This is a genomic window from Streptomyces sp. NPDC085932, assembly GCF_044540525.1.
GTDB classification, from domain to species: Bacteria; Actinomycetota; Actinomycetes; order Streptomycetales; family Streptomycetaceae; genus Streptomyces; species Streptomyces levis.
The window spans coordinates 113,414-339,638 of sequence record NZ_JBITSJ010000007.1; the positions used below are offsets into that span (position 1 = coordinate 113,414).

The 226,225-nt window shown below is 72.4% G+C and carries 202 protein-coding genes, 3 tRNA genes and 4 pseudogenes (2 of these 209 cut by a window edge); 95 read left to right on the forward strand and 114 right to left on the reverse strand.

All coding sequences use genetic code 11. The features are described 5' to 3' along the window. Positions 1-48: the 3' end of a cation acetate symporter gene (locus ACIGAQ_RS30605; RefSeq protein WP_362279700.1), read on the forward strand. It extends 1,566 nt beyond the left edge of the window; only the last 48 of its 1,614 coding nucleotides appear in the window; the start codon falls outside the window, past its left edge; its stop codon occupies positions 46-48. Between the two features lie 52 nt (positions 49-100). Here ACIGAQ_RS30605 and ACIGAQ_RS30610 read toward each other — a convergent pair whose 3' ends face one another. From ACIGAQ_RS30610 to ACIGAQ_RS30625, 4 genes are all read right to left on the reverse strand, one after another. Then, a complete protein-coding gene (locus ACIGAQ_RS30610; protein ID WP_399788657.1) occupies positions 101-985 on the reverse strand; it encodes a cellulose-binding protein in 885 nt (294 codons plus the stop codon). A gap of 138 nt (positions 986-1,123) precedes the next feature. Then, the gene (locus ACIGAQ_RS30615) at positions 1,124-1,585 is read right to left on the reverse strand and encodes a carboxymuconolactone decarboxylase family protein (protein WP_311681689.1); all 462 of its coding nucleotides are present in this window, start codon (positions 1,583-1,585) and stop codon (positions 1,124-1,126) included. A 176-nt stretch (positions 1,586-1,761) separates the two neighbouring features. Continuing rightward, positions 1,762-4,641 (reverse strand): SUKH-4 family immunity protein, encoded by a 2,880-nt coding sequence (locus ACIGAQ_RS30620; RefSeq protein ID WP_399788661.1) that lies wholly within the window; start codon positions 4,639-4,641, stop codon positions 1,762-1,764. A 7-nt stretch (positions 4,642-4,648) separates the two neighbouring features. Then, positions 4,649-5,653, reverse strand: a complete 1,005-nt coding sequence (locus tag ACIGAQ_RS30625) for an SMI1/KNR4 family protein (RefSeq protein ID WP_311681686.1) — start codon at positions 5,651-5,653, stop codon at positions 4,649-4,651. Between the two features lie 388 nt (positions 5,654-6,041). Between ACIGAQ_RS30625 and ACIGAQ_RS30630 the strand changes: the two genes are divergently transcribed. Together ACIGAQ_RS30630 and ACIGAQ_RS30635 are read left to right on the forward strand one after the other, a co-directional pair. After that, positions 6,042-6,617 carry a YwqJ-related putative deaminase gene (locus tag ACIGAQ_RS30630; RefSeq protein WP_399788664.1) on the forward strand — a complete coding sequence of 192 codons (576 nt, stop codon included), beginning with the start codon at positions 6,042-6,044 and terminating at the stop codon, positions 6,615-6,617. A gap of 86 nt (positions 6,618-6,703) precedes the next feature. After that, on the forward strand, positions 6,704-7,198 hold the full coding sequence (locus tag ACIGAQ_RS30635; RefSeq protein WP_362279692.1) for an SUKH-3 domain-containing protein: 495 nt from the start codon (positions 6,704-6,706) through the stop codon (positions 7,196-7,198). A gap of 24 nt (positions 7,199-7,222) precedes the next feature. On the opposite strand, the gene ACIGAQ_RS30640 is transcribed toward ACIGAQ_RS30635, so the two are convergent. Next, the gene (locus tag ACIGAQ_RS30640) at positions 7,223-8,524 is read right to left on the reverse strand and encodes a sensor histidine kinase (RefSeq protein ID WP_399788668.1); all 1,302 of its coding nucleotides are present in this window, start codon (positions 8,522-8,524) and stop codon (positions 7,223-7,225) included. A gap of 167 nt (positions 8,525-8,691) precedes the next feature. On the opposite strand from ACIGAQ_RS30640, the gene ACIGAQ_RS30645 reads away from it, so the two are divergent. From ACIGAQ_RS30645 to ACIGAQ_RS30680, 8 genes are all read left to right on the forward strand, one after another. Next, positions 8,692-9,564, forward strand: coding sequence for a hypothetical protein (locus tag ACIGAQ_RS30645; protein ID WP_399788671.1), 873 nt, complete (start codon positions 8,692-8,694; stop codon positions 9,562-9,564). 12 nt (positions 9,565-9,576) lie between these two features. Next, a tRNA-Gln gene (locus tag ACIGAQ_RS30650) sits at positions 9,577-9,648 on the forward strand. 123 nt (positions 9,649-9,771) lie between these two features. Then, the gene (glmU, locus tag ACIGAQ_RS30655) at positions 9,772-11,220 is read left to right on the forward strand and encodes a bifunctional UDP-N-acetylglucosamine diphosphorylase/glucosamine-1-phosphate N-acetyltransferase GlmU (RefSeq protein WP_399788674.1); all 1,449 of its coding nucleotides are present in this window, start codon (positions 9,772-9,774) and stop codon (positions 11,218-11,220) included. 135 nt (positions 11,221-11,355) lie between these two features. Then, positions 11,356-12,336 carry a ribose-phosphate diphosphokinase gene (locus ACIGAQ_RS30660; RefSeq protein ID WP_311681676.1) on the forward strand — a complete coding sequence of 327 codons (981 nt, stop codon included), beginning with the start codon at positions 11,356-11,358 and terminating at the stop codon, positions 12,334-12,336. 195 nt (positions 12,337-12,531) lie between these two features. Continuing rightward, positions 12,532-13,128 carry a 50S ribosomal protein L25/general stress protein Ctc gene (locus tag ACIGAQ_RS30665; RefSeq protein WP_311681674.1) on the forward strand — a complete coding sequence of 199 codons (597 nt, stop codon included), beginning with the start codon at positions 12,532-12,534 and terminating at the stop codon, positions 13,126-13,128. Positions 13,129-13,197: 69 nt separating this feature from the next. Then, positions 13,198-13,800 carry an aminoacyl-tRNA hydrolase gene (pth, locus tag ACIGAQ_RS30670; RefSeq protein ID WP_399788679.1) on the forward strand — a complete coding sequence of 201 codons (603 nt, stop codon included), beginning with the start codon at positions 13,198-13,200 and terminating at the stop codon, positions 13,798-13,800. A 42-nt stretch (positions 13,801-13,842) separates the two neighbouring features. Beyond that, positions 13,843-14,346 carry a hypothetical protein gene (locus ACIGAQ_RS30675; protein ID WP_399788682.1) on the forward strand — a complete coding sequence of 168 codons (504 nt, stop codon included), beginning with the start codon at positions 13,843-13,845 and terminating at the stop codon, positions 14,344-14,346. A 138-nt stretch (positions 14,347-14,484) separates the two neighbouring features. Then, entirely contained in the window at positions 14,485-15,195 is a 711-nt protein-coding gene (locus ACIGAQ_RS30680) for an LPXTG cell wall anchor domain-containing protein (protein WP_399788685.1), read from the forward strand. A 65-nt stretch (positions 15,196-15,260) separates the two neighbouring features. Here the strand turns inward: ACIGAQ_RS30680 and ppc are convergent, their stop codons facing one another. Beyond that, complete coding sequence (ppc, locus tag ACIGAQ_RS30685) at positions 15,261-17,993, reverse strand: phosphoenolpyruvate carboxylase (RefSeq protein WP_399788687.1); 2,733 nt, start codon at positions 17,991-17,993, stop codon at positions 15,261-15,263. Positions 17,994-18,287: 294 nt separating this feature from the next. Between ppc and ACIGAQ_RS30690 the strand changes: the two genes are divergently transcribed. Both ACIGAQ_RS30690 and ACIGAQ_RS30695 read left to right on the forward strand, forming a co-directional pair. Next, positions 18,288-19,307 (forward strand): fatty acid desaturase, encoded by a 1,020-nt coding sequence (locus ACIGAQ_RS30690; RefSeq protein WP_311681664.1) that lies wholly within the window; start codon positions 18,288-18,290, stop codon positions 19,305-19,307. Then, entirely contained in the window at positions 19,304-19,981 is a 678-nt protein-coding gene (locus tag ACIGAQ_RS30695) for a TetR/AcrR family transcriptional regulator (RefSeq protein WP_311681662.1), read from the forward strand. Before ACIGAQ_RS30690 ends, ACIGAQ_RS30695 begins: the two co-directional genes overlap by 4 nt. Here the strand turns inward: ACIGAQ_RS30695 and ACIGAQ_RS30700 are convergent. Together ACIGAQ_RS30700 and ACIGAQ_RS30705 are read right to left on the reverse strand one after the other, a co-directional pair. Next, a pseudogene (locus tag ACIGAQ_RS30700) lies at positions 19,978-20,337 on the reverse strand (glyoxalase). The gene ACIGAQ_RS30695 and the pseudogene ACIGAQ_RS30700 overlap by 4 nt on opposite strands. After that, entirely contained in the window at positions 20,334-21,155 is an 822-nt protein-coding gene (locus ACIGAQ_RS30705; protein WP_399788692.1) for a trans-aconitate 2-methyltransferase, read from the reverse strand. The pseudogene ACIGAQ_RS30700 and the gene ACIGAQ_RS30705 overlap by 4 nt, the downstream one beginning before the upstream one ends. Before the next feature lie 140 nt (positions 21,156-21,295). Between ACIGAQ_RS30705 and tamR the strand changes: the two genes are divergently transcribed. Then, a complete protein-coding gene (gene tamR, locus ACIGAQ_RS30710; protein ID WP_309093749.1) occupies positions 21,296-21,793 on the forward strand; it encodes a MarR family transcriptional regulator TamR in 498 nt (165 codons plus the stop codon). Here tamR and ACIGAQ_RS30715 read toward each other — a convergent pair. Continuing rightward, complete coding sequence (locus ACIGAQ_RS30715) at positions 21,752-22,519, reverse strand: response regulator transcription factor (RefSeq protein WP_031117914.1); 768 nt, start codon at positions 22,517-22,519, stop codon at positions 21,752-21,754. The genes tamR and ACIGAQ_RS30715 overlap by 42 nt on opposite strands. 304 nt (positions 22,520-22,823) lie before the next feature. Here ACIGAQ_RS30715 and ACIGAQ_RS30720 point away from each other — a divergent pair, with 304 nt between their 5' ends. The 3 genes from ACIGAQ_RS30720 to ACIGAQ_RS30730 all read left to right on the forward strand — a co-directional run bounded on the left by ACIGAQ_RS30720 (position 22,824) and on the right by ACIGAQ_RS30730 (position 25,028). Then, positions 22,824-23,282: a GNAT family N-acetyltransferase gene (locus ACIGAQ_RS30720; protein WP_311681655.1), complete on the forward strand. Its 459-nt coding sequence runs from the start codon at positions 22,824-22,826 to the stop codon at positions 23,280-23,282. Positions 23,283-23,361: 79 nt separating this feature from the next. Next, complete coding sequence (locus ACIGAQ_RS30725; protein WP_399788696.1) at positions 23,362-24,018, forward strand: hypothetical protein; 657 nt, start codon at positions 23,362-23,364, stop codon at positions 24,016-24,018. Next, positions 24,006-25,028 carry a hypothetical protein gene (locus ACIGAQ_RS30730; RefSeq protein WP_399788699.1) on the forward strand — a complete coding sequence of 341 codons (1,023 nt, stop codon included), beginning with the start codon at positions 24,006-24,008 and terminating at the stop codon, positions 25,026-25,028. Before ACIGAQ_RS30725 ends, ACIGAQ_RS30730 begins: the two co-directional genes overlap by 13 nt. Before the next feature lie 52 nt (positions 25,029-25,080). Here the strand turns inward: ACIGAQ_RS30730 and galK are convergent, their stop codons facing one another. Genes galK through galT form a run of 3 tightly spaced genes read right to left on the reverse strand, consistent with a single transcriptional unit; the run spans position 25,081 to position 28,293 of the window. Further along, positions 25,081-26,244, reverse strand: a complete 1,164-nt coding sequence (gene galK / locus ACIGAQ_RS30735) for a galactokinase (protein WP_311681650.1) — start codon at positions 26,242-26,244, stop codon at positions 25,081-25,083. A 28-nt stretch (positions 26,245-26,272) separates the two neighbouring features. Further along, positions 26,273-27,235 (reverse strand): UDP-glucose 4-epimerase GalE, encoded by a 963-nt coding sequence (galE, locus tag ACIGAQ_RS30740; RefSeq protein ID WP_311681648.1) that lies wholly within the window; start codon positions 27,233-27,235, stop codon positions 26,273-26,275. Then, on the reverse strand, positions 27,232-28,293 hold the full coding sequence (galT, locus tag ACIGAQ_RS30745) for a galactose-1-phosphate uridylyltransferase (RefSeq protein ID WP_362279677.1): 1,062 nt from the start codon (positions 28,291-28,293) through the stop codon (positions 27,232-27,234). The genes galE and galT overlap by 4 nt, the downstream gene beginning before the upstream one ends. A 164-nt stretch (positions 28,294-28,457) precedes the next feature. On the opposite strand from galT, the gene ACIGAQ_RS30750 reads away from it, so the two are divergent. Beyond that, entirely contained in the window at positions 28,458-30,137 is a 1,680-nt protein-coding gene (locus ACIGAQ_RS30750; RefSeq protein WP_362279675.1) for a sodium:solute symporter family protein, read from the forward strand. Between the two features lie 20 nt (positions 30,138-30,157). After that, complete coding sequence (locus tag ACIGAQ_RS30755; RefSeq protein ID WP_311681645.1) at positions 30,158-30,475, forward strand: hypothetical protein; 318 nt, start codon at positions 30,158-30,160, stop codon at positions 30,473-30,475. A 230-nt stretch (positions 30,476-30,705) separates the two neighbouring features. Here the strand turns inward: ACIGAQ_RS30755 and ACIGAQ_RS30760 are convergent, their stop codons facing one another. The 11 genes from ACIGAQ_RS30760 to rsmI all read right to left on the reverse strand — a co-directional run bounded on the left by ACIGAQ_RS30760 (position 30,706) and on the right by rsmI (position 44,840). Next, positions 30,706-31,386: a response regulator transcription factor gene (locus ACIGAQ_RS30760; RefSeq protein WP_311681644.1), complete on the reverse strand. Its 681-nt coding sequence runs from the start codon at positions 31,384-31,386 to the stop codon at positions 30,706-30,708. 239 nt (positions 31,387-31,625) lie between these two features. Then, positions 31,626-33,500 carry a PQQ-binding-like beta-propeller repeat protein gene (locus ACIGAQ_RS30765; protein WP_399788705.1) on the reverse strand — a complete coding sequence of 625 codons (1,875 nt, stop codon included), beginning with the start codon at positions 33,498-33,500 and terminating at the stop codon, positions 31,626-31,628. Between the two features lie 58 nt (positions 33,501-33,558). Continuing rightward, on the reverse strand, positions 33,559-35,340 hold the full coding sequence (locus tag ACIGAQ_RS30770) for a PQQ-binding-like beta-propeller repeat protein (protein ID WP_399788708.1): 1,782 nt from the start codon (positions 35,338-35,340) through the stop codon (positions 33,559-33,561). A gap of 192 nt (positions 35,341-35,532) precedes the next feature. After that, on the reverse strand, positions 35,533-37,344 hold the full coding sequence (locus ACIGAQ_RS30775; protein WP_311681640.1) for an ABC-F family ATP-binding cassette domain-containing protein: 1,812 nt from the start codon (positions 37,342-37,344) through the stop codon (positions 35,533-35,535). A 71-nt stretch (positions 37,345-37,415) separates the two neighbouring features. Then, positions 37,416-38,657, reverse strand: coding sequence for a HEAT repeat domain-containing protein (locus ACIGAQ_RS30780; RefSeq protein WP_399788712.1), 1,242 nt, complete (start codon positions 38,655-38,657; stop codon positions 37,416-37,418). A 137-nt stretch (positions 38,658-38,794) separates the two neighbouring features. Beyond that, a complete protein-coding gene (locus tag ACIGAQ_RS30785; RefSeq protein WP_399788715.1) occupies positions 38,795-39,694 on the reverse strand; it encodes a 4-(cytidine 5'-diphospho)-2-C-methyl-D-erythritol kinase in 900 nt (299 codons plus the stop codon). A 78-nt stretch (positions 39,695-39,772) separates the two neighbouring features. Then, positions 39,773-40,660, reverse strand: coding sequence for a 16S rRNA (adenine(1518)-N(6)/adenine(1519)-N(6))-dimethyltransferase RsmA (rsmA, locus tag ACIGAQ_RS30790; protein ID WP_362279663.1), 888 nt, complete (start codon positions 40,658-40,660; stop codon positions 39,773-39,775). Positions 40,661-40,692: 32 nt separating this feature from the next. Next, positions 40,693-42,264 (reverse strand): ubiquitin-like domain-containing protein, encoded by a 1,572-nt coding sequence (locus ACIGAQ_RS30795; protein WP_399788719.1) that lies wholly within the window; start codon positions 42,262-42,264, stop codon positions 40,693-40,695. A gap of 137 nt (positions 42,265-42,401) precedes the next feature. Next, positions 42,402-43,283 (reverse strand): TatD family hydrolase, encoded by an 882-nt coding sequence (locus tag ACIGAQ_RS30800; RefSeq protein ID WP_311681634.1) that lies wholly within the window; start codon positions 43,281-43,283, stop codon positions 42,402-42,404. 97 nt (positions 43,284-43,380) lie between these two features. Continuing rightward, positions 43,381-43,797: a hypothetical protein gene (locus ACIGAQ_RS30805; RefSeq protein ID WP_311681633.1), complete on the reverse strand. Its 417-nt coding sequence runs from the start codon at positions 43,795-43,797 to the stop codon at positions 43,381-43,383. A 197-nt stretch (positions 43,798-43,994) separates the two neighbouring features. Beyond that, a complete protein-coding gene (gene rsmI, locus ACIGAQ_RS30810; RefSeq protein ID WP_399788722.1) occupies positions 43,995-44,840 on the reverse strand; it encodes a 16S rRNA (cytidine(1402)-2'-O)-methyltransferase in 846 nt (281 codons plus the stop codon). 133 nt (positions 44,841-44,973) lie between these two features. Between rsmI and ACIGAQ_RS30815 the strand changes: the two genes are divergently transcribed. The 3 genes from ACIGAQ_RS30815 (at position 44,974) to ACIGAQ_RS30825 (ending at position 50,249) form a co-directional block, all read left to right on the forward strand. Further along, a complete protein-coding gene (locus ACIGAQ_RS30815) occupies positions 44,974-46,722 on the forward strand; it encodes a dolichyl-phosphate-mannose--protein mannosyltransferase (protein WP_399788725.1) in 1,749 nt (582 codons plus the stop codon). A 131-nt stretch (positions 46,723-46,853) separates the two neighbouring features. After that, positions 46,854-48,485: a penicillin-binding transpeptidase domain-containing protein gene (locus ACIGAQ_RS30820; RefSeq protein ID WP_399789400.1), complete on the forward strand. Its 1,632-nt coding sequence runs from the start codon at positions 46,854-46,856 to the stop codon at positions 48,483-48,485. 96 nt (positions 48,486-48,581) lie between these two features. Beyond that, positions 48,582-50,249: a penicillin-binding transpeptidase domain-containing protein gene (locus tag ACIGAQ_RS30825; RefSeq protein ID WP_399788728.1), complete on the forward strand. Its 1,668-nt coding sequence runs from the start codon at positions 48,582-48,584 to the stop codon at positions 50,247-50,249. A gap of 65 nt (positions 50,250-50,314) precedes the next feature. Here the strand turns inward: ACIGAQ_RS30825 and ACIGAQ_RS30830 are convergent, their stop codons facing one another. Further along, positions 50,315-50,680: an SsgA family sporulation/cell division regulator gene (locus tag ACIGAQ_RS30830; RefSeq protein WP_362279651.1), complete on the reverse strand. Its 366-nt coding sequence runs from the start codon at positions 50,678-50,680 to the stop codon at positions 50,315-50,317. A gap of 169 nt (positions 50,681-50,849) precedes the next feature. On the opposite strand from ACIGAQ_RS30830, the gene ACIGAQ_RS30835 reads away from it, so the two are divergent. The 6 genes from ACIGAQ_RS30835 to ACIGAQ_RS30860 all read left to right on the forward strand — a co-directional run bounded on the left by ACIGAQ_RS30835 (position 50,850) and on the right by ACIGAQ_RS30860 (position 55,687). Then, positions 50,850-51,926 carry an energy-coupling factor ABC transporter permease gene (locus ACIGAQ_RS30835; RefSeq protein WP_362279649.1) on the forward strand — a complete coding sequence of 359 codons (1,077 nt, stop codon included), beginning with the start codon at positions 50,850-50,852 and terminating at the stop codon, positions 51,924-51,926. A gap of 1 nt (position 51,927) precedes the next feature. Beyond that, positions 51,928-52,689, forward strand: coding sequence for a cobalt ECF transporter T component CbiQ (gene cbiQ, locus ACIGAQ_RS30840; protein WP_311681626.1), 762 nt, complete (start codon positions 51,928-51,930; stop codon positions 52,687-52,689). Beyond that, positions 52,677-53,444, forward strand: coding sequence for an energy-coupling factor ABC transporter ATP-binding protein (locus tag ACIGAQ_RS30845; protein WP_399788733.1), 768 nt, complete (start codon positions 52,677-52,679; stop codon positions 53,442-53,444). The genes cbiQ and ACIGAQ_RS30845 overlap by 13 nt, the downstream gene beginning before the upstream one ends. 10 nt (positions 53,445-53,454) lie before the next feature. Beyond that, complete coding sequence (locus ACIGAQ_RS30850; protein WP_311681624.1) at positions 53,455-53,916, forward strand: MarR family transcriptional regulator; 462 nt, start codon at positions 53,455-53,457, stop codon at positions 53,914-53,916. Between the two features lie 105 nt (positions 53,917-54,021). After that, positions 54,022-54,477, forward strand: coding sequence for an organic hydroperoxide resistance protein (locus ACIGAQ_RS30855; protein ID WP_362279643.1), 456 nt, complete (start codon positions 54,022-54,024; stop codon positions 54,475-54,477). Between the two features lie 37 nt (positions 54,478-54,514). Then, the gene (locus ACIGAQ_RS30860; protein ID WP_399788736.1) at positions 54,515-55,687 is read left to right on the forward strand and encodes a serine hydrolase domain-containing protein; all 1,173 of its coding nucleotides are present in this window, start codon (positions 54,515-54,517) and stop codon (positions 55,685-55,687) included. Positions 55,688-55,702: 15 nt separating this feature from the next. On the opposite strand, the gene ACIGAQ_RS30865 is transcribed toward ACIGAQ_RS30860, so the two are convergent. The 5 genes from ACIGAQ_RS30865 to ACIGAQ_RS30885 form a co-directional block, all read right to left on the reverse strand. Further along, the gene (locus tag ACIGAQ_RS30865; RefSeq protein ID WP_311681621.1) at positions 55,703-55,978 is read right to left on the reverse strand and encodes a DUF1876 domain-containing protein; all 276 of its coding nucleotides are present in this window, start codon (positions 55,976-55,978) and stop codon (positions 55,703-55,705) included. Between the two features lie 72 nt (positions 55,979-56,050). Continuing rightward, on the reverse strand, positions 56,051-56,896 hold the full coding sequence (locus ACIGAQ_RS30870; protein WP_362279639.1) for a DMT family transporter: 846 nt from the start codon (positions 56,894-56,896) through the stop codon (positions 56,051-56,053). Continuing rightward, a complete protein-coding gene (locus ACIGAQ_RS30875; RefSeq protein ID WP_399788741.1) occupies positions 56,893-57,408 on the reverse strand; it encodes a YbaK/EbsC family protein in 516 nt (171 codons plus the stop codon). The genes ACIGAQ_RS30870 and ACIGAQ_RS30875 overlap by 4 nt, the downstream gene beginning before the upstream one ends. A gap of 125 nt (positions 57,409-57,533) precedes the next feature. Then, positions 57,534-59,741, reverse strand: coding sequence for an MMPL family transporter (locus ACIGAQ_RS30880; protein WP_399788744.1), 2,208 nt, complete (start codon positions 59,739-59,741; stop codon positions 57,534-57,536). 96 nt (positions 59,742-59,837) lie between these two features. Continuing rightward, positions 59,838-60,440 (reverse strand): TetR/AcrR family transcriptional regulator, encoded by a 603-nt coding sequence (locus tag ACIGAQ_RS30885; RefSeq protein WP_311681614.1) that lies wholly within the window; start codon positions 60,438-60,440, stop codon positions 59,838-59,840. Positions 60,441-60,595: 155 nt separating this feature from the next. Here ACIGAQ_RS30885 and ACIGAQ_RS30890 point away from each other — a divergent pair, with 155 nt between their 5' ends. Continuing rightward, positions 60,596-63,826, forward strand: a complete 3,231-nt coding sequence (locus tag ACIGAQ_RS30890; protein ID WP_399788748.1) for a S41 family peptidase — start codon at positions 60,596-60,598, stop codon at positions 63,824-63,826. Between the two features lie 88 nt (positions 63,827-63,914). Here the strand turns inward: ACIGAQ_RS30890 and ACIGAQ_RS30895 are convergent, their stop codons facing one another. The 4 genes from ACIGAQ_RS30895 to ACIGAQ_RS30910 all read right to left on the reverse strand — a co-directional run bounded on the left by ACIGAQ_RS30895 (position 63,915) and on the right by ACIGAQ_RS30910 (position 67,519). After that, a complete protein-coding gene (locus tag ACIGAQ_RS30895) occupies positions 63,915-64,112 on the reverse strand; it encodes a hypothetical protein (protein ID WP_311681612.1) in 198 nt (65 codons plus the stop codon). Positions 64,113-64,188: 76 nt separating this feature from the next. Further along, on the reverse strand, positions 64,189-65,073 hold the full coding sequence (locus ACIGAQ_RS30900; protein WP_311681611.1) for an SDR family oxidoreductase: 885 nt from the start codon (positions 65,071-65,073) through the stop codon (positions 64,189-64,191). Beyond that, a complete protein-coding gene (locus ACIGAQ_RS30905; protein WP_362279630.1) occupies positions 65,070-65,993 on the reverse strand; it encodes an alpha/beta hydrolase in 924 nt (307 codons plus the stop codon). Before ACIGAQ_RS30905 ends, ACIGAQ_RS30900 begins: the two co-directional genes overlap by 4 nt. After that, positions 65,990-67,519: an NAD(P)/FAD-dependent oxidoreductase gene (locus ACIGAQ_RS30910; RefSeq protein ID WP_362279628.1), complete on the reverse strand. Its 1,530-nt coding sequence runs from the start codon at positions 67,517-67,519 to the stop codon at positions 65,990-65,992. Before ACIGAQ_RS30910 ends, ACIGAQ_RS30905 begins: the two co-directional genes overlap by 4 nt. 130 nt (positions 67,520-67,649) lie before the next feature. Here ACIGAQ_RS30910 and ACIGAQ_RS30915 point away from each other — a divergent pair, with 130 nt between their 5' ends. Next, positions 67,650-68,288, forward strand: a complete 639-nt coding sequence (locus ACIGAQ_RS30915; RefSeq protein WP_311681607.1) for a MerR family transcriptional regulator — start codon at positions 67,650-67,652, stop codon at positions 68,286-68,288. Between the two features lie 4 nt (positions 68,289-68,292). Here ACIGAQ_RS30915 and ACIGAQ_RS30920 read toward each other — a convergent pair whose 3' ends face one another. Further along, entirely contained in the window at positions 68,293-69,096 is an 804-nt protein-coding gene (locus ACIGAQ_RS30920) for an exodeoxyribonuclease III (RefSeq protein WP_311681606.1), read from the reverse strand. Between the two features lie 60 nt (positions 69,097-69,156). Between ACIGAQ_RS30920 and ACIGAQ_RS30925 the strand changes: the two genes are divergently transcribed. After that, on the forward strand, positions 69,157-69,633 hold the full coding sequence (locus tag ACIGAQ_RS30925; RefSeq protein ID WP_399788755.1) for a GNAT family N-acetyltransferase: 477 nt from the start codon (positions 69,157-69,159) through the stop codon (positions 69,631-69,633). 78 nt (positions 69,634-69,711) lie between these two features. Here ACIGAQ_RS30925 and ACIGAQ_RS30930 read toward each other — a convergent pair. The 7 genes from ACIGAQ_RS30930 to galU form a co-directional block, all read right to left on the reverse strand. After that, positions 69,712-69,785, reverse strand: a tRNA-Ala gene (locus ACIGAQ_RS30930). A gap of 84 nt (positions 69,786-69,869) precedes the next feature. After that, a complete protein-coding gene (gene glpR, locus ACIGAQ_RS30935; protein WP_362279624.1) occupies positions 69,870-71,081 on the reverse strand; it encodes a gephyrin-like molybdotransferase receptor GlpR in 1,212 nt (403 codons plus the stop codon). 172 nt (positions 71,082-71,253) lie between these two features. Continuing rightward, positions 71,254-71,901, reverse strand: a complete 648-nt coding sequence (locus tag ACIGAQ_RS30940; protein ID WP_399789403.1) for a GNAT family N-acetyltransferase — start codon at positions 71,899-71,901, stop codon at positions 71,254-71,256. Then, the gene (locus ACIGAQ_RS30945) at positions 71,898-72,395 is read right to left on the reverse strand and encodes a MogA/MoaB family molybdenum cofactor biosynthesis protein (RefSeq protein ID WP_311681602.1); all 498 of its coding nucleotides are present in this window, start codon (positions 72,393-72,395) and stop codon (positions 71,898-71,900) included. The genes ACIGAQ_RS30940 and ACIGAQ_RS30945 overlap by 4 nt, the downstream gene beginning before the upstream one ends. Continuing rightward, positions 72,392-72,901 (reverse strand): cyclic pyranopterin monophosphate synthase MoaC, encoded by a 510-nt coding sequence (gene moaC / locus ACIGAQ_RS30950; RefSeq protein WP_399788760.1) that lies wholly within the window; start codon positions 72,899-72,901, stop codon positions 72,392-72,394. Before moaC ends, ACIGAQ_RS30945 begins: the two co-directional genes overlap by 4 nt. 82 nt (positions 72,902-72,983) lie before the next feature. After that, entirely contained in the window at positions 72,984-74,324 is a 1,341-nt protein-coding gene (gene glp / locus ACIGAQ_RS30955; protein ID WP_399788763.1) for a gephyrin-like molybdotransferase Glp, read from the reverse strand. Between the two features lie 4 nt (positions 74,325-74,328). Continuing rightward, positions 74,329-75,231, reverse strand: coding sequence for a UTP--glucose-1-phosphate uridylyltransferase GalU (gene galU / locus ACIGAQ_RS30960; RefSeq protein ID WP_094053452.1), 903 nt, complete (start codon positions 75,229-75,231; stop codon positions 74,329-74,331). A 168-nt stretch (positions 75,232-75,399) separates the two neighbouring features. On the opposite strand from galU, the gene ACIGAQ_RS30965 reads away from it, so the two are divergent. Then, positions 75,400-75,948 (forward strand): 5-formyltetrahydrofolate cyclo-ligase, encoded by a 549-nt coding sequence (locus ACIGAQ_RS30965; protein WP_399788766.1) that lies wholly within the window; start codon positions 75,400-75,402, stop codon positions 75,946-75,948. Positions 75,949-76,045: 97 nt separating this feature from the next. Here ACIGAQ_RS30965 and ACIGAQ_RS30970 read toward each other — a convergent pair whose 3' ends face one another. Continuing rightward, positions 76,046-78,874, reverse strand: a complete 2,829-nt coding sequence (locus tag ACIGAQ_RS30970) for a penicillin acylase family protein (protein ID WP_399788769.1) — start codon at positions 78,872-78,874, stop codon at positions 76,046-76,048. Positions 78,875-79,112: 238 nt separating this feature from the next. Between ACIGAQ_RS30970 and ACIGAQ_RS30975 the strand changes: the two genes are divergently transcribed. The 6 genes from ACIGAQ_RS30975 to mscL all read left to right on the forward strand — a co-directional run bounded on the left by ACIGAQ_RS30975 (position 79,113) and on the right by mscL (position 85,211). Then, the gene (locus ACIGAQ_RS30975; protein WP_399788772.1) at positions 79,113-80,642 is read left to right on the forward strand and encodes a potassium/proton antiporter; all 1,530 of its coding nucleotides are present in this window, start codon (positions 79,113-79,115) and stop codon (positions 80,640-80,642) included. Between the two features lie 368 nt (positions 80,643-81,010). Continuing rightward, positions 81,011-82,303, forward strand: a complete 1,293-nt coding sequence (locus ACIGAQ_RS30980; protein ID WP_311681596.1) for an MFS transporter — start codon at positions 81,011-81,013, stop codon at positions 82,301-82,303. Between the two features lie 67 nt (positions 82,304-82,370). Then, the gene (locus ACIGAQ_RS30985; protein WP_399788776.1) at positions 82,371-82,685 is read left to right on the forward strand and encodes an FmdB family zinc ribbon protein; all 315 of its coding nucleotides are present in this window, start codon (positions 82,371-82,373) and stop codon (positions 82,683-82,685) included. Between the two features lie 154 nt (positions 82,686-82,839). Beyond that, positions 82,840-83,709 carry an S-methyl-5'-thioadenosine phosphorylase gene (locus ACIGAQ_RS30990; protein WP_399789406.1) on the forward strand — a complete coding sequence of 290 codons (870 nt, stop codon included), beginning with the start codon at positions 82,840-82,842 and terminating at the stop codon, positions 83,707-83,709. Positions 83,710-83,990: 281 nt separating this feature from the next. Beyond that, positions 83,991-84,596 (forward strand): RcpC/CpaB family pilus assembly protein, encoded by a 606-nt coding sequence (locus ACIGAQ_RS30995; RefSeq protein ID WP_399788778.1) that lies wholly within the window; start codon positions 83,991-83,993, stop codon positions 84,594-84,596. A gap of 156 nt (positions 84,597-84,752) precedes the next feature. After that, positions 84,753-85,211: a large conductance mechanosensitive channel protein MscL gene (gene mscL / locus ACIGAQ_RS31000; protein ID WP_311681592.1), complete on the forward strand. Its 459-nt coding sequence runs from the start codon at positions 84,753-84,755 to the stop codon at positions 85,209-85,211. Between the two features lie 52 nt (positions 85,212-85,263). Here the strand turns inward: mscL and ACIGAQ_RS31005 are convergent, their stop codons facing one another. Further along, a complete protein-coding gene (locus ACIGAQ_RS31005; RefSeq protein WP_094053445.1) occupies positions 85,264-85,443 on the reverse strand; it encodes a hypothetical protein in 180 nt (59 codons plus the stop codon). A 56-nt stretch (positions 85,444-85,499) separates the two neighbouring features. On the opposite strand from ACIGAQ_RS31005, the gene ACIGAQ_RS31010 reads away from it, so the two are divergent. The 4 genes from ACIGAQ_RS31010 to ACIGAQ_RS31025 all read left to right on the forward strand — a co-directional run bounded on the left by ACIGAQ_RS31010 (position 85,500) and on the right by ACIGAQ_RS31025 (position 90,248). Next, entirely contained in the window at positions 85,500-86,729 is a 1,230-nt protein-coding gene (locus tag ACIGAQ_RS31010; RefSeq protein WP_399788783.1) for a low temperature requirement protein A, read from the forward strand. 146 nt (positions 86,730-86,875) lie between these two features. After that, positions 86,876-87,916, forward strand: coding sequence for a P1 family peptidase (locus ACIGAQ_RS31015; protein ID WP_399788786.1), 1,041 nt, complete (start codon positions 86,876-86,878; stop codon positions 87,914-87,916). Positions 87,917-88,104: 188 nt separating this feature from the next. Continuing rightward, positions 88,105-89,322 carry an Ig-like domain-containing protein gene (locus tag ACIGAQ_RS31020; RefSeq protein WP_399788789.1) on the forward strand — a complete coding sequence of 406 codons (1,218 nt, stop codon included), beginning with the start codon at positions 88,105-88,107 and terminating at the stop codon, positions 89,320-89,322. A gap of 179 nt (positions 89,323-89,501) precedes the next feature. Continuing rightward, on the forward strand, positions 89,502-90,248 hold the full coding sequence (locus tag ACIGAQ_RS31025) for a DUF6227 family protein (protein ID WP_311681586.1): 747 nt from the start codon (positions 89,502-89,504) through the stop codon (positions 90,246-90,248). Between the two features lie 16 nt (positions 90,249-90,264). On the opposite strand, the gene ACIGAQ_RS31030 is transcribed toward ACIGAQ_RS31025, so the two are convergent. The 5 genes from ACIGAQ_RS31030 to ACIGAQ_RS31050 form a co-directional block, all read right to left on the reverse strand. Next, positions 90,265-90,420, reverse strand: coding sequence for a hypothetical protein (locus tag ACIGAQ_RS31030; protein WP_399788792.1), 156 nt, complete (start codon positions 90,418-90,420; stop codon positions 90,265-90,267). 119 nt (positions 90,421-90,539) lie between these two features. Then, positions 90,540-92,702, reverse strand: a complete 2,163-nt coding sequence (locus ACIGAQ_RS31035) for a fructose-specific PTS transporter subunit EIIC (protein WP_399788795.1) — start codon at positions 92,700-92,702, stop codon at positions 90,540-90,542. A gap of 175 nt (positions 92,703-92,877) precedes the next feature. Beyond that, a complete protein-coding gene (gene pfkB / locus ACIGAQ_RS31040; RefSeq protein WP_311681583.1) occupies positions 92,878-93,825 on the reverse strand; it encodes a 1-phosphofructokinase in 948 nt (315 codons plus the stop codon). Then, complete coding sequence (locus ACIGAQ_RS31045; protein WP_311681582.1) at positions 93,822-94,583, reverse strand: DeoR/GlpR family DNA-binding transcription regulator; 762 nt, start codon at positions 94,581-94,583, stop codon at positions 93,822-93,824. Before ACIGAQ_RS31045 ends, pfkB begins: the two co-directional genes overlap by 4 nt. 160 nt (positions 94,584-94,743) lie before the next feature. Beyond that, complete coding sequence (locus tag ACIGAQ_RS31050) at positions 94,744-96,231, reverse strand: MFS transporter (RefSeq protein WP_399788799.1); 1,488 nt, start codon at positions 96,229-96,231, stop codon at positions 94,744-94,746. A 61-nt stretch (positions 96,232-96,292) separates the two neighbouring features. Between ACIGAQ_RS31050 and ACIGAQ_RS31055 the strand changes: the two genes are divergently transcribed. Then, complete coding sequence (locus ACIGAQ_RS31055) at positions 96,293-97,264, forward strand: helix-turn-helix transcriptional regulator (RefSeq protein ID WP_399788802.1); 972 nt, start codon at positions 96,293-96,295, stop codon at positions 97,262-97,264. 155 nt (positions 97,265-97,419) lie between these two features. Here the strand turns inward: ACIGAQ_RS31055 and ACIGAQ_RS31060 are convergent, their stop codons facing one another. From ACIGAQ_RS31060 to ACIGAQ_RS31070, 3 genes are all read right to left on the reverse strand, one after another. Next, positions 97,420-98,142 carry a TetR/AcrR family transcriptional regulator gene (locus tag ACIGAQ_RS31060; protein WP_399788805.1) on the reverse strand — a complete coding sequence of 241 codons (723 nt, stop codon included), beginning with the start codon at positions 98,140-98,142 and terminating at the stop codon, positions 97,420-97,422. Positions 98,143-98,558: 416 nt separating this feature from the next. Further along, positions 98,559-99,557 carry an RNA polymerase sigma factor RpoD/SigA gene (locus ACIGAQ_RS31065; RefSeq protein WP_094053437.1) on the reverse strand — a complete coding sequence of 333 codons (999 nt, stop codon included), beginning with the start codon at positions 99,555-99,557 and terminating at the stop codon, positions 98,559-98,561. Positions 99,558-99,997: 440 nt separating this feature from the next. Then, positions 99,998-100,783: a class III extradiol ring-cleavage dioxygenase gene (locus ACIGAQ_RS31070; RefSeq protein ID WP_311681578.1), complete on the reverse strand. Its 786-nt coding sequence runs from the start codon at positions 100,781-100,783 to the stop codon at positions 99,998-100,000. 86 nt (positions 100,784-100,869) lie between these two features. Between ACIGAQ_RS31070 and ACIGAQ_RS31075 the strand changes: the two genes are divergently transcribed. Then, entirely contained in the window at positions 100,870-101,403 is a 534-nt protein-coding gene (locus tag ACIGAQ_RS31075; RefSeq protein WP_311681577.1) for a MarR family transcriptional regulator, read from the forward strand. Between the two features lie 241 nt (positions 101,404-101,644). Here the strand turns inward: ACIGAQ_RS31075 and ACIGAQ_RS31080 are convergent, their stop codons facing one another. Then, positions 101,645-103,174, reverse strand: a complete 1,530-nt coding sequence (locus ACIGAQ_RS31080; RefSeq protein ID WP_311681576.1) for an MFS transporter — start codon at positions 103,172-103,174, stop codon at positions 101,645-101,647. Between the two features lie 159 nt (positions 103,175-103,333). Next, a complete protein-coding gene (locus ACIGAQ_RS31085; RefSeq protein WP_311681574.1) occupies positions 103,334-103,978 on the reverse strand; it encodes a helix-turn-helix domain-containing protein in 645 nt (214 codons plus the stop codon). Between the two features lie 290 nt (positions 103,979-104,268). Here ACIGAQ_RS31085 and ACIGAQ_RS31090 point away from each other — a divergent pair, with 290 nt between their 5' ends. The 3 genes from ACIGAQ_RS31090 to ACIGAQ_RS31100 all read left to right on the forward strand — a co-directional run bounded on the left by ACIGAQ_RS31090 (position 104,269) and on the right by ACIGAQ_RS31100 (position 107,621). Next, on the forward strand, positions 104,269-105,612 hold the full coding sequence (locus tag ACIGAQ_RS31090) for a M6 family metalloprotease domain-containing protein (RefSeq protein ID WP_399788811.1): 1,344 nt from the start codon (positions 104,269-104,271) through the stop codon (positions 105,610-105,612). Positions 105,613-105,770: 158 nt separating this feature from the next. Then, complete coding sequence (locus ACIGAQ_RS31095; protein WP_399788814.1) at positions 105,771-107,456, forward strand: IclR family transcriptional regulator C-terminal domain-containing protein; 1,686 nt, start codon at positions 105,771-105,773, stop codon at positions 107,454-107,456. A gap of 89 nt (positions 107,457-107,545) precedes the next feature. Continuing rightward, positions 107,546-107,621 (forward strand) — tRNA-Arg (locus tag ACIGAQ_RS31100). 68 nt (positions 107,622-107,689) lie between these two features. Here the strand turns inward: ACIGAQ_RS31100 and xerC are convergent. Next, a pseudogene (gene xerC, locus ACIGAQ_RS31105) lies at positions 107,690-108,837 on the reverse strand (tyrosine recombinase XerC). Beyond that, positions 108,837-108,968: pseudogene (locus tag ACIGAQ_RS31110) on the reverse strand (helix-turn-helix domain-containing protein); the annotation flags it as partial. The pseudogenes ACIGAQ_RS31110 and xerC, both read right to left, overlap by 1 nt. A 391-nt stretch (positions 108,969-109,359) precedes the next feature. Here ACIGAQ_RS31110 and ACIGAQ_RS31115 point away from each other — a divergent pair. Then, complete coding sequence (locus ACIGAQ_RS31115; protein WP_362279592.1) at positions 109,360-109,689, forward strand: hypothetical protein; 330 nt, start codon at positions 109,360-109,362, stop codon at positions 109,687-109,689. Between the two features lie 221 nt (positions 109,690-109,910). Continuing rightward, positions 109,911-110,237: a hypothetical protein gene (locus ACIGAQ_RS31120; RefSeq protein WP_399788817.1), complete on the forward strand. Its 327-nt coding sequence runs from the start codon at positions 109,911-109,913 to the stop codon at positions 110,235-110,237. Between the two features lie 180 nt (positions 110,238-110,417). Here ACIGAQ_RS31120 and ACIGAQ_RS31125 read toward each other — a convergent pair whose 3' ends face one another. After that, positions 110,418-110,732, reverse strand: coding sequence for a hypothetical protein (locus tag ACIGAQ_RS31125; protein ID WP_399788820.1), 315 nt, complete (start codon positions 110,730-110,732; stop codon positions 110,418-110,420). 277 nt (positions 110,733-111,009) lie between these two features. Here ACIGAQ_RS31125 and ACIGAQ_RS31130 point away from each other — a divergent pair. The 4 genes and pseudogenes from ACIGAQ_RS31130 to ACIGAQ_RS31145 form a co-directional block, all read left to right on the forward strand. Further along, a pseudogene (locus ACIGAQ_RS31130) lies at positions 111,010-111,424 on the forward strand (tetratricopeptide repeat protein); the annotation flags it as partial. A gap of 218 nt (positions 111,425-111,642) precedes the next feature. Further along, positions 111,643-112,209: a Uma2 family endonuclease gene (locus tag ACIGAQ_RS31135; protein WP_399788823.1), complete on the forward strand. Its 567-nt coding sequence runs from the start codon at positions 111,643-111,645 to the stop codon at positions 112,207-112,209. A 273-nt stretch (positions 112,210-112,482) separates the two neighbouring features. Further along, positions 112,483-112,821 (forward strand): immunity 53 family protein, encoded by a 339-nt coding sequence (locus ACIGAQ_RS31140; protein WP_399788826.1) that lies wholly within the window; start codon positions 112,483-112,485, stop codon positions 112,819-112,821. 469 nt (positions 112,822-113,290) lie between these two features. After that, positions 113,291-113,755 (forward strand): hypothetical protein, encoded by a 465-nt coding sequence (locus ACIGAQ_RS31145; protein WP_399788829.1) that lies wholly within the window; start codon positions 113,291-113,293, stop codon positions 113,753-113,755. 5 nt (positions 113,756-113,760) lie between these two features. On the opposite strand, the gene ACIGAQ_RS31150 is transcribed toward ACIGAQ_RS31145, so the two are convergent. Continuing rightward, on the reverse strand, positions 113,761-114,288 hold the full coding sequence (locus tag ACIGAQ_RS31150) for a hypothetical protein (protein ID WP_399788832.1): 528 nt from the start codon (positions 114,286-114,288) through the stop codon (positions 113,761-113,763). Between the two features lie 471 nt (positions 114,289-114,759). Here ACIGAQ_RS31150 and ACIGAQ_RS31155 point away from each other — a divergent pair, with 471 nt between their 5' ends. The 4 genes from ACIGAQ_RS31155 to ACIGAQ_RS31170 all read left to right on the forward strand — a co-directional run bounded on the left by ACIGAQ_RS31155 (position 114,760) and on the right by ACIGAQ_RS31170 (position 117,648). After that, positions 114,760-114,963 (forward strand): cold-shock protein, encoded by a 204-nt coding sequence (locus ACIGAQ_RS31155; RefSeq protein WP_028799214.1) that lies wholly within the window; start codon positions 114,760-114,762, stop codon positions 114,961-114,963. Positions 114,964-115,196: 233 nt separating this feature from the next. Then, positions 115,197-116,723, forward strand: a complete 1,527-nt coding sequence (locus tag ACIGAQ_RS31160; RefSeq protein ID WP_399788835.1) for a DEAD/DEAH box helicase — start codon at positions 115,197-115,199, stop codon at positions 116,721-116,723. 121 nt (positions 116,724-116,844) lie between these two features. Further along, positions 116,845-117,087 (forward strand): CBS domain-containing protein, encoded by a 243-nt coding sequence (locus tag ACIGAQ_RS31165; RefSeq protein ID WP_399789409.1) that lies wholly within the window; start codon positions 116,845-116,847, stop codon positions 117,085-117,087. Between the two features lie 207 nt (positions 117,088-117,294). Then, the gene (locus tag ACIGAQ_RS31170) at positions 117,295-117,648 is read left to right on the forward strand and encodes a helix-turn-helix domain-containing protein (protein WP_399788838.1); all 354 of its coding nucleotides are present in this window, start codon (positions 117,295-117,297) and stop codon (positions 117,646-117,648) included. A 23-nt stretch (positions 117,649-117,671) separates the two neighbouring features. On the opposite strand, the gene ACIGAQ_RS31175 is transcribed toward ACIGAQ_RS31170, so the two are convergent. From ACIGAQ_RS31175 to ACIGAQ_RS31190, 4 genes are all read right to left on the reverse strand, one after another. Beyond that, positions 117,672-118,073 (reverse strand): hypothetical protein, encoded by a 402-nt coding sequence (locus ACIGAQ_RS31175; protein WP_399788841.1) that lies wholly within the window; start codon positions 118,071-118,073, stop codon positions 117,672-117,674. A gap of 13 nt (positions 118,074-118,086) precedes the next feature. Beyond that, complete coding sequence (locus ACIGAQ_RS31180; RefSeq protein ID WP_399788844.1) at positions 118,087-118,497, reverse strand: hypothetical protein; 411 nt, start codon at positions 118,495-118,497, stop codon at positions 118,087-118,089. Then, on the reverse strand, positions 118,497-124,928 hold the full coding sequence (locus tag ACIGAQ_RS31185; RefSeq protein ID WP_399788847.1) for an RHS repeat domain-containing protein: 6,432 nt from the start codon (positions 124,926-124,928) through the stop codon (positions 118,497-118,499). The genes ACIGAQ_RS31180 and ACIGAQ_RS31185 overlap by 1 nt, the downstream gene beginning before the upstream one ends. Before the next feature lie 124 nt (positions 124,929-125,052). After that, complete coding sequence (locus ACIGAQ_RS31190; RefSeq protein ID WP_399788850.1) at positions 125,053-128,697, reverse strand: LamG-like jellyroll fold domain-containing protein; 3,645 nt, start codon at positions 128,695-128,697, stop codon at positions 125,053-125,055. Between the two features lie 448 nt (positions 128,698-129,145). On the opposite strand from ACIGAQ_RS31190, the gene ACIGAQ_RS31195 reads away from it, so the two are divergent. After that, complete coding sequence (locus ACIGAQ_RS31195; protein WP_399788853.1) at positions 129,146-130,330, forward strand: type III polyketide synthase; 1,185 nt, start codon at positions 129,146-129,148, stop codon at positions 130,328-130,330. 69 nt (positions 130,331-130,399) lie between these two features. Here ACIGAQ_RS31195 and ACIGAQ_RS31200 read toward each other — a convergent pair whose 3' ends face one another. Continuing rightward, on the reverse strand, positions 130,400-132,553 hold the full coding sequence (locus tag ACIGAQ_RS31200) for a SpoIIE family protein phosphatase (RefSeq protein ID WP_399788856.1): 2,154 nt from the start codon (positions 132,551-132,553) through the stop codon (positions 130,400-130,402). 330 nt (positions 132,554-132,883) lie between these two features. Here ACIGAQ_RS31200 and ACIGAQ_RS31205 point away from each other — a divergent pair, with 330 nt between their 5' ends. The 4 genes from ACIGAQ_RS31205 (at position 132,884) to ACIGAQ_RS31220 (ending at position 136,088) form a co-directional block, all read left to right on the forward strand. Continuing rightward, entirely contained in the window at positions 132,884-133,546 is a 663-nt protein-coding gene (locus tag ACIGAQ_RS31205; RefSeq protein ID WP_399788859.1) for a glycoside hydrolase family 11 protein, read from the forward strand. After that, entirely contained in the window at positions 133,543-134,253 is a 711-nt protein-coding gene (locus ACIGAQ_RS31210; protein ID WP_311681558.1) for a polysaccharide deacetylase family protein, read from the forward strand. Before ACIGAQ_RS31205 ends, ACIGAQ_RS31210 begins: the two co-directional genes overlap by 4 nt. A gap of 192 nt (positions 134,254-134,445) precedes the next feature. Next, complete coding sequence (locus ACIGAQ_RS31215) at positions 134,446-135,258, forward strand: SAM-dependent methyltransferase (RefSeq protein WP_399788863.1); 813 nt, start codon at positions 134,446-134,448, stop codon at positions 135,256-135,258. Positions 135,259-135,386: 128 nt separating this feature from the next. Further along, positions 135,387-136,088 (forward strand): nucleotidyl transferase AbiEii/AbiGii toxin family protein, encoded by a 702-nt coding sequence (locus tag ACIGAQ_RS31220; RefSeq protein ID WP_311681556.1) that lies wholly within the window; start codon positions 135,387-135,389, stop codon positions 136,086-136,088. A gap of 18 nt (positions 136,089-136,106) precedes the next feature. Here ACIGAQ_RS31220 and ACIGAQ_RS31225 read toward each other — a convergent pair whose 3' ends face one another. After that, on the reverse strand, positions 136,107-137,306 hold the full coding sequence (locus tag ACIGAQ_RS31225) for an MFS transporter (RefSeq protein ID WP_399788867.1): 1,200 nt from the start codon (positions 137,304-137,306) through the stop codon (positions 136,107-136,109). A 70-nt stretch (positions 137,307-137,376) separates the two neighbouring features. Between ACIGAQ_RS31225 and ACIGAQ_RS31230 the strand changes: the two genes are divergently transcribed. Both ACIGAQ_RS31230 and ACIGAQ_RS31235 read left to right on the forward strand, forming a co-directional pair. Then, complete coding sequence (locus ACIGAQ_RS31230; protein WP_311681553.1) at positions 137,377-138,360, forward strand: winged helix-turn-helix domain-containing protein; 984 nt, start codon at positions 137,377-137,379, stop codon at positions 138,358-138,360. Between the two features lie 9 nt (positions 138,361-138,369). Further along, positions 138,370-138,879, forward strand: a complete 510-nt coding sequence (locus tag ACIGAQ_RS31235) for a glutathione peroxidase (RefSeq protein ID WP_311681552.1) — start codon at positions 138,370-138,372, stop codon at positions 138,877-138,879. 140 nt (positions 138,880-139,019) lie between these two features. On the opposite strand, the gene ACIGAQ_RS31240 is transcribed toward ACIGAQ_RS31235, so the two are convergent. The 3 genes from ACIGAQ_RS31240 to ACIGAQ_RS31250 form a co-directional block, all read right to left on the reverse strand. Further along, positions 139,020-139,211 (reverse strand): DUF397 domain-containing protein, encoded by a 192-nt coding sequence (locus ACIGAQ_RS31240; protein WP_114253634.1) that lies wholly within the window; start codon positions 139,209-139,211, stop codon positions 139,020-139,022. Positions 139,212-139,407: 196 nt separating this feature from the next. Further along, positions 139,408-140,265 carry a helix-turn-helix domain-containing protein gene (locus ACIGAQ_RS31245; RefSeq protein WP_399788872.1) on the reverse strand — a complete coding sequence of 286 codons (858 nt, stop codon included), beginning with the start codon at positions 140,263-140,265 and terminating at the stop codon, positions 139,408-139,410. A gap of 254 nt (positions 140,266-140,519) precedes the next feature. Further along, positions 140,520-141,272, reverse strand: coding sequence for a GPP34 family phosphoprotein (locus ACIGAQ_RS31250; protein ID WP_311681550.1), 753 nt, complete (start codon positions 141,270-141,272; stop codon positions 140,520-140,522). A gap of 236 nt (positions 141,273-141,508) precedes the next feature. On the opposite strand from ACIGAQ_RS31250, the gene ACIGAQ_RS31255 reads away from it, so the two are divergent. Both ACIGAQ_RS31255 and ACIGAQ_RS31260 read left to right on the forward strand, forming a co-directional pair. Then, positions 141,509-144,328, forward strand: a complete 2,820-nt coding sequence (locus ACIGAQ_RS31255; RefSeq protein WP_399788875.1) for a D-alanyl-D-alanine carboxypeptidase — start codon at positions 141,509-141,511, stop codon at positions 144,326-144,328. A gap of 196 nt (positions 144,329-144,524) precedes the next feature. Then, positions 144,525-146,438 carry an MFS transporter gene (locus ACIGAQ_RS31260; protein ID WP_311681547.1) on the forward strand — a complete coding sequence of 638 codons (1,914 nt, stop codon included), beginning with the start codon at positions 144,525-144,527 and terminating at the stop codon, positions 146,436-146,438. A 13-nt stretch (positions 146,439-146,451) separates the two neighbouring features. On the opposite strand, the gene ACIGAQ_RS31265 is transcribed toward ACIGAQ_RS31260, so the two are convergent. Continuing rightward, positions 146,452-147,291 carry a hypothetical protein gene (locus tag ACIGAQ_RS31265; RefSeq protein WP_399788878.1) on the reverse strand — a complete coding sequence of 280 codons (840 nt, stop codon included), beginning with the start codon at positions 147,289-147,291 and terminating at the stop codon, positions 146,452-146,454. A 78-nt stretch (positions 147,292-147,369) separates the two neighbouring features. Between ACIGAQ_RS31265 and ACIGAQ_RS31270 the strand changes: the two genes are divergently transcribed. Beyond that, positions 147,370-148,155 (forward strand): SDR family oxidoreductase, encoded by a 786-nt coding sequence (locus ACIGAQ_RS31270; RefSeq protein WP_362279555.1) that lies wholly within the window; start codon positions 147,370-147,372, stop codon positions 148,153-148,155. Positions 148,156-148,281: 126 nt separating this feature from the next. Beyond that, positions 148,282-149,856, forward strand: coding sequence for a sodium:solute symporter family protein (locus tag ACIGAQ_RS31275; protein WP_311681544.1), 1,575 nt, complete (start codon positions 148,282-148,284; stop codon positions 149,854-149,856). A gap of 63 nt (positions 149,857-149,919) precedes the next feature. Here ACIGAQ_RS31275 and ACIGAQ_RS31280 read toward each other — a convergent pair whose 3' ends face one another. The 6 genes from ACIGAQ_RS31280 to ACIGAQ_RS31305 all read right to left on the reverse strand — a co-directional run bounded on the left by ACIGAQ_RS31280 (position 149,920) and on the right by ACIGAQ_RS31305 (position 154,796). Beyond that, a complete protein-coding gene (locus tag ACIGAQ_RS31280) occupies positions 149,920-151,227 on the reverse strand; it encodes a phytase (protein WP_399788881.1) in 1,308 nt (435 codons plus the stop codon). A gap of 164 nt (positions 151,228-151,391) precedes the next feature. Next, positions 151,392-152,510, reverse strand: coding sequence for an ADP-ribosylglycohydrolase family protein (locus tag ACIGAQ_RS31285; protein ID WP_399788885.1), 1,119 nt, complete (start codon positions 152,508-152,510; stop codon positions 151,392-151,394). 120 nt (positions 152,511-152,630) lie between these two features. Further along, positions 152,631-152,891 (reverse strand): hypothetical protein, encoded by a 261-nt coding sequence (locus tag ACIGAQ_RS31290; protein ID WP_392117499.1) that lies wholly within the window; start codon positions 152,889-152,891, stop codon positions 152,631-152,633. Continuing rightward, the gene (locus ACIGAQ_RS31295; protein ID WP_392117502.1) at positions 152,888-153,235 is read right to left on the reverse strand and encodes a DUF6247 family protein; all 348 of its coding nucleotides are present in this window, start codon (positions 153,233-153,235) and stop codon (positions 152,888-152,890) included. Before ACIGAQ_RS31295 ends, ACIGAQ_RS31290 begins: the two co-directional genes overlap by 4 nt. Positions 153,236-153,336: 101 nt before the next feature. After that, the gene (locus ACIGAQ_RS31300; RefSeq protein ID WP_399788889.1) at positions 153,337-154,125 is read right to left on the reverse strand and encodes a helix-turn-helix domain-containing protein; all 789 of its coding nucleotides are present in this window, start codon (positions 154,123-154,125) and stop codon (positions 153,337-153,339) included. A 248-nt stretch (positions 154,126-154,373) separates the two neighbouring features. Further along, positions 154,374-154,796, reverse strand: a complete 423-nt coding sequence (locus tag ACIGAQ_RS31305; protein WP_311681539.1) for an ATP-binding protein — start codon at positions 154,794-154,796, stop codon at positions 154,374-154,376. A gap of 112 nt (positions 154,797-154,908) precedes the next feature. Here ACIGAQ_RS31305 and ACIGAQ_RS31310 point away from each other — a divergent pair, with 112 nt between their 5' ends. After that, entirely contained in the window at positions 154,909-155,721 is an 813-nt protein-coding gene (locus ACIGAQ_RS31310) for a helix-turn-helix transcriptional regulator (RefSeq protein WP_311681537.1), read from the forward strand. Continuing rightward, on the forward strand, positions 155,718-155,909 hold the full coding sequence (locus tag ACIGAQ_RS31315; RefSeq protein ID WP_311681535.1) for a DUF397 domain-containing protein: 192 nt from the start codon (positions 155,718-155,720) through the stop codon (positions 155,907-155,909). Before ACIGAQ_RS31310 ends, ACIGAQ_RS31315 begins: the two co-directional genes overlap by 4 nt. On the opposite strand, the gene ACIGAQ_RS31320 is transcribed toward ACIGAQ_RS31315, so the two are convergent. Continuing rightward, the gene (locus ACIGAQ_RS31320; RefSeq protein WP_399788894.1) at positions 155,893-158,295 is read right to left on the reverse strand and encodes a tetratricopeptide repeat protein; all 2,403 of its coding nucleotides are present in this window, start codon (positions 158,293-158,295) and stop codon (positions 155,893-155,895) included. The two genes, ACIGAQ_RS31315 and ACIGAQ_RS31320, sit on opposite strands and share 17 nt — an antisense overlap. Positions 158,296-158,385: 90 nt before the next feature. Here ACIGAQ_RS31320 and ACIGAQ_RS31325 point away from each other — a divergent pair, with 90 nt between their 5' ends. After that, positions 158,386-158,898, forward strand: a complete 513-nt coding sequence (locus ACIGAQ_RS31325; RefSeq protein WP_362279545.1) for a DUF2165 domain-containing protein — start codon at positions 158,386-158,388, stop codon at positions 158,896-158,898. Here ACIGAQ_RS31325 and ACIGAQ_RS31330 read toward each other — a convergent pair. Both ACIGAQ_RS31330 and ACIGAQ_RS31335 read right to left on the reverse strand, forming a co-directional pair. Continuing rightward, the gene (locus tag ACIGAQ_RS31330) at positions 158,891-159,451 is read right to left on the reverse strand and encodes a hypothetical protein (protein WP_311681531.1); all 561 of its coding nucleotides are present in this window, start codon (positions 159,449-159,451) and stop codon (positions 158,891-158,893) included. The genes ACIGAQ_RS31325 and ACIGAQ_RS31330 overlap by 8 nt on opposite strands. A gap of 94 nt (positions 159,452-159,545) precedes the next feature. After that, positions 159,546-160,544, reverse strand: a complete 999-nt coding sequence (locus tag ACIGAQ_RS31335) for a glycosyltransferase family 2 protein (RefSeq protein WP_362279541.1) — start codon at positions 160,542-160,544, stop codon at positions 159,546-159,548. 108 nt (positions 160,545-160,652) lie between these two features. On the opposite strand from ACIGAQ_RS31335, the gene ACIGAQ_RS31340 reads away from it, so the two are divergent. Beyond that, positions 160,653-161,123, forward strand: a complete 471-nt coding sequence (locus tag ACIGAQ_RS31340) for a GtrA family protein (RefSeq protein WP_311681527.1) — start codon at positions 160,653-160,655, stop codon at positions 161,121-161,123. Between the two features lie 24 nt (positions 161,124-161,147). Then, the gene (locus ACIGAQ_RS31345; RefSeq protein WP_399788900.1) at positions 161,148-162,569 is read left to right on the forward strand and encodes a hypothetical protein; all 1,422 of its coding nucleotides are present in this window, start codon (positions 161,148-161,150) and stop codon (positions 162,567-162,569) included. 272 nt (positions 162,570-162,841) lie between these two features. Here ACIGAQ_RS31345 and ACIGAQ_RS31350 read toward each other — a convergent pair whose 3' ends face one another. From ACIGAQ_RS31350 to ACIGAQ_RS31390, 9 genes are all read right to left on the reverse strand, one after another. Next, the gene (locus ACIGAQ_RS31350) at positions 162,842-165,427 is read right to left on the reverse strand and encodes a bifunctional FO biosynthesis protein CofGH (RefSeq protein WP_399788903.1); all 2,586 of its coding nucleotides are present in this window, start codon (positions 165,425-165,427) and stop codon (positions 162,842-162,844) included. Further along, a complete protein-coding gene (locus ACIGAQ_RS31355; RefSeq protein WP_399788906.1) occupies positions 165,424-166,893 on the reverse strand; it encodes a phytoene desaturase family protein in 1,470 nt (489 codons plus the stop codon). Before ACIGAQ_RS31355 ends, ACIGAQ_RS31350 begins: the two co-directional genes overlap by 4 nt. A 78-nt stretch (positions 166,894-166,971) precedes the next feature. After that, positions 166,972-167,178: a hypothetical protein gene (locus ACIGAQ_RS31360; RefSeq protein ID WP_362279535.1), complete on the reverse strand. Its 207-nt coding sequence runs from the start codon at positions 167,176-167,178 to the stop codon at positions 166,972-166,974. Between the two features lie 43 nt (positions 167,179-167,221). Then, positions 167,222-168,073, reverse strand: a complete 852-nt coding sequence (locus ACIGAQ_RS31365) for a serine hydrolase domain-containing protein (RefSeq protein ID WP_362279533.1) — start codon at positions 168,071-168,073, stop codon at positions 167,222-167,224. Positions 168,074-168,093: 20 nt separating this feature from the next. Continuing rightward, positions 168,094-169,116: an HTTM domain-containing protein gene (locus ACIGAQ_RS31370; protein ID WP_399788910.1), complete on the reverse strand. Its 1,023-nt coding sequence runs from the start codon at positions 169,114-169,116 to the stop codon at positions 168,094-168,096. Then, complete coding sequence (locus ACIGAQ_RS31375) at positions 169,113-169,685, reverse strand: DUF5819 family protein (protein ID WP_399788913.1); 573 nt, start codon at positions 169,683-169,685, stop codon at positions 169,113-169,115. Before ACIGAQ_RS31375 ends, ACIGAQ_RS31370 begins: the two co-directional genes overlap by 4 nt. A gap of 76 nt (positions 169,686-169,761) precedes the next feature. Beyond that, positions 169,762-170,115, reverse strand: a complete 354-nt coding sequence (locus ACIGAQ_RS31380; protein WP_399788915.1) for a hypothetical protein — start codon at positions 170,113-170,115, stop codon at positions 169,762-169,764. A 180-nt stretch (positions 170,116-170,295) separates the two neighbouring features. After that, a complete protein-coding gene (locus ACIGAQ_RS31385; RefSeq protein ID WP_362279525.1) occupies positions 170,296-170,568 on the reverse strand; it encodes a LuxR C-terminal-related transcriptional regulator in 273 nt (90 codons plus the stop codon). Positions 170,569-170,761: 193 nt separating this feature from the next. Next, entirely contained in the window at positions 170,762-171,616 is an 855-nt protein-coding gene (locus ACIGAQ_RS31390) for an LLM class F420-dependent oxidoreductase (RefSeq protein ID WP_362279523.1), read from the reverse strand. A gap of 202 nt (positions 171,617-171,818) precedes the next feature. On the opposite strand from ACIGAQ_RS31390, the gene ACIGAQ_RS31395 reads away from it, so the two are divergent. Beyond that, the gene (locus tag ACIGAQ_RS31395) at positions 171,819-173,345 is read left to right on the forward strand and encodes a CehA/McbA family metallohydrolase (protein WP_399788920.1); all 1,527 of its coding nucleotides are present in this window, start codon (positions 171,819-171,821) and stop codon (positions 173,343-173,345) included. Between the two features lie 9 nt (positions 173,346-173,354). Here ACIGAQ_RS31395 and ACIGAQ_RS31400 read toward each other — a convergent pair whose 3' ends face one another. After that, positions 173,355-174,185: an endonuclease/exonuclease/phosphatase family protein gene (locus ACIGAQ_RS31400; protein WP_399788923.1), complete on the reverse strand. Its 831-nt coding sequence runs from the start codon at positions 174,183-174,185 to the stop codon at positions 173,355-173,357. 100 nt (positions 174,186-174,285) lie between these two features. On the opposite strand from ACIGAQ_RS31400, the gene ACIGAQ_RS31405 reads away from it, so the two are divergent. Continuing rightward, the gene (locus tag ACIGAQ_RS31405) at positions 174,286-174,678 is read left to right on the forward strand and encodes a nitroreductase/quinone reductase family protein (RefSeq protein ID WP_311681516.1); all 393 of its coding nucleotides are present in this window, start codon (positions 174,286-174,288) and stop codon (positions 174,676-174,678) included. A 51-nt stretch (positions 174,679-174,729) separates the two neighbouring features. On the opposite strand, the gene ACIGAQ_RS31410 is transcribed toward ACIGAQ_RS31405, so the two are convergent. From ACIGAQ_RS31410 to ACIGAQ_RS31435, 6 genes are all read right to left on the reverse strand, one after another. Next, complete coding sequence (locus tag ACIGAQ_RS31410; RefSeq protein WP_399788927.1) at positions 174,730-176,181, reverse strand: aldehyde dehydrogenase family protein; 1,452 nt, start codon at positions 176,179-176,181, stop codon at positions 174,730-174,732. Next, on the reverse strand, positions 176,178-177,908 hold the full coding sequence (locus ACIGAQ_RS31415; protein ID WP_399788930.1) for an amidohydrolase family protein: 1,731 nt from the start codon (positions 177,906-177,908) through the stop codon (positions 176,178-176,180). Before ACIGAQ_RS31415 ends, ACIGAQ_RS31410 begins: the two co-directional genes overlap by 4 nt. A 94-nt stretch (positions 177,909-178,002) precedes the next feature. Continuing rightward, on the reverse strand, positions 178,003-179,121 hold the full coding sequence (locus ACIGAQ_RS31420) for an LLM class flavin-dependent oxidoreductase (protein WP_399788933.1): 1,119 nt from the start codon (positions 179,119-179,121) through the stop codon (positions 178,003-178,005). Between the two features lie 97 nt (positions 179,122-179,218). Beyond that, positions 179,219-179,989 carry an SDR family NAD(P)-dependent oxidoreductase gene (locus tag ACIGAQ_RS31425; RefSeq protein ID WP_399788936.1) on the reverse strand — a complete coding sequence of 257 codons (771 nt, stop codon included), beginning with the start codon at positions 179,987-179,989 and terminating at the stop codon, positions 179,219-179,221. Between the two features lie 9 nt (positions 179,990-179,998). Beyond that, a complete protein-coding gene (locus ACIGAQ_RS31430) occupies positions 179,999-180,901 on the reverse strand; it encodes a TIGR03619 family F420-dependent LLM class oxidoreductase (RefSeq protein WP_399788939.1) in 903 nt (300 codons plus the stop codon). Positions 180,902-180,915: 14 nt separating this feature from the next. Further along, on the reverse strand, positions 180,916-182,160 hold the full coding sequence (locus ACIGAQ_RS31435) for an amidohydrolase family protein (protein ID WP_399788942.1): 1,245 nt from the start codon (positions 182,158-182,160) through the stop codon (positions 180,916-180,918). 227 nt (positions 182,161-182,387) lie between these two features. Between ACIGAQ_RS31435 and ACIGAQ_RS31440 the strand changes: the two genes are divergently transcribed. Both ACIGAQ_RS31440 and ACIGAQ_RS31445 read left to right on the forward strand, forming a co-directional pair. Beyond that, positions 182,388-185,399, forward strand: coding sequence for a BTAD domain-containing putative transcriptional regulator (locus tag ACIGAQ_RS31440; protein ID WP_399788945.1), 3,012 nt, complete (start codon positions 182,388-182,390; stop codon positions 185,397-185,399). Between the two features lie 179 nt (positions 185,400-185,578). Continuing rightward, positions 185,579-185,764 carry a hypothetical protein gene (locus ACIGAQ_RS31445; protein ID WP_311681500.1) on the forward strand — a complete coding sequence of 62 codons (186 nt, stop codon included), beginning with the start codon at positions 185,579-185,581 and terminating at the stop codon, positions 185,762-185,764. A 111-nt stretch (positions 185,765-185,875) separates the two neighbouring features. On the opposite strand, the gene ACIGAQ_RS31450 is transcribed toward ACIGAQ_RS31445, so the two are convergent. Continuing rightward, positions 185,876-187,483 (reverse strand): FadD3 family acyl-CoA ligase, encoded by a 1,608-nt coding sequence (locus ACIGAQ_RS31450; RefSeq protein WP_399788948.1) that lies wholly within the window; start codon positions 187,481-187,483, stop codon positions 185,876-185,878. Between the two features lie 96 nt (positions 187,484-187,579). On the opposite strand from ACIGAQ_RS31450, the gene ACIGAQ_RS31455 reads away from it, so the two are divergent. From ACIGAQ_RS31455 to ACIGAQ_RS31465, 3 genes are read left to right on the forward strand one after another with little or no spacing between them, the layout of a single operon-like run. After that, on the forward strand, positions 187,580-188,740 hold the full coding sequence (locus ACIGAQ_RS31455) for a lipid-transfer protein (protein WP_311681497.1): 1,161 nt from the start codon (positions 187,580-187,582) through the stop codon (positions 188,738-188,740). A 1-nt stretch (position 188,741) separates the two neighbouring features. Further along, entirely contained in the window at positions 188,742-189,155 is a 414-nt protein-coding gene (locus ACIGAQ_RS31460; protein WP_311681496.1) for an OB-fold domain-containing protein, read from the forward strand. Further along, positions 189,134-189,925 carry an enoyl-CoA hydratase/isomerase family protein gene (locus tag ACIGAQ_RS31465; protein ID WP_311681494.1) on the forward strand — a complete coding sequence of 264 codons (792 nt, stop codon included), beginning with the start codon at positions 189,134-189,136 and terminating at the stop codon, positions 189,923-189,925. The genes ACIGAQ_RS31460 and ACIGAQ_RS31465 overlap by 22 nt, the downstream gene beginning before the upstream one ends. 209 nt (positions 189,926-190,134) lie before the next feature. On the opposite strand, the gene ACIGAQ_RS31470 is transcribed toward ACIGAQ_RS31465, so the two are convergent. Together ACIGAQ_RS31470 and ACIGAQ_RS31475 are read right to left on the reverse strand one after the other, a co-directional pair. Then, positions 190,135-192,519 (reverse strand): PQQ-binding-like beta-propeller repeat protein, encoded by a 2,385-nt coding sequence (locus tag ACIGAQ_RS31470; RefSeq protein ID WP_399788953.1) that lies wholly within the window; start codon positions 192,517-192,519, stop codon positions 190,135-190,137. A 192-nt stretch (positions 192,520-192,711) separates the two neighbouring features. Further along, positions 192,712-193,434: a VOC family protein gene (locus ACIGAQ_RS31475; protein WP_311681492.1), complete on the reverse strand. Its 723-nt coding sequence runs from the start codon at positions 193,432-193,434 to the stop codon at positions 192,712-192,714. A gap of 122 nt (positions 193,435-193,556) precedes the next feature. On the opposite strand from ACIGAQ_RS31475, the gene ACIGAQ_RS31480 reads away from it, so the two are divergent. Further along, positions 193,557-194,204, forward strand: a complete 648-nt coding sequence (locus ACIGAQ_RS31480; protein WP_094056989.1) for a TetR family transcriptional regulator — start codon at positions 193,557-193,559, stop codon at positions 194,202-194,204. A 110-nt stretch (positions 194,205-194,314) separates the two neighbouring features. Here ACIGAQ_RS31480 and ACIGAQ_RS31485 read toward each other — a convergent pair whose 3' ends face one another. Both ACIGAQ_RS31485 and ACIGAQ_RS31490 read right to left on the reverse strand, forming a co-directional pair. Beyond that, positions 194,315-194,788, reverse strand: coding sequence for a nitroreductase family deazaflavin-dependent oxidoreductase (locus ACIGAQ_RS31485; protein ID WP_399788957.1), 474 nt, complete (start codon positions 194,786-194,788; stop codon positions 194,315-194,317). Then, positions 194,788-195,966, reverse strand: a complete 1,179-nt coding sequence (locus ACIGAQ_RS31490; RefSeq protein WP_399788960.1) for an acyl-CoA dehydrogenase family protein — start codon at positions 195,964-195,966, stop codon at positions 194,788-194,790. The genes ACIGAQ_RS31485 and ACIGAQ_RS31490 overlap by 1 nt, the downstream gene beginning before the upstream one ends. A gap of 110 nt (positions 195,967-196,076) precedes the next feature. Between ACIGAQ_RS31490 and ACIGAQ_RS31495 the strand changes: the two genes are divergently transcribed. The 4 genes from ACIGAQ_RS31495 to ACIGAQ_RS31510 all read left to right on the forward strand — a co-directional run bounded on the left by ACIGAQ_RS31495 (position 196,077) and on the right by ACIGAQ_RS31510 (position 199,447). Continuing rightward, entirely contained in the window at positions 196,077-197,246 is a 1,170-nt protein-coding gene (locus tag ACIGAQ_RS31495) for a thiolase C-terminal domain-containing protein (protein ID WP_399788963.1), read from the forward strand. A gap of 93 nt (positions 197,247-197,339) precedes the next feature. Continuing rightward, complete coding sequence (locus tag ACIGAQ_RS31500) at positions 197,340-197,765, forward strand: pyridoxamine 5'-phosphate oxidase family protein (protein WP_311681487.1); 426 nt, start codon at positions 197,340-197,342, stop codon at positions 197,763-197,765. 87 nt (positions 197,766-197,852) lie between these two features. Beyond that, a complete protein-coding gene (locus tag ACIGAQ_RS31505) occupies positions 197,853-198,563 on the forward strand; it encodes a pyridoxal 5'-phosphate synthase (protein ID WP_399788966.1) in 711 nt (236 codons plus the stop codon). A 254-nt stretch (positions 198,564-198,817) separates the two neighbouring features. Continuing rightward, on the forward strand, positions 198,818-199,447 hold the full coding sequence (locus tag ACIGAQ_RS31510) for an NADPH-dependent F420 reductase (RefSeq protein ID WP_399788969.1): 630 nt from the start codon (positions 198,818-198,820) through the stop codon (positions 199,445-199,447). 19 nt (positions 199,448-199,466) lie between these two features. Here ACIGAQ_RS31510 and ACIGAQ_RS31515 read toward each other — a convergent pair whose 3' ends face one another. From ACIGAQ_RS31515 to ACIGAQ_RS31535, 5 genes are all read right to left on the reverse strand, one after another. Next, positions 199,467-200,450, reverse strand: a complete 984-nt coding sequence (locus ACIGAQ_RS31515; protein ID WP_399788972.1) for a GNAT family N-acetyltransferase — start codon at positions 200,448-200,450, stop codon at positions 199,467-199,469. 57 nt (positions 200,451-200,507) lie between these two features. Continuing rightward, the gene (locus ACIGAQ_RS31520) at positions 200,508-200,720 is read right to left on the reverse strand and encodes a DUF4287 domain-containing protein (protein ID WP_399788975.1); all 213 of its coding nucleotides are present in this window, start codon (positions 200,718-200,720) and stop codon (positions 200,508-200,510) included. Between the two features lie 93 nt (positions 200,721-200,813). Next, positions 200,814-201,422, reverse strand: a complete 609-nt coding sequence (locus tag ACIGAQ_RS31525; protein WP_399788978.1) for a GNAT family N-acetyltransferase — start codon at positions 201,420-201,422, stop codon at positions 200,814-200,816. Between the two features lie 172 nt (positions 201,423-201,594). Then, the gene (locus ACIGAQ_RS31530) at positions 201,595-202,065 is read right to left on the reverse strand and encodes a Zn-ribbon domain-containing OB-fold protein (RefSeq protein WP_399788981.1); all 471 of its coding nucleotides are present in this window, start codon (positions 202,063-202,065) and stop codon (positions 201,595-201,597) included. Then, positions 202,065-202,514, reverse strand: a complete 450-nt coding sequence (locus ACIGAQ_RS31535; protein ID WP_399788984.1) for a DoxX family protein — start codon at positions 202,512-202,514, stop codon at positions 202,065-202,067. Before ACIGAQ_RS31535 ends, ACIGAQ_RS31530 begins: the two co-directional genes overlap by 1 nt. 269 nt (positions 202,515-202,783) lie before the next feature. Here ACIGAQ_RS31535 and ACIGAQ_RS31540 point away from each other — a divergent pair, with 269 nt between their 5' ends. From ACIGAQ_RS31540 to ACIGAQ_RS31555, 4 genes are all read left to right on the forward strand, one after another. Further along, complete coding sequence (locus ACIGAQ_RS31540) at positions 202,784-203,989, forward strand: flavin-containing monooxygenase (protein ID WP_399788987.1); 1,206 nt, start codon at positions 202,784-202,786, stop codon at positions 203,987-203,989. 121 nt (positions 203,990-204,110) lie between these two features. Next, a complete protein-coding gene (locus ACIGAQ_RS31545; protein ID WP_399788990.1) occupies positions 204,111-206,336 on the forward strand; it encodes an acetate--CoA ligase family protein in 2,226 nt (741 codons plus the stop codon). Beyond that, on the forward strand, positions 206,336-207,130 hold the full coding sequence (locus ACIGAQ_RS31550; RefSeq protein WP_399788994.1) for an enoyl-CoA hydratase/isomerase family protein: 795 nt from the start codon (positions 206,336-206,338) through the stop codon (positions 207,128-207,130). Before ACIGAQ_RS31545 ends, ACIGAQ_RS31550 begins: the two co-directional genes overlap by 1 nt. A gap of 42 nt (positions 207,131-207,172) precedes the next feature. Next, entirely contained in the window at positions 207,173-207,793 is a 621-nt protein-coding gene (locus tag ACIGAQ_RS31555) for a flavin reductase family protein (protein ID WP_311681831.1), read from the forward strand. 52 nt (positions 207,794-207,845) lie between these two features. On the opposite strand, the gene ACIGAQ_RS31560 is transcribed toward ACIGAQ_RS31555, so the two are convergent. After that, complete coding sequence (locus ACIGAQ_RS31560; protein ID WP_311681475.1) at positions 207,846-209,150, reverse strand: MFS transporter; 1,305 nt, start codon at positions 209,148-209,150, stop codon at positions 207,846-207,848. Positions 209,151-209,252: 102 nt separating this feature from the next. Here ACIGAQ_RS31560 and ACIGAQ_RS31565 point away from each other — a divergent pair, with 102 nt between their 5' ends. Beyond that, complete coding sequence (locus ACIGAQ_RS31565) at positions 209,253-210,293, forward strand: GlxA family transcriptional regulator (protein ID WP_399788998.1); 1,041 nt, start codon at positions 209,253-209,255, stop codon at positions 210,291-210,293. Here the strand turns inward: ACIGAQ_RS31565 and ACIGAQ_RS31570 are convergent. The 3 genes from ACIGAQ_RS31570 to ACIGAQ_RS31580 all read right to left on the reverse strand — a co-directional run bounded on the left by ACIGAQ_RS31570 (position 210,283) and on the right by ACIGAQ_RS31580 (position 213,578). After that, positions 210,283-211,332 carry an alcohol dehydrogenase catalytic domain-containing protein gene (locus ACIGAQ_RS31570; RefSeq protein WP_399789001.1) on the reverse strand — a complete coding sequence of 350 codons (1,050 nt, stop codon included), beginning with the start codon at positions 211,330-211,332 and terminating at the stop codon, positions 210,283-210,285. The genes ACIGAQ_RS31565 and ACIGAQ_RS31570 overlap by 11 nt on opposite strands. Beyond that, positions 211,332-212,474: an acyl-CoA dehydrogenase family protein gene (locus ACIGAQ_RS31575; RefSeq protein ID WP_362281188.1), complete on the reverse strand. Its 1,143-nt coding sequence runs from the start codon at positions 212,472-212,474 to the stop codon at positions 211,332-211,334. Before ACIGAQ_RS31575 ends, ACIGAQ_RS31570 begins: the two co-directional genes overlap by 1 nt. A 186-nt stretch (positions 212,475-212,660) precedes the next feature. Continuing rightward, positions 212,661-213,578, reverse strand: coding sequence for an SDR family NAD(P)-dependent oxidoreductase (locus tag ACIGAQ_RS31580; RefSeq protein WP_399789006.1), 918 nt, complete (start codon positions 213,576-213,578; stop codon positions 212,661-212,663). Between the two features lie 104 nt (positions 213,579-213,682). On the opposite strand from ACIGAQ_RS31580, the gene ACIGAQ_RS31585 reads away from it, so the two are divergent. After that, positions 213,683-214,609, forward strand: a complete 927-nt coding sequence (locus tag ACIGAQ_RS31585) for a cyclase family protein (protein ID WP_362281181.1) — start codon at positions 213,683-213,685, stop codon at positions 214,607-214,609. 475 nt (positions 214,610-215,084) lie between these two features. On the opposite strand, the gene ACIGAQ_RS31590 is transcribed toward ACIGAQ_RS31585, so the two are convergent. From ACIGAQ_RS31590 to ACIGAQ_RS31605, 4 genes are all read right to left on the reverse strand, one after another. Further along, positions 215,085-215,573: an ATP-binding protein gene (locus tag ACIGAQ_RS31590; RefSeq protein ID WP_399789412.1), complete on the reverse strand. Its 489-nt coding sequence runs from the start codon at positions 215,571-215,573 to the stop codon at positions 215,085-215,087. Positions 215,574-216,017: 444 nt separating this feature from the next. Then, positions 216,018-216,908, reverse strand: a complete 891-nt coding sequence (locus ACIGAQ_RS31595) for an acyl-CoA dehydrogenase family protein (protein WP_399789010.1) — start codon at positions 216,906-216,908, stop codon at positions 216,018-216,020. A 5-nt stretch (positions 216,909-216,913) separates the two neighbouring features. Further along, positions 216,914-218,047, reverse strand: a complete 1,134-nt coding sequence (locus tag ACIGAQ_RS31600; RefSeq protein WP_399789013.1) for an acyl-CoA dehydrogenase family protein — start codon at positions 218,045-218,047, stop codon at positions 216,914-216,916. Next, entirely contained in the window at positions 218,047-219,243 is a 1,197-nt protein-coding gene (locus tag ACIGAQ_RS31605) for an amidohydrolase family protein (protein WP_399789016.1), read from the reverse strand. Before ACIGAQ_RS31605 ends, ACIGAQ_RS31600 begins: the two co-directional genes overlap by 1 nt. 89 nt (positions 219,244-219,332) lie before the next feature. On the opposite strand from ACIGAQ_RS31605, the gene ACIGAQ_RS31610 reads away from it, so the two are divergent. Next, a complete protein-coding gene (locus ACIGAQ_RS31610) occupies positions 219,333-220,835 on the forward strand; it encodes a class I adenylate-forming enzyme family protein (RefSeq protein WP_399789019.1) in 1,503 nt (500 codons plus the stop codon). A gap of 169 nt (positions 220,836-221,004) precedes the next feature. Here the strand turns inward: ACIGAQ_RS31610 and ACIGAQ_RS31615 are convergent, their stop codons facing one another. Then, positions 221,005-221,517: an EF-hand domain-containing protein gene (locus tag ACIGAQ_RS31615; protein ID WP_362281170.1), complete on the reverse strand. Its 513-nt coding sequence runs from the start codon at positions 221,515-221,517 to the stop codon at positions 221,005-221,007. A 179-nt stretch (positions 221,518-221,696) separates the two neighbouring features. Continuing rightward, positions 221,697-222,077: an STAS domain-containing protein gene (locus tag ACIGAQ_RS31620; protein ID WP_399789022.1), complete on the reverse strand. Its 381-nt coding sequence runs from the start codon at positions 222,075-222,077 to the stop codon at positions 221,697-221,699. Between the two features lie 362 nt (positions 222,078-222,439). On the opposite strand from ACIGAQ_RS31620, the gene ACIGAQ_RS31625 reads away from it, so the two are divergent. Both ACIGAQ_RS31625 and ACIGAQ_RS31630 read left to right on the forward strand, forming a co-directional pair. Next, a complete protein-coding gene (locus ACIGAQ_RS31625; protein ID WP_311681461.1) occupies positions 222,440-223,021 on the forward strand; it encodes a sigma-70 family RNA polymerase sigma factor in 582 nt (193 codons plus the stop codon). After that, positions 223,018-224,310: a zf-HC2 domain-containing protein gene (locus ACIGAQ_RS31630; protein ID WP_362281163.1), complete on the forward strand. Its 1,293-nt coding sequence runs from the start codon at positions 223,018-223,020 to the stop codon at positions 224,308-224,310. Before ACIGAQ_RS31625 ends, ACIGAQ_RS31630 begins: the two co-directional genes overlap by 4 nt. A gap of 30 nt (positions 224,311-224,340) precedes the next feature. Here the strand turns inward: ACIGAQ_RS31630 and purU are convergent, their stop codons facing one another. Continuing rightward, on the reverse strand, positions 224,341-225,222 hold the full coding sequence (purU, locus tag ACIGAQ_RS31635) for a formyltetrahydrofolate deformylase (RefSeq protein ID WP_399789027.1): 882 nt from the start codon (positions 225,220-225,222) through the stop codon (positions 224,341-224,343). Between the two features lie 46 nt (positions 225,223-225,268). After that, a complete protein-coding gene (locus ACIGAQ_RS31640) occupies positions 225,269-225,769 on the reverse strand; it encodes a hypothetical protein (RefSeq protein ID WP_399789030.1) in 501 nt (166 codons plus the stop codon). 117 nt (positions 225,770-225,886) lie between these two features. Here ACIGAQ_RS31640 and ACIGAQ_RS31645 point away from each other — a divergent pair, with 117 nt between their 5' ends. Then, on the forward strand, positions 225,887-226,225 hold the 5' end (the start) of the coding sequence (locus tag ACIGAQ_RS31645) for an ABC transporter substrate-binding protein (protein ID WP_399789033.1). 972 nt of this gene lie beyond the right edge of the window; the window shows 339 of its 1,311 coding nt (coding positions 1-339); the start codon lies at positions 225,887-225,889; its stop codon lies beyond the right edge, outside the window.

The following is a 226,225-nucleotide window of genomic DNA, read 5'->3' on the forward strand; positions in this document are numbered from 1 at the left end:
GCGGTGGAGGGCTGGATCCTGGCGGGCGCGGTGCGCAGGAACGACTGAGGAGGAAGGGGCCGGACGGCGGGGGGAGTTCCGGTGGACCCCCTGCCGGAGTTCACTCCGCCGTCTGCCCCGCCCACGCCGCCAGGCTGCTGTGGACGTGGTCGATATGGGCCCGTACGCCCTCCTGCCGGTCGGCGTGCTCGCGCAGCAGCCGTGCCGTCTCGCGCTCGACCGCTTCCGCCCGGGCCCGGGCCCCGTCCAGCAGTTCCGCGGCCCGCGCGTGCGCCTCGTCCGCCAGACCGAGGGCCTCGCGCTCCGCGTCGGCGAAGGCCCGCTCCGCCTCGGACAGCGCTTCCTCGGCCCGGGCCAGCTCCGCCGCGAGCCGGGCCTCCAGGGCGGCGGCCCGACCACTGTCCTCCCGCTCGGCCGCCTCCCACCGCTCGGCGCGTTCCTTCTCCTGCTCGGCCGGCATCCCGGAAGTGCGCTGGCGCATCTCCCGCAGCGCGGCCAGCGCCTCACCCCGCTGCTCCCCCGCCTCGCGCCCGGCCTCGCCCAGGATCTCGCCGGCCTCGGCACGCGCCGCGAGCAGCCGCCGGCGGGCGCGTTCGTCGGCGTCGGCGCGTACGGCATCGGCGTGCGCCCGCGCCGACTCGCGCACACCGGCCGCCGACGCCCGCGCCTCTTCCGCCTGTTGACGCGCCTCCCGGACCGCCCCCTCCCGGACGGCCGCGGCCTCCTGCTCACCGAGCTCGTACAGCCGCCGGGCCCGCTCCCCCAGCGCCTCGTAGGTCTGCGGGCCCCGCCGCGCCACGGTCTCCCGCAGCCGCCCCAGTTCCTCGTCCACCTGCCGGGCGAGCACGGTCAGCCGGGCGGCCCGCTCCCAGGCCGCGTCGCGGTCCGCAAAGAGATCCGCGACGCACGCGTCGACCTGCTCGGGACGGTAACCGCGCCCCCGCACGACCGGAAAGCCGTGCGAGGACACCGATGCGCTGCTCACCCTGGGCCCCTCTCCACCACACCGACGCGACGTGAGAAATGGGATGATGTCGCGCACATCTTGGTGGATCAGACGGAAGTGTTCATAACGCGACACTCCGCACCGGGGTCACCGCTCCCCGCCGGGCCGTACGGTCCGTCAGGCCCACGTGGTGCCGGCGGGCTCCTGGATGGTCGTGTTGATGCGGTTGAACAGGTTCGTCACCGCGATCGTGAGGATGAGCCCGGAGAGCTCCTTCTCGTCGAAGTGGTCCGCCACCTCGTCCCACAGGGCGTCCGGCACGGACTCCCCCGAGAGGTCCGCCAGCCGTGTCATCGCCTCCGCCAGCCGCAGCGCGGCGCGTTCGGCGTCCGAGAAGAACGGCGCGTGCCGCCAGGCGGCGACGGCCGCGATGCGCTCCTCGCTCACGCCGGCCTTGCGCAGGTTCTCGGTGTGCCCGTGCACGCAGGCACCGCAGCCGTTGATCTGGCTGGCGCGCAGCCCGACGAACTCCGCCAGGTCCTGCGGCAGACCACCCTCCCCGATCGCCTGGAAAAGGGTGCCGATGCCCTTCATCGCGCCGGGAAGGACGAACGCCGGGTTCTTCATCCGTGCCTGCATGTCTCTGCCTCCTGTGTCGGCGGTGCGTCGCTGTCACTGCACTGACGGAGCGGAGGAGGAAGGTGTGACCGCCCGGCGGAGAAAATCTTCGTACCGGCACGAAAAGAGCCGGGCCCGGTCGCGTGAACGACCGGGCCCGGCTCCGCACGGCACGTCGGCCGCGACACGTCACGGCGTCACAGCAGCCCGTCCCACATCTGCTCCAGCAGTACCGACCACCAGCTCTCCGGCGAACCCAGCGCCGCCGGGTCCAGCGCGGCCAGCTGCGCCTGGAAGTCGACGGTCCAGCGGCCCGCCTGCTCCTGGTTCAGCCCGAACCTGAGCCGCCACATCCGGCCGAGCAGCGCCAGGCAGCGCGCGAACTCCGGCAGCCCGGTGTTCACGAACTGCGGCGGTACGGGCGCCCCGCCCGGCCCCGCCTCCACCGGCACGGCGACGATGTTCGCCGTGCCGTACTGGACGCAGATCGCCTTGCCGAAGTCGCTGCCCATCACCAGGTACGAACCCGCGTCCGAGGCCGGCTGCACGCCGCGCTCGGCCGCCAGCTCCGCCAGCGTCGGAACGGGCCGGCCCGGCTGCGCCTGCGCCCAGAAGAACGGGCCCATGTCCAACGGCAGCCCGGCCGCGACCAGCGTGTGCGCCACCACCGGCGGCACGCCCTGCCGGGACACGGCCGCCTGCTCGAACCGGAACACCCCCGGCCCGAACGCCGCCGCCAGTTCCTGTGCGATGCCCTCCGGCGGGATCGGCGGCACCGCCTGCACCGGCGGCAGCGGGGCGCGCACCGGGGCCGGACGCGCCGGGCCGTCCGCCACCTGGTGCAACTCGCCCTGATGGGCCAGCAGTTGCTGCATGCCCTGCTGCCGGCTGGCGTGATCCGTGCCGTACGGCGCGATGGACGTGATCCGCGCCTGCGGCCACTGCTCCCGGATCATCCGCGCGCAGTACGCACCCGGCAGCTCGCACGACTCCAGCTCGGTGTGCAGCTCCAGCACCTGGTCCGGCGGCACGTTCATGGCGCGCAGCTCGTGGAAGATCTGCCACTCCGGGTGCGGCGTGCCCGGCGCCGAACGCCGGATCAGCTGCTGCTCGGAACCGTCCTGCGCGCGGTAGCGCAGCACGGCCTGGTAGCCGGGACCGACCGTGGGCTGCCCGGTGGGCTGCTGCGGATAGCCGTACGCCGGCGGCTGCCCGGGGACCGGCTGACCGGGCGGCGGCACGGCGCCGGGCGGCATCGCACCCGGCATGCCGCCGTGCGGCACCGGCGGCACGCCAGGGGCGCCCGGGACGCCTGGCGCGGCGGGAGGTGCGCCGGGGGCCTGCGGCGGCGGGGGCACGCCGGGGCCGCCCGCGGGGGGCGCGGCCAGCATGGTCTCCGCGTGATGCACGGGCCCCGGCCCACCGGGCACACCCGGGGCACCCGGAGGCTGCGGCACACCGGGCGGCCCGGGCGGAGCGGGCGCACCGGGCGCCTGCGAGGCACCGGGCGCCTGCGGCACACCGGGCGTGCCCGGGGCTCCCGGAACGCCGGGCGCGCCGGGAGGCCCCGGCGGCTGCGGAGGCTGAGGACCGCCCGGACCCATCCGACCGGGATCGGCGAGCATCGTGGCGGCATGGTGAACCCCGCCGGGCGGCGTACCGCCGGGGGCACCGGGGGCACCGGGCGGATTGGGAGCACCGGGAGGCTGCGGCGCACCCGGGCCGCCCGGGGCTCCGGGGATGCCCTGGCCGCCATGGCTGCCGGGGCTGCCGGGGCCACCGGCGGCAGGGGTTCCAGGGCCTCCCGGGCCCTCGGGTCCGAGTGCCGACACCATCTGGGTGGGCACGTAACCGCCCGCCGGCGTACCCGGCGCCCCGGGCCCCGACGGCGCAGGAGTGTCGCCCGGCCGCGCACCCGGCGTCCCGGGGGCACCCGGCGGAGGCGGCGTGGCCGGGCCCGTGCTCCGGCTGCGTCCCGGCGGCGGGGTCGCCTTGCTGGTCGCGGCGTCGGCGATGTCCCCGGCGTTCTGTGCGCTCCCCGGCCCGGCCGGCGGCTGCGGCACACCGGGACCGGCGGAGGCGCCGGGTCCCTGCGGGTACCCGTACGGCCGGCCGCCCTGCGTGGGCGGGAGCGTGCCGCCCTGCGGCACACCGGCCGGCGGCGTACCCGGCCCGCCGGGCGTCGCAGCCCCCGGCGGATGGCCGTACCCCGGCCCGGGGGGCGTCGCGTTCGGGTCGTCGATCGCCGGCGACAGTGCCGTCGGCGGAAGCTGGCTGCCGCCCGACATCAGGGCGGTCTTCGCGTCGGGCGTCGTCGACGGCGGGGTGTCCCCGTCGCTCTCGCTCAGCGGCGGCGCGAACACCGTCGCGGGCAGCGGCACGGAACGGTCGTCCCCGGCATCGCCGTTGGTGTCCGTCCCGGCCCAGGGCGTCGCCCCGGCGGGCGCCCCCGGCGCACCCGGCGCCTCGGGAACCCCGGAAGCGTCCGACGCGGCGCCCGCGTCGCTCCCCCTGGCGGCCGGCCACGACGCACCACTGCCCGGCGCCACGGGCGCACCCTCACCACCCACGGAAGCCGCGGAACCCGGAGAACCCGGAGAACCCGAAGCATCCGGAGAAGCCGAGGCACCCGAAGAAGCCGGAGAACCCGGAGCGTTCGCAGAGCCACCCGGCCCGCCGGACGCCGGCTCCCGCCGGTCCGGGATCCCCAGCTTGTCCGCCGCGTCCTGCAACCACTCCGGCGGAGTCAGCAGGAACGACGTCTGGTTCAGATCCACCCGCGCGGGCGCCGCCGGCGCCGGCTCGTCCACCGCGTCCGGACGGCCGTACTCCTCCTCGTACCGGCGGATCACCTCACCCACCGGCAGCCCGGGCCACAGCGTGGCCTCGCCGCTGTCCCGCGCGATCACCAGCCGCTGCGCGCCGCCGTCCGAACGCGGCCCGTCCGCCCGGTCCTCGGCCCACACCACGAACCCGAGGTCGAACTCCCGCACCCGCACCTCACGATGCTGGTACGACGGCAGGTCCCCGTTGATCCACTCTTCCGCGCGCTCCTGCGCCTGTGCGAAGGTCACCATCGCCGACTCACTCCCCCACGGCCGACGACGACACCGCGTCCACCGGCACCACACGCGCGAACCCACCGTCCACCATCAGGTTCGCCACCGTCTCCAACTCCGGCGGATTGCCGGCCAGCCGCGACAGGAAGACGTCGAAGTCGTCCCCGCACGGCAGCAGCAGCCGCTCCACCCGCTCCGCCGGCGGCAGCGAGGGGTCCACGTCCCGCGCGTCGTCGTACGCGCAGAACCACACCGAACCGATCCGCTCGCCCTTCACCTTCACGGCCAGCAACCCGCCCTGGACGAAGGAGATCCCCAGGTAGTCCTTGGTCAGATGGTCACGCAGACACTTGTTGACGTACACCAGGTCGTTGACCGCCGCCTCGTCGCGCACCGTGAAGAACGGCTGGTCGATCAGCAGCCCCAGCTCCGCGTCGAGCGCGGCACCCACCGGCGCGCAACCGCCCGCCGCCTTCAGGAACGACCGGTACGCACCCGGCAGCCGGTAGCCGAGGTCCTCCTCGACGCCCTGCACCTGCGACTCCGTCACCGCCACACCCGACTTCGGCAGCCCGAAGTGCGCCGGACGCGTCTCCTGCAACGGCCGCGTCCCCCGCTTGGCGTGGTCGACGCCCGAGGTCGCCACCCCGCCGTGGTGCCGCAGCAGCGCCTTCACCTCCACCGGGACCAGTTCGAGCCGCCGCGAGCCCACCACGTGATGCCACGTCCAGCCGTGCGGCGTCGCCACCGCCGGCACCGTGTCCCACAGCTCGTGCCCGGACGCCGCCAGCGCCGTGTTCGCCGACACGTAGTCCGTCAGCCGCAACTCGTCGACGCCGAAACCCTCCGGCGGCTCCGCGATCTCCGCCGCCGCACGCGCGTAGGGCGAGAAGTCGGGGTAACCGCGCTCGTCCACCCGTACCCCTCTCGGGTGACGGGCCGCCCGGACCGGGTCCGGGAAATGCACGACCTGCCCGGCGTAGGCCGCGTTCGGCGGCGCGGCTTGCTGCCCGAGCCGACCTGTCGTCATGGCGGTTGCCCCCTGCGGCACTCTGTACGACCCGTATTGACCACCTTTGGCGCACTACGGCCCGTATCGACTGTCACGTCTTCTGTCTCGACCACGGTGCGCCTCGGCACACCATCACCGCGCGCGCCCACCTCACGGATCACCCTCCGGTTCACTGCATCGATCTCCGAACGGATCACCGCATCGCCCGCGGTGCCGACAGCCTATGCGGTACGACGGCACCGGTCACCGGCACCGGTCCGCACCCCCTCCGCTTCCGTGACCAGGCGTCACCCCACCGTGACGGCACGCCCCGGTACGGGCGTGTCGCCCCGCCCCAGCTTCCGCACGAGCCACGGCATTTGGCAGTCTGTGACCTCCCGGGGGATGCACGGAGGGGAAGACGATCATGAACGCGACACAGACGGGACCACACACCGGCCGGTCCGCCGACCCACGAAACGGCGTCCCCCGCGACGCCGACCTGCGCACCGGCGACCCCCGCAACGGCGGCGACCCCCGCATCGGCTGGAGCGCCACCGAAGCCGCCCACGCCCCCGTCCTCCTCCACCGCCGCGACGGCATCCTCCCCACCGTCGCCGCCGCCCTCTCCGTCCGCGGCGCCACCCTCACCGGCACCGCCGCCCGCGGCGACACACCCCCCGCCCTGCACCCCCTCGTCCAGGACTTCCTCGACACCCTCACCAGCGCCCAGCGCGACCGCTTCACCGGCCGCTGCGCCGAGACCATCCTCATCTCCCGCCACATCGCCGCCGCCGACGCCGCACGCAGCAAACGCGCCGCACGCAAACCCATGACCAACGGCGAGGCACGCAAAGCCCTCAAGCAGGCCAAACTCACCGCCCGGCGGATCCGCGAGGACGGCGACCCCCTCCACGGCAGCTTCGCCACCCCCTGCCGCGCCTGCACCGCGCTCAGCGCCCACTTCGGCGTCCGCATAGTCGACCCGGCCACCCGGAACTGACGCCACCACCCCCACACCCGCACGACCGGCACTCCGGCGCGCCCACCCCCGCACGCCACCCATGACCTCGACGAGACGAAGGGCAGATGCACACCGACCGCACCTCCACCACCCGCTTCGCCGTACCCGTCGACGCCGCCCTGCGCGCCGCCGGCTGGCAACCCGGACGCTGGGACATCAAGCAAGCCGAGATCTGGGCCGACGCCCTGCGCGACCACGTCTCCCCCGCCGGCCACCGCCACACCGTCTTCCCCGCCGCCGTCGAGGCCTGGGCCGAATTCGGCGGACTCCACATCGCCCCCACCGGCCCCGGCCGCCAGGTCGCCCCCGCCGCCCTCCACCTCGACCCGCTGCACGGCCTCCACATGGCCCGCACCCTCGGCGACCTCGGCCGCGCCCTCGGCACCGAGGTCTGCCCCCTCGGCACCGAAACCGACACCCAGGGCCTCCTCGCCATCGACACCGACGGCCGCGTCTACACCCTCGACCACACCGGCGACTGGTACCTCGGCGCCGACATCGACCAGGCCCTGACCACCCTCATCGCCGGCACCGCCCCCGCCCGCCTCACCACCGGCTGACCCGGGCCGCGCCCCAGCGACGGGCTACGACGCCGGAATCACCGCCGACACCCGGAAACCCCCCGCGTCCGTCGGCCCCGACACGAACACCCCGCCCAGCGCCGACACCCGCTCCTTCATCCCCACCAGACCGTTCCCCCCGGACGGCAACCGCGCCGACGACGCCGCCTCCTCCCCCGGCGGCTCGTTCTCCACCTGCATCGCGATCTCCGACACCCGATGCGCCAGCCGCACGTACGTCTTCGCCCCCGCCGCGTGCTTGTGGACGTTCGTCAACGCCTCCTGCACCACCCGGTACGCCGTCTGCTCCACCTCCGGCGCATACGACCGGACATCCCCCTCCACCGACAGATCCACCACCATCCCCGCGGCGGCCGACTGCCCCACCAGCTCCTCGATCTCCGCCAGACTCGGCCCCTCGTCGTCGGCCACCCGCGAAGCCGCAGCGGCGGCCGCCGCCCCCACCGCCGCCAGCGGCATCGACGCGACCGGCACACGCCGCTCGTTCGCACCGCTGCGCAGCACCCCGAGCATCTCCCGCAACTCGGTCAGCGCCTGCCGCCCCATGTCCCCCACCAGCGCGGCGTTCCTCACCGCCTTCTCGGGATCCTTCCGCGCGACCGCCTGCAACGCCGCCGCGTGCACCACCATCAGACTCACCCGGTGCGCCACCACGTCGTGCATCTCCCGGGCGATCCGCGTCCGCTCCTCGTTCCGGGCCCACTCGGCCCGCTCCTCCGCCCGCTCGGCCAGCAGCTGAAGCTCCCGCTCCAGACTGTCCGCCCGCTCCCGCAGACTCTCCATCAGCCGCCGCCGTGCCCCCACGTACAGCCCCAGCAGCACCGGAGGCGCCGTGAAGCCCAGCGACATCGTGATCGCCGCGAACGGCACGAACCAGTCGCCCAGGTCCAGGTCCCCCCGGACCATGTCCTGGCGCGTCTTCACGAACGTCACGATGAGCGTCCCCACCAGCGACATCCCCGCCAGCGAGGCGATGATCCGCCGCGGCAGCTCGGCCGCGGCGAGCGTGTACAGGCCGACGATGCCCAGCAGGAAACCCATCTGGGCCGGCGTGATGGCGATCGAGACCAGCACGACGGCGATCGGCCAACGGCGCCGCACCACCAGCACGGCGCCGGCGAGCACACCGAACACCACCCCCGCCGCGACCGGGACCCCCGCGTCCCTCGCGAACGGAATCCCTTCCAGCCCGCACTCCAGCGCGGACACCACACCCAAGCTCACATCGAACACGGCACTGCGCCGCCTGGCCCACCACCACGGCCCTCCCCGGGCCGTCACATGGTCTTCCCCCGTCGCGGTCATGCCTCCAGCCTACGGGCGCCCCCGGCCGGTTTTCCGGCGAGTTTCCCGTACTGGCCCACACCACACAGCGTGACCGTTCGGCTGCGAATCCACCCGATATCCCTCGAACTGCTGAACCACACACCGTTCGACCCCGGAGCCAACCATTCCGCCCGGACGGTATGCGTATGACACATGCCACCGGCACATCCACCGACTTCGAGGACCTACGCGAACGGGCGGTGGCGCTGCGCCGCGCAGGCCTGAGCCGACGCCAGATCCGCGACCGGCTGCACGTCGACAACAACGACATCCTCAACCGCCTCCTGGAGGGCGAGCCCCCGCCGGCTTGGACGAAACGCCCGAACGCCAAGGACGACCTGCGCGAGAGGGCGAGGGAGCTACGGCTCCAGGGCTGGACGTACGACCGGATCCAGGTCGAACTCGGCTGCTCGAAGAGCTCGATCTCGCTGTGGGTCCGGGACCTCCCGAAGCCCGAGCGCAAGCGGACCCCCGAGGAGGCGTCGGCGATCGCAAGACGCGGCTGGGAGGCCACGCTGCGCCTGCGCGACGAGGAACGGCAGCGCACCAAGGAGACGGCGAGGCAGGCGGTCGGCGCGCTGTCACCGCGCGAGCTGTTTCTCCTGGGCGTCGGCCTCTACTGGGCAGAGGGCGGCAAGGACAAGCCGTACGACCGCCGGGAGAACGTCTGCTTCGTCAACAGCGACCCCGGGATGATCCGGGTCTTCCTCGCCTGGCTCGACCTCCTCGGGGTGGAACGGGAGCGCGTCAGGTTCGCGGTGATGATCCACGAGAGCGCTGACGTCCCGAGCGCAGAGCAGTACTGGGCGGACCTCGTCGAAGCGGACCGCTCCGCTTTCAACAAGACGACATTGAAGAGGCACAACCCCAAGACGGTCCGCAAGAACACCGGCAACGCGTACCGGGGTTGCCTCGTGATCAAGGTGAGGAAGAGCGCCGACCTGTACCGTCGCATCGAAGGCTCTTGGTACGGCATAGTGTTGGGAGCCACCCAGCCGATTGGCAAAATGTCCGATTAGCCGGGCTCATGATCCCCTGTGGTGTAATTGGCAACACGGGTCACTTTGGATGATTTGTTCCAGGTTCGAGTCCTGGCAGGGGAGCACACGCTCGGTTCGGGTCCTGACTGGCAAGCCCCAGTCAGGACCCGCACTCATGTCACCCACAAAACCCCCCGGTATCCTGCGGATGTCACCCCCACCCCATCCACAGCCGAAGGGCATCCCGTGAGCGCCAACCGCCCGGCAGCCGTCGTCGTTCTCGCAGCGGGTGAGGGCACCCGTATGAAGTCGGCCACACCCAAGGTCCTGCACGAGCTCTGCGGACGCAGTCTCGTCGGGCACGTGCTCGCCGCCGCGGGCGAGCTGGACCCCGAGCACCTGGTCGTCGTGGTCGGCCACGCGCGCGAGAAGGTCAGCGCGCACCTCGGCGAGATCGCCCCCGACGTCCGTACCGCCGTGCAGGCCGAACAGAACGGCACCGGGCACGCCGTGCGGATGGGCCTGGAGGAGCTCGGCGGATCCGTCGACGGCACCGTCGTGGTCGTGTGCGGGGACACGCCCCTGCTGACCGGCGCCACCCTGCGGGCCCTCGCCGAGACGCACGCGGCGGACGGCAACGCGGTCACCGTGCTGACCGCCGAGGTGCCGGACGCGACGGGCTACGGCCGGATCGTGCGGGACGAGGCCACCGGCGCCGTCACCGCGATCGTCGAGCACAAGGACGCCACCGACGCCCAGCGGTCGATCCGTGAGATCAACTCGGGTGTGTTCGCGTTCGACGGCCAGCTGCTGGCGGACGCGCTGAAGAAGGTGCGGACGGACAACAGCCAGGGCGAGGAGTACCTGACCGACGTGCTCGGGATCCTGCGGGAGGCCGGGCACCGGGTGGGGGCCTCGGTGGCCGGGGATCACCGGGAGATCGCCGGGATCAACAACCGGGTGCAGTTGTCGGAGGCCCGCCGGATCCTGAACGACCGGCTGCTGGAGACGGCGATGCTCGCCGGTGTGACCGTCATCGATCCGGCGACGACCTGGGTCGACGTCACGGTGACGTTCGAGCAGGACGCCGTCGTCCACCCGGGCACGCAGCTGCACGGCGCGACGCATCTGGCGGAAGGCGCGGAGGTCGGTCCGAACGCGCGCCTGAAGGACACCCGCGTCGGTGCCGGCGCGCGCGTGGACAACACGGTGGCCGACGGCGCCGAGGTGGGCGCGGGGGCGACGGTGGGGCCGTACGCGTATCTGCGTCCGGGGACGCGTCTGGGTGCGAAGGGCAAGATCGGTACGTACGTGGAGACGAAGAACGCCTCCATCGGTGAGGGGACGAAGGTGCCTCACCTGTCGTACGTGGGCGACGCGACGATCGGTGAGTACACGAACATCGGCGCTGCGAGCGTGTTCGTGAACTACGACGGCCAGGAGAAGCACCACACGACGGTCGGGTCGCATTGCCGGACGGGTTCGGACAACATGTTTGTGGCGCCTGTCACGGTCGGGGACGGTGCGTACACCGCCGCCGGGTCCGTGATCACGAAGGATGTGCCGCCCGGTTCGCTGGCCGTGGCCCGTGGTCAGCAGCGGAATATCGAGGGTTGGGTGGCTCGTAAGCGTCCGGGGAGCGCTGCCGCGAAGGCGGCGGAGGCGGCGTCCCGGGAGTCGTCCGGCGAGGGCTGACCGGAAACCGCTGCCTCAAACACGGCGTACGGTGATAAGTGCACACCCGCACCCCCACCAGCTGAGACGGCCTCCGGCAAGCCGGCTGCGAGGTCTCTCGACACCCAGCTGCGACACCTCTGAGGAGACAGTGCTGTGACCGGGATCAAGACGACCGGCGAGAAGAAGATGATGTTCTTCTCCGGCCGCGCCCACCCCGAGCTTGCGGAGGAGGTCGCCCAACAGCTGGGTGTCGGGGTCGTCCCGACGAAGGCCTTCGACTTCGCCAACGGTGAGATCTATGTGCGTTATCAGGAGTCGGCGCGGGGTGCCGACTGCTTCCTGATCCAGAGCCACACGGCTCCGATCAACAAGTGGATCATGGAGCAGTTGATCATGATCGACGCGCTGAAGCGTGCGTCGGCCCGCTCCATCACGGTCATCGTGCCGTTCTACGGTTACGCGCGGCAGGACAAGAAGCACCGTGGGCGTGAACCGATCTCGGCGCGTCTGATCGCGGACATGATGAAGACGGCGGGTGCGGACCGGATCCTGACCGTGGATCTGCACACGGACCAGATCCAGGGCTTCTTCGACGGGCCGGTGGACCACCTGTTCGCGCTGCCGCTGCTGGCGGACTACGTGGGCCGGAAGGTGGACCGGGAGAAGCTGACGGTCGTGTCGCCGGACGCGGGCCGGGTGCGGGTCGCGGACCGCTGGTGCGACCGGCTGGGCGCGCCGCTGGCGATCGTGCACAAGCGGCGGGACAAGGACGTCGCGAACCAGGTCACCGTCCACGAGGTCGTGGGTGAGGTGAAGGGTCGCGTGTGCGTCCTGGTGGACGACATGATCGACACGGGTGGGACGATCTGTGCCGCGGCGGACGCGCTGTTCGCGCACGGTGCGGAGGACGTGATCGTGACGGCGACGCACGGTGTGCTGTCGGGTCCGGCGGCGGACCGGTTGAAGAACTCGCGGGTGAGTGAGTTCGTGTTCACGAACACGCTGCCGACGCCGTCGGAGCTGAGCCGGGATCTGGACAAGATCTCGGTGCTGTCGATCGCGCCGACGATCGCGAGTGCGGTGCGTGAGGTGTTCGAGGACGGTTCGGTGACGAGCCTGTTCGACGAGCAGTAGAGGGCGCGGCAGAGAGCGCTCCGGAGATCGTTTTGGGTGCGGCCTCCCGGTCCGAGTAGACTGCTGCAGTTGCTCGGCGAGGGAGGCCGTTCCCGTGTTCTCGGGATGCGGCGGTCCGTTATCGACGCGCTCTTCGTAGCAGGCCGTTCGTGGCCGGGTGACCACGTCCGTTTCTGACTTCGAGGAGTGAGTGCTATGTCCGAGGTGAAGATCTCCGCCGCCACGCGCACCGAGTTCGGCAAGGGTGCCGCGCGCCGTATCCGTCGTGAGGACAAGGTTCCGGGTGTCCTGTACGGGCACGGTTCGGACCCGATCCACCTGACGCTGCCGGGTCACGACCTGCTGCTGGCGCTGCGTACGCCGAACGTCCTGATCGCGCTGGACATCGACGGCAAGACCAACGAGCTGGCGATCCCGAAGTCCGTGCAGCGTGACCCGCTGAAGGGCTTCCTGGAGCACGTGGACCTGCAGCTGGTCCAGCGTGGCGAGAAGGTCACGGTCGAGATCCCGGTGCAGACCGAGGGTGAGCTGGCTCCGGGCGGCAACCTGCTGGAGCACGTGCTGAACGCGCTGCCGGTCGAGGCCGAGGCGACGCACATCCCCGAGTCGGTGACGGTGTCGGTGGAGGGTCTGGAGGCCGGTGCCTCGATCCTGGCCAAGGACATCACGCTGCCGAAGGGCACGACGCTGGCCGTCGAGGAGGACGCCGTCGTCCTTCAGGTGCTGGCCGCGCAGGCCGAGGAGGCCCCGGAGGGCGAGGAGTCCGCTGAGGACGAGGCCGCCGAGGCCTGATCCTCCGCGTCGTCGTTTCGTCGGCCGCTGTTCCCGTGCGGGGCAGCGGCCGACGCGTATGAAGGAGACATGGACGTGACGACCGATGCCGCCGCTCCCTGGCTGATCGTGGGGCTGGGCAATCCGGGGCCGGAGTATGCGGGCAACCGGCACAACGTGGGCTTCATGGTGGCCGATCTGCTGGCGGACCGGGTCGGGGGGAGGTTCAAGCGGGCCGGGCGGGCGCAGGCGCAGGTGGTCGAGGGCCGGATCGGGCCGCCGGGGCCGTCGAACCGGCGGGTGATCGTGGCGAAGCCGATGTCGTACATGAACCTGTCGGGCGGTCCGGTGAACGCGCTGCGGGATTTCTACAAGGTGCCGGTGGCCCATGTGGTGGCGGTGCACGACGAGTTGGACATCGACTACGGGACGCTGCGGCTGAAGCTGGGTGGCGGGGACAACGGGCACAACGGTCTGAAGTCGATGACGAAGGCGTTCGGGGCGGATTATCACCGGGTGCGGTTCGGGATCGGGCGGCCGCCGGGGCGGATGCCGGTGGCGGATTTCGTGCTGAGGGACTTCTCGTCGGCGGAGCGCAAGGAGCTGGACTACTTCGTGGACCGGGCGGCGGACGCGGTGGAGTGTCTGGTGATCGAGGGGCTGGAGCGGGCGCAAAGCACGTACAACTCCTGACTTGTCACCCGGCCGGGTTGACGGGCCGTTGAGGCATGGCCAATGATCCCGGCCATGCCTGCCCATGCCCCGCCTTCTCGTCCGGCCTCGGTCGCCGTGCTGCGGTTCGGGCGGTTCACGCTGATGGGCGCGGTCGCGGTGCTGATCCTGATCGCCGGGGTGTGGGCGTCGTGGGGTACGGCGCAGCACGTGATGCTGACGAAGGGGCGGGAGCGCGGCACGGTCGACGTGGTGCGGTGCGGTGCGGAGACGTGCTGGGGCCGGTTCGCGCCGGTGTCGGCGGGGGCGCAGCCGCGGTCGAGGGTGGTGCTGGAGCGGTCGGTCGCGGTGGAGCGGGGCCGTACGTACGCGGTGGTGCTGAAGCCGGGCGGTGCCGAGGCGGTGCGTTCGGGTCCGGCGGGTGTGCTGTACGCGTGGGTTCCGCTGGGTGGTGCGTTGTTGCTGGCGTCGGTCGTGGTGGCGGGCGGGTTGCTGCGGACGCGGGCGGCGTGGGTGCTGGCGTTGTCCGGGGTGGCGTTGCTGACGGCCGCTTTCGTGACTGTCTGAGGGGTCGGGGCGTTCTCCAGGTCTGTGGAGGGGCCCGAGTGTTGTGTGTTCGTGATTGACGTGCTGTCGGGCTGGGCTGGAAGCTGAGCCGCCCCCTCCACATCTTCCCGTCACTTCTCGAAGATGGACTACGTCCCCATGCGAAGCCTCCCCCGCCTCGGCGCCGTCTGCGCCGCCGCCTGCACCGCCTTCCTGTTCGCTCCCGCCGCGCACGCCACCCCGCCCGGTGACAACGGCACGGTCAAGATCCATGACGCCGCGACGGGCGAGGAGCTGCGCCGCAACGAGCCGCACGTGTGCACCTTCTACCTGGACGCCTTCGGTTTCGACGGCGGTCAGCGGGTCGACTGGCACATCGACGCGATCCCCCCGAGTGAGAACAAGGGGGAGACGGTGGAGTCCGGTGCTCTGACGCTGGACGGCGAGGGGCACGGCCGCAGCGAGGACCTGTCGCTGCCCGACGGGCACTACAAGCTGTTCTGGAACTTCGACGGTGAGAAGGGCGCGGCGAAGCACAAGGTGTTCTGGACGGACTGCGAGGACGAGGAGCCCGGCGGTGGGACGCCGTCCGGGTCGGCGTCGGCGTCCGCGTCGCCGTCGTCCGGGGCGTCCGAGGCTCCGTCGGGCGAGCCCGGCGAACCGGGTGAGCCGGGCGCGTCGGTGTCTCCGGGTGCGTCGGCCGGCGGGGGCGCGGGTGCGTCGTCGCCGTCCCCGCAGGGCGTCGCCGGCGGTGATCTGGCCGAGACGGGCAGCGGGGCGCCGGTGGGGCTGCTGTCGGGTGCGGCGGCGGTGCTGCTCGCGGCCGGCGGGTTCCTGGTGTTCCGTCGCCGGCAGGCCGGGCGCGGCTGACGTGTGACATGAGTGGTGCCCCCGAGCCGGTGCGGCTCGGGGGCACTGTTCGTGTGCGGGGCGGGTCAGCCGGTGTTGCGCAGGCCGGCCGCCACCCCGTTGACGGTGAGGAGCAGGGCGCGGGCGAGGAGCGGGTCGGGGGTCTCGCCGGCGGCGGCCGCGTCGCGCTGCCGCTTGAGCAGGGCGACCTGGAGGTAGGAGATGGGGTCGAGGTAGGCGTCGCGGATGGCGAAGGTCTGCTTGAGGACGGGTGCGGCGTCCAGCAGTTCGTTCTCGCCGGTGACGCGGAGGACCTCGGCGACGGTCAGTTCGTGTTCGGCCTTGATGGTGTCGAAGACGTGCTTGAGCTCGTCGGGGACGAGGGTGTCGACGTAGTGCTGGGCGATGCGCAGGTCGGTCTTGGCGAGGGTCATCTCGACGTTGGAGATGAAGTTGCGGAAGAAGTGCCACTGCTGGTGCATCTCGTCGAGGACCGTGTCGAGCCCGGCTTCGCGCAGGGCCTTGAGGCCGGAGCCGACGCCGAACCAGCCGGGGACGATCTGCCGGGACTGGGTCCAGCCGAACACCCAGGGGATGGCGCGCAGGCCGTCGAGGGAGACGCCGGAGCCGGGGCGGCGGGAGGGCCGGGAGCCCAGGTGCAGGTCGGCGAGCTGGTCCACCGGCGTCGACGCGAGGAAGTACGTCGGCAGGTCGGGGTCCTCGACCAGGCGCCGGTAGGCGGCGTGGGCGGCGTCGGAGACGACGTCCATCGCGGCGTCCCAGCGGGCGAGGGCCTCGGTGGACTGGCGGGGCGCGGTGTGCAGGGCGGAGGCCTGGAGGGTGGCGGCGACCGTGAGTTCCAGGTTCTCCCTGGCCAGGGAGGGGATGAGGTACTTGTCGGAGATGACCTCGCCCTGTTCGGTGACCTTGATCTCGCCTTCGAGGGTGCCCCAGGGCTGGGCGAGGATGGCGTCGTGGGTGGGGCCGCCGCCGCGGCCGACGGTGCCGCCGCGGCCGTGGAAGAGGCGCAGGCGGACGCCGTAGCGGTGGGCGACGTCGCGCAGGCGGCGCTGGGCGCGGTGGATCTCCCACTGGCTGGTGGTGATGCCGCCGAACTTGGAGGAGTCGGAGTAGCCGAGCATGACCTCCTGGACGTCTCCGCGCAGCGCGACCAGGCGCCGGTAGGAGGGGTCGGAGAGCATGTCCTCCAGGATGGTGTCGGCGGCCTTGAGCTCGTCGGTGGTCTCCAGCAGCGGCACGATGCCGATCTTGGCCCAGCCGGCGTGCAGGTCGATGAGGCCGGCCTCGCGGGCGAGGACGGCGGCGGCGAAGACGTCGTCGGCGCCCTGGCACATGGAGATGATGTAGGACTCGATGACCTCGGGTCCGAAGACCTCCAGGGCCTTCTTGACGGTCTGGAAGACGCCGAGGGTCTTCTCGCCGGGCGCGTCGACGGGTGCCGGGGTGGGGGCGAGGGGCCGGCGGGACCTGAGCTCCTTGGCGAGGAGCTTGGCGCGGTACTCGCGCGGCATGTCGGCGTAGCGCCAGGATTCCTCGCCGAGGCGGTCGAAGAGCTGGCCGAGGGCGTGGTGGTGGGCGTCGGCGTGTTCGCGGACGTCCATGGTGGCGAGCTGGAGGCCGAAGGCGGCGAGGGTGCGGATGGTGCGGGCGAGGCGGCCGTCGGCGAAGAGTCCGCCGCGGTGGGCGCGCAGGGAGTCCTGGATGATCCGCAGGTCGGCGAGGAGTTCGCCGGTGCCGAGGTAGTCGCGGCCCTCGACGTGGGGGGTGCCGTCGGCGAGGCGCTTCTTGGTGTTCTCCAGCTTCTGCCGGATACAGGTGGCCTTGAGCCGGTAGGGCTCCTCGGCGTTGAGGCGCTTGTAGCGGGGGCTGATCTCGGGGAGGTTCTCCAGGTCGGTCTGGAGGGAGGTCAGCAGTTCCTCGGTGGCGCCGGCGTAGCGGATGGAGTTGGAGAGGAAGCCGCGGAGCTCGTCGATGGTCTCCAGGGCGTCGTTGATGCCGTGCTCGTGCTGGAGGATGAGGACGTCCCAGGTCACCTGGGGGGTGACGTTGGGGTTGCCGTCGCGGTCGCCGCCGATCCAGGTGCCGAAGGTGAGGGGGCGGGTGTTGTCGGGGAGCTTGACGCCGGCCCGCTCCAGTTCGGCGGTGAGGTCCTCCAGGACGTCGCCGACGGCGCCGGCGTGGAGCTCGTCGAGGTAGTAGATGGCGTTGCGGGCCTCGTCGGCGGGCTCGGGGCGGACGACGCGCAGTTCGTCGGTCTGCCACACGAGGTCGATGTTCTCGGCGAGCCGGATGTCGAGGCGGCGGCGGTCGGACTCGATGACCGGGGTCTCCAGGAGCGCGGCGATGCGCCGGAGCTTGTTGAGGACCGAGCGGCGGGCGGCTTCGGTGGGGTGGGCCGTGAAGACGGGGCGGACGTTGAGGTTGCGGACCGTCTCGCGCAGGTGTTCGGGGTCGGCGTCCTTGAGGCGGTCGGCGGTGCGGGCGAGGAGGCCGCCCTCGGCGGCGCGCCGGGCGCGCAGCTCGCGGCCGCGGTGGACCTGCTCGGTGACGTTGGCCAGGTGGAAGTAGGTGGAGAAGGCGCGGACCAGCTTGGCCGCGGTGTCGAGTTCGGTGCCGCGCAGCAGCTCGGCGGCGGCCTCGCCGTCCTCTCGGGTGAGGCGGCGGACCTTCTCGACGAGGTCCAGCAGCTCGGGGCCCTCCTGCCGGACGAGGGTCTCTCCGAGGAGGTCGCCCAGGCGGCGGATGTCGGCACGCAGCTCACTGCTCGTCGTCGTGGTCTGGTCGTCGGCACTGCTCACAGGTGCGGCTCCTTGCAGTGTTGAAGCTCGTCTGGGAGGGAACCCGGACGGCGTCTCGCGCGGCGGGCGCCGCTTACGGGGCCGGACGTCCGGGAAGAAATCAGAGCGGACCGCGCTGTCCGACCGACTCAAGGATAGGTGTCGGCCGGGACGCGCAGGCTGTCGGGCTCTTGCCGCGGAGCGACGCACTGCCATACTTACGATGCCGTAGGTTACGGAACCGTAGGAAGCACTGCACGGATTCCCGTGGCCGGCCTACCCCTTCTCCATCCACATACCCCCCAGGGGACGCGTATGACCAGTAGTTCCGACGTGATCGCAGACGCCCCGCAGGCGCCCGGTCAGCCCATCGACGCCGCAGCGGCCTCCGCCACGCTGGGCGGCGAGAAGAAGCGGTCCATCGAGCAGATCGCCCTCCTCATCTTCATCATCGTCCCGTTCCTCGCGCTGCTGGCGGCCGTGCCGCTGGCGTGGGGATGGGGAGTGAGCTGGCTGGACCTCGGTCTGCTGGTCTTCTTCTACTACCTGGGGTGCCACGGCATCACGATCGGGTTCCACCGCCACTTCACACACGGGTCCTTCAAGGCGAAGCGGCCGCTGAAGATCGCACTGGCGATCGCCGGGTCGATGGCGGTGGAGGGGCCGCTGGTGCGCTGGGTGGCCGATCACCGCAAGCACCACAAGTTCTCCGACGCGGAGGGCGATCCGCACTCGCCGTGGCGGTTCGGCGAGACCCTGCCGGCCCTGATGAAGGGCCTGTGGTGGGCGCACATCGGCTGGATGTTCGACGAGGAGCAGACGCCGCAGGAGAAGTACGCCCCGGACCTGATCAAGGACAGGACGCTGCGCGCGATCTCCCGTCAGTTCGTGCTGTGGACGGTGGTGTCGCTGGCGCTGCCGCCGCTGATCGGCGGTCTGGTGACGATGTCCTGGTGGGGCGCGTTCACGGGCTTCTTCTGGGGTTCGCTCGTCCGGGTGGCCCTGCTGCACCACGTGACCTGGTCGATCAACTCGATCTGCCACGCGGTGGGCAAGCGTCCCTTCAAGTCGCGTGACCGTTCGGGCAACGTGTGGTGGCTGGCGATCCTGTCCTGCGGCGAGTCCTGGCACAACCTGCACCACGCCGACCCGACCTCGGCACGGCACGGTGTGATGCGCGGGCAGATCGACTCCTCGGCGCGGCTGATCCGCTGGTTCGAGATGGCCGGCTGGGCGTACGACGTGCGCTGGCCGTCACGCTCGCGTATCGATTCGCGGCGTACCACCGGGGAAGGCGGCTCCCGGCGCGGGAAGGAGCCCGTCGAGGCGGCATGATGGTCGCTGTGGCGACCGACTCGAGCAGCACCCCCAGCAATGACAAGCCGCGGCGAGCGCGTCGCACCCGGATGACCGGTGCCGAGCGCCGCCAGCAGCTGCTGGAGATCGGTCGCACGCTCTTCGCCGCCAAGGGGTTCGAGGGCACGTCGGTCGAGGAGATCGCGGCGAAGGCCGGGGTGTCCAAACCGGTGGTCTACGAGCACTTCGGCGGCAAGGAAGGGCTGTACGCGGTCGTCGTGGACCGCGAGATGCGCCGCCTGCTGGACATGGTGACCGGTTCTCTCACGGCCGGTCACCCGCGCGAACTGTGCGAGCAGGCGGCTTTCGCGCTGCTGGACTACATCGAGGAGTACACGGACGGCTTCCGCATCCTGGTCCGTGACTCGCCCATCCCCCAGTCGACCGGGTCGTTCGCCTCGCTGATCTCGGACATCGCCACCCAGGTGGAGGACATCCTGGGCCGGGAGTTCAAGAGCCGCGGCTTCGACCCCAAGCTGGCGCCGCTGTACGCCCAGGCCCTGGTCGGGATGGTCGCCCTGACCGGCCAGTGGTGGCTGGACGTGCGCAAGCCGAGGAAGGCCGAGGTGGCCGCGCATCTGGTGAACCTGGCGTGGCACGGCCTGGACGGCCTGGAGGCCAAGCCGCACCTGATAGGGCGCCGCAAGGCCTAGAGGGGTTCGAGGACTTCCAGCCGGTTGCCCACCGGGTCCCGCGAGGAGAACCGCTTGTGGCCCGGCAGGGCGCCAGTCCCAGGTGACCGGGGCGCAGTGGGACGCCGGCCGGGCGGCGCAGGCGTCGATCCCGGTCACCCGCAGCCCGGGGTGGGCCTTCCCGGCCGCCCGGACGTCCTCCTCGATTCCCAGGTGCAGGTACACGGAGCCCGCCCGGAACCAGCACCCGCCGCGCCGGGCGAGCCCGGCGGCTCGGGCACCTCCGTCATACCGAGGACACCGGCGTGGTACGCCCGCAGCCGCTGCTCGCCGCCGGGCGGGGCGGCGAGCTGGACAGGGTCGACGGCCGCGATCATCGGCTCTCCCTGCGCGCCACGGCGAAGATCCGGCGGAACGGGAACAGGGTGCCGTGCGGGCCGGCCGGATAGGCCTCGCGCAGGGCCTGCCGGTACTCGGCGAGGAAGTCCTCGCGAGCCTCGGGGTCGCCGGCGAGGGCGGTCAGTACGGGCCGCAGGCCGGTCCCCATCACCCAGTCGAGCACGGGGTCCTCGCCCTGGAGCAGGTGGAGGTACGTCGTCTCCCACACGTCGGCCGTGCAGCCGAGTGCCGTGAGCCGCTCGTGGTAGGCGGCGGGGCCGAGCACGGCGTCGGCGTGGCGCAGGGTGCCGGCGAGCCGGTCGCGCCGGCGCGGTGCGTCGGCGAGCACGCGCATGAGCCGATGGCTGGGGGCGTCGAAGTTGCCGGGCACCTGGAAGGCGAGGACCCCGCCGGGTTTCAGCCCGGCGACCCAGTCGGCGAACCGTTCCACGTGCCCCGGCACCCACTGCAGGGTGGCGTTGCTGACGATCAGGTCGTGCGGCTCGCCCGGCGTCCAGGTGCGGGCGTCGGCGGGGGCGAAGTCGAGGCGCCCGCCGCCGGGGGTCGGTCCCTCGTGGTCCGCGCGGGCACGGTCGAGCATCTCGGGCGCGTTGTCGTAGCCGGTGATCCGGGCGGTGGGCCAGCGGTCGGCGAGCAGCGCGGTGACGTTGCCCGGGCCGCAGCCGAGGTCGGCGATGCGGGGCGGCTCGCCGGGCAGGCCGGGGACGCGGGCGAGGAGGTCGGCGAAGGGCCGGGCCCGGTGGCCGGCGTGGCGCAGGTACTGGGCGGGGTCCCAGGTGGGGGCGGCTGGGGGCATGGGTCCTCCTGGTGTCCTGCGAGCTGACCGTACGACGGCGCGGAAGGGATGCGCACCCAGCGTGACGCTCACGGTATCTTGATGTCAAGATAATGGACGTCAAGAGACTCTACGTCGACACAACCACTACACTGATCGTCATGGAGGACGAGGTCGACCGGCTGGTCGCAGCATGGCGCCGGGAGCGCCCGGACCTCGACGTGGAACCGCTCGAGGTGCTCAGCCGTGTCAGCAGACTGGCCCGGCACCTGGACCGGGCCCGGCGCCTGGCCTTCTCGGAGCACGGCCTGGAGCCGTGGGAGTTCGACGTCCTGACGGCCCTGCGCCGCGCGGGCACGCCGTATCAGCTCTCGCCCGGACAGCTCCTCACCCAGACGCTGGTCACCTCCGGCACGATGACGAACCGCATCGACCGCCTGGCCAAGAAAGGCCTGGTGGAGCGCCTGCCCGACCCCAGCGACCGCCGGGGCGTGCTCGTCCGGCTCACGGACGAGGGCCGGGACCGCGCGGACCAGGCCCTGGCGGGTCTGCTGGACCAGGAGCGCGCGATCCTCGCGGAGCTGACCCGGGCCCAGCGCGGCGACCTGGCGGGGCTGCTACGCCAGCTGACCGCCCCGTTCGACAACATCCCCGGCTAGGTCGACGGGCCCCACTCCGGCCCGCCGGGCCAGGGCGACGGCGGCGAGGGTGGAGTGGACACCGAGCTTGCCGAGGACGTTCTGCATGTGCGTCCGCACGGTGTGCGGCGACAGGTACAGGCGCTCGGCGACGGCCTTGCGCCCCAGCCCCGCCACCATGCACCGCAGCACCTCCCGCTCACGCGGAGTGAGGGACTCCACGAGCCGCTCGCTCTCCGTGCGGTGCTTGCGGGCGGCGGTCAGCTCGCGCAGCACGCCGGTGAGCAGGGCGGGCGGCAGATGCGTCTCGTCCCGCAGCACGCCCCGGATGACGGTGAGCAGCCGGGACAGCGAGCAGTCCTTGGCGACCCACCCGGAGGCGCCGGCCTGCAGGGCGAGCGCGGCCCGCCGCGGGTCGTCCTTCTCGGCGAGCACGACGATCCGTACGTTCGGCTGCGCGGAACGCACGCCCGTGACCAGGGAGATCCCGTCCACGAGCCCGTCCTCGTTGCCCTCCTGCACGGGTACGGCCGGGCGCGCGCCCGGTACCTTGCCGCCCAGATCGGCGTCGACGAGCAGCACGTCGAACCGGCGCCCCTCGGCGACCGCGCGCTCCAGGCTGCGCAGCGCGGCGGGACCGCTGCCGGCGGCGGAGACGTCGACGTCGGGCTCGGCGGCCAGGGCCGCGGCGAGTGACTCGGCGAAGATGCGATGGTCGTCGACGACCAGGACTCGGATGCGAACCACGAAACCCCCTTACCCGAGCTCTTGAAGAGCAGGGGATACCCCATCGTCGGGAGACGACACCGCGCGGGTACGACCCCCGGAGTGTGCGTCCGCTGCGCCTGTCCGTCCGTCCTCGCCGCAGCATGACCGGGTCGCCGCAGCCGCACGGCCGCCGCCGTGCAGGAACCGCTACCCCCACTCCGGGTGTCGTACCCGGCTGTCTCGCCCCCTGAGCGGCACCGGCCCCCACCGGTGCTGTTCATCAGGGTACGGGCGGGGGCCCGGAGCGGAAGGTTATTTGCAGAACTGACTGTCCGGCGCGTTTATGGTGTGCCGCATGTTCCGTCTTGAGACAGAAGTCGACAAGGCCCGACGTGATCTGCTCCGCACACGCCTGCGGGAGGCGAACACAGCCGCCTCTCCGGTCCTGCGCGCCCTGCGCGGGACACCGGACGAACGGGACGTGCCGTTGCACGTGTGGGCTGTGAACGACACCGACGGGGACCTGGCCGGCGGCCTGGTCGGCCACACGTGGGCGACCTGGCTGCACGTGACGTACCTGTGGGTGGACGAACGCCACCGGGGCCGGGGCCTGGGCGCCCGGCTGCTCGCCCAAGCGGAACACATCGCCGCGGGCGAACGCGCCTGCCGCGCGTCCCGCCTGGAGACCTGGGACTTCCAGGCCCCGCGCTTCTACCGGAAGCAGGGGTACGAGGTGGTGTGCACGGTGCCGGACTACCCACCGGGGATCACGGAGTACACGCTGGTGAAGAGGCTGAACTGAGCAGACCTGTTGGCTGCCGTGGCCGGGCATCCCGATAGCGTGGGTTCGCAGTTACCCCCCACATCAACGGGAGCACACAGTGAACCGCCCCGCTCGGCTCGCGACAGCCGCGCTCACCGCATCCGCGGCCCTGCTGTTGACCGCTTGTGGCTCGGGGGGAGGTGACGGGGCGTCGTCCGACAAGATCGCCGGTGCGGACACGGCTGAGACGCCGTCGGCCTCTCCGTCGGGGTCCGCCACGGCGGACGGGATCGACCGGCCGGAGATCAAGCTGCCGTCGGACATGAAGCTGGTCTTCGAGGGGCGGCGGACCGGGGACGCCGCGAAGGACGCGATCCTGGCGGACAACGAACGAACCGTCAGCACGGTGTGGCAGGCCATGGCGCACGGCGACGTGAAGAAGTCGGGCATGGCCTTCTACTACACGGACGACGCGCTGGCCGGCGTGTACCAGTACGCGAAGGGCGCCATCGCGAAGAGGACCAGCTGGGCCGGCACCCTGCGCTACTACGACCGCCAGGTCACGGTGTTCGACAAGAAGTCGGCGGCGTTGACGTACTGCGTCGACGAGAGCGGCGCCGACCTCAAGGACCGCGAGACGAACAAGCTGCGGGGCACCAAGACCACGTCCGACAGCTACGTCTACTACAACCTGGGCTTGAAGAAGAACGCAGACGGCGTCTGGCAGACCTGGGACCTCACGGAGGACCGGGGGTCACAGAAGTGCCAGCCGTGACACGGAGCCTGGCGGTGGCGGCACTGGCCACGGCGCTGATCGGCGTGGGTGCGCTTCCGGCTGCCGCGGGCGGGTTCGACACCATCGGCTCCCAAGAGCGCAAGACGTCCGGTGATTCCTCCGGCCCCGCCCTGGAGTCCCGCGTCAGCATCACGGTGAAGGGCACCAAAGCCAAGGGCGGCGGCCCGGTCACCTCCACAGCCGTGAACTGGGAACCGCCCGCCTGCTGGTACGAGCCCTACTGGAAGGCCGAGGACTTCAAGACCTTCACCGAGGCCAAGTGGTCGATGTACGAGTCCGCCGGTGGCGCGCCCGAGGGCATCGCGGATGCCCAGGCGCGCTACAAGAAGGGCCATCCCTACAAGGATTTCAACGTCGACAAGAACGACGAAGGCATGTGGTGGGTGGCCGTCAAGAACCCGGAAATGAAGGACGACCCGGCAGCCAAAGCCTGCACTCGGGAACCGTTCTGGGTCGACAACGGCCAGAACCCGGACGTCCCCCAGGCCATCGACACCGAGACTCTCGCCGGGCTCGCGCATCAGCGGACCGTCGTGCCTCCGACCAGGATCTCCATGGCGCCGGACGGCAGGTCCACCGTGAACGCCCCCACCTGGATCTGGCTGGACCAGGGCGCCTTCAAACCCGTGTCCGTCACGGCGAGCCTGCCCGGCACGGGACTGTGGGCGACCACGACCGCCAGGCCGGTGAGCCTGCACCTCGACGCCGGCACGGAGGACGCGGAGACGCTTCCGGCGTCCGGCGAGTGCCGGATCAACGACGACGGCTCGATCGGAGAGCCGTACGGCAGGGGCAAGGCGGAGCGGACGCCACCGTGCGGAGTGCGGTACCTGCGGTCGTCCGGAGACGGCACCTACGCCCTTGAGGCGACTCTCACCTGGGAGATCACCTGGCAGGGCGCGGGCGGCACGGGTGGTGACCTGCCCGACGGGACGTTCGCCACGACCACCGAGGTGCCGGTCCAGGAGATCCAGTCCGTCAATCGCTGAGGCGGGCGGGGCCGGCCCCGCGGGGAGGGGGCCGGTCGCGGTCGCGGGTGGGTCAGTGGAGGCGGCGGGCTCCCGGGGAGGGGACCGCTTCGAAGACGCGGGGGGCGGTGAAGTCCGCCGCGGCGAAGGCCTCCGTCACCGCCTTGGTGATCGCGTCCACGTCCGCCTCCTCCGCCAGGACGATCGCCGAGCCGCCGAAGCCGCCGCCGGTCATGCGGGCGCCCAGGGCGCCGGCCGTCAGGGCCGTGTCGACGACCAGGTCAAGCTCCGGGCAGGAGATGCGGAAGTCGTCGCGCAGGGAGGCGTGGCCCTCGACGAGGACCGGGCCGATCGCGCGGGTCTCGCCGGATTCGAGGAGGGAGACGACCCGTTCGACGCGTTCGTCCTCCGTGACGACGTGGCGGACCAGGCGGCGGACCTCCTCCTCGTCGCCGAGGCGGGCCAGGGCCTCGTCCAGTTCGCCGTAGGGGATGTCGCGCAGCGCGTCCACGCCGAGCAGGGCCGCGCCCTTCTCGCAGCCCGCGCGGCGCTTGCCGTACTCGCCCTCGCTATGCGAGTGCTTGACCTGCGTGTCGACCACCAGCAGGCGCATGCCCTCGGCCGCCAGGTCGAAGGGGATCTGCCGCTGGGAGAGGTCGCGGGTGTCGAGGAACAGCGCGTGGCCGGCCTCGCAGCACGCCGACGCCGTCTGGTCCATGATGCCGACGGGGGCGCCGACGTAGACGTTCTCCGCGCGCTGGCACAGGCGGGCCAGCTGCCAGCCGCGCAGGCCGAGGGAGAACAGGTCGTTCAGGGCCAGGGCGACCACGACCTCCAGGGCCGCCGAGGACGACAGGCCCGCGCCCGAGGGGACGGTGGAGGCCAGGTGGACGTCCGCGCCGGTCACCGCGTGGCCGGCCTCGCGCAGCGCCCAGACCACGCCCGCCGGGTACGCCGTCCAGTCCTTGTCCGACTCGGGCGCGAGGTCGTCGAGGCGGAGTTCGGCCACACCGCCCTCGACGTCCGCCGAGTGCAGGCGCAGGACGCCGTCCTCGCGGCGCGAGACCGCCGCCACCGCCTGGTGCGGCAGGGCGAACGGCATGACGAAGCCGTCGTTGTAGTCGGTGTGCTCGCCGATGAGGTTGACACGGCCCGGTGCCGCCCATACCCCGTCCGGCTCGGCGCCGTACAGCTCGCTGAACCGGGAGGCGACCGTCTGCGCCACAACCTCGCTCATGCCCTGACCCCTGACCCTTCCGTATGTACTAGTTGCCGCGCCGCTGCGCGAAGTCCCACGCGTCCGCGACGATTCCCGCGAGATCCGCGCGGGACGGGTTCCAGCCCAGCTTCTCGCGGGCCGTGGCGGCCGACGCCACCAGGACCGCCGGGTCGCCGCCCCGGCGCGGGGCCACGACCTCGGGGATCGGATGGCCGGTCACGCGGCGGACCGTCTCGATGACCTCGCGGACGGAGAAGCCGTTGCCGTTGCCGAGGTTGCAGATCAGGTGCTCGCCGGGCGCGGCGGCCTTCAGGGCCAGCAGGTGGGCCTCGGCCAGGTCGGCGACGTGGATGTAGTCGCGTACGCAGGTGCCGTCCGGCGTCGGGTAGTCGTCGCCGTAGACGGAGATCGCGTCGCGCCGGCCCTGGGCGACCTGGAGGACCAGCGGGATCAGGTGGGACTCGGGGTCGTGGCGCTCGCCGTACGCGCCGTAGGCCCCGGCGACGTTGAAGTAGCGCAGGGAGACCGCGCCCAGGCCGTGCGCCGCCGCCTCGCCGGTGATCATGTGGTCGACTGCGAGCTTCGAGGCGCCGTAGGGGTTGGTGGGCTTCGTCGGGGCCGTCTCGACGATCGGGACCTGCTCCGGCTCGCCGTAGGTGGCCGCCGTGGAGGAGAAGACCAGTTTGCGGACGCCCGTCTCGCGCATCGCGGCCAGCAGGGCCATCGTGCCGCCGACGTTGTTGTCCCAGTACTTCTCCGGCTTCACGACCGACTCGCCGACCTGCGAGGACGCCGCGAAGTGCAGGACGCCGTCGAAGGAGGAGTCCAGCCACTTGGCCGCGTCGCGGATGTCGCCCTCGACGAAGGAGGCACCGGCCGGGACGCCCTCACGGAAGCCGGTGGAGAGGTTGTCGAGGACGACGACCTCGTGACCGGCCTCCAGCAGGTGCTGGGCGACCACACTGCCGACGTATCCCGCGCCGCCCGTCACCAGGTACTTCCCGCTCATGAACTCGCTACCTCTCGCAGTCGCTCGGCCGCGCGCTCCGGCGGCACGTCGTTGATGAACACGTTCATGCCGGACTCGGAACCCGCGAGAAACTTCAGCTTGCCGGAAGTGCGGCGGATGGTGAAAAGCTCGAGGTGGAGCGCGAAGTCCTCGCGCACGACGCCGTCGAACTCCTCCAGCGCGCCGAACGGGGCCTGGTGCCAGGCCGCGATGTAGGGCGTCGGAGGCTCGTTCTCACCGAAGATCCGGTCGAAGCGCCTCAAGAGTTCCAGATAGACCTTGGGGAACTCTGTGCGCGCGGCGTCGTCCAGGCCCAGCAGGTCGGGCACACGGCGCTTGGGGTAGAGGTGGACCTCGTAGGGCCAGTGCGCCGCGTAGGGCACGAACGCCACCCAGTGGTCACCCTCCAGGACGACCCGCTCGTCGGCGAGTTCGCGCTCCAGGACCGCGTCGAAGAGGTTCTCCCCGCCCGTCATCTCCTTGTGGGCGGCGACCGAGCGGAGCATCAGGGCGGTGCGCGGGGTGGTGAAGGGGTAGGCGTAGATCTGCCCGTGCGGATGCTGGAGCGTCACACCGATCTCGGCTCCCCGGTTCTCGAAGCAGAACACCTGCTCGACGGAGGAGAGATGGGACAGCTCCGACGTACGGTCCGTCCACGCGTCCAGCACCAGGCCCGCCTGCTCCTCGGAGAGAGCGGCGAAGGACGCGTCGTGGTCGGAGGTGAAGCAGACGACCTCGCAGCGGCCGGAGTCGCCGGCGAGCGAGGGGAAGCGGTTCTCGAAGACCACGACGTCGTACGAGGAGTCGGGGATCTCGCTGAGCCGGTCGCCCGCGGAGGGGCACAGGGGGCACTCGTCGGCCGGGGGGTGGTAGGTGCGGCCCTGGCGGTGGGAGGCGATGGCGACACTGTCGCCGAGCAGGGGGTCGCGGCGGATCTCGGACGTGGTGACGGTGCGGTCCAGGGGGCGGCGGTCGGCCGCACCGCGCACGGTGTCGTCACGCAGGTCGTAGTAGATGAGCTCGCGACCGTCGGCCAGCCGGGTCGAGGTCTTCTTCACGCCGGACTCCTCATCCTTCAAACATAACCGAACATATCAAAACACCGCCCCTCTCAATCGTCAACATCACAATCCAACAAAGAGCATCACCCGACGTGTTCAATTGCTGAACGCGGACACGTAGATTCCGCGAGGTATCGGTTCGCGCGACAAAGCGAGGGCTCATGCAAACCCCCACATTTCTGGCAGCCGAGCTACGGCTCCCCACCAACTGGCTCGACTACACCCTCCTCGGGATCTACTTCGTCGTCGTCCTCGGCATCGGTTTCGCCGCCAGACGTTCGGTGAAGACGAGTCTCGACTTCTTCCTCTCCGGCCGCTCCCTGCCCGCCTGGGTCACCGGTCTGGCGTTCATCGCCGCCAACCTGGGCGCGACCGAGATCCTGGGCATGGCCGCCAACAGCGCCCAGTACGGCGTCTACACGACGCACTGGTACTGGATCGGCGCCATCCCGGCCATGGTCTTCCTGGGCCTGGTCATGATGCCCTTCTACTACGGCTCCAAGGTCCGCTCGGTCCCCGAGTTCCTGCTGCTGCGCTTCGACAAGGCCGCGCACCTGCTCAGCTCGGTCCTCTTCGCCTTCGCCGCCATCCTCATCGCCGGCGTCAACCTCTACGCCCTGGCCATCGTCGTCGAGGCGCTGCTGGGCTGGCCCGAATGGGTGGCGATCGTGGTCGCCGGCTTCTTCGTCCTCGCCTACATCACCCTCGGCGGTCTCTCCTCGGCCATCTACAACGAGGTCCTCCAGTTCTTCGTGATCCTCGCCGCGCTCATCCCCATCACCGTGCTCGGCCTGAAGAGCGTCGGCGGCTGGGACGGCCTGTCCGACTCCCTCACCGAGTCCCGCGGCAGCGACTTCATGACCGCCTGGGGCGGCACGGGCATCGGCAGCGACAACCCGCTCGGCGCGAACTGGCTGACCATCGTCCTCGGCCTCGGTTTCGTCCTGTCCTTCGGCTACTGGACGACGAACTTCGCCGAGGTGCAGCGCGCCCTGTCCGCGAAGAACCTCTCGGCGGCCCAGCGCACGCCGCTGATCGCCGCCTTCCCGAAGATCTTCATCGTGTTCCTCGTGATGATCCCGGGTCTGGTCGCCGCCGTCCTGGTGCCGAAGATCGGTACGCCCGGGTCCGACCTCCAGTACAACGACGCGATCCCCTACCTGATGGAACAGCTGCTGCCCAACGGCGTGCTCGGCATCGCCGTCACCGGTCTGCTCGCGGCGTTCATGGCGGGCATGGCGGCCAACGTGTCGTCGTTCAACACGGTGTTCACGACGGACATCTGGGCCAAGTACGTGGTCCGGGACCGCGAGGACGAGTACTACGTGCGCTTCGGCCGGATCATCACCGCGATCGGCGTCATGGCCTCGATCGGCACGGCGTTCCTGGCGTCGTCCTTCTCGAACATCATGAGCTACCTCCAGACGCTGTTCTCCTTCTTCAACGTGCCGATGTTCGTGGTCTTCATCATCGGCATGTTCTGGAAGCGGGCGTCGATGAAGTCCGGCTTCTGGGGGCTGCTCGCGGGCACCACCGCCGCGATGGTCAACTACTTCGTCCTCTACAAGCAGGACATCATCGACATCCCCTCCGACCAGGGGGCCAACTTCGTCTCGGCGATCGCGGGCTTCGTCGCGGGCGCGGTCGTCATGGTGGCGGTGTCGCTCTTCACCGCGCCGAAGCCGGCGGAGGAGCTCCAAGGGCTGGTCTACGGCACGACCTCGCCCGGTATGACCGAGCCGGCTGCGCCGGGGGACGAGGCCTGGTACCGCAAGCCGGCGCTGCTCGGCTGGGGCGCGGTCATCCTGGCCGCGGCCTGCTACATCCCGTTCTCGTTCTGACCCAGGGAGGCTGACAGAACATGTCCGAGTTCTACTCCGAGAAGGACGTGCAGCGGGAGGTCTCCGAGCTGCAGGGCAAGTCGGCGACCGCGGCGCGGCTGTTCGACATCCGGCGGATCATCGGTGGGCTGTTCGTGCTGTACGGCGTGATCGTCACGATCGCGGGGCTGACGGCGTCCGATGCCGACATCGACAAGGCCGAGGGGGTGAACATCAACCTGTGGACGGGGCTGGGCATGCTCGCGCTGGGGGTGTTCTTCCTGGTGTGGCTGAAGCTGAGGCCGGTGGCACCGCCGCCGCCGGGGGTTGAGCCGGAGGACGACGAGCGGGTGGGGTGACCCGGCGGCGTCGATGCTGAGGCCGGGGTGGGTGCGCAACCCGGCGAAGCGGGGTACCGCTGCGCCCACCCTCCCCCGAGCTCTCGGCTTCGCTCGAGCAGGGGGGACCCCCATCGCCCCAGCGGCACGACCGCCCGCAGCTCAACGGGCGACGACCCGCACCCGCCGGACGGCGCGGCCCCGACCCGCAACCCACCGTCAGGCGACGGCGAGGACGCACGGCTGACGGCTCACGGCTCCCGCCGCACCGGCCCCGCCCGGTCCAGCAACCCCGTCCGGGCCGCCAGGGCCGCTGCCTCCAGGCGGGAGCCGACGCCGAGTTTCATCAGGACGCGCTGGACGTGCGTGCGGGCCGTCGACGGGGCGATGCCCATGCCCGCCGCGATCAGCCGCGTGTCCTCGCCGTCGGCGACGCGGACCAGGACCTCGACCTCCCTCGGGGTCAGCATGGACAGCAGCCGCTGTCCCTCGTCGTCCGGCTGCGCCGCCGGGTTGAGCAGCTCGCCGAACGCCCCCTGCAGCAGCTGCGGCGCCACCGCCGCCTCCCCCGCCCGCGCCTTCATGATGGCCCGCTCGACGCCCTCTATGCGCTCATCGTGCCGGACATAGCCGGAGGCCCCCGCAGCGAACGCCGCCGCGATACCCCGCGGATTCGGCACCGGGCCCAGCACCAGCACCGCCACCTGCGGCCGCTCCCGCTTGATCTTCACCACCGGGTCGAAGATCCCCGGCTCGGCCGGCGTGGCCGTCCCCAGCAGGCACACCTCGGGCGCCCGCGTGATCACCAGCTCCGCCGCCCCCGCGGCCGGCGCCGCCGCGGCCAGCACCCGGTGCCCCCGCAGCTTCAGCGCCGAGGCCAGCGCCTCCGCCAGCAGTCGGTGGTCGTCGACCACCATGAGCCGCACTCCCATCGAGCAACCCCCCAGTCACCCCAGTGCCCCTGATGGAAGCCCCCCGGCTCCCCCGCCTTCATGCCCCCGGAAGCTACACGCTTGTTCGACGTTGCGCTCCCCCTACCCGCGAGAATCGCCCCGGATCGCCGAAATTCCTCGCATTCGAGGTTGACTGGGCCAAACGCGAACGGCCCCGCCCCTGAGCAGGGACGGGGCCGTACCGGCCATCAGTCGATCAAGAAGCGGTCACCGGACGATCAGCTCGTTCCGAAGCCGACAGCGAGGTACTCCTTGTCCCGCCCGGCGGACCGCTTGCTCGCGTACACCTTGGACATGTAGAGCTGCCCGTCGCCGTACAGGAACTCGGAGTAGTCCGGCGACATGCTCGTCTCCACGTCCCGCACCTGGTCCGTCGCGGGGTTCTCCAGCAGCGTCGTCTGCTTGAAGCTGCCGCCGTCGATGCTCACGATCTGCCCGCCCTTGTCGTACGGCGGGCGCTTGTAGGCGATGACGTTGCCGCCATCCATGCGCAGCGGCGAGATCGTGTAGCCGTCTCCGGCGTCGGCCCGCTGCCCGGTCTGCTTGCCGGTCGTGAGGTCGAAGGCGACGATCTCGTTGGTCTGGCTGTACTTGCCGGTGCCGTCGTGCTCCTCGGTCGGCAGGTAGAGCCGGTCGTTGCCGACGGCCAGCTGGTTGCAGTACTCGATGCGGGTGATGCCCTCGCAGCGGGCCGCGAACTGCTCGCCCGGCGCGGAGATGCGCGTGCGCAGCTTGCCGGTCTTGTTGTCGATGGAGAAGAAGTCGGAGATGCCGCTGCCGTCGCCCGCGGAGTCGCCGACGTCGGCGGCCACCACGAGCGGGTTGGTCGACACGACGCTCGCGTACTCGATGCCCTCGGCCATCTTGTACTCCGAGATCACCTTCCCGGACTTCGGGTCGATGGTCTGGATGTGCAGCTGGCGCTGCTCGTAGGAGCCGCACTTGCGCACCGCGACCAGCTTCTCGCCGCCGCCGTACCCGGCGTCGTAGCAGGAGTCGCTCGGCTTCGGGCTCCACAGCAGTTTGCCGGAGACGTCGTAGGCGGCGCCGCCGCGGGTGCTGCCCACCGCGATGGTCTTGCCGCTGATCGTGACGTTGTCGAAGTTGATCGGGTCGCCCCCGACCTCGACCGTCTTCGTCCACAGCGTCTTGCCGGCGTCGAGGTCGACGAGCGCGATCTGGCTGCACCCGTGCGACGGCTCGGCCTTGGTCGGCATCGCGGGCTGGTGCAGGATCGCCGTCAGGCCGTCGTCGGTGACGTGGCGGCTGGTCTGGCAGACCGGGCCGTCCAGCGGGATCGACCAGAGCTTGCTGCCCTTGGTGCGGTCGTAGCCGACGAGTTCGGCGATGCCGCTCTTGACGTAGGCCTTGTCGGTGAGCCAGGAGCCGGAGACGACGACCGTGCTGTCGTTCTTCACCTCGGGCATCGGGACCTGGAACAGGACCTTGGCGGCGGGGTCGGAGGGCGCCTTCTCCTTGCCGCCGGAGGCGGTGCCGCCCTTGCCCTCGGTCGTGCCGCCGGTGGCGCCGCCGGAGCTGGCCGTGTCGTCCTTCTTGCCGTCGTCCTTGGACGAGGAGTACCAGACGCCGCCGCCGATGATCAGGGCGATCGCCACGACCGCGGCGACGATGATGGCCACCTGGGCGTTGAACTTCCCACCGCCGCCCGGCTGTCCGGGCTGCGGCTGGAGCGGCACGGTCGCCTGCGGGTAGCCGTATCCGGGCTGCTGCCCGTACCCCGGCTGCCCGTACCCGGGCTGTCCGTAGGGCACCGTCGGGGGCTGCCCGTACGGCGCCGGCTGCTGGCCGGGGTGGCCGTAGCCGGGCGGGACCTGCGGCGGCTGGGCCGGCTGCGGGGCGCCCTGCGGATAGCCGTACCCCGGCTGCGGCTGCGGCGGGGTCGCCGGTGCGGCCGGCGGAGGCGTCTGCGGGGCCTGCGGGGCCTGCGGGTAGCCGTATCCCGGCTCGGGCGCCTTGCCGAGGTTCGGCCCGCCGGCGGGCGGCGGGGTCTGCGGGGGCTGGGGCTGGTCCTGCGGCGGCCCGAACCCGCCCCCCTGCGGGGGCTGCTGGGGCGGGGGCGGAGGCTGGGTCATGACGTGAGCACCTCGGGGAAGGGGACGGGCGGCGAAGGGCGTGCGGGGAAGGGAAGGATCACTTGCCGTAGGCGAGCATCAACTTCTCCTTCGTGTCGTCGTTCCCGCTCAGCCGGGTCGTGGAGATGTAGAAGCGCCCGTCGACCCAGTCGATGTCCTTGGAGAAGAACCCGTCCTCGATGTCGGCCGCGCCCTGCGGGTTCTGCAGCAGCGTGGCCGGCTTGTGGCTGCCGCCGCCGGTCGGGATGGCGACGATCCGGCCGCCCGCGTCGTACGACGGCTGCACATAGGCGATGAGCTTGCCGCCCTCGACCTTCATCGGCAGCATCGACTCGTCGACCGGGGACTTCACCCGCCACTTCTCCTTGCCGTCGGCCAGGTTGACCGCGACGATCTCGTTCGCGCCCGTGGTGGCCTCGGTCGGCAGGTAGAGCGTGTCGCCGTCGACGGCGACGCCCTGGCAGCCCTGGAGGTCGCGCTCCAGGATGGCCCAGCCGCACTCGGGGGCGAAGTCCTCGTCGAAGCCGACCTGGGAGCGGAACTTGCCGCCGGAGGTGAAGGCGGAGATGTTCCAGGCCTTCTTGTCCTCGTTGGTGCTGTAGACGACCAGCGGGCTGACCGAGTAGGTGCGCGCGACCCGCCAGCCCTTGTCGAACGGCTGGGTCCACCGGGCCTTGCCGGTCTTCGGGTCGAGCTCCTGCACCTCGTCGTGTTCCTTGTCGGTGCCCGCGCCGCAGGAGGAGACCGCGATCAGCTTCTCGCCGCCGGCGAACGCGGACGGGAAGCAGGAGTCGCCGTAGCGCTTCTTGTCGAAGAGCTTGTCGCCGTCGGTGACGTCGTAGGCGGTGCCGGACTGGGAGCGGCCCACCATCAGCGTCGTGCCGGTGAGGGACAGCTCGACCGAGAGCGTGGAGTCGAACAGGGCGCCGTCGGCGACCTTCTCCGTCCAGCCCTTCTCGCCGGTGTTGAGGTCGACCTCCTGCAGCTGGTTGCACTTGGCGCGGTCGCTGCTGCCGCTCATGTACGCGACGACGATCTTGTCGTCGGCCGTCTTCTGCGGGGTGGTCGCGCAGATCTTCTGCGGGAAGGTGATGGCGTCCCAGGTGGGCTTGCCGTCCCCGACGTTGAAGGCGAGCAGCTGCTTGTACGCCGCCTTCACCGCCGCCTTGTCGGTGATCCACATGCCGGGGGCGTCGGCGCCGGAACCGGGCGCGTCGGGCGCCTCCTTGTACCAGAGCACCTTGGCCTCGCCGGCCTGCCTGCCCTCGTTGAGGTTCTCCGGGTCCTCGCCGCCGTCGCCGTCGCCGTCACCGGGGTTGACCGGGGCGGAGGCGTCACCCTTGGGATCGTCGCTCTGCTGCGCGACGGGCTTCTTCCTGCCCTTGCCGCTGTCGCTGCCGGTGACCGCCCAGACGGTGCCGCCGACGACGAGCAGCGCGGCCACGGCCGCACCGATGATCATCGCCGGCTTGCCCTTGAAGGGGTTGCGGGAGCCGCCGCCCGGCGGGGTGCCGGGCGCGCCCGGGAACTGCGGCTGCTGCGGGTAGCCGTAACCGGGCTGGCCGTACGGGCCGGGCTGCTGCGGCTGGCCGTACGGGCCCGGCTGCGGCTGGCCGTAGGGGCCGGAGGCGTACGGTCCGGGCCGGCCGTAGGGGCCGGGCTGCTGCGGGGGCTGCTGGGGGTAGCCGTAGCCGGGCTGCGGCGGTCCCTGCGGGGGCGGTGGGGTCTGGGGCGGGCCCTGGGGTGGCGGCGGTGTCGGTGCCCCGAAGCCACCGCCCTGCGGCGGGTCCTGCGGTGCTCCGAAGCCGCCGTTCGGCGGCTGACTGGGCGGCTGAGTCATCAGTCGCTCCCCCCGTTTCACTCAGTTTTTCAGCCACGCCCTGAGGCACGCGTCGGGCTCAGAGTCGCTTCACAAAGTTCCAAGACGGCTCTTTCTATCACCCCGTTCCGACGGCGGACCGGGCCGTCTCACCCCCTGTTCCCAAGGGAGGACCGGCCCGTGATGCCGTCGTTATGCGCCTTCACGCACCCTTCACGCGTCCTCGGCGAGTTCCAGCCAGCGCATCTCCAGCTCCTCGCGCTGACCGGCCAGCTCCCGCAGTTCGGTGTCCAGCTCGGCCACCTTCGCGAAGTCCGTGGCGTTCTCGGCGATCCGGGCGTGCAGCGTGGCCTCGCGCTCGGAGACCTTGTCGAGCTGACGCTCGATCTTCTGCAACTCCTTCTTGGCGGCGCGCTGGTCGGCGGCGCTCCTCTCCGGGGCGGCCGACTGCCGCGGCGCCGCGGCGGGGGCGGAGGCGGCCGCGGCCTCCTCCATGCGCTGCCGCCGCTCCAGGTACTCGTCGATACCGCGCGGCAGCATCCGCAGGGCGCCGTCGCCGAGCAGCGCGAAGACCCGGTCGGTGGTGCGCTCGATGAAGAACCGGTCGTGGGAGATGACGATCATCGAGCCGGGCCAGCCGTCGAGGACGTCCTCCAGCTGGGTCAGCGTCTCGATGTCGAGGTCGTTGGTGGGCTCGTCGAGGAAGAGGACGTTGGGCTCGTCCATGAGCAGGCGCAGCAGTTGCAGCCTGCGGCGCTCACCGCCGGAGAGGTCGCCGACGGGCGTCCACTGCTTCTCCTTGGAGAAGCCGAACGTCTCGCACAGCTGCCCCGCGGTCATCTCCCGGCCCTTGCCGAGGTCGACGCGCTCGCGCACCTGCTGCACCGCCTCCAGCACCCGCGTGTTCGGGTCGAGTTCGGCGACCTCCTGGGAGAGGTAGGCCAGCTTGACCGTCTTGCCGACGCGGACGCGACCGCCCACGGGCTGGGCCTCCCCGTCGGTGCGGGCCGCCTGGGCCATGGCCCGCAGCAGGGACGTCTTGCCCGCGCCGTTGACGCCGACCAGGCCGATCCGGTCACCGGGCCCGAGCTGCCAGGTGACGTGCTTGAGCAGGACCTTGGGGCCCGCCTGGACCGTGACGTCCTCCAGGTCGAACACGGTCTTGCCGAGCCGCGAGGACGCGAACCGCATCAGCTCGCTGCTGTCCCGGGGCGGGGGCACGTCCTTGATGAGCTCGTTGGCGGCCTCGACGCGGAAACGCGGCTTGGACGTACGGGCCGGGGCGCCGCGGCGCAGCCAGGCCAGCTCCTTGCGGACGAGGTTCTGCCGCTTGACCTCCTCGGTGGCGGCGATGCGCTCGCGCTCGGCCCGGGCGAAGACGTAGTCGGAGTAGCCGCCCTCGTACTCGTAGACGGCGCCGCGCTGGACGTCCCACATGCGGGTGCAGACCTGGTCCAGGAACCAGCGGTCGTGGGTGACGCAGACGAGCGCCGAGCGGCGGTTCTGCAGGTGCCGGGCGAGCCAGGCGATGCCCTCGACGTCGAGGTGGTTGGTGGGCTCGTCCAGGACGAGCAGGTCCTGCTCCTCGATGAGCAGCTTGGCGAGCGCGATGCGGCGGCGCTCACCGCCGGAGAGCGGGCCGATGACCGTGTCGAGCCCCTTGGGGAAGCCCGGCAGGTCCAGGCCGCCGAACAGGCCGGTCAGCACGTCCCTGACCTTGGCGTCGCCGGCCCACTCGTGGTCGGCCATGTCGCCGATGACCTCGTGGCGGACGGTGGCCTCGGGGTCGAGGGAGTCGTGCTGGGTGAGGACACCGATGCGCAGGCCGCCGGAGTGCGTGACGCGCCCGGTGTCGGCGTCCTCCAGCCGGGCGAGCATCCGGATCAGCGTGGTCTTGCCGTCGCCGTTGCGGCCCACGACGCCGATGCGGTCCCCTTCGGAGACGCCGAGGGAAACGCCGTCGAGCAGGGCACGGGTGCCGTACACCTTGCTGACGTTCTCGACATTGACCAGGTTGACGGCCATTTCGCTCCTGACGAGGGGGATGGATCGACCCTCCAGGGTAGTCGGGCCGCGGGGTGCTCCGGCCGGCGTGTTCAGGAGCCGGCGGAGCCCTCCCGGCGCTGCCGGTACCGGCTCACGTCCAGCAGCCTGTGGTCGAACGGCAGCTCCGGGTCGAGGGGGCCGATCCGGTGCTCGGCCTCCACGCAGCGCGGATCGTCGCGGTGGGCGAGACCGGAGACGGCACCGATGCGGACGGACTGCCGCTCGTCGTGGGTGAGGGCGAGCAGGGCGTCCCCCACCTCGGGCTCGGGCCCCCGGTGGTGCGCGAGCCAGCGGCAGGCCGCCTCGCGCACGCCGGCGTCCTCGTCACGGGCCAGGGCCAGCACCGCCGTCAGCCCCTGGGGACGGGCCGGTCCCCGGCCGTCCCCCGTCCGCTCCAGGGCGTCCGGCACCAGGGCGCGCACCCTCGGGTCGGGGTGGGTGAGCAAGGACAGGCCGACGGCCTCGATCTCCGGGGCGCTGTCGTGGGTCATGGCGTTGAGGAGGGCCGCCAGCACCTCCGGGTCCTGCTCCTGCTCGGCCCAGGGCACCAGTTCCCTGCCCCGCTCCCAGAAGGGGTCCTTGCCCTGGAAGGCGTCCCCGAGGATCAGGAACAGCAGGACCTCGGCGGCGAGCAGGCGGTGCAGCCGGTCGGGGTGGTTGAGCAGGTCCCTGGTCCACTGCCAGGTCTCCTCGTCGAACCGGCGGCCGAGCGTGAACACCACGTCGGACCAGACGACGTGGTCCCGGTCGGGGTGGGCCAGGGCCCGTGCCACCAGGTCGTCGAAGGGCGCACGGATGCCGTAGCGGACCTCCAGGGAGGTGAGGACGGCCCGGTGCCCGTCGCGCACGGTCAGGTCACCGAGGGTGAGCTGCTTGCACCACCAGCCGATCTCGGCGTCCTCGACGCGGACCCGTTCGACGGGGCCGGTGAGTCCGGTGCGGCGCCGCAGTTCCGCCTCCGCGCCCGTCTCGACCCAGTGCCGGGCGCGGGCCAGCAGTTCCTCGCGGGCCGGCGCGGGCAGGGGCACCCGGTGGGTGGCGAGCGTGAGGGTCAGCAGGTGTGATCCGCCGTCCACCGCCCGCAGCAGCGGGGTGCTGCCGTCGGGCAGGCGGCGCAGGGGGTCGGCGCCGCCCTCCAGCAGGGCTTCGGTCACGGGTTCGTCGTGGGCGGCGACCGCCCGGCACAGGACCGGCAGGCCCTCGTCCGGGGTCTCGGGATCGGCTCCGGCCTCCAGCAGGGCCCGCACCTCGTCCGCGTCACCCCGCCGCACCGCCGCGACCAGATCCCCCACGCTCGCGCCTCCCCCGTGGTCCGGAACAACCGGGGGAGCCTAAGCGCCGACGACCGGTCACCGCACGCGATTAACCTGCGGGGACCCTCGCGACGGACACCGGCCGCCGTCGCTGTCAGCGGCCGGCCGCCGCGCTGTCAGTGCCTCGTGACCGTCGCCCCGGGGGCCGGGCCGGAGGCCGTGCGCACCGTGCGGCACGTGCCGGACGCCGTCAGGGCCTGTGCCACCGCGGCCGCCGACTCGGGGTCGCGGACGAGGAACGCCGTGGTCGGGCCGGAGCCGGAGACCAGGGCGGCCAGGGCGCCCGCGGCACGGCCCGTGGCCAGGGTGCCGGCGAGTTCCGGGAAGAGGGAGAGCGCGGCGGGCTGCAGGTCGTTGGAGACGGCCGCGGCGAGCGCGTCCGGGTCGCCCTTGGCGAGCGCGGCGAGGAGTTCCTGCGAGGCGACGGGCTCGGGGATGTCCGTGCCCTCGCCGAGCCGGTCGAACTCCCGGAACACGGCCGGGGTGGACAGGCCCCGCCCGGCCATGGCGAACACCCAGTGGAAGGAGCCGCCGACCTCCAGGGGCGTCAGCCGCTCGCCCCGGCCGACGCCGAGAGCGGCCCCGCCGACCAGGCTGAACGGCACGTCGCTGCCCAGCTCGGCGCAGATTTCCAGGAGTTCCTCACGGGAGGCGCCGGTGCCCCAGAGCGCGTCGCAGGCGACCAGGGCACCGGCGCCGTCCGCGCTGCCGCCCGCCATGCCGCCGGCGACCGGGATGTCCTTGGCGATGTGGACGTGGACGTCGGGGCTGCGGCCGTACCGCTCGGCCAGCGCGATCGCCGCCCGCGCCGCCAGGTTCGTACGGTCCAGGGGGACCTGGTCGGCGTCGGGGCCCTCGCAGGTGACGCGGAGTTCCTCGGCCGGGGTGACGGTGATCTCGTCATGGAGGCCGACCGCGAGGAAGACGTTGGCCAGGTCGTGGAAGCCGTCGGGGCGGGCGGCGCCCACCGCCAGCTGGACGTTGACCTTGGCGGGGACGCGGACCGTGACGCTCACGCGGTCTCCTTCTGCTGGTGCCGGGTGGACGTGGCGCTCACGCGGTCTCCTCCTGCCGGTGCCGGGTGGACGTGGCGCTCACGCGGTCTCCTCCCGCCGGTGCCGGTTCGCCCGGTGCTCGGCGATGCGCGCGAACTCCTCCACGGTCAGGGACTCGCCCCGGGCCTGCGGCGAGACCCCGGCGGCGACGAGGGCCTCCTCGGCGGCGGCCGCGGAGCCCGCCCAGCCGGCCAGGGCGGCCCGCAGCGTCTTGCGGCGCTGGGCGAAGGCCGCGTCGACCACGGCGAACACCTCGGCCTTCGACGCGGTCGTCTTGACCGGCTCGGCCCGGCGGACCAGGGAGACCAGGCCGCTGTCCACGTTCGGCGCGGGCCAGAAGACGTTCCGGCCGATGGCCCCGGCGCGCTTGACCTCGGCGTACCAGTTGGCCTTGACCGACGGGACGCCGTACACCTTCGAGCCGGGTCCGGCGGCGAGGCGGTCGGCGACCTCCGCCTGGACCATCACGAGGGTGCGCTCGATGCTCGGGAAGGTGTCGAGCATGTGCAGCAGGACCGGGACGGCCACGTTGTAGGGGAGGTTGGCGACGAGCGCGGTCGGGGCGGGGCCCGGCAGCTCGGCGACGTGCATCGCGTCGGAGTGGACCAGCGCGAAACGGTCCGCGCGCCCCGGCATGCGGGCCGTGACGGTCGCGGGCAGCGCGCCGGCGAGCACGTCGTCGATCTCCACGGCCGTGACCCGGTCGGCCACTTCCAGCAGTGCGAGGGTGAGCGACCCGAGCCCCGGGCCGACCTCGACGACGACGTCCTCGGGGCGGACCTCGGCGGTGCGGACGATACGGCGGACGGTGTTCGCGTCGATGACGAAGTTCTGTCCGCGCTGTTTGGTGGGGCGGACGCCGAGGGCTGCCGCGAGCTCGCGGATGTCGGCGGGGCCGAGGAGGGCGTCGGGGGCGGGGCTGGTCACGGGGACAAGGGTACGGGGGGTTTCGTGCCCGCCTACCCGCGCAGCCGCCCCCCGCAGTGCGGCCAGGGGCCGGCGCCGCGTCGCACGTACAGCTTCTTCGCCCGGTACGTCTGTTCCGCCGCCGGGGCGTCCTGGGGCCGTCCGCTGCCGCCGAGCGCCTGCCAGGTGCGGGTGTCGAACTGGTACAGGCCGCCGTAGGTGCCGGAGGGGTCGACCGCGTCGGGGCGGCCGCCGGACTCGCAGGCCGCGAGGCCCTGCCAGTCGAGGTGGTCGGCGCCCCGCACGGACTGGGGCCGTGGCTTGGTGCCGACCCTGACCAGCTGCGAGCGGGGCTCGCGCACCACCTCGGTCCTGACCCGGCGCGGCTTCTGCTTGACGCCGTTGACCGTGCGCAGGGAGTAGGTGATGCGGCGCAGGCCCGGCTCGCCCACGCGCTCCACGACCTCCGTGCCCCGGAACAGCTCCGGATCCTCCGTGCGCCGCACCTGGAAGGGGATCGGCTCCTCGCGGACCTCCTTGCCGCCGGTGATGCGCAGCACCGTGACGGTCTGCCCGTCGCGCGGGAAGCTGCCCTGCGGGACGGACGTGGTGTCCTGGCCGCGCAGGGTGATGCCGGCCTCCTCGACGGCCTCCCGGACGGTCGCCGCGTTGGTGCGCACGGTGCGGGCCCGGCCGTCCGCCATGACCGTGACCGTGCGCTCGGTCCGCACGTCCAGGGCGAGCCCTTCGCGCCCGATGCGCCGGGAGCGCGAGGTGGACACGTACGCGCCCTCCTGGCGCACCCCCAGTTGCCGGAGCGCTCCCGCCACCGTGCGGGCGGTGGTCCACACCTGGCGCCGGTGGCCGTCGAGGGTGAGCCGCACGGGGCGGGCGTAGTGCACGGCGATCTCGTCGCCGCTGGTCAGCTCCGTGCCGGGGCCGGGGGCCACGACGTCGTGGGCGCCGAGTTCGACGCCCTCCTCGGCGAGGAGCTCGGTGACGTCGTCGGCGAAGGTGTGCAGGGTGCGCGTCTCGCCGTCGACGTTCAGCTCGACGGCCTTGTCCTCGGCGACGAACGCCGTGGTGCCGCCGGCGAGGAAGGCCACGACCAGGGCCTGCGGGAGCAGCCGGCGCACCGAGCTGTCGGGGCGCTCGGTGGAGCGTGCCTTCCGCCGCCGCGCGGACCTGCGGTGCGAGCCGGCGCGCGCCGCGGCGCGTGCTGCGGCGCGGGACCCCGCGCGCTCGTCCGGGCCCCGGCCCGGTTCCGGCTCCGCCCCCGGTTCCGCCGGGAACACCGGGAACGCGGGTACCGTCCGCCCGTCCGGGCCGCCCGCGCCCTGGCGGGGCAGTCCGGGCAGGGGCGGTGCCTCGTAGGCGGGCCGGTAGGTGTCCCTTCGCGCGCCCGGTGCCCCGGGCGTCCCGCGGCCGAGCGTCTCGGCGCCGTGCAGATCGGCGGGCGGCGCGTCGAAGCCGCCGTACACGGGGTCCGCGCAGGCCGAACCGTACGTCTGGTACGGCTCGTACGGCTCGGGCTCGTAGGGCTCGTACGGCTCGTACGACGCATACGGCTCGTACGACGCGCCTGTCTCGTACGGCTCGTACGTCTCGTACCGGGAGTTGCTCACGCCGACACGCTCCAGGGGCCGAGGGGTCCAGAGGGGTCCGGATCGGGCCCCCAGAACCTAGCGGAGCGGTCGTCACTCTCCAAAGCGACGCGACTACGCACAGTCGTGCGGCCGGGGTGGTGCGGCGGTCCCGGGGGTCAGTATCCGAACGCGCGTGCCGTGTTCGCCCCGAGCGCCTCGGCCAGGGTGTCCTCGTCGATGCCGCGCACGGCGGCCATGGCCCGCACCGTGACCGGCACGAGGTAGGGGGCGTTGGGACGCCCGCGGTAGGGCGCCGGAGTGAGGAAGGGGGCGTCCGTCTCCACGAGCAGCAGCTCCAGCGGGGCGACGGCCACCGCGTCCCGCAGGTTCCGGGCGTTCTTGAAGGTGACGTTGCCGGCGAAGGACATGTAGTAGCCCGCGCTCGCGCAGATCCCGGCCATCTCGGCGTCGCCGGAGTAGCAGTGGAAGACGGTCCGCTCGGGGGCGCCCTCCTCCTTCAGCACGCGCAGGACGTCGGCGTGCGCCTCGCGGTCGTGGATGACCAGGGCCTTGCCGTGCCGCTTGGCGATCTCGATGTGGGCGCGGAAGGACCGCTCCTGCGCGTCCTTGCCCTCGGGCCCGGTGCGGAAGTAGTCGAGGCCGGTCTCGCCGACGCCCTTGACCTGCTCCAGCGCGGCCAGCCGGTCGATCTCGGCGAGCGCGTCGTCCAGGGCCGCCTGCCCGCCGGGTGCGCGTGCGCCCTGCCGGGACCAGCCGTCGGGGTCGCCGTGGACGATCCGGGGCGCCTCGTTCGGGTGCAGGGCGACCGTCGCGTGGACGGCGTCGTGCGCGGCGGCCGTCTCGGCCGCCCAGCGGGAGCCCTTGAGGTCGCAGCCGACCTGCACGACGGTCGTCACCCCGACCGACGCCGCCTTGGCCAGTGCCTCCTCCACCGTGCCGGACTGCATGTCCAGGTGGGTGTGGGAGTCGGCGACCGGCACCCGCAGGGGTTCCGGCAGCGGGGGCGCGGCGTTCTTGTCGGCGTCGTTCGAAGGCATGCTGCCGATCCTACGAAAGGGCGGCCGCTGCGAAGGGGCGACGCCCTCCCCTGCGGGGGAGGAGGGGGGAGGGCGTCGACAAGGAGAGCCGGACGGGTCAGCTCGCCTTGCGCTGGAAGGGGTGCAGCAGGTCGGACAGGTGCCAGTGGTGCGGTTCGCGCTGTTCGGACGGGCCCTCGGCCTGCGGGGCGGGCGCCTGGACGGGCCCGGCGGGCGGCGGCACGCGGTGGGACCGGTGGGCCGCGTCACGCGCCGAGGCGACCCTGCCGGGCCGCATGATCCGCAGCACGTGCCCGTCGCAGTTGTGGCAGGTGGGCCTGCTCAGGGGGGAGGGCACGACCTTGCCGTCCGCGACGTAGAGGACGAACTCGTGGCCCGTGGCGTCCGTGTGGTGCTCTATCTCGTACGACTGCTCCCACCCGTGCCCGCACCGCATGCAGGCGAAGGAGTAGGACTCGTTGACGACGGCGGTCGCACCGGCGCGGAGCCCGGTCTGCCCTGCGATCTCACTCATGCCAGCTCCTGTTCCGCTGTGGCGTGGGGACGATGCCGTCCCCACGACCCAGTGGACTCCTCGGCCGGACCGATGGCAGCAGACCTGTCGACTGTTGGCCCCGTTTTGGGTGTCCCTTGCCTCAGACCCCCGGCGCGTTTACCCCCGCATGGGGCGCCCGCTCAAACGACAAGCGCCCTGCTCAGGGGGTGTCGGTCTCAGCCGGAGTTCTTCGCGGCGACCACGGCGTCGAACACGACCCTCTTGGGCACACCGGCCTCCACGGCCACCGCGGCGATGGCCTCCTTGCGCCGCTCCCCCGCCTCCTCCCGCACGCGCACCCGCCGCACCAGCTCCTCGGGGCCGACGTCCTCCGCCCCCTTCTCCGGCGCCCCCTCCACCACGACGGTGATCTCCCCGCGCACGCCCTGGGCGGCCCAGACGGCCAGCTCGCCGAGCCCGCCGCGCCGCACCTCCTCGTACGTCTTGGTCAGCTCCCGGCACACCGCCGCCCGCCGCTCCGGCCCGAACACCTCGGCCATCGCCGCCAGGGTGTCGTCCAGCCGGTGAGGCGCCTCGAAGTACACGAGCGTGCGCCGCTCCCCGGCGACCTCCCGCAGCCGCCCGAGCCGCTCCCCCGCCTTGCGCGGCAGGAACCCCTCGAAGCAGAACCGGTCGACGGGCAGTCCGGACAGCGCGAGCGCGGTGAGCACCGCGGACGGCCCGGGCACGGCCGTCACCCGCACGTCCCGCTCGACCGCGGCCGCGACCAGCCGGTAGCCCGGGTCGGACACGGACGGCATCCCCGCGTCCGTGACGAGCAGCACCCGCGCCCCGCCCACCAGTTCCTCGACCAGCTCCGGCGTCCGCGCGGACTCGTTGCCCTCGAAGTACGACACCACCCGCCCCCCGGGCGTGACGTCCAGCGCCTGGGTCAGCCGGCGCAGCCGCCGCGTGTCCTCGGCGGCGATCACGTCGGCCCCGGCCAGTTCCTCGGCGAGCCGGGGCGGCGCGTCCGCGATGTCGCCGATGGGGGTGCCTGCGAGTACGAGGGTTCCGGTCACGCCCCCATCCTCCCAGGGGTGCCGGGTGCGGACCGCCGGGGTGGGGGCGGGGCACTCCTCCCAGGGGCGGAGGATGCGGACGCATACCGGCCATGCACGGGACTCACACAGCACGGTTCCCTACGATGGCGCGGTGACCAGTACCGCGTCCTCCACGGACACCCGGCAGGGCCAGGCGCCGCTCGAACAGCGGCCGCCCTGGCAGCAGCGGCTGCGCCGCTTCGGCTACCAGGGGCAGCCCAGAAGCGACGCCCGTGACGTCCGTGACCGCCTGGTGCCGCCGTACACCGAGCCCTCGCCGCGCCTGTGGGCGGCGCTCGGCGTCCCGCACACCCTGGCGGGGCGGCTGGTGCGCTGGTCGGGCTGGATCGGCCCGCTGCTCGTCACGCTGCTGGCGGGGGTGCTGCGGTTCTGGAACCTGGGCAGCCCCAGGGCGGTGATATTCGACGAGACGTACTACGCCAAGGACGCCTGGGCGCTCGTCCACCGCGGCTTCGAGGTCAACTGGGCCAAGAACGCCAACGACCTGGTCCTGTCGTCCGGTGGGAACGTGAAGCTCCCGACCGACGCGGCCTATGTCGTGCACCCGCCGGTCGGCAAGTACGTCATCGGGCTCGGCGAGCTGATGTTCGGCTTCGACCCGTTCGGCTGGCGGTTCATGACGGCCCTGCTCGGCACGTTGTCGGTGCTGCTGCTGTGCCGGATCGGCCGCCGGCTGTTCCGCTCCACGTTCCTGGGGTGCCTGGCGGGCGCGCTGATGGCGCTGGACGGCCTGCACTTCGTCATGAGCCGCACGGCGCTGCTCGACGGTGTGCTGATGTTCTTCGTGCTGGCCGCGTTCGGCTGTCTGCTGGTCGACCGGGACAAGGCCCGGGAGCGACTGGCCGCCGCGCTCCCGGTGGACGCCGACGGCCGGGTCCGGCCCGACCGGCACGCTGCGGAGGCGACCCGCCTCGGCCGGCGCCCCTGGCGCTGGGCGGCGGGCCTGATGCTCGGGCTGGCCATCGGCACGAAGTGGAACGGCCTGTACATCCTGGCCGCGTTCTGCCTGATGGCGGTGTTGTGGGACGTCGCCTCGCGCCGGGTCGCCGGTGCGCGGCACCCCTACACCGCGGTCCTGCGCCGTGACACGCCGCTGGCGTTCCTCGCCACGGTGCCGGTCGCCCTCGTCACCTACCTCGCCTCCTGGACCGGCTGGATCCTCTCCTCGACGAACGGCTCCGGCGGCTACTACCGAAACTGGGCCGCCACCGACGGCAAGGGCGGCAGCTGGACGTTCCTGCCCGACTGGCTGCGCAGCCTGTGGCACTACGAGAACCAGGTCTACGAGTTCCACGTCGGGCTGTCCTCGCCGCACACCTACCAGTCCAACCCCTGGAGCTGGCTGGTCCTGGGCCGCCCGGTGTCGTACTTCTACGAGTCCCCGGCGCCCGGCAAGGACGGCTGCCCCTCCGACGCCGGCGAGAAGTGCGCCCGCGAGGTCCTGGCCCTCGGCACGCCCCTGCTGTGGTGGGTCGCCTGCTTCGCGGTGCTGTACGTGCTGTGGCGCTGGTTCTTCCGCCGCGACTGGCGCGCGGGCGCCATCGCCTGCGGCATCGCGGCCGGCTACCTGCCCTGGTTCATGTACCAGGAGCGCACGATCTTCTTCTTCTACGCCGTCGTCTTCCTGCCCTTCCTGTGCCTGGCGGTGGCGATGCTCCTCGGCGCGATCATCGGGCCACCCCGCTCCTCGGACACCCGCCGCGTCGCGGGCGCCACGGCCGCGGGTGTCCTGGTCCTGCTGATCACCTGGAACTTCATCTATTTCTGGCCCCTGTACACCGGCCAGGCCATCCCGATCGACGACTGGCGGTCGCGGATGTGGCTGGACACCTGGGTCTGAATCCGTATTCGGTCAAAATCTCGAATCAGGCGCCCCCTGTGTCTCCCCCTGTGCGTAGAGTGCTCGCGGACCGAGCTTTCTGAACGCGTTCAATCGAGCGTGTGAGGCTCGAACGGGGAGGGGACGGCCCGATGGGCAAGGGGGTCAAGGCCGCCGTGATAGGCGGCGTGTTCGCGGTGATGCTGGGCGGGGCCGGATACGGCACCTACAACATCGTGAGCGCGCTGAGCGGTGACGGGAGCGGCAGCGGCGTGGCGGCGGGGAAGAAGTCGGGGCCGCCCGGCGAGGACGAGGTGAGAAAGACCACCGCCGGGTTCTTCGCCGCCTGGGAGAAGGGCGAGGCCGCGGCGGCCGCGGCGTACACGAACAACGACGCGGCCGCCGAGCAGCTGCTGACCGCCTTCGGGGACGAGGCGCGCATCACCGACGTGACGATCACGCCGGGTGCGGCCCGGGGCACCACCGTGCCGTACGCGGTGAAGGCGAAGGTGACCCACGACGGGAAGTCCAAGCCCCTGAGCTACCGCAGCGAGCTGACCGTGGTGCGCGGGCTGACCACCGGGCGGGCCCTGGTCGACTGGCGGCCGTCCGTCGTGCACCCCGAGCTGAAGAAGGACGACACCCTCGTCACCGAGGAGTCGGCCGCCCCGCCCATCGAGGCCGTGGGCCGCGACGGCTCCGAGCTGACGAAGGAGAAGTACCCCTCCCTCGGCCCGGTCCTGGACGCCCTGCGCGAGAAGTACGGCGAGAAGGCCGGCGGCTCCCCCGGCGTCGAACTGGTCGTCCGGCACACCGCCGGGAACGCTCCGGACACCCCGCTGCTCACCCTCGCCGAGGGCGAGCCGGGCAAGCTCACCACCACGATCAGCCCGAGCGCGCAGGCGGCTGCCGAGAAGGCGGTCCAGCGGTTCGACCAGTCCTCGGTGGTGGCCGTCAAGCCCAGCACCGGCGAGGTGCTGGCCGTCGCCAACCACCGCACGGACGGCTTCAACGCCGCCTTCCAGGGCAAGGCCGCACCCGGCTCCACCATGAAGATCGTCACCGCCGCGATGCTCATCGACAACGGCGTGACCTCGATGAACGGCCCGGCCCCCTGCCCCGACACCGCCGTGTGGCAGAGCCAGACGTTCAAGAACCTGACGGGCATGGAGCCCGACGAGGGCGCCACGCTCGCCAACAGCTTCCTGCGCTCCTGCAACACCGCCTTCATCAAGCTCGTCGACGAGAAGCCGCTCACCGACGCCTCGCTCACCCAGGAGGCCGAGCAGCGCTTCGGGCTGGGGCGGGACGACTGGAAGACCGGCATCGCCTCCTTCGACGGCAGTGTCCCCGCGGTGAGCGGCCCGGACCGGGCGGCCGGTGCCATCGGCCAGGGGCAGGTGCAGATGAGCCCGCTGAACATGGCCTCGGTGACCGCCACCGCGATCACCGGCACCTTCCGCCAGCCCTACCTCGTCCCGCCGGAGCTGGACGGCCGGCAGCTGGCCCGGGCGCAGGGCCTCAAGGCCGGCACCGCCGCCCAGCTGAAGCAGATGATGCGGCTCACCGCCACCCAGGGCACCGCCCGGGAGGCCATGCGGGGCCTCGGCGGCGACATCGGCGCGAAGACCGGCTCGGCCGAGGTCGACGGCAACGCCAGGTCCAACAGCTGGTTCACCGGCTTCCGGGGCGACGTCGCGGCCGCGGCCATGACCGAGGAGGGCGGGCACGGCGGCGACGCGGCCGGGCCGATTGTCGCAGCCGTGCTACGAACGGGTGGCTGATCTCACCTGCGCCGGACGGGACTCTAGGGTGGGGGCCGTCGTTGGGACGGCTGAGGGCGACGGGGACCCCGGGGATCGACGGAGGACACAACAGCAGTGGGCAACAGAAGGCGCGTCGCCGAGCGACGGAAGACGAGCCCCGCCGTGATCGGCGGGATGATCGCCGTGGTCGTCGTGGGTGCCGGGGCCGGGGCCTACGCGCTGTACGGCGGCGGCGCCGCGGCCGACGACGGCACCCGTGCGTCGGACGGCAAGCCCGAGGTGAAGACCGGGCCGCTGTCGGCCACCGAGGTCACCACCAGCGCCCGCGCCTTCCTCACCGCCTGGCAGTCGGGGAGGATCCCGCAGGCCGCCGCGGCCACCGACGACCCGGCCGCGGCCCGCGCCCTGCTCACCGGCTACGCCAAGGACGCCCGCGTCAAGGACGTCACCCTCACCCCGGGCGCGCGCACCGGCGCCAAGGTGCCGTTCGACGTCAAGGGCACGGTCTCCTACAAGGGCACCGAGAAGCCGCTCGCGTACACCGGGGCGCTCACCGTCGTCCGCCGCGCCGGCGACGGAAGGCCGCTGGTCGACTGGCGGGCGGCGGTCGTCCACCCGGACCTGAGGGACGGCGACCGGCTGGTCACCGGGGAGGCGGGCACGCCCCCGGTCAAGGCGCTCGACCGGGACGGCGGCGAGCTGACGAAGGAGAAGTACGCCTCCATCGGACCGATCCTGGACGGCCTGCGTGAGAAGTACGGCAAGAAGGCCGGCGGCAAGGCCGGCATCGAGCTCAGGGTCGTGCGCGGGAAGGCCGCCAAGGCGAAGGACCTGTCCGACAAGACGCTGCTGGAGCTGAGCGAGGGCACCCCGGGCACGGTGCGGACCACGCTGGACCCGAAGCTCCAGACGGCCGCCGAGCAGCAGGTCGCGAAGAAGGCCCGGTCGTCGGTGGCGGTGGTGCGGGTGTCGACCGGCGAGATCCTGGCCGCGGCCAACGCCTCCCCCGGCTTCAACACCGCCTTCCAGGGCTCCCTGGCCCCCGGCTCCACGATGAAGGTCGTCACCTCGTCGCTGCTGATCGAGAAGGGCCTGGCCTCGGCGAACAAGAAGCACCCGTGCCCGAAGTACTTCACCTACGGGCACTGGAAGTTCCAGAACGACGACAAGTTCGAGATCAAGGACGGCACGTTCAAGGCGAGCTTCGCCCGCTCCTGCAACACGGCCTTCATCAGCCGGGCGCCGAAGCTGAAGGACGACGACCTGACCAAGCAGGCCCAGCAGGTGTTCGGCCTGGGGCTGAACAACTGGGCGATCGGGGTGCCGTCCTTCGACGGCGCGGTGCCCGTGCAGTCGGCGGCCCAGATGGGCGCCTCGCTGATCGGGCAGGGCGGGGTGCGGATGAACCCGCTGAACATGGCGTCCGTGTCGGCGACCGTCAAGGGCGGCACCTTCCGCCAGCCCTACCTGGTCTCGCCGGACGTGGACGGGCGCACGCTGGCGAAGGCCTCGCGCACGATGTCGGCGGGGACGCTGGCCCAGCTGCGCGAGCTGATGGCGTACACGGCGGCGGCCGGCACGGCGGCCGAGGCGATGGCCGGGGTCGGCGGTGACACCGGTGCGAAGACCGGCTCCGCCGAGGTCGACGGGCAGAAGAAGCCGAACGGCTGGTTCACGGCCTACCGGGACGACCTGGCGGCCGCGGGCGTGGTCCAGCAGGGCGGACACGGCGGCTCCACGGCCGGCCCGATGGTGGCGGCGCTGCTGAAGGCGGGCGGCTGAGCCCCCGGGACGGCCGGGCCCCAGCTCCGGAGGCGGGCGGGTTCCCGTGTGTGACCGGGCGGGGTCTAGTGCGTGACCGGTTCCGCGGCGGCCGTGTACGTCCGCCGCAGGAACCGCAGCAGCGTCTGCCGCTCGAACTGCACCACCGACACGCCCTGCGCGGAGTGGAACTCCACGATGGCCTGCACCCGGCCGCACGGCCACACCCGCACCTCGCCGCTGCCCACGGGGGCCCGCAGCCCCTCCTCCAGCAGCCGGCGGTCGAAGGTCCACTCCCGTCCGTGCGCCCCGGGCAGCGCGATCCGCACGTGACGCGGGTCCTGCTCGGGGTCGTACCGCAGGGTGACCGGAATCGCCTCCAGCTCGTCGATCAGCGGGACCGCCGCGTCCGTGACGATGTGGGCTCGCGCGTACTGCTCGACTACGGACATCGGACGGCCCTTTCACCGTGCGCTACCTCTGGGGAGAATGTGCGTCCACCCCTTCTCCAATGTCGCATATTTTCCGGATTGCGCCCGCGGAGGCCGCATATATCACGGATGAAATAAAACGAGGAGCACGCTCTTGCATATCGTTCGCATCTAGCCACATCATCGAACGGTGCATGTACCTGACGGCTTCATCAACGCCCCCACCTCCGCGGCCACCGGTGTGATCGCCGCGGGCGCCGTCGCCGTGAGCCTGCGCGGCGCACGGCGTGAACTCGACGAGCGCACGGCGCCGCTGGCCGGTCTCGTCGCGGCGTTCATCTTCGCCGTGCAGATGCTGAACTTCCCCGTCGCGGCCGGGACCAGCGGCCACCTGCTCGGCGGTGCGCTCGCCGCGATCCTCGTGGGGCCGTACACGGGCGTCCTGTGCGTCTCCGTCGTCCTGCTCATGCAGGGCATCCTCTTCGCGGACGGCGGCCTGACGGCGCTCGGCGTCAACATCACCAACATGGGCATCGTCACCGTCGTGGTGGCCTACGCCCTCTTCCGCGGCCTGGTGAAGGTGCTGCCCCGCACCCGCCGCTCGGTCACCGCGGCCTCGTTCGTCGCCGCCCTGGTGTCCGTCCCGGCCGCCGCGCTGGCCTTCACGCTGATGTACGCGGTCGGCGGCACCACCGACGTCTCGATCGGCAAGGTCGCCACCGCCATGGTCGGCGTGCACGTGCTCATCGGCATCGGCGAGGCCGTGATCACCGCGCTGACGGTGGGTGCCGTCATCGCGGTGCGCCCGGACCTCGTGCACGGGGCGCGCGGACTGGAGCAGAAGCTGAAGCTGCGGGTGAACGGCGAACTCGTCGACGCGCCCGGCGCCGAGCCCGCCCCCGTCGCCGCCCGCACCTCCCGGCGCACGCTGTGGGTCACCGGCCTGGTCACCTCGCTCGTCCTCGCCGGCTTCGTCAGCTTCTACGCCTCCGCCGACCCGGACGGCCTGGAGAAGGTCGCCTCCGACCAGGGCATCGACAAGAAGGCCGAGGAGCACGCCGTCGCGGACTCCCCGCTCGCCGACTACGGCGTCAAGGACGTCGACGACGCGCGCCTGTCCGGCGGGCTGGCCGGGGTCATCGGCGTGGGCGTGACGGTGGTCGCCGGCACGGGCGTGTTCTGGGCGGTGCGCCGCCGCCGCACCGGGGACACCTCGCCCACCGCCGTGGAGGGGTCCGTGGAGGAGCCCGCCGGGAAGAGCGTCTGACATGGGCGCCGGGCACGCGCACAAGCTCTACCGGCACGGTCACTCGCCCGTGCACGGCCTGCCCCCGCACACCAAGCTCGCCGCCGTGTTCGCCTTCGTGGTGGTCGTGGTGTCGACACCGCGGGAGGCCATGTGGGCGTTCGCCCTCTACGCCGTCCTGCTGGGGGTCGTCGCGTTCGTCGCGCGCGTGCCCGCCGCCTTCCTGCTCAGGCGGCTGCTGATCGAGGTGCCGTTCGTGGCGTTCGCGGTGCTCATGCCGTTCGTGGCGGAGGGCGAGCGGGTCGAGGTGCTCGGCCTGTCCCTGAGCGTGAACGGCCTGTGGGGCGCCTGGAACGTGCTCGCCAAGGGCACGCTCGGCGTGGCCGCGTCCGTCCTGCTCGCCGCCACCACCGAGCTGCGCGAACTGCTCCTCGGCCTGCAGCGGCTCAAGCTGCCGCCGCTCCTCGTGCAGATCGCCTCCTTCATGATCCGCTACGGCGACGTCATCACCGACGAGATGCGGCGCATGCGGATCGCCCGGGAGTCGCGCGGCTTCGAGGCGCGGGGCGTGCGGCACTGGGGTGTGCTCGCCAAGTCGGCGGGCGCGCTGTTCATCCGCTCCTACGAGCGCGGTGAGCGCGTGCACCTGGCCATGCTCAGCCGCGGGTACGCCGGGTCCATGCCGGTCATCGACGAGGTGACCGCGTCCCGGGCGCAGTGGTCGTACGCACTGGCCCTCCCGGGCGCGGCGCTCGCCGTCTGTCTGCTGGGATGGACCCTGTGACTGCTTCTCTGGAGGTCTCGGGCCTCGCCTTCGCCTACCCCGACGGACACCAGGCCCTCTTCGGGGTGGACTTCTCCCTCGCACGCGGCGAACGGGTCGCGCTGCTCGGGCCGAACGGCGCCGGCAAGACGACCCTGGTGCTGCACCTGAACGGCATCCTGACCGCCGGCGCCGGCACCGTGACGGTGGCCGGGCTGCCCGTGGACAGACGGAACATGGCCGAGGTCAGGCGCCGGGTGGGGATCGTCTTCCAGGACCCGGACGACCAGCTGTTCATGCCGACGGTCCGCGAGGACGTGGCGTTCGGGCCGGCGGCGGCCGGGCTGAAGGGCCCGGAGCTGGAGCAGCGTGTGCAGCGGGCGCTGGAGCGGGTCGGCATGGCGGAGTTCAAGGACCGGCCGCCGCATCACCTGTCCTTCGGGCAGCGCCGCCGGGTGGCCGTCGCGACCGTGCTGGCGATGGAGCCGGAGATCCTCGTCCTGGACGAGCCCTCCTCCAACCTCGACCCCGCCTCCCGCCGCGAACTGGCCGACATCCTGCGCTCCCTGGACGTGACCGTGCTGATGGTCACGCACGACCTGCCCTACGCGCTGGAGCTGTGCCCGCGCTCCCTGATCCTCAGCGAGGGCGTGATCGCGGCGGACGGCCCGACCGGTGAGCTGCTCTCCGACGAGGAGCTGATGCGGGCCCACCGCCTGGAGCTGCCGTTCGGCTTCGATCCGCGTTCCGTGCCGGCCGCGCCCGCCCGTCCGTGACAATGGGCGCGTGACGAACGAGGAGAGCGACGCGTCGCTGCTGCTGGACCAGCAGCTGTGCTTCGCGCTGTACGCCGCCCAGCGCGCGGTGACGGCCGCCTACCGTCCGCTCCTCGACGACCTCGGCCTCACCTATCCGCAGTACCTCGTCCTGCTCGTGCTGTGGGAACGCGGCGAGATCCCGGTCAAGGAACTGGCCGCGGCCCTGCGGCTCGACTACGGCACCGTCTCGCCGCTGCTGAAGCGGCTGGAGGCGGCGGGTCTGGTCCGGCGTGAGCGCTCGGCGCGCGACGAGCGGTCGGTGCGCGTGGCGGTGACCGGGCGCGGCGAGGAGCTTCGCGAGCGCGCGGCCCGGGTGCCGGGAGCGCTGCTCGCGGCGACAGGCCTCGACACGGCCGAGGTCGCCCGGCTGCGTGCGGAGCTCGGCGCACTGGCGGAGCGGGCGGGCGCGGCGGCGGACCGGGCCCGCTGAACCGGTTACCCCCGGTTGCCGACCCCTGCTGACCCGAGGCGTGTTACCGGCCAGTACCTTGTGCACGATGTACTTGCGCGCATCTGTTTTTGGGGAAGGCCCACCATGACCGAAGCCACCGCCGCCGTCACCGCGGACACCCGGCCCACGAAGATCATGTACGTCGCCGAGGCCACCGCCCACGGCGGCCGCGAGGGCTATGTCACCAGCCAGGACGGACAGCTCGACCTCAAGGTCGCGATGCCCCCGCAGCTCGGCGGCGACGGCAACGGCACCAACCCGGAACAGCTCTTCGCAGCCGGCTACAGCTCCTGCTTCCACAACGCCCTGATCCTCGTCGGCAACCGCGAGGGCTACGACCTCACCGGTTCCACGGTCTCCGCGAAGGTGGGCATCGGTCCCAACAAGCAGCGCGGCTACGGCCTCGCGGTGGCCCTCAGCGTCTCCCTGCCGGTCGTCGACCCCGACCTCGCGACGCGGCTGGTGGACGCGGCCCACGAGGTCTGCCCGTACTCGAACGCGACCCGCGGGAACATCGACGTGACCATCCTGCTTGGGTGAAGGGGAGCGAACCGGCGCGACGAGGAGGAGTACGGACGTGGACGTGCACGGCACAGTGGCCGCAGGCTTCGAGCCGGTCAGGGAGGCGTTCGTGCGCAACTTCGAGGCCCTCGGGGAGCGGGGAGCCGCCGTCTCGGTCCTCCGGGACGGGCGCCCGGTCGTCGACCTGTGGGCCGGGACGAAGGACGTCGACGGCACGGCCCCCTGGGAGCGGGGCACCGCCCAGGTGGTGCGCTCGGCGACGAAGGGCGTGGCGGCGGCCGTCCTCCTGCTGCTGCACCAGCGCGGACTGCTCGACCTGGACGCGCCGGTGGGGCACTACTGGCCGGAGTTCAAGGCACAGGGCAAGGAACGGGTGCTCGTCCGGCACGTGCTGAACCACCGGGCCGGGCTGCCGGTCCTGGACCGGCCCCTCACTCCCGAGGAGGCCCTCGATCCGCTGCGCGGCCCGCAGGCCGTCGCCGCGCAGGCCCCGGTCTGGGAGCCGGGCACCGACCACGGCTACCACGCGCTGACCTACGGCTGGCTGGTCGACGAACTGGTGCGGCGCGTGACCGGGCAGGGCACCGGCGAGTGGCTGGCCGAGCGGATCACCGGTCCGCTCGGTCTCGACCTGTGGCTCGGCCTGCCGGAGCCGGAGGCCGGGCGGGTCGGCCGCGTGGGCCGTGTCGAGGGCCCCGAGCCGGCCGGCGGGCTGCGCGCCCGCCCCAAGCGCTCGGTCACCGAGGCGTACCAGGATCCGGAGTCCCTCACCCGGCGCGCCTTCGCCGCCATCACGCCGTTCCCCGAGCAGAACGACCTCGCCTACCTCGCGGCGGCCCTGCCCGCCACCAACGCCGTCGCGACGGCGGACGGGCTGGCCCGCTTCTACGCGGCACTGATCGGCGACACCGCCGGCACCACCCGCCTGTTCACGCCGGAGACGGTGGAGCTGGCCCGCGCCGAGGAGTCGGCGGGCCCCGACCGGGTCCTGGTGGTCGGCACCCGCTTCGGCCTCGGGTACATGCTGCACGGCACCGCCTCGCCCTTCCTCGCCCCGGGCTCCTTCGGGCACCCGGGCCGCGGCGGCGCCCTCGGCTTCGCCGACCCGGAGACGGGGATCGCCTTCGGCTACGTCACCAACGGCTTCCGCAAGACGGTGACGGCGGACCCGCGGGCGCAGGGCCTGGTACGGGCGGTGCGGGACGTCCTGAACCGCCGGTCGTCCTGAGGCCCCGGATCCGTCCTAGACGTGGATCGGGTGGGAGGTGCGCCCGGACGCCTGGTCGATCTCCTCGTGCGCCTTGGTCAGCAGCTGCATGGCGAGTTCGTTGAGCGCCCGGGCCCCGGCGATCTCCTCCCCGACCCGGGGCTGATTCGCGTCGGACCGGTGCCGGCTGGCGTGCCCGTGCGCCCGTACCTCGGTGCCGTCGGGCAGCCGGACCATCGCGGCGGCGCGCGTGTGCTGGTCGTCCTCCATGAACTCCAGCTCGACGTGCCATCCCGTCGTGGTGTGCATCATGTGGATCACCTCCGGAACGTGTAGTTCCAGAGTGCTCCTCCCACCCGCCGCACGCACCCGTCCCACCCGGGCCTATCCGGCGTGCAGCATCAGCCCGATCCCCACGACGAGCAGCCCGGCCGCCGCGATCCGCGGCGCCCCGAACCGCTCCTTGAAGAACACGGCCCCGATCGCCGCGCCCACGATGATGGACGACTCCCGCAGCGCCGCGATGGGCGCCAGGGCGGCGCGGGTCTGGGCCCACAGGACGAGCGCGTAGGCGGCGACGGACAGGGCCGCGCCGAGCAGCCCGAGCGCGGCGAAGGGCCGCAGCACCGCCACGGTCTCCCCGCGCCGGCGCCACACGGCGTACGCCGGGAGCACCATTCCCTGCACCGCCATCAGCCAGGCGATGTACCCCAGCGACGAGCCGGAGGCGCGCACGCCCAGACCGTCGACGACGGTGTACGCGGCGATCGTCAGCCCGGTTGCCAGGGCCGCCCCGATCGCCGCCCAGTCGGGCCGGCGCCCGCGCAGCCCCCACAGGGCGACGCCGGTCAGGCCCGCACAGGACAGGGCGATGCCGGCGGCGGCCCGGCCGTCGGGCACCTCATCGGCGACCAGGGCGGCGAGCACGGTCACGACCAGGGGCGCGGTGCCGCGCGCGATGGGGTAGGCCTGGCCGAAGTCCCCCAGCCGGAAGGACTTCATCAGCAGCGCGTAGTAGGCGATGTGGATGGCGGCCGAGCACAGCAGGTACGGCCAGGCCGCGGCCGCCGGGAACGCGGCGAACGGCGTCAGGGCCAGCCCGATCACCAGTCCGCCGCCCGAGATCAGCGTGAACCCGGCCAGCTTGTCGGTGATCCGGTGGGCGAGGGCGTTCCAGGCGGCGTGGGTCACGGCGGCGAGCAGGACGGCTGCGGTGACCAGCGGCGTCACGAGGGGCGCTCGCGCACGTCCACGAGCGTGCCGCCGGCGTGGGTGACGAGGTCCCGCGGCGCCATCGGGAAGACGGTGTACGGCGTCCCGGCGGCGGCCCAGACGAGGTCGTGGGCGAGCAGGGAGCGGTCGGCGAGGACCCGGGTCCTGGTGCGGTGCCCGAAGGGCGGCACGCCGCCGATGGCGTACCCGGTGGTCTCCCGCACGACCTCCGCCTTGGCCCGGGTGACCTTCTCCGCGCCGAGTTCCCGGCGCACGAGCTCGATGTCCACGCGGGAGGCGCCGTCCATCAGGACGAGCACGGGGACCCCGTCCGCCGCGAAGATCAGGGACTTGCAGATCTGGCTCAGTTCGCACCCCAGTGCGGCGGCGGCCTCGGCGGCGGTGCGGGTGGCCTCGGGGAAGCGCCGCACGCGCCCTTCGAGCGCGTCGAGCCCGAGGTCGCGCAGGGCCTGGGCGAACCGGGGGTGGGCTCCGGAGCTGTCGGCGTCAGTGGCGGCTGTCGTCGTCATGCAGGGCACCGTATCGGTGCGTGTATCCGGCACGCGAGTGGGTTCTTCCGCCGCCCCGGGACGACGAGGGGCCGGTGAGGTCCCCGTCCCCACGGAGCCTCACCGGCCGGTTCATCGGGGTGCCGTCAGGCGCGGACCAGCTCCCTGTCCCCGTCGCCGCGCTCGGACGCGGTGCGCAGGCCCTCGCCCTCGACGTCCACGTTCGGCAGGGCGCGGTCCAGCCACCTGGGCAGCCACCAGGCCTTGCGGCCGAGGAGGGCCAGGACGGCCGGGACGATGGCCATGCGGACGACGAACGCGTCGAAGAAGACCGCGATCGCGAGGCCGAAGCCGATCATCTTGACCATCGACTCGGAGGAGCCGATGAAGCCGGCGAACACGGCGATCATGATGACCGCGGCGGCGCTGACGACCCGGGCGCCGTGCCGGAAGCCCGTCACCACGGCCTGGGCCGGCTTCTCGCCGTGGACGTAGGCCTCCCGCATCCGGGTCACCAGGAACACCTCGTAGTCCATGGCCAGTCCGAAGACCACGCCGACCATGAAGATCGGCATCATCGACATGACGGGCCCGGTCTGCTCGACGCCCATGAGGCCGGACAGCCAGCCCCACTGGAAGACCGCGACGACCGCGCCGAGCGCCGCCATCACCGACAGCAGGAAGCCGAGGGCCGCCTTCAGCGGGACGAGGATCGAGCGGAACACCACGATCAGCAGCAGGAAGGCCAGGCCGACGACCAGGACCAGGTAGGGCACGAGCGCGTCGTTGAGCTTCTGGCTGACGTCGATGTTCATGGCCGTGCTGCCGGTGACCAGGACGTTCGCGCCGGTGTCGGCCCTGACGTCCGTGCCCGCGTCCCGGATGCCGTGCACCAGGTCCTCCGTGCTGACGGAGGACGGCTTGGAGCCGGGGATCACGGTGATGGTGGCGGTGTCACCGGCCTTGTTGGGCGCGGGCGGCGTCACCGTGACGACGTCCTTCAGGCCCTTGATCTCGTCGCCGACCGCGGTGAAGGCGGCCTTCGGGTCGTCGCTGCCCTTGGCGTCGACCACGACCATCAGCGGGCCGTTGAAGCCCGGCCCGAAGCCCTCGGAGAGCAGGTCGTAGGCGCGGCGCTGGGTGGTGGAGGTGGGCTGGGAGCCGTCGTCGGGCAGGCCCAGTTCGAGGCTCGCGGCCGGGACGGCGGCCGCGCCGAGGCCGACGACGCCGAGCAGCAGGACCGCGACCGGGCGGCGGACCACGAAGCTCGCCCAGCGGCTGCCCAGGTTGGGGCTGGCAGGCGCGTCCTGCGCCTTGGCCCGGCCGAGGACCTTGCCCTTCTCCCCCGCGGGCCTGACCTTGCGGCCGGCGTAGCCGAGGAGGGCCGGGATCATGGTGAGGGCGATCAGCACGGCGATGGCCACGGTGCCCGCCGCCGCGATGCCCATCTTCGTCAGCATCGGGATGTTGACGACGGACAGGCCCACCAGGGCGATCACCACGGTCAGGCCGGCGAAGACCACGGCGGAGCCCGCCGTGCCGACGGCCCGGCCGGCCGCCTCCTCGCGCTCGCGGCCCTCGGCCAGCTCGGCGCGGTAGCGGGAGACGATGAACAGCGCGTAGTCGATGCCGACCGCGAGGCCGATCATCATGGCGAGGGTGGAGGTGGTGGTGCCCAGGTCCAGGGCGCTCGCCAGGGCCGTGATGCTGGAGACCCCGATGCCCACGCCGATGAGCGCCGTCAGCAGCGGCAGTCCGGCCGCGACCAGCGAGCCGAAGGTGATGACGAGGACGACGGCGGCGACCGCGATGCCGATGATCTCGCTGGAGCCGGTGTGCGGCACCGCCTGCAGCGCGTCACCGCCGATCTCGACGGTCAGCCCGGCCTCCCGGGCGTCCTGCGCGGAGTCCTCCAGGGCGTCCTTGGAGGCGTCGTCGAGCTCCATGCCGGAGACCTTGTACGACACCTGCGCGTAGGCGATCGTGCCGTCCTTGCTGACGGCCTTGGCCTGGTAGGGGTCGGTGACGCGGGCGACCTCGGAGCCGTCGGACAGCTCCTTGACGGTCTCCCGCACCGTCGCCTTGTTGCCCGGGTCGGTCATCTTCTCGCCGCTCGGCGCCTTGAAGACCACGCGTGCGGTGGCGCCGTCGGCGCTGGTGCCGGGGAAGCGCTGCTCCAGCAGGTCGAAGGCCTTCTGCGCCTCGGTGCCGGGGATGGAGAACGAGCTGTTGCCCGCGGCGGGGGCGCCGGCCGCGCCGACGCCGGCGAGGGTCAGCAGGGCCACCCATATCAGGGCGACGAGGTGCCGCCGCCGGAACGAGAGCCGGCCGAGTTTGTAGAGGAATGTGGCCACGAGGGCGTACTCCCGGTCAGTCGTGAGGTCTTCAGGGCAGGGGTGATCAGCCCGACGACGTGAGCGGTGACGTCAGGTGGGGGCCAGTCGAGGGGACTAGTCGGTGGGGACGCCGAGGGCGGGGAGGACCACGGCGTCGATGTACGAGGTGAGGAAGGCCGCCGTCGGGGGCTTGTCCTCCAGGACCGCGCAGGTGACGAACGCGCCGAGCATCATGTGCACCACGAACTCCAGCGCGGGGCAGTCCGGACGGACCTCGCCCCGGTCGACGGCCCGCTGGAGCAGGCGGCGCGAGTCCGCGATCTCCGGCTCGATGATCTGGCTCTTGAACTCGCGGTGGAGATCGGCGTTGGCGTGCATGGCCGTGGCCAGTCCGCGCATCAGCGCGCCGTTCTGTTCCATCTCGGCGTCGTCCGCGCGCGCCAGGAGGGCGTGGAAGTCGCCGCGCAGGGACCCGGTGTCGATCTCGTCGAAGTTCTGCACCGGCTTGGTGTGCCGGAGCGCCTTGACGACCAGCTGGGCCTTGCCGCCCCACTGGCGGTAGAGCGTGGCCTTGCTGGAGCGGGTGCGAGCGGCCACGGCGTCCATGGTGAGGGCGTCGTAGCCGACTTCGCGGAGCAGGTCGAGCACGGCCGCGTACAGCTCGGCCTCGCGCTCGGGGGTGATCCGACTGCGACGCGCGGTGGCGACCTCAGCCATCCCTCTCACCTTCCTGCTCCGAACGACACGGTTTCGTACGCCACCAAGGTAGCGCAGGGGTCGATAGAAACGAAACCGTTTCGTACGTGTGCTGCATCACGGTTTCACCTTTGTCATAACTTGCTGGGGTTCCCGCCCGGGCAAAGCATGGTCGGGTGACCTATCTGCGCCTGCCGCATCTCCATGACGACCTGCTGTGCTTCGTCGCCGAGGACGACCTCTGGCTCGCCCCGCTCGACGGTCCGGGCCGCGCCTGGCGGCTCACCGTCGACCGCACCAAGGTGGGTCATCCGCGCTTCTCGCCCGACGGCCGCCACCTCGCCTGCACGAGCTGGCGCAGTCTGGTGCCCGAGGTCCATCTGGTCCCGGTGGACGGCGGCCCGGGCCGGCAGGTGAGCCACTGGGGCAGCGCCGACACCCGCGTCTGCGGCTGGACCCCGGACGGCGAGATCCTGGCCGTCGCCTCGCACGGCGAGCCGTTCTCCTACTTCACCTGGGCCTACAAGCTCTCCCCCGACGGCGACCCGGGCCGCAAGCTGCCCTGGGGGCCGGTCTCCGACATCCAGGTGGCCGACCTGGACGGGGAGCGCCGGACCCTGCTGCTCACCGGCACGCCCCCGCACGAACCGGCCGCCTGGAAGCGCTACCGGGGCGGTGCCACCGGCCGGCTGTGGCTGCACGGCGAACGGCTGCTCGAAGGCCTCGGCGGCCATCTGCACTCCCCCATGTTCGTCGGGGACCGCATCGCCTTCCTCTCCGACCACGAGGGCGTCGGCAACCTCTACTCCTGCGCCCACGACGGCTCCGACCTGCGCCGGCACACCGACCACGACGCCTTCTACGCCCGGCACGCCGCCAGCGACGGCACCCGGGTGGTGTACCAGTGCGCGGGCGACCTGTGGCTGGTGGACGACCTGTCCCCGGGCGCCGAGCCGCGCCGGCTGGAGGTACGACTGGACGGGCCGCGCGCGGGGCGGCGTCCGTACCAGGTGGCGGCCGCCCAGCACGTCGACGGGATCTCGGTCGACGAGACCGGCCGGGCCAGCGCGGTCGTCGTGCGCGGCAGCCTGTACTGGCTCACCCACCGGGACGGTCCCGCCCGTACCCTCACCGACACCCCCGGCGTCCGGGTGCGCATGCCGGAGATGCTCGGCGGGAGCGGACGGGTGGCGTACGTGACGGACGCGGAGGGCGAGGACGCGATCGAGATCGCCTTTCTGCCCCGGGCGAGCGGCGCCCGCACGCCACGGCGGCTGTCGGCGGGCGCGCTGGGCCAGGTGCGCGAGCTGGTCTCCGACCCGGAGGGCGAGCGCCTGGCGGTCGCCTCGCACGACGGGCGGCTCCTCCTCGTCGACGTCTCGGAGGACTCCGTCGGCGAGGTCACCGAGCTGATCCGGTCGGTCAACGGGCCCGTGCGCGACCTGGCGTTCTCCCCGGACGGGGCGTGGCTGACCTGGTCGCACCCGGGCATCGGGCGGACGCTGCGCCAGATCAAGCTGGCCCGCATCGCGGACCGGTACGTCGTGGACGTCACCAACGGCCGCTTCGAGGACGAGAACCCGGTCTTCACCCGCGACGGCCGCTACCTGGCGTTCCTGTCCTGGCGCGGCTTCGACCCGGTCTACGACGTGCACACCGGCGACCTGTCCTTCCCGCTGGGCTGCCGCCCCTACCTCGTGCCGCTGTCCTCGGCGACGCCCTCCCCGTTCGCGGTGAACCCCGAGGGCCGCCCGGCCGCCGGGGGCCTGGACCCGGTGGAGGACGACGACAGCGGGGAGAGCGGGGCCGTCACCGTCGAGGTGGAGGGTCTGGAGAGCCGGGTCACGCCGTTCCCGGTGGCCGCCTCCAAGTACTCGGCGCTGCGCCCGGTGGCGGGCGGCGGGCTGGTGTGGCTGCGCTGGCCGATCTCGGGCGCGCTGGGCGAGACGTTCGCCAACCCGGACGACACCAGCGGCCGGCCGACCCTGGAGCACTTCGGCATCACCAAGGCCAAGAAGTCCGAACTCGCCCAGCACCTGGACTGGTTCGCGGTCAGCGGCGACGGCAGCCGACTGGTGGTCGTCGACGAGGGCGAGCTGCGCGCGGTGCCCGCCGACGAGCCGGGCGACTCCGACTCGACGGTGTGGATCGACGCGCGCCGCATCCTGCACACGGTCGACCCGGCGGCGGAGTGGCGGCAGGCGTTCGACGAGGCCGGGCGGCTGATCCGGGCCTACTTCTGGGACCCGGGCATGTGCGGCATCGACTGGGACGGGGTCCTCGGCCAGTACCGCCCGCTGGTCGAACGGGTCGCCTCCCCCGACGAGTTCGCGGACCTGCTGCGCGAGGTGCTCGGCGAACTGGGCACCTCCCACGCCTACGTCACCGCCGCCCGGCGCAACGAGGGCCCGCCGCACTACCAGCGCCGCCAGGGCCTGCTGGGCGCCAACCTGGTCCGCCGGGACGGCGGCTGGACGGTCAAGCGGATCCTGCCCGGCGACTCCTCCGACTCCAAGGCCCGCTCCCCCTTGGCGGGTACGGGCATCCGGGAGGGCGCGGTCCTCACCCACGTCGACGGCCGCCCGGTCGATCCGGACGCGGGCCCCTACCCGCTGCTGGCCGGTGCGGGCGGGACGACGGTGGAACTGACCTTCTCCCCCGCCGAGGGCGCGGGTCCGCCCCGGCGGGTCGCCGTCGTCCCGTTGATCGACGAGCGGCCGCTGCGCTACCAGGACTGGGTGGCCAAACGCCGTGCGGTGGTCCGCGAGTTGAGCGGGGGCCGCTGCGGCTATCTGCACATCCCGGACATGGGCGGCTCCGGCTGGGCGCAGTTCAACCGCGACCTGCGCATGGAGGTGTCCCGGCCCGCGCTGATCGTCGACGTGCGCGGCAACGCCGGCGGGCACATCAGCGAACTGGTCATCGAGACGCTGAGCCGCACGATCCTCGGCTGGGACCTGACCCGTGACGCCCAGCCCGTCTCGTACACCTCGAACGCACCCCGGGGCCCGGTGGTGGCCCTGGCCGACGAGGCGACCTCCTCCGACGGCGACATGATCACCGCCGCGTTCAAACTGCTGAAGCTGGGGCCCGTCGTGGGACAGCGCACGTGGGGCGGGGTGGTCGGCATGACCGGCCGGCACGAACTGGGCGACGGCACGGTGATCACGGTGCCGATGAACGCGGCCTGGTTCGACGCCTACGGCTGGTCGGTGGAGAACAAGGGCGTCGCCCCGGACATCGACGTGCTGCGCACTCCGCTGGACTGGGCCGAGGGGCGGCACGCGCAGCTGGCCGACGCCGTCGCACTCGCCCTGGGGCTGCTGGAGACCAACCCGCCCGCGACGCCGCCGACCCACAGCGACGTCCCGGACCGCTCCCGCCCGAAGCTGCCGCCCCGGTCGTGACGGACGTCCCGCCCGCGGGGCCGCCGGGCCGCACAGGGGAAAGGGGCGCCCCGCACGGGGGCGCCCCTGGTCCGCTCAGCGCGCAACGTCAGGCGTCGTAGTCCTGGTCGAAGCGGTCCTCCTGCTCGCGCTCCCGCTCACGGTCGCGCTGCGGCTGCGAGGGGTCCATGTCCTCGTCGCGCCGGCGGCCGCGGCCCTGCATCTGCTCGCGAGCCTGGTCCGCCTTCTGACGGGCCTGGTTCTGCCACTGCTCGGACTTCTCCTGGAACTGGTCCTTCATACCCATGTGGGTTCACTCCCGTTGGGGGTGAGGGGATCTGGCTCGATCAGATTCACACGGGTCGTGACGCTGCGCATGTCGATCACTCACGCACCGTAGTGCGCTGCTGCTCGTCGGCGGCTCCACCGGCTCCGACCAGGCCGGTTCGCATGCCCGTCAGCCGGTCCGCGAACCGCCGCATCTCGCGCTGGCCCACCGTCCCGATGACCGCGGGCAGATACCCGCGCACCCCCTGCATCCCGCGCAGCCACCACTGCCCGTAGACATGGCTCGACCGGCGCTCGATCCCGGTCACGAGCCGGTCCACCGCCGGGCCCAGCGGGTAGGTCTTGTTGGACGGCCAGGGCAGCCGCTGCCGCAACTCCCGCATGACGTCCTCCTGGTCGGCCCCGCGCACCATGTCGGTGTCGGTCCACGACAGGTACCCGACGCCGACCTTCACGCCCCGGTAGCCGACCTCGGCGCGCAGGCTGTGCGCGTAGGCCTCCACGCCCGACTTGGACGCGCAGTACGCGGTCATCATCGGCGCCGGGGTGATCGCCGCGAGGGAGGCGATCTGCAGCAGGTAGCCCCGGCTCTCCAGCAGCATCGGCAGGAACGCGCGGGCGGTCACCGCCGAGCCGACCAGGTTGACCTCGATCACCCGCCGCCAGGACTCCGGGTCGGAGTCGGCGAACGGACCGCCGGTCGCCACACCGGCGTTGGCGACGACGATGTCCACCCGGCCGAAGCGCTCCTTCACCTCCCCGGCGACCCGGGCCATGGCCTCGTGGTCGGTGACGTCGGCGTGCCAGTGGTCGCTGTCGCTGTGCAGCCGCGCGGAGACCTGCTTGAGCGCGTCCGGCTCCAGGCCGACCAGGGCGATCCGCACGCCCCGCGCGGAGAGCTTGCGGGCGAGCAACTCCCCGACGCCGCGCGCCGCCCCGGTCACCACGGCGACCTTGCCTTCGAGGCTCACCCTGTTCATGCGCTCTCCTCGGATCGGACCTGGATGTGTGTGCTGACGAGCTCGCGTATCTTCCCGGTGACCAGCTCGGGCGCCTCGATCGGGGTCATGTGGCCGATGCCGGGCAGCTCGGTGAACCCGGTGCAGTTCGGCAGGGCCTCGCACAGCGCCCGGGACTGCGCGGGCGGGGTCAGCCGGTCCGCCGTACCGACGACGACGGCCGTGGGCACGGTCAACTCCCGCACGCCGTGGTCGAGATCGAGCAGGTCCAGCACCTGTGACCAGCTGTGCCGGACCTTGCGGGGGCAGGCGTGCACGATCCGGGCGCAGGCCTCGACCATGTGCGGGGCCGAACCCGGGCCCATCGTGCCGTACTTGAGGATCCGGCGGGCCAGCGGCGTGACCGGCCCGAGCGGGGCGCGGGAGCCGAGGATCCGCCGGGTCAGCCAGGTCCGCACCCGGCCGGGCCGCAGCGGGACGACGGTGGAGCCCGCGACCAGCTGCGAACTGCCCGTGCTGCACAGCAGGACGGCCGCCGCGTGCGCCTGGAAGGCGGCCCGCCCCGAGGCCGCCATGACGGTCATGCCGCCCATGGAGTGCCCGGCGATCACGGCCTGTTCGCCGGGGGCGAGGGTGGCTGCGAGGACGGCTTCGAGGTCGTCGGCGAGCGCGTCGGTGCTGCACGCCGGGCTCGACGGGCTGCGGCCGTGGCCGCGCTGGTCGTAGGCGATGACCCGGTGGTCGGCGGCCAGGTCGCGGATCTGCGCGGCCCAGAAGGCGGTCGAGCAGGTCCAGCCGTGGGCGAGGACGACGGCGGGGGCGAACTCGGGCCCGTGGATCTCGACGTGCAGCCGGGCACCGTCGGCGGAGACGGCGGTCAGCTCGCGCACGGGGGCGGGCGGGGCGTACGGCCCGGAGTCGACGCCGGTGAGTCGGCTCACGCGTCCACCCCCGCCTTCTCCGCGGCCTGCTGCTCGTCCTGCCCGGCCGCGGCGGGCCGCAGGACGTCGTACTCCGTGAGGTCCACCCGGCGCGTCGCACGCCGGAACTCGGCCGTCGTGCCGGGCCAGATGGTGGTGTTGCGGCCGGCCGCGTCGAGGTACCAGCTGGTGCAGCCGCCGGTGTTCCACACCGTGCGCTTCATGCGCTCCTGCACCCGGTGGTTCCAGCCCCGCACGGCCTCGGGGCGGGCGTCCAGCGCGACCCGGCCGCCGAGCACGTCCAGCTGGCGGACGTAGTCGGCCAGGTAGTTCAGCTGGGACTCGATCATCAGGATCATCGAGGAGTTCCCCAGGCCCGTGTTGGGCCCGATGATCGTCATCCAGTTGGGGAAGCCGGCCGCGGAGGCGCCGCGCAGGGCCTCCATGCCGCCCTTCCAGGTCTCCGCGAGGGTCCGCCCGTCGGCGCCCACCACCCGCTCGGCGATCGGCATGTCGGTGACGTGGAAGCCCGTGCCGAAGACGATGGCGTCCACCTCGGCCTCGCTGCCGTCGGCGGCGACGAGGGTCGAGCCGCGCACCTCGGCGAGGCCGCTGGCGACGACGTCCACATTGGGCCGCGCGAGCGCCGGGTAGTACTCGCTGGACAGCAGGATCCGCTTGCAGCCGATGCGGTAGTCGGGCGTGAGCTTGGCCCGCAGCGCCGGGTCCTTGATGGCCCGGGCCATGTTGCGCTTGGCCAGCTGCTCGACGAAACCGAGCTCGTTGGGGTGCTTGGTGAACGCCTGGACCTGCAACTCCCGGATGCCCCACAGCAGTCCGCGGCGCAGCTGCGAGGTGAAGGGCAGCTGCCGGTGCAGCCACCGCTCGGCGCCGCTGATGGCCCGGTCCATCCGGGGCATGACCCACGGCGGGGTGCGCTGGAAGAGGGTGAGCTCGGAGACCTCCGGCTGGATGGCCGGCACGATCTGGATGGCCGAGGCACCGGTGCCCACCATGGCGACGCGCTTGCCGCGCAGGTCGTAGTCGTGGTCCCAGCGGGCGGAGTGGAAGACCTTGCCGGGGAAGGAGTCCAGGCCGGGGATGTCCGGCACCTTCGGGTCGGACAGCGGACCGGTGGCCGACACGACGAGGTCGGCGGAGAGGTTCCCGCTGCTGGTCTCGATGTCCCAGCACAGCCGCTCGGTGTTCCAGCTCATCCGCTTCACCTCGGAGTCGAAGCGGATGTGCGGCCGCAGCCGGAAGGTGTCGGCCACGTGCTCCAGGTAGGCCCGGATGTGCTCCTGGCCCGAGAAGGTGCGCGGCCAGTCCGGGTTGGGCGCGAAGGAGAACGAGTACAGGTGCGACGGCACGTCACAGGCGCACCCCGGGTAGCTGTTGTCCCGCCAGGTGCCGCCGACACTGCTCGCCCGCTCCAGGACGACGAAGTCGGTGACACCCTCCCGGCGCAGCCGCACGGCGGCCCCCAGCCCGCCGAACCCGGACCCGACCACCGCGACCCGTACATGCTCGTGTTCGCGCTCGTCCATGCCGACACCTCCACACACCACGAGAACCGTGCCAGTGAACACTGGCGCAATGGGAGCGTAGAGCAGAGGCGTACTGATGGGTAGGGGGTGCGACGAGGAAGTTACCCGCGGTACGCCTTAAGGTGCCCAGGTGGCCGAGAAGCGTGAATACCGCATGGAAGAGCTGGCCCGCCTCGCCGGGATCACGGTGCGCACCCTGCGCTTCTACCGCGAGCGCAAGCTGATCCCGCCACCGCGCCGGGAGGGCCGCATCGCCTGGTACGACGACCAGCACCTGGCCCGGCTGCGCACCATCACGGCCCTGCTGGAACGCGGCCACACCCTCAGCGGCATCGCGGAACTGGCCGAGGCCTTCGACCACGGCCGGGACGTCGGCGACCTGCTCGGCGTGGGCGGCCCGACCGAGGAGGAACCGGTCCACCTCACGCCCGAGGAACTCGCCGACCACTTCGCGGGCGAGGCCACCCCGGAGAACCTGGCCGCCGCCATGGACCTCGGCTACCTCGGGACCGACGGCGGCGAGATCGTCCACATCAGCCGCCGCCTGCTGGACGTCTCCTCGGCCCTGGTCCGCGAGGGCATCCCGCTCGCGGAGGTCCTCGGCGCGGCCAAGGAGGTCCGCACGCACGCCGACGCCCTGGCCGACCTCTTCACCGACCTGGTCCTGCGCCACGCCTCCGCACAGGACCTGCCCCGCCTGCGCCCGCTGGCCCGCAGCGTCGTGGAGGCGGAGCTGTCCCTGGCCCTGGACCGCAGGATGCGGTCGTAGCCGGCTAGCGGTCGTACACGACGGTCACCGGCGCGTGGTCGGACCACCGCTCCGCGTGCGTGGCGGCCCGCTCCACGAACCCCTTGACCGCCCGCTCGGCGAGCCCGGGGGTCGCCACGTGGTAGTCGATCCGCCAACCGGTGTCGTTGTCGAACGCCCGTCCACGGTACGACCACCAGGAGTACGGTCCCTCGACGTCCGGGTGCAGGGCGCGTACGACGTCGACATAGCCGCCGTCGGCCGGGTCGAGGACGCGGCCGAGCCACTCGCGCTCCTCGGGCAGGAAGCCAGAGTTCTTGGTGTTGCCGCGCCAGTTCTTCAGGTCGGCCCGCTGATGGGCGATGTTCCAGTCGCCGCAGACGACGACCTCGCGCCCCTCCGCCGCGGCCCGCTCGCGCAGCTCCTTGAGGTAGGCGAGGAACTCGCCCATGAAGCGCTCCTTCTCCTCCTGCCGCTCGGTGCCGACCTCGCCGGAGGGCAGGTAGAGGGAGGCGACGGTGACCCCGGGCAGGTCGGCCTCCACGTACCGCCCGCTGCCGTCGAACTCGGCGGACCCGAACCCGATCCGCACCCGGTCGGGCTCACGGCGGCTGTACAGGGACACCCCGGCCCGGCCCTTGGCGGCGGCCGGCGCGTGCACCACGTGCCAGCCCTCGGGCGCGCGGACGTGCTCGGGCAGCTGCTCCGGCTCGGCGCGCACCTCCTGCAGGCACAGCACGTCGGCGTCGGTCGCGGCCAGCCACTCCACGAAGCCCTTCTTCGCGGCGGCCCGCAGCCCGTTCACATTCACAGAGGTCACAGTGAGCACCCGGGCACGATACCGGCACTCTGGACGGAGTCCAGTTCCGGATCGCATACGGTGGTCGGCATGCACATACGCCGGGTCTCCTTCGACCACCCCGACGCCATGAAGCTGAACGACCAGGTCCAGGCCGAGTACGCCGTCCGCTACGGGGACGACGGCGACGCCACGCCCATGGCCGCCACCGACTTCGACCCGCCGAACGGCACCTATCTGATCGCCTACGACGAGCACGGCAGCCCCGTCGCCTCGGGCGGCTGGCGTGCCCAGGATACGAACGGCGAGGGCAACCTGGACGGTGACGCCGAGCTGAAGCGCATGTACGTGATCGAGCCGATGCGCGGCCGGGGCCTGGCCCGCCGCATCCTGGCGGCCCTGGAGGAGGACGCCCGCGCGGCCGGTCGCGTCCGTATGGTCCTGGAGACGGGCACCAAGCAGCCGGAGGCCATCGCCCTGTACGCGTCCAGTGGTTACGAGCCGTGCGCCAAGTTCGGCTACTACCGCCACCACGAGTCCAGCCGCTGCTTCGCGAAGCGGCTCTGACGGGCCGAAGGGCCCTACGGGGCCCGCGAACAGAGCAGAGCCCCTGTCGGCTGTCGCCGACAGGGGCTCGAAGCTGCGTGGACCTGAGGGGATTTGAACCCCTGGCCCCCTCGATGCGAACGAGGTGCGCTACCGGACTGCGCCACAGGCCCTTGCAACGAGTGAAACTCTAGCACCCCGATCGGCCTGCATAAAAATCCGTTCCCGGGCGGCGGCCACCCGCGGGTGCGGGGGTGCTACTCGTTGGCGGCCCGGGGCCGGTCCCCGTCCTCGTACTGGTCGAACAGCGGCGTACGGCCGCGCTCGCGGGCCCGCCGTGCGGAGGCCGCGGCGGGGTTCTGGCCGCGCGAGCGCTTCCGGGCGGGAGGCGGGGCCTCGCCCCGGCCGTCGCCGTGCGTCCCTTCCGGCGCGTGGGGCTCCGCGGCGACCGGGCCCGCGGCTCCGGCCGGCTCGTCCGCCGCCTCCGGGGTGACCGCGCTCGACCGCGCCGCGCTCCAGGTGTCGGGGGCGCCGAGGTCCACGTCGCTCGTCGCCCGGGGGGCGACCGGCGCGGTCACGTAGGTGGGCAGGGGCACCGGTACCGGGTCCCAGCTGTCGCCCTGGCCCGGCCGCCGCTGCCGCTCACGCTGCTGGTCGACCCACTCCGCGTGGTCGGTCTGCTCGACGAGGGCGCGCCGGTCCGCCGCGAGGGCCGACAGGCCGGGGTCGGTCACCGGCTCGGGTCCCTCCTCCGGTTCGTCGGCCTCGTCCTCGGCCAGGGGGCGCCGACGGGGCTGGCGCTGCCGCTCCCGCAGCCGCTGGGCGGCGGCCTCGGCACGGCGGCGGTCCATCTGGTACGTGAAGCGCCGCCGCTCCTGCGCGCGCAGGTAGGCGATGTACACGCTGAGCATCACGGCGGGCACGCCCGGGGCCCACAGGAACGCCAGCCCTCCGACCGCGGCGACGACGGCGCCGAGGGTGAAGGCGAGGAAGAGCATGGTGGTGGTGCGCCGGCGGCGCGCGAGCACCTTCGAGCGCCGGGCCCGCGCCGCGGCCGCCTGGGCCTGCGGCGACATGCCGCGCCGGGCGGCGGGCACCCGGCCCTCCTCGCGCTCGGGACGCGCCGCGTGCGGCACCGGGCGGGCCGGCTGCTCGGGGGCGGGCGACGGAAGGGGCGCCTGGGTCCGGGGGCGGGTCTTGGACACGGCGAAGGCCCGGACGTCCACCGATTCGGTGACGGCGTCCGGATCGTCGGCGCCCTGCTCCCCCTCGTCGGCGGAGCGCGCCCGCAGGTCCTTGGCGTACCGGCGCTCCATGGCCGCCTTTCCGGACAGAAGCCGGATGGCGGTGCTGAAGCGTTCCGTCGGACGGGCCTCGTTCAGCTCGTCCTGCCTACGGAGCCACATCGGCACCAAGTAGGCGGCCCAGGCCCCGACAATGACTGCGTAGATGAGGCCGCTGCTGCTCACGCCTCACACCGTAGAGGGGTTTGCGTGAGGCCATCTGCCAATTGAGCCGGTGTGTCGCACGATCTGGCTGATATTTCGAACTTTTTTTGCGACTGATGCGATCAGCACACCACCGAGGCCGGGAATTCCTCGCCTCGAGACGGTCATCGGCCGATCAATTTCGAACACATATTCAATTTCCCGGGTGCGGGCGCATTCCCGGATTACTCTGCGATCGTGCCCGCTGCCAGCGCCTGAGCAAACCGTCCGGGACCTCTTCCGCCGTGAGCGCGAAGACGAGGTGGTCGCGCCAGGCTCCGTCGATGTGGAGATAACGGGGCCGCAGCCCCTCCTCGCGGAATCCCAGCTTTTCGACGACGCGGCGGCTGGGGCCGTTCTCGGGGCGAATGCAGACCTCCACGCGGTGCAGTCCGACGGTGCGGAAACAGTGGTCGACGACGAGCGCCACCGCCGTCGGCATCACCCCGCGTCCGGCCACCGCCTCGTCCACCCAGTACCCGACGTGCCCCGAGCACATGGAGCCCCAGGTGATCCCGGCCACCGTCAGCTGCCCCACCAGCCGTCCCTGGTACTCGATGACGAAGGGCAGCATCCGGCCGGCGTTCGCCTCCGACCTGAGGTGGCGGACCATCTGGCGGAAGGTCGGGCGGTGCGTGATCGGCCCGCCCGGGGTGGGCGGCGGGATCGTCGCCTCCCAGGGGCGCAGCCAGTCGCGGTTGCGCCGGTTGACCTCGCGCCACGCCCGCTGGTCGCGCAGCTTTATCGGCCGGAGGACGACGTCGCCGTCGACCAGCTCGACGGGCCAGGCTGGGCTGTTCAGCTCGCACCCCCGTCGGGTCTGGGGTGGTCGCCGCCGCGCAGCTGCTCGACGGCGTGGACCAGCAGCGGCTCCAGCACGGCGAGGCCGTCCTTCACACCGCCGCTGGAACCGGGCAGATTGACGATCAGGGTGCTCCCGGCCACTCCGGCCAGGCCCCGCGAGAGCGCCGCGGTGGGCACCTTCTCCCGGCCGAACGCCCGGATGGCCTCGGCGATGCCGGGCACCTCGTGGTCGATCACCCGGCGGGTGGCCTCGGGGGTGCGGTCGGTGGGCGAGATGCCCGTGCCGCCGGTGGTGACGACGACGTCGTAGCCGGCCTCGACCCCGGCGCGCAGGGCCGCCTCCACCGGGTCGCCGTCGGGGACGACCTGCGGGCCCTCGACCTCGAAGCCGAAGCGCCTCAGGCCGTCGGCGATCAGCGGGCCGCCCTTGTCCTCGTAGATCCCTGCGGCGGCCCGGTTCGAGGCCGTCACGACGAGAGCGCGGTAGGTCATGTCCGGCTCCAGTCGCCCGACTTGCCGCCCGTCTTCTCCTCGACCCGTACGTCCGTGATGACCGCTCCCTTGTCGACCGCCTTGACCATGTCGATCACGGTGAGCGCGGCGACGGAGACCGCCGTGAGGGCCTCCATCTCGACGCCCGTGCGGTCCGTGGTCTTCACGGTGGCCAGGATCTCCACGGCGTCGTCCGCGACCGACAGGTCCAGTTTCACACCGGACACCGACAACGGGTGGCAGAGCGGGATCAGGTCGGGGGTGCGTTTGGCCCCCATGATCCCGGCGATGCGCGCGGTCGCGAGGGCGTCTCCCTTGGGGACGCCCGCACCGCGCAGCAGCTCGATCACACGGGGCGAGACGAGGACGCGTCCGCTGGCGCGGGCGGTGCGCGCGGTCACGTCCTTCTCCGACACGTCCACCATGCGGGCGGCGCCCGCCTCGTCGAGGTGCGTCAGCCTGCTGTGCGTGGAGCCGTCCTGCGTGCGTGGGTCCTGCGTGCTCATGCTGTGTGGCGCTCCCGGTCCGGGCCCGTCGCGGTGCGGCGCACGGGCCTGCTGTGCGCGACACGGTACCCCCAACCAGCGGCTATCGGCCGAGCAGGACCACCTCGACCTGGGTGCCGGGTGCGACGGACTCGGTGTCCTCGGGGACGACGATCAGCGCGTCGGCGTGGGCGAGGGCCGCGACCAGGTGGGATCCGGCGCCGCCGACCGGGGTGACCCGGCCGTCCGCGTACGTGCCGCGCAGGAACTGGCGGCGGCCCTTCGGGGAGGTCAGCGCCTTGCCGGCGGCCAGGGTCGCCCGGGTGGTCGGGCGGTGGACGTCCGGCAGGCCCATGAGGGCGCGGATGGCGGGGCGCACGAACAGTTCGAAGGAGACGTACGACGACACGGGGTTGCCGGGCAGGGCCAGCAGCGGCGTGTGGTCGGGGCCGACGGAGCCGAAGCCCTGGGGCTTGCCGGGCTGCATGGCCAGCTTGCGGAACTCCACGCCGCTGCCCGGCTCGTCCTCGTCCCCGACGTGGGACAGCGCCTCCTTGACGACGTCGTAGGCGCCGACGCTCACGCCGCCCGTGGTGACCATCAGGTCGGCACGGACCAGCTGGTCCTCGATGGTGGAGCGCAGGCCCTCGGCGTCGTCGGCGACGGCGCCCACGCGGTAGGCGATGGCACCGGCGTCGCGGGCGGCGGCGGTGAGGGCGAAGCTGTTGGAGTCGTAGATCTGACCCGTGCGCAGGTCCTCGCCGGGCTGGACGAGTTCGCTGCCGGTGGAGAGCACCACCACGCGCGGGCGCGGGCGCACGCGCACGGTGCCGCGGCCGATCGCGGCGAGCAGGGCGATCTGCGGCGGGCCGAGGATCGTGCCGGCCTCCAGGGCGCGGTCGCCGGCCTTCACGTCGCTGCCCTTGGCGCGCACGTGCGCGCGGGCCTCGGCCGGGCGGTACACCTGCACCTGGCCGGTGGCGCCCTCGGGGCCGAGGCTGCGGGCGCGCATCCCGCGCACCGGGCCCTCGCCGAGCCCGCCGTCGGTCCACTCCACGGGCACGACCGTCTCGGCGCCGGGCGGGAGCGGGGCGCCGGTCATGATGCGGGCGGCCTGGCCGGGCCCCACGTGCGGCGGTTCCGACTGGCCGGCGGCGACGTCCCCGACGACCTCCAGGGCCGCCGGGAACTCCTCGCTCGCGCCCGCCACGTCCGCGACCCGCACCGCGTAGCCGTCCATCGAGCTGTTGTCGAAGGGCGGCAGGGACACCGGCACCGTGACGTCCTCGACGAGGACGCAGCCCTGGGCGTCGAGCAGGTGCAGCTCGATCGGCTCCAGGGGCCGGATGGTGGCGAGGATGTCCTCCAGGTGCTCGTCCACCGACCAGAGGTGGTCGGGGCCCGAGTGGTCCTGGTGCGTGACGCGGGGCGCGGCGCTGCTCAACGTGCTACATCTCCTCGGCTACGTAACTGCGAAGCCAGGTCCGGAAGTCCGGGCCCAGGTCTTCACGTTCGCACGCGAGTCGGACAATGGCACGCAGGTAGTCGCCGCGGTCGCCGGTGTCATAGCGGCGGCCCTTGAAGACGACGCCGTGCACGGGGCCGCCGATCTTCTCGTCCTCGGCGAGCTGCTGCAGGGCGTCCGTGAGCTGGATCTCGCCGCCGCGGCCGGGCTCGGTCCGGCGCAGTATGTCGAAGATGTGCGGGTCGAGCACATAGCGGCCGATGACCGCGTAGTTGGAGGGGGCGTCGGCCGGGTCCGGCTTCTCGACGAGGCCGCCGACCTTGACGACGTCGCTGTCCTCGGTGGTCTCCACGGCCGCGCAGCCGTACAGGTGGATCTGCTCCGGGGCGACCTCCATGAGCGCGATGACGCTGCCGCCGCGCTGCTCCTGGACCTCGACCATGCGCTGCAGCAGCGGGTCGCGGGGGTCGATCAGGTCGTCGCCGAGGAGGACGGCGAAGGGCTCGTGGCCGACGTGCGGGGCGGCGCACAGCACGGCATGGCCGAGGCCCTTGGGGTCGCCCTGGCGGACGTAGTGCATGGTCGCGAGGTCGCTGGACTCCTGCACCTTGGCGAGACGGTCGGCGTCGCCCTTCTTCTGGAGCGCCGACTCCAGCTCGTAGTTCCGGTCGAAGTGGTCCTCGAGGGGGCGCTTGTTGCGGCCCGTCACCATGAGGACGTCGTCGAGACCCGCCGCGACGGCCTCCTCGACCACGTACTGGATCGCGGGCTTGTCCACGACCGGCAGCATCTCCTTGGGAGTGGCTTTGGTGGCCGGCAGGAACCGGGTGCCGAGGCCTGCTGCGGGGATGACAGCCTTGCTGATCCGAGGGTGCGACTGAGTCATGCTCGCCACCCTATCCGGTGCCTTTGCATGGAATCTGCGGCTCCGGTTCATAGCGGCTCATATGAGCGTATTGCAACGGTACGGGAGCAACCATTGAGGCCTATCGCACGTCCGGGCGAGCCTGACAAGCGGAGTTTGCGGCGCGAGATCCTCGCGGTGAGGAACAGGTTGACGGCGGATGACCTGCGGGAAACGTCGGCCGCACTGGCCGCGCGGGCCCTGGAGCTGCCCGAGTTGGCGCGGGCCGGCACGGTCGCCGCGTACGTCTCCGTGGGGAGTGAACCGGGGACGCTCGCGCTCCTGGACACCTTGTGCGCCCGGGGCGTGCGCGTGCTGCTGCCGGTGCTGCTGCCGGACAACGACCTCGACTGGGGCCGGTACGAGGGCCAGGACTCGCTCGCGCGGGTCCGGCACGGCGGCCGGATGGTCCTGTCCGAGCCCGCGGGCGAGCGCCTCGGGCCGGACGCGGTGACCGCGGCCGACGCCGTGCTGCTGCCGGGGCTCGCGGTCGACGCGCGCGGGATGCGCCTGGGCCGCGGCGGCGGCTCCTACGACCGGGTGCTGGCACGGCTGGAGCGTGCGGGGGTCCGTCCGGCGCTGGTGGTGCTGCTCTACGACGCGGAGGTCGTCGAGCGCGTCCCCGAGGAGCCGCACGACCGGCCGGTGCACGCGGTGGTGACGCCGTCGGGGGTGCGGCGGTTCCGCCCGGAGGCCTGACACGGGAAGCGGCCCTGACACCGGGAAGCGGCCCTCCACGCACGCGTGGAGGGCCGCTTCCCGTCGCCGTCGCCGTTGCCGTCGCCGGGTCAGTGCCTCACGGCTTGAGCACCAGCTTGTCGGCCGTGTTGCTCTCCACGGCCCGGTCCGAGAAGGACCACGGCAGCAGTTCGCCGTCGGCCCACTTGTCGGTCTGGTCGACGTAGTGGGCGCTGTAGGCGTGGCCGGAGGCACCGGTGAGGTTGATCCAGCGGGACTTGTCGAGGTCGCCGAGGTTCACCACCATCCGCATGGACGGCACCCACACCACCCCGTAGCCGCCGGCGGCGTTCCAGCCGGTCGCGTTCACCGTCGCCTCGCCGCCGCTGAGCTCCCAGGGGCCGCGGTTGAGGGCGTACCGGACGAAACCGGGGCCCGCGGTGCCGAGGGTCTGGTTCTTCAGGAACAGGCGGTGCAGCCGGCCCCAGCTCCAGGTGTCGATGTCCTTGCCGAGCTTGGCGGTCAGCTCCCAGCGCGCGTCGACCATGGCCCGCTTGAACAGTTGGTCGCGGTTGACGGCGCCGTCGCGGGTGCCCACCTCGGGCGTCTTCCACCAGTCGCTCTTCGGCTGGTTCATCAGCTTGCGGACCACCTCGAACCAGCGGTCACCGCCGTCGGGCTGGGCCCGGTCGGGGGCGCGCTGGCCGCACTCGCGGACCTCTTCGGCCTCGTCGGCGGGGCCGGTGGTGTTGACCGGCTTGACCCACAGGCACTGTCCCTTGGGCCGCAGCTCCTTGGGCAGCTTGTTGCCGAAGGCCAGCTTCAGGACGTTGCGCCAGACGGCGTTGAAGTAGGCGGCGGCCGCCGAGTCGGCGTCCTGGGTGTAGTCCCAGCCCTCCAGGAGCTTCTGGGCCTCGCGGACGTCCTTGTCGCCGGTGTCGATCTTCAGCAGGGTCGGCACCAGCAGCCGGGCGATCTCGCTGCTGTTGTCCAGCTGCATCTGGCGCATGTCGTCCGTCGAGATCTTGCCGCCGTCCTTGATCTTCGACTGGATCAGGTCGGTGATCCGCTGGCTGCGCGTGCCGTAACCCCAGTCCGTGGTGAGCGTGAGGGGGTACTTGTCCTCGTCGATCACAGCCTGGTTGGCGGTGACGATGTACCCGCGGTCCGGGTCGTACTCGTAGGGCAGCGCGTCCTGCGGGATGTAGCCGGTCCAGCGGTACTTCGGGTCCCAGCCGGGCGCCGGCAGGGAGCCGTCGAAGCCCTCCGCGCGCGTGGGGATCCTCCCCGGCAGGGTGTAGCCGATGTGGCCCTGGGTGTCGGCGTAGACCAGGTTCTGCGAGGGCACCTCGAACAGCGCGGCGGCCTTGCGGAAGTCGGTCCAGTTCTTCGCCTTGCCCATGGCGAAGACGGCTTCCATGCTGGTGCCCGGCTGCAGGGCGGTCCAGCGCAGCGCGACGCCGTAGCCGTCGCCCCGGTCGGGTGCGGCGGTGTCGACGGTGGCCTTCTTGCCGACCTTCACGAGTTCCTCGTCGCGGTCGGAGAGCAGGGGCCCGTTGTTGGTCTCGCGGACGACGATCTTCTTGGCCGGGCCGCCGGCGACCTTGATGGTCTCCTCGCGGGTCTCGAACGGCCTGACCTTGCCGTCGTAGAGGTAGCCGTCGCCGGTGATCTTCTCCAGGTACAGGTCCGTGACGTCGACACCGGAGTTGGTCATGCCCCAGGCGATGTCCTCGTTGTGACCGATGATCACGCCCGGCATGCCGGCGAAGGTGTAGCCGCTGACGTCGTACTGGCAGGTGCTGGAGACGCTGCGGCAGTGCAGGCCCATCTGGTACCAGACGGACGGCAGGGAGGGTCCCAGGTGCGGGTCGTTGGCCAGCAGCGGCTTGCCGGTGATGGTGTGCTTTCCGCTGACGACCCAGGAGTTGGAGCCGATGCCGTCGCCGTTCACGCCGACGGCCGGCGGGAGGTCGTCCAGGACGCGGGTGAGGCCGGTGAGCTGGCTGTCGAGGCCGGAGGTGCCGGACGTGCCTGCGGTGCCCGCTCCGGTGGTCCCGCTCGTGCCCGAGGTTCCGGATGTGCCCGAGGTGCCCGACGTGCCGTTGGTGCCCGACGTGCCGGCGGTGCCGTTCGTGCCGGCGGTGCCGGAGGTGCCGCCCTGCTCGAAGGCGCCGGTCAGTTCGTCGTACTGGCCGTCCTGGACGATCGCCTTGTTCCGGCTGTACGGGTACTCCGGGTACAGGTCGGCGATCTGCTTGGGGCCGAGGCGGCTGGTCAGCAGGGCGCGGTCGATCTCGTCCTGCATGTTGCCGCGCAGGTCCCAGGCCATCGCCTTCAGCCAGGAGACCGAGTCGACCGGCGTCCACTTCTGCGGCTTGTAGTCGTTGGTGAAGCCCAGCGCCGCGTACTCCAGCGAGATGTCCTCGCCGTCCTTGCCGTCGAGGTAGGCGTTGACGCCCTCGGCGTAGGCCTGGAGGTACTTCTTCGTGGAGGCCGACAGCTTGGTGTCGTACTCCTGCTTGGCCACCCGGTCCCAGCCCAGGGTGCGCAGGAACTCGTCGTTGTCGACCTGGCTCTCGCCGAACATCTCCGACAGGCGCCCGGCGGCCATGTGGCGGCGGACGTCCATCTCGTAGAAGCGGTCCTGGGCCTGGACGTAGCCCTGGGCCATGAACAGGTCCGCGTCGGAGGAGGCGTAGATCTGCGGGATGCCGTAGTCGTCGCGTTTGACCTCGACGGGTCCCGAGAGGCCCTTCAGCGTGAGGGTGCCCTTGGTCTGCGGGAAGGACGCCCGGACGGTGCTGATCGACCAGTACGCCCCGAAGGCGACGCCTCCGATGACGGCCAGCACCAGGACGAGCACGATCAGCCGTACTTTGCGCCCCTTTCTCCTGCCGGACTTGCCGGGCTGCTGACCCGTGGAGGCGGTGGTGTCGGTGGGCATCGCTGTCCTTGCTGTCCTAAGTCGAGCGGCAGGTTCGGCTGTGCTTTTAACTGAGCGCTGGAGCAACGATAGGCGCAGGGCCTTGCGCCCCTTGACGCGGAGTCGGGAACCGGCACGGACGGGCGTTCGATCTTGCCCTCCCGAGTGTCAAGAAATCGTCAAGAGTTAGGTAAGGTAACGAAGTAGTCGGCGCGCTGCGCCACCACTTCGTGTGCGATGTACGTGAGCCCACGCACGCGTGCGTGCGGGCCAGGGAAGGATTCGGCCGCTGACTGTCCACCACCTCAACCAGCTCCTGCTCGTCTGCTCGCTCGTCCTGCTCGTCGCCGTCGCAGCGGTACGGATCTCCTCGCGCAGCGGGCTCCCCAGCCTGCTCGTGTACCTGGGCATCGGCGTCGCCATGGGCCAGGACGGCATCGGGGACATCCACTTCGACAACGCCGAGCTGACCCAGGTCATCGGGTACGCGGCGCTGGTCGTGATCCTGGCCGAGGGCGGCCTGGGCACGAAGTGGAAGGAGATCGAGCCGGTGATGCCGGCCGCCACGGCGCTGGCGCTGGCCGGTGTCGCGGTGAGCGTCGGGGTCACGGCGTCGGCCGCGCACTACCTGGTCGGGCTGGAGTGGCGGCAGGCACTGATCATCGGAGCGGTGGTCTCCTCGACCGACGCGGCCGCCGTGTTCTCCGTCCTGCGCAAGATCCCGCTCCCCGCGCGCGTGAAGGGCACGCTGGAGGCGGAGTCCGGCTTCAACGACGCCCCCGTGGTCATCCTCGTGGTGTCCCTGTCCACGGCCGGGCCGGTCGAGCACTGGTACGTGCTGCTGGGCGAGATCCTCCTGGAGCTGGCGATCGGTGCCGCCATCGGGCTCGCGGTGGGCTGGCTGGGCGCCTGGGGCCTCCGGCACGTGGCACTGCCCGCGTCCGGCCTGTACCCGATCGCCGTCATGGCGATCGCCGTGGTGGCGTACGCGGCGGGCGCGCTGGCCCACGGCAGCGGCTTCCTCGCGGTGTACCTGGCCGCGATGGCGATGGGCAACGCGCGGCTGCCGCACTGGCCGGCCACCCGCGGGTTCGCCGACGGACTGGGCTGGCTGGCGCAGATCGGCATGTTCGTCATGCTCGGCCTGCTGGTCACCCCGCACGAACTGGGCGACGACATCGTGCCCGCGCTGGTCATCGGGCTCGTCCTGACCATGGTGGCGCGACCGCTCGGGGTGTTCGCCTGCCTGACGCCGTTCCGGGTGCCCTGGCGGGAGTCGGCGCTGATGTCCTGGGCGGGCCTGCGCGGGGCGGTGCCCATCATCCTGGCGACCATCCCGATGGTGAAGGGTGTCGAGGGCAGCGACCGGATCTTCAACATCGTCTTCGTCCTGGTCGTCGTCTACACCCTGGTGCAGGGCCCGACGCTGCCCTGGCTGGGCCGCAAGCTGCGCCTCGGCGACGGTTCGGAGGCGTCCGACCTCGGCATCGAGTCGGCCCCGCTGGAGCGGCTGCGCGGGCATCTGCTGTCCGTCGCGATTCCCGGGGGATCGAAGATGCACGGCGTGGAGGTGGCCGAGCTGCGGCTGCCGCACGGCGCCGCCGTGACGCTCATCGTGCGCGGGGGCGAGTCCTTCGTGCCGCTGCCGACCACGATCCTGCAGCGCGGGGACGAACTCCTGGTGGTCGCCACGGACCCCGTCCGGGACGCGGCCGAGAAGCGGCTGCGGGCGGTCGGGCACGGCGGCAAGCTGGCCGGCTGGCTGGGGACGGACGGACCGGGCGCCTGACGAGCGGACCGGATGCCTGACGAACGGACCGGGATGCCTGACGAGTGGACCGGATGCCCGACGAGTGGACCGGATGCCTCATGAGTGGGCCGGGCACCTTGCGGGCGATTCGTCCCCTTTGGTATTTGTAAGGCAGGCGGGTCCATGGTGCTCGCTTTCACAGGCACACAAGCCCTTGATCCCTGTAGGATGAAGGCGTACCCAGATCGAACCAACTCTGCCTGACGCAGAGCTGGCGCGACCGTATGGCGGTCGGGACGCCCCTCCTCACCGGGCCCCGGCATCTACCGCAGTTCCGCGCAAGAGGACAGCTCTCGGCGCCGCCCGCTGACGGGGCCGCGCTACCAGGCGGCAGAAAGGCACGGGCCGTGGCATCCACGGTCACCTCGAAGACGTCGGAGAACCCGTCGGCTTCCGCCCGCCCGGGATACGGCCGGCTGCTGCGCACCCGCGGCGCCTGGACGTTCCTGCTCCCCGGTTTCGCGGCGCGCCAGCCGTTCGCGATGCTGACGATCTCCATCGTGCTGCTGGTGCAGCACACCACCGGCTCCTACGGCGCGGCGGGCGCCGCCGCGGCCGTCACCGGTGTCTCCATGGCCCTGTTCGCGCCCTACAGCGGCCGCCTCGCCGACCGCTACGGGCAGCGCGCCGTGCTGATCCCGGGTGTGCTGCTGCACACCCTGTCCGGGCTGACGCTGACGGCACTGGCGCTCATGGACGCGCCCCTGTGGGCGCTGTTCGTGGCGGCCGTCCCGACCGGCGCCTCGGTGCCGCAGGTCGGGCCGATGGTGCGGGCCCGCTGGGGCGTCAAACTGGGCGACTCGCCCCTGATGAGCACCGCGGCCGCCTTCGAGTCCGTCACGGACGAGCTGACCTTCGTCGTCGGGCCGCTGCTGGCCACCGCGCTGTGCACGGCCGTCGACCCGGCCGCGGGCCTGGTCACGGAGGCCGCGCTCACCCTGGTCGGCGGTCTGCTGTTCGCCGCGCAGAAGAGCACCCAGCCCTCGGTCGCGCGCCGCGGCCACGCGCGCGTGGAGCACGTCCCGGCCCTGCGCGTGCCCGGTGTGCGCGTGCTGATCGTGACGTTCCTGGGCATCGGCACCGTCTTCGGCGGCATGCAGGTCTCGCTGGCCGCGTTCACCGAGTCGATCGGCGAACCGGGCCTGAACGGCGTCCTCTACGGCGTCTTCGCCGCGGGCAACATGCTCTCCGGCCTGGTGTGCGGCGCGATCGCCTGGAAGGTGGCCCCGCAGCGGCGCCTGGTCGTCGGCTACACCGCGCTCGCGCTGGCCGCGTCGGGCCTGTGGGCCGCCCATTCCGTGCTGGTCCTCGCCGGCCTGGGCCTGCTGGTCGGCGTGTGCATCGCGCCCGCCCTGATCACCGGTTACACGCTGGTCGAGAGCCTCGTCCCGGCCGGTGCCCGCACGGAGGCCTTCACCTGGCTGACCGGCGCGGTGGCACTCGGCCAGGCCGCCGCCGTCACGGTGGCCGGACAGCTGGAGGACCGCCTGTGGGACGGCGCCGGCTTCCTGGTGCCGATGGGCGGCACGGTGCTGGCTCTGCTGACCCTCCTGTCCCTGCGTTCCCGGCTGTCCGCGCGGGGCTCCGGACGGACCGTCGCACGTGGCGTGGGTCACCGCGTGCCGGTGGCAGTGGACTGAGCGGCCGGAATACGTCACTATGGAGCGTCGTTAGCACTCATCGAGTGAGAGTGCCAGGAGGAAGACAGTGCCCACCTACCAGTACCAGTGCACCGAGTGCGGCGAGGGCCTCGAGGCGGTGCAGAAGTTCACCGATGACGCCCTGACCGAGTGCCCCAGCTGCCAGGGCCGCCTGAAGAAGGTGTTCTCGGCGGTTGGCATTGTCTTCAAGGGCTCCGGCTTCTACCGGAACGACAGCCGCGGCTCCTCGTCCAGCAGCTCTCCGGCGTCGAAGTCGTCGAGTTCGTCCTCCTCGTCGTCCTCCGACTCCGGTTCGTCGAGCTCGTCGAGCTCGTCGTCGAGCGCGGGCAGCTCCACGAGCAGCAGCACGACCGCCGCGTAAGGCCTTTTTCTTCCGGGACCCTGTTGCCCCCCGGGGCGACGGGGTCCTCGGCGTTTCGGCGTGCGGTTAGGGTGCGGGCATGGCGAACAACGCGAACGCGGAGACCCCGGCGGACTCGGCGGAGACCCCGGCGGACTCGGTGGGCAAGGGGATCATGGGGAGCAGGGGGGGCACGGGCAGCCCGGAGGGCGCGGAGGGTGCCGGGATCGGTGTCATCGGCGGATCCGGGTTCTATTCCTTCCTCGACGACGTGACCGAGGTCCGGGTCGACACCCCGTACGGGCCGCCCAGCGACTCCCTCTTCCTGGGTGAGGTCGCCGGCCGGCGGGTCGCGTTCCTGCCCCGGCACGGACGCGGCCACCACCTGCCGCCGCACCGGATCAACTACCGGGCCAACCTGTGGGCCCTGCGGTCCGTCGGTGTGCGCCAGGTGCTCGCCCCCTGCGCGGTGGGCGGTCTGCGCCCCGAGTACGGGCCGGGCACGCTGCTGGTACCGGACCAGCTGGTCGACCGCACCAAGTCCCGCGCGAACTCCTACTTCGACGGACTGCCGCTGCCAGACGGCACGGTGCCGAACGTCGTGCACGTGTCGCTGGCCGATCCCTACTGCCCCACGGGGCGGGCCGTCGCGCTGAAGGCGGCGCGCGGGCGGGAGTGGGAGCCGGTGGACGGCGGCACGCTGGTGGTGGTCGAGGGGCCGCGCTTCTCGACCCGTGCCGAATCGTTGTGGCACCAGGCGCAGGGCTGGTCGGTGGTGGGCATGACCGGCCACCCCGAGGCGGCTCTCGCCCGCGAGCTGGAGCTCTGCTACACGTCCCTGACGCTGGTCACCGACCTCGACGCCGGTGCGGAGACCGGCGAGGGCGTCTCGCACGACGAGGTGCTGCGGGTCTTCTCGGCGAACGTCGACCGGTTGCGGGGCGTGCTGTTCGACGCGGTGGCCGGGCTGCCCGGGGTGGACGAACGGGACTGTCTGTGTGTGGGCGCGCTGGGCGGGATGGACCCGGGGTTCGCGCTGCCGTAGCCGGCTGTCTGCCGGGGTGATGGGCGGGGTTCCCCACGAGGGCGGTGGATCGGGGTGACCCGGCCGGTGATGCGCCGGGTGACCCGCAAGGGCGATGCGCCGGGCCGCTCGCCCGGTCGCCCGCCGGGCCGCTCGCTCGTGGGGCGGGAGCCGGAAGGTGCCGTTCGGGTGAGGGAGTTGTCCACAGGCCGGCGGTACGTCCACAGGCCTGAGCGGGGTGCGGCGGGGACGCCTCATCGTGGGGAGCGCAAGCCGGTCCCTCGTCGCAGGTGGTGGTCCCCGTGTCTCTCGCTCGCCCTTCGTTCGCGCCGTCGTCTCCTTCCTGGTCCGTCGCACCCGGCCCGCCCGGGGCCGAGGTCCCCGCGACCCGCGAGGTGCCGAGGTTCGACCCGGTACGGGTGCGCGGCCGGTGCCGCTCGGGCCGGCTGGTACGGCATCGGCGGCGGGCCGTGGCGGTCGGGCTCGCGGTCACGGCGACCGCGCTGGTGGCGGCGGGCCCGCGCGCCACGGACGGGGCCCGCGGTCATCCCCGCGCGCAGGCGCCCGCCCGCACGGCCCCGGTCTCCGGTGAGCAGGCCGCCCGGGACCGCCGCGCGGCCGGTGCGGTGACGGCCCCGGTCCGGATCGCCGACGCCGCGACCGTACGGCTGCTGCGGCCCGGTGACCGGGTCGACGTCATCGCCGCCGAGGAGACGGCGAGGGGCGGGGACGCCCGGGTCGTCGCGAGCGGAGCCAGGGTGACGGAGGTGCCGGAGCCGGAGGCGCCGGAGTCCGTGGCGGGTGCCTCGGACGGCGGGGCGCTGATCGTGCTCTCGGTGCCGCGTGCCACCGCCGCCCGGCTGGCCGGCGCGAGCGCCACCGCCCGGCTGGCGGTGACGCTCTGGTGACCGGCGTGAGGGTGAGGGGGACGGACGCGCTGCCGCGGTGCGCGATGCCGTCACGTCCCTCGTTGGGGGGACCCACGTGCCCGGTTCGGCCCAGGGGTGCCGTAGGTTGCGGAGCGTTTTGTTCCACAAGCTGCTCGTACGAGGAGAGGCCCCCAGGTGAGCGTGAAGAAGGATCCGAGCGTCTGGGAGGGCTTCAAGGCCTTCCTGATGCGCGGGAACGTCGTCGATCTGGCGGTGGCGGTGGTGATCGGTGCCGCCTTCACCAACATCGTCAACGCCGTGGTGAAGGGGATCATCAACCCGGTCGTCGGTGCCATCGGGACCAAGAACCTCGACCACTACAGCTCGTGCCTGAGCTCGACCTGCGAGGGCGAGCAGGGCATCCGGATCCTGTGGGGTTCCGTCCTCGGCGCCACCCTGAGCTTCGTGATCACGGCGGCGGTCGTCTACTTCCTCATGGTGCTGCCCATGGCGAAGTACCTGGCCCGGGTGGAGGCCCGCCGGAAGGCGAAGGAGGGCACGCAGGAGGTCATCGAGGTGACCGAGCTGGAGGTGCTGAAGGAGATCCGGGACGCCCTGGTCGCGCAGCGCGGCTCGGGGCACGACCGGCAGTAGCCCCCGGGACGGCCGCGGCCCGGGCCCGGCCCGCGGCGGCAGCCCGGCTGCGTCAGAGGTGGTGCGGCGGCTTCTCGTCGAGGAAGCGCTTGAGGTCGGCCGCGCCACCGCCGGAGTCGGTGCGCTCGCCCCAGCCGCGGTCGGTGTCGTCGGAGGACTGCTGGTCGAGCGGGTCGTCGAAGACCAGCGCGGGCTTCGGCGCGCGCGGCTCGGGTTCGGGGGCGGTGCTCATGCGTCCAGGGTACGGTCGCGGAGAAAATCCCGGCGCCTTCTGTTGTGCTGGGAGTCATGACCTCCAGCACCTCTCCCCCGCCCGACCTGTCCGACGTGCCCGGCGGCCGGGGTTCGCTGCGCCGGCTGAGGGCCCGGGGCCGCGACGAGGAGCACCGGACGGCCTCGCCGCTGGAGCTCTTCTTCGACCTGTGCTTCGTCGTGGCCGTCGCCCAGGCCGGCATCCAGCTGGTGCACTCGGTCGCCGAGGGGCACGCGGTCGAGGGGATCGTCGACTACGCGATGGTGTTCTTCGCCCTGTGGTGGGCGTGGATGAACTTCACGTGGTTCGCCTCGGCGTACGACAACGACGACGTCCTGTACCGGGTGGTCACGCTGGTGCAGATCGCGGGTGTGCTGGTCCTCGCCGCGGGCGTCTCCCAGGCGTTCGAGGAGCACGACTACCTCCTGGTGTGGCTGGGGTACGCCATCATGCGGCTCGCCCTGGTGGCCCAGTGGCTGCGGGCGGCTCGTTCGAGCGAGGGCCCGGAGCATACGACGGCCCTGCGTTACGCCGGCGGTGTGCTGCTGTGCCAGGTCGGCTGGCTGGGGCTGCTGTTCCTGCCGGAAGGGGCCCGGCCCTGGTGGTTCCTGGTGATGGCCCTGCTGGAGATGTGCGTACCGCCCTTCGCGGAGCGGGGGTACGCCACGGCCTGGCATCCGCGCCACATCGCGGAGCGGTACGGGCTGTTCACCATCATCGTGCTCGGCGAGACGATCGCGGCGGCCACGGTCGCGGTGAAGTCCGGCGTCGACGAGAACGACGCGCTGGGCGAGCTCCTCCCCATCGCGGCGGGCGGGCTGCTGATCATCTTCGCCGCGTGGTGGCTGTACTTCGTGGTGCCCATCCACGGCCATCTGCGCTCCAACCGGCAGGCGTTCCTGTGGGGCTACGGCCACTATCTGGTGTTCGCCTCGGCGGCCGCGATCGGGGCGGGGCTGGAGGTGGCGGTGGAGCAGACGGTCGGCAAGGCGCACATCTCCACGCTGGCGGCGTCGGCCGCCGTGACCCTGCCGACGGCCCTGTACCTGCTGACCCTGTGGGCCCTGCACTCCCGGCACTTCAAGGTGGGCATCACCCAGCAGCTGGTGCTCCCGACGACGGCTCTGCTGGTCATCTGCTGCACGTTCCTGGGCGACTGGGCGGTGTTCACGGCGGGCGTGGTGTGCGCGCTGTCGGTGGTGGTGGGCGAGACGCTGGCGACGCGCCCCGCCAGGATCCACGCCGCGTCGGGCCGGCCGGCCTGAACTCGCACCGGCCACGGCACCGGGCCGGGCCAGGCCGGGCCGGCTGAGACAGCCCCGCCGCCCCGGTCGACGCGATCCGGCGGATCGAACCGGCACCGGCCACCGTGCCGGTCCGCGCGGGTCGCCCTCTGGACGAGACTGTCGCCATGACAGACGAGGCTCGGATGGACGCCCTGACGGATGTGGCCGGTCTGCGGGTGGGTCACGCCACCCGCTTTGGTGACGGCTGGCTCACCGGCACCACGGTCGTGCTCGCCCCGGAGGGCGGGGCCGTGGCCGCCGTGGACGTACGGGGCGGTGGCCCCGGCACCAAGGAGACGGACGCGCTGGACCCGCGCAACGTGGTGCGGAAGGTCGAGGCGGTCGTCCTGACCGGCGGCAGCGCGTACGGGCTCGACGCGGCGTCGGGGGTGATGGCCTGGCTGGAGGAACGGGGGCGCGGGGTCCGGGTCGGGGCGGACCCGGCGCACGTGGTGCCGGTGGTGCCCGCCGCGTGCGTCTTCGACCTGGGGCGGGGCGGCGACTTCCGGGCCCGTCCCGACGCGGCCCTGGGGCGGGCCGCGGTCGAGGCGGCCGCGGCGAGCGAGCCGGGCGCGCGAGTGCCGCAGGGGTGCGTGGGCGCGGGCACGGGCGCGGTCGTCGGGGTGATGAAGGGCGGCGTCGGCAGCGCGAGCACGGTGCTCGGCTCGGGGGTCACGGTGGCGGCGCTGGCGGTGGCCAACGCGGCGGGATCGGTGCTGGATCCGGAAACGGGGGTGCTGTACGGGGAGTTGTTCCAGGGGCGGGTGGAGTACCCGCGGGCGGAGGTGCACGAGGCCGCGCGGCGGCGGCTCGCCGAGACGTCCGCGCGCAGCGCGCCGCCGCCGCTCAACACCACGCTCGCCGTGGTCGCCACGGACGCCGAGCTGACGAAGGCGCAGGCGCAGAAGCTGGCCGGCACGGCTCACGACGGCATCGCCCGTGCGGTGCGGCCGGTGCATCTGCTGAACGACGGGGACACGGTGTTCGCGCTGGCGACGGGCGACCGCGCCCTGGACGCGGCCGACCCGCTCGCGCTCAACGAGGTGCTCGCGGCGGGCGCCGACGTCGTGACGCGGGCCATCGTCCGGGCGGTGCGGGCCGCCACGCCCGTCGACGGCCCGGGCGGGACGTGGCCGTCGTACGGCGAGCTGTACCCGGGTCACTGAACGGGCCGTTCCCCGTCCGCCGAACGGCCCTTGCGCGCGCGGTGGTGTCACGGCGGAGCCGGACATTGTCGCGGTTCTGTCACGTGACGGCGTTCACCGCGCACGGACGGAACCCGGTCGGGTGCCGGTCCCCTCTTCTCCCACGTACTGGAGCGGATCACGCACATCACATCAACTGGGAGCAGCCCGTGACAACGCCGGACATTGCAGCGCGGCGCGTACTGGGGGCCTGTGCCGCCCTGGTGGTCGGCGCCCTGACGCTCACCGCGTGCGGTGGCAGCGCCAACGCCAAGGACGACGAGAAGGGCGGCAAGGGCGCCACGAAGACGTCCGTGGCGAAGATCGCCATCTCGGCGAAGGACGGCTCGACGGGCGCGTCCATCAACGCGACCGGCGTGAAGGTCAGCGACGGCAAGCTGACGGACGTGAAGATGACGGTGGCGGGCAGCGGGCAGGCCGTGCCGGGCTCGCTCTCCTCCGACGGCCGGGTATGGAAGCCGAAGGAGCAGCTGGAGCGCGGGACGAAGTACCGGATATCGGCGACCGCCAAGGACGCCGACGGCCGGACGGCCGCGGCCAACTCCATCTTCACGACGGTCACGTCGTCGAACAGCTTCATCGGGACGTACACCCCGGACAACGGCACCACGGTCGGGGTGGGCATGCCGGTGTCGTTCACCTTCGACAAGGCGATCACCGACCGCAAGGCCGTGCAGTCGCACATCTCGGTCACGTCCAGCAGCGGGCAGAAGGTCGTCGGGCACTGGTTCAACGGGCAGCGGCTCGACTTCCGGCCCGAGGAGTACTGGAAGGCCGGGTCCAAGGTCACGATGAAGATCGACCTGGACGGGGTCGAGGGCGCGAACGGCGTCTTCGGCGTGCAGAAGAAGACGGTCACCTTCACCGTCGGGCGCTCGCAGGTCTCCACGGTCGACGCGAACACGCAGACCATGACGGTGGTCCGGGACGGCAAGACGCTCAAGTCGGTCCCGATCTCGACCGGCGACGCGCAGCACACCACGTACAACGGACAGATGGTGATCTCCGAGAAGTTCGTGCAGACGCGGATGAACAGCCGCACGGTCGGCCTGGGCGGCGAGTACGACATCCCGGACGTGCCGCACGCGATGCGCCTGACGACCTCGGGGACGTTCCTGCACGGCAACTACTGGTACAACAAGGGCAATCCGCCGTTCGGCCGCCAGGGCACCAGCCACGGCTGCGTGGGTCTCGCCGACGTCCGGGGCGCCGGGGGCGACACCCCCGCCAAGTGGTTCTACGACAACTCCCTGATCGGGGACGTGGTGATCGTCAAGAACTCGCCCGACAAGACGGTGGCACCGGACAACGGGCTCAACGGATGGAACATGCCGTGGAGCCAGTGGGTCGCGGGCAGCGCCTCCTGACCCCCCGAAGTACCGCTCCAGCAGCGCTTTTTGACGAACCGGCCGGGCCGCGCGGGAACTTTTCGCGCGGCCCGCGCGTTTTCCTGGACGTACGTTTTCTCGGTTCCCGGACATGATGTCCGACCGAGGGGCTACGGTATGCACCCACAAGGTGACATGCAGCAACGCCGGGAGAAACCTTGAGCGTTCCGTACGAGACGGCAGCGTACGAACCCCATGACTCGCCCGAGTCTCCGGAGGAGCACCTCGCGCGACTCCTCGGCCGTGCCCTGAACTCCTTCGAGCTACCGGACGAGACACTGAGGCGGCTGGACTGCGCGCTGGCGCACGACGGTTCGCTGCACTCCGCGCACCACAGCGCGGGCCTGCACCGGGAGACGTACCGGCACACGTGGCTGCTGGCCGACGGCTCGGCCCTCACGCTCTGGGAGCTCGTCCACAACACCGCGCCGGGCATGGAGCCGCAGCACGAGGTGTACGTCGACGAGGAGGAGCTGCGTGCCGCGACGTCGCGACTCCCCCTGCCGCCGGACACACCGGACTTCGAGCTGCCGGTGACGGTGCAGCTGTCTCCGGCGCCCACGCCCCGGCACGCCTACGCGGCGGACGACTCGGCGGACCACGCACGCCGTTTACTGCGCCGGGCGGAGAACGCGGACCGGCCGGGCGGGGACACGGCGGCCCGGCTGGCCACGGCGTCCGGCCACCTGATCACGCAGGCCTTCGGCCGCCCCTGCCGCGCGGGCCGGGCGGGCCTGGGCTTCTCGCTCTACGAGCACGCGTTCCTGCTGCGCGACGGCGAGGAGCTCTCCCTGTGGGAGGTCGAGCACACGGCCACGCCGGACGGTCGCCACATGTGCGAGGTGTACGTGAGTGAGGACGCGGCGCGGGAGGCGATGGAGCGGCGGGCGGCGCAGCTGTCGTGAGCCGCGCCGCAGCGGTTCAGTCGCCTTCGGCGAGGTGGCGTACCAGCGCGGTGAAGGCGTCTCTCTCCTCGGGGGTCAGTTCCACGGACTCCGCCCGGGAGCCCGTCTGCCGCTGCTGCGGGAGGGCGGGGAGGGAGTGGCCCTCGGGCCACCGGGAGACGTGATCGGGCATGCGCCCCAGTAGACACCACGGCCCGGGACATCGGTCCCGGGCCGTGATTTTCGTGATCTATCTCGCAGGCGGCATGAACAGCTCACACACCCCGAAAGGGACGGCCTGCCGCGGACACCTCAGGCCGCGACCGGCTGCTTCCGCTCCGCCGCCGGGGCCGTGGCGCCCTCGCCGGAGGCCGGTGCGGCCCCGGGAGCCGGCTTGCGCAGACCCTTGAGGACGACGACCAGGGCGGTGGTGACGCAGACGCCCGCGGCGATGGCGACCAGGTAGAGCAGGGGGTTGCCGATCAGCGGGACCACGAAGATGCCGCCGTGCGGGGCGCGCAGGGTGGCGCCGAAGGCCATCGACAGGGCGCCGGTGAGGGCGCCGCCCGCCATCGAGGCGGGGATGACGCGCAGCGGGTCGGCCGCGGCGAAGGGGATCGCGCCCTCGGAGATGAAGGAGGCGCCGAGCACCCAGGCGGCCTTGCCGTTCTCGCGTTCGGTCGGGGTGAAGAGCTTGCCCCGCACGGTCGTCGCCAGGGCCATCGCCAGCGGCGGGACCATGCCGGCCGCCATCACCGCGGCCATGATCTTCATGGCCGAGTCGCTGGGGCTGGCGACGGCGATGCCGGCGGTGGCGAAGGTGTAGGCGACCTTGTTCACGGGACCGCCGAGGTCGAAGCACATCATCAGGCCGAGCAGGGCGCCGAGCAGGATGGCGTTGGAGCCGGACAGGCCGTTCAGCCAGTCGGTCATGCCCTTCTGGGCCTCGGCGATGGGCTTGCCGATGACGACGAACATCAGGAACCCGACGATCGCCGAGGAGATCAGCGGGATCACCACCACCGGCATGATGCCGCGCATCGCCGCCGGGATCCGTACCTTCTGGATCGCGATCACCACGCCACCGGCGATGAGACCTGCGGCCAGACCGCCGAGGAAGCCCGCGTTGATGGTGAGGGAGATCGCGCCACCGACGAAGCCGGGCACCAGGCCGGGCCGGTCGGCCATGCCGTAGGCGATGTAACCGGCCAGGACGGGGACGAGGAAGCCGAAGGCGACGCCGCCGATCTGGAAGAGCAGGGCGGCCCAGCTGTCGGCCTGCGTCCAGATGAAGTGGTCCATCACCGACGGGGCCTTGTTGATCTTGTATCCGCCGATCGCGAAGCCGAGGGCGATCAGCAGACCGCCCGCCGCGACGAACGGCACCATGTAACTGACGCCGGACATCAGCCACTTGCGCAGCTTGGTGCCGTAGCCCTCGCCGGAGTCGCCGGAGCGCTCCACGGGCGTGGTGGGTGCGGATCCGGCGGTGACCTCGCCGCGGGCGGCCTTCTCGCGGACCTCGGCGATGAGCTCGGCGGGGCGGTTGATGCCCGCCTTCACGCCGACGTCGACGGTCGGCTTGCCGGCGAAGCGTTCCTTCTCCCGTACGGGCACGTCGTGGGCGAAGATCACGGCGTCGGCCGCCGCGATGACCTGCGGGTCGAGCCGGGTGAAGCCGGCCGAGCCCTGGGGCTCGACGGTGAGTTCGACGCCCGCCTCGCGGCCGGCGTTCTCCAGCGACTCGGCCGCCATGTAGGTGTGGGCGATGCCGGTGGGGCAGGAGGTGACGGCGACGATCCGGAACGGCCGGGTCCCGCCCGCGGCGGTGCCGTCCCCCTCGCCCGCGGCGGTGCCGGCGGTCTCGCCGGTGGCCGTGGCGGCGGTCCCGCCGGCGGCCGTGGCGGCGGTCCCGCCGGTGGCGGTGCCGTCGGCCTGGTCGGTGGCCGTGGCGGCGGCGGGAGAGGCCGCTCCCGCCGACGCCACGGGGTCTTCGGAGGCCGGCCCGGCGGCCTGCCCAGCGGCCTGCTCCGGCGCGTCGCCGCGGATCAGCGCCGCCGCGGCCGCCGGGTCGCCCACCGCGCGCAGGGCGTCGGTGAAGTCGCTGTTCATCAGCTGCCGGGCCAGCGACGACAGGATCGTCAGATGGGCGTCATCGGCACCGGCCGGTGCCGCGATCAGGAAGATGAGGTCGGCCGGGCCGTCCGCCGCGCCGAAGTCGATCCCGGCCGCGCTGCGCCCGAAGGCGAGGGTCGGCTCGGTGACGTGCGCGCTGCGGCAGTGCGGGATGCCGATGCCGCCGTCCAGGCCGGTCGGCATCTGGGCCTCGCGGGCGGCCACGTCGGCGAGGAAGCCGTCCAGGTCGGTCACCCGGCCCAGGGCCACCATGCGCTCGGCGAGGGCACGGGCCGCCGCTTCCTTGGTGTCGGCGGACAGGTCGAGGTCGACCAGCTCCGCCGTGATCATGTCGCTCATCGCGGGCTCCTTAGCACGCGTATCGCCCGTGCAGTGGGGTGGGCGGAAAGGGGGACGGGGGTGCGGTGGGGGGTGACGAGAGTGACTGCTGTGACCTGGGCGACGGCGGGGACCGGCGGGGAGGTCCGCCGCCCGGGCGTCGGTGGGTGCTGCTCGGCGTGCGTCACGGCGCCGGTCATGACACCGGCTCCGTCAGCGCACGGTCCGCGGGCAGGTCGGCCGTGACCGTCACCGCCGCCGGGTCCAGGTCGGCCGGCGTGGGCATGACGCTGCCGGGCAGCCGGACGGCCGCCGCGCCGTGGGCGACCGCGGAGGCGAGGGCCTCCGGGCCGCTGCCGCCGGCGATCAGGAAACCGGCGAGGGAGGAGTCGCCGGCGCCCACGTTGCTGCGCACGGCGTCCACCCGGGCGCTGCCGAACCAGGCACCCCGGTCCGACACGAGCAACTGCCCGTCGGCGCCCAGGCTGGCGAGAACGGCCCGGGCGCCCATCTCGCGCAGTTCCTCGGCGGCCTTGACGGCGTCACCGACGGTGGCGAGGGGGCGGCCGACGGCCTCGGACAGTTCCTCGGCGTTGGGCTTGACCACGTCGGGGCGTTCGCGCAGGGCCGCGAGCAGGGCGGGCCCGGAGGTGTCCAGGGCGATCCGGGCACCGGCGGCGTGCGTGCGGGCGACCAGGTCGGCGTACCAGTCGGGGGCGAGGCCGCGCGGGAGGCTGCCGCAGCAGGCGATCCAGGAGGCGTCGCGGGACTGCTGCCGCACCGTCTCCAGGAGGAGTTCCCGCTCGGCGTCGGTGAGTTCGGGGCCGGGCGCGTTGATCTTCGTCAGGACGCCGTCGGCCTCGGCCAGGGCGATGTTGGAGCGGGTGGCCCCGGCGACCGGGACCGGGGCGACCTCGATGCCCTGCTGGTCGAGCAGGTCGGCGACGAGCGCGCCGGGGGCGCCGCCGAGCGGCAGGACGGCCACCGTGCGCTGCCCGGTGGCGGCGACCGCGCGCGAGACGTTCACGCCCTTGCCGCCCGGGTCCATCCGCTCGCCGGTGGCGCGGATGACCTCGCCGCGGTCGAGGGACGGCACCTCGTAGGTGCGGTCCAGGGACGGGTTGGGGGTGACGGTGAGGATCATGCGCGCACTACTTCCGTGCCGCCGCGCTCGATCGCGACGGCGTCTTCGGGGCTCAGCCCGCTGTCGGTGATCAGCAGGTCCACATCGCCCAGGTCGCCGAAGCGGGCGAAGTGCTCCTGGCCGTGCTTGGAGGAGTCGGCGAGCAGCACCACGCGGCGGGCGGCGGCCACGGCCGCGCGCTTCACGGCGGCCTCGGCGAGGTCGGGGGTGGTCAGGCCGTGTTCGGCGGAGAAGCCGTTGGCGGCCACGAACAGCACGTCGGCGCGGATCTCGCCGTAGGCCCGCAGCGCCCAGGCGTCGACCGCCGCGCGGGTGCGGTGCCGTACGCGGCCGCCGACGAGGTGGAGCTGGATGCCGGGGTGGTCGGCGAGGCGGGCCGCGATGGGCAGGCTGTGCGTGACGACGGTGAGGGAGGCCTCCAGCGGGAGGGCGGCGGCCATGCGGGCCACCGTCGTACCGGCGTCGAGGATCACCGTGCCCTCGGTGGGCAGTTCCGCCAGGGCGGCCTTGGCGATGCGGTCCTTCTCGTCGGCGGCCGTGGACTCGCGCTCGGCGAGGTCCGGCTCGAAGTCCAGGCGCCCGACCGGGATGGCCCCGCCGTGCACCCGGCGGACCAGACCGGCGCGGTCCAGGGCCTTCAGGTCCCGGCGGATCGTCTCCGCCGTCACCTGGAACTCCTCGGCCAGCGACACGACGTCCACTCGGCCGCCGTCACGGGCGAGCCGGAGGATCTCCTGCTGCCGTTCCGGTGCGTACATGCCCGTTCGCCTCCGCCTCATGCCCGAACGTGTGGTTTCAGCGGGAGGCTACGCCGAGATTTCCGCGAAGTAAACAGGTTCGGACCCAATCGGGCATGATCGGAAACGCGGGCGGGCCCGGCACCCGAGGTGCCGAGCCCGATGAGTCCCGATCGCCGCCCTAGGGGACCAGCACCGGCTCCGCCGCCGGCGCCTGCTCACCCTCGACGTGCTGCGCGGGCCGCTTCGGCAGCGCGAACATCAGCAGGAAGATGGCGCCCATGACCGCGGCGACCCAGCCCAGCGCGTTCTCGAAGGCGTCCGCGAAGGCCGGACCGACCTGCTCCGGGCGCAGGTGCTCGGCGATCGTGCCGAAGAAGACCACCGAGATCAGCCCGAGCCCGAGCGCGTTGCCCATCTGCTGCACGGTGTTGATCAGGCCGGAGGCCGAACCGGAGTGCTCGCGCGGCACCTCCGAGAGGATCGCGTCGGTCAGCGGCGCGACGATCAGGCCCATGCCGACCCCCATCACGACGAGCGGGAGGGCCATCTGCCACGGGCTGATCGCGAGGCCGTAGTGGCCGGACTCCCAGATGTAGAGCAGCACCCCGGCCGCCATCACCAGTGCGCCCGCCTGGAGCACCTTGCGTCCGAAGCGCGGCACCAGCATCTGCACCGACATCCCCGCGGCCGCCGACACGGCGATCGAGAACGGCACCCCGGTCAGTCCGGCCTTCAGCGGGCTCCAGCCCAGCCCGATCTGCATGTACAGCGTCCAGACCAGGAAGAACACACCGAGCGCGACACCGAAGACGGTCTGCACGGCGATCCCAGCCGCGAAGCTCTTGACCTTGAACAGGGACAGCTCCACCAGCGGCGAGCCGTCCCGCGCGGCCTTGCGCCGCTCGTACGCCACCAGTACCGCGAGGACCACCAGCGAGCCGGCCATGGACAGGTACCCCCACAGCGGCCAGCCGAGCTCACGGCCGCGGGTGAGCGGGTAGATCAGCATCAGCAGACCCAGCGTGACCAGCGCGACGCCCACGAGGTCGAGCTTCAGGGCCCGCGGCGCCCTGGACTCGGTGATGAAACGGCTGCCGAGGAGCAGGCCGGCGACCCCGACGGGCAGGTTGATCAGGAAGATCGAGCGCCACTCCCAGCCGAACAGGTTCCACTCGGTCAGCAGCGCGCCGAGCAGCGGACCGGACACGGCGCCGAGGCCGACGACCGCGCCGAACAGCCCGAACACCTTGCCGCGCTCGTGCGCCGGGAAGGTCGCGTGCACGATCGACAGCACCTGCGGCACCATCAGCGCCGCCATGGCGCCCTGCAGGAACCGTGAGGCGACCAGCATCTCGGGGTTCACCGCGAGCCCGCACAGCGCGGAGGCGACGGTGAAGCCCCCTATGCCGACGAGGAAGACCCGCTTGCGGCCGTGGATGTCGCCGAGCCGTCCGCCGGTGATCAGACCGGCGGCGAAGGCGAGGGCGTACCCGGCGGTGATCCACTGGATCTCGCTGAAGGACGCGCCCGCGTCCCGCTGGATGGACGGGATGGCGATGTTGACGATGGTCACGTCGACGAGGTCCATGAAGGCCGCGGTCATCACGATCGCGAGGGCGAACCAGCGACGGCGGTCCGTGCCGGGAGAGGTCTCGGTGGAGTTCATGCTGCGACAGTAGAACGCCAGTAGGTCAGATCGTGTCCTACTGTTGGGGCATCCTCACCTCATGACGACGGACACCCCGGCCCGGCTGCTGACGCTCCTCTCCCTTCTCCAGACGCCCCGCGAATGGCCCGGCGGCGAGCTCGCCGACCGGCTCGGCGTCTCCCGCCGCACGGTCCGGCGCGACATCGACCGGCTGCGCGAACTCGGCTATCCCGTGCAGGCCACCATGGGCGCCGACGGCGGCTACCGGCTCGTCGCCGGAAAGGCCATGCCGCCGCTCGTGCTCGACGACGAGGAGGCCGTGGCCATCGCGGTCGGCCTGCGCGCGGGGGCGGGCCACGCGGTGGAGGGCCTGGACGAGGCGTCGGTGCGGGCGCTGGCCAAGCTGGAGCAGGTGCTGCCCGCCAGGCTGCGCCACCGCGTGACCACGCTCCAGGCCGCGACCACCCCGCTGACCAGCGGCGACGGGCCCAGCATCGCGCCCGAGACGCTGACCGTGATGGCCTCGACGGTGGCCGGGCACGAGCGGCTGCGGTTCGCCTACCGGGCCGCGGACGGCACCGAGTCGCGCCGCCTCACCGAGCCGTACCGGCTGGTGTCGACGGGCCGCCGCTGGTACCTGGTGGCGTACGACCTCGACCGGGACGACTGGCGCACCTTCCGCGTCGACCGGGTGAGCGAGCCCTTCGCCACCGGGGCCCGGTTCGCACCGCGCGAGCTGCCGACGGGGAACGCCGCGGAGTACCTGCGGCGCTCGATGCAACGGCAGCAGCGGAGCTACGACTTCGAGGTCACGTTCGACGCACCGGTCGACTTCGTCGCCGCCCGGCTGCCCGCGTGGCTGGGCACGCCCGAGCCGGTGGACGAGCACAGCTGCCGGCTGCGCGGGTCCGTGGGGGACGCGACGCAGTGGGTGGCGTTCCGGCTGGCCATGCTGGAGTGCGACTTCACCGTGCACGAGCCTCAGGAACTGGTCGACGCCGTGCGCGAGTTGGGAGCGCGACTGAGCAGAGCGGCCGGTGCGGGAGCGTGAGGGGCCGGGGCCGAGCGTGAGGGGCCGGGGCCGAGCGTGAGGGGCCAGGGCGAGAGCGTCAGCGGCCGGGGCGGGAGCGTGAGGGGCCCGGGTTGGGAGCCTGAGGGGCCCGGGCCGGGAGCGTGAGGGGCCCCGGCCGGGGTGCGACCTGGGCGTCACGCCCCGAAGGGGAAGTCCCGTAGCGCCGCCAGGTTGCGCAGCGCCAGGTCGGCCGGGCTCTCCGGGCCCTCCGCCGGTCCGTCCCCCTCCGCCCAGCCTTCGAGCGCGGTCCGCACGGCGGCACTGGCGACGGCCGCCGCGAAACGCAGCCCAGGGTCGGTGCAGCGCGGCTCGGTGTCCGCGAAGCCCTGCTCAGAGGCGTCGGCAACGTTGTCGCTCCCGTCCGCCCCCGCAGAGCCCTCGGGGGCACCGGCACGTGTCACCCGCTGCGCAAGCACCTCCCCCAGCAGACGTTCCGAGTCCTGGCACACCTCCGCCCACACCCGGCGCAGCGACGGGTTGGCCGCGGCCAGGCGCAGGAGCGTGCGGACCCACTGCCAGGAGGACGCCGAGACGCCGACGCCCGGGGTGAGGGTGTGACGGACCCCGTCCTCCAGGGCCTGCGCGACGCTCAGCGTGGCGGGCGCGGCCCGGACCGCCTCCACCCAGCGCTGGGCACCGGCCGCGTACAGCGGGGCGACGGCCTCCTCCTTGGTGGCGAAGTACCGGTAGAAGGTGCGCGGTGCGATACCGGCGGCCTGGGCGATGTCCTCCGCGCGGGTGGCGCGCAGTCCGTGCCGCACGAAGAGACCGGCCGCCGCCCGGGCGATCTCCATGCGTGTCTCGGCCTTGCGCCGCTCGGTCAGCGAGGCCTGCGGGGTCGGGGTGGTGCTGCTCACGCCCGGCAGGCTATGCCCATGTGACACAATCTGCCATCTGGCGGGCCACCCCGTGGTTCAGGTACGGGGTGGCCCGCCCTCCAGCGGCACCTCGGCGCGGGCCGGCCCGGTGCGCACGGAGAGAGCCGGGCCCCGGCGTCCGGGGGGAGGGACGCCGAAGCCCGGCCTCGGGAGAGTCCCGGCCGCCGGGGGGAGTGCGACGGGACTTGGTTCTGCGGGGCCGGGGGTGTGGCCCCGGGCCCGAACTGGTGGACCCGGAAGTCTTGTTCCCGGAGCCCTGCGTGTTGAAGCGGCGTTACACCGCCATGTTTGCGCGGTCTTTCGCCACCCGGCGTACGCGGTGACCGCCGGGCGCACACGAACCGTCACCCAGGGGCCACGGCTCGTGCGCCGGGGCGATCAACGCTGATCGCCGGTCAGGCCGCCGCGTCGAATCCGGTGCTGCGGGCCAGCTTCTTCAGCTCCAGCAGCGCGTGCTTCTCGATCTGGCGGATGCGCTCGCGGGTCAGGCCGTGCTCCTTGCCCACCTCGGTCAGCGTGCGCTCGCGGCCGTCCTCGATGCCGTAGCGCATCTTGATGATGGAGGCCGTGCGCTGGTCGAGTCGGCCGATGAGGTCGTCGAGCTCCTCGCTGCGCAGCAGCGTGAGCACCGACTGCTCGGGCGACACCGCCGAGGTGTCCTCCAGGAGGTCGCCGAACTGGGTCTCGCCCTCGTCGTCCACCGACATGTTCAGCGAGACCGGGTCGCGGGCCCAGTCCAGCACGTCGGTGACGCGCTCCGGCGTGGAGCCGAGCTCGGCGGCGATCTCCGCCGGCTCCGGGTCCCGGCCGTGCTCGCGGTTGAACTCGCGCTGCACACGGCGGATCCGGCCGAGCTCCTCCACCAGGTGGACGGGCAGGCGGATCGTGCGGGACTGGTCGGCTATCGAGCGGGTGATGGCCTGGCGGATCCACCACGTGGCGTACGTGGAGAACTTGAAGCCCTTGCGGTAGTCGAACTTCTCGACCGCGCGGACCAGGCCGGCGTTGCCCTCCTGGATCAGGTCCAGCAGCGGCAGACCGCTGCGGGGGTAGCGCCGGGCGACGGCGACGACCAGGCGGAGGTTGGAGCGGATGAACACGTCCTTGGCGCGCTCCGCCGCCGCGACCAGGGCTTCGAGCTCCTCGCGGGTCGCGTCCGTCTTCGTCTCCTCGTACCCGTCGAGGACCTGCCTCGCGAACACACCCGCCTCGATGACCTGCGACAGCTCGACTTCCTTGGCTGCGTCGAGCAGCGGTGTGCGCGCGATCTCGTCGAGATACATGCCGACCAGGTCGCGGTCGGCGATCTCGCCGCCATGGGCGCGAACACTGCTTGCCGCGTCGGCCGTCTCGCCGGTGGCGGACTGACGACGGGCGACGGCACGGGTTGCCATGCGTGCTCCCTTGCGATGTGAGGTCAGCGGGTGGTCCTTCGGACGCCTGACTCCGTCTTCCGGACTCTCTCCGGACTCTCCTCGGGTGCCCTGCATCCGATGGAAACAACGACTGGAATCAGGACAGAATTCCCAACCGTGCCTCCAATTTTTCTGATCATGCAGTACCCTGTCGGGCCGCTGCCCGGTCCAGGAGGAGGCGCGGTACCGCCGGAACGTACGGAGCCGCAGGTCAGACCAGGAGCCGAAGACGGCCTCCCGGCCCTCACCGGCCTCTTCCGCCCCCACGTACCTGAGACGGCGATCACACACAGCGCCGCGGCCGTCACTCCGGAGGACCGGAATCCCGGCCGCTCCGCCCTGGAAGACGGGCCGCGGCCCCTGATGGTTGCCGCGGTCCGGGACCGAAGCCGCCCGCCGGGAAGCCGCCGCGGGGCGTCTCAGCCGAACTGCACCGACCGCTTCGCCAGCCCCATCCAGAACCCGTCGATCACCGACTTCTGCGCGTCCAGTTCACCGGTGGCGTCGGCCGCGCCCATGGTCACGAAGAGCGGGGCGAAGTGCTCGGTGCGCGGGTGGGCCAGCCGCCCGGCGGGCGACTTGCGGGTGAAGTCGAGCAGGGCGTCCACGTCCCGCGCCTCCAGCGCGCGCCGGCCCCAGTCGTCGAACTCCGCCGACCAGGCGGGGATGCCGCCCTGCCGGAGAGCCGCCAGGTTGTGGGTGAAGAAGCCCGAGCCGACGATCAGCACGCCCTCGTCCCGCAACGGGGCGAGCCTGCGGCCGATCTCCAGCAGCCGGACCGGGTCGAGCGTCGGCATGGAGACCTGGAGGACCGGGATGTCCGCGTCCGGGTACATCTCGACCAGCGGGACGTACGCGCCGTGGTCGAGACCCCGGTCGGGCACGTCCTGCACGGGCATCCCGGGGGCGCGCAGCAGCTTCCGCACGGACTCGGCCAGCTCCGGTGCGCCGGGGGCGTCGTACCTCACCCTGTAGTAGTGCTCGGGGAAGCCCCAGAAGTCGTAGACCAGCGGGACGGTCTCGGTGGCGCCGAGGGCGAGCGGGGCCTCCTCCCAGTGCGCGGAGACCATGAGGATCGCCTTGGGCCGGGGCAGGCCCGCGGACCAGGCGGCGAGCTCGCCGGGCCAGACCGGGTCGTCCGCCAGGGGCGGTGCGCCATGGCTGAGGTAGAGAGCGGGCATGCGCTCCTGAGTGGCGGCGGACATGCTGCGGCTCCTTCCGTCCGTGGTACTTGAAAACTGTACGACGCACTTGTTTAAAGTTCAAGGAGAGTCCGCGTAGAGTGGAACGCATGAAGGCACCCGCATCCGCACCGGCAACCGGCTCCACCGCGGAGCCCCAGGAACCACGCTGGCTCACCGACGAGGAGCAGCGCGTCTGGCGTTCGTTCATGGAGGGCGTCACCCTCCTCGACGACCATCTGGACCGTCAGCTCCAGCGCGACGCGGGCATGCCGCACGTCTACTACGGCCTCCTGGTGAAGCTGGCCGAGGCGCCGCGACGGCGGCTGCGGATGACCGAGCTGGCGATGCTGGCGAAGATCACCCGTTCCCGTCTCTCGCACGCGATCGCGCGCCTGGAGAAGAACGGCTGGGTGCGCCGCGAGGACTGCCCCGACGACAAGCGCGGCCAGTTCGCCGTGCTGACGGAAGCGGGCTACGAGGTGCTGCGGGAGACCGCGCCGGGCCATGTCGAGGCCGTGCGGCAGGCGGTCTTCGACCGGCTCACCCCGGAACAGCAGAAGTCCCTCGGCGAGATCATGCGGATCATCGCCGAGGGACTTCAGCCGGCCGAAGCCGGTGCGGACCTGCCCTGGCTCCGCTGAGCCGGGGCGGGTCCTGGATTCCGCGGGTCCGGGGCGTCCCCTTCCCCGTTCCCGCGGGTGGCCCGAAGTGCCCGTGGGCCCATGTGCCCGTGGGCCGAAGTGCCCGTGGGCCGAAGTGCCCGTGGGTCGAAGTGCCCGTGGAGCGCCCGAAGGGGTGGGCGCCGCCGCTCGGTGGCCGCAGCCGCTCAGTGGGCGACGCCGCTCAGCGGGTCCCGCCGTCGCTCGGCGGGACCCACCGTCCTCAGTGGGCGACGACCGGGATCTGCACCTCGTCCGCCGCGCCCTCGTCGGAACCGGTCACCGCGGTCATGTTCGGGCGGCCGGCGTTGACGAAGGTCAGGGCGATCGCGGCGGCGACCACGAGGATGCCCACGGCGAACCAGATGGCGCTGGTGTAGCCCTGCACCATGCCCTCCAGCTGGACCAGCTGCTGCTGGGACCGGCTGGTCGCCCCCACGATGTGGTCGGCGATGTAGGAGGTGGTCGCCGAGGCGGCGATGGTGTTCAGCAGGGCCGTGCCGATCGCGCCGCCCACCTGCTGCGAGGTGTTGACCATCGCGGAGGCGACACCGGAGTCCCGGGGCTCGACGCCCTGGGTGGCCAGCGACATGGCCGGCATGAACGCCGTACCCATGCCGAGGCCGAGCAGCAGCATCGCCGGCAGCAGCAGGGCCGCGTACGAGGAGCCGATCTCCAGCTGGGTCAGCAGCAGCATGCCGAGCGCGGCGACCAGGAAGCCGGGGCCCATCAGCAGGCGCGGGGCGACCCGGGTCATCAGGCGGGTGCCGATCTGGGTGGAGCCCGTGATCATGCCCGCGATCATCGGCAGGAACGCGAACCCGGTCTTGACCGGCGAGTAGCCCTTCACGATCTGCAGGTAGTAGGTCAGGAAGAGGAACAGGCCGAACATCGCGATGATCGCGAGACCGAGGGAGAGGTAGATGCCCCCGCGGTTGCGCTCGGTGACCACGCGCAGCGGCAGCAGCGGGGCCTTGACCTTGGACTCGACGACCACGAAGGCCAGCAGCAGCACCGCCGAGGCGACGAACATGCCCACGGTCACGGCGTCGCTCCAGCCGTCCGACTCGGCGCGGGTGAAGCCGTAGACCAGGGCGACCAGACCGAGGGTGGACAGGATCACGCCGGGGATGTCGAGCGGCGAGCGGTTGCGGCCGCCCTGCGGCTCACGGATGACGAAGTAGGCACCGGCCGCGGCGACGACGGCGAACGGGATGTTCACGAAGAACGTCCAGCGCCAGTCCAGGTACTCGGTGAGGAAGCCGCCCAGGATCAGGCCGACGGCACCGCCACCACCGGCGATCGCGCCGTAGATGCCGAACGCCTTGGCGCGCTCCTTGGCGTCGGTGAACATCACGGCCAGCAGCGAGAGCGCGGCGGGCGCGAGCAGGGCGCCGAAGACGCCCTGGAGGGCACGGGCGCCGAACATCATCGCCTCGTTGGTGGCCGCGCCGCCGAGCGCGGAGGCCGCGGCGAAGCCGCCCAGGCCGACGACGAAGGCCTTCTTGCGGCCCCACAGGTCGGCTATCCGGCCACCGAACAGCAGCAGACCGCCGAAGGCGAGGGCGTAGGCCGTGACGACCCACTGCCGGTTGCCGTCGGAGATGCCGAGGTCCTGCTGGGCGGAGGGCAGGGCGATGTTCACGATGGTCGCGTCGAGGACGACCATCAGCTGGGCGAGGGCGATGAAGACGAGCGCTTTCCAGCGATTGGCGTCCGGGACGCTCGGGGCCTTGACGGCTGTTTCAGACATGGGGGTACCCACTTCGGGACTTCGTGACGGAAAAAGGGCGACGAAAGGGAAGGGCTCGTCGACGGTGACGGCCGCGGGGACTGTCGTCCGTGTTCAGACGACTGGCTGTCGCCCGTGTGTCAGACGGCTGGTAGGAGCTGAACTAATCGGTCAGGACGGTCAGGGCTTGCGAAGGTCCTCCAGGGTCACGGCCGTGCCCGGCAGGGTGGAGCGGGCCGGAGCGCGCAGCCCGTCCAGGAACAGCTGGAGATGGCGGTGGACGAAGCGGTCGGCACGGAAGCAGTCCGTACCGGCCGGGGGCCGGCTGAGCTGGGCCACGGCGATCATCACGTCCCCGACGTCCACGTCGGAGCGGAGCTGACCGGCCGTCCTGGCCCGGTCCATGACCTCCGCGATCAGCCGCTCCACCCGCTCCCGCGCGGCCTCCAGGTCCGGGTGGTGCTGGTCGAACGTGCTGGCGACCATCGGGCACAACGCGCTGATCCGCTCGTCGGCGGCGGCGTGCACGAAGCGCTCCAGCGCCTCGAACGCGTCGCCGGTCTCGGCGAGCGCGAGTTCGGCCGCGGCGGACGTCCGGTCCATGACGGAGCAGACGACCTCGCGGACCAGCGCGTCGCGGTCCGGGAAGTTGCGGTACACCGTGGCGTTGCCGACGCCGGCCCGGCGGGCGATCTCGTCCAGCGGCACCTCGGGGCCGTGCTCGACGAACATCTCCCGGGCGGCGGTGACGATCCGCTCCCGGTTGCGCAGGGCGTCGGCGCGGGGCCGGGGCGCCTTGCGCTGTACGGGGGTTGCGGTCTGCACGGCGTACTCCTGGTCAGTGGTGTTCCACGGTCTGCGATCCGGGGAAGCTCTCCCCGTTTCGCGCGGACACATGGTTAAACGGGGAGCGGGTCCCCGGTATTTCCCACCCACGAGGAAATTATCTGTGACCTGGATCACATCAGCCGCGGCAGGCGGGGCTACCGGCCGGAAACCCACGATCGGTCTCCTCCAACGGGCGCCCCCGCACCCCGCGACGCAGGGTGAGCGCAAGGGTGCAGCCGGAGACCGGAGGCTGCCGTGGCGCGGGAGGTCCCTTGCAGGTGCCGGACATGCAGCCACCCCCGCGAAGGCCCGGACCGAGCCTGCCGAACGGGTCCGCCCCTCCGGGCCACCGGATACCCCGGCGCCGCCTGGCCGCACTGGCCTGCGTCTCCGCCGTGACCTTCACGGTCAGCACCTCGGCCGGCACGGCCCACCTCGCCCCGGGCCCGACGGCCGCCGGCGCCGGCCCGATATCCCTCTCCCGCACCTCCGCCCACGCCCCCTGCCTGATCCGCGGCGCCCGCGAGGTCCAGATGTCCGAGGGCATCCCCACGCCGGAGGGCTACGCCCGCTCCACCGGCACCGTCCGCGCCCTCACCCTGATGATCGACTTCTCGGACGCCCCCGGCGAGGGCAGCGCCCGAGACCGCTTCGAGGAGTTCTTCCCGCAGACCCGCGAGTGGTTCCGCACCAGCTCCTACGGCCGTCTGGACTACCGCCCCGAGACCCCGATACCGGAGTGGCTGCGGATGCCGAAGTCGTTCCGCGAGTACGGCATAGAGCGCGGGGCCCCCTTCGAGCCCGGCTACCGCGCGCTGGTCCAGGACCTCGTCGCCGCGGCCGACCCGGAGGTGGACTTCGGCGACTACGACCTGCTGAACGTCCTGGTCACCCCGAACGCCGGCCCCTCCGCCCTGGACACGGTCCTGTCCGTCACCTTCGCCGGCAACCCCGACGCCCCGAGAGCCGACGGCGTCGCCGTGGCCAACGCCTCGTTCGTCTACTCCCGCCAGGACGACGGCTCCGGCTCGTACCACCGCACCGGCTACCGGGTCCTGCCCCACGAGAACGGCCACGTCTTCGGCCTGCCCGACCTGTACACCGCCGAGGGCGGGGGCGCCGTCGGGCACTGGGACATCATGAGCGAGGACTGGGGCGCCAACAACGACTTCCTCGGCTGGCACAAGTGGAAGCTGGGCTGGCTGGACGCGGCCCAGGTGCACTGCGCGACGTCCCCCGACCCGGCCGAGTACACCCTGACGCCGCTGGCCCGCCCGGGCGGCGCCAAGCTGGTCGTGGTCCCCGTGGACAGCAGGACCGGTTACGCCCTGGAACTGCGTACGCGCGGCGGCAACGACGAGACGGTGTGCCGCCCGGGCGTGCTGGTCTACCAGGTCGACGCGGAGGTGGACACGGGCATGGGCCCGGTCACGGTCCGCGACTCCCACCCCGACAGCGGCGGCTGCACCCGCGCCCCCAACGTCCACGCGGAACTCTCCGACGCGCCCTTCGTCCCCGGCGAGACCTTCAGGGACGCGCGCAGGGGCATCACGATCGAGGTGACGGGCGCGGACGGGGAGGGCAATCACCGGGTGCGGATCACACGGGAGGAGCAGGGGCAGCGGAGCTGAGGGGGGCGTGGGACGGGGAGGAGGTACGTGGGACCGGGAGGTCTCCCGCGGCGGAGCCCAGAGGTACGGGGCCGCCGGGCGAGCCCGGGTCCCTCGGACGCCGGCGTCCCGGTTCCGGATTACGGTAAGCCTGCCCCGACCGCCGTACCGGAGAGCCGATGCCAGCGAATCCCACGCCCGAGCCCCCCGAGGGTGCCGCCCCGCCGGCCGACGAGCAGGGGGCGCGGGCGGGCGGCACGGCAGACGGCCCGCCCGTCGGGCAACCGTCCGGTGCCGCGCCGGCCGAGGCGGTCACCCCCCTCATCCGCGGCCTCGCCGTGCTGCGCGAACTGACGGACGCGAACGGCACGCTGAGCCTGAGCGCCCTCGAACGGGCCACGGGCCTCGCGCGCTCCACGGTCGACCGCATCACGGCCACGCTCGCCCGCATGGGCTACGTCCGCGTCGACGGCCGGGACGTCTTCCTGGCCCCCCGCCTGATGGAGCTGGGCAACGCCTACCTGGCCGCCCTGCGCCTGCCCGCCCTGCTCTCCCCGCACGCGGACGCCCTGGCCGACGAACTGGACGAGTCGGTCTCCCTGGCCGTCGCCGACCGGGACGGCATCCGCTTCATCCACCAGGCGACCCGCCGCCGCGCGATGTCCCTCAGCTTCCGCATCGGCGACCTGCTCCCCGCCGAACGCACGGCCCCCGGCCCGCTGTTCGCCACGGAGTGGACGGCCGCGGACTGGCAGCGCTGGCGCGAACGCAGGGCGGCGGACCCCAGGGACCTGTCGTACACGGCCGTACCACCGCGCACGCGCGGGTCGGCTCCGGCAGACGACGAAGACTTCGTCCGCCGCACCGAGGAGGCGTCGGCGAACGGCTGGGCCCTGGACGACCAGCTGATCGAACCGGGCCTGGTGGCAATCTCGGTCCCGGTCCGCGCAGGGGACGGGAAGGTGGCGTGCGTGGCGAGCGTGGTCAGCCACACGAGCCGCCACACGGCCCACGGCCTGCGCGAGACCCTGCTGCCGAGGCTGCGGTCGGCGGTGACGCGGATGGAGGAGGAACTCCACCGCACCCCACCCCCCGAGCCGGGCCCGCGCCCCGCCGACCTGGCGCTGTGGACCGGCGCGTCGAAACTGCAGCTCGGCCGCGACTTCGTCGAGTCCCTGGCACGGGGCCTGACGGTCCTCACGGCCTTCGGCGAGGGCAGGCCGCGGCTGACCCTCACGGAGGTGGCCCAGGCGACGGGCCTGGCCAGGGCGACGGCCCGCCGAGCCCTGATCACCTACGAACACCTGGGTCTGGTGACCACGGCGGACCGCGCCTTCGCCCTCACCCCCCGGGTCCTCTCCCTCGGCTTCCCTCCCCTCTCCCGCACCACCCTCCCGGAGATCGCCCAGCCGCACCTGGCCGCCCTGACGTCCCGCATCCACGAGTCGACGGCACTGGCGGTGCTGTCGGATGCGGTGCTGTCGGATGCGGGCGAGGAGATCCAGTACACGGCGCGGGTGGCGACGGGCCGGGTGATGAGCGTGAACATCACGGTGGGCACGAGACTCCCGGCCCACGCGACCGCCTCGGGCCGGGTCCTCCTGGCGGACGCCGGCACCCCCGTCCACACCCAGGGCTACGCCTTGGTGGACGAGGAACTGGAAGAGGGCCTCCGCTCCCTGGCGGTCCCCATCCGCGACCGCGAGGGCAAGGTGGTGGCGGCCCTGAGCACGGCGATGCACGCGAGCCGCCACTCCGCGCACGAGTGCGTCACGGCCCTCGTCCCCGAACTGACGGCCACAGCCACCCACATCGAATCCGACCTCCACACGGCGTCCCGCTTCACCCACGTCCCCCTGACCTGACCCCCACACCCGCCCGACCCGCATCCGGTACGCTGACGCCTGTGGCCCTACGGGACCACAGGCACGCACACCGTGCGTCCACTGCCACTGCCTTCGTAGCTCAGGGGATAGAGCACCGCTCTCCTAAAGCGGGTGTCGCAGGTTCGAATCCTGCCGGGGGCACCAGCCAAAAGGCCCCGGACCGATCATGGTCCGGGGCCTTTGACATCCACTTCTGACATCAACGAGGGCGGTCACCCCCGGATGGGGCGTCTCCTGAGCAGGCGATCCATGTGGCTCATGGCTTCGCGCTGCGTGTCCTGGACGACGTGCGTGTAGACGTCCATGGTGATGCTGATTTGCGAGTGGCCAAGGATCTCCATCACGACGCGCGGCGCGACTCCGGCCGCCGTGAGCAAGGTGGCCGTCCCGTGGCGAGCGTCGTGCAGCCGGACCACGCGGAGGCCGGCGGACTGGGCGACGCGAGTGAAGGAGCGGTAGACGTTCCGCGGCTCGACCGGGCGCCCGGTGCAGGTGGTGAAGACGTAGTCCGACTCCTGCCACTTCTCCCCCGCCTTGGCACGGGCAGCCGCCTGCCGCATCCGGTGCCAGCGCAGAGGCGCGATGCAGAGCGCGGGCAGCGGGACGGCACGGCGACGGCGGCTCTTGGGGTCGTCGTACAGGACACCCCGGCGGCGCTGCGTCTGCTGCCGCACGTACAGGACGCGGCCGTCGAGGTCGAGATCCGACCAGCGAAGGCCGACGATCTCTCCCCGGCGGAGGTCCATGGCGATGGCGAGCACGAAGGCCGCGTAGAGCGGGTCACGCCGGGACGCCGCGAGGAAGTCAAGCGTCTCGTCCAGCGTCCACGGCTTCAGCTCCCGCGAGTCGGTGCGCGGCGGCTTCACGAGCTTGGCGACGTTGCGCGTGATCAGTTCCTCGCGGCAGGCCGAGGACAGCGCCGACCGCAGAACGCGGTGTGACTCCTTGGCGGTTGCGGCCGTGGTCTCCTTCTCCAGACGGACGAGGAACCGGCGCACGTCCGCGACGCCGAGGGATTCCAGTCGCTTGGCACCCAGCAGGGGCACGAGGTAAAGCCGGACGTGCGCCTCGTACTTGTCGAACGTGCTGAGCTTCCGCCGGGCTTGATGACGTTGTCCAGCCAGTACGGCAGCCACTCCGAGAGCTTGGCCTACTTGGTGGGCACGGGCACGCCCTGGTCGACCTTGTCGAGCAGCTCCCGGCGCTTGGCGTCGCACTCCGCCCAGGTCTTGCCGTAGGAGAACTTGCGGGCGCGGGTGCCGTCCGGCTGGAGGACGTAGACCGCGCACTGAAAGCGGCCGTCCTTGCGCTTGGTGATGGTGCCCGCCCCGTTGGGGTTCCGCTTGCGTTGCTGGGCCATCAGGCCGCCGCCTCCAGTTCGTTGGTGATGTACTCGTGGACGGCCCACGCCGGGATACGCCGGCACCGGCCGATGGTGATCGAGGGCAGGCGACGGGACCGGATCAGGTCGTAGACCGTGGACCGGCCGAGCACACGTGGATGGGGCCGGTAGCCATGAGTCGATCACCGCACATAACGCCCGGGGGGTCAGAACGGTGCCTCCGGCGGGGGATCGGCCGGCACCGGGATGGAGGGGGCGCCGTTCCCGGCAGCGGGCCCGTAGTTGCGTGCGCGGAGAGCTCCCATCCCGTCCGCCATCGACCCAGGCAGAGCCGAGCAGACGCGGCCCATGGCCCATGGCGTCCAGGTCGTTCGTAGAGTGGCGCGCTCCACCTGGACGCCATGAACCACGCCTGCTCCACGGCGTGTGGGTCGACGGCGGACGGGATAGGAGCTGGGGAGGGTGGTGGAGAGGTGGATTCACCCGCGAGCGCCCGCTTCACGCTCGGGAATGCGGCTTGACGCCGCCTACGATGACCAGATGGACAGCAATGTGAGTGCTGCGTTGATCGCTGGTGGTACAGCGCTCGTGGTATCGGTTGTTGGCGGATTGATCTCATGGAGGCTGGAGAGGGGGAGGCTCCGTGAGGAGCTTCGAACCGAGTTCATGGCGGAGGAGACCATCTCCAAGCTGCTCCTCCATCAACGGTGGCCCTTGCGTAGCTTCGCGAAGATCAAGCACCACATCGGCGGCTTCACGGACGACGAACTCCGGCAGCTCCTGGTACGGGCAGGTGCTGTGCGGTTCAAGGATGACAACGGCGAGGAGATGTGGGGTCTCCGAGTACGCAACCAAGATCGGTTGAGCTAGCCGACTCGCTTGACCGCCTGCTTGAAGAAGACAGCGCAGATCTGTCAAGAGGGCACCGGTTGCTTGACACCAGCGGCCGACACCAACAGGGACAGACAGCGACGATCAACGCCGAACCGCAGCGACCGATCCACCGAGGACTCAAGCTGGATGGCCGAGTAGCAAGGTCCAGTTGATTGACCTGCTAAAGATGAGGCCACATCTCAAACAAAGGGGGCGGGATGACCTTGTTGCGGTGCGAAGCCACTCGCTGGGTACACGAGTACGACGACGGTTCCTATCCTGGGTTTGTCGAGGTGCACCTAACCGACGCCCATGGCCGACAATGGACCTTCCTCGACAAGGTGCCAATCTTCGATGACGGGGATGCGCTGAGCCCTGAAGCGGCGTACCCCATCGCCGTGGCGATGTACTGCGTGATCTTGAGTCGCACCTCAGATCCGGACGGCAACGAGGTCGTCACGATCTCTACGGGCGGGCGGCCTGAAGCGACAGAAGGCGACCGGACCGAGTTCGACGTTCGACCCGATCAGCTAGTGGAGCCCTGACCCAGCAAGGGAGGCCTGGGGCGACCTTCGGTCGTGCCGCTCTCCTGCCTGAACGGGCGGGGACTCACGGGGAACTGGGGCGCGGAGCGGGCAGAACGGCCGAACTGCGCCAAGCCAGAGAACTCACAGCTCGGGCCCGTGATCGCCCCACCTCGCTCCTGAAGTGGTTGTCCAACCCTGTCACTGGGTCCATATCCGCTCGAACTCGTCGGCAGAGATGGCTTCCAGCGGGTCATCTTCAGGGTCGAGCGCCTGGTCCGTCAGGAAGCCGTGCTTGTCCTCCAGATGCTCCCAGCTGTACCGGTGGAGTCGGCCGGCCGTAGTCAGCTCGGCCTGCTTGATGGCAACCAACTCGCCGCGGTCGGGTACGGCCTCGAAGTACCACAAGCCGCCCTCCTCGTCGGCGTGGCGGAAGTGGTGCCGCAGGGTGGCTCTCTCGTCAAGAGATCGGAAGTACGCCATGCTCTCCGCTTTGATGCGCTCCAGGTCAACCACAGGATCATCGTGCCAGCGAGCGCATGCGGTTGCACCGTTTTGACATCCACAGGTGACATCAACGGCCCCGGACGCCAGCATCCCCAGGCGGTCCTGCACGGCTGGCATAGCCGGGTGGCTGCCCGGCAGTGCCGAGCAGCAATCGAACTGCTAGAGCGGGTGTCGCAGGTTCGAATCCTGTCGGGGGCACAAACGTAATGCCGCCCTGAGCTGGGGTTTCTTACCCCGGGAGGGTTCCAGCTCGGCCTCGGACTCCTCGTCCGGGGCCGTTTGCGTGAGTGGACGGAAGCAGGTCCTGGCACTGCGCCGCCAGCGGGCGGCGATCCGCCTCCTCGGCGGCGACTACTGGACCGCCTGCCCGAGTTCGACGCCGTGGCCGACGCCTACGCCTACGCCTGTAGTCGTCGGGCCCACCGGCGAGCAGGCCCGCGCCTGCCGTACCGAACTTGGCCAGGTCACCGACGCGCTGGCCGCGCTCCAAGGCGTGCTGAACGTCGTGCGGGCGGTCGACAGCGACGTGAGCCAGGAAGCCGTGGAGCTGCGGCACAACATGGGATGCTGCTGCTCGCCCAAGGCCGGACCGCCGAGGCGCGGCAGGTCCTCGAATCGCTCCCCCAGGACATGTGCATGGTGTTCGGCCGATCACCGAGGCGCTCGCCGTGATCCGCCTCGACCTCGACGGTTCGGCTTCCTGGCCCGTTTCCTCCAGAAGCAGCAGGGCTCACCGGTGTGGCCGCCAGGTCAATGGTGCCGCCGGCCGTGTTCCGATCCTCTGGTGACGAGCCCACGGCGCCGGTTTCCCACTTGTCCGTGGGCTTGGAGCGTGAGCGAGATCAGCGTGCTCGAAGGACGGCGGACAGTACGCTGAATCCGGGATCGGGCCCGCGGCACAGTGTCCGGGAGGTGCTTCATGACGGCTGAGATGGTGGCCCCGGCATGGATGCATGAGCAGATCACGGCGGAGCAGTACGACTCCTGGTCCGACGAGCAGTGCGCCGGTATCGAGGTCGTGGACGGGATGGTCGTCGTGAGTCCGAGCGCGTCCAAGCGGCCCAACCGACTGGCGCGTCTTCTCGCGAACGCTCTGGATGCCGCCGCGGGCCCCGAGTGGAATGCCGACACGGATTTCGACGTCCGGCTTCAGGACGTCCCGCTCACCAATCGCCGCCCGGACGTCATCGTGTACCGCGCGGACACGATCGACGTCACCCCCACTCGCCCTGAGGACGTGCTGCTGGTCGCGGAGGTGGTGTCACCAGGATCGGAGACCACCGACCGGATCGTGAAGGTCGACCAGTACGCCAAGGCAGGCATCGCCTTCTACTGGCGGATCGAGCAGGCCGCGACAGGCGTTCCGCTCGTGTACACCTACGTTCTCGACCCCGCGACGAAGACTTACCGGGACGGAGACGTGTTCACCGGCGTCCTCAAGGTAGCGGCCCCCTTCCCGGTGGAGATCGACCTCGGCCAGATCTGACCGACGCGCTGCTCAGCAACGGACAGCGCGTGAGCGATGCGTGAGCGGACGGGCTCTGACCAGGGGAAACAGCACCGCGTGGCAGCGCAAGGAAGCCCTCGGCGGGGATTTCGATCCCACCACTGAGATCGCTTGCGGATACGGCGTCTCGAGCCGTGCGGACGCGGTGGAAGGCACCAGCCCTTGAACCTGGAGCGCTGCGGGCTTCGCCTCGCGCCGGATGTGGCTGTCGGCTGAGCGTGCCGAGACCGGGGCCTCATACGATCAGCCCTCATGGCAGAGGCGGGTGGAGAACTCAGTTGGCTGGAGCAGTGGTACCACGCCCAGTGCGACGGTGACTGGGAGCACGAGTGGGGCGTTCGGATCGCGACGCTCGACAATCCAGGCTGGACTGTGGCAATCGATCTCGAAGAGACCGCCCTGTCTGGTCGGACCTACGACGGGACGGACATCCGGCGCAGCGATTCCGACTGGGTGATGGCGACGGTGTCGGACGGCGTCTTCCGGGCGTCCTGCGGGCCGCTCAATCTTGGCGAAGTACTGCGTCTGTTCCGCGACTGGGCGGCCTCGGTGAGCGGACCCCGGCAGGACCGGCAGGACCGTCAGTCGTGATACGCCCTCCGCGCCGGCTTCCGAACCGTGTGTTACTCGGCGGTTGTGCCAGGGGACAGCACCGGCGACGTGGTGGCGTGCTCCGGGCACGCGGCCCACCAGCTGTCGCCACCGGCGTCCGTGACGAGGACGCTCCACTCCGCGCGGTTGGGGCATGGTGCGCCCCAGGAGCACTCGCCTCGCGCGGAGGCGGTTCCGGGCTTGTGGTGCATCGCGTCCCACGAACACATCCGTTGCAGCTTCATGCCTCCAGTGAAGCAGCCGAGGTCGCGCGATATTCGGTGGTCCGGTCGTTTCGTTGTCTTCACGATGGGCGCATGGACCGGTTGTCACTACGGCCCGAGGAGCTTCCGGGCCGGGAGGCGGAACTGAGGGCCGGGGCCCAGTCGTTGGTCGCCGGCACTGACCTCGGCTCCGGCATCGGCGCGTGCCGAGGGGGCCCTTCCGCGGGGTGTGATCAGCTTGGGGTGTGGAGACCATCATCGCCAGCGGTATAGCCGTGCTCGGGACGTTGCTGGGTTCGGGGATCACTCTGGCGTTTCAGCAGCGGAACACCGACAGGAGTCAGCAGTTCACCCGTCGCGAGAAGCTTCGGCAGGAGCGGCTCGATGCCTACTCCGCCTATGCCGGCGCGTTGGTCAACTACCGTCGCTGCCTGGTGCACCTCTGGTTCTGCGAGCACGAGCAGCCTCCACGGGAGGATCCCGACTCGGTGCGGATCCGTGCCTACGACCTCCGTTCCAACGCCCAGGAGGCGTTGTTCCGCGTCCAGATGCTCACTGATGACGAGGCGCTGGGCCGGTTCGCGGAGGACGTGCTCGCGGATGTCACGGCGTTGCCCAAGACGGAGGGCAGAACAGAGCGCGACGCGGCCAGGGTTCGGACCCGTGACGACATCAGCCGACTGGTCCGTGCAGCCAAGCAGCACCTTTGAGGCATCTAACCGATGCCGGGCGATTGGCGGTTGCGGCGTGGTGAGCGGCCCGGGCTTCGGCGTGGACGGTGGGCGGGGCTGCTCGGGCCCAGGGGCGGCCGCGGTCGGCGTGGAGTCGGGCGGTCGGCCTGCCCGGGTCGTCGTGTCGCGTCCCGCGTCGGGTTCGTGAACATCGCCCCCTGGACGCGGATGACGGCCCCGAAGGTGAGCAGGGCGGTCAAGGCCGCCACGCATGCGAGACCCAGCCATGCCACGAACGCCACCGTCCGGGCCAGTTCCGGTGACTCCGGGCGTTCCGTGGTGGCGAGCCACGTGATCAGCGCCATCTCGACGGCGGCGTGGCTGACGATGAGGCCGTTCCACATCACCAGGAGGGCCGTGTCCCACACCAGTCGGCCCGTGAGGCCCTCGCGGGCCGACGGTCTCGGTTCGCGCTTCGCGAGTGCCTGGAACTCGACGGTGGCGACGACGAGGATGACCGGAATGACGGTCACCATGGTCGACGCGTAGTCGTCGGTCATCTTGTACGCCATGGTCCCCCCGGCGGGCGCTTCAGGGTCTCGACGGCAGGGCATGTGCGTCTGCCGAGCGGGCGTTGCGGGGGAGGCCGCCACGCCCCGCGTGGCATGTGAGTCTCCTCTCGTTCGCCGGATTCCGGGCCCTTCGCCCTGGTGCCGCCGCCCGGGTGCATCGGGGGCGGTGTGGCTGTCGTCGGGGGAGGTCAGGGCCTTGTGCGTCGTGGCGTGCGGGAGGAAAGGGCGGTCCTCCGGGGAGCAATATCTGTATGCGCGGCAGGAGGTATTGGGGTCGGGCGCTGGGATTATTCCTCGTTCGGGCGTCTGAGCAGGAATTATCGACTGCGGGCGGTCGATCGCTGCGTGCTAGTGTCGTTGTCAGTTGCAGGTGTGGTTGCCAGAAGGTTCATTTCCTACGGGGTAATCATCACGGCGACACGGAATGCGCACAGTGCGTTTTCCTGACACCGCCTCCGAAGGAGAAATGACATGGCTACTGGCACCGTGAAGTGGTTCAACGCGGAAAAGGGCTTCGGCTTCATCGAGCAGGACGGCGGCGGCGCCGACGTCTTCGCCCACTACTCGAACATCGCCACCCAGGGCTTCCGCGAGCTGCTGGAAGGCCAGAAGGTGTCCTTCGACATCGCGCAGGGCCAGAAGGGCCCGACGGCCGAGAACATCGTTCCCGCCTGACACCGGCGGTCGACGCACAACTTCGCAGCTGGGGCCCGCACCTAAGGGGTGCGGGCCCCGGCTCGCTTTTTTCGGGGAGCGAGAGGCCGCATCTCACCCTCGTCGGCGGGCGCATTTTCCCGTCGTTCCGGCCCCGTCCCCCCTCGCATCCGGCTCGTCTCGAAATTCTCTGCGCCGCTCTTCTGCTGCGGGAATTCCTTGCCACGTGCCCATCAAGGAAGGTCCCGTACCGCATGAAGCGTGCCCGTACATCTCAGAATTTCCGCACGTCCCGCACATCCGACAGGTCCCGCACGTCCCGCACGTCCGGCTCCTTCCGGGGCGACGACCGCTCCGGCGGTGGTCCGCGCCGTTCCCAGCGTTACGACGGTCGGCCGGCGGGACGGCCCGTGCAGGGCGAGTTCGCGCCCCCGAAGACGATCACACCCGGGCTGCCCGCCGTGGACTCGTTCGACGAACTGGACATGCCCGCACCCCTGTTGGCCACGCTCGGCCATGAAGGCGTGACCGTGCCGTTCCCGATCCAGGGAGCGACCCTGCCGAACTCCCTGGCCGGCCGTGACGTGCTCGGCCGTGGCCGCACCGGGTCGGGCAAGACCCTCGCGTTCGGCCTGGCCCTGCTGGCCCGTACCGCGGGACGGCGGGCCGAGCCCCGGCAGCCGCTCGCGCTCGTTCTCGTGCCCACCCGTGAGCTCGCGCAGCAGGTCACCGACGCGCTCACCCCGTACGCCCGGTCCGTGCGCCTGCGGCTGGCCACCGTCGTCGGGGGGATGTCCCTCGGCAGGCAGGCCGGTGCGCTGCGCGCCGGTGCCGAGGTGGTCGTCGCGACGCCCGGGCGGCTCAAGGACCTCATCGACCGGGGCGACTGCCGGCTGGACGAGGTCGCCGTCACGGTGCTCGACGAGGCCGACCAGATGGCCGACATGGGCTTCATGCCGCAGGTCACCGCCCTGCTGGACCAGGTGCGTCCCGACGGGCAGCGGATGCTCTTCTCGGCCACCCTGGACCGCAACGTGGACCTGCTGGTCCGCCGCTACCTGTCGGACCCGGTGGTCCACTCGGTCGACCCGTCGGCGGGCGCCGTGACCACGATGGAGCACCACGTCCTGCACGTGCACGGCGCGGACAAGCACCGGACGACCACCGAGATCGCGGCACGCGACGGTCGGGTGATCATGTTCCTCGACACCAAGCACGCGGTGGACCGGCTCACCGAGCACCTGCTGAACAGCGGCGTCCGGGCCGCGGGCCTGCACGGCGGCAAGTCCCAGCCGCAGCGCACGCGGACCCTGGCGCAGTTCAAGAGCGGTCACGTGACGGTGCTGGTGGCGACCAACGTCGCGGCCCGCGGGATCCACGTCGACCATCTCGACCTGGTCGTCAACGTGGATCCGCCCAGTGACCACAAGGACTACCTGCACCGCGGGGGCCGCACGGCCCGGGCCGGGGAGTCGGGCAGTGTCGTCACCCTGGTGACGCCGGACCAGCGGCGCGGCATGACGCGGCTCATGGCATCGGCGGGCATCACCCCGCAGGTCGCCCAGGTGCGGTCCGGCGAGGCGGAGTTGAGCCGCATCACCGGCGCCCAGGCGCCGTCCGGTGTCCCGGTCGTCATCACGGCGCCGCGTGCGGAGCGCCCGGGCGGGGCGTCCTCGCCGTCCCGGGCCCGTCGTGGACGCCGCGGGGGCCAGGGCAGGCCCGCCGGTGAAGGGGCGCGCCGCGGGGGCCAGCGGCGGCCCGGCTTCGGTTCGGCCGCGTAGCCGCCGTGACCGTGAGCCGGCCTCCTGCCGCGCAGCACCGACGTGACCACGAGCCGACCCCGACCGGTGGGAGACACCTGTGACGCCGACCGAGACCGCGCACCACGCGGACTTCTTCCCCGTGACCGCCACGACCGTGCTCGATGACGGAGGCCCGTTCGGGCCTCGCGTACGGGACGACATGACGGTCGAGGTGGCGCTGTCCCTCATGGCCGGCGCCCGCGTCGACCACCTCGTCCTCTGCGACGGGGACGACCAGAGCACGGGTCTGGTCACCCTGGCCCGGCTCGCCGGGGTCACCGGCAGCCCGGCCTACACGGACCGGATCCGGCTGCGGGACGTCATCGCCGGACCTCTCGTCTAGCCCCGGGCCTCAAGACCCGGTGAGGGCCCTGCCGACGCGCGTCGGCAGGGCCCTCACCGCTGTGTCACCCCCTGATCCGGCCGGGCCGGACAACGGAAACGGGAGGTCGGCCGGGCACGAGGGCCGGGGGATGGTGTTTCATTTCCTCAGGGGCCCCGGTGCCGATGGGCACCAGGGCCCCTCGGCGCGGTGCGACAACGAGGTGACATGGCAGCAGCAGATTCTCCGCTCGGTGATCGTCTGGACGACGACGACTACCCCGCGTACACCATGGGCCGCGCCGCCGAGATGCTCGGCACCACGCCGGCCTTCCTCCGGGCCATCGGGGAGGCGCGGCTGATCACTCCGCTGCGCTCGGAAGGCGGGCACCGCCGCTACTCCCGCTACCAGCTGCGGATCGCCGCGCGCGCCCGCGAGCTCGTGGACAAGGGCACTCCGATCGAGGCCGCGTGCCGGATCATCATCCTGGAGGACCAGCTGGAGGAGGCCCAGCGGATCAACGCGGAGTACCGCCGTGCCGCGGGCGAGGCGTCCGGGGGTTCGCAGCCCGCTTCGGGCTGACGTTCCGGCGCCGGATCCACGGCTCAGGGTGCCCCCGCTCCCTCGCCCCGCAGCAACCCCGCCACCGTCACGGCATCCGCTTCGCTGAGGAGGATTCTCACGTCTCCCTTTCCGGCAGCGGTATAGCGCAGGAGTACCAGCCCGGTGCGCCAGCTCGGTTCCGTGTGGACGCGGAGGGCGCGCGGCAGGGCCAGCGGGCCGCCCCCGCGCCGGATGAAGCGCAGGCCCTCGGCCGCACCCGCCTCGATCTTGCCGTAGGTGAACGCCTTCCTGCCGGTGCCGGCTTCCCAGGACAGACGGCAGGGAAAGCGCGCCGAGCCCTGTTCGGCGAGGCCGGTGCTGCGCCGGGCCGCCCGGCCGCGCACGGCCGTGCGGACGGCCAGTGCTGCCGCACCGGCGAGGATCACCAGCAGTGCCAGTTCCATGAGGGCCGACATCTCAGATCAGCTCACCCAGTTGAAGGGGCCAGTGGACGCCGTACATCACAGAGCACCGCACGGTGTGTCTCATCAGCAGACGGATCACGGTGACGACGGCGACGCAGCCGAGCCAGAGGCCGGCGGGAACGCCCACCCATATCGGTCCCGCGACGAAGAAGACGACGGCACAGGCTGCCAGCCATATGAGGATTCCGAACCACGCGTCGCGGAGCACCTGCCGCCAGCCCACGCGCAGTCCTGATGTCCCGCGGTCGGCCAGATAGCTCAGGTAGATGTGGTCGAGTGTCCCGCACCGGGAATCGTTCACCGTCGCCCTCCGGCAGGAGATCGGTATTCGGTTTCGTCTGGAGAAGGGGACGTCCGGGGGCCGGATGAATTCCGGCCCCCGGACGTCAAGTACAGATCTCACTACTTGAGTATGTCGCGAACGCGCCCGCGTACCGTGGAACCCCACTGTCTCATGGGCACCTTGTACAGCAAGGGCGGCGACCCTGCCATGTCCCGCTTGGCGAAGAATGATGCGTACTTGCCGTTGGCGCCCTTGATGATTCCGCCCACGGGACCGCGGCCCCACAAAGCGCCGGCGGCCATTCCCTTCACCTCGGCTTTCGCCGTGCGCGCGAGGAACTGGGTCGCGCCGCGCTCACGTTCCTCGTCGGTGGCGACCGCCATATGGGCACCGAGGCCCGCCACGAAGACCGCTCCGGCGCCGACCAGGAACACGCCGCCGCCACAGACGACTGTCGCGATGCACACGCCCGTTCCGATGGCCGCCACTGCCCCGATCCCGATGTCGACGCCCTTGTGTTTCCACCAGTCCTTGCTGGTCACGTTGTCCTTGAAGGTGTCCCATTTGTCGCCGACCTTGTTCTTCAGACCACCCCAGAAACCGTCGTCCTTCTTGGGCTCGGGGCCGGGGTTGGGCGGGGTGACCTTGAGCCAGCCGGTGGGCGGAGGCGTCGACGGCAGGGTGATGTTGCGGCGGCCCGGGATGCCTCCGAGGCCGGTGGGCCTGGTGTTGCCCTGGACGAGCGGGGGACGTCCACCACAGCGGCAGGCGCGGACCGGCCCGTCGGAGTTCTTGTTCGAGCTTCCGCTGCTGACCGGGACACCGTTACGGCACTTGATCTCGCCCGTGTGGCACTCGGGCACGCCGAGGCCGGAGGGGTCGGCGAGGGTCGCCGGGTTCTGGACGGCGTAGCTGTATCCGTTGAGAGTCTGCCCCACGCCGGTCTGCAGCAGCGGGTCGAGGCTGATGAACTGGCCGATCTCGGGGTCGTACTGCCGGGCGTCGACGTGGGTGAGACCGGTGCCGGTGTCGGTGGTCTTGCCCAGGAAGCCCTTGTCGTCGGGCCAGGCCGGTCCGGAGGCCTTGCCTCTGGGCTCGCCGAACGTGTTCAGGTAGCGCCGCGAGAAGGTCTGGTCGGTCGCGTCCAGGGCGAGGGTCGCGGTGCCGTGCTGGTCCGTCACCAGGTAGCTGAGTTCACTGCTGCCGCTCTCGTTGGAGCGGACCGCGACATTGAGGCCGGCCGAGCTGTAGTGGCGCTGGGCCCAGGTGCTGCCGTCGGCCCGCAGATGCAGTTCGGACGCCCCCAGGTACAGGACGCGCTCGCCGCCCTCGGTGGCGCGGATCAGCAGGTCACCGTCGGCGCCGTAGACGTAGTCGGTGGTCGTGTCGCCCTCGGTGAGGGAGCGCAGCTTGCCCTCCTCCGACCACAGCAGATCCTGCGTCCCGGTCTCTCCGGGGCGCTTGATGGTGTTGCCGCTGTCGTCGAAGGTGTAACTCCGCTCGGGGGACGCGCAGTCGCCCTTGGTGGTGGTGCCGGTCAGGGTGTGCGGCTGTTCCGGCTTCTCGTAGCAGTAGGTGGTGGTGGCCGCGCCGGTGGCCGTGTGGCTGGTCTCGGTGGTCCGCTGCCCGGCGGCGTTGTACCGGTAGCTGGTCCAGTACGGAGCGCGTCCGCCGAGGCCGGTGGCGCTGGGGGCGTCGGAGCAGCGCTGGGACGCCGGGGTCCAGGCGTCGGTCATACGTCGGTGGCTGTCGTAGGTGAAGCACTGGGTCTCCGCCGCAGCCGAGCCGCCGAGCGTGCTGGTGTCGGCGATGGAGGTGACGTTGCCCGCCTGGTCGTAGGAGTAGACGAGGTTCTGCAGCTTGTACGGGTGGGTCTGGTCGGTGACGTGGCTGCCGAGGAGGCGTTCGGTGCCTTCCTCCCAGGTGTTGGTGACGTACGCCTTCTTGTGCTGCTCGGTGTTCGCGGTCCCGAGCACGAGCTGCTGCGCCTGGCCGAGCGCGGAGTAGTCGACGTCGAGGAGGTAGCCGGTGCTGCCGCCGATGGAGGTGAGCTGTCCGGTGCTGGTGTAGCCGTACTCGACGATCTCGCTGGGCAGCCCTCCGAGGGCGGGCTCCTTGGTGCTCTGCAGCGTGCCGTCGATGTTGTAGTGGCTCTCGAACTGGAGGGTGCCCGCGCCCGCCGCGGAGAGCGGGTCGCTGCCGGGCAGCGTGAGTTCGGTGGTCGTGGGGCGGTCCATGGTGTCGTACGCGGTGACGGTCTCGGTGTAGGCCCGGCCGGTCTTGCCGCCGACGTACCGGGTGTTGGTGTCCGGCTGTCCCTTGAGCAGGGTGTCGAAGGTGTGGGCGGTCAGCTGGTTGGCGTCGGTCTTCGAGCCCGTCCAGGTCCCCGTGACCCGCGCGAGTTCGTCGTAGGCGGTGATGATGCTCTTGCCGCGGGAGTCGGTGGACTTGGTGAGGCGGTCGAGGGCGTCGTACTCGAGTGCGGTCAGACCCTTGTCCGGGTCGTCGGCGCTCGTCTTGCGGCCGAAGAGGTCGTATCCGTAGCTCCACGTGGCCCCGTCGGGGCCGGTGACCTGCGCCTGCTCGTCCTCCAGTGTGTACCGGAAGGTGGTCGAGGTGTACGAGGCCGTGCCGGAGCCGCCGCCGAACTGCGGATCGGCGGGGCTGGGACCCGCGTACTGGCGGGACTCGACGGTGCGGCCCCGGGCGTCCGTGATGGTGCGACTGGCCGAACCGCCCTGGAGGGCGGTGGTGGCGGTGGAGTCACCGGTGTAGGAGGTGGAGGTCGACCACTTCTTCACCCCGTACACGTACAGGGTGCTGGAGACGGGCCGTTCCGCGCCGTCGTACACCGTCTCGGTCTGTTCGGGCGTCTCGCCGTACTCGGCCCGGGTGTAGGTGCCGTTCGGCGTGGCCGTGCTGTCGAAGATGTCCTCGTAGGTCTCGTGGGCCAGGCCCCGGGTGTCATAGCGGGTGTCGGTGAGGACGCGGCCGCCGAGCGGGGTGGGCGACTGGGTCTGCAGCGGGCGCATCATCGAGTCGTAGAACTCGTACGTGGTGTTGTAGGTCTCCCCGTCCCGCTTCAGGGTCGAGGTGGAGACCCAGGACGGCTCGGTGCTGCTGATGCGATAGGCGAACGTGGTGTTGGCGCTGTAGTCGGCGGCCTTGTTGCGGTTGGGTTCCCAGACCGCGGTCCGTCGGCCGAGCGCGTCGTAGGTGGTCTCGGTCTTCCTCAGGTTCGCGTCGTACACGCGCAGTTCCTGGCCGTGTCTGTGGTCCAGGAAGCTCGTGACCTTGTGGCCCTTGGGGTTGGTGACGATCGTCTTGGTCAGTGGGCCCGCGGTGGCGGGCGTGTAGGCGGTGGAGGTGGTGTTGCCCTCGGCGTCGGTGACGTCGGCGGTGCGGCCGAGGGCGTCGTACGTGGTGGACGCGGTCTTCTGCCAGCCCGTGGCCGGGCGCAGCCCGTCCGCCCCGGCCGTGGCCCCGTAGCCGGTGGCGCGTCCCGTCCAGGTCGCCGCCCCCTTGGTGGGCGTCTGGGACGCCGACCAGCCTGTGGCGGCTGGGTTGTCGTACACGGTGGCGGTGTCCGACAGGACGTCGCCGCGCGTCCTGGAGTTCGCCGGCAGGCTCAGGCTCGTGTCCGCGACGGAGCAGGACTGTCCGACGGTGCGGCTGCGGGAGACCAGGTCGCTGATGCCTGCGGCGGCGTTGCGGGCGTACCAGGTGCGGGTGCAGGTCTGATCGCCGCCCTTGCCCGCCTCACCGGAGTCGTCGACGGTGACGGGCATGCCGTGGTCGTCGTAGGTGGTGGTGAGGGCGCGAGCGCGCCAGGTCTTCGCGGCGGTCAGGTACGTGTGGGTCGTGGACTTCTCGGTCCGGACGAAGCGGGCCACGTGGTCGGCCGCGTCGGGCACGCTCTGGCGGCCGGTCTCCTTCGACCACGGCTCGTTGACCTCGACCGTGACAGGGATGGTGCCGTCGTAGGTGACGTGTTCGCGGCGGGTGCCCGCGTACTGGTCGCTGTCGGTGATGCCGGCGATGCCGAGGGACGGGGAGGACAGCGGGGCGAGGGTGACCGAACGGGTGCTGCCGTCCTTCTTCCTGTCGCCGTGCATGCCCTGCATGTAGAGCGAGACGGTCTTGGAGCGGGTGGTGTCCCGGGCGCCGGTATGGACGGTGACCTGGCGGTAGCCCCGCCACTCGGACCAGGTGCGCTCGCCCTTCGGCGTGAAGGGGTCGTCGCTGTGGTGCCAGGCGGCACCGCTGTAGTCGTAGGCGTACTCGACCGCGTCATTGTGGCCCGCCGGGTCCGACACGACGACGGCTTCGACGCGGTATTTGTGGAACCAGTCGATCGACGCCTCGGAGGAGCCGTTGATGTTCCAGTAGGTGGGGTAACAGGAGCGGGTGTTGGTGTCTTCGGCCGCGCCCGTCACGTCACTGCGCACGCACTGCGGCGACGAGAGGGTCACCGTGGTGATCGAACCGGTTTCCGAGGTGATCGTGGAGATGCGGGGCCGGGTCAGGGGCAGGATGTCGTCCGTGCCGTCGACCCGGTTCTCGCGCCACTGGTACGTGAACGAGATCGGGTTCAGGGCGATGGCCGAGCCGCCGGCCTTGCCGGTCCGCCGGAGCGACTTCAATGTCAGGACGTGGTCCGAGGTGTCTCCGATGTCCCCGCCGTCGAGGTACTCCTGGGTGAAGTCCCAGGAGTCGACCGGGTCGTAGGTGCTGGTGGTGCTGTTCCAGGAGAAGGTGTCGATGCCGGTCAGACGCTTGCGGGAGAAGAACGAGGGGCCTGTGGCCAGGCAGTCGGTGTCGCCGTCGGTGCACAGGGCGTCGAAGGGGACGTCGGGCCAGTTCTTGGCGGTGTCCTTGGTCAGCGACGAGCAGTCGGAGACGGTGCAGCGTTCCGCGTGGCCGAAGGTGACCTTGGCGTCGGCGTCGTCGGTGAACAACGCTCCCTTGCGCAGCCCGTACTTGATCTCCTTGAGGTAGCCGCCGCGGGTGTAGGGGGCGTTGGCGCTGGTGGCCTTGTTCTTCTTGTAGTGGTTGGTCTCCTTGGCGTACCAGTACGTGGAGGCGTTGCCGTGGGTGTCCTCGACGTAGTCGAGGTTCCACCGCCAGGCCTGGGCTGTGGAGCGGGCGGCGAAGGTGTCGCCGTTGCCGTAGCCGGGTTCGCCTGAGTCGTCGCCGAAGACGGGCACGGTCCAGGTGGAATTGGTGCGCTGGTCGGCGGCGCCGTCCAGTTTGTTCAGGCCGAAGACGTACTTGGTGCCGTCGCCCGTGACCACGGTCCAGTACTCGCCGTTGCCGTCACCGTTGTCGGCGCCGGTGGAGCGGGTCACCGTGGAGGCGTCGTCGTTCGCCAGCCGCCAGGTGCTCTCCCAGTCGCCGGACTTCTTCACCAGGCGGGTCGCTTTGCCGTTGAGGACCAGCTGGGCGTTGTCGTACTTCCAGCAGTGGTCGAAGGCGTCCTCGTGGCCGTCGTCGTCGCAGGAGCCGTAGGACCGCTCGATGTAGGACTCGGTCAGGCTGAAGCCCTCGCCGACGGCGCTGCCCTGGTTGTTGGTGGTCGCCGTACGACCGTCGACGGTGCCCGAGTCGTACGACAGGGCCAGGTCCGGGGTGGGGCCGGCGGCGGCGGGGGGCATGTTGAAGTCGTGGTTCCAGGTGAAGGCACCGGAGTTGGCGCCCGCCTCCCAGGAGGAGGACGCCGACAACTCGGTGGCCGAGTGGTCACCGGCGCCCGAGGGGGACTCCCCCGCCCCGGGATCGCCCGCGGTCACGGCGAACACGGCCGCTTCCGAGCCGGCAGCGCCCGCGGCCCGCGGCGCGGAGCCGTCGCCCTTCCCGGCCAGCGGTACGGAGGCGGTGAGGGTCCGGTCCGCGAGGTCGTTGTCGGACTCGACCGGGGTGGTGACGCGGCACGCCGCCTTGTGCGGGGAGTCCAGGGCACAGCCGGGCAGGCGCACCAGCCGCAGCCGGGAGTCCCAGCCGCCGCCGATCGACGAGGCGAAGCCGTCGTAGTCGATGCGGAGTTCCGCCCGTCCGGGGTCGTCCGCCTCGACGGTCAGCAGTACGCCGGTGACGCCGGCGGCCCGGGCGGCCTTCTGGTCGAGGACGGTGATCCGCGCGGTGGTGCCGGGTGCGGCGGCGTTGCGGCCCTCGGCCGGGGCGATGCTGACGGGAAGGCCGCCCGGTTTCGCCCGGACGCGTCTGCCGGCGTCCAGTTCGACGCGTGCCTCGCCCCGCGCGGGCCAGGCCGCCGCCTGCTCCGCACGGGCTCTCCGGGCGCGCTCGGCGTCGGCCTTCTTGTCCTGGGCGACCTTCGCGCGGGCCTTCTTCGCTCCGGGCCCGTTCATTTTTTCGACCTTGCTGACCCGCTGGTCGGGCGCGTCCGGCCGGCCGAGTCCCTTCTCGGCGGCCGGGGCCGCCGGGGCCGGCCCGGCGGGGACCAGCAGGGCCAGCGCGAGGACCGTCACGATCGTCCCGGCCCGCCGCCTTCCGCGACCCCTCGCCCCTCTTGATGTGCCTATGCCAAAAGCCATGATGGTCCGCTCCCACCCCGTTGCTGCGCGCCGTGAAAGGCCGACAGAGCTGTGAAAGGCCGTGATGTGCCGTGCCGGGGTGGGGCGCCGCACCCTGCGGCGCCCCACCGCCTCCGTGCGGGGGTCAGTCGCCCACGCGGTGTTCGATCTGCTCGGGGCTCGCCATCGCCCCGGCCCACAGCCGCACTTCGGAGACGCGGGCGGGCAGGTGGTGGCGCCAGGTGCCGCCGGTGAAGCCCTTGCCGATGGCGAAGTCCCCGGTGCCCAGCTGGACGGTGAACGCCTTCGCGTCGCCGTTCTGCCCGTAGCCGAGGTAGAGGCTGATCGCGCCGTTCAGGGAGTCGTAGATGCCGGTCAGCCGCACCGGGTGGTCCAGGTCCGCCACTTCGTCGGAGACGACCGAGGAGAAGGTGCCGTCGGCGTTCAGGCGGCCGAAGTGCCAGACACCGACCGGAACCGTGGTCTCCTCCATCGTCTCCTCGTTCAGGACGGTGTCCTTGCCGGTCAGCTGGTACCAGAGGCCCCAGGCCGAGCCGTCCGCCGTGCGCTGGCCCAGGACCTGGCCGGTGTAGCCGACGTCCTTGCCCAGCAGCTTCGCCGAGTCCAGCTCGACGAGCGAGGAGACGGTGAAGGGGGCGTGGTCGTACACCAGCGGACCCGGGGCCGTGGCCGCGTCGTCCACCCCGTCCAGGACGATCGTCTCGTCGCTGATCGCCGCACCGCCCGCGAGGGTCAGGCTCCTGCCGTAGCCGGAGGTGGTGTCCGGGACGGTCGTCCCGCTGCCCCGGGCGGCGTTCCAGTCGGCCACCAGCTCGACACCGGCGAACTTCTCCGACACCAGCAGCCGTGTCTCGTCCGCGACCTCCTCGTGGGTCAGCACCCGCTGCCAGACGGCGACTTCGTCGATCGATCCTGGGAAGTAGTAGGTCGCGTTGCCGCTCGGGAACTTGTACCGCCCGAACTGCAGCCCGCCGGTCGATTCCCAGGAGGCGGCGCCGGTCGCCAGGGGCTGGGCCTGGCGACGGCCGTCCACGTAGAAGATCAGCTCCTGGGTGGCCGGGTCGTAGCTGCCGGCCAGGTGGGTCCACACCCCCGTCTGGGCCGGGAAGACGGAGTACCGGCCGCGCAGCGTGGAGCCGTCCTGGTCGAGCACGCCGAAGAACCACTGCTTCACGTCGGCGAGGTACCAGAGCACGAACGTGTTGCCCTGTCCGCCGGGCTGGGCGAGCACGGAGGCGTTCTTGCCGCCGGCGTCGAGCCTCGCCCAGGCGGAGACGGTGTAGGCGGAGCGGGTCTCCAGCACCGGTGCGCTGGTCTCCGCGTAGGCGGTGCTGCCGTTCAGCGACAGTCCCTTGTCGGTGATCGCTTCCGCCAGGGGCTGTCCCTCGGCGTCGTGCGTGATGAGGCCGCGCCGCCCCCGGTCGTCCCGTACGGCGCCGCCGCCCAGGATCGCGGCGTCGTTGCCGTCGGCCGTGGCCGAGTCGGCGGCGGCTCCGGTGGCCTCGTCGAAGTGCCAGCGGCCGACCGGTCCTTCACCCGCGGCGACCAGGAAGTCCACGACCCCCTGGGCGCCCCAGCGGCCCACGCTGTCCTTGGCCCGCACGTACAGGGTGTACGTGCCGGAGCGGACGGGCGTGATGTCCTTCGACGCCGTCGCTCCGTTGAGCGGCGTCGACCAGGCGTCCGCCGTGGACAGCTTGTACTGGTAGGCGACGTTGGAGTCGCCGGTGGCCGCCGCGAACGTGAAGGTGCCCTTGCGGCCGGGGCCGCCGCCCGCCGCGCAGGTGGTCTCCGTGCAGACGGAGTACGGGCTGCCGACAGTGATCTTCGGGGCCTTGGGCGCGGTCGGGTCGACCTTGAAGTAGCACCAGCCCGTCGTGGACGCGTTGGACGGCCCGGAGAGGGAGTCGCCGCCGCCGTTGTAGTACGAGCGCACCCACGCCCGGTACCGGTAGAGCTTGCCCTCGGCCAGGGTCGACCAGGACATGCTCAGCTTCACCCCGTCACCCACGTACCCGCTGGAGGGCCGCAGGTCGCCGTTGCCGGGCGCGGTGTCGGACCAGGTGCCGTCGGCGTTCTTGTGATCGAGGTCGAACGCGGCCCGCAACTGCGCGTCCTTCTCGCCGCCCGCCTTGGTCTGGGTCGTGGCCGTGAGCAGCGGGGTCGGGTCGGAGACGATGGCGGGGTCGGACTCGCTCTTCTCGCAGACCGTGCCCGAGCCGGTCACCAGCCCGACGCCGCTGGGCTTGTCCGGCAGGCCGACGAAGTCCACGGCCAGCACGGCGTCGTTCTTGAACCGCTTCCACGCCGAGGTGTCGGACTCGTCCTTGGCCCGGATCTCGAGCGTGAACCGGGAGAACTTGCCCGCAGCGAAGCTCTGCACCGTCGGGGTGAGGTTCTCCCAGGACTGGTCGGGATCGTCGTTGAACTCGATGGGCGCGTCCGGGGAGTCCGGGTCGCACAGGGAGCCCCGGCCCGCCGAGACGTACCGGTCCCCCATCCAGTCGATCTCCTTGGGCCGGGAGGACCAGGTGGTGGAGGAGGAGATGTTGTTGGTGCGGACCAGTTCCACCCAGCGCGGGTCGCACTGGAACGCCCAGGGCTCGGTCACCCGGAACGTGGCGTCCAGGACCTTCTTGCCCTTCAGGCTCGCCGGCGAGAACTCGAAGTAGAGCCTCTGCACGTATCCGGGCCCGCAGTAGTAGTTGTTCCAGGTGCCGCACTTGCCCGCGCCCTTGCCCAGGCCGTCGTCCCCGTTGCTCCAGCCATACGACTCGTAGCCGTCGCTGCGCAGCAGGGTGCGCTCGGACTCGCCCCAGGTCACGGTCGGGTCGATGTACAGCGGGAACGCCGCCGGCTTCGTCCCGGTGAGCATGTCCGCGTCGGGCACCACCGTCAGCGCGGTGTCGGACAGCTTCACGTCCATGGTCGTGACGGTGTCCCCGGCGCCGGGCTCCACGCCGGCCTGCGAGGACGCGTCGGCGCCGGACGGGGCCGCACCCTCGGGGCCCGCGGCCGTCGCGCTCGCCCGCGACCGGGTCCGGGCGGCGGAGGCCTCTCCGGCGGAGTCCCACATCTGGGCCGGTGGGGCCCGGAAGACGCGGTTGCCGTCGTCGTCGACCGCTGTGAGGTTCCCCGCCTTGCCCTTGACGATGTCCAGGCCGGCGGCCTTCAGGGAGTAGTCGATCCGCTGAAGTGCCTTGGAGGCGGCGGCCTCGGGCGTCTTGACGACCAGGACGTGGCGGAAACTCTCCACCGACGCGGTGACCTTCAGGTCGACGCCCGGCAGCACCTCCGGGTACGTCGCGCTCGCCCCGTCCAGTTCGGGCTCGGGGAGCTTGTCCGGCCAGTCCAGCTGCAGGGACCGGCCCCGCTCGGAGATCTCGACCAGCGGGCCGGCCTTCCCGCCCCCGGAGAACCGCATCTCCACGGCCGCCGCCTTCGGCGCCACGGTCCCGTCGTCGCGGAGCTCCAAGGTGGCATCGGGTGTCCGCCAGCCTCCACCGGCGGTGGACACACGCACCGGGACCGCGGACTCCTCCAGCGTGAAGGTGAACCCGTCCGGATTGGCGTACACCGTCGTGCGTTCCGTCCGCTCGCCGGTGACCTCGACCCGCTTCCCCGCTTCCCGGGCCGCGGCGAGCGCTCGCTGCCCCTCGGACAGCGGTGGCCGGGTCTCTTCGTCCGCCGCCGCGTGGGCTGAGGGCCCCCAGGCGGGCAGAGTGATCACCACCGCCGCCGCGGTCAGCGCGGATACCAGATTCCGCATGGGTCTTCCGTGCATGCCGCCCGCGCGGCGCCCCCGTTTCACGTTCACAACCCCACCCCTAGTCGACGAGCCAGTCATGGCTGCTGCACGGCGAGCATGTTTGCCATGAACATGAATATGAAAACGTCCTGTGATGATTCTGTGACTGTTGGGGAAGCAGCGTTCGGGGTACTCAACTGGGTTTCAGCCAGCGGCAATTGCGCCACGGGACGGCGGCGACCCCTGAGGTGTCGATCCGGCCCCCGTGTGTGCCGCCTCACGTACCGAACTTCCTCCCACGTTGCCCAGCTCACAGCGGAAATGTCCTTTTGGCGTACATGCTCGTTCCATACGGCGCCGCGCCGGAAGTGGAGTACGGCGACGCCGACTTGGTACGCGCAGTGGTGAAGTGACCCGCGCCACAGCGCTCGTGACGCTCTCCCTCACGCCCCTCAGAAAGGTGCCGACTGTGGCCGCTTACCTGTGCCCCCCTGCCGTGATCCACGGCGAACACACCGTGAAGACCAGCCAGATCGTGGAGGAAGTGCGCGAGCGGCACCCGCACGCGGCCTGGGCGCCGCGGATCGACGGCATCGCGGCCGGCACGGGCATCGAGGCCCGTGGCTGGATGTTGCCGCTGGAGAGCGCCGTCGCGCCCGGGGACGGCCGTGGGCGGTGGCCGACCGGCACCGGGCCCGCCCGGGAGGCGCTGGCCCGGGACGGGTTCGACGAGCGGGACGTGGACCGCGTGATCGCCGCCCTGGAGGCGATACCCGCCCCGCAGACCGTCCAGGAGCGCACCGCCCCTGCCTGGGCCGCCGTGCAGTCCTACGGGGAGCGCGCGGCGCGCGGGGCCCTGCAGATCGCCGGGCTGGACGCCGCAGACGTCGACTGCCTGATCACCAGCAACTCCACCACCCCCGCCCTGCCGGGTCTGGACGTCGCCCTGGCCAACCGGCTCCCGCTGCGCAGCGACGCCATGCTGCTGCCGGCCACGCAGTGGGCCTGCATCGCCGGGACCCGTTCCCTGGCGCTGGCGGCGGACCTCGTGGCCGCCGACCCCGACCGGGTGGTCCTGGTCGTGATCGCGGAGGCGCTGAGCACGACCTACCAGCCCGGGGACGACACCCTGGAGTCCCTGATCGTCCGGCTGCTGTTCGCCGACACCGCCGTCGCCGCGGTCGTCACCGGCCGCCCGCGGCCCGAGTCGGTGCTGCGGCTGGACGCCGCGTGGAACCACACCCTGCCCGGTACCCAGGACCTGCACCGGCTGGAGACGCGGGCGGACGGCACGCACTTCGTGATGGACCGGCGGGGGCCGCGTGCCGTGCAGGAGACGGTCACCGCGATGTGGGAGTGGCTGCGCGTCCGCTACCAGGAGGACCCGGAGTCCTGGCACCCCGACGTCCTGCTCGCGCACCCCGGCGGCACGCGGGTGCTGGAGTACATGGAGCAGACCATGCCCGACGGATGGCCCTCGGGACTGCTGGACCACAGCCGGGACAGCTACATCAGCGGCAACCGCGGGGGCGCCGCCGTGTTCGACATCATGCGCAGGGCCCACGACGCCGGGCAGGAACCGGGCAGCCGCGCCGTGCTGTACGCGGCGGCCCCGGGCCTGACGGCCACCGCCCTGGAAGGCGAGTGGCTGTAGCCCGACCGCCACCGTCAGCGGGCCCGGGCGGCTGCGGGTGTCACCTCGGCACCGCCGCCCGGACCACTGTCACCTGGCCACCGCCGCCCAGACCACCTTCCCGGTGTCCGTCCAGCGCACCCCCCACCGGGTGGTCAGCCGGTGGACGACGTGCAGGCCGCGGCCGGCGTCGGCGAACGGTTCGTTGCGGCCCAGCCGCGGTCTGCCGTTGCCGGTGTCTCCCACCTCGCACAGCAGCCCGTGCCCGGTCCTGATCAGCCGTACGGTGATGGGGCCGCCGGCGAAACGGACCGCGTTGGCGACCAGTTCGTCGACCACCAGCACCACCCGGTCCCGGGTGTCGGCCCGGGTGCGCCAGCGGGCCAGCAGGGTGGAGACCAGGGCGCGGGCCCGGGCGGCCGCGTCGTCGCGGGCGGGCAGCCGCCAGGTCGCGGTGTCCCCCTTGCGGTAGCCGAGCATGCGGGCGAGCAGCAGGGTCACGTCGTCGCGCCGTCGCGCGGGCGCCAGGGCGGAGACGACCTGCCGGGCGGCCTGGGGCAGGGCGTCCCAGGGGTCCACCGCGGAGACGGCGTCCGCCAGTCGGGCGATGCCCTCGTCGATCGAGAGGGCGGGGTCCTCCACCAGGCCGTCGGTGTAGAGGGCGAGCAGGGAGCCGGGGGGTGCGGGGAAGGCGTGCACGTCGAACGGTTCCCGCAGCGCGAACTCGGCGCCCAGGCCGGGGTGGGGCCGGATCGCCAGGGGGACGGCGGGCCCGTCGGGCATGGCCAGGATCGGCGGGAGGTGGCCCGCGCTGGACAGGGTCACGTACCGGCCGACCGGGTCGTACACGGCGACGCAGCAGGTCGAGCCGAGGGCGCTGTAGCCGGCCGCCAGCCCGGAGTCGGCGTCGTCCAGCAGGGACACCGTCTCGTCCAGGTGCTCCAGCACCTCGTCGGGCGCCAGCCCCGCGGAGAGCAGGGCCCGGGCCTCCATGCTCAGCTGCCCCATGGTCGCCGCGGCGCCGAGGCCGTGTCCGACGACGTCGCCGACCACGAGCGCGGTGCGGCCGTCCGGCAGTGGGAAACTGTTCACCCAGTCGCCGCCGACGCCCGCGCTGTCGGGGGTGGCGGGCTGGTAGACGCTGGCGGTCTCGATGGTGTCGCCGCCGGTGCGGGGCAGCAGCCGGCGTTGCAGGGCCAGTACCTGTGTGTGTTCACGCTGGTGCTGGCGGGCCAGGTCGACGTGGTGGGAGGTCCTGGCCACCAGTTCCTGGAGGTCGAGCAACTCGCCGTCGTGGAAGGGCCGGTCCGCCCGTCGCCAGACCTCCGCGACGCCCAGGACGACGGGCGTCGCGCCGTCCAGGATCAGCGGGACGAACGCCACGGCTGCCGCCTGGTCGCCGGGGACCAGGGCACGGACCAGCCGGGGGCCGCCGAGGACCCGCTCGATGGCGTCCCGGTCGGGTATGACGATGGCCTGCGCGGCGTCGTCGCGGCGTATGGCCTGGGACAGCAGGCGGCTCGCGTCGCCGGGGAGGTCCTCGCCCGGGGTCACGTAGCCGTCGGGCCATGCCCGGTCCGGGACCAGGGCCGCCCGGCGCAGCCGGATGCGGCCCTGCGGCTGTCTGGCGACCGCCTCGCCCGTCCACACGGCGAAGTCGAGGTCGACGGCGGCCACGTCGCCCCAGGCCAGCAGCGACTCGGCGAGCGACTGCGCGGTCTCGCCGATGTCCAGCGAGGTGCCGATCGCGGTCTCGGCGGCGTACAGGTGCAGCCTTTTCGCCATGGCGATCAGGGAGACGGTCAGGCCCTCCTGGGGCGCCGCGGCGGCCAGGATGCTCATGGAGACCACGAGCTCCGACCCGTCGGCCCGGCGCAGGCGCTGGACCCGGGCGACGTGCGGCTCACCGGTCTCCAGGACCTGGCGCAGGCGCCGGGTGACCGTCGGCACGTCCCCCGGGGGCAGCAGCTCGACGAACGGACTGCCGATCGGGGCCTCCACTCCGGCGAAGACGGGGGCGCCCAGGTTGCTGCGGGTGACCCTGAGCTCGCGGTCCAGGTTGACCGCGCCGAGGATCTGTTCCTGACGGGCCGGAACGGGGTCGGTGGACACGAGGGAGCGGGCGGGCGGGTCACCCTGCGGGGCGGCAGAACCGGCGGACGACGCCGCTCCGCCGCGCGGGATGTACTTCCCCAGGGCGCTGCTGATCATGTCGAACGGCGACGAGGACGAGGATCCCGACATTCCTGACCGCACACCTCATTCAATAACAGGTAAGGACACTTCGCCCACACCAGCGATCAGGGACGGCCGCCCTCCGGTCGATCGACTAGATCCGGAAGGGTTCCGAAACATTCGCCATGTGGAACTATTGGATCCGGGCCGAGTCATCATGGAGGGCTCGCCGCAGACGACTCCGTCCCAGCTCAGTGAGCGATTGAGCAGCAGGAATCACTGGCCGAGCACCGCCCACGGGTGGCGAATATTTCGAAACTCCTACCGAAACTGTTGACAGTTGTCAGGGCCCGGCCAACACTCCCGGTGACTGACGAGGCGAAGGAGGAAGCGCCCCCCATGAACACGCTGTCGAATCGCTTACGGCTGCTCATCAGCAGTGTCTGCGCCATGCTGCTGCTGACCGCCGCGGCCGGTACCGCCCACGCGGACACCGTCGTCACCACCAACCAGACCGGCACCAACAACGGCTACTACTACTCGTTCTGGACCGACGCCCCGGGCACGGTCTCCATGACCCTGTCCTCCGGCGGCAGTTACAGCACCTCGTGGCGGAACACCGGGAACTTCGTCGCCGGCAAGGGCTGGAGCACCGGCGCCCGCCGCACCGTGACGTACTCGGGCAGCTTCAACCCGTCCGGCAACGCCTACCTGACGCTCTACGGCTGGACGGCCAACCCGCTCGTCGAGTACTACATCGTCGACAACTGGGGCACCTACCGGCCCACCGGCCAGTACAAGGGCACCGTCACCAGCGACGGCGGCACGTACGACATCTACAAGACGACGCGGTACAACGCCCCGTCCGTCGAGGGCACGCGCACCTTCGACCAGTACTGGAGCGTGCGCCAGTCGAAGCGGACGGGCGGCACCATCACCGCCGGCAACCACTTCGACGCCTGGGCCCGCGCCGGCATGCCCCTCGGCAACTTCAAGTACTACATGATCATGGCGACCGAGGGATACCAGAGCAGCGGCAGCTCCAACATCACCGTGCGATGAGCGGGCGGACGGACTCGCGCCCCGCACCGCGCGCCCTGGCCAGGAGGCTCACCGTCCTCGCGACGGCCCTGGCGGCCACCGCCGCCGCCCTCACCGCCACCGCCGGCGCCGCTCCCCCACGGGCGGCCGCCTGCACCGGCTACGTCGGACTCACCTTCGACGACGGCCCCTCCGGGAACACGACGAGACTCCTCGACGCGCTGCGCGGCAGCGGGCTGCGGGCCACCATGTTCAACCAGGGCCAGTACGCCGCCGCCAACCCGTCCCTGGTCCGGGCGCAGGTGGCGGCCGGGATGTGGGTCGGCAACCACAGCTACACCCATCCGCACCTGACGCAGCTGAGCCAGGCGCAGATCGACTCCGAGATCTCCCGCACCCAGCAGGCGATCTCCGGCGCGGGTGGCGGCACGCCGAGACTCTTCCGCCCGCCGTACGGCGAGACCAACGCGACCGTGAAGTCGGTCGCGGCCCGCCACGGCCTGACCGAGATCATCTGGCACGTCGACTCACAGGACTGGAACGGCGCGAGCACCGACGCGATCGTCCGGTCCGCGGCCCGCCTCACGGACGGCCAGGTCATCCTGATGCACGACTGGTCCGCCAACAGCCTGGCCGCGATCCCCCGCATCGCCCGCGACCTGGCGTCCCGCGGCCTGTGCGCGGGCATGATCTCCCCGCAGACGGGACGCGCCGTGGCCCCCGGCTGAACCACCGCCACCCACGGACACCGCACCGCACCACCCGGGCGCGACGGCCACCGTGCCGTCGCGCCGCCCGCCGTTCCCTGGCCGAAACCGCACCCCAGGCGGCCACCGCTCTCGCCATCGGCCCCACGTCCCCGGCGCGTTCGCCTACGTTGGTGCACCGGACCCCCTTCCCCGCCCCCAGGAGGCCCCGCCGTGTCCGACACCAGCCGCCCGCGTGTGCGTATCGACACCTCCAAGCCGCACTCGGCCCGCTTCTGGAACTACTTCGTCGGCGGCAAGGACAACTACGAGGTCGACCGCGAGATCGGCGACCAGATCAAGACGATCTTCCCGGGGCTGGTCGACGTGGCCGTGACGAGCCGGCGGTTCCTGGGGCGGGCCGTGCGGTACCTGGCCGTCGAGCAGGGCGTGCGGCAGTTCCTCGACGTCGGCACCGGGCTGCCGACCGCCGACAACACCCACGAGGTCGCCCAGCGCGTCGCCCCGGACGCGCGGATCGTGTACGTCGACAACGACCCCATCGTCCTGGCCCACGCCCACGCCCTGCTCACCAGCACCCCCGAGGGCAGGACGGCGTACCTGGACGCCGACCTGTACGACCCGGAGGCCGTCCTGAAGGCCGCCGCCGGCACGCTCGACCTGTCCCGGCCGGTCGGACTGATGATCCTCAACACGCTCGGGCACGTCGCCGAGTACGAGCGGGCGCGCGAGCTGGTGCGGCGGCTCATGGGCGGGCTTCCGGCGGGCAGCCACCTGGTGATCAGTGACAGCACGGCGACGAGCGAGGGCATGATCGCCGCGTCGGAGGCGTACAACGCGAGCGGGGCCGTGCCGTACCACGTGCGGCCGGTCGCCGAGATCGCCGGGTTCTTCGAGGGGCTGGAACTGGTCGAGCCGGGGGTCGTGCGGGTGCCGGAGTGGCGGCCGGACGCGGCGGACGCCGACGCCGGTGATGCCGGTGCGGTGGACGCCTACTGCGGCGTCGGGCGCAAGCCCGGGGCGTAGGGGCGGCACGGCGCACACCGCCCGGCAACGTCCTCATCCGTCCGCCCCACCCCGACCGGTCCGGCCCGTCCTCACCCGTCCGGGCCGGTCACCTCAGGCCCGTGCGGGTTCCCGGCGATAATCAGGGCATGTCAGCGCCGCCCTCCGTCCCCCAGCCGACCACCGGCCGGCTTCTCGGTGATCTGATCGCGGTGGGTGAGGCGCACGCGCTCGTGCTCGCCGGCGGCTCGGCGATGCTGGCGCACGGACTGGTGGAGCGGGGCGGGCGGGACGTGGACGTCGCCACGGAGCACCCCGCCGGGATGGACGCCATCGCCGACGCGGTCCGCACCGGGCTGGTCGCGCGCGGCTGGCTCGTGCAGACACTGGAGACCGCGCCGCTGTCCGCCCAGTTCCTCGTCACGGACGCGGCGAGCGGTGAGGAGTTCCCCGTCGAACTCCGCAAGGAGGTGCTGTGGCGGCCGCCCGTGCCGACGGAGCTCGGGCCGGCCCTCTCCCTCGACGACCTCGCCGGTACCCGGGTGCGGGACCTGGCCGACCGCGGACTCGCCCGCGACCTGGTCGACGTGCACGCCCTCGCGGCCCGCTGGAGCCACCCCGAACTGGAGGAGCTGGGCCGCCGCCACGCCCCGGACGCCTTCGATCCGACCGACCTCCAGGCCCGGTTGACCGGTACGGACTGGCTCGACGACCGGGCGTTCACCTCCCAGGGCCTGGACGCCGGAGCCGTGGCCGGACTGCGCCGCTGGGCGCAGGAGTGGGCCGACGACATCGCGGAACGGCTCATCGAGGGCGAGGCCCCGGAGGACGGCGAGCCGGACGAGCAGTGACGAGGACGACCTCCACCGTCAGCCGCTCACCGGCACCGTCGGCCGCTCCCCCCGCTCCGGCCGCTCCCCCCGCTCCGCCGCCATCAGCGTCAGTGTCACTGCCGCCGACATCGCCGCCATGGCCGTCATCGCCCGTGCGGGCGAGGTCAGTTGGGCCACCGTTCCGGCCAGGGCCGCCGCCACGCCCTGCACGGTGAGCATCCCCGCCGAGTGCAGTCCGAGGGCGTGTCCCGTCAGCTCGTCCGGGGTCAGGGTCACCAGCCGCTCCTGCTGCGCCAGGCTCGCGCCGAAGCCGACCGAGGCGACGGTGACGGCGGCCACCGCGAGCGGCAGCGGCGGGTGCAGGAGGAACGGCACGTAGGGCAGGGCCAGGAGCAGCAGCAGGGGGAATCCGAAGCGGGACCGGGCGCGGGGCGGGAGCAGGCGGCCGACCAGGACGTCCCCAGCGAGCATGCCGAGCGCGGCGCAGGCGAACAGGGTGCCCGCCGACTCGGGCGCGTAGGAGACGTAGAGGGACTCGCAGCCGACGACCAGGCCGTTGGGGATCCACAGGGCCAGATAGATGCGGCGGCGCGGCGCGGACGACCACAGCAGGGCGTTGGCCCGCCAGGTCGCGGCGACCGAGGGGCGGCCCGTCGTGCGGGGCGGTCGGCGGGTCAGGCCCAGCCGGACCACCGCGGCCGCGAGGACGTACAGGGCGGCCGCGGTCAGGAGCGACAGCCGGGGGGACAGCAGGGCCACCAGGGCGCCGCCGGTCGCGTAGCCGGCGATCTGCATCACGCCGCTCATCATGTTGAAGACCGAGCGGCCCAGCAGATAGCCGTCCTTGCTGAGGATTTCGTGGAGCAGCCCCCAGCGCACTCCCCCGCCCACCGACTCGGCCAGCCCCTTGGCCAGGACGATCGCGAAGAGGGACCAGACCGGCAGGCCCGGCAGGGCCAGGGCGGCCGTGGCCGTCGCGAAGAGCAGCGGAAGGGTCGTCAGGGCGGCGCGCGGGGGCAGCCGGTCGGCGGCCGAGAGCAGGAACGTCGCGCCCAGCACCTGCACGAGGGACGAGCCGAACATGCTCACCGCGGACAGCAGCGGTGAGGAGGTCTGCCGGTACACCAGGGTGCCCAGGGCCAGTCCGCCCATGGTCTGGGCGACCGTCTGCGCCGACGCGGCCAGGAAGAAGGGGGTGAACTCGGGTGTGCGGAACAGATCGCGGTAGCTGCGCATGCGCGGAGTCTGCGGCGGGGCCGGAGGCCGGGGTTACTGTTTCGCGCACACGCGAAAGGACGGTGCCGACGTGGGCTGGTGGCAGATCAACGCCGACACCCTCGCGGGCAGCCGGTTCGTGATCTCGCCGTTCGCGGAGGCCTTCGGAAGCCTGCGGTTGCTGGACACCGCCGAGCCCGCGCATCCCGGCGAGCGCCGGTGGCTGGAGGCCCATCTGCCGGACTACCGGCGGCGGCTGGCGCGGGACCCGGTGACCGCGCTGCTCGTCCGGGCGGGCATCGGCACGGAGTGGACGGCCGACTTCCTCGCTCCGACCCCGCGTGACGGGGAGACCTTCGAGCAGGCGGTCGCGCAGGTGCGGGCGGCGTCCCCGGCGACGGCCCGCGCCGACCTCACCGTCTCGCTGCGCGGCCCGGTCCCCGCCCCGCTGGAGCGGGACGACCTGCCGGAGCGCGCCGCTGACCTGCTGACGTACGTGTGGACCACGGCCGTGCGGCCGTACTGGGACCGGCGGCGGCGCGTCCTCGAAGCCGACGTGGTCGCGCGGACGGCACAGGTCAGCCGGGGCGGCTGGGCGAGCGCGCTGGACACGCTGCGGCCGGGGACGCGGTGGCTGGGCGAGAACCGGCTGCAGGTCAACGCGCACGAGTATCCGCCGCGTGAGATCTCCGGCGCGGAGCTGGTGTTCGTGCCGATCACCACGCAGCGCATCGGCTGGGTGTCCTGGGAGGGGACGGAACGGTACGCGCTGGTCTACCCGTGCGCCGGTGCCCTCGCCGACCCGGGCGGCAGGCCGGTGCCCGCGAGTCTCGCCGCGCTGCTCGGCCCGGCCCGCGCCGCGGTGCTGGTCCGGCTCGGTTCGCCGCTGAGCACCAGCCAGCTGGTGGCGGTGACCGGCCAGGGGCTCGGCTCGGTCGGGCGGCATCTGCGGGTGCTGCGGGACGCCGGGCTGGTGGAGCGGCGCAGGGCCGGCAGGTCGGTGCTGTACTCGTGGACGGCGGCAGGGCAGGTCCTGGTGGAGGCCCAGAACCGGTCCGGCACCCACCGGAGCTAGCATCCGCCCATGACGACTACTGAGAACACCGGTTCCTCGCCCCTCGACGTCGAGATCGGCTCCCTGCAGGGCGGCCCCGCCGACCTGTCCCAGTTCGCGGGCACGGCGGTGCTCGTGGTGAACGTGGCCTCCAAGTGCGGCCTGACCCCGCAGTACGCCGGTCTGGAGAAGCTCCAGGAGCGCTACGCCGAGCGCGGCTTCACGGTCCTCGGCGTGCCCTGCAACCAGTTCCTCGGCCAGGAGCCGGGCAGCTCCGAGGAGATCGCGGAGTTCTGCTCGGCGACGTACGGCGTGACGTTCCCGATGACGGAGAAGGTCGAGGTCAACGGGGAGAACCGGCACCCGCTCTACGACCGGCTCACCGGCTTCGCCGACGCCGAGGGGCACAGCGGGGACATCCGCTGGAACTTCGAGAAGTTCCTGATCGGCCGGGACGGCACGGTCGTCGCCCGCTTCTCGCCGCAGACCGAGCCGGAGTCGGCCGAGGTCGTGGCGGCGATAGAGGCCCAGCTGGCCTGAGCCCCGGCTGTTTCACCCCGCCGGGCCCGGACGGACGGGCCGGCGGTCGCGCGGGCACAAGCGGAGCCCTCTCGGCAAGGACGGCGATACTGGTCGAGAGGGCTCTTGCGGTGGTGCTTGTGCTGTTGTCGATCTCGTGGTCAGGCCTTGACCGAGGCCACGAAGGCGTTCCACGCGTCGGCGGGGAACGCCAGCTTGGGGCCCTCGGGGACCTTCGTGTCCCCGAGCTCCAGGGCCTCTTCGACGGTCGACCTGACCATCACACAGGCGCCGTTGTTGTTGGTGTAGGAGGACGTCGTCCACGTTTCCGTGGCGCCCAGACGAATTGCCATGTTCGCTCCGTAGCCAGTTGCGTTTACGCCAACCCGTGCTGGTGGTTGGCGTGATCGACGCTACTCGCCCACATCCTCGTTCGGAGCAGTCATTCACTCGACCGGATGGCATATTCCAGGGGAGACTTCCAGTCAGGCGTGTCAGGGGTGTAGCATCCCGCGCTTTGCCCGGTGGACGGCCTCTTCCGGCGGCGGTTCAGCGTGCGTAGTCCTTCGCCAGACGCTCGATGAGCTGCCGCGACTGGTCCACGTTCAGCGACTGGGCGCGCAGGTGCTCGTACATCACCGTGTACTTCTGCACGTCGAGCGGTTTCTCCAGGTACAGGTCGCTGGTGACGCCCTCGATGTACACGACGCTGGAGTCGGCCGCGTCGGCGAACTCCAGGATCGAGTACTGGCCGTTGATGCCGGCGTGCGCGCCGACCTCGAACGGCAGCACCTGCACGGTGATGTGGGGCAGCTGCGACATCTCGATCAGATGCTCCAGCTGCTCGCGCATGACTTCCTTGCTGCCCACGACCCGGTGCAGGGACGCCTCGTCCAGCACCACCCACAGCCGCAGCGGGTCCGTCTCGGCGGTGATACGGCCCTGCCGGCGCAGCCGGACCTCGACCCGCTTGTCGTTGTCCGCCTCGGACGCCTCGGGCGAACCGCCCCGGATGATGGCCTCGGCGTACGCCCGCGTCTGCAGCAGGCCGGTGATGATCTGCGGTTCGTAGACCCGGAGCGACTCGGCGTCCGTCTCCAGGCCGATGTAGACGGAGTAGGGGATGTCGCCGAAGGCGTGCCACCAGCCCTGCTGGCGCGAGTCCTTGGCCATCTGCATCAGCGAGTCGACGATCCGCTGGTCCTCGACCTCGTAGACGCCGCACAGGTCGCGCACGTCGCGCTGGCTGATGCTGCGCCGCCCGTTCTCCAGGCGGCTGATCTTCGACTGCGACACCAGCAGCCGCTCGGCCACTTCCTCGGCCGTCATGCCCTTGAGCTCCCGGAGCCTGCGGAGCTCCTGGCCCAGCCGGCGCCGCCTGACGGTGGGATTGACATTGGACGCCACGGGACGTGCACCTCCGGCTGCGTGCCTCTACTTTGCGTATCTGCTGTTGAGCAGACTGCCACCAAGGTGCTTCCTACCGCTGGGAAACGGTGGATATGCGACGGGTACACGCCAGTTCGGGCACGGCACGCCGAGCGGGGCGGCGAGAGTCTGCACTCTCGCCGCCCCGCTCGGACAGCGGCTCCCGTGACCGGGCTCGTGGGGTCCCGTGGTGTGTACCGGTCGTCGGTCGTGCCGGTGCGGCGCGGCGCGGCTCAGTGGGCCACGGCGCGCGCCATGGATCCGTGGCGCGGCTGCATCGGAACGCCTCGGGCGGGTTCCGGTGCGGGCCTGGCTCCGGCGGCCGGACGGCCGGTCGGGGCCGGGCTGCGGCGCGGCTGGGCCGCCGCGCCGTTCTGGACGTCCATCACGGCGTGCGCGACGAGACCGCCCATGGGGTCGTGCCTGATCAGGTCCCTGAGCCGGGAGCGAGAGGAGCGTCCCTCGTTGCCCGGGTACAGGTGCTTGCCGAGGCCGACCGCGTGCGCCAGGGCGGCGAGCGCCGCGGTCCGCGGGTCCGGCGGTACGCCGGTGCGGATCGCGGAGTCCAGCCGGGCCCTGATCTCCCGGCTGATCTCGGTGTCCGTCGCCTGGTAGCGAGTCGTCGGCAGCACTCCGCACATCTGGCCCGCCACGGCATGCACCATGCCGCACCGCTCCAGATGCGAGAGGTAGGTCTGGCGGAGCCCCAAGCGCGGCCCGCCGATCCAGTGGACCGCCCGTACGGGAGCGCCGCGCCTTCGCAGCAACTCCAACGCGCAGTCCAGAGTCGGATCTCCAGTCGGCCGTGGTACCACCACGGCGATACGATCCCCGTCTGGGGCTATCCGTCCGGCCAGCGCCAGCTCCACTAGCTGTGCTCCGGCCAGACCGAGGTCGAGCGACTGCGGCTGTGCGGTGGTACCCGTGGCCGGGTCCAACGCCAGCAGCAGAAGCTCCTCCGGAAGTGTTCTGCGGCTCCTGCCCATCCATGCCTCCCCGCGTGGATGAATGACAGGGTGACCCCTCTCACATTGGTCTGTCGAGGGTGCGTGACCGGTTCGTAGTGGAACCAGTAGGTATGTCGTTCTCGTCTACCGGATGGGTCCGGTCCGCACACAGGACACTGGTACATGGTTCGGACAGCGCCGGGGAGCGTTGTCAGGGCGGCGGTTCACGGTTCGGTACGCGCACGCGGGTGGTGCGGCGCGAGGAGGAGGCATCGGTGGCGGGCGAGTCCCCCGACAGGTCGAAGCAGCGCGAGTCGTCGGCAGAACCGACGTCGGGGAGCGCGGGTCCGGTTCCCGGCGCCAGGAGCGAGTCCGCGGACCCGCGGCTCGCGATGGCGCGGGAGGCGAAGGGGTCATCGGGGCGGAGCGTCGACACGGCGACCCGCGTGCTGTCCGCACGGACGGCCGACGAGCCGCGGGACGCGGAGCGCGACGCGAGCGCCCCGGGCACCGAGGAGACGGCGGAGGCGTCCGCGGAGCGTGCGGAGTCCGCGGAGAAGGCCGGTGAGGGCTCCGGCGCATCGTCCGGGTCCGGTGCGTCTTCGGGCTCCGGTGAGCGGGGCGAGGGCGACTCCGGCGGTACGGACGGACGGCTGCGGGACGCGGTGGCGGCGTGGGTCGCCACGGCGGACGGCGACGAGAAGCAGGCCGGTACGGGCAAGGAGTCCCAGGGGGACGCCGAGGACTCGCGGGCATCGGACGCCGACGCCGGCACGGGCGCCGAGAGCGACGACGAGCCTGTTGACGGCGACGGGGGCGTGCGGGACGACCGGCGTGACGCCGAGCAGGCCGCCGATGCGGTGGTGGAGCCCTCGGACGCCCGGGAAGACGCCCAGGAGGCCGCTGGGGCGGCGCCTGAGGGTTCCCGGAGCCAGGACGAGGCCGAGGGGGCCGAGCAGCCGGAGGCGGACCGTTCCGCCACGGCCGGTGGCACCACGGCCGCGGAGCAGACCGAGCCGACCGCCTCCACCGACACCGACACCGACACCGACGAGGCGAGCGGCACGAGCCCCGCGACTGCGGCCGACGGCAGGACCGCCACGCCGGACGGCGACGCCGAGGCCGCGCCCGGCTCCGACGGCAAGGCGAGCGGCACGAGCCCCGCGGCTGCGGCCGACGGCGGCGAGGGCAAGCCCACCGCGCCCGAGTCCGACGACAGCAAGAAGACCAGCACAAGCCCCGCGGCTGCGGCCGACGGCGGCGAGGCCGGGTCCGCGGCCGAGTCCGACGACGGCAAGAAGAGCGGCACGGCCTCCGCCCCGGCAGCCGACGGCACCGAGGGCAGGCCCACCGGGCCCGCCGGGACCGCCACGCCGGACGGTGACGCCAAGGCCGCGCCCGGCGGCAGCCCCGCCCCGGCAGGCGCCGCCCCCAAGGCCGCGGCCCCGGCCTCGGCGGCGGCATCCAAGGCCGACACGGACAACGACGGCGACACCGACACCGAGACGGACGCCGACGCCGACCGCGGCGTGCGGTCGGGGGCCGCTTCCGGTGAGTCCGTCGAAGAACCGCCCGTCGATCAGCCCACCGCCGTCTTCAAGGCTGTGCGGCCGCCCGTCGATCAGCCCACCACCATGCTCAAGCTCGGCGGCGGCACCAAGGACGCGGGCGAGAAGGACGCCGAGCGGACCAGTAAGTTCGTCGCGCTGAAGCCGCTGGACGACCCGGCGAGCCGGAAGCCCGTCCCGCCGGCCGAGGCCACCGCGCCCGTCCCCGCCGTCGGCCCCGAGCGGACCACCCAGCAGCCGCTGCCGCCGAAGCCGCCGCTGGACCTGCTGGCCGAGCTGACGAACACCCCGCCGCCCCCGGACACCCCGCTGCGCACGGCCGTGCGGCGGGTGAAGATCTGGACGCCGCTGGTGCTGCTGCTGGTGATCGTCTTCGCGGTCGTGCAGAACGTGCGCCCGCTGCCGACGCCCACCCTCGAACTCACCGCGAAGGACAGCCACACCTTCGAGGGCGGCCAGGTCGACATCCCCTGGCCCGCCAAGGGCCAGGCCGCGCTGGACGTCCAGGGCATCGGCACGTTCGGCTCGTCCGGCGAGCAGAAGCCCGTGCCGATCGCCAGCGTCGCCAAGGTCATGACCGCCTACGTGATCCTGCGCGACCACCCGCTCAAGAGCGGTGCCGAGGGGCCGAAGATCGACATCGACCAGGCCGCCGAGGACCAGTCCGACGCCGGCCAGGAGTCCACCGTCGACGTCACCAAGGGCGACAAGATCTCGCAGCGGGAGGCCCTGGAGAGCATCCTGATCGCGTCCGCGAACAACGTGGCGCGCCTGCTGGCCCGCTGGGACGCGGGGTCCGAGAAGGCGTTCGTGCAGAAGATGAACGACGCCGCCAAGGACCTCGGCATGAAGAACACGACGTACACCGACCCGTCGGGCCTGAACAACACGACCGTCTCCACGGCCGTGGACCAGGTGAAGCTCGCCAAGGCCGCCATGCAGCAGCCCGCCTTCCGCGAGGTCGCTGCGATGATGTCGTACGTCGACTACAAGGGCACCAAGCACGACAACTGGAACCGCCTGGTCGGCTCCAACAACGTCACCGGCATCAAGACCGGCACCACCACCTCGGCGCTCGGCAACCTCGTCTTCTCCGCGAAGAAGGACGTGAACGGCGAGACGCACCGGATCATCGGCGCGGTCGTGCGCCAGCCGGCCGGCGGCCCCGACAACACCATCCTGGGCGCCGCGCTCTACGAGGGCGACCGGCTGATCAAGGCCGCGCAGGGCGCCCTGGAGTCGGCGACGATCCTGAAGAAGGGCACGGTCGTCGGGTACGCCGACGACGGTCTCGGCGGCCGTACGCCGGTCGCCGTCACCGAGGACGTCACGGCCGTCGGCTGGGCGGGCCTGTCCGTGAAGCTGACGTTCGCGGCGGACGAGCTGCCGCACACGGCCGAGGCCGGCACGAAGGTGGGCACGCTCACCGTCGGGGACGGCAGCAGCGGCGCCGTGAAGGTCCCGGTCGCCCTCCAGGAGGACCTGGTGGAGCCGGGCTTCGGGGCCAAGCTCACGCGCATCGGCTGAGCCGGGGCGCCGCCCCGCGCGAGCGCACCCCGCCGGCGGCGGCCCGTCCGGGCCGCTGCCCGGCGGGGTGCGTGCTAGCGTCACGAATCGGGGCAGGTCGCCGCGCGCGGCGACGCGGCCGGGGACCGGGGGCGAACGGGACGCGGCCGGGGGAAGAAGCCGAGAAGAGAAGACGGGACACGGGGAGTGCCTTCGAGTGGCCACTGCGGAGCCGACACGCGCAGACGACACCGGTCCGGGCCCGGCATCCGGCCCGCGAATAGGCGCGTCCACCCCACGCGACCCCGGCGCACCTGAGCCCACGCCGCCGCACGGCACGCCCGGTCGCGCGCCGGACGGCCCGGCCGACGGAGCGCCGGAGGGCACGCCCTCGGGGTTCCGCTGGCCCGGCTTCGTACTGGCCGTGCGTGAGCGGATGCTGCGCCACCCCGTGCTGTCCGTCACGGGCCTGGCCGGAGTGCTGCACGTCGTCTGGTTCTTCACCTTCGCGAACAGCGGGGGCGACCTGGCCGCGCAGGACGCGTGGGCGGAGTTCGTCGGCCGGCACCCGGACTCGGCGTACAACCTGGCCTGGTACGGCGGCATGCACCCGGTGTCGTACAGCGTGGTCTCGCCGTACCTGATGTCCGTGCTCGGTGTGCGGACGACGATGATGATCGCCGGGACGGTGTCGGCGGGGCTGCTCACGCTGCTCCTGCTGCGCTCGCGTTCCGTGCGCAATCCGCTGTGGGCGTCGCTCGCGGGCGTGTTCGGGCTGTTCTGCAACGCCGTGTCCGGCCGCGTGACCTTCGGTCTGGGCATGATGTTCGCGCTCGGCGCGGTGGCGGTGGTGTTCTGCTGGCCGTACCGGTGGCGGTACAAGCGCTGGGCGAAGGCCCTGTGCGCGGCGCCGCTGGCCGCGCTGGCGACCATGGCGTCGCCGGTGGCGGGCCTGTTCGTGGGCCTGGTGGCCGTGGCGCTGTTCCTGCAGAAGCGGCGGCCGGGCGCGTGGGCGCTGGGGCTGGCGCCGAGCGCGGTGGTCGCGGTGTCGGCGTGGCTGTTCCCGTTCTCGGGGACGCAGCCGATGATGTTCGGCTCGGTGCTGCTGCCGCTGGCGTTCTCGGTGCTCGTCCTCGTGCTGGTGCCGCGGGACTGGAAGACGGTCCGGCTCACGGCCGCGGTGTACGGCCTGGGGGTCGTGCTGGTGTGGCTGATCAGCTCGCAGATCGGGTCGAACATCACGCGTCTTGCGATGCTGTTCGCCGGGGTGGCGCTGGTGGCGGCGCTTCCGTTCACGGTGCCGCGCAGCCGCAAGTGGTACGCGGCGGTGGTCGCGCTGGTCGGGTTCGCGGTGTGGATCGGCTTCAAGACGGTCGACGACATCGTGCACACGGCCCCGGCGGCCTCCTGGTCGCGTGAGCTGGCGCCGCTCGTGAACGAGTTGCAGGAGGTCGGCGCGGAGAAGGGCCGGGTCGAGGTCGTCCCGGCGCGTTCCCACCGTGAGGCGTCCGCCCTCGCGCCCTACGTCAACCTGGCCCGCGGCTGGAACCGGCAGGCGGACATGGAGCGCAACCCGCTCTTCTACGACGACACGCTGAACTCGGCGAACTACCACGAGTGGCTCAAGCGCTGGGCGGTGCACTACGTGGTGCTGCCGAAGGACGAGCCGGACGGCGACGGCGGCGAGCGGGAGAGGGCGCTGGTGCAGCGCGGTCTGCCCTATCTGAACCAGGTGTGGGGCGACGCGAACTGGCAGCTGTTCAAGGTCACCGATCCGACCCCGCTGGCCGAGCCGAACGCCGTCGTCGACCGGGCCGAGCAGGGCGAGATGGTCCTCCAGGTGCGCGAGGCGGGCCGGATCCTGGTCCGCATCCCGTACTCGCCGTGGCTGAGCATCGTCGACGCGGAGGGCAAGAGCCTGGAGCCGCCGCAGGAGACGGAGGCCTCCAAGGACCGCCCGGAGGGCGAGCCGAAGACGTACGTCAACGTCAACGGCTGCCTGAGGGAGACGGAGGAGGACGCCCAGGGCGACCGCTGGACGGAACTGCTGGCCCCGAAGCCGGGCACGTACCGCCTGGCGGCCCCCTACCAGCTGCCGCGCGGGACGCCGTGCCCGGAGGAACTGCGCTGACCGGTCCGGGCCCTCAGCGGAGGCGGTCCACGTAGTGGTCGGTGCCCGGGACGGTCGGGAGGAACGGGGCGACCAGTTCCACCCGGCCCAGGCCCGATTCCGCCATGGCCGTGTCGAGGCCGGTGAAGTACGGGTCCCAGCACTCCCCCGGGTCCGCCTGGAGGAACCACAGCAGGGTCAGGCGGGTGTCGACGCCCTCGACCTGTTTGACGTAGGTCATGCGGTCGCCGGGCAGCGGGGTGGGGCGGAAGACGGTGACCAGCGCCGCCGGTGAGCCCGCGAGGCGCTCGGGGAGGTGGCGTGTGCGCAGCCACTCCAGGAGCGGGGGCCGCTGCTCGGGGGTGTCCGCCTCGACGACCTGGAGGACGAGGCCCGCGTAGGGGTGGTCGAGGGCGTGGACGTCGCGCGGTCCGGCCGCGCCGTCGCGGTACACCGTCGTCTCGTGGTCCTGGAACGCCGTGAGGACGTGGGTGCGGTCGTGGTGAATGCGGCCGTCGCGGTTGAGGCGCCTGTTGATGGCGACGGTCCAGCGCATGTGGTCGTCGTAGCGGCCGGCGGTGATCCAGTAGGTGGAGAGGTAGCAGCCGGCGGTGACCGGCCGGGCGATCGTGGACTTCTCCGGGTAGCGCAGGAGTTGCAGGTCCCGGGTGGCCACCCAGCGGCGGCCCGCGTACATCCAGGGCATGGCCATCGCGCCGGCGTAGTAGTGGTCGTCCTCGTACCAGCGGTTGTAGGCGTACTCGTGGCCCGGGTGCGGTTCGACCAGGGTGATCAGGGCGTGTCCGGGGCGGGTGCCGTAGGGGCCGACGGCGGCCAGTTCGGCGTACAGCTCGCTGCGGGTGTCCTCGCTCATGGCTTCCCCTTCCTCGGCGGGCGGTTCATACTCTGACGCTCCGTCAGATATTGCGCCAGGGGTCCGGGGAGGTCTGCGATGGCACTGCTCGCGGGGAAGACGGTCGTGGTGTCGGGGGTCGGGCCCGGGCTCGGGCGGCAGGTCGCGGCGGCCGTCGTGCGGGACGGCGGGCGGGCCGTGCTCGGGGCCCGCACCGAGGCGAGCCTGGCGAAGACGGCCGCCGAGCTCGACCCGGGCGGGGCGCGCACCGCGTACCGGGCCGCCGACATCACCGACGAGGCACAGTGCGAGGCCTTGGCCGCGCTGGCCGTGGAGCGGTTCGGGCGGATCGACGCCGTGGTCCACGTGGCCGCGCTGGACCGTCACTTCGGCGGACTGGAGGACGCGGACTTCGAGGCCTGGCGGGCCGTGCTGGACGTGAATCTGCTGGGCACGCTGCGGATGACCCGGGCCTGTCTGCCGTCGCTCAAGGAGGGCGGCGGCTCGGTGGTGTTCATCGGCACGCAGTCGGCGGTGGCGGCCCCGTCGCAGGTGCGGCAGGCGGCGTACGCGGCGTCGAAGGGGGCGCTGACGAGCGCGATGTACTCGCTCGCCCGGGAGCTCGGGCCGCACCGGATCCGCGTCAACACGGTGCTGCCGGGCTGGATGTGGGGACCGCCGGTGCAGGCGTTCGTCCGGCTCACCGCGCAGGCGGAGGGCGTGTCCGAGGCGGCCGTGCTGGAGCGGCTGACCGAGCGGGTGGCGCTGCCCGAACTGGCCGCGGACGCGGACGTGGCCGACGCGGCGGTGTTCCTGGCGTCGGACCGGGCGCGGTCGATCACCGGACAGTCGTTGCTGGTCAACGCCGGGGAGCTGATGCGATGAGTTCACATAGATGAACTGAGGCCATCACGCCGAACATTTTTACCTCCCTTTGACCCAACGCTGACTTGTCGTGCTCACGCGGCAGCACCCACGATGAGCGCCGGGCTGATCCCTGGGAGGGCGCACATGAACGGTCTCGACTGGGCCGTGCTCATCGGCTATTTCGCCGTGATGGTCGCGATCGGCGTCTGGTCGCACAAACGGGTGGACAACGTCAGTGACTTCTTCACCGCCGGCGGCAAGATGCCGTGGTGGCTGTCCGGCATCTCGCACCACATGTCGGGCTACAGCGCGGTGATGTTCACCGGGTACGCGGGCATCGCCTACACCTACGGCGTCACGTCCTTCGTCACCTGGTCCTTCCCCATCGCCCTCGGCATCGCCATCGGGTCGAAGCTGTTCGCGCCGCGCATCAACCGGCTGCGCTCCCGGCTCCACGTGGCCTCCCCGCTGGAGTACCTGAAGAACCGCTACGACCTGAAGACCCAGCAGGCGCTGGCCTGGTCGGGCATGCTGCTGAAGATCGTGGACGTGGGCGCGAAGTGGGCGGCGATCGCCACGCTGCTCTCCGTCTTCACCGGGATCTCCCTCAACCAGGGCATCCTGATCACCGGCGGCATCACGGCCATCTACTGCACGATCGGTGGCCTGTGGGCGGACGCGCTGACCGAACTCGGCCAGTTCGTCATCCAGTTGCTCGCCGGCATCGCGATGTTCGTGGCGGTGTTCGTCCGGCTCGACGACCACGGCGGCTTCTTCGGCGTCTGGGACTCCCCCGAGCTCCAGGGCCATGAGAAACCGCTGGTCGGCCCGTACGGCACGGTGTTCCTGCTGGCGTTCCTGTTCATCAAGCTCTTCGAGTACAACGGCGGCATGCTCAACCAGGCCCAGCGCTACATGGCCACCCCGAACGCCAAGGAGGCCGAGCGCTCGGCCCGGCTGTCGGCGATCCTGTGGCTGGTCTGGCCGCTGGTGCTGTTCTTCCCCATGTGGATGTCACCGCTGCTGGTCGAGTCGCAGAAGCCGGACGGCTCCGACTCCTACGCCCTGATGACCGAACAGCTGTTGCCGCACGGCCTGCTGGGCCTGGTCATCGTCGGCTTCTTCTCGCACACCATGGCCATGTGCTCCTCGGACGCCAACGCCATCGCGGCCGTGTTCACCCGGGACTGCGCGCCGGTGATCTGGGCGCGGGCCCGGCGCTGGAACGAGAGCCAGGGCCTGCGGGTCGCCAGGATCGCGACGGTCGTCTTCCTCGGTCTGTCCATGGCGGCGGCGACGCAGGTCAACTCGCCCACGTTCAAGGACATCATCACGGTCGTCATCAAGTGGGTGGCCGGTCTGATGGGCCCGATGGCGATCCCGATGATGCTGGGCCTGCTGCGCGCGTTCCGCAGGTCGGGCCCGACCGCGGCCCTGGCCAGCTGGTCGATGGGCCTGCTCGCCTTCTGGCTGGTGAACTACCCGATCAACTGGAACGTCGAGGGCGGCGTGCCGCTCCAGTACCAGGTGTCGGTGCCGCTGGCGGTGTCGCTGGTGCTCTACGTCCTCATCGGCTACCTCAAGCCGGAGGACACCCCGGAGCGGCTGGCGCTCATCGAGAAGATCAACACCGACGGGGACGGGGCCGCCGCGGCCGCCGTGCCGGCGCCTGCCGGTGGTGTCGAGGACACCGCCGTGCGCACGACGGTGAAGGACTAGCGGCGGCGCCGCTGCGACGACGGTACGCCCTCCGCCCGCAACGGGCGGAGGGCGTACGGCCGTTCAGTCGTCCTCGTCCAGCGCGCCGGTGACCTTGCGCAGGTCGACGAACTTGAAGTCGGTGTTGTCGCGGACCTCCCCTTCGGCGTCCGTCTCGTCCGGGGTGTTGTGCCCGTCCTGCACCACGAGGAGGCCCTTGGGGTAGCGGGAGCCGAGGGGCGCGTTGAGCACGGCGGCGCCGTCGCACTCCTCGGAGCCGTCGACGGTGCCGGCGGTGATGCGGAAGCCGCTCTCGTACTCGTTGCCGTCGGAGACCTCGCGGTCGTACGCGGCGAAGGTGTCGTCGCCCTGGCTGGAGGCGAGCAGGTAGCCGTCGCCGTCGCCCTCGTCGAGGAGGGTGAGGCCCTCGACGTCGGCGGACAGGTGCGTGCCGCCGTAGCCGGGGTCGGTGCCCGCCACGCACTCCTCGGTCGCCTCGTCGTAGGTGGCGGTCACGCCGTACTCCCGGACCTTGTCGATCAGCTTGGGCCTGCCGGTGAGGTCGGCGGGCAGCCGCCAGATGCCGACGTCCTCCTGGCCGGCGTACAGCACCTTGTTCGCCGGGTCCACGACCATGCCCTCGACCTGCGGGAGGTCGCCGGGGTCGCCGCAGGGGGTCCAGGAGGTGCCGTTCGGGAGCGTGAAGGAGGCGGGCAGGTCGTAGGTGCGCACCTGCCGGTAGGTGACCGCTCCGGCGGGGGTCGTCGTCAGCTCCAGCAGGGCGAGCCGGGTGCGGCTGCGCCGGCTGACGACGGCGTAGGAGCGGCCGGTGGCCTTGTCCTTCCAGGTGGCCAGGCCGTAGGGGGTGGCCTGGTCGTTGACCTCGTCCTGGGTCCGGGAGAAGACCAGCGGGGCGTTCGGGTCGGTGACGTCGGTCAGCGGCCGGGCGGCGCCGGGGGTGATGCGGTAGATCCGCAGGTGGTCGCGGCCGCGGTCGGTGACGACGGCGACGTCGGCGCGGCCGGCCGGCAGCGGGAACCCGGAGATCAGGTCCACGTTGTTGAAGCGGCCCGGCTTGTCGTCCGGGGTGGGCGCGGGCGGCGCCGGGATCGACTGCACCTCCTGGCCGGCCAGGTCGTACACGCGCAGGCCGCCTTCCTTGGCGGTGGCGATGACGAGGCTGGCGTCGGGGTCGGCGGCGTTGCGCCAGATCGCCGGGTCGTCGGCGTCGGCGTTGCCGCCGGCCTCGTCGCCGTACAGGGCCGGGGTCTCGGTGGTGGCGGTCACCGCCGGGAGCCCGGAGCCGGCGGCCCGGGCCGGGGCGGGCAGGACCGCCATGGCCGTCAGGACCGCGGCGATCGCGGCCGTCTGTGTCCCGCGCAGCTTGCGCACAGTGCCTCCACAAAGGGGGATGATCGGACGAGACCCGGTGGTGCGGCCACGGGAGGTGATCCCCGTGCCGGGCCGTGCACATCCTGTGGACCGAAGGTGACGCGACGACCACGGTACGGTGACGTGCCCATGCCACGGGAGTGAGCACGGGGAAGAGGTGCGTCCTACACGGCGCGCGGGTAGCGGGCCAGCCAGCCCGGGGAGGAGCCCGCCGGGCCGTGCAGGGCCGGGCCCTGGGTCATCTCCATGGCGAAGTCGTCGGCCAGTTCCAGGATCGTGGGGCGGCCCTCCAGCTCGGCCAGCCAGGCCGGGGGCAGGGCGGTCTCGCCGTGCAGGGCGCCGAGCAGGCCGCCGGTCAGGGCCCCGGTGGCGGCGGAGGGGCCGTCGTGGTTGACGGCGAGGCACAGGCCGTGGCGGACGTCGGCGGCCACCAGCGCGCAGTACACGGCCGCCGCGACGAGTCCCTCCGCGGTGCCCGTTCCGCTCAGCTCGGCGACCCGCTCCGGGCCGGGCATGCCTTGGCGCACCGCGCCCAGCGCGTGCTGCAGGGCCTCCGCGACGGGCTGGTGGCCGGGGCGGGTGGCGAGCAGGGCGAAGGCGCGCTGCACGGCGGCGTCGAGGCTCTCGCCGAGGGCCAGCCCGTGCACGATCACCGCGTACGCGCCCGCCGCGAGGCAGGCCGTGGGGTGGCCGTGGGTCTGTGCCGCGCACTCCACGGCGAGCTGGGCGACGAGCTGCGGCTCCCAGCCGACGAGCAGCCCGAACGGCGCGGACCGGGCGGCGGGCTCGGGCCCGGCCTCGCCCGGGTTCTTCGGCGCGTCCGGGGTCCCCATGGTGTCGTCGCCGAGTCCGAGGAGCAGCGCGCGGCTGGGGTCGCGGCGTACGTACAGCCACTCCTCGCGAGCCAGCCAGCCGTCCTCCTTGCGGCGCTCGTCGGGTCCCCAGTCCCGCTGGGTGGCGGCCCAGCGCAGGTAGGCCCGGTGCAGGTCGGTGGGCGGGTGCCAGGCCCCGGTGTCCCGCCGCACCTGGGCCCTGATCAGGCCGTCCACGGAGAACAGGGTGAGCTGCGTGAGGTGCGTGACGGCACCGCGTCTGCCGTAGGCCGGGGCGAGGTCCAGCAGCCCCTCGGCCCCGTGCGCCTCCCGGATCGCGTCGATCCCGAGCCCGTCCACCGGCGCGCCCAGCGCGTCCCCGACGGCCACGCCGAGCAGGGTCCCGCGCACCCGGCTGCGAAAGTCCTGCTGCTCCGTACGCCCCCAGACGGCACCGGCAGTCGCACCCACCTTGACCTCCCAGGGCACCGTCCATACGTACGACAGCTCGCCACTGTAATCGAATGGGGACGGTGGGTTCAGGGGGTGGGACGGGGTGGGGGTGGGCCAGGATTCCCGGAGCGGGACGGGTCAGCCGTACCAGGTCACGTTGCAGACGTAGACGCACTCGTGGCGCGGCACGGCAAGGAAGCTGATGAAACCGCGCCCACCCAATAGGTCGAACTCACGCAGTCCGGCCTCCCTGTCGAACGGTCTGCCGACTCGCACGGCGTCATGGCCGAGAGCTGCCAGTTCCGCGGCAAGCCGTTCGACCTCCGCCACTACACCGGGTGGCAAGCCGTTCGTCACATAGTCGGCGCTCGGGTTGTAGTCCCAGGACCAGTCCGTCACAGTCCTGCCTCGGCCTCTGCGGCGTCCCGGATGGCGCGGATCTCGGCAATGGCCTCGGTCGGGTCCTGTTCGCCGGCATCGACGATGCGCTCCAGCTCCCGCAGACGCTCGGCCCTGGCGGGGTGGCGCTCGATCGCGACGAAGACGGCCCATGAGTGCACGAAGGCGCGCAGGGGCGCCAGGCTCTGAGTCTGCTGAGCATTGGTCGTCGCCTCGAAGAGGTGCTGCGTCAGCGTCGGGAGACGACTCGGGGCGATCCGTGCCACGGCATCACGCAGTGCGTCCGGAGTCAGCTGAGGCATGGGGATCAGCGGCCCGTACGGGCCGTCGCTCTGAGCGCTCACGGTGACCTCCGGTGCTGGTGATTCGCTCCTCGTACGGTACCGGCGAACGCCGTGGGGAGCCGCTGAGACGGCACAGACCACATGATTCGGACTCGGCATCGTCACGCTGCCCTGTGCGCGTCGGTTCGGCAGTCGCGGCAGTGGCCGGGGTGGGGGGCGCGGAAGGCTCGGTCGCAGCCGTCGCAGGTCTGGAGGGGGTCCGGGCGGACCACGGGCGGGGAAGGGGGTGGGGCCGAGGGGAGCGGTGGGGGGAGGAGGGCCGTCAGGCGGTGGGCCAGCAAGGCCGCCGGGTGCTGGATCGGCGCCGTGGGCAGGCCCGTCGTCAGCGCGCGCCGGACCGCCTCGGCGGGAACCCCGCGCTCCAGCCACGCCGTGACCGCCGGGGCCAGGCGCCGCACGTCCCGCTCGCTGAGCAGCAGGCGGGAGTCGAGGACGCGGAGGCCGGTGAGGACGTCGGAGGCCGCCGAGCGGTCCGGCAGCGGAGCCGCCTTGCCCTCCGGGCGGGGCGTGGCGGGTGCCGGGCGGGGCTCCGGGTCGGCGGCGGTCCGGGGCTTGTTGTACGAGACCGTGCGGGTTACGACTCGGCCCGATTGAAGACGCTCCCTGGGGCGAGCGAGGTAACCGTGGGCCTCCAGTTCGCGCAGGGCCGCCGCGATCCGGATCTCGCCCTCCGGGAACTTGCCCGCCAGCGCCTTGATGCCGACCGGCGTCCCGGCGGGCAGCGACTGGATGTGCACCGCCAGGCCGATGGCCGTCAGCGACAGGTCCGGGTGCTGGGCGAGGTGGTTGCCGACGACCGTGAAGTGGTCGTCGTGGCGTTCCGTCACGTGCTGGACACCTGAAGTGCCGGACTGCGCGCGCGAGGGCGCGCTAGGGTGCTGCTCAGTCATCGGGAAGCGCTTCTCTTCCTTGGTGATCAGGCCCTCGCAGTGGGATGGCAGTCCCGGCGGGGGCCGTATTCGTTTGTGCGGTTGTCTGCGCCGACGCTGCACCATCGACTGCCCGCAGCGCCAGCCGAGTTGGTGATGTTCACCCCTGCGGGTGAGCCGCGGGGGCGGCGGGGGTGGGTGGGTTCTTTTCCCGGTTCTTTTGGTTCTTGGTGTCGGGACCGGCCGGGTCATGACGCACCGCGATGCGGTCACGCCGACGCCAGTTCGGCCCAGACCGTCTTGGCGCCGGCCGGGGCCCGCGTCACCCCCCAGCGGTCGGTGTACGCCTCCACGATGCGCAGACCCCGGCCTCCTTCCGCGTCCTCCTCCACCGGGTCCGGGACGCGCGGGATCCGGTCGCCCCGGGCGTCCGTGACCTCGACGCGGAGCGTGCGGTCGGCGCGCAGCTCCAGCCGCAGCCGGAAGTCCCTGCCGGGCACCCGTCCGTGCCGTACGGCGTTGGACGCCAGCTCGGCCACGACCTGCGCGGCGGCCTCGTGCGGCTCGCCCCACGCGTCGAGTTGGCGTTCGGTGAGCAGCCGCGCCAGTCGCGCACCTCTTCGAGTCGCCGACAGCTGAACGGCGAAGTGGCGGGTGTGCGCGGGGATCCGGGTGGGGGATTTCTGACTCATGTCACCCAGCGTGGTCGCCCGTCCCTACTCTGAACAGCTACGACCTCGGTACGGAGCGTGACTGTCCGGCCGCGCGGCGGGGTCGTACGGGTCGTACGTCAGGAGGGGACGCGTGGAGGACGAGGAAGCGGCGGCCGTGCTCAGGACCGTCGGGCGGCAGATCAAGATGTGGCGCGAGGCAGCGGGGCTGAAGCAGGCGGAGTTGGGCGCGGCCATCGGGTACGGCGAGGAGATGGTGTCGTCGGTGGAGCGGGCCCGCCGCATCCCCAAGCCGGATTTCCTCGACAAGGCGGATGAGGTGCTCCACGCCGGGGGCAAGCTCGCCGCGATGAAGGAGGATGTGGAGAAGGCTCGGTATCCGAAGACGGTGCGGGATCTGGCGAAGCTTGAGGACGAGGCCCTCGAACTCGGGGCCTACGACAATCACCAGATTCACGGGCTCCTTCAGACGCAGGAGTACGCCCAGGCGTTGTACGCCATGAGGCGACCGGCCTTCACCGAGGACGAGATCGAGCGGTACGTCGCTGCACGCATGGCACGGAAGGCCGTGTTCGATCGCGTGCCGCGGCCGCTCATCACCTTTGTCCAGGAAGAGACGACGCTACGCAGGCCTGTCGGAGGCAGAATGGTGCTGCGCCGACAACTCGAACACCTGTTGGAGGTGGCCAAGTTGCGGCACGTGTCGATCCAGGTCATGCCGACGGACCGGGAGGATCACGCGGGGATGGCAGGTCCGTTCCGAGTGCTGAAGTTGCAAGAGGGCAAGACCCTGGGGCACTTCGAGGCCCAGCTGCACAATCGCGTGATCAGCGACCCCCGGGACGCCCAGATCCTCGACATGCGCTATGGAATGATCCGGGCGCAAGCCCTGTCGCCCGAAGAGTCCCTGGCCTTCATCGGAAAAGTTCTGGGAGAAGAGACGTGACCACAGAGCTCGTCTGGTTCAAGAGCAGCTACAGCAGCAACGACGGCCCTGACTGCCTCGAAGCCGCCATATCCCCCACCCCGCACCTCACCCTGCTCGTCCGCGACTCCAAGCACCGCGACGGTGCCCGGCTCGCCTTCACCCGCGCCGCCTGGTCGGAGTTCCTCGCGTTCACGGCAGGTCGCTGACCCGGAGCACCTCCGCCCTGCGGTCCAGCGCCCAGGCGTATCCAGGCCGGAGTTCCACCGCACGGTCCAGGTCGGCCAGCGCCTCGGCGTGGCGGCCGAGCCGGGCCAGGGACGCGCCCCGGCTGGCGTACGCCGAGGCGTAGCCGGGATCCAGGGTCAGCGCGACGTCCAGGTCGGCGATCGCCTCCTCGTCGCGGCCCGCCATCCGCAGCGCGTCGCCGCGTTCGCAACGGGCCCACGGCCAGTCGGGGTTGAACGACAGGGCGTGGTCGAGGTCGGCGAGCTGGCGCGCCGTGTCGCCCAGGGCGCGCCACACCCGGGCGCGGCGGGCGAGGGCCCAGGCGTAGTCCGGCTTGAGGTCGAGGGCCTGGTTCAGGTCGGCGAGGGCCGCGTCCGGGTCTCCGGCGCGGTCGTGCGTGGCGCCCCGGGACGCCCAGGAGAACTCGTTCGCCGGGTCGAGGCGGACGGCCTCGGTCAGGTCGCGGATCGCCTCGGTGTCGTGCCCGGCCAGCCGGTGGTGTTCGCCGCGCAGGGCGACGTACCAGGCGTTGCCCGGTTCCAGCGCGACGGCCCGGTCGAGGTCGGTGATCGCCGCGTCGAGGTCGCCCAGCCGGCCGTGGAGCACGGCGCGGTTGCGGTACGCGAGGGCCAGTCCGGGATCCAGGGCGACGGCCCGGTCGTACTCGGTGAGGGCCTGCTCGTGGGCGCCGTCGTCGCGCAGTTCGTCGCCGCGCAGAAGGCGCGCGCGGGCCTGGGTCGGGGTGTCGAGTCCCGCGCGGCGCAGGAGGAGGCCGAGTGCGGAGACGATGCCGTCCGCGTCGAGTGCCGCGGTGAGTTCCGCGCCCCACCCGGCCGCCGCCTCCGCCTCCGCGTCCTGGCCGGCGTCCAGCAGGGCCCGTGCCCCTCGCGCGGCCACACCCGCCCCCGCCTCGCAGGCGTGGACGACGTCGTGCAGCGCGCGCGGCAGCGCGTCCCGTGTCCCGGCGCACAGCAGGTGGTACGTCTCGGCCAGCCGGAGTTCCCGCCACGCCTCGTCCGACCAGAGCGCGCCGGGCTCCCGGTCCGTCTCCGTCTCCTCGCGCCAGGTGCGGAACGTGGCGGCCAGCCGCCGGTGCCGCTCGGCCCAGCCGCGCGGTGACCTCCGCCGTTCGGCGCGCAGCATCGGCGCCCGCACGACGTCGTGGTAGCGCAGCCGCTGCCCGCCCCGGTCGGTCACGAACGGCATGCCGCGCAGCCACGCGTAGACGCCCTCCGCCTCCTCCGCCGGGCAGTCGGCCGCCGCCCGGAACACGTCCGCGTCCAGCCAGCGGGGCAGCGCGCAGGCCAGCGCGGCGGCCCGCCGGACGGGGTCCCGCTCCCAGCGCAGGAAGCGGTCGACGGCCGTGGCGCTCGGGTCGCCGACGTCGTCCGGGTCGGCGGGGCGGGACTCGGCGAGGGTGGAGACCAGGACGGGCAGGCCGCCGGTGAGGCGCAGGACCTCCCGGACGACCGGTTCGGCGGTCACGCCCCGGCCCGCCAGCAGGCCGCGCGCCTCCGCCTCGGTGAAGGGCCCGAGCGGCACGTCCGTGACGAAGTCCCGCAGGCCGCCCCAGCGGGCCGGGTCGACGGGGCGCTGGCCCGCCGTGACGACCACCGCCGTGGCGGGCACGGCGCCGTGGCGGTCGGTCGTCATCGTCTCGTGCAGCCAGGGGTCCAGGTAGGGGGCGGTGCGCTCGTAGGTGTCGAAGAAGAGGGCGATCCAGGGGGCCGAGCCGGCCGCCTGCGTGAGTTCGCGCAGGAAGACCGGCGTGAGGATCCGCTCCGGGGCGAGGACCAGCTGGGCGTCCTCGTGGTCGCGCAGCCGGGCCAGCATCCGCGTCCGCAGCCGGTCGGCGCCTTCGGCGAGCTGGTCGGCGTCGAGCAGACCCGCCAGCGGCCCGGCGACCGGGACCATGCCCAGCGCCACCACACCGGCCCGGGCCGCCAGCCGCCCGCCCGCCGACGGGCCGTCCTCCTCCTCCGCCTGTGCGGCGAGCGCGGCCAGCTCCGCCTCGTGCCGGCGCTCGCGATGGTCGGCGAGGAGGCGGTCCAGCTCCTTCATGCGGCGGCCCTGGGCGGCGAACTGGCGGCTGATCTCCGCCAGCACCTCCGGCAGGCTGCCGGCGCCGTCGTCGACCCGGGCCGTCAGCGCGCCCTGCTCGCGGGCGATCTGCTCCCACTCGCGCAGCAGGAACGTCTTCCCGACGCCCGCGTTGCCGTGCACGTGGTAGCGGAAACGGTGACGTTCGTCGTGCGGCTCGGTGGCGAAGTTGGCCCGGAACAGGGCGCGTTCGGCGGACCGGCCGACGAAACCGGCCCGGGTGCGCCGCCGTATCAGGTCCTGCATCGACGGGCCCGTCTGCGCCATTCGCAGCTCTCCCTCCAACTCGCCCTCGGTCGCGCGGTATCCGCCGCCATTGTGTCGCGTGTGCACCGGTGGTTGGGAAGAATGATCGCCATGGCCACCTCCACAACCCCACGCGGCGGGCTGTCGCTCGCCGCCACGCTGCTCACCGCGACCATCGCCCTCTACATGGCGCTGGTCGCCTTCGGGAACATCACCGACTTCGGCACCAACCAGCAGTTCGTCCGGCACGTGCTGGCGATGGACACCACGTTCAAGGACGAGGACCTGATGTGGCGTGCCGTCACCAGTGAAGGGCTCCAGGACGCCGCCTACGTCGCGATCATCGTGTGGGAGACCGTCGCCGCGCTCGTCCTGATATACGGGACGTGGCTGTGGGCCAGACGCGACGCCGTGCGCGCCCGGCGGATGTCGACGTACGGGCTGCTGATGGTGATGCTGCTGTTCGGGGCCGGGTTCATCGCGATCGGCGGTGAGTGGTTCTCGATGTGGCAGTCGAAGAACTGGAACGGGCTGGACGCGGCGACCCGGATCTTCCTGTTCAGCGGGGTCGTGCTGATCGTCAACCAGCTGTCGGCCCCGCGCGCGGAGACGTCCGCTACCTGACCACGGCCACGGTCGTGCCGACCGTGCCGAACGCCCACAGTGCCGTGCCGTCCGCCTTCTTCATCCGGACCCCGCCGGTCTTCCCGCCGGAGGCGGCGGGCGGCGGGGAGGACCCGTCGACCGCGTTGGAGAAGGCGACGGAGACGCCGTCCTGTGCGGCGAAGTACATGATGTGCTCGATCTGGACTCCGTCGGAGCCGGTCGTGGCCTCGTTGCGGGACGAGATCGTGTAGCTGCCCGGGTCGGGACTGACCGTGCCCGGCCAGACCGTGAACGTGCGGCGGGTCGCCTCGCTCGCGTCGACCATCCACACCCTCTTCTCACCGAGGGAGTAGACGATGCGCCGGCCGGTGCCGGAGCCGTCCGGGACCCGGGCCGGGGCGGACGCCGTGGGCGTGGGCTGGGCGGACACCGAGCTGCTGGGCTTGGCCGAGCTCGCGGTGGGATGCGGGCCCTTGTCCGCCTGCACGGCCAGGACCGTCACCGCGGCTATCGCTCCCACGGTCAGCCCGGACGTCCAGGCCCACGAAGGAAGTCGGGCAGGCACCGGCACGCATCTCCTCAGTCACGGGACCCCGCACAGCACCGGGGTTCCGATCATCGTACTGCGCGCCCGCCACTCCTCGACGGCCTCGGGGCCCGGCCTCTCAGGGTCCCCCGGCGGCCTTGCGGACCGGGACGGGACCCGTGCCGGCGCCGCGCGCGGTGTAGCGCGGGGTCCGCACCGGGGCCGGGTAGGAGAGGTGCACCAGCCGGGTCTGCTCCTGCCGCATGTGGGTGAGCGACTCCAGGATGTAGCCCACGAGCAGGACCAGCGCGGCGATCGTCATGATCGCGGCGGCGAGGATCGCCGTGGGCACGCGGGGCACGGTGCCCGTGCGGACGAAGTCGGCGATCACGGGAATGCCGAGGATCACCGAGACCAGGGCCAGCACGCCCGCGATCACGGTGTGCACGAGGGAGGGGCGCTCGCGGCGCGCCAGGTCGAGGATGACCCGCAGGATGCGCCAGCCGTCCCGGTAGGTGCGCAGCTTGCTCTCGCCGCCGGCGGGCCGGACCCGGTAGTCCACGGGCACCTCGGCCGTGGGCAGCCGCAGGTGCAGCGCGTGGATGGTCATCTCGGTCTCGGTCTCGAACTCGCGGGCCAGCGCCGGGAAGGACTTCACGAAGCGCCGCGAGAAGACCCGGTAGCCGCTGAGCATGTCGGTCACGTCGTTGCCGAACAGCGAGCGCACCGCCCCGGTGAGCACCTTGTTGCCGACCGCGTGCCCGGCCCGGTAGGCCCCGTCGGTGACGACCCGGCGGGCGCCGACGACCTGGTCGTACGGTCCCTCGAAGAGCAGGTCGACCAGATCGCGGGCGCGGGAGGCGTCGTAGGTGTCGTCGCCGTCGACGATGAGCAGGGCGTCGGCGTCCACGTCGGCGAAGGCGCGGCGGATGACGTTGCCCTTGCCCTTGCGGGACTCGTGCCGGACGATCGCGCCGGCCTCCCGGGCGAGCTCCGCCGTGCGGTCGGTGGAGGCGTTGTCGTACACGTAGACGACGGCCTCGGGGAGGGCGGCGCGCAGGTCGCGGACGACCTTGCCGACGGTCGCCTCCTCGTTGTGACACGGCACGACACACGCGAGCGTCGGTTCCACGACCACTCCTCACCCGGACCGTCGTTGTGCCCGTCGGGACATCCTTCGTGGGGAAATCATGCGATATGCGCGCGTCCGGGGCGCGCGGGGGCGCCGGGTCGTTACGCTCGCCGGGTGCCGGTCCTCGCATCCGTGACGCTGCGTGCGCGTGACGCCGTCAAGGGCGTCTGGCGGGAGGCCGCCAAGTTCGGCGTCATCGGGGCCCTGGCCTTCGTCGTCGACAACGGCGGCTACAACCTGCTGGTCTTCGGCCTGCCCGGCGGCGCCGGGGGCGGGGTGATGCGGACCGCTCCCGTGCAGGCGTCCGTGCTCGCGACGGGCGCGGCCGCGCTGTTCAGCTGGGTCGGCAACCGGTACTGGACCTACCGCGACCAGCACCGCGAGAAGGTGACCCACGAGCTGGTGCTGTTCCTGGTCGCCAACGGCGTCGGGCTCGTCATCACCGCCGGGACGGTCTTCGCCTCGCGGCAGCTGCTCGGGCTCGACTCGGCGCTCAGCGACAACACCGCGCGCATCCTCGGCTGGGTGCTCGCGACGCTGTTCCGCTTCTACGCCTATCGGCGCTACGTCTTCGTCGCCCCCTGAGCGCGAGCAGCTAGCATCCGGCATATGTCACAAATGGGACGGGTGTCGGGTGGGCGGCGCTGGATCGCGGCTCTGGCCGCGCTCGCCGCCGTCTGCTGCCTGGGCACGGTCCTCGTCTTCGCTCCGGGCTTCCTGAGCCCCGACAGCCTGGATCAGCTCCGGCAGGCCGAGGGCCGCACCCCGCTGACCGACTGGCACCCGCCCGTGCTGAGCCTGGTGTGGCGGGCGCTGATCGCGGTGACCGGCTCGATCGCGTCGATGCTGGTCCTGCAGTCCCTGGTCTTCTGGGGAGCGCTGTGGGTGCTGTCCTGGGCCGTGTGGGAGCTGACCGGGAGCCGGGCCGGTTCACTCGCGGTGCTCGGGCTCGGGCTGACCCCGTTCGTGCTGACGTTCGCCGGGGTGGTGTGGAAGGACGTGCACGCGGCGTTCGCGCTGCTCGCCGCGTGCGCGGTCGCCCTCACCGGGCTGCGGCTCCGGGACACCGGGACGCGTCCCGCCGTGCGGTGGGCGCTGCTCGGACTCGGCGTGCTGTTCCTCGCCTACGCCATGCTCGTGCGCAAGAACGCCTTCCTGGCCGCGCTGCCCGTCTTCGTCCTGCTGGTCCTCGCGCTGTGGCGGTCCCCGGGGCGGCGTACGTGGGTGACGTGCACGGCGGCGCTCGCGGCCGGGCTCGTCGTGCCCGCCGCCGCCATCTCCCTGTTCGCCCGGCCGCTGCAGACCGAGCAGGGCGCGCAGATCATGCTCGACGACCTGGTGCACGTGCTCACGGTGGACGAGCTGCGGGCGGCGGACGTCCCGCCCGCGCTGCGCGACCGGCTCGTGGCCTCGGCACGGGAGTGCGCCCGCACCGGCGCCCTGTCGGACGCCTACTGGGCCTGCTACGAACGCCCCGCCGACGGGCTGCGCGGGGACTCCGGCGAGATCACCTCCCTGTGGCTGCGGGAGATGGGCGGGCACGTACCGGGATATCTCCAGTACCGGCTGCGGCTCTTCGCGACGCTGCTGTTCGAGACCGACTACGTGTACAAGGCGGGCATCACCCGCAACGACCTGGGCATCGAGGTGGCGCACCCACAGTTGGAGGCCACGCTCGGCACGTACGTCGACGGCATGGCGACGGACCTGCGGTGGCTGTTCCGCGGCTGGTTCTGGCTCGCCGTCGCGCTGGTGCTGTCCGTCCGGCCGGGCAGAGGGCTGTTCGCCATGCCGGTCCGGGCACTGGGCATCAGCTCGGCGGCCTACATCCTCGGCTATCTGCCGATCATGCCCGCGACGGACTTCCGCTACGTGTACTGGCCCGCGCTCGCCTGCGGCCTCGGGGTGGTGCTGCTGTGGGCGGGCCGGGGCACGCCTCCCCCGCGACCCGCCCACCCCGCAGCCACGACCGGCCGTCCCCTGCCGGAGCAGCAACCGGCGGACGCGGGGGGCACCGGACCCGCCGACTAGCAGCGCTTGGCGGGAGCCGGGGGGCAGCAGCCCCGCCGACGACCAGCGGCCGGCGGGACGCCAGGGGCCGGCACACCCGCCGACGACCAGCACCCGGGCGGGACGCCAGGGGCCGGCAGACCCGCCGACGACCAGCACCCGGCGGACACCAGAGGCCAGCCCACCCGCCGACGACCAGGGCCCGGCGGACGCCGAGGGCCGGGCGGGACGCCAGGGGCCGGCAGACCCGCCGACGACCAGGACCCGGCGGACGCCGAGGGGCGGCAGACCCGTCAGTCCAGTACCGGCAGGAGTTCCGGCAGGTGGCCGTCCGACGCCCGTGCCGCCCGCTGCCGTTCCTCGGGGACCTCGCCGTAGAGCGTGGTGCGGGGCCTGGCCGGACGCCCGGCCGCCTCCGCCACGGCGATCAGGTCCTTCACCGACTTGTACGAGCCGTACGACGAGCCCGCCATCCGGGAGATGGTCTCCTCCATGAGCGTGCCGCCGAGGTCGTTCGCGCCCGAGCGGAGCATCTCGGCCGCGCCCTCCGTGCCGAGCTTGACCCAGCTGGTCTGGATGTTGGGGATCCACGGGTGCAGCAGCAGCCGGGCCATGGCCGTGACCGCGCGGTTGTCCCGCAGGGTCGGGCCCGGGCGGGCGATCCCCGCGAGGTAGACCGGCGCGTTGGTGTGCACGAACGGCAGTGTCACGAACTCGGTGAAGCCGCCCGTGCGCTGCTGGATGCCCGCGAGGGTGCGCAGGTGCCCGAGCCAGTGGCGGGGCTGGTCGACGTGCCCGTACATCATCGTCGAGGAGGAGCGGATGCCCAGCTCGTGGGCCGTCGTCACGACGTCGATCCAGTCGGCGGCGGGCAGCTTGCCCTTGGTGAGGATCCAGCGGACCTCGTCGTCGAGGATCTCGGCGGCCGTGCCCGGGATCGTGTCCAGGCCCGCCTCCTTGGCTGCGGACAGCCACTCGCGGACCGACAGGCCCGTGCGGGTCGCGCCGTTGACGACCTCCATCGGCGAGAAGGCGTGCACGTGCATGCCGGGGACGCGTTCCTTCACGGCCCGGGCGATGTCGAAGTAGGCCGTGCCGGGCAGGTCCGGGTGGATGCCGCCCTGCATGCAGACCTCCACCGCGCCCACGTCCCAGGCCTGCTGGGCCCGGTCGGCGACCTGGTCCAGGGAGAGGGTGTAGGCGTCGGCGTCGGTGCGGCGCTGGGCGAAGGCGCAGAAACGGCAGCCGGTGTAGCAGACGTTGGTGAAGTTGATGTTGCGCGTGACGATGTAGGTGACGTCGTCGCCCACGGCCGACTTGCGCACGTCGTCGGCGACCCGGGCGAGCGCGTCCAGGGCCGGGCCGTCCGCGTGCAGCAGGGCCAGTGCCTCGTCGTCGGTGAGCTTCGTCGGGTCGTCGGCCGCCGTGCGCAGCGCCTGCCGCACGTCCGTGTCGATGCGCTCGGGCACCATGCCCGGGGCGGCGGCCTCGCGCAGGGCGCCCCAGTCGCCGTACACCTCGTCGAAGTCGTCCCGGCGGTCCGACGTACGGCCCTCGGTGTCGATGGAGGAGTGCAGGTCCGTGCGGCCCGAGGCGGTGAAGACCTCCTCCGGCTCCTGCCACGGCAGCCCCTGCGGAAGGGCCTCGGGGCGGGCGAGGCCGGTCTCCGGGTCGGCGAGGGCCGCCACGTGCGGGCGCAGCCGCGGGTCCAGCCAGGGCTCGCCGCGCTTGACGAACTCCGGGTACACGCACAGCCGTTCGCGCAGCTCGAACCCGGCCGCCCGGGACTTCTCGGCGAGCTGCTCAATCTGCGGCCAGGGGCGCTCGGGGTTGACGTGGTCGATGGTGAGCGGGGAGACGCCGCCCCAGTCGTCGATGCCGGCGCGGATCAGCCGCTCGTACTCGTCGTCGACCAGGTTGGGCGGGGCCTGGATGTTGCCGCTCGGGCCCATGAGGAGCCGGGCGACGGCGACCGCGGCGACCAGTTCGTCCAGTTCCGCGTCGGGCATGCCGCGCATCGCGGTGTCCGGCTTGGCGCGGAAGTTCTGGATGATCAGCTCCTGGATCCCGTGGTAGGCCCGGGAGACCTTGCGCAGCGCGAACAGCGACTCGGCGCGCTCCTCGTAGGTCTCGCCGATGCCTATGAGCAGCCCGGAGGTGAAGGGGACGGAGGAACGCCCGGCGTCCTCCAGGACGCGCAGCCGGACCGCGGGCTCCTTGTCGGGCGAGCCGTGGTGGGGGCCGCCCGGCTCCGACCACAGGCGGGTCGCGGTGGTCTCCAGCATCATGCCCATGCTGGGCGCGACGGGCTTGAGGCGCTGGAAGTCGGCCCAGCTCATGACGCCCGGGTTGAGGTGGGGCAGCAGGCCGGTCTCCTCCAGGATGCGGATGGAGACGGCGCGGACGTAGGCGAGGGTGTCGTCGTAGCCGTGCGCGTCGAGCCACTCGCGCGCCTCGGGCCACCGGTCCTCCGGCTTGTCGCCCAGGGTGATGAGGGCTTCCTTGCAGCCGAGGGCCGCGCCCTTGCGGGCGATGTCCAGCACCTCGTCCGGGGACATGAACATCCCGTGGCCCGCCCGGCGCAGCTTGCCGGGCACGGTGACGAACGTGCAGTAGTGGCACTTGTCCCGGCACAGCCGCGTCAGGGGGACGAAGACGCTCTTGGAGTACGTGATGACGCCGGGCCGCCCGGCCGCCTCCAGCCCCGCGTCGCGCACCCGGGCGGCCGAGGCCGACAGGTCCTCCAGGTGCGCACCCCGCGCCTGGAGCAGGACCGCCGCCTCGGCGACGTCGAGGGAGACGCCGTCCCTGGCCCGTTTCAGGGCGCGACGCAGGGAGTTCTCGGTGGGGCCGGTTCCGGAGGTCGCGGGAGTCGTCATCCTTCGAGCATACGAGTGCCCTGATCAGGCCGGGCCCGGGCGGTCGGGCCCGCCTCCGGCCACTCCCGCAGCGCCGCCCGGGCCGCGTGGTGACCGCACATGCCGTGTACCGACGGGCCCGGCGGGGTCGCCGAGGAGCACAGGAACGTGCCCGGCAGGGGCGTGCGGTACGGGTTCCAGCGGGGCACCGGACGGGCCAGCGTCTGCCACAGGCTCATCGCGCCCGAGGCGATGTCACCGCCCACGTAGTTCGCGTTGTACACGCCCAGCCGGGCCGCCGTGACGCCGCGTTCGGCGAGCACCGTGTCGGTGAAGCCCGGGGCGTGGGTCTCCAGGGCGGCCCGGATCACCGGCAGCGGGTCCCGGGTGTCGCCGTGCGGCACGTGCGCGTAGGCCCAGACCGGTCTCCTGCCGCGCACCGCCCGCGCCGGGTCGGCGGCGGCCGGGTCGACCACGATGATGTACGGGTGCCCCGTGCGCAGCCCCCGGGCCGTCACCGTCTCGGCGCGAGCCAGCTGCGGGGCCGTGCCATGCGTGCCGCCCAGGTGGATGGTGGCGGCCCGGGACAGCCGGGGGTCGCTCCAGGGGATCGGGCCCTCGACGAGGAAGTCGGCCTTGGCGGCGCCCGGACCGTAGCGGTAGCGGGCCAGTGCGCGGAGGTAGCCGCTCGGCAGGGGGGCGATCCGGGCCAGTTCGCGGGGCGAGACGTCCAGCAGGGTGAGGCGGCGGACGGGCAGGTCGTGCAGGCTGTCCACCCGAACTCCGGTGTGGATGCGGCCGCCGAGCCGCTCGATGTGCGCGGCCATGACGTCGGCGACGGCTTGCGAGCCTCCCCGCGGGACGGGCCAGCCGGTGGTGTGGGCGAGGTGCCCGAGCAGCAGCGCGACCGCGGCGGCCGCCGGGGAGGGCAGCCGGCCGATGCCATGGGCGGCCACGCCCGTCAACAGCGCCCGGGCCGCCTCGGTGCGCAGGCCGCCGCCCACGCGCAAGGCCGGCGCCGGCAACCGGGGGGCCAGCACGGCCAGGGCGCGCGGGTTGGGCGGCGTGCGCTGGGTGGACAGCATCAGCTCCACCACGTCCGCCGAGCGCTCCATCAGCGGCAGCATCAGCCGCCGCCAGCGCGGCCCGTCCGCGCCCAGTTCGGCGCAGGTGGCGTCGAGGTCGCGCCAGGCCAGCGCGGCCGGCCCGCCCTTGAGGGGATGGCCGTAGGCGGCCGGAGAGTGCAGCAGGGGGACGCCGTGTCCCTCCAGGTCCAGGGACCGCATGAACGGGGAGACCGGTGCCATGGGGTGGACCGCGGCGCAGATGTCGTGCAGCACCTCCGAGTCGAACAGGGCCTCCGAGCGCAGCCCCCCTCCGATCCGCTCGTGCGCCTCGAACACCTCGACCCGCAGTCCCGCGCGGGCGAGAGTGAGCGCGGCCGCGAGCCCGTTGGGCCCGGAGCCGACGACGACGGCGTCCGTCATGCGTGTCCCCTGAGTGGAAAGGAATGGAAAGGAGCGGGAAGGCCGGTCGGTCGACAGGCCGGTGGGTGGACAGGCCGGTCAGTGGAAGGCCAGCCACCCGATGCCCACGGCGCAGGTGAGACCGGCGGCGGCCACGGCGGCCGGGCGGTGGCGGTGCAGCGCGAACCACACCAGCGCGGCGGTCACCAGCACCGCGCCGGTGCCGATCGCGGCGCGCAACGGCCCGTCGCTGTAGCCGTACTCGCCGAAGTGCTGCGCCAGCCAGCCGAACCAGGCGATCCTCATGACGTTCCCCGTGCTTCTCTCGGTGTCGTGCGGGTGGTCGTGCTCAGTTCTCACCGCGCGGGGCGGGAGCCGCGAGGAGGGTTTTCCTGGCGAGGCTGTCGGTGCCGTCCGGGTCGCCCAAGCGGTGCAGGACGAGCCAGCGGCCGTCGTCGTGCGCCGCCGCCACGACGGACGAACCGCGGGTGGCGCCGTTGTGCCAGGTGATCGACTGACCCCGCTGCCAACTCGGCGCGGGCGGGCCCAGCCGTTGTTCGACGAGCAGGCCGACGACGACCCGGGACAGGGTCCGGCAGGTGGACCACAGGCCGCCGGCCGGCAGGATCGGTCCGGTCAGCGTCCACAGGGGCCGGGGCCGGCCGAACAGGCCCCGCGGGATCAGCCGCAGCTCCCGCGGCGGCAGCGCGGTCACCGAGCCCGGCTCCAGCCCGAGGGGCACCAGCACCTGCTCGTCGACGAGTTGCTGGTAGGAGCGTCCCGTGACGGACGTCAGGGCGTGCCCGAGCACCGCGTAGCCGAGGTTGGAGTACTCCTCCTCGCCCAGCCGGCCCGTGGCCACCCGGTCCAGCTCGCGCAGGGAGGCGCGCAGGGCCTCCTCGGTGAAGGTGGCGTACGGGTCGTCGGGCGGGCCGGAGGGGCCGACGGGCAGGCGCGGCAGGCCCGAGGTGTGCTCGGCCAGGTGCCGCAGGGTGATGCCCGTCCCCGCGGGCACCTCCGGCAGGCACTCCTCCAGCGGGGTGTCGAGGTCCACGACGCCGTCCTGGGCCAGCCGGGTCAGGACGGTTCCGGTGAACACCTTGCTGAGGGAACCGATTTCGACGAACCGGTCCTGGTCATGGCCGTGGGCGGCCCGGTCGTCGATACCGGGGCCGCCCAGCAGGCAGGTCGGGGTGGGCACGTGGGGTGTCGCTCCTGTCGTCAGACGAGTTCGGCCTCGGGTGCGGCCGACTTGGTTCCGTTCTCCCCCCTCGCGGGATCCGCCTGCGCGGATGCCGCGGGCTCCGCCTCGGGCGTGCGGGCCGCGGGCAGCAGGCCCTTGACCCGGAGCACCGCCCGGTCGAGGGCGCCGGAGAGGAAGACGAGATCACAGGCGATCATGGTCAGCGCGAAGGCGGTCAGCCCCATGAAGAACGCGATCGACAGGTGGAAGCAGATGGACGCGGCGGCCGCCCAGGGGCGCAGCGCCGGGACGAGCACGCCCAGCGGGAAGTACACGAGGAAGGCAACCGTGCCGTATGTGCCGAGCACCACCAGGAAGTCGCTCTCGTACACCAGGTGGGACCAGCCGGGCAGTTCGAACTCCGCGACGCGCATGATGTAGAAGAGCGCGGTGCCGTCCTGCCACTCCTCGCCCATCACCTTGTACAGGCCGGAGACGACGTAGACGAGGCAGATCTGTGCGGCCACCATGAGGACGCCCAGGTTGTGGAACGGCACGGACACCGCCCGAAGCTGCCCGGGGACCCGCTCGGCGAGGCGGCTCGCGAGGCCGGTCGGCAGGGCGAAGCGGTCGTAGCAGCGCGTCAGCAGCAGGAACGGGATGACGACGTAGGCGAGGTTGTCGCCGCCGTCGAGGAGGCCGGGCTGGCGCTGGTAGACGGACCACAACAGGACCCAGTGCAGGGCCAGTCCGGGCCGGCCGCCGACACCGAGCGTCACGGCCAGCGCCACCGCGATCCCCAGGTGGTAGGCGACCTGGAAGAACACCGGTGACGCGGACAGCGCGTAGACGCTGAAGCCGGTCAACTGAGCCGTGAACTCGTCGTGTGGCAGCACCCCGTCGGGCCCGAACAGGTAGTTCCGCTCCCGATACTGGCCGACGTAGTACATGAGCCCGACGAAGCCGAGGAGCGCGCGCGTTCCCGAGACGCCGGTGACGGCGACCGGGTTCAGCGACCAGGAGTCCAGCCGGCCGGTGACGTTCTTCAGGGCGTTCCTCATCGCAGATCCCGGGTCTTGTGCCAGGAGAAGTCCTTCACGAGGACCTTTCCCTCGGCAGACGGGTCGTGGCGCTTCGACCACGGCGGCAACTCGTGGACGTACATACGGACCTGCACCTTCTCGGCTTTTCCGTCGCACGCGTCGGGCATCTGGTCGTAGGCGTACCGGGACAGCCCCTTCACGGCCTCCGCCTCGGTGGCCTTCTCGAAAGGCAGCGGGGGCAGTGCGGGCCTCTTGTCGTTGGTCTGCTGCTGCCGCAGTCTGCGCAGGAGTTCCTCGCTGCTGGTGATGTTCTGCAGATGCGCGGACACGATTCTGACCTCACGCGACGGGAAGAACCGGGAACTCTGCGCCTTTTCCACTCCCCGGGCCGAGACGTCGTAGTACGGCGACACCGATCCGTCCGCGCACGTGGCCCGGGCCAGGATGCCGCGGTCGTCGGATACGGGGGTCGGAGCGAAGAGCTGCCAGTTCTGCGAGAAGTACGGGTCGAGGTATTCCGCCACCGTGTCGCCGTAGACGAGTTTCGCGGGGCTGAGCGGCGCCTGGGACAGGGCAGCCATGGTCATGTGAGCGCCCAGGAGGGCGCCGCCGACAACGAGCGCCGCCCTCCTGGTCGTGCGATACGTGGTCGTCACGTGGTGCTTACCGGTCGAAGACCGAGTCGGCCGTGACTCCCTGCGGCAGGTCGGCCGGAGGGGCGAAGACGCTGCCGTGGGACAGCATGTTGTCGGCGTTGCTCTTCGCGACGACGGCCATGCCCTTGCCGACGGCCGTGGCCTTGTTGGCAGCCTTGGTGGCGGCCTTGCCCACGGACTTGGCGGCCTTGCCGACGAGGGAACCGATGGCCTGCGGGGCCTTGTCCTGCGACGGCTGGGCGGCGACCACGGGCGCGGCCGGCCGGGCCGGGGTGGCCTGGGCGCTGCCCTGGGTGCCGATGAAGAGGGCGACACCGGCGGTGGCGACACCGGCGGCGGTGGCGATCTTCTTGATGTTCATCGGGTTTTTCTCCCCCATGATGGTGATCCAGGTACGGACGTGCCATGCGCCCGGTGCGGTGTTCCGGGAATGCTGCACACGCATGGCGAACAACGCCGTCGAGCCTGCCATTCGCGGGGCGGGCCCTCCATTGCCTCTTGCGGCAATGCCGCTTTCGGCATTGCCGCAAGAGGCAATGCCTCAGGAGGCGATTGCCTCCTCGGCGAGGGCCTCGTAATGATGGAACGCCACCAGGCCGGCTTCGAACCTGGATTTCAGCTCCAGTTTGCGCACGATGCTGGTGACATGGGCACGGACGGTCCGTTCGGCGATGCCGAGTCTCCGGGCGAGCACGCGATTCGACTCGCCTTTCGCCAGGTGGCGCAGCACCTCGCGCTCCCGGCCGGTCAGACGCGAAAGCGTCTCCACCGCCACGGGAACGTCGAACGGTCGGGTCTCTGCGACCGTGGTCAAGTGAAATCTCCCCCTGTTTACTTGTTCCTGCCGATCCGGCAAACGACACGACAGGACGAGCCGGTCACACCTTCGGGCGGGCGGTGGTCAGTCGCCACACCGGTGTGCATCCGGCTCGGTTGTTTACTCGCAGTTTAGTAGGGGGAGACCGACCCGAACCAGCCAGCGTGGGCTGAATCACAGTCAGAAACCGTCAGCGGCCTGGGATGTACCGCTCGCAGGCCTCCAAAGCCTTCAGTACCTCGCTCTCCCCCGCCGACGGCAGCTGCACCACGACCTCCTCGATGCCGAGGTCGGCATAGTGGGCCAGTTTGCCCGGGCTCGGGTGGACGGCGTACGGGACGACCTGGAGGGACTCGGGGTCGCGGCCCGCCTCGTGCCAGGCGGTGCGCAGCCTCGGCAGGGACTCGGACAGGCCGCGGCCGCCGATGGGCAGCCAGCCGTCGGCGTACGCGCAGACGTGGTCGAACAGCTTGGGCCCGGCGGCCCCGCCGACGAGCGTGCGCGGGCCGATCACGGGGCCGCGCGGCTCGCGCACGGGCTTGGGGTGCGCCTCGCTGGCCCGGACCGAGCCGAACTCCCCCTCGTACGCGACCGGTTCCCGGGACCACAGCGCCCGCATCAGCGCCATCCGGTCCTTCACCAGCGCGCGCCGGGTGTCCCAGCGCACGCCGTGGTCGGCGGCCTCCTCGACGTTCCAGCCGAAGCCGACGCCCAGGGTGAAACGGCCGCCGGAGAGGTGGTCCAGGGTGGCGATCCGCTTGGCCAGGTCGATCGGATCGTGCTGGGCGACGAGCGTGATGCCCGTGCCGAGCCCCAGCCGCTCGGTCACGGCGGCGGCCTGGCCGAGCGCCACGAACGCGTCGAGCGTCCGGCCGTACTCGCGCGGGAGCTCCCCGCCCGCCGGGTAGGGCGTGGTCCGCTCGACGGGGATGTGCGTGTGCTCGGGCAGATACAGCCCGGCGAAACCGCGCTCCTCCAGCTCCCGGGCCAGCCGGGTCGGGGCGATCGTCTCGTCGGTGAGGAAGATCGTTACGGCGATACGCATGGACCATCTCTACCCGAGCCGGACACCGGTGTCCATACCGACCGGTCGGCACAGGTTCGCGGACGCGCGGCCCGTTCCCCTGCTGCCCGCCGCCGGATCCCCTTCCCTTGCACGCCGGTTCACGCCTCAATACAAGGGTTGCGACGCACCACCCCTGCACCACCCGTGCCACGTCATCCGACGACACCTTGGGAGCAGCAGCATGTGCGAGGACAACCACGGCGGTCTCGGTCGGCGCGCCCTGTTCGTGACGGGAGCGGCCGCCGCGCTTACGTTGGGAAGCGTGAGCTTCGCTTCAGCGGACGGCCGGAACCGGGACGGCGACCAGGAGACCAGAACCGTGCGGGGCACGCTGCCGCCCGGGTCGCCCGACTTCGTGTACGTGCCCGTCGAGGTCCCGGCCGGAGTCCGGGAGCTCAGGGTCGCCTACACCTACGACCGGCCATCCGTGCCGGCCGGCACCACGGGCAACGCCCTCGACATCGGCGTCTTCGACGAGCGCGGCACCGAGCTCGGCGGCAAGGGCTTCCGGGGCTGGTCGGGCGGGGCGCGCACGGAGTTCTTCATCCGCGCCGACGAGGCCACCCCCGGCTACCTCCCGGGCCCGGTGCGCGAGGGCACGTGGCACATCGCGCTCGGCCCGTACACGGTCGCCCCGCAGGGTTTGGCCTACGAGGTCAGGATCACGCTGACGTACGGCGCGCCGGGCGAGGCCGCCCGGCCGGTGTATCCGCCGGAGCGGGCCAAGGGGCGGGGCCGGGCCTGGTACCGGGGCGACTGCCATCTGCACTCCTGGTACTCCGACGGCCGCCGCACCCCCGCCGAGATCGGCGAGCTGGCCCGGGCCGCCGGCCTGGACTTCATCAACTCCTCCGAGCACAACACGCACTCCGCGCACGCCCACTGGGCCGACGTGGCCGGGGACGACCTGCTGGTGCTGCTGGGCGAGGAGATCACGACCAGGAACGGGCACGTGGTCGCGCTCGGCACCGACCCCGGCACCTTCGTCGACTGGCGCTACCGGGCCCGCGACAACCGCTTCGGCCGGTTCGCCCGGCAGATCCGGCGCGCCGGCGGCCTGGTCGTCCCGGCCCATCCGCACGCCACCTGCGTCGGCTGCAACTGGAAGTTCGGCTTCGGCGAGGCCGACGCGATCGAGGTGTGGAACGGTCCCTACACGCCCGACGACGAGGTGGCGCTCGCCGACTGGGACAGCATGCTGGTGGCGTCCGTGCGGGACGGCCGTGACTGGATCCCGGCGATGGGCAGCAGCGACGCCCACCGCTCCCCGGACGCCGTGGGCAGCCCCCAGACGGTGGTGCTGGCCGACGACCTGACCCGCCGGGCCGTCCAGGAAGGCATCCGGGCCGGACGGTCGTACGTGGCCGAGTCCGCGAGGGTGACGCTGGCGTTCCGGGCGTCCGGCGGGCGCGGCGAGCACGCGGGCATCGGCGAACGGCTCGCCGTGGGCCGCGACACCCCCGTCACCGTGCGCCTGGAGGTCACCGGCGCCCCGCGCTGCACGGTCCGGTTCGTCACCGACCAGGGCGTGCTGCACACCAGCGCCCCGCTGCCGGTGGCCGGCTCGGGCACCGTCGAGTGGCGGACGACTCCCTCGTACGCGGCGTACGTCCGCGCCGAGCTGCGGCACGAGGCGGCGGCCGGTCCGCTGCCGGGGCCGCTGGCGGCGTTCACCAACCCGATCTTCCTGGGGCGGACCGGCGGCTGACGCGCGGGGTCAGACCCCGGCCGCCCGGTCCGCCAGGTCGGCCACCACCGCCGCGTGGTCGGAGGGCCACACCCCGTCCACCGGGCCGTCGCAGGCCCGCCGCACGTCCCGTACCCGGCCGAGGCCATCAGGGCCGGGCGGGCCCACGTGGATGTAGTCGATGCGCACGCTCGGCTCGTGGGTCGCCGCCACGTACGGGTTGGCGGCGTCCCAGGTGGCGGCGGGGGCGGCCGGATCGGCGTACTCCCAGGCGTCGAGCAGCACCTGGCCGGGCACGGCCGGGGCGGTCTTGTAGCCGCCGAGGAGGCGGACCTCGTCGGAGTCGGGCCAGGCGTTGAGGTCGCCGGTGACGACGGGCGGGAAGGGGGTGTCGCCGCGGTGCCGGGCGACGAACCCGGCGAGCGCGGCGGCCTGACCGCGGCGCACCGCCGAGGCGTGCGTGGCGGAGGTGAAGTGCGCGGTGAAGAAGGGGACTTCGTGACCGGGAGCGGCGATGCGCGCGTAGAGGGCCAGCCGGCCGTCGTCCGTGGCGGCCGGGGCGGGCAGCGGCAGCACGTCCCGGCCGACGACCGGCCACCGGCTGAGCACGGCGTTGCCTATGTCGAGAGAGGGGTCACCGATCCGGGCCCGCCAGCGCTCCGGGGCGGGCGAGGCGGCCCAGGTACAGTGCAGGCCCAGCTCGCCGGCCAGCCACCCGGCGAGGTTCTCGCCGTCGGCGGCCCACACCTCCTGCAGACCCACGACGTCCGGGTTCAGCTCCCGCAGGGCCGTCAGGACGGCTTTCTGCCGCGCCTGCCACGGCCCGAAGCGCCACCACAGGTTCCAGGTCACTATGCGCACCGCCGGCCACCCGCTCCCGTCAGCCGTGTCAGGGGATCATCATTGAAGCAGGGTCCCCCGCGAAAGCCGTCGGAACCGTGTGTGAAGGAGTCGTTCTGCCATGTCCCGCCGCACCGAGCTGAGGTTCCGCGCCACCACGGGCTTCCAGCGCCGCGTCAACCCGCTCCTGCGGCGCCTGCCGCTGCAGACGGTCCTGGAGACCCGGGGCCGCGTCTCCGGGCTTCCCCGGCGCACCCCGGTGGGCGGCCGCCGCGTCGGCGACTCCTTCTGGCTGGTGTCGGAGTTCGGCGAACGGTCCCAGTACGTGCGCAACATCAAGGCCGACCCGCGGGTGCGCGTGCGCATCCGGGGCCGGTGGCACGAGGGAACGGCGCAGCTGCTGCCGGACGACGACCCGGTGGCCCGGCTGCGCCGGCTGCCCCGGATCAACAGCCTGGGCGTGCGGGCGCTCGGGACGGACCTGCTGACGATACGGGTGGACCTGGCCGGGTGACGATCGGCCCGCCCGGCTGCCGACGGTACGCGCGACCCGGCCGGGTGAGGGTCAGCCCGGCCAGACGATCGCCTGCACCTCGCTGTACGCGTGCAGCGCGTAGGAGCCGACGTCCCGGCCGACGCCGCTCTTCCTGAAACCGCCGAAGGGCGCCTCCATGTTGCGCCCGACCGTGTTGATCCCGACGCCCCCGGCCCGCAGCCGCCTGGCCACCCGGAAGGCGCGGGCCACGTCGCCCGACCAGACGTAGTCGATCAGGCCGTAGTCGCTGTCACCGGCGAGCGCGATGCCCTCCTCCTCGTCGTCGAAGGGGACGACGACCACCACCGGCCCGAAGATCTCCTCCCGGGCCACGCGCATGTCGTTGGTGCAGCCGGCCAGGAGGGTCGGGGCGACGTAGAAACCGGCCGTCAGGTCCGGGCGTTCACCACCCGCGACGACCACCGCACCCTCCTTGCGGCCCAGTTCGACGTAGGACTCCACCCGGTCCCGGTGCGCCGCCGAGATCAGCGGCCCCACGACGGTGTCCGGCTCCCGCGGGTCGCCGACCTTCAAGCGGTGCGCGTACCCGGCCAGTTGCTCGACGAGCCGGTCGTGCACGCCGCGCTGGGCCAGCACACGGGTGGGCGCGGTGCAGATCTGGCCGCTGTAGAAGGAGAAAGTGGTGCCGATGCCGGCCACGGCCGAGGCGAGGTCCGCGTCGTCGAAGACGAGGGCCGCGCCCTTCCCGCCCAGCTCCATCAGCTGCCGCCTCATGTCCCGCCCGCACACCTCGGCGATGCGCCGCCCGACCGCGGTCGAGCCGGTGAAGCTGACCATGTCGACGTCCGGCGACCCGACCGCCGCCTCGCCGACCCCGGTCGAGCGCCCCGAGACGACGTTCACCACGCCCGGCGGCACCCCGGCCGCCTCCAGCGCCCGCGCCATCCGGTAGACGGACAGCGGGTCCTGCGGGGCGGGCTTCACCACGACCGTGTTGCCCATGGCGAGGGCGGGGGCGACCTTCCCGGCCGCGTTGGCCCAGGGGTTGTTGTACGAGGTGACGCAGGCGACGACCCCGACGGGCTGCCGGACGGCCAGCGCGCCCAGCACGCCCGCCCTCCCCATCGGCCCCGCCTCGTTGATCTGCGGCGGGATCGCCCACTCGGCGGGCTCCACGCGCGCGTAGCGCCGGAAGCGGGCCGCGGCGACGGCGACCTGCATGCCGCGCGCCGTGCCCGTGGTCGCGCCGGTCTCGGCCCGGGCCACGTCGGCGTGCGCCACCAGGTCCCGCCGGATGAGCTCAGCGGCCCGGCCGAGGATCGCCGCCCTGTCCTCGGGCGCCGTGCGCGACCACGGCCCGAAGGCCTCCCGGGCCGCGGCACAGGCCGCGCGCACCTGGTCCCGGGAGGCCTCCGGCGCCCACCCGACGGTCTCCTCGGTCGCGGGGTCGACCACCGCGTAGTGCCCGCCCTCCGGTTCCGCCCAGGAGCCGCCGACGAACAGCGCCTGCCCCGCCGTCACCTCGTGCCCACCGTCTCCGTGTCCCGCCCGGAGCGCAGCACCCGGCCCGGCACGGCCCCGGTCACCACGTCGTCCCGGATGGCCTCGACCCCGTTGACCCACACGGCCCGCACGCCCAGGGCCCGGGAGTCCAGCCGCGGGCTGTCGCCGGGCAGGTCGTGGACCAGCGTGGCCGGGCCCGCGTCGATCCGCTCCGGGTCGAACAGCACCAGGTCCGCGTGCCAGCCCTCGCGGATCCGCCCCCGCTCCCGCAGCCCGAAGAGCCGGGCCGGGTCGTCGGTCAGCATCCGCACGGCCTGCTCCAGGCCGACCAGCCTCCGCCCCCGCAGACAGTCCCCGAGGAACCGGGTCGTGTACGGCGCCCCGCACATGCGGTCCAGGTGGGCGCCCGCGTCGGACCCGCCGAGCAGCACGTCCTCGTGCTGCCAGGTCTGCGCGCGCAGCGCCCAGGACGGCGGGTCGTTGTCGGGCGGCATCGGCCACAGCACCGTGCGCAGCTCGTCCCGGGCGCAGATCTCCACCAGGCACGCGAAGGGCTCCTGGCCGCGCTCCTCGGCGATGTCCCGCACGACGCGCCCGGTCAGCCCGGCGTTGGCCTCGCTGTAGGTGTCGCCGATGACGTACCGTCCGAAGTTCGCCAGCCTCCGGAAGACGCCGGCCTCCTTGGAGCGGGCGCGCCTGAGCATCTCGGCCCGGACGTCCGGATCGCGCAGCTTCTCGATCCGCTCGGGCACCGGCAGGGCGAGGACCGGCCCCCAGCCGGGGATGAGGTTGAGCGCGCAGAACGTGCCCAGCGACATGTTCATCGGCGTGAGGATCGGCATGGTCAGCGCCACCACCCGGCCACCGGCCTTCCGCGCCCGCTCGCTCGCCAGCAGCTGCCGGGGCACGCGTTCGGGCACGGCCGCGTCGATGGTCAGCACGTTCCAGTTCAGCGGCCGTCCCGCCGCCGCGCTCATCTCCGCGAACAGCTCGACCTCCGCGTCGCTGAACTGGTCGAGACAGCCCGCGACGATCGCCTCGATCTGTGTGCCCCCGTGCTCCCCGACGGCCCGTGACAGCGCGATCAGTTCGGCCGGCCGGGCGTGCCGCGAGGCGACCGGCTGCCCGTCCCCGTCCGAGTGGCTCCTGGACTGGGTGGTGGACAGCCCCCACGCCCCCGCCTCCATGGACTCCCGCAGCAGGCGCACCATGGCGTCGAGTTGTTCCCCGTTCGGCTGTCCACCCACGGCGTCCGGTCCCATCACGTACCGCCGCAGCGCGCAGTGCCCCACCATGAACCCGGCGTTGACGGCGATCCGCCCCTCCAGGGCGTCCAGGTACTCGCCGAAAGAGTGCCAGGTCCAGGGCGCGCCCTGCTCCAGCGCCACCAGGGCCATGCCCTCGACCTTGGACATCATCCGCCGCGTGTAGTCGGCGTCCTCGGGCCGCTCGGGGTGCAGCGGCGCCAGCGTGAACCCGCAGTTGCCGCCGGCGACGGTGGTGACGCCGTGGTTGAGCGAGGGCGTGGCGTACGGGTCCCAGAACAGCTGGGCGTCGTAGTGGGTGTGCGGATCGACGAACCCGGGGGCGAGGACGAGGCCGGAGGCGTCCTCGGTGGTGCGGGCTTCCTGGGTGACGGTGCCGACGACGGCGATCCGGCCGCCATGGATACCGACGTCGGCGGTCCGGCCGGCGGCGCCGGTTCCGTCGACGACCGTCGCACCTTTGATGACGTGATCGAGCACTCGGGGCACCTCCTGGTGGGCGGTGGGACTGGCACCTGGGGGCGCGGGGAACTGCGCGACAAGCCACGGCGCACCCGCACCCGCCGACGAACGCTCAACCACCCCGCCGGAACCGAGTGGTCCGATGCACCGGATCCGTGTCGATCTCGGGAATCACGTGCTCCCCCACCAGCCGGATCGTCTGCAGCGTCTCCTCCTTCGGCACCCCGACCGGCAGTCCGAAGCAGAGCTGGTCGGCGCCCGCCTGCTCCCAGCGCTTGCACTGCCGGGCGACCTCGTCCGGGTCGCCGCAGATCAGCAGTTCGTCCTGGATGAGCAGTTCGATGAACTCCTCGGTGTACTCCGGCAGCGTCTGCGGCCACTCCGGGAACCCCTCCGGCCGCGGGAACGTGTCGTGGTACCGGAACACGAGCGAGGGCAGGTAGTGCAGCCCTCCGCCGGCCGCGATCCGCACGGCCTCCGCGTGCGTGGGGGCGCAGATCGCCGTGGTCGTGACCATCACGTTGTCGTTGACGAACGCCCCGACCGGCTCGGCGTCCACGATCGCCGTCTTGTACTGCTCCAGCACCCACTCCATGTCGGAGACCTTCTGGACGCTGAAGCCCAGCACGCCGAGCCCCTTGCGCGCGGCCATGGCGTACGAGGGCGGCGATCCGGCCGCGTACCACATGGCCGGGTGCGCCGGACCGTGCGGCTTGGGCAGGACCTTCCGCGGGGGCAGGGACCAGTGCTTGCCCCGGAAGCCCTCGTACTCGTCCTGGAGCCACATCTTCGGGAACTCGGCGATGGTCTCTTCCCAGATCTCCTTGGTGTGGTTCATGTCGGTGATGCCCGGCAGGAATCCGAGGATCTCGTGCGACCCGGCGCCCCGGCCGCTGCCGAACTCGAACCGGTTGCCGCTGAGGTGGTCGAGCATGGCTACCTTCTCGGCGACCTTCACGGGGTGGTTGACCTGGGCCAGCGGGTTGAAGATCCCGGAGCCGAGGTGGATGCGCTCGGTGGCGTGGGCCAGGTACCCGAGGAAGACGTCGTTGGCGGACAGGTGCGAGTACTCGTCCAGGAAGTGGTGCTCGGAGGCCCAGGCGTACTTGAAGCCGGACCTGTCGGCCTGGATGACGTACTCGGTCTCCTCCATCAGCGCCTTGTGCTCGGCGAGCGGGTCGGTCCCGGCCCGTTTGCCGACGTATCCCTGTACGAAGATGCCGAACTCCAAGGAGGTTCACCGCCCCACGATTGTTTCTGACGAATCGTCAGATTCATGGCTCCGACTGTTCCACCGGCCGCCATGAGCGTCAATACCTGATGGAGCGTCAGATCGCGCTGACGCCGGCCAGCCACCCGCCGTCGATCACGAACGGCTGGCCGGTGATGTACGAGGAGTCCTCCGAGGTCAGGAACAGCGCGAGCCGGGCCACCTCCTCCGGCCGCCCGGCCCGCCCGAGCGGCACGAGCCTGCGGTACAGCCGGTCCAGCCCCGCAGTCGTCTCCTCGGGGTCGGCGTCCGGGTCGAGGCGGGCCGGGTTGGACATCGCCGTGTCGACGGCCCCGGGGCAGACGGCGTTCACGCGGATCCCGCGCCCGGCCAGTTCCAGGGCCGCGACCCGGGTCAGCCCCAGCACGGCGTGCTTGGTCGCCGCGTAGGCGCCCACCGCCGCCATCCCGGTCAGGCCGGTGTACGAGGCGGTGTTGACGATCGTGCCCCCGTCGGCCATCTCCGGCGCGACCGTCCGGATGCCCAGGAAGCAGCCCACCTGATTGACCTGGACGACCTGCATGAACTCCTCCAGGGGCGTGTCCAGGAGGGTGTTGAAGCGCAGGATGCCGGCGTTGTTGACCAGCCCGTCGACGTGCCCGTACGCCTCCTTGGCCGCGGTGACGGCGGCCCGCCAGTCGTCCTCCCGGCCGACGTCGAGATGGACGTACCGGGCGCCGATCTCCTCGGCGAGCGCCTCGCCCTGCGCGTCGAGCACGTCCGTCAGGACGACCCTTGCGCCCTCGGCCGTGAACAGCCGGGCCTCCTGCTCGCCCTGGCCGCGTGCGGCGCCGGTGACGATGACGACCCGTCCGTCGAGCTTGCCCATGCACCCTCCTCACAGCTCGGGGGCGACCTCGGCGCCGAACGCCGCGATCTGGTCGGCGAGTTCGCGGCGGTCCCGGCTGCGGAAGCGCACCTGGACCTGGTCCACGCCCATCGCCCGGTACGCCCGCAGCGACTCCGCGAGCTCCCGCGGCCCGCCGGCCAGGGTCCGCCGGCCGACGTCCCAGCGGGGCGTGCCGACGTACAGCGGCTCGGTGATCGCACCCACGGTGAACGGACCCGGCACCCGGGCCTGTGCGCGCAGCTCGCGGATGCGGGCGATCTGCCCGGGCAGCCGGTCCCTGGGGTCCCCCTGCGGGAGCCACCCGTCGCCCTTGAGGGCGGCCCGGCGTACGGCGGCCGGCGAGGAACCGCCGACCCACACCGGGACGCGCTCCTGCGCCGGGCGGGGGCGCTGCCCCAGCCCCTCGAAGTCGTAGCGCTTGCCGTGGTGCTCGGGGAACTCCTCGGGTCCGAGTGCCGCGCGCAGGGCGTCCAGGCACTCGTCGAGCAGGGCCCCGCGCTGCCGGAAGTCCACGCCCAGGACCTCGAACTCCTCCGGGACGTGCCCGGCGCCGACGCCGAGGACCAGGCGGCCGCCGCTGAGGTGGTCGAGCGTGGCGTACTGCTTGGCGGTGACCAGCGGGTGCCGCAGCCCGACGATCGCGACGTGGCTGAGCAGCCGGATCCGCTCGGTGGCGGCGGCGAGGTAGGCGAGCGTGGCGACGGGGTCGTACCAGACGGTGCTCATCGCGGCGGCCAGCCGGTGCGGGATCGCCACGTGGTCGCAGCTGGCCAGGTAGTCGAATCCGGCCTCGTCGGCGGCGCGCGCGATCGCCAGCAGGTCGGCCGGGCCGGCCGAGGCCTCCCAGCCCTCGGCGTAGAGGGCGCTCTGCGACTGGACGGGCAGCTGCATCCCGTACCGCAGCGTCACCGGGCACCGCCGCTGCCCGGCCACAGCCCCTCGTCCGTGAGCCCGAGCAGGTCGATGGCGTTGCCCCGCACGATCCGCTCGACGACGTCCCCGGCGAGATGGCCCATCTGCGCCTCGCCGACCTCGCGGGACTTGGGCCAGGTGGAGTCGGAGTGGGGGTAGTCGGTCTCGTAGAGGACGTTGCCGACGCCGATGGCGTCGAGGTTGTGCAGTCCGAAGGCGTCGTCGAAGAAGCAGCCGAAGACGTGCTCGGCGAAGAGTTCGGACGGCGGCCGGTGCACCTTGTCGGCGACGCCGCCCCAGCCCCGGTTCTCCTCCCACACCACGTCGGCCCGCTCCAGGATGTAGGGGATCCAGCCGATCTGCCCCTCGGCGTACATCACCTTCAGGTTCGGGAACCGCTCGAACTTGCCGCTCATCAGCCAGTCGACCATCGAGAAGCAGCAGTTGGCGTAGGTGATGGTGGAGCCGACGGCGGGCGGGGCGTCGGCGGAGGTGGAGGGCATCCGGCTGCTGGAGCCGATGTGCATGGCGATGACGGTGCCGGTCTCGTCGCAGGCGGCGAGGAACGGGTCCCAGTCGTCGGTGTGGATCGAGGGCAGTCCGAGGAACGGCGGGATCTCGGAGAAGGCGACGGCCCGCACCCCGCGCGCGGCGTTGCGCCGGACCTCGGCGGCGGCCAGCCCGGCGTCCCACAGCGGGATGAGCGGCAGGGGTATGAGCCGGCCGTGCGCATCCGGGCCGCACCACTCCTCCACCATCCAGTCGTTGTAGGCCCGCACGCACAGCAGGCCCAGCTCGTGGTCCTCGGCCTCGGTGAAGGTCTGGCCGCAGAAGCGGGGGAAGGTCGGGAAGCAGAGGGCGGACTGGACGTGGTTGACGTCCATGTCGGCGAGCCGCGCGGTGACGTCGTAGGAGCCGGGCCGCATCTGCTCGTAGGTGATGACCTCCAGCCTGATCTCGTCCCGGTCGTAGCCGACGGCGGTGTCCAGCCGGGTCAGGGGCCGGCGCAGCCCTTCGTAGACCCACCAGTCGCCGACGGGGCCGTCGTCGCCGGGCTCGCCCATCACGGGCCTGAAGCGCCCGCCGAGAAAGGTCATCTCCTTCACGGGCGCCCGCACGACCCGCGGCCCGACACCCCGGTACTTCTCCGGAAGCCGGTCCTGCCAGACGTGCGCGGGCTCCACGGTGTGGTCGTCCACGGAGATGATCAGCGGAAACGTGCTCTCGTGGCTGTCCATGCGGTTCACGGTAGCGCTGATCTGACGGGGCGTCAGCTCCGCGGGCCGGGGCGGGTTCCGGACGGGACGGCCTGATCGGAGCGGTCCGGCCCCGGCCCCCTGCGGAGAGACTGTGCAGACCTCGTGGACTCCCGTGCGGCCCCCTGTGATCGGTGTCTCCCAAGGCTGACGTATCCGTCCGTACAAGGCAGACTGGCGGGGTTGCTCAGGATGTCTAGGGGGACTGCATGGACGGGGTACCGGCCGGTGTACCGCGCGTACCGGAGCAGCGGCGTCCCGGCTCCTCACCGGAGTCACCGGGGCCGGGGGAGTCGACGGGGAGGGCCGGGGCGGTGGCGTCCGCCTCGCTGCGCTTCAGCGTGCTCGGACCCGTGCGCGCCTGGCGCGGCACCGAGCCGATCACGACCGGCTCCCCTCAGCAACGCGCCCTGCTCGCCGCCCTGCTGCTGCGCGAGGGCCGTACGGCCACGGCCGCCGAACTGATCGACGCCCTGTGGGGCGAGGAGCCGCCCTCGCAGGCCCTGGCGGCGGTACGGACCTACGCCTCGCGTCTGCGCAAGGTGCTCGACCCGGGCGTCCTGGTCAGCGAGTCCGGCGGCTACGCGGTGCGGGACCTGCCCGACGGCGCCCTGGACCTGGCCGTCGCCCAGGACCTGGCCACCGAGGCGGAGAAGGCCCGGACGGCAGGCGACCTCTGCCACGCCCGGGACGTGCTCCGGCGCGCCCTCGCCCTGTGGGACGGGGAGACTTTGGCGGGCGTGCCCGGGCCGTACGCGGAGGCCCAGCGGGTCCGCCTGGAGGAGTGGCGGCTGCAACTCCTCGAATCCCGCCTGGACATGGACCTGGAGCAGGGCTGCCACGCCGAGGCCGTCTCCGAACTCACCGCCCTGACCGCCGCCCACCCGCTGCGCGAACGGCTGCGCGAGCTGCTGATGCTGGCGCTGTACCGCAGCGGCCGCCAGGCCGAGGCGCTGGCCGTCTACGCCGACACCCGGCGCCTGCTCGCCGACGAACTGGGCGTGGACCCGCGCCCCGGCCTGAGCGAACTGCAGCAGCGCATCCTCCAGGCCGACCCGGGGCTCGCGGAACCCTCCTCCCCGGCGCCCGAACCGGCCGCCGCGCCGGTGCGCCCGGCGCAACTTCCCGCGACCGTGCCGGACTTCACCGGCCGCTCCGCCTTCGTCCGCGAGCTCGGCGGTCTCCTGGCCTCCGCCGAGGGCCGCGTCATGGCGGTGTCGGCGCTGGCGGGCATCGGCGGCGTGGGCAAGACGACCCTCGCCGTGCACGTGGCGCACCAGGCGCGCGCTGCGTTCCCGGACGGGCAGCTCTACGTCGACCTCCAGGGCGCCGGCGCCCGGGCCGCCGAGCCCGAGACGGTCCTGGGCTCCTTCCTGCGCGCTCTCGGCACCGCCGACTCGGCGATCCCCGACTCCCTGGAGGAACGCGCGGCGCTGTACCGCTCGGTGCTGGCCGGCCGCCGCGTCCTGGTCCTGCTGGACAACGCCCGCGACGCCGCCCAGGTCCGTCCCCTGCTGCCCGGCACGGACGGCTGCGCCGCGCTCGTCACCTCCCGCGTGCGGATGGTGGACCTGGCGGGCGCCCACCTGGTCGACCTGGACGTGATGTCCCCGGACGAGGCGCTGGCGCTGTTCACGAAGATCGTGGGCCAGGAGCGGGTGGCGTCCGAGCGCAAGGCCGCCCTGGACGTCGTGGCGGCCTGCGGTTTCCTGCCGCTGGCCATCCGCATCGCGGCGTCCCGCCTGGCGGCCCGCCGCACCTGGACGGTCTCCGTCCTCGCGGCGAAGCTCGCCGACGAACGCCGCCGACTGGACGAACTCCAGGCCGGCGACCTGGCGGTGAAGGCCACCTTCGAGCTGGGCTACGGCCAGCTGGAGCCGGCCCAGGCCCGCGCCTTCCGCCTGCTGGGCCTCGCCGACGGCCCGGACATCTCCCTCGCCGCGGCCGCCGCGGTGCTGGACCTGCCCGCGGAGGAGACGGAGGACCTGCTGGAGTCCCTCGTCGACACCTCCCTGCTCGAATCGGCGGCCCCCGGCCGCTACCGCTTCCACGACCTGGTCCGGCTCTACGCGCGTGCGTGCGCCGAACGGGACGAGCAGCCCCCGAGCGAGCGGACCGCGGCCGTCTCCCGCCTGCTGGACTTCTACCTGGCCTCGGCGGCGGGCGTCTATGCGATCGAACGCCCCGGGGACCGGCTGGTCGACCATCTCACGGTCCCCGCGTATCCGGGCCTGCGGTTCGCCAACCGGCACGCGGCGCAGGACTGGCTGTACGCGGAGGCCATCTGCCTCCTGGCGTGCGTACGGCAGTGCGCGGCACAGCCGGGCACCCTCCCGCGCGCGATCGACCTGCTGTGGGCCGCGCACGACCTCTCCGAGTCGGGGGCCAACGCCAGGGAGTACGAGGCCACCGCGGAGGCCCTGCTGGAGGCGGCCCGGCTGCACGGCCTCCCCCGCGCTGAGGCCCGGGCGCTCACCACCCTCGTCAACGTCCACCACGTCGGCGGCCGCTTCGAGCGGGCCGACCAGGAGGCCGAGCGGGCCATCCTGCTCGCCCAGCAGGCCGACGACCTGCTCCCCGTCTGCTGGGCGCGCAACGCCCGCGGCATCATCGCGCTGTACCAGAACCGGCACGAGGACGGCGAGGAGCACCTCTCGCGGGCCATCGAGCACTTCCGGGCCCTGGGCGACCGCCCCGGCGAGGCGGCCGCCCTGTGCAACCTGTCCCGGATCCACCTCGCGACCGGGCGGACCGCGAGCGCGGTGGCGCTGGCCCGGGAGGGCATCGACATCTACGACGGCATGGGCAACTCCCTGCGCGGGGCGAACGCCCGCTACGCCCTCGGTCTCGCCCTCACCCAGAGCGGCGAGCTGGGCGACGCGGCCGGACGCCTCCAGGAGGCCCTGGAGGTGTTCCGCGACAGCAGGCAGCGCCTGTGGGAGGGCATGAGCCTGTTCCGGCTGGCCGAGGTGGATCTCGCCGCCCGGCGTCCGGCGCAGGCCGCGGCCAACGCCGAGATGGCGCTCACGGTGCTGCGCGGGATCGGCGGGGAGTGGCGGCGGGGCAACGTCCTGACCGTGCTGGGCCGGGCGCTGAGCGGCATCGGGCAGACCGGCCGCGCCCAGGTGTGCTGGCAGGAGGCGGCCGCGATCTACGAGGAGCTGGGCTCGCCCGAGGCCGCCGAGGTGCGCGCCCTGCTGACTCCGCTCCGGGCGGCCTGAGGCCCGTTCGGGGCGTTCATCATTCGTTTATCGCCCCCCGCCATGATGGACGCAGTCGATCCGTCGCGTCGGGGGGCAGACGGGTCGCCGCACAGGGCCCGTCCGGTCGGACTCGGGGGAGTGACCGGACGGGCCCGCCGACCGCACTGCCCGATCCACACCGAGGAGAGTTGACGACCATGGGCGACGAGCTCAAGCCGCAGGACCTGCACGCCACCGGTACGACGGACGGCGAGGCCTCCACGGAGGACCTGCACGCCACGGGTGAGGGTGCCGCCACGACGGAGGACCTGCACGCCACCGGCGAGCCGCTGGAGACCAAGGACCTGCACGCCACGTCGGAGCCGTTCAAGCCGACGAAGTAAGCCACCACCACACGGGGTTCGGCCGCGGCGGCGCGGAGGGGGAGCCGTCGCGGCCGATGCGTGTCCGGAACCGGGCGCCGGTCCTGCGGGGCCCGGCGCCCGGTTCCTGCGTCAGCCGGTGGCCCGTGCGCGCAGCGCGCTCTTCACGACCTTGCCGCTCGCGTTGCGCGGCAGCTCGGCGACGAACTCCACCGTCCGCGGGACCTTGTAGTTGGCCATCTCCCGCCGCGCCCAGGCGATGAGGTCGTCGCCGGTGAGCAGGGCGCCCGGGCGCCGTACGACGTAGGCCCTGCCCACCTCCCCGAGCCGCGCGTCGGGCACGCCGATCACGGCCACGTCCGCCACGTCCGGGTGAAGGCCCAGGCGCTGCTCTATCTCCGCCGGGTAGGCGTTGAAGCCGCCGACGACGAACATGTCCTTCAGGCGGTCGGTGATGCGCAGGTTGCCCGCGCCGTCCAGGACGCCGACGTCGCCGGTGCGCAGCCAGCCGTCCGGGGACAGCACCTCGGCGGTGGCCCGCTCGTCCTCGTGGTAGCCGGACATGACGTTGAAGCCGCGGACCAGGACCTCGCCCGGTGTGCCGGGGCCCAGCGGGCGTCCTTCGGGGCCGACGACCCGGACCTCGGTGCCGGGGATCGCCCGGCCCGATGTGGACGCGATCACGGCCGGGTCGTCGCCGCGCCGGCACATCGTGACGACCCCGCCCGCCTCGGACAGGCCGTAGGCCGTCAGGACCGTGCCGACGCGCAGCTCGCCGCGCAGCCGCTCCACCAGGCGCAGCGGGACGACCGCCGCTCCCGTGACGACCAGCCGCAGGGCCGACAGGTCGTGGGCGTCCCGGGCCGGGTGGTCCAGGAGGGCCTGCAGGAGGGTCGGCGGGCCGGGGAGGACGGAGACCCGTTCCGCCGCGAGGTGGGCGAGGACGGTGTCCACGTTGAACACCGGCTGCGGGATCATCGTGGCGCCCCGCATCAGGCAGGCCAGCACTCCGGCCTTGTAGCCGAAGGTGTGGAAGAAGGGGTTGACGATCAGATAGCGGTCGCCCCGGGTCAGGCCGGCCAGATCGCTCCAGATGCGGTAGGCCCGCACCGTCTGCGCGTGGGTGATGACCGCGCCCTTGGGACGGCCCGTGGTGCCGGAGGTGAAGATCAGGTCCGACGGCCAGGAGGGGCGCACCGCCCGCGACCGGTCCCGCACCTCCGCCTCCCCCACGCCCTCGCCGCTCGCCAGGAAGTCCTTCCAGGTGAGGAAGCCGGGCGGGGCGTCCGCCGAGAACACCACCGCCCGCCGCAGGGCGGGAAGACCGGGCAGTGGTCCGTCGCCCGGGCCCCGGCCGGCGGCCCTGCGCAGCGACGCCACGTACGAGGTGCCGAGGAACGTGCCCGTCACGAACAGCAGCCGGACCCCGCCGCGGCGCAGGACGTCCGCCGCCTCGGCCCCCTTGAAGCGGGTGTTCAGCGGCACGAGCACCGCACCCGCCGACACCGCGCCGAGGGCGGCGGTGATCCAGTCGAGGGTGTTGGGCGCCCAGATGCCGACCCGGTCGCCCGGTTCCACGCCGTTCGCCAGACAGGCCGCCGCCGCCCGGTCCACGCGGGCGCCGAGTTCCGCGTACGTCACGCGCGTGCGGCCGTCGACGACCGCCTCGACGTCCGCGTACCGCTCGGCCGCCGCCCTGATCAGGTCCGGAACGCTTTCGCCTGCCGTATCCGCTCGCACCGCGCGCCTCCCGCGAACTCGGAGCTGACTGACCGTCAGATTAGCGGTAATCTGACGGACTGTCAGCGATGGTCACGGGCCGGAGGTGCGCGCGGCATGGCAGCAGGACCGGGCAGCATCAAGGACGCCACCGCACTGGTCGGCATCGGCCAGACGCCCTTCGCCAAGCGGCTGCCCGAGGACGAACGCACCCTCGCCTGCCGTGCCGTGCTGGCGGCCCTGGACGACGCCGGGATCGCGCCCGGCGAGGTCGACGCGCTCGCCTCCTACACCATGGAGGAGACGGACGAGGTCGAACTGGCCAAGGCCTGCGGCTTCGGCGACCTCACCTTCTTCAGCAAGGTCGGCTACGGGGGCGGTGGTTCGTGCGCGACCGTCGCGCACCTGGCCGCCGCCGTCGCCGGTGGACAGGCGAGCGTGGGGGTCGCCTGGCGGTCGCGCAAGCGGGGCAGCGGGCCCCGGCCGTGGACCGACACCTCCGTGCAGCTGCCGACTCCGGCCCAGTGGACCCGGCCGTTCGGGCTGCTCCGGCCGGTCGACGAGATCGCGATGCTCGCCCGCCGCTACCTCCACGAGTACGGGGCCACCCGGGACCACCTCTTCAACGTCGCCCTGGCCTGCCGCAACCGCGCCAACCAGAATCCGGACGCGATCATGTACGACCGGCCCCTGACCCGCGAGATGTACATGACCTCCCGGTGGATCAGCGAGCCGCTCTGCCTCTTCGACAACTGCCTGGAGACGGACGGGGCACTGGCCTGTGTCGTGGTCTCCGCCGAACGCGCCCGCGACTGCCGCCGCACGCCCGTCTACGTCCACTCCGCCGCCCAGGCGCTGCCCGCCCAGCACCACGGCATGGTCAACTACTGGAACGACGACCCCCTCACCGGCCCGGCCTGGAGCGCCGCCCGGCACCTGTGGAAGCACGCCGACCTGACCCCCGAGGACGTGGACGTCGCCCAGATCTACGACGCCTTCACGCCCCTGGTCCTGCTCTCCCTGGAGGGCTACGGCTTCTGCGGGCGCGGCGAGGGCGGGGCGTTCACCGAGGGCGGGGCGCTGGAGACCGGCGGGCTGCTGCCGCTGAACACCGGCGGGGGCGGGCTGTCCGAGGCGTACGTGCACGGCTTCAACCTGATCACCGAAGGGGTGAAGCAGCTGCGCGGGACCAGCACCGCGCAGGTGCCGGGCGCCAGGACGTGCCTGGTCACGGCCGGTGAGGGCGTCCCGACCTCCGCCCTGCTGCTGAGGAGTTGAGATGCTGCGTCCCGTCACCGACACCGACGGCGCCCCCTTCTGGGAGTACGCCGCCCGGGGCGAACTGCGGATCCAGGCCTGTGCCGGCTGCGGCGAACTGCGTTTCCCGCCCCGGCCCTGCTGCCCCCACTGCCAGTCCTTCGCGGCCGACTGGCGCCGCATGTCCGGCCGGGGCCGCGTCTGGTCGTACGTCGTCGCCCATCCACCGCTGCTGCCCGACTACGCGGCGCTGGCGCCGTACAACGTGGTCGTCGTGGCCCTCGACGAGGCGCCGCGCATCCGGCTCGTCGGGAACCTGGTCGCGGAGCCGGGCGCGGCACTCGGCTCCCTGCCCGCCGGCCGGCTGCGCATCGGCGCGCGGGTGCAGGTCGCCTTCGCCGGCGGCCTGCCGCGATGGGTTCCGGAGCGGCCGTGAGCGCCGTGCTGGTCGAGGCCGACCGCGCCAGCGGGGTCGCCGTGGTCACCCTGAACCGGCCCGAGCGGCTCAACGCCATCGACCTCGCCATGGCCGACGAACTCGTCTCCACCTGGCAGGAGTTGCGCTTCGACGACGGCGTGCGGGCGATCGTCCTCACCGGCGCCGGGGAGCGCGCCTTCTGCACGGGCATCGACCGGGACGCCGTGGTGCCGCAGCCCGGCTCGCCGTACGCGCAGGACGACCCGCTGCTCGGTGTCGGGCCGAAGGCGAACGACCTGTGGAAGCCGGTCGTCGCCGCCGTACGCGGGATGGCCTGCGGCGGCGCCTTCTACCTGCTCGGGGAGGCGGAGTTCGTCGTCGCCGACACCACGGCCGCCTTCTTCGACCCGCACACCACCTACGGCATGGTCAGCGCCTACGAGTCCGTCCTCATGGCGCAGCGCGCGCCGTACGGGGAGATCGCGCGGATGGCGCTGATGGGCACGGCCGAGCGGATCTCGGCACGGCGCGCGTACGAGGTGGGGCTCGTGTCCGAACTGGTCCCGGAGGGCGGGGCGCTGGAGGCGGCGACGGCGTGCGCCGCCGTCGTCGCCGGCCATCCGGCCCGGGCCGTGGAGGGGACCGTGCGGGCGCTGTGGGCCGCGAGCGAGGCGGGCCGCGCCCAGGGGGTGGCGCAGGCACCGCACCTCATCGCACTGGGCAACGCGACGGCCGAGGAGCAGGCCCGGCTGTTCGCCGCACGGCGCCGGGAGTACCGGCCGCGGTAGGGAAGCCGTCCTCCGGGGCCGTGCCGCCACCTGCCACCCCGTCACCCGTCACCCCACCCATCACCCGTCACGGTCGTCCCACCGCGTGGCGACCGGTGCGCACCCGGCGTAGCGTCTCGGGTGAGGGCGGTGAACGGGCCGCTCCCCCGAGCGACGGCCGCCGTCCGGATCCCCTTCCGTGCGCCGGTGCGACGGCCGTCCCGGGCGCGTCAGGCGGTGCGCGCCGTGCCCGTGCCCTTCTCCGCGTCCAGCGCGTACACGCAGCGGTCCTTGCTGCACGCGTACACCACGCCGTCCCGGACGACCGGGGAACCGGTGATCTCGCCGCCGGTGGCGAGCTTCCAGCGCAGCCGGCCGTCGTCGGCCTTCAGGGTGTAGAGCAGGTGGTCGGTGGAGCCGAAGTGGATGCGGCCCTCGGCGACCGAGGGGGCGCCGACGATGTCGCCGCCCGCCTGGAAGCGCCACTTCGGCGTGCCGGTGACCGCGTCCAGCGTGTAGAGGCCCTTGCCGCTGCCCACGTGGACGTGGCCGGCGGCGACCAGGACCGGCTCGACGGAGGAGCGGGCCTCGGTGGCGATGCGCCAGCGGTCGCGCCCGTCGGTGGCGTCGAGGGCGTAGACCGTGCCCAGGTAGTCGGCGAGGTAGACGCCGCCGCCGGTGACGGCCGGGCCCGGGACGAAGGTGGGCGGGGAGAGGAAGACGGCCGGGGCCTCGAAGTGCCACCGCACGTGCCCGGCGGCCACGTCCAGAGCGAGGACGCGGGTGCCGGCGCAGACGTACACGTACCCGTCGGGCGCCTGGATCAGCCGGACCGGGACGCCGCCGCAGGAGGCCGCGTCGCCGATCGGGTACGACCAGCGCTCGTCGCCGGTGCGGGCGTCCAGGGCGCGCAGCCGGGCGTCCTGCCACACGTAGACCGTGCCGTCGTGCAGGGCGGGCCCGGCCTCGGGGGACTCGAAGTCGGTCTGGCAGCCGGTGATCTCCCACAGCTTCTGGCCGCTGGAGGCCTCCCAGCCCTGGACGCCGCCACCCCGGGTGCCGGTGACGACGGTGCCGCGGCCGGCCTTGAGCGAGTAGACCCAGGCGTCCGTCTGCAGGCGCCACAGGTCGCCGCCCTCGCGGGCGTCCAGGGCGAACAGGGTGGGCCCGTCGGAGGCGTGGATCCGGCCGTCCGAGACGGCCATGGACCAGGCGACGTCCCGCGTCTTGAAGCGGCGGCGGCCGGTGGCCACGTCCAGCGCGTGCACCTCGAAGGAGGTGACGTAGACCAGGTCGCCGGCGACCGAGGGGGTGCCCCAGACGTCGTTGGACATGCGGAAGCGCCAGGGGCGCCAGCCGCCGGCCTGCTCGGGCGGCGCGGCCGGGGCCGGGGGCGCGGCCACGGCCGGGCCCACGGCGGGGTCGGTGCCGTTGACGCCGGGACGGGGCTTGGACCAGGAGGCGGCGAGGGCGGCCTCCGGAGGGGGTGCCTTGACGGCGGCGGCACGGACGTCGGCGACGCGCGGGCCCGGGCCGATGGGCACCTGGGCGCCGGCCAGCCGCACGGGGCCCGTGTCGGGGCCGCCGACCGGGGCGGGCACCGGCGCGGGCGCCGGGACGACGGGGTCGTGGGAGGGCGGGGGCGGGATGGGCGCCGGGCCCGGGGCGGGGCGGCCGCCGCCGCTGCGGCCGGGGCCGGCGGCGGGCTTGCCGGCCGGGCGGCCGTTGCGGCGGGACTCGATCAGGCCCACGGCCCGCTCGGGCAGCCACGCCGACGCGGTGCCGCTGTCGTCGGAGCCGGAGCCGAACAGGTGCGGGGCGAGCTGCGCCTGGAGGTCGGCCGGGTTCGGGCGGGCCGTGGGGTCCATCTGCATGCAGGACTCGATGAGCGGCCGCAGCTCGTCCGGGAGCCCTTCGAGGTCCGGGCCCTCGCGCAGCAGCATGAAGACGGTCTCGACCGGGTTGGCGCCGTGGAAGGGCGGGTGGCCGGTGGCGGCGAAGACGAGCATGGAGCCGAGCGAGAAGACGTCGCTCGCGCCCGTGACGCTGCGCGAGTCCTTGGCCTGCTCGGGGGACATGTAGGCGGGTGTGCCGACGGCCACGTTCGTCATCGTCAAACGCGTGTTCGAGACGCCGGACGCGATACCGAAGTCGATGACCCGCGGACCGTCCTCGACGACCAGGACGTTCGACGGTTTCAGGTCCCGGTGCACCAGACCGGCCCCGTGGATGGACTGCAGCGCCTCGGCCACGCCCGCGGCGAGCCAGCGCACCGCCTGGGCCGGGAGCGGCCCGCAGTCGTTCACTATCTCTTCCAGGGAGGGCGCGGGGACGTACGCGGTGGCCAGCCACGGCACGGCGGCACGCGGGTCGGCGTCCACGACGGCGGCCGTGTAGAAGCCGGAGACGGCCCGGGCCGCCTCCACCTCGCGGGTGAAGCGGACCCGGAACAGCTGGTCCTCGGCCAGCTCCGTGCGGACGGTCTTGATCGCCACGCGCCGGCCGGACGCCGAGCGCGCGAGATAGACCAGCCCCATGCCGCCGGCACCCAGCCGTCCCAGCACCTCGAACGGCCCGATCCGCCGCGGATCGTGCTGCGTCAGCTGATCCACCACTCTGCCTGCCACCTCCCCGTACGAGCCGCGCCAAGCCACATCTTCCACGCGACCCCGTGCAGCGTCTCACCACCGCACCGCCATGGCGGCACGCACCCCGATTCTTCCTGGCCAAAGCCGTGGTGGCGAACCCGGTGACCATTGGGGTGTCTCCGGTCATACAGGGATGAAACATGACCAGTGGGGGTCCGCTCAGCGGCGCAGCAGCGCGAAGGACGCCCCCTGGTCGTCCGTGACGACGGCCACGGTGCCGTACGAGGTCTCGAACGGCGGGGCCTGGACCCGCCCGCCGAGCCGGGTCACCTCCTCCAGCGCGGCCGGGACGTCCTCGACGGCGAAGTGCACCAGGAAGTGGGGCGGCATCTCGGCCGGGAAGACGTCGGAGACCGGGGCACGGCCGAAGTCGGGCTCGGCCTCCGGCCCGAACAGGGCCTCGTGGAAGAGGTCGCCGTAGAAGGTGTTGGCCGCCTCGGTGTCCCGGGCGTACAGCTCGGCCCAGGCGAAGGCGCCCGGCTCGTGCCGTCGGCCGAACCCGGGGTGCTCGCGCGGCTGCCACAGGGCGAAGACGGCCCCGTCCGGGTCGGTGACCAGCGCGGTGACGCCCAGCTCGGCGGCCGGCACCGGCGACTGGACGACCTGCCCGCCGGCCGCCTGGACCCGCCGGACCAGGGCCCGGGCGTCCGGGGTGGAGAAGTACACCGTCCAGACGGTGGGGAGCCGGCCGTCCATCTTGCGGACCAGCGCGGCCACCGGTTCACCATCCTTCAGCGCCCGTGTGAAGGGCCCGAACCAGTCCTCGAAGGTCCACCCGAAGAGTTCACCGTAGAAGCGCTTGCCCGCCTCGACGTCGGGAAGCTGCGCGTCCACCCAGCAGGGAACGCCCTCTGCGTACACCGATGCCCTGTTTTCGGCCATACCGCCAACGTAACCGCGACCGGCGCACCCCGCAGACCAGGCACACCAGCCTCCGCACCCCCTCACACCCCATTTGCAGTCGGCCGAATCGCGCCCCGATCACGCCTCGGTAAGCTGACGGCATGACAGGACAAGTGCGTACCGTCGACGGCCGCGTGGCCGGCCGGCGTGGGCAGGCGACCCGGCAGAAGCTGCTCGACTGCCTCAGCGAGATGCTCAGCTCCTCCCCGTACCGGGACGTCAAAGTCATCGATGTCGCCCGGAAGGCGGGTACTTCGCCCGCGACCTTCTACCAGTACTTCCCGGACGTCGAGGGCGCCGTCCTGGAGATCGCCGAGCAAATGGCGGCCGAGGGCGCGTCGTTGACCGAGCTGCTGGAGGGCCGCTCCTGGGCCGGGAAGGCCGGCTGGCAGACGGCGCAGGAACTGGTCGACGGGTTCCTGGAGTTCTGGCGCAAGAACGACGCCATCCTCCGGGTGGTCGATCTCGGTGCCGCCGAGGGCGACAAGCGCTTCTACAAGCTCCGCATGAAGATCCTCAACTCGGTGAACAACTCCCTCGCGGACGCCGTCGCCGAGCTCCAGGCCAAGGGCCGCGTCGACAAGGACGTGAACCCGGCGGCCGTCGCCGGTTCGCTGGTGGCGATGCTCGCGGCCGTCGCCTCGCACCAGAAGGGCTTCTCCTCCTGGGGCGTGAAGCAGGCCGAACTGAAGCCGAACCTCGCACTGTTGGTGCACCTGGGCGTCACGGGGAGAAAGCCGACGAAGTAGCCGGTCACGGCGGCCCTCTCCCCTTTTCCCAAGTCCTGTCTGGCAGGCGGCGGTTCACCTCGGTGGACGGCCGCCTGTCGTGCTCTTCGGCGCCCTGCCGCCCTGCCGTCTCAGCGCCGGACGAGCCGGAACACCCGGATCTCCCGGTCCACCCGGGCCTGGTAGGCCGCGTACGGCGGCCAGAACGCCAGCACCGCCTGCCAGGCCGCCGCCCGTTCCTCCCCCGCCAGCAGCCGGGCCGTGACCGGGATGTCCCGGCCCTTCCAGCTGATCTCCGCGTCGGGATGGGCGAGCAGGTTGTGGCTCCAGGCGGGGTGCCCCGGCCGCCCGAAGTTGGACCCGACCAGGATCCAGCCGCGCCCGCCGTCCTCCGGCATGCAGGCCAGCGGTGTGCGGCGGGGCAGTCCGCTGCGCGCCCCGGTCGAGGTCAGCACCACGCCCGGCAGCAGCTGCGCGCTGAGCAGCACCTTTCCCCGGGTGAGCCGGTGCACGGCCCGGTCCAGGGCCGGGAAGACGTACGGCGCCACCCGCGCGAAGCCCGGGGTGGCGGACACCTTCTGCACGAACCGCACGGCGCTCGCCATCAGCCGGCCTCCTCGAAGACGTGGGCCGCGTCGGCCGCGTGCGCCCGCAGCCGGTGGACCGGCCCGAACAGCAACGCGTCGCCCGCGGCGCGCTTGACGTACAGATGAGCCTCGTGTTCCCAGGTGAAGCCAATGCCCCCGTGCAGCTGGACGCCCTCGGCGGCGGCGCGGCGCAGGGCGTCCAGCGCCTGCGCGAGGGCGAGACCGCCGGCCGCCTCCCCGCGGGCGGCGGCCCAGGCCGCGTAGTACGCCGCCGACCGGGCCGCCTGCACCTGGACGTGGACGTCCGCCAGCCGGTGCTTGACCGCCTGGAAGGAGCCGATCGGCCGTCCGAACTGCTCGCGCCGCCCCACGTACTCGACGGTCCGTTCCAGCATCCGCTCCGCGGCGCCCACCGCCTCGGCGGCGAGACAGGCGGCGGCGCCGTCGCCGGCCCGCGCGAGGGCGCCGGGCCCGTCGTCGCCGTCCCGCCCGAGCAACTCGGCCTTCACCTCGCGCAGTTCGATCCGGGCCTGCGGGCGAGTGGCGTCGAGGGCGGTCCGCCGGACCCGGGTGAGACCGGCCGCGCCCGCGTCGACGAGGAAGAGCAGCACCCGGGAGCGGGCGAAGCCGCCGGCGTGCGCGGCGACCAGCAGGAGGTCGGCGCTGTGCCCGTCGAGGACCTGGTCCACCTGCCCGTACAGCCGCCAGACACCGTCCGCCCGCCGGGCCTGGACGCCTCCGGCCCGGCCACCGCCCGCCCACGCCCCGCCCGGGTCGTGGCCGGTGAGCGCGAGGGCGGTGGCGAGGGCCGGGCCCGGTACGGCGAGGGCGGCCGTGAGCCCGCCACCGGCGATCCGGGGCAGGAGCGCATCGCGCTGGGCACCGGTGCCCAGGGCGAGCAGCAGCGGGGCGGCCAGGACGGCCGTGGCGAGCAGCGGGGAGGGCGCCAGGGCCCGGCCCGTCTCCTCGCAGGCCAGAGCCAGTTCGGTGACCGTGCAGCCGGCACCGCCGTGGGCCTCGGGGAGGGCCAGGCCGGGCAGGCCCAGGTGGGTGGCGAGGGCGGTCCACAGGGCCGGGTCGTGCCCGGCGGGGGTGTCGACGGCGGCCCGCAGCTCCTCGGGGCCGCACCGCTTGCGGAGCAGGTCGCGCAGAGTGCGGCGGATCTCGGCCTGTTCGGCGGTGAAACGGGCGTCCATGAGCTACCTTCCTCCGCATCTGACGGATCGTCATATTAGGGGCGGGTGGCGGTGATGCCCAGGGTTCTGCACCTCCCGCCGGCAGCTGGATCTGATGTACCGTCAGGTTCATGGTGGCCCGGAGGAAGGTGGCCGTCGTCGGCGTGGCCCTGTCGGACTGCGGCCGCGTGGACGACGTGACCCCGTACGCCCTGCACGCCCAGGCGGCCCGGCGTGCCCTCGCCGACGCGGGCCTGGACCGGTCGCTGATCGACGGCTTCGCCTCGGCCGGCCTGGGCACGCTGGCGCCCGTGGAGGTCGCCGCGTACCTGGGCCTGCGCCCCACCTGGGTCGACTCCACCTCGGTCGGCGGCTCCACCTGGGAGGTCATGGCCGCCCACGCGGCCGACGCCGTCGCGGCCGGGCACGCCCGGGCGGTGCTGCTCGCCTACGGCTCCACGGCCCGCGCGGACGTCCGGGCGGGCCGCCGCACCGGAACCCTGTCCTTCGGCTCGCGCGGCCCCGCCCAGTTCGAGGTCCCCTACGGCCACACGCTGATCGCGAAGTACGCCATGGCGGCCCGCCGGCACATGATCGAGTACGGCACGACGATCGAGCAGCTGGCCCAGGTGGCGGTCCAGGCCCGGGCGAACGCGGCCCTCAACCCCGAGGCCCTGTTCCGCACCCCGGTCACGGTGGACGAGGTCGCCGCCGGCCCGATGATCGCGGACCCCTTCACGAAACTGCACTGCTGCGTCCGCTCCGACGGCGGCGCGGCGGTACTGCTGGTGGCGGAGGAGTACGTGCGCGACTGCCGGACCCGGCCGGTGTGGGTGCTGGGCAGCGGAGAGGCCGTCTCCCACGCCTCGATGTCCGACTGGCCGGACTTCACGGTGTCACCGGCGGCGGTCAGCGGACGGCTGGCCTTCGCACGGGCGGGAGTGCGCCCCTCGGAGATCGATGTCGCCGAGCTCTACGACGCGTTCACCTACATGACCCTGGTGACGCTGGAGGACCTCGGCTTCTGCGCGAAGGGCGAGGGCGGCGCGTTCGTCGGCGGGGACCGGCTGCTGGTGCGGGGCGGAGCGCTGCCGGTGAACACCGACGGGGGCGGCCTGTCGGCCCAGCACCCCGGGATGCGCGGGCTGTTCCTGCTGGTGGAGGCGGTGCGGCAGCTGCGCGGGGAGTGCGGGGACCGGCAGGTGCGGCGCGCCGACGGGTCGCTGCCGCGGCTGGCGGTGGCGTCGGGGACGGGAGGCTGGTTCTGCTCGTCGGGAACGGTGGTGCTCGGGGCGGGGTGACCGGTCGGCACGCGCGGGGAGATCCGGAGGGAACACCACGGCCGCGTACGGGCGTTGACCCGGGAAGCGACCGTTCTGCCGAAGGAGACCGTGGTGGCCCTGTCCCGCGACGAACGTGAACAGTTCCTGGCCGAGCCGCACATCGCGGCGCTCGCGGTCGACGCGGGGGCGGGCCGCGCCCCGCTGACCGTGCCGATCTGGTACCAGTACGAGCCCGGCGGCGACATCTGGATCATGACCGGGCTGGACTCCCGGAAGAACGAGCTGATCAGCGCGGCGGGCCGGTTCTCCCTGATGGTGGACCGGGTGGAGCCCACGATCCGGTACGTGTCCGTGGAGGGCCCGGTGGTCGGCACGGCCCCCGCGACCCTCGAACAGCTCCGGGAGATCTCGGCGCGCTATCTGCCGGCCGAGAAGGTCGACGGCTACGTGGACTTCGCCTGGAAGAACCACGGGGAGCAGCTCGTGCTGACGATGCGGCCGGAGCGGTGGGTCTCCTCGGACCTGGGACAGGTGTGAGCCCCGGGGGGCCGGGAGCGATGACGAGACGAGGCCCCGGGGAGCGGTGACGGTCCCCTGAGCCCGGGGAGCGGTGACAATCGGGGCATGGCAACCGATCTTCACGAGCTGCTGAGGTCGCTGCGGGTGTGGGACCCGGAGACCACGGACCTGCGGCCCTTCGACCCGGCCACCGCCCCCGAGGCGCCCCTGCCCCTGTTCGCCGAGTGGTTCGCGCAGGCGGTGGCGGCCGGGCAGCCCGAGCCGCACACCATGTCCCTGGCCACCGCGGACGCCTCGGGCCTGCCCGACGTGCGGATCGTGATGCTGCACGGCGCGGACGACGAGGGCTGGTCGTTCGCGTCCCACGCCGGCAGCCGCAAGGGCCGCCACCTCACCGGCCGCCCGTACGCCGCGCTCGGCTTCTACTGGCCGGTACTGGGCCGCCAGGTGCGTATCCGCGGCCCTGTCTCGGCGGCCCCCTCGGCGGAGTCCCAGGGTGACCTCCACGCCCGCTCGACAGGGGCGCTGGCCGCAGCCCTGACCGGGCGGCAGAGCGAGCTCCTCGGCTCGCTGGAGGAACTGAACCGGGCCTCGGACGCGGCGTGGGAGCGGGCCGCGCGGGAGCCGGAGGCACCGGTGCCCTCCTGGACGCTGTACCGGCTGCGGGCCGAGGAGGCCGACTTCTTCCAGGGCGACGAACGCCGACGGCACGTCCGGCTCCGCTACCGGCGCGCGGAGAGTGCGGGGAGCGGGGAGAGTGCGGAGAGCACGAAGAGCGGGGAGACGGGGTGGGCGCGAGAGTTGCTGTGGCCGTGACGGGGACCGGGGGCCACGGGAACCGCTGCGGCCCTGACCGACGCCGGGGGCCACGGGAACCGGCGGGACAGAGGCCGCGGGGCCCGGGAACCGCTGTGCGCGGGACGGAGGCCGCGGGGCCCGGGAGTTGCTGTGGCCGTGACGGGGGCCGCGGGGCCCAGGGCGGTCCGTCCGTGGGACTACGTCCGTGGTGCCGGGCGGGGCCGGTCCGGAGCCCGATCCGCCGGGGCCGCGGCGCCCGTTAGGTTCACCGCATGCGTATCGGATTCCTCGGCACCGGTCATGTCGCCCGCGCCCTGGCCGGCGGATGGCGCGCGGCCGGGCACGACGTACTCCTCGGTTCCCGCCGGCCCGCCGAGCGGACGGACACGGGCCACCCCGTCGCCGGCCTCGACGAGACGGCCGCCCATGCGGAGGTCCTGGTCAACGCCACCCCGGGGACCGTCTCCCTGGAGGTGCTGCGCTCCATCGGCGCGACCGCGCTGGCCGGCACCGTGCTGCTCGACGTCGGAGTCGGCCTCTCCGACGACTTCACCGAGCTCTCCCATCCCAACAGCAGCCTGGCCGAACAGATGCAGGAGGCGTTCCCGCTGACCCCCGTGGTCAAGACGCTGTGCACCATGGACGCCACCGCGATGACCGCCCCGGCCGCGCTGGACGGCCCGAGCACCGTCTTCCTCTCCGGCGACGACCCGGAGGCGAAGCGGACCGTCGCCGGGCTGCTCGGCGACCTCGGCTGGCCCGAGTCGTCGCGGCTGGACCTCGGCGGCATCACCACCGCACGCGGCCAGGAGCACTTCGCGCTGCTGTTCATGGGGATCGCGAACGGGCTCGGCTCCCACACGTTCAACATCCGGGTGGTCCCCGCGCGCCCGGCCGCCTGACGCGGACCGCCCTCGCCGCCTAGGCGAAGTCGTACACCGCGAAGTCCGCGACCGGCCGGTACCCGATCCGCTGGTACAGGCCGTTGCTGGTCGGGTTGGCCAGGTCCGTGAAGAGCAGCACCTCGCTCGCCCCGGCGGCGAGGGCGGCGCGGCTGACCTCGGCCGTGACGGCGCCCGCGTAGCCACGGCCGCGCAGCTGGGCCGGGGTGTAGACCCCGGCGACGCGCACCTGCCCGGCGACCCGCGGGCCCGTGCCGGCCATCGCGACCGGGGTGCCGTCGGGGGCCTCCCAGAGAGTGATGCCGCCGCTGTCGATCCGGGCGTCCGCCCACTCGGCGGAGTCCCGGACGGTGCCCGCTCCGGCCTCCTCGGCGAATGCGTCGTGCCAGCGCACGAGCAGTGCGTGATCCGCCCGGACGGCGGTCCGGGGCCTGCCGGGCGGCAGGGGCCGGGGCGCGGTCAGCGTGCCGAGCCGGTAGAGCCGCTGGCGCTGGCGGAGCACGGCCGTCGCGCCCGTGTGCCGCTGCCAGGCGGTGACGAACGCGGCAGCGGTGTCACGGTCGGCGCTCACGCCGGGCAGGGGCCTGCCGAGGCCGGCCAGCAGCGCCGCGAGGGCGTCGGCCTCCCCGGGGGCGAGGGCGGTGAGGTTCAGCCAGTGCGGCGGGGTGCGGAAGAAGGCGGCCCGGACCTCACCGTCCCGCTCCAGCACGCCGAACTCCGGCTCGCCGTCGCCGTACACCCGTGACCCTCGGGTGCGCAGGGTCTCCGTGACGGTCAGCGGGACGGTGTGCAGGGCCGGGCGGGACCGCAGGAAGTCCCCGGCCCGGAGCAGGAAGTCGTCGAGCCCGTGGGCGAGGCGCCACGCACCGGTGGGGGAACCGGTGCCGGCTTCGGAGTCGGTGTCGGAGTCGGAGTCGGTGTCGGAGTCGGAGTCGATGTCGGCTTCGGAGTCGGAGTCGGTGTCGGAGTCGGCTTCGGAGTCGTTTCCGGGATCGGTGTCCATGCCTCATGGTGCCGTCGGTGCGCCGTCCGGCACCTCCGGTTTTCCGCGCCGGTCAGCTCACCTGCCGCTGTCCTCGGCGAGGGTGTGGGCGACGAGCGCGTTGGCGTGGCCGTGCCCCAGGCCGTGTTCGCTCTTGAGCCAGGCGACGAGCTCCATGTGGCGGGTCAGGGGCGAGGAACGGATGAGGGCCTGCCAGTCGGCGATCGGGCGGCCGTACTTCTGCTCGATGGAGGGGAAGTAGCTCGCGGGGCCCTTCACGGGTGCGGTCATCTCGGTGGTCCCTTCTCTGTGGTCACCCGATACGACCGGCGCGGCGGAACGAACTCATCGGTCGGCTCGCGTGATCCGGGTCACTCCTCCTGCTCAGGGAGCCGCCGGGTCCGGGGCCGGGTCCGTCGCCAGCCGGGCGTGCAGGTGCGCGTCCCGGAACGCGTCGTGCCGGCCCTCCTGGAAGACCGCCCCGCGCAGGGTGCCCTCGTACGCGAAACCGCACCGCCGCGCTATCCGGCACGAGACCTCGTGGCCGACGGCGTGATCCAACTCCAGTCGGTGCAGACCGAGTTCGGCGAAGGCCCAGTCGGCGGCGAGCAGCAGGGCCCCTGTGGCGACGCCCCGGCCCCGGGCCTCGGGCAGGACCCAGTAACCGACGCGGGCGACCTTCAGGTGGTACTTGATCTCGTTGACGCCGATGTGCCCCAGGGCCTCGCCGGTCCGCGCGTCCGCGACGCGGAAGGAGACGGAGGTGCCCTCGGTGGCGCTCTGCGCCCGCGCCCGCAGGGACTCGCGCGCACTCGCCCGGTCGGTGACCAGTCGCAGCGGGGTGTTCCAGCGGCGGAACTCCGGGTCCCGCATCCCGCGCAGCCAGGTGTCGACGTCGGAGCCCGAGGCGGCGTCCCAGGGGCGCAGGGTCAGGCCGTGGCCGTGCAGTTCCGCGTGGGGGCCGGTCAGGGACGGATCGCGTAGGGAGGCCATGAACCCATTCAAACCCGTGACCCGGCCTACGGGATCGGGGTCGGCGCGATCGAGAGGTACCGCACGCCGGGGGGCGCTCCATCCAGAGCGATCGCACGCCGGGGGGCGCTCTGATCGACGGGTACCGCACGCCCGCGGCCGCTTCGGGTGCCGCGGGCGTGCGGGGTACGGCTCATCCCTGCCGCCGCCCGGGTTCCGTGGCCGGCGGCGACACGACCCGGAAGACCGGAACGCCCTCCCGGAACACCACCTCCAGGGCCGCCCCGGCCGACAGCTCCGGCGGGACCCCGCCGGCGAGATCCGCCCCCGCCTCCGCGTCCGCCTCCGCCTCCGCCCGCACGATCTCCGTCGTCATCCGCGGCCCCTCGGCCAGGTCCACCACGGCCGCGACGTAGGGTGTGCGGTCCGTGAAGGGGGGCAGGTCGTTGCGGTGGACGACGGACCAGGTGTAGAGCGTGGCCCGGCCGCTCGCCGTCTCCCACGTCACGTCCTCGCTCCAGCAGTGGGGGCAGAACTCCCGCGGGTAGTGGTGAGCCCGGCCGCACGCACGGCAGCGGCGGATCAGCAGCCTGCCCTCGGCGGCCGCGCTCCAGTACGCCCGCGTGAAGGGGTCGGTCTCCGGCACGTCGAAGCGGCCGGCCATCAGAACAGTCCCAGCGCGCTGTCCAGGGACCACGTCTGCCAGGACATCCCGAACAGCCCGACCACCGACATCAGCGCCATCATCGAGTTCTGCCCCTGCTCGGCCACGTCGTGGATCATGAGGGTGAAGTAGAGGGCGTTGAGGAGCAGCCCGCAGGCCAGGGCGACCGGGGTGAGGAAGCCGGTGACGAGGCCCAGTCCGAGGGCGAGTTCCGCGTGGACGACGACGTGCGCCATCACGCGCGGGTGCGGGGCGACGGCCACCCGGAACCCCGAACGGACCGCGCTCCAGCGGTGCTTCTCGGCGATGCCCGCCGCCCACGCGATGCCCGTGCCCCGCTCGAACCAGGCCGTGCGGTCCTTGTGCCGCCAGCTCTCCAGCCACCACAGGCCGAGCCCGATCCGCAGGACGGCCAGCCATTCCGCTCCACTGAGCCAGATCGCGTCCATGCCGCCGCTCCCGAGGCGTCGCCGACGATGAGACCTGACGGTATGTCAGATACGGGGCGGCAACAAGGGCCGGACCCGCCGCGATCCGTCGCCGGAGGCCGCACCGGCGCCCTGTCTCACACAACGCCCGGTCTCGCGCAGCGCCTCGCGCAACACCCCGCCCCGCCGCGCACAGCACCTCACCCCTCCCGCACAGCCGTGATCAATCCGCAACCAATTCCGGTCTTGACCGAGACCCATCAAGCAGGTCCGGGATTACGCTCCCGCTCATGGCCGACTCCACATCCCCCACACACTCCTCCGCGCCTCCCCCACCCGACCGCCCCGTCTACGTCATCGGCGGCGGCCCCGGCGGGCTCGCCGCCGCGTACGCGCTGCGGGCCCGGGGCATACGGGCCGTCGTCCTGGAGAAGTCCGACCGGGTCGGAGCGTCCTGGCGCGGCCACTACGACCGGCTGCACCTGCACACCACCCGCCGCTTCTCCGCCCTGCCCGGACTGCCGATGCCGCGCCGGTTCGGGCGGTGGGTGTCCCGGGACGACGTGGTGCGCTACCTGGAGAAGTACGCCGAGCACCACCGCATGGAGATCGTCACCGGCGTCGAGGTCTCCCGCGTGGAGCGCCTCCCCGACGGCACGGGCTGGCTGCTGCGCGCCACCGGCGGCCGGGAGCTGACCGGCGCCGCGGTGGTCGTCGCGACCGGCTTCAACCACACCCCGCGAGTGCCGGACTGGCCGGGCCGGGACACCTACCCCGGTGACTTCCTGCACGCCGCCGCGTACCGCAACGGCGAGCCGTACGCCGGCCGGGACGTCCTCGTCGTCGGGGTCGGCAACACCGGTGCCGAGATCGCCGTGGACCTCGTCGAGAGCGGCGCCTCCCGGGTCCGGCTGGCCGTGCGCACCGTCCCGCACATCCTGCGCCGCTCGACCGCAGGCTGGGCCGCCCAGTACAGCGGCATCCTGGTGCGCCGGCTGCCGGTCGGGCTGGTCGACCGGATGTCCCGGGTCCAGGCGAGGCTGACGATGCCCGACCTGTCGGCGCACGGGCTGCCGCGCCCGGACACCGGGCTGTACAGCAGGGTGAAGCAGGGGGCGATCCCGGTGCAGGACGTCGGGCTGATCGACGCCGTGCGCAAGGGCAGGGTGGAAGTGGTCGCCGCCGTGGACCACTTCGAGGACGGCGGCAAGATCGTCCTGACGGACGGCACCCGGATCTCGCCGGACGCCGTGATCGCCGCCACGGGTTACGTCCGCGCCCTGGAGGACCTGGTCGGCCACCTCGGTGTGCTCGACGCCCGCGGCAGGCCCGTCGTCCACGGCGCCCGCAGCCCGCAGGGCGCGCCCGGCCTGTACTTCACCGGCTTCACGAACCCGATCAGCGGCAACCTCCGCGAGATGGCGCTCGACGCGGTGCGGATCGCGAAGGCCGTCGCCCGGGACGGCTCGGGGAAGGCCTCCCGGCTGCCCGGCTAGCGTCCGTTCCGCCCGGCACCGGACGGACTTCGCCTGCTCCGGACCATTCCTGACACCACGTCAGTTCCGTTAATCTGACAGAGCGTCAGTTAGCGGCTGTCTCACAGGAGCGGGCGGAACGATGCTTGGATCGACCCACGGCACTCTCACCACCGACTCCCGCCGGGCCCGGGCCATCGCCTGCGGCGAACGGTCCGGGCCCGCCGTGCACGGCAGGCCGGCCCAGGCGGGCGACCTCGACGTCAGCGGACGTCCGCTGCACGCCGAAGTCCCCGATCTCGAGCGCTTCTTCCGTCCCCGGTCCGTCGCCGTGATCGGCGCCTCGGACACCGAGGGACGGCCACGCACCGGCATCACGCGGCAGCTCGCCGACTGGGCCGGGCGCGTCGGCGCCCGGCTGTATCCCGTGCACCCGAACCGCCCGTCCGTCCTCGGCCTCCCCTGCTGCCCGTCGGTGGCCGACCTGCCCGAGCAGGTCGATCTCGCGGTCGTACTGGTCGGCGATCCCCTGCCGGTGATCGAGGAACTGGCCGAGGCGAAGGCCCGGTTCGCGGTGGTCTTCGCCTCCGGGTTCGCGGAGACCGGGCCGGAGGGCGAGGCGGCCCAGCGGCGCCTCGCCGCCGCCGTGGAGGGGTCCGGGATGCGGCTGCTGGGACCCAACACCAACCTCAACGCCTTCGAGCGGTTCCGCGACGACCTCCCCGGACCGGCCATCGCGCTGATCACCCAGTCCGGCCACCAGGGCCGCCCCGTCTTCGCCCTCCAGGAGCTCGGCATCCGCCTCTCCCACTGGGCGCCCACCGGCAACGAGGCCGACCTGGAGACCGCCGACTTCCTCTCCTGGTTCGCCGAGCAGCCCGAGGTCGGTGCCATCGCCTGCTACCTGGAAGGGCTGAAGGACGGCCGTTCCTTCCTGCTCGCCGCCGACCGGGCCGCCCGGCGCGGGGTGCCGGTCGTCGCCGTCAAGGTGGGCCGCACCGCGACCGGCGCCCGTACGGCCGCCTCCCACACCGGCAAGCTCACGGGCGCCGACGCGGTGGTGGACGCGGCGCTGCGGCAGTACGGCGTGATCCGCGTCGACGGCCTCGACGAACTCCAGGACACCGCCGCCCTGCTGGCCCGGGCCCGCCCGCCGCGCGCCGACGGCGTGGCCGTCTACTCGATCTCCGGCGGCACGGGGGCGCACGTGGCCGACCTGGCGACCGCGGCGGGCCTGCGACTGCCGGTCCTGTCCGAGGCGAAGCAGGCCGAGCTGCACCAGTGGATACCCGCCTACCTGAGCGTGGCCAACCCCGTCGACAACGGCGGGCATCCGGTCGGGGACGAGCGCGGGCGGAAGATCATCGACGCGCTCCTCGACGATCCCGAGGTGGGCGTGCTGATCTGCCCGGTCACCGGCCCGTTCCCGCCGCTCAGCGACCGGCTCGTCCGGGACCTGGTGGACGCCGCGGAGCGGAGCGACAAGCTCGTGTGCGTGGTGTGGGGTTCGCCCGTGGGCACCGAGCCCGCCTACCGCGAGGTCCTGCTGGGTTCCTCGCGCGTGGCCACCTTCCACACGGTCGGCAACTGCCTCACCGCCGTCCGCGCCCACCTCGCCCACCACCGCTTCGCCACCGGCTACCGCTCCCCCTTCGACGACGCCCCGCGCACCCCCTCGCCGTCCTACCGCAAGGCCCAGGCCCTCATGCAGCCCGGCCGGCAGCTGAGCGAGCACGCGGCGAAGACGCTGCTGCGGGCGTACGGCATCCGCGTCCCGCGCGAGCAGCTGGTGACCAGCGCGGCGGCGGCCGTACGGGCCGCGGGGCCGGTCGGCTACCCGGTCGTCATGAAGGCCTCGGGCGCGAGGATCGCCCACAAGACCGAGCTGGGCCTGGTGAAGATCGGGCTGACCTCGGCCAGCCAGGTCCGCGACGCCTACCGGGAGCTGACGGACATCGCCCGCCACGAGGGTGTCGCGCTGGACGGCGTCCTGGTCTGCCAGATGGTCGAGCACGGCGTCGAGATGGTCGTCGGCGTCACCCACGACGACCTGTTCGGCCCGACCGTGACCGTCGGACTCGGCGGCGTGCTGGTCGAGGTGCTGCGCGACACGGCCGTGGGGATACCGCCGTTCGGCGAGGAACAGGCCCGGGACATGCTCGCCGGGCTGCGCGGGCGGGCCCTGCTGGAGGGGGTGCGGGGGCGGCCGCCCGCGGATCTGGACGCCCTCGTCGAGGTCGTGCTGCGCGTGCAGCGTATGGCCCTGGAACTCGGCGACGATCTGGCCGAGTTGGACATCAATCCCCTCATGGTGCTGCCCCGGGGGCACGGGGCGGTGGCGCTGGACGCGCTGGCGGTGTGCCGCTGATGGCGGAATCCGAGATCCTGCACACCTCAGGCGGCCACGTCCTCTCCCTCACCCTCAACCGGCCCGAGACCCTCAACGCCCTCACCCCCGGCCAGCGCGACCACCTCGTCCGCCTGCTGTCCGAGGCCTCCGCCGACCCTGCCGTACGCGCCGTGGTGCTCACGGGCACGGGCCGCGGCTTCTGCGCGGGCGCGGACCTGCGGGGCACGGGCGCGGCGCCGGGCGAGCGGATCGCCGGGGACGTCGCCCGCACCCTGCGCACCGGCGCACAGCGTCTGATCGCGGCCGTACTGGACTGCGAGAAACCGGTGCTCGCGGCGGTCAACGGCACGGCGGCCGGGCTCGGCGCGCATCTCGCGTTCGCCTGCGACCTGGTCCTCGCGGCCGAATCCGCCCGTTTCATCGAGGTGTTCGTGCGGCGCGGACTGGTGCCCGACGCGGGCGGTGCCTACCTGCTCCCGCGCCTGGTCGGCCCCCGGCGCGCGAAGGAGCTGATGTTCTTCGGCGACGCGCTCACGGCGGCGGAGGCGGAGCGCGCGGGCCTGGTGAACCGGGTGGTGCCGGACGGCGACCTGGCCGGGACGGCCCGGGCCTGGGCCGACCGCCTCGCCACGGGCCCCACCCGCGCCCTCGCGCTGACCAAGCAGCTCGTCAACGCGTCCCTGGACACCGACCGGGCGACCGCCTTCGCCGCGGAGGCTGCGGCGCAGGAGATCAACATGACGACCCGGGACGCCCAGGAGGGCCTGCGCGGCTTCCTGGAGCGCAGAACCCCGCACTACGAGGGCCACTGACCCTTCCCATCTGACGCCGCGTCAGTTTCAATGCTGGGCATGATGGGACAGGCAGGCATGGCGGAAGCGGCCGTCCGCTACCTCGGGGCGGCCCGCGCCGCCGCCCCGGAGCCGGTGGAGGCGCTGCCGCGTCCGGAGCTGCGCTGTGTGCGGGCCGACGAGCGCGCCCCGCTGGACCCGGGCGAGTTCCGCCGCGTGCTGGGCACCTTCGCGACGGGCGTGACGGTCGTCACCGCTCCCCCCGAGGGCCCGGACGGCTCCCCGGCCGGCTTCGCCTGCCAGTCCTTCACCTCCCTCTCCCTCGACCCGCCCCTGGTCGCCTTCATGGTCGCCCGCACGTCCTCCACCTGGCCGCGCATCGCCCGGGCCGGTGTCTTCTGCGTCAACGTCCTGGCCGCGCACCAGGCCGATCTGTGCCGCGCGTTCGCGGTGAGCGGCTCGGACAAGTTCGCGGGCGTGCGCTGGGACGCGGCCCCGGTGTCGGGCTCACCACGCCTGCCGGGCGGCGTGGCCTGGATCGACTGCACGATCCACGCGGTCCATCCGGGCGGCGACCACCTGATCGTGGTGGGCCGGGTGACCGCACTGGGCACCTCCGAGGAACACACCGCCCGGGATCCCCTCCTCTTCCACCGGGGCCGCTTCACCCACCTGCCGGCCTGACCCACCCCGGCAACCGGCCGACGGCCACCCGTCTTCCGGGCCGCCCGCGCTCTCAGACCGCCACCGTGAGAGCCGCCCCCCGCCGCCGGATCACCAACGCCATCAGCGCCGCCGCGGCGCACAGCGCCCCCGACGCGTACCAGACCACGTCGTACGAGCCGAACGCGTCGCGGGCCACGCCGCCGAGGAAGGCGACGAGGGCCGCGCCCACCTGGTGGGAGGCGAGGACCCAGCCGAAGACGATGGCGCTGTCCTCGCCGTACTGCTCGCGGCACAGGGCGAGGGTGGGCGGGACGGTGGCGACCCAGTCGAGGCCGTAGAAGACGATGAAGAAGATCATCGGCGGATGGACGCTCGGAGCCAGCAGCATCGGCAGGAAGAGGAGCGACACGCCCCGCAGCGCGTAGTACACGGCGAGCAGGCGGCGCGGCTCGAAGCGGTCCGTGAACCAGCCGGAGGCGATCGTGCCGACGACGTCGAAGACACCGATGACCGCCAGGAGCGAGGCCGCAGCCGTCAGGGGCATGCCGTGGTCGTGCGCGGCGGGCACGAAATGGGTCTGGATCAGGCCGTTCGTGGAGGCCCCGCAGATCGCGAACGTGCCGGCGAGCAGCCAGAACGGGCCGGTGCGCGCGGCCGAGAACAGGACCGTGAGGGCGCGCCGGGCGGCGCCCGGGACCGGCTCCGGCTTCGGGACGAACTCGGTCGCTCCGTACGGCTTCTGGCCCACGTCCGCGGGGTGGTCGTGCAGCAGCAGCCACACGAACGGCACGACCGCGAGCGCGGCGAGGGCGACGGTCACCGCGGCCGGGCGCCAGTCGTGCGTCTCCACGATCCACGACAGCAGCGGCAGGAAGATCAGCTGCCCGGAGGCCGACGCGGCGGTGAGGATGCCGCTGACCAGGCCGCGCCGCTCGGTGAACCAGCGGTTGGTGACGGTCGCCGCGAAGGCCAGCGCCATGGAGCCGGAGCCGAGGCCGACCAGCAGCCCCCAGCACAGCATCAGCTGCCAGGCCGCCGTCATCCACACGGTGAGCCCGGAGCCGAGCGCGATCACCGTCAGCGCGACCGCGACCACCCGCCGGATCCCGAAGCGGTCCATGAGCGCCGCCGCGAACGGGGCGGTCAGGCCGTACAGCGCGAGGTTGACGGAGACCGCCGCGCCGATCGTGCCGCGCGACCAGCCGAAGTCCTCGTGCAGCGGGTCGATCAGCAGACCCGGCACGGAACGGAAGGCGGCGGCGCCGATGATCGTCACGAAGGTGACGGCGGCGACGAACCAGGCGCGGTGCACGCGCCGGCGACGGCGGGACTTCGGCGGCTTCTCGACGGCCGCTGCTTCGGTTGTCTGGGTCACGCCATAGAGCTTCGGGCTCGCGCCCGTCCTCAGCGAGTGGCCCGGAGGACAGCGTTCGCTAGGATCGGGCCATGACCTCGGCCACGGACGGGACGACGTGAGATGAGCGAAGAGACGAGCACCTCCGGCCCCGCGGACGTCGGCGCCCGGCCGCACCGCGTCGTCGTCCTCGCCCTCGACGGGCTGCTCCCCTTCGAACTGGGCATCCCGCACCGCATCTTCGGCCGCCCGAAGGACGACCGCGGGCGGCCCCTGTACGAGGTCCTGACCTGCTCGGTCCGGCCGCCGGGCCCGGTGGAGACGGACGCCGACTTCGCCATCCACGTCCCGCACGGCCCGGAAGCCCTGGCCACCGCCGACACGGTGATCGTCCCGGCCTCGTACGAGCTCGGGCCGGTCTTCGAGGCCGGCGTGCTGACCGACGAGCTCGCCGCCGCCCTGGCCCACCTCAGGCCCGGCACCCGGCTGGCCTCCATCTGCACCGGCGTCTACGTCCTCGCCGCCGCCGGCCTGCTCGACGGCCGCCCCGCGACCACCCACTGGGCCCAGGCCGAGCACCTGCAGCGGCTCTTCCCGCGGGTCCGGGTCGACCCGGACGTGCTGTTCGTCGACGACGGCGACGTCCTGACCTCGGCGGGCGTCGCGGCCGGCATCGACCTGTGCCTGCACATGGTGCGCCGCGACCACGGCACCGCCGTCGCCAACGAGGTGGCCCGCCGCACGGTCGTGCCGCCCTACCGCGAGGGCGGGCAGGCCCAGTTCATCGCGCTGCCGGTGCCGGACCCGCAGCAGGCGTCCACCACCACGGCCCGCGCCTGGGCCCTGGGCCGCCTCCACGAGCCGATCCAGCTGCGCGACATGGCCGCCCAGGAGTCCATGTCGGTACGCACGTTCACGCGCCGCTTCCGCGAGGAGACCGGCGTCAGCCCCGGCCAGTGGCTGACCCAGCAGCGGGTGGAGCGGGCCCGGCACCTGCTGGAGTCCACCGACCGCTCGGTCGACCAGGTGGCCCGGGACGCGGGCTTCGGCACGGCGCAGTCGATGCGCCAGCACCTCCAGGCGGCGCTCGGCGTCACACCCTCCGCCTACCGGCGGACCTTCCGGGCCGGCGCCGAGGAGCCGGGAGCCGGCCTCAGAACGTGAGGACGGCCCGGGCCACCCGCCCCGCCCGGGCGTCCGCCGCCGCCTTCTCGAAGTCCTCCACGGGATACGTCCGGGTGACGAGTTCGTCGAGCAGCAGCCGGCCCCGGCGGTACAGCTCCGCGTACAGCACGATGTCCCGCTGCGGCCGGGAGGAGCCGTAGCGGCAGCCGAGGACGGACTTGTCCAGGTAGAGGGAGGAGACGCGGAAGGACGCCTCGGCCGTGGCCGGGGGCACCCCGAGCAGGATCGCCTGGCCGTGCCGGTCCAGGGCGTCGACGGCCTGCCGGATCAGCTCCACCCGGCCCACGCACTCGAAGGCGTGGTCCGCGCCGGTGGGCAGGACGTCCCGCACGCCTTCCATCGAGGTGAGGAAGTCGGTCGCGCCGAACCGCCGGGCCACCTCCTCCTTGGCCGGGTTGGCGTCGACGGCGACGATCCGCAGCGCCCCCGCGAGCCGTGCCCCCTGCAGGACGTTCAGCCCGACCCCGCCGGTGCCGATCACCAGGACGCTGTCGCCCCGGTCCACCCGCGCCCGGTTCAGCACGGCGCCCACGCCCGTGAGCACCCCGCACCCGATGAGCGCGGCCGACGGCAGCGGGACGTCGTCGGGGACCCGGACCGCCTGGACGGCCTTGACGACCGTGCGCTCCGCGAACGCCGAGTTCGCGGCGAACTGGTGGACGGGCAGGCCCTCGTGGCAAAACGGCCGGCCCGGGCGGCCGATGGCGTGCCGGCACATGGTCGGCCGGCCCCGGTCGCAGTCCGGGCAGGTCCCGCAGTGGGCGAGCGTGGACAGGGCTACATGGTCCCCGGGCGCGACATGGGTGACGCCCACACCCACGGCCTCCACGACCCCGGCACCCTCATGACCCAGCACCACGGGAACCGGGAACGGTATGGTCCCGTCCACCACCGACAGATCGCTGTGGCACAGCCCGGCCGCCGCGATCGCCACCCGCACCTCCCCCGGTCCGGGCTCACGCACCTCCAGGTCCGTCACGACCCGGACGCGTTTCCCGTCGAAGATCACGCCTCGCATCACACGGCCCCCTTGGGCTCCCTGGGCAGTCCGAGCACGCGCTCGGCGATGATCGTGCGCTGGATCTGGTCCGAGCCGCCGTAGATGGTGTCGGCCCGGGAGAACAGGAACAGGTGCTGCGCCGCGTCCAGTTCGTACGGCGCCGCCGCCGACCAGTCGGCGGGTCCCGCACCGGCGGCGGCACCCCGCACCAGCACGGCCAGCTCCCCGAGCCGCTGGTGCCAGCCGGCCCACAGCAGCTTGGCCACGCTCGGGGCGCCCGGGTCGGCCGGACCACCCAGGGTGCGCAGGGCGTTCCAGCGCATCGTGCGCAGTTCGGCCCACAGCCGTACGAGCCGTTCCCGTACGACCGGGTCCCGTACGGCGCCCGAGGCCCTGGCCGCGCGCACCACACCGTCCAGCTCCTCGGCGAACCCGATCTGCTGGGCCAGCGTGGAAACGCCCCGCTCGAAACCGAGCAGGCTCATCGCCACGCGCCAGCCGTCGCCCTCGCCGCCGACGACGTGCTCGGCGCGCGCGCCGTCGAAGAAGACCTCGTTGAAGTCGCTGGTGCCCGTCATCTGCCGGATGGGCCGGACCTCGATCCTTCCCGGCTGGTCCATCGGCACGAGCAGGAACGACAGTCCGTGGTGACGCGTCGAACCCGGCTGCGTCCTGGCCAGCACGAAGCACCAGTGCGCCTCGTGCGCGAGCGAGGTCCAGATCTTCTGCCCGGTGACGCGGTGGACCCGCCCGTCCCGCACGGCCGTCGTACGGACACCGGCCAGATCCGATCCGGCGCCGGGTTCGCTGTAGCCCTGGCACCACAGCTCCTCACCGGCGGCGACGGGGGGCAGGAAGCGGGCCTTCTGCTCGTGGGTGCCGTGCGCGATCAGCGTGGGCGCCAGCAGTTTCTCCCCGATGTGCCCCGACCGCGGGGGCGCCCCCGACCGCGCGTACTCCTCGGCCCAGACGACCTGCTGGGTCAGGGAGGCGGTGCGGTTGCCGTACCCGTTCTCGTCCCACCCGATCCCGATCCAGCCGGCCGCGCCGAGGGTGCGTTCCCAAGTCCGCCGGTCCGGAACGGGCTTGACGTGTGAGGCGAGCCACCCCCGGGCCTCGCCCCGAAACGCCTCGTCCTCCGGACCGAAGCCGAAGTCCATCAGGGTTCTCCTCTCGATGCCGCAGGTTGCAAGTCGCCCCAGGGGCGCGGGGAACGGCGCGCCGAGCCACGACGAACCCGCACCCGCCACACCACCGCACACCCCGCACCCCCGCACACACGCCCCCGAGCCGCCGGCACCCCCGGGCCCGGCACCCCCCTCGACCCGACACCCCCGGCCCCCCGGCTACCGCGCGTTCGGCCGCTCTCCTCCCCGCGCCGCCCGCTCCATCGCCGCCACCCGCTCCAGCAACGGCATCGGATCCACCCCCACCGACCCCGGCAGCACCTCGGCGATCCGCTCCGGCGTCCACGCGCCGCCCTCGGCGTACACGGCCCGCAGCTCCCGCGGCTGCGCCCACACCGCGATCTTCGCCCCGGCCGCCGTGTAGACCTGGCCGGTGATCCCCTGCCGGGCGGCCTGGTCGGACAGCAGGTACACCACCAGCGCGGCGACGTCCTCCGGCTCCCCGATCTCCGCCAGTTCCATCGGCACGTTCGCCGACATCCGGGTCCGGGCGACCGGTGCCACCGCGTTCGCGCTCACCCCGTACTTGTGCAGCCCCAGCGCGGCGCTGCGCACGAGGGAGACGACCCCGCCCTTCGCCGCGCTGTAGTTCGCCTGCGCGACCGACCCCTGGTGGTTGCCGCTGGTGAAGCCGATCAGCGTCCCGGACCGCTGCGCGCGCATCACCGCCGACGCCGCCCGGAACACGGTGAACGTGCCCTTCAGATGGGTGGCGACGACCGGGTCCCACTCCTCCTCGGTCATGTTGAACAGCATCCGCTCGCGCAGGATCCCGGCGACGCAGACCACACCGTCCAGCCGCCCGTACGCGGACAGCGCCGCGTCGACGACGCGCTGCCCGCCCGCCATCGTGGAGATGTCGTCGGCGACGGCCACCGCGTCCCCGCCCGCCGCGACGATCTCCTTGGCCACGGCCTCGGCGACCTCGCTCGCCGGTGAGGCCCCGTCGACCGAGACGCCGTAGTCGTTGACGACGACCCTCGCTCCCTCGGCGGCGGCCGCCCGCGCCACCGCGCGGCCGATGCCCCGCCCGGCGCCGGTGACGGCGACGACCTTGCCTGCCAAGAAGTTCCCCACGCCGGTCCCCTTCCCGTGCCACGGTTTCTGACGGACCGTTAGATCTGCTGTCCCTGGATTCTACGACCCGTCAGATACGGGAAGACAAGCCCCGCGGAGGACCCATGTCGCTGCCGGCCGCGTTCCACGAGATCGCCCAGCGCGTGAACAACTGGGGCCGTTGGGGGGCCGACGACGAGCTCGGCACGCTGAACCTGATCACCGACGAGGTGGTCCGGGGGGCGGCCGCCACCGTCCGCACGGGCCGCCGCGTCCCGCTCGCCCTGCCCCTGCGGCAGGACGGCGTGCAGACGGGCATGATCCCCGGCCGGGTCAACCCGCTGCACGTCATGGTCCAGATCAACCAGGAGCTCTTCGGCCCGGGCACGGTCGCGTGCAGCGACGACGCCGTGACCATGGGGCTCCAGGCGGCCACCCACTGGGACGCCCTGCCCCACGTCTCCCACTCGGGCCGGCTCTACAACGGCCGCCCGGCCCACACCGTCACCGCGCACGGCGGCGCCGAGTTCAGCGGCATCGGCACGGTCCGGCACCTCGTGACGCGCGGGGTGCTGCTCGACGTGCCCCGGGCCCGGGGCACGGACCGGCTCGGCGCGTCGTACGCCGTCACGCCCGAGGACCTGGACGCCGCCGAGGAACTGGCCGGGACCCGGGTACGGGCCGGTGACGCCGTGCTGGTGCGGACCGGGCAGATACGGGTCTTCCTGGCCGGGGACCGGCACGCCTACGCGTATCCCTCGCCGGGACTGTCGGTGCGGACGCCGGAGTGGTTCCACGCGCGTGATGTCGCCGCCGTCGCCAACGACACCCTCACCTTCGAGGTGTTCCCGCCGGAATCGGAGGACCTGTGGCTGCCGGTGCACGCCCTCCACCTGGTGGAGATGGGCATGCCGCAGGGCCAGAACTGGAATCTCGAAGAGTTGTCCACAGCCTGTGGAGAAACCGGCCGCTACGCCTTCCTGCTGTCGGCCACCCCCGAGCCGTTCACCGGGGCGACCGGATCGCCGGTGGCCCCGGTCGCCGTCCTGTAGGCCGGTGACCACCCTCGCCGGAGCGCCCCCCTGAGGCTGGATGACGGCGCCGCGCTGCTCACCCCGAGCACGACAGCGCGCGCCGCCACCCGACTCCGGCGCTCCCGCCCCGACTTCCTGGCCCTGAAGGAAGCCGACGCCGAGTCACGACTCACACTCGCCGAGGACCGCCGTCGTCGCGGTCCTCGCCGTCCCCTCACGGCGAATCGCTGCCCACCAGCGTGAGCATCCGGTCACGAGGCGTCAACACCGATTCGGCGATTTGTCGCTCATGGGGCTTTTGCCGCAGGCGCGCACGGAAGCACGTCCCGGCGCACCGCCGCATGTCCGCAAGGAACCGGCCGACCCGTGCTGCCCCCATGCCCCGGGCCCGCCGCAAGGCCGCGCGGCATGTGCCGCCGTACACCGCCGGATGGGACGCGGACCTGCACCGCCGAGTCAGGCACGGACCCACACCGCCGGATCGAGGGCGGTCCTACACCGCCTCGTACGCCGCGAGCCCTTCGAGGGCCGCGCCGCCGGCGTCGCCGTACGCCACCGCGCCACCTCCGCAGGACGTCGTGATCTCGCGGGACACCGCGCACCGGTCCAGCTCGCACCAGATGCGCTTGCCGGTGGCCTCGACGCTCCAGCCCCAGCGGTCGGCGAGACCGTCCACGAGGGCGAGGCCCCGGCCGCCGGTCGCCTCGTCGCCCGCGCACCGGGGCACGGGGGCCCGGCCGCTGTGGTCGGCGACCTCCAGGCGGACCGTGGCCTCCTCCGTCACCGCGGGCGGCAGGGAGAGCCGCAGCACGGCGGGACGGCCGGTGTGCACCACGGCGTTGGTGACGAGCTCGGAGACGAGCAGGATCAGCGTCTCGGCGAGCGGTTCATCGGCCTGTATGCCCGACCCGGCCAGGCGCGAGCGGGCCCACCGACGCGCCCGCCCCACCTCTGCGGGGTCGGGCCGGATCTCCAGCTGCACTTGAAGCACCTGCACCGCTCACACCATCCGAACCGGCGGACACTTAGGCTCGCGCCTCACGAGGGCCACGATCGTAGCCATTTTCTGCATGGCCAGAACAACGGCCGGGTCAGGGATCACACAACGTGAATCCCTTATGGGACAGCATGGTTGACGTACAGTCACCTCAACAAGCGCTTCGGGCATATTCCAGCGCGAAGGAGTACCCGTGCGGCATACTGTGCGACGCTCCCCAGGGGCAGTCGAACAGGCGCCGCCACGGGGTCGGACTGCGCTCAGAGCCACTCGCATCTCACACAAGGTACCGGAGCGTCCCGTCGACTCCGGGCCGTGACGAGTCACACCGAGGACACAAGCCGGTATCAACGCTCCGTGATCATGGTGTGCCACGATCCGCGACATCTCCGAGGCGCCCGTACGGCGACACCGCAGCCCGGCGGCCTGTCAGGCCGTTCCGGCCAGCAGATCCGCCGCCATCACTTCCTCACTCTCCGTGACACCGCCGGCACGCCTGGTTCGAACCCATGCCCGTTTCAGATGCAGATGGACCTCGGACTCCCAGGTGAAGCCCATGCCGCCGTGCACCTGGAGACAGTCGCGGGCACCGCGTACGGCGGCCTCGTCGGCGAGCAGCCGCGCGGCGGCGATGTCGACCGGGTCGCCGGTGACGGCCGCCGCGTACACCGCCGCGCGGGCCGTCTCCGTCCGGACCAGCATCCCGGCGCACAGGTGTGCCACGGCCTGGAAGGCCCCGACCGGCCGCCCGAACTGCTCGCGCGCCCGGGCGTGTTGCGCCGCCAGCTCGCAGACGCGGCCGGCCGTGCCGAGTTGTTCGGCGGCGCTGAGGAGACCGGCGAGCAGGACGTCGCCCCGTTCGGGTGCGGATCGCCCGGCGGGCACGCGGTGCAGCGGCGTGAGCGGGTCGAGCGAACGCAGCGGCACGGCTCCGGTGGCGTCCCCGCGGACCACGTCGGCCGCCGCCAGCCACTCCACCAGGCCGCCGTCGACGTCCGTCACGACGGCCTCCCCGGTGGCCGCGCCCGCGACGGCCCCGGCCGCCAGGTGGGTGGCGACGAGCGGCCCGGGCAGCAGGGCCCGCCCGGCCTCCTCGAACACCAACACGGCCTCCGGCAGCCCCAGTCCGGCGCCACCCTCCGCCTCGGGCAGCCGCAGCGAGAAGAACCCGGCCTCCCCCAGGGCCCGCCACAGCGCCCGGTCCAGCCGCGCGAGTCCGTCGGGGGCCACCCGCGGTGCCTGACCGCCGCAGTGCCGCGCCAGCAGCCCCCGCGTCGCCTCCCGCAGCGCCCGCTGGTCCTCGGTCAGCCGGAACCGCACCGCCCTCACCGCCCCTTCGGCAGGCCGAGGATCCGCTCGGCGATGATGCCGTGCTGGATCTGCGAGGTGCCGGCCGCGATGGTGTACGACAGCGAGGAGAGGCGGTCGAGGGTCCAGGGCCGGTCCAGGTCGAGGCAGTCGTCGCCCAGGACGTCGGCGGCGGCGTCGTACAGCTCCTGGCGGGCGTGCGAGTAGCGCAGCTTGAAGACCGAGCCGCCGGTACCGGGCACGCCGCCGGACGCCTCCGCCGCGCTCACGTTCCATTGCGTCAGCCGCCACAGCGCCCGGAACTCGGCGCCCAGCCTGCCGAGCCGGCGCCGCAGGGCGGGATCGTCCCAGCGGCCGTTGCCCCGGGCCGCGGCGGCCAGTTCGGTGAGGACGCGGCGGCAGGCGACGACCTCGCCGGCGAAGGCGGTGCCGCGTTCGAAGGACAGCGTCACCATGGTCACGCGCCAGCCGTCGTTCTCGTCCCCGACCCGGTTCGCCGCGGGCACCCGCACCTCGTCGAGGAAGACCTCGGCGAACTCGGCCGAACCCGCGAGCGTGCGCAGCGGCCGAACGGTGATGCCGGGCGCGTCCATGGGCAGCGCGAGCCAGGTGATGCCCCGGTGCCGGGGGGCCTCGGGGTCGGTGCGGACCAACAGCTCGCACCAGTCGGCGACTTCCGCGTGGGAGGTCCACAGCTTGCTGCCGGTCACGACGTACGTGTCGCCGTCGCGCCGGGCGCGGGTGCGCAGGGCCGCCAGGTCGGAGCCGGCCTCCGGTTCGCTGAAGCCCTGGCACCAGACCTCCTCGCCGCGCAGGATCGGCGGCAGCCAGCGCGCGCGCTGCTCCGCCGTGCCCTCGGCGGCGATGGTCGGCCCGGCGTGCAGCAGCCCCACGAAGTTCGCGCCCACGTAGGGGGCGCCGGCCTTCTCGGTCTCCTCCAGGAAGATCAGCCGGATCGCCGGGGAGGCGTCCCAGTGGACACCCGCGTACCCGGCGTCGTGGAGCCTGCGCTGCCAGCCGAGGTCGTACGCCCGGCGCCCGGGCCAGTCGCCGGGCGACGGCTTGGGCGGGAGACCGGGGAGCACCGCGGCGAGCCAGGCGCGCAGCCCGGCCCGGAACTCCTCCTCCTCGGGGGTGTCCGACAGGTCCATCAGCGGTCGAGGTCCAGGTCGAGCATCCGGATGGCGTTGCCCCGCATCAGCTTGTACACCGTCTCGTCGTCGAGGCCCTCGACGTGGTCGAGCGCGACCTCCTTGGTGTGCGGGAAGGTCGAGTCGACGTGCGGGTAGTCGGTCTCGAAGGTGGCGTTGTCGCGGCCGACGGCGTCGATCGAGGCGACCCCGTGCTTGTCGCGGAAGAAGCAGCAGAAGATCTGCCGGTAGTAGTACGTCGACGGCGGCTCGGGGACCGTCTCCCGTACGCCGCCCCAGGCGCGGTGCTCCGCCCAGACGTCGTCGGCCCGCTCCAAGGCGTACGGCACCCAGCCCATCTGGCCCTCGGAGTAGGCCAGTTTGAGGCGGGGGAAGCGGACGAGCACCCCGCTGAACAGGAAGTCCATCATCGAGGCCATCGCGTTGTTGAAGCTGAGCGAGGCCTGGACGGCGGGCGGGGCGTCCGGGGAGGCGGCCGGCATCTGGGACGAGGACCCGATGTGCATGTTCACCACCGTCCCGGTCTCCTGGCAGACGGCGAAGAACGGGTCCCAGTAGCCGGAGTGGATGGACGGCAGCCCGAGGTGGGTGGGGATCTCGGAGAAGGTGACGGCCCTGACCCCGCGCGCGGCGTTGCGGCGGATCTCGGCGACCGCGAGTCCGACGTCCCACAGCGGGATCAGGCAGAGCGGGACGAGCCGCCCGCCGCTGTCGCCGCACCACTCCTCGACCATCCAGTCGTTGTAGGCGCGCACGCACGCCAGGGCGACCTCCTTGTCGTGCGCCTCGGCGAAGGTCTGGCCGCAGAAGCGGGGGAAGGAAGGGAAGCAGAGGCTGGCCTCGACATGGTTGAGGTCCATGTCCTCCAGCCGCGCCTTGGGGTCCCAGCAGCCGCGCCGCATCTCCTCCCGCGTGATGCCCTCCAGGGTCATCTCGTCCCGGTCGAAGCCGACGGCGGCGATGTTGCGCTTGTACGGGAACTTCAGGTCCTCGTAGATCCACCAGTCGGTGGGCGGGCCGTCCGGGTCCATGGTGATGCGGTACTTGCCGCCGACGTAGGCGAGTTCACCGATGCCGGCGGTCACCGGCCGTGGGCCGCGGTCGCGGTACTTGACGGGCAGCCAGGTGTCGAAGAGGTGGGCGGGCTCGATCACGTGGTCGTCGACGCTGATGATGCGGGGCAGTTCGGTCGCCATGGGTCCCCTCCGCCGGACGGTACTTATCTGATGGAGCGTCAGTTAGCATCCCACCTGACGACCCGTCAGCCAAGCAGCAGGGGGCAGCCGTGAACGAGACCCCGCACGCACTGAGCACGTCCCGCACCCTGTGGGAGCTGGTCACCCGCCGCGCCGCCCTCACGCCCGGCCGCCCGCTCTTCCTCCAGGACGACCGCACCCTCACCTTCGGCGAGCTGGCCGCGCGCGCCGAGCGCGTGGCGGCCGGCCTCTTCGGCATGGGCGTACGTCCCGGCACGGTGGTCGCCTGGCAGCTGCCCACCCGCGTCGAGACGGCCCTGCTCTCCTTCGCACTGGCCCGGCTCGGCGCCGTGCAGACCCCGGTGATCCCCTTCTACCGGGACCGCGAGGTCGGCTTCGCGCTGCGGGAGTCCGAGGCCGAGTTCTTCGCGGTGCCGGGCGTGTGGCGCGGCTTCGACCACACGGAGATGGCCCGCCGGCTCGGCGCGAGGAACGTCTTCGAGGCCTACGACGAGCTGCCCGACGGCGAGCCGTCGGTACTGCCCCCGCCGCCGGCCGACGGCTCCGCCGTCCGCTGGATCTACTGGACGTCCGGCACCACCTCCGCCCCCAAGGGCGTGCTGCACACGGACCGTTCGCTGCTCGCGGGCGGCTCCTGCCTGGCCCACGCGCTGCGGCCCGCGGCGGACGACGTGGGGTCGATCGCCTTCCCCTACGCCCACATCGGCGGGCCCGACTACACGGTGATGCTGCTGCTGTACGGCTTCCCGGCGGTGCTGTTCGAGCAGTTCGCGCTGCCCGAGGCGCTGGCGGCGTACCGGGCGCACGGGGTGACGATCGCCGGCGGGTCGACGGCGTTCTACTCGATGTTCCTGGCGGAGCAGCGCAAGCGGCCCGGGGAGCCGCTGCTGCCGTCCCTGCGGCTGCTGGCCGGTGGCGGGGCGCCCAAGCCACCGGAGCTGTACCACGCGGTGGTGCGGGAGATGGGCGTGCGGCTCACCCACGGTTACGGCATGACCGAAGTGCCGATGATCACCATGGGGTCGCCCGACGACGGTGCCGAACTGCTGGCGACGACCGAGGGGCGGCCGCCGGAGGGCATGGAGATCCGGATCGTGGACGGGGAGGTGCGGCTGCGCGGGGAAGCGGTGTGCCGGGGATACCTGGACCCGGCGCAGACGGCACAAGCCTTCGACGAGGAGGGCTTCCTGCGCACGGGCGACCTGGGACACCTCACGGAGACCGGGCACCTGGTGCTCACCGGCCGGCTCAAGGACGTCATCATCCGCAAGGGCGAGAACATCTCGGCCCAGGAGATCGAGGACCTGCTGCACCGGCATCCGGCGGTCGGGGACGCGGCCGTGATCGGCCTGCCGGACGCGGCGCGCGGGGAGCTGGTGTGCGCGGTGGTGGAACAGCCGCCCGGGGCCGGGGCCTTGACGCTCGAAGCCGTGACCGCGTTCCTGCGCGCCGAGGGACTGGCGGTGCACAAGCTGCCGGAACGGCTGGAGCTGGTGGACGCCCTTCCGCGGGGCGAGACCCTGCGGAAGGTCCTCAAGTACCGGCTGCGCGACCGCTACACGGGCACGTGAGCCCCGTACTCGGCAGCGACCCGGGCCGCAGCTCGGTGCCGGGAACAACCCGGGCACGTAACGGTGCCGGGCGCTGCCCCGGGATCGTGCCTCGGTGCCGGGCGCTGCCCCGGGTACGTACCTCGGTGCCCGGGTGCTGGTCGGGGACGGGGAGCCCGTGACCTGCGGGCTACTCGGGCACGGTGAAGTAGCGGGCGAAGGCGGGGACGACATCGGCCTCGCCGACCTTGCCGTCGCCGTCCGCGTCGAGCGCCGCGGCGGCCGGCGCGGCCATCTCCCCGGGCACGCCCAGGCACTTCAGGACGCGCCCGGCCTCGTCGACCGTCACCGCGGCGTCGCCGTCGGTGTCGGCGACGTCCAGGGCCGCGTGCAGGAAGGGGCGGGCGATCTCGGCGAACCGGTCGGGGTTGTCACGCAGGCGCTTGACCGCGCCGTTGACGAACTCCTCGCGCGTGATGCGCTGGTCGCCGTCGCGGTCCGCCATCCCGGCCATGCCCTGCCAGAACGCCTCGGCGCCGCCGTACAGCGCCTGTCCCTTGTCGGAGCGGGCCGCGACGCCGAACTCCGAGAGCAGCGCCTTGGCCGCCCCGAAGAAGTCCTCGCGGTCGATGTAGCCGTTGCCGTCCTGGTCGAAGGTGGCGAACCGGGCGGCGATCCTGCGCTCGTACTCGCTGCTGACCATGTCTGTTTCGGGCCGCCTTACGTCAGGTGGGGTCGTCTTCGGTCGGAGCGTACGACGGGGGGAGCGGTTCGGGCGCGGGAAAACGTCACTTGTGCCAAGACCGGGGGAATTCCGGGACAACACCGTGCCGCGACAGCGGCTCCGGGACTGCGGTGCGTGCGAGGGACGTCACGCGGGCGTCACGCCGACAGGGGTTCGCCTTCGTCGCCCAGGGCCGCGTCCAGATCGCCGTACACGTCGAACAGGCGGCGCACGCCCAGCGCGCCGAGGACCCGGTTCACGTGCGAGCCGTCCGCGGCGCCCCGGGCGGGCAGCACCAGGCGCAGCCGGCCCTGGCAGGAGCGGATCAGCCGGCGGGCGGCGATGAGCACGCCGACGCCGCTGGAATCGCAGAAGAACACCTCGGACAGGTCCAGGACGAGACAGTGGTGCCCCTCGGCCACCACGTCGTGGACCCGCTGACGCAGCACCGGCGACGTCACCAGATCCAGTTCGCCCGACACCTGGAGCACGGCCCATCCGCCCTGCTCGCCGCCGGTCACTTTGAAGGTCACCACCACGCCCCTCGCTCGCCAAAACGGAAGCAGTCCCTACGCTTCCTTGCAGCGCGGCTGCCCAGCGGCCGTTCCCTGAAACACGGGCCGAAAAACGGATGCCTTGCAAAAGAGGCTTGTTTTAGTCGGCTTCGATCCGCTTCGATCCTAATCAGTCATGTCTGATCGGAGGGCGGATGGGTAGGCGCGACCCCAAAGGCTCCCGGCGCGGGCGCCGGTGGCCCCCTACCACCTGCGGCCCTCCGGGGGGCGCACATTGCCACAAAGGGGCGTGCGCCGCCGGACGTGCCGACTACATTCGAGGAGACGTGAGGCACAGGCTGGACAGGGCACGGGCGCGGAACACGAGCAGGGGGTGAGGGGGCCGCATGGCGAAGAGGGACGTACCGCCTCGCTGGGACCGCAAGATGCAGCAGCGGCTCGCCCGCGGGGAAGCCGCCGCCCTCGGTGAGCTCTACGACCGGTTCGCCTCCCTGGTGCACGGCCTCGCCCACCGCGTCCTCGGCGACGAGAGCGCGGCCGACCGCCTCACCCGCGAGGTCTTCGTCCACGTCTGGGAACACCCCGACTCCTACGACCCCAAGGACGGCCCGCTGCGGACCTGGGTCGCCGCGCTGACCCACCGGCTCGCGGTGCAGCGGCTGCGCGCCACCGAGACCGCCGCCCTCGCCCGGGACGGCTCCGGCACGGCGGAGGAGCTGGAGCACCGGGTGCGCAGCGCCGCGGTCGCCGCCCGCGCCGACTACATCGTCCAGGCCATGCCGGTCCCGCTGCGCTCGGCCCTGGAGCGGGCCTACTTCCAGCGCCGCGACTACCGCCAGGCCGCCGCCGACCTCGGCATCACCGAGGACGAGGCCCGCCGCCGACTGCGCCTGGGCCTGCAACTGCTCTCCACGGCCCACGACACCGAGGCCCCCGGTGCCCCGCCCGGATTCGGGGGTGCGGTGTGAACGGGCCGGAACCTTCCGGGGCGTACGACGACCACGAGGACGACAGCGGCCCGGGCGGACCCGACCACGGCGACGAGCCGGGCCCCGGCCCCGGGCGGTCGCCGCGGATCCCCATGCCCCGGGCCTCCGTCGAGGACAACGGGCTCCCCCTGCCCGCGCCACCACCACCGGAACGGCCCGTGTTCGACCATCCCGTGCTGAAGTCCCTGCTCGGCGCCTGGGCGCTGGCCGCCTGTTCGGCCGAGGAGGCCACGGCCGTCGAGGAGCACCTCGGATCGTGCGGCGCGTGCGCCGACGAGGCGCGGCGGCTGCGCGAGGCGGTCGGGCTGCTGCAGCGCCCCGAGAGCCTCGACCTCGACCCGGGCCTGCGCACCCGCGTCCTGGAAGCGTGCCTGGACCGGCGCCCGCCGCGCATCCCGGTGCCGGAGTGGGCCGCCGCGTACGACGCCGAGACCGCCCGTCTGGACGCCCTGCTGCAGGACTTCGGCGACGCCGAGTGGCACGCGCCGGTGCGGCTGCGCTGGTTCCACGGCGACGAGGCGACGACCCGCCGGACCACCGTCGCCGGGGTGATCGCGCATCTGCTCAGCGTCGACGGGCTGGTGGCGGTCGCGCTGGGCCTGGACGACCCGCTGGGCGAGGTCCCCTCCGCGCGGCCGACCCCGGCGGAGCGCACCGAGGCCTACTGGCGGGCGTCCCACTTCCCGCCCACCCGCGCGGTGCGCGCCCCCTGGCGGGAGCAGAGCCACAACCTGGTCCGCACGGTCTCCTTCACGGGCGGCGGCGCGGGCAGGATGCCGATCCCCTACGGCGACTTCGACCTGCCGCTGCACGACGCGATGCTCGACCGGGCCTTCGAGTGCTGGGTGCACGCGGAGGACATCGCGGACGCCGTCGACTACCCCTACGACCCGCCCTCGCCACGCCATCTGCACCGCATGATCGACCTGGCGGCCCGGATGCTCCCGACGGCCCTGGCCCACCGCAGGCAGGCCGGCCTCGCGGCACCCGCCCACCACCGCCACCTGGTCGCGGCCGGCGAACCGGGCCGCAGCCTGCGCCTGGAGATCGAGGGCTCGGGCGGCGGCGAGTGGCTCATCCCGCTGGACTCCCCCGCGGCCAAGGGCTCCGCCGAGCACGAGGTGGCCCACGTGGCCCTGGACGGCGTCGAGTTCTGCCGCCTCGCGGCCGGCCACGTGCCCCCGCAGGAGGCGGCAGCGGGTCAGGTCGGGGACAGGGAGGCGATCAGGGACGTGCTGTTCGCGGCGGCGTCACTGAGCAGGATGTGAAACGCCCCTACAGGAGCGCGGGGAGCTGCGCTAGGCGAACACCACGGTCCGCCGCCCGTTCAGCAGGATCCTCCGCTCGGCGTGCCACTTCACGGCTCGCGCCAGCGCCTGGCACTCCACGTCCCGCCCGATCGCCACCAGCTGGTCCGGCGTGACGTCGTGCCCGACCCGCTCGACCTCCTGCTCGATGATCGGCCCCTCGTCGAGGTCGGCCGTCACGTAGTGGGCCGTGGCCCCGATCAGCTTCACACCGCGCGCGTGCGCCTGGTGGTACGGCTTCGCGCCCTTGAAGCTCGGCAGGAACGAGTGGTGGATGTTGATGATCCGCCCGCTCAGCTGCTTGCACAGGTCGTCCGAGAGGACCTGCATGTAGCGGGCCAGCACGACCAGCTCCACACCCTCCTCGCGCACCAGCTCCAGCAGCCGCGCCTCGGCCTCCGGCTTGGTGTCCTTCGTCACCGGGATGTGGTGGAAGGGCACGGTGTAGGAGCCCACCAGCTCGGCGAAGTCCGTGTGGTTGGACACCACACCCGCGATCTCGACCGGCAGCGCCCCGATCCGTGCCCGGAACAGCAGGTCGTTCAGGCAGTGCCCGAACTTGCTGACCATCAGCAGGATGCGCATCTTCTCGTCGCCGCGGTTGATCTGCCAGTCCATCTGGAAGGAGTCACCGATCGCGGCGAAGCTGGCCCGCAGCTTCTCCAGGGTCACCGGGGTGTCCGCCGAGAAGTGGACCCGCATGAAGAACAGGTCCGTGTCGTGGTCGCCGAACTGCTGGCTGTCCTCGATGTTGCAGCCGGTCATGAACAGGTAGCTCGACACGGCGTGCACGATGCCCTTCCTGTCCGGGCAGGAAAGGGTGAGGACGTACTGGTCGGCCGGGACCGCGGCACTGGTGGACTGCTCGTTCATGCAGGACAGGTTCCCACAAGGACCGACGGCACCGGCAATCGTCCCGCTAGGCGGACCTCGTCATGATCCGCAGCACCTCCAGGCTGCGCGGCGGGGTGTCCGGCTCCTCGCCGTCGCTCGCGGCGAGCCGCACATGGGCCTCACGGGCGGCCCCGACCGCCTCCGGCCACGCCTCGTGCTCCAGGTACGCGGCGACCGGCGCGTCCGGCCCCACCTGGTGCATGATCCGCAGCACCCGCAGCACGGCGGTGTCGACCAGGGCCGCCTCCTGCGCGTCCCGGAAGATCGTGCCGACGTACTTCTCGGCGGACCAGTGGTCCAGCCAGGTGTCCTCGACCAGCCGGTACACCGCGTCGGTCACGTCGCCGTAGCCGTCCACACCGGCCAGCCAGACGTCCCGCTGGAAGACGGGATCGGAGAGCATGTGCAGCGCCGAGCGCACGTTGCTGCGCCAGCGCCACCACGGCATGTCGTTGACAGGCATGCCGCCCATGGTGGATGAGCGACGGCCACGTCGGGAAGAGTTCTCCGAAGCTTGCACGGTCATCGATCGTACGTTCCCCTCCACATCGGTCACACGGACCCCCGTAATTCACCTGTACGTCACCGATCGTTGACCGCAGGTCACTCATGGGTTAGCCATGTGACGGAATCGTGCGGAACCATGACCGGCAGGCGACGCACCCGCAGCACATCCCTCCCCGGCCTCCTCACCCGTCACGCCAGAAAAGGCGTCCTCTCCGCGGGCACGGCGGTCGCGTGCGCGTCACTCCTCGTCGGCTGCGGGGTCGTGCCCGGTACCACGGGGGGTGCCGGGGACGATCCCATCACCGTCATGACGTGGGCGCCCGAGAAGACCAGGGCCACCAACAAGCCCGGCATGCCGGCCTTCGCCCGCGCCTACGCCCGCTGGGTGAACGCGAACGGCGGGCTCAACGGCCGCGAGCTCAAGGTGCTGACCTGCAACGATCACAACGACAGCGTGGCCGCCGCGAAGTGCGCG

Bases quoted from the DNA above. Each gene is read 5' to 3' on its own strand.
- ACIGAQ_RS30875 (WP_399788741.1), bottom strand. From the start codon at position 57,408: ATGACGACGACAGCCGCCACTGACGCCGACAGCTCCGGAGCCCACCCC.
- ACIGAQ_RS31265 (WP_399788878.1), bottom strand. From the start codon at position 147,291: ATGAGCGAGGACACCCGCAGCGAGCTGTACGCCGAACTGGCCGCCGTC.
- galE (WP_311681648.1), bottom strand. From the start codon at position 27,235: ATGAGCGGGAAGTACCTGGTGACGGGCGGCGCGGGATACGTCGGCAGT.
- ACIGAQ_RS31155 (WP_028799214.1), top strand. From the start codon at position 114,760: ATGGCTACTGGCACCGTGAAGTGGTTCAACGCGGAAAAGGGCTTCGGC.
- ACIGAQ_RS31535 (WP_399788984.1), bottom strand. From the start codon at position 202,514: ATGGACGCGATCTGGCTCAGTGGAGCGGAATGGCTGGCCGTCCTGCGG.
- ACIGAQ_RS30800 (WP_311681634.1), bottom strand. From the start codon at position 43,283: ATGCCTTCGAACGACGCCGACAAGAACGCCGCGCCCCCGCTGCCGGAA.
- ACIGAQ_RS31170 (WP_399788838.1), top strand. From the start codon at position 117,295: ATGGCAGCAGCAGATTCTCCGCTCGGTGATCGTCTGGACGACGACGAC.
- ACIGAQ_RS30925 (WP_399788755.1), top strand. From the start codon at position 69,157: ATGCACATACGCCGGGTCTCCTTCGACCACCCCGACGCCATGAAGCTG.
- ACIGAQ_RS31225 (WP_399788867.1), bottom strand. From the start codon at position 137,306: ATGCGCAGCTACCGCGATCTGTTCCGCACACCCGAGTTCACCCCCTTC.
- ACIGAQ_RS31570 (WP_399789001.1), bottom strand. From the start codon at position 211,332: ATGCGAGGCGTGATCTTCGACGGGAAACGCGTCCGGGTCGTGACGGAC.
- tamR (WP_309093749.1), top strand. From the start codon at position 21,296: ATGGAGGACGAGGTCGACCGGCTGGTCGCAGCATGGCGCCGGGAGCGC.
- ACIGAQ_RS31565 (WP_399788998.1), top strand. From the start codon at position 209,253: ATGAGCGAAGAGACGAGCACCTCCGGCCCCGCGGACGTCGGCGCCCGG.
- ACIGAQ_RS31275 (WP_311681544.1), top strand. From the start codon at position 148,282: ATGAACGGTCTCGACTGGGCCGTGCTCATCGGCTATTTCGCCGTGATG.
- ACIGAQ_RS30830 (WP_362279651.1), bottom strand. From the start codon at position 50,680: ATGTCCGTAGTCGAGCAGTACGCGCGAGCCCACATCGTCACGGACGCG.
- moaC (WP_399788760.1), bottom strand. From the start codon at position 72,901: ATGAGCACGCAGGACCCACGCACGCAGGACGGCTCCACGCACAGCAGG.
- ACIGAQ_RS31515 (WP_399788972.1), bottom strand. From the start codon at position 200,450: ATGGACACCGATCCCGGAAACGACTCCGAAGCCGACTCCGACACCGAC.
- ACIGAQ_RS31325 (WP_362279545.1), top strand. From the start codon at position 158,386: ATGGCCACCTCCACAACCCCACGCGGCGGGCTGTCGCTCGCCGCCACG.
- ACIGAQ_RS31160 (WP_399788835.1), top strand. From the start codon at position 115,197: ATGAAGCGTGCCCGTACATCTCAGAATTTCCGCACGTCCCGCACATCC.
- ACIGAQ_RS30865 (WP_311681621.1), bottom strand. From the start codon at position 55,978: ATGATGCACACCACGACGGGATGGCACGTCGAGCTGGAGTTCATGGAG.
- ACIGAQ_RS31235 (WP_311681552.1), top strand. From the start codon at position 138,370: ATGACGACTACTGAGAACACCGGTTCCTCGCCCCTCGACGTCGAGATC.
- ACIGAQ_RS31495 (WP_399788963.1), top strand. From the start codon at position 196,077: ATGGTGGCCCGGAGGAAGGTGGCCGTCGTCGGCGTGGCCCTGTCGGAC.
- ACIGAQ_RS31380 (WP_399788915.1), bottom strand. From the start codon at position 170,115: ATGAACATCAAGAAGATCGCCACCGCCGCCGGTGTCGCCACCGCCGGT.
- ACIGAQ_RS31185 (WP_399788847.1), bottom strand. From the start codon at position 124,928: ATGGCTTTTGGCATAGGCACATCAAGAGGGGCGAGGGGTCGCGGAAGG.
- ACIGAQ_RS30990 (WP_399789406.1), top strand. From the start codon at position 82,840: ATGGGGAGCAGGGGGGGCACGGGCAGCCCGGAGGGCGCGGAGGGTGCC.
- ACIGAQ_RS31095 (WP_399788814.1), top strand. From the start codon at position 105,771: ATGCCAGCGAATCCCACGCCCGAGCCCCCCGAGGGTGCCGCCCCGCCG.
- ACIGAQ_RS31030 (WP_399788792.1), bottom strand. From the start codon at position 90,420: ATGCCCGATCACGTCTCCCGGTGGCCCGAGGGCCACTCCCTCCCCGCC.
- ACIGAQ_RS30645 (WP_399788671.1), top strand. From the start codon at position 8,692: ATGACACATGCCACCGGCACATCCACCGACTTCGAGGACCTACGCGAA.
- ACIGAQ_RS31440 (WP_399788945.1), top strand. From the start codon at position 182,388: ATGGACGGGGTACCGGCCGGTGTACCGCGCGTACCGGAGCAGCGGCGT.
- ACIGAQ_RS31240 (WP_114253634.1), bottom strand. From the start codon at position 139,211: ATGGCAATTCGTCTGGGCGCCACGGAAACGTGGACGACGTCCTCCTAC.
- ACIGAQ_RS31150 (WP_399788832.1), bottom strand. From the start codon at position 114,288: ATGGCGTACAAGATGACCGACGACTACGCGTCGACCATGGTGACCGTC.
- ACIGAQ_RS30625 (WP_311681686.1), bottom strand. From the start codon at position 5,653: ATGACGACAGGTCGGCTCGGGCAGCAAGCCGCGCCGCCGAACGCGGCC.
- ACIGAQ_RS31490 (WP_399788960.1), bottom strand. From the start codon at position 195,966: ATGGACGCCCGTTTCACCGCCGAACAGGCCGAGATCCGCCGCACTCTG.
- ACIGAQ_RS31120 (WP_399788817.1), top strand. From the start codon at position 109,911: ATGACCTTGTTGCGGTGCGAAGCCACTCGCTGGGTACACGAGTACGAC.
- ACIGAQ_RS31425 (WP_399788936.1), bottom strand. From the start codon at position 179,989: ATGGGCAAGCTCGACGGACGGGTCGTCATCGTCACCGGCGCCGCACGC.
- ACIGAQ_RS30680 (WP_399788685.1), top strand. From the start codon at position 14,485: ATGCGAAGCCTCCCCCGCCTCGGCGCCGTCTGCGCCGCCGCCTGCACC.
- galK (WP_311681650.1), bottom strand. From the start codon at position 26,244: ATGAGCGAGGTTGTGGCGCAGACGGTCGCCTCCCGGTTCAGCGAGCTG.
- ACIGAQ_RS31370 (WP_399788910.1), bottom strand. From the start codon at position 169,116: ATGAGGAACGCCCTGAAGAACGTCACCGGCCGGCTGGACTCCTGGTCG.
- ACIGAQ_RS30755 (WP_311681645.1), top strand. From the start codon at position 30,158: ATGTCCGAGTTCTACTCCGAGAAGGACGTGCAGCGGGAGGTCTCCGAG.
- ACIGAQ_RS31480 (WP_094056989.1), top strand. From the start codon at position 193,557: ATGACAGGACAAGTGCGTACCGTCGACGGCCGCGTGGCCGGCCGGCGT.
- ACIGAQ_RS31070 (WP_311681578.1), bottom strand. From the start codon at position 100,783: ATGTCCGCCGCCACTCAGGAGCGCATGCCCGCTCTCTACCTCAGCCAT.
- ACIGAQ_RS31445 (WP_311681500.1), top strand. From the start codon at position 185,579: ATGGGCGACGAGCTCAAGCCGCAGGACCTGCACGCCACCGGTACGACG.
- ACIGAQ_RS31625 (WP_311681461.1), top strand. From the start codon at position 222,440: ATGGCGAAGAGGGACGTACCGCCTCGCTGGGACCGCAAGATGCAGCAG.
- ACIGAQ_RS30690 (WP_311681664.1), top strand. From the start codon at position 18,288: ATGACCAGTAGTTCCGACGTGATCGCAGACGCCCCGCAGGCGCCCGGT.
- ACIGAQ_RS30895 (WP_311681612.1), bottom strand. From the start codon at position 64,112: ATGGGTATGAAGGACCAGTTCCAGGAGAAGTCCGAGCAGTGGCAGAAC.
- ACIGAQ_RS31140 (WP_399788826.1), top strand. From the start codon at position 112,483: ATGGCAGAGGCGGGTGGAGAACTCAGTTGGCTGGAGCAGTGGTACCAC.
- ACIGAQ_RS30620 (WP_399788661.1), bottom strand. From the start codon at position 4,641: ATGGTGACCTTCGCACAGGCGCAGGAGCGCGCGGAAGAGTGGATCAAC.
- ACIGAQ_RS30675 (WP_399788682.1), top strand. From the start codon at position 13,843: ATGATCCCGGCCATGCCTGCCCATGCCCCGCCTTCTCGTCCGGCCTCG.
- galU (WP_094053452.1), bottom strand. From the start codon at position 75,231: ATGACTCAGTCGCACCCTCGGATCAGCAAGGCTGTCATCCCCGCAGCA.
- ACIGAQ_RS31520 (WP_399788975.1), bottom strand. From the start codon at position 200,720: ATGACCGCACCCGTGAAGGGCCCCGCGAGCTACTTCCCCTCCATCGAG.
- ACIGAQ_RS31395 (WP_399788920.1), top strand. From the start codon at position 171,819: ATGTGCGAGGACAACCACGGCGGTCTCGGTCGGCGCGCCCTGTTCGTG.
- ACIGAQ_RS30635 (WP_362279692.1), top strand. From the start codon at position 6,704: ATGCACACCGACCGCACCTCCACCACCCGCTTCGCCGTACCCGTCGAC.
- ACIGAQ_RS31015 (WP_399788786.1), top strand. From the start codon at position 86,876: ATGACAGACGAGGCTCGGATGGACGCCCTGACGGATGTGGCCGGTCTG.
- ACIGAQ_RS31055 (WP_399788802.1), top strand. From the start codon at position 96,293: ATGACGACGGACACCCCGGCCCGGCTGCTGACGCTCCTCTCCCTTCTC.
- ACIGAQ_RS31250 (WP_311681550.1), bottom strand. From the start codon at position 141,272: ATGGGCAGGAGCCGCAGAACACTTCCGGAGGAGCTTCTGCTGCTGGCG.
- ACIGAQ_RS30665 (WP_311681674.1), top strand. From the start codon at position 12,532: ATGTCCGAGGTGAAGATCTCCGCCGCCACGCGCACCGAGTTCGGCAAG.
- ACIGAQ_RS30885 (WP_311681614.1), bottom strand. From the start codon at position 60,440: ATGGCTGAGGTCGCCACCGCGCGTCGCAGTCGGATCACCCCCGAGCGC.
- ACIGAQ_RS30845 (WP_399788733.1), top strand. From the start codon at position 52,677: ATGGACCCTGTGACTGCTTCTCTGGAGGTCTCGGGCCTCGCCTTCGCC.
- ACIGAQ_RS31075 (WP_311681577.1), top strand. From the start codon at position 100,870: ATGAAGGCACCCGCATCCGCACCGGCAACCGGCTCCACCGCGGAGCCC.
- ACIGAQ_RS30765 (WP_399788705.1), bottom strand. From the start codon at position 33,500: ATGACCCAGCCTCCGCCCCCGCCCCAGCAGCCCCCGCAGGGGGGCGGG.
- ACIGAQ_RS31375 (WP_399788913.1), bottom strand. From the start codon at position 169,685: ATGACCATGGCTGCCCTGTCCCAGGCGCCGCTCAGCCCCGCGAAACTC.
- ACIGAQ_RS31530 (WP_399788981.1), bottom strand. From the start codon at position 202,065: ATGGCCGGCCGCTTCGACGTGCCGGAGACCGACCCCTTCACGCGGGCG.
- ACIGAQ_RS31065 (WP_094053437.1), bottom strand. From the start codon at position 99,557: ATGGCAACCCGTGCCGTCGCCCGTCGTCAGTCCGCCACCGGCGAGACG.
- ACIGAQ_RS31090 (WP_399788811.1), top strand. From the start codon at position 104,269: ATGCAGCCACCCCCGCGAAGGCCCGGACCGAGCCTGCCGAACGGGTCC.
- ACIGAQ_RS30720 (WP_311681655.1), top strand. From the start codon at position 22,824: ATGGTGTGCCGCATGTTCCGTCTTGAGACAGAAGTCGACAAGGCCCGA.
- ACIGAQ_RS31205 (WP_399788859.1), top strand. From the start codon at position 132,884: ATGAACACGCTGTCGAATCGCTTACGGCTGCTCATCAGCAGTGTCTGC.
- ACIGAQ_RS31475 (WP_311681492.1), bottom strand. From the start codon at position 193,434: ATGGCCGAAAACAGGGCATCGGTGTACGCAGAGGGCGTTCCCTGCTGG.
- pth (WP_399788679.1), top strand. From the start codon at position 13,198: ATGGACGTGACGACCGATGCCGCCGCTCCCTGGCTGATCGTGGGGCTG.
- ACIGAQ_RS31135 (WP_399788823.1), top strand. From the start codon at position 111,643: ATGACGGCTGAGATGGTGGCCCCGGCATGGATGCATGAGCAGATCACG.
- ACIGAQ_RS31005 (WP_094053445.1), bottom strand. From the start codon at position 85,443: ATGAGCACCGCCCCCGAACCCGAGCCGCGCGCGCCGAAGCCCGCGCTG.
- pfkB (WP_311681583.1), bottom strand. From the start codon at position 93,825: ATGATCCTCACCGTCACCCCCAACCCGTCCCTGGACCGCACCTACGAG.
- ACIGAQ_RS31405 (WP_311681516.1), top strand. From the start codon at position 174,286: ATGTCCCGCCGCACCGAGCTGAGGTTCCGCGCCACCACGGGCTTCCAG.
- purU (WP_399789027.1), bottom strand. From the start codon at position 225,222: ATGAACGAGCAGTCCACCAGTGCCGCGGTCCCGGCCGACCAGTACGTC.
- ACIGAQ_RS31350 (WP_399788903.1), bottom strand. From the start codon at position 165,427: ATGACGACTCCCGCGACCTCCGGAACCGGCCCCACCGAGAACTCCCTG.
- ACIGAQ_RS30695 (WP_311681662.1), top strand. From the start codon at position 19,304: ATGATGGTCGCTGTGGCGACCGACTCGAGCAGCACCCCCAGCAATGAC.
- ACIGAQ_RS31525 (WP_399788978.1), bottom strand. From the start codon at position 201,422: ATGGCCTCCCTACGCGATCCGTCCCTGACCGGCCCCCACGCGGAACTG.
- ACIGAQ_RS31510 (WP_399788969.1), top strand. From the start codon at position 198,818: ATGCGTATCGGATTCCTCGGCACCGGTCATGTCGCCCGCGCCCTGGCC.
- ACIGAQ_RS31435 (WP_399788942.1), bottom strand. From the start codon at position 182,160: ATGGACAGCCACGAGAGCACGTTTCCGCTGATCATCTCCGTGGACGAC.
- ACIGAQ_RS31355 (WP_399788906.1), bottom strand. From the start codon at position 166,893: ATGACGGACGCCGTCGTCGTCGGCTCCGGGCCCAACGGGCTCGCGGCC.
- ACIGAQ_RS31540 (WP_399788987.1), top strand. From the start codon at position 202,784: ATGGCCGACTCCACATCCCCCACACACTCCTCCGCGCCTCCCCCACCC.
- ACIGAQ_RS30760 (WP_311681644.1), bottom strand. From the start codon at position 31,386: ATGGGAGTGCGGCTCATGGTGGTCGACGACCACCGACTGCTGGCGGAG.
- ACIGAQ_RS31300 (WP_399788889.1), bottom strand. From the start codon at position 154,125: ATGACTGAGCAGCACCCTAGCGCGCCCTCGCGCGCGCAGTCCGGCACT.
- ACIGAQ_RS31190 (WP_399788850.1), bottom strand. From the start codon at position 128,697: ATGCGGAATCTGGTATCCGCGCTGACCGCGGCGGCGGTGGTGATCACT.
- ACIGAQ_RS31270 (WP_362279555.1), top strand. From the start codon at position 147,370: ATGGCACTGCTCGCGGGGAAGACGGTCGTGGTGTCGGGGGTCGGGCCC.
- ACIGAQ_RS31045 (WP_311681582.1), bottom strand. From the start codon at position 94,583: ATGTACGCACCGGAACGGCAGCAGGAGATCCTCCGGCTCGCCCGTGAC.
- ACIGAQ_RS31010 (WP_399788783.1), top strand. From the start codon at position 85,500: ATGACCTCCAGCACCTCTCCCCCGCCCGACCTGTCCGACGTGCCCGGC.
- ACIGAQ_RS31430 (WP_399788939.1), bottom strand. From the start codon at position 180,901: ATGCAGCTGCCCGTCCAGTCGCAGAGCGCCCTCTACGCCGAGGGCTGG.
- ACIGAQ_RS30910 (WP_362279628.1), bottom strand. From the start codon at position 67,519: ATGGACGAGCGCGAACACGAGCATGTACGGGTCGCGGTGGTCGGGTCC.
- ACIGAQ_RS30615 (WP_311681689.1), bottom strand. From the start codon at position 1,585: ATGCAGGCACGGATGAAGAACCCGGCGTTCGTCCTTCCCGGCGCGATG.
- ACIGAQ_RS31640 (WP_399789030.1), bottom strand. From the start codon at position 225,769: ATGACCGTGCAAGCTTCGGAGAACTCTTCCCGACGTGGCCGTCGCTCA.
- cbiQ (WP_311681626.1), top strand. From the start codon at position 51,928: ATGGGCGCCGGGCACGCGCACAAGCTCTACCGGCACGGTCACTCGCCC.
- ACIGAQ_RS30630 (WP_399788664.1), top strand. From the start codon at position 6,042: ATGAACGCGACACAGACGGGACCACACACCGGCCGGTCCGCCGACCCA.
- ACIGAQ_RS30640 (WP_399788668.1), bottom strand. From the start codon at position 8,524: ATGACCGCGACGGGGGAAGACCATGTGACGGCCCGGGGAGGGCCGTGG.
- ACIGAQ_RS31545 (WP_399788990.1), top strand. From the start codon at position 204,111: ATGCTTGGATCGACCCACGGCACTCTCACCACCGACTCCCGCCGGGCC.
- ACIGAQ_RS30855 (WP_362279643.1), top strand. From the start codon at position 54,022: ATGACCGAAGCCACCGCCGCCGTCACCGCGGACACCCGGCCCACGAAG.
- ACIGAQ_RS31505 (WP_399788966.1), top strand. From the start codon at position 197,853: ATGGCAACCGATCTTCACGAGCTGCTGAGGTCGCTGCGGGTGTGGGAC.
- ACIGAQ_RS31320 (WP_399788894.1), bottom strand. From the start codon at position 158,295: ATGGCGCAGACGGGCCCGTCGATGCAGGACCTGATACGGCGGCGCACC.
- ACIGAQ_RS31345 (WP_399788900.1), top strand. From the start codon at position 161,148: ATGTCACAAATGGGACGGGTGTCGGGTGGGCGGCGCTGGATCGCGGCT.
- ACIGAQ_RS31200 (WP_399788856.1), bottom strand. From the start codon at position 132,553: ATGTCGGGATCCTCGTCCTCGTCGCCGTTCGACATGATCAGCAGCGCC.
- ACIGAQ_RS30900 (WP_311681611.1), bottom strand. From the start codon at position 65,073: ATGAACAGGGTGAGCCTCGAAGGCAAGGTCGCCGTGGTGACCGGGGCG.
- ACIGAQ_RS31220 (WP_311681556.1), top strand. From the start codon at position 135,387: ATGTCAGCGCCGCCCTCCGTCCCCCAGCCGACCACCGGCCGGCTTCTC.
- ACIGAQ_RS31305 (WP_311681539.1), bottom strand. From the start codon at position 154,796: ATGAGTCAGAAATCCCCCACCCGGATCCCCGCGCACACCCGCCACTTC.
- ACIGAQ_RS30775 (WP_311681640.1), bottom strand. From the start codon at position 37,344: ATGGCCGTCAACCTGGTCAATGTCGAGAACGTCAGCAAGGTGTACGGC.
- ACIGAQ_RS31175 (WP_399788841.1), bottom strand. From the start codon at position 118,073: ATGGAACTGGCACTGCTGGTGATCCTCGCCGGTGCGGCAGCACTGGCC.
- ACIGAQ_RS31080 (WP_311681576.1), bottom strand. From the start codon at position 103,174: ATGTCTGAAACAGCCGTCAAGGCCCCGAGCGTCCCGGACGCCAATCGC.
- ACIGAQ_RS30705 (WP_399788692.1), bottom strand. From the start codon at position 21,155: ATGCCCCCAGCCGCCCCCACCTGGGACCCCGCCCAGTACCTGCGCCAC.
- ACIGAQ_RS31035 (WP_399788795.1), bottom strand. From the start codon at position 92,702: ATGAGCGACATGATCACGGCGGAGCTGGTCGACCTCGACCTGTCCGCC.
- ACIGAQ_RS31050 (WP_399788799.1), bottom strand. From the start codon at position 96,231: ATGAACTCCACCGAGACCTCTCCCGGCACGGACCGCCGTCGCTGGTTC.
- ACIGAQ_RS31390 (WP_362279523.1), bottom strand. From the start codon at position 171,616: ATGCGTATCGCCGTAACGATCTTCCTCACCGACGAGACGATCGCCCCG.
- ACIGAQ_RS31555 (WP_311681831.1), top strand. From the start codon at position 207,173: ATGGGACAGGCAGGCATGGCGGAAGCGGCCGTCCGCTACCTCGGGGCG.
- ACIGAQ_RS31115 (WP_362279592.1), top strand. From the start codon at position 109,360: ATGGACAGCAATGTGAGTGCTGCGTTGATCGCTGGTGGTACAGCGCTC.
- ACIGAQ_RS30970 (WP_399788769.1), bottom strand. From the start codon at position 78,874: ATGCCCACCGACACCACCGCCTCCACGGGTCAGCAGCCCGGCAAGTCC.
- ACIGAQ_RS31465 (WP_311681494.1), top strand. From the start codon at position 189,134: ATGGGTTCCGGAGCGGCCGTGAGCGCCGTGCTGGTCGAGGCCGACCGC.
- ACIGAQ_RS30805 (WP_311681633.1), bottom strand. From the start codon at position 43,797: ATGAGTGAGATCGCAGGGCAGACCGGGCTCCGCGCCGGTGCGACCGCC.
- ACIGAQ_RS31615 (WP_362281170.1), bottom strand. From the start codon at position 221,517: ATGGTCAGCAGCGAGTACGAGCGCAGGATCGCCGCCCGGTTCGCCACC.
- ACIGAQ_RS30750 (WP_362279675.1), top strand. From the start codon at position 28,458: ATGCAAACCCCCACATTTCTGGCAGCCGAGCTACGGCTCCCCACCAAC.
- ACIGAQ_RS31455 (WP_311681497.1), top strand. From the start codon at position 187,580: ATGGCAGCAGGACCGGGCAGCATCAAGGACGCCACCGCACTGGTCGGC.
- ACIGAQ_RS31605 (WP_399789016.1), bottom strand. From the start codon at position 219,243: ATGGCGACCGAACTGCCCCGCATCATCAGCGTCGACGACCACGTGATC.
- ACIGAQ_RS30945 (WP_311681602.1), bottom strand. From the start codon at position 72,395: ATGACCTACCGCGCTCTCGTCGTGACGGCCTCGAACCGGGCCGCCGCA.
- ACIGAQ_RS31600 (WP_399789013.1), bottom strand. From the start codon at position 218,047: ATGGACCTGTCGGACACCCCCGAGGAGGAGGAGTTCCGGGCCGGGCTG.
- ACIGAQ_RS31575 (WP_362281188.1), bottom strand. From the start codon at position 212,474: ATGGACTTCGGCTTCGGTCCGGAGGACGAGGCGTTTCGGGGCGAGGCC.
- ACIGAQ_RS31210 (WP_311681558.1), top strand. From the start codon at position 133,543: ATGAGCGGGCGGACGGACTCGCGCCCCGCACCGCGCGCCCTGGCCAGG.
- ACIGAQ_RS31460 (WP_311681496.1), top strand. From the start codon at position 188,742: ATGCTGCGTCCCGTCACCGACACCGACGGCGCCCCCTTCTGGGAGTAC.
- ACIGAQ_RS31360 (WP_362279535.1), bottom strand. From the start codon at position 167,178: ATGAGGATCGCCTGGTTCGGCTGGCTGGCGCAGCACTTCGGCGAGTAC.
- ACIGAQ_RS31550 (WP_399788994.1), top strand. From the start codon at position 206,336: ATGGCGGAATCCGAGATCCTGCACACCTCAGGCGGCCACGTCCTCTCC.
- ACIGAQ_RS30820 (WP_399789400.1), top strand. From the start codon at position 46,854: ATGGGCAAGGGGGTCAAGGCCGCCGTGATAGGCGGCGTGTTCGCGGTG.
- ACIGAQ_RS30770 (WP_399788708.1), bottom strand. From the start codon at position 35,340: ATGACTCAGCCGCCCAGTCAGCCGCCGAACGGCGGCTTCGGAGCACCG.
- ACIGAQ_RS31485 (WP_399788957.1), bottom strand. From the start codon at position 194,788: ATGGCGAGCGCCGTGCGGTTCGTGCAGAAGGTGTCCGCCACCCCGGGC.
- ACIGAQ_RS31585 (WP_362281181.1), top strand. From the start codon at position 213,683: ATGTCGCTGCCGGCCGCGTTCCACGAGATCGCCCAGCGCGTGAACAAC.